This is a genomic window from Mycobacterium sp. UNC410CL29Cvi84 (assembly GCF_000686745.1).
Classification (GTDB): Bacteria; Actinomycetota; Actinomycetes; order Mycobacteriales; family Mycobacteriaceae; genus Mycobacterium; species Mycobacterium mucogenicum_B.
This window is the reverse complement of the sequence record NZ_JMLM01000006.1, coordinates 230687-458569: the sequence shown is the minus strand read 5'-3', so window position 1 is coordinate 458569 and position 227883 is coordinate 230687. Positions and strand designations below refer to the sequence as shown.

The following is a 227883-nucleotide window of genomic DNA, read 5'->3' as shown; positions in this document are numbered from 1 at the left end:
CGCAGCGTGATCGGCAATGCGCTCAAGAAGGCGTGGATCCCGTTGCTCATCCTCGCCGTGGCCCTGGTCGCCGGCTTCACCGTGCAACGCGTGCGCGGCTACTTCGGCCAGAACCCCGTCATCGTCACCCCGCGCAACTTCGCCGACGACGCCAAACCGTTCAAGCCCAAGGTCGTCACCTACGAGATCACCGGCACCGGCAGCTACGCCGACATCAACTACCTCGACCTGGACGCCAAGCCGCAGCGCATCGACCACGCCCCGCTGCCGTGGAAGCTCACTCTGTCCACCACCGCACCGGCAGCCTCGCCCAACATCGTCGCCCAGGGCGACGGTGACTCCATCACCTGCACCGTCCACGTCGACGACGAACTCAAAGACACCCGAACCTCCACCGGCGTGCACGCCCAGACCTTCTGCCTGGTGAAATCTGCATGACGCATTCAACCGACGAAGACACCGTCATCTTCCCGAAGGCCGAGAAGCCGCCGCACCGGCCGCTGATCGCCCGCTTCATCCGCACCTTCGCGATCCCCGTCATCCTGTTCTGGATCGGTGTCATCGTCTTCCTCGGCAGCGCCGTCCCCTCGCTGGACGAGGTCGGCAAGATGCGCTCGGTCTCGATGTCACCGGACCAGGCCGCGTCGGTCATCGCGACCAAGCGCGTCGGCGAGGTATTCCAGGAGTTCAAGTCGAACAGCTCGGTCATGGTCGTGCTGGAGAGCGATCAACACCTCGGCGCCGAGGCACACGCCTACTACGACGAGATGATCAAGAAGCTCGAGGCCGACACAGCGCACGTCGAGCACATCCAGGACTTCTGGAGCGACCCGCTGACCGCCGCCGGCTCACAGAGCAACGACGGCAAGGCCTCGTACGTCCAGGTCTACCTGCGCGGCAACCAGGGCGAATCGCTCGCCAACGAATCCGTTCAGGCCGCACAGGACATCATCAAGAGCATCAAGACGCCGCCCGGCCTGAAGGTCTACGTGACCGGGCCCGCGGCGCTCGCGGCCGACCAGCACATCGCCGGTGACCGCAGCCTCAAGCTGATCGAGGCCGCCACCTTCGGCGTCATCATCATCACTCTGCTGCTCGTGTACCGGTCGTTCATCACGGTGCTGCTGACGTTGCTGATGGTGGTGCTCGAGCTGTCCGCCGCACAGGGCGTCGTCGCGGCGCTCGGCTTCTACGACATCATCGGCCTGTCGACCTTCGCCACCAACCTGCTGGTGACACTGGCGATCGCGGCGGCCACCGACTACGCCATCTTCCTGATCGGCCGCTATCAAGAAGCACGCGGCGCGGGCGAATCCCGCGAAGACGCTTACTACACGATGTTCGAGGGCACCGCCCACGTCGTGCTCGGCTCCGGCCTGACCGTCGCGGGCGCCACGTTCTGCCTGCACTTCACCCGGATGCCGTACTTCATATCTCTCGGTGTCCCGCTGGCCATCGGCATGGTCACCGTGGTGTTCGCCGCCCTGACGCTGGGCCCGGCCGTGATCTCGGTGGCCAGCCGGTTCCGCAAGACGCTCGAGCCCAAGCGCGCCATGCGGGTGCGCGGCTGGCGCAAGATCGGCGCCGTCGTCGTCCGCTGGCCGGCCCCCATCCTGGTCGGCACCATCGCGCTGTCCCTCGTCGGCCTGCTGACGCTGCCGGGCTACCAGCCCGCCTACAACGACCGCCTGTACCTGCCCGCCGACATCCCCGCCAACGAGGGCTATGCCGCGGCGGACCGCCACTTCTCCCCCGCCCGGATGAACCCCGAGTTGATGCTCATCGAGAGCGACCACGATCTGCGCAACTCCGCCGACTTCCTGGTGATCGACAAGATCGCCAAGGCCATCTTCAAGGTCCCCGGTATCTCCCGGTCGCAGACCATCACGCGCCCTGAAGGCAAGCCGATCGAGCACACCTCGATCCCGTTCCTGATGAGCATGAGCGGCACCTCGCAGAAGATGAACGAGAAGTACGCGCAGGACTCGATGGCCAACATGCTCAAGCAGGCCAACGACATGCAGGTCAACATCGACACGATGAAGAAGATGCAGGGCATCACCACCCAGATGGCGGCCACCACGCACAGCATGGTCGGCAAGATGGTGAACATGACCCTGGACGTGGCCGACCTGCGCGACCACATCTCGGACTTCGACGACTTCTTCCGCCCGATCCGCAACTACCTGTACTGGGAACCGCACTGCTACGACATCCCGGTCTGCTGGACCATGCGCTCGGTATTCGACACCCTCGACGGCATCGACACCATGACCGACGACATCCAGAACCTGATGCCGGACATGCTGAAGCTCGACAAGCTGATGCCTCAGATGGTCGCGCTCATGCCCGAGATGATCTCGACGATGACCAACATGAAGCAGTACATGCTGACCATGTACCAGACCCAGAAGGGTCTGCAGGATCAGATGCAGGCGCAGCAGGACAACGCGAGCGCCATGGGCGAGGCGTTCGACAACTCGCGCAATGACGACTCGTTCTACCTGCCGCCCGAGGTCTTCGACAACGCCGAATTCAAGCGCGGCATGAAGAACTTCATCTCGCCCGACGGCAAAGCGGTGCGCCTGATCATCTCGCATGAGGGCGAACCGATGAGCGCCGAAGGCATCTCGCACATCGACGCGATCAAGAACGCCGCCAAGGAGGCCATCAAGGGCACTCCCCTGGAGGGCTCCAAGATCTACCTCGGCGGTACCGCGGCGACCTTCAAGGATCTGCAGGAGGGCGCCGACTACGACCTGCTGATCGCCGGAATCTCCGCCCTCGCACTGATTTTCGTCATCATGCTGATCATCACGCGATCCGTCGTGGCCGCGGCCGTCATCGTCGGCACCGTGGTGCTCTCGCTCGGCGCATCGTTCGGTCTGTCGGTTCTGCTGTGGCAGCACCTGATCGGGCTGAACCTGCACTGGATGGTCATCGCGATGGCGGTCATCATCCTGCTGGCCGTCGGCGCGGACTACAACCTGCTGCTCGTCGCCCGGTTCAAGGAAGAGATCCACGCCGGCCTCAACACCGGCATCATCCGGTCGATGGGCGGCACCGGTTCCGTGGTCACCTCGGCCGGCCTGGTCTTCGCCTTCACCATGATGTCCATGGCGGTCAGCGAGCTGCACGTGGTCGGTCAGGTGGGAACAACCATCGGTCTGGGTCTGTTGTTCGACACGTTGATCGTGCGATCTTTGATGACGCCCGCTATCGCCGCTCTGATGGGCAAGTGGTTCTGGTGGCCGCAGCGGGTGCGTCAACGTCCGGTGCCCGCGCCGTGGCCCCAGCCCAAGCAGACCGGCGAACTGCAGTCAGCCGCCACCAACACAGGTATCTAGGAAACAGGAGTAAAGACTATGGTCCAGATCAAGCGTGGCCTGAAGCGCGCCGGTACCGCGGTCGCAGCCCTGGGCGCGGTCGCGACGACGCTCGCCGGACCGGCAGCCGCCGATGCCACCGACGACTACCCGATCCCCCACCGCATCATCATCACCACCTGTGATGCCGAGCAGTACCTGGCCGCCGCCCGCGACACCAGCCCGGTCTACTACTCGCGGTACATGATCGACATGCACAACCGCCCCGCCGACATCCAGCAGATGGCGCAGGACCGCATCCACTGGTTCTTCTCGCTCGACCCGGTCGGCCGCCGGCAGTACTCCGAGGACACCGCCACCAACGTCTACTACGAGCAGGTGGCCACCCACTGGGGCAACTGGGCCAAGATCTTCTTCAACAACAAGGGCGTCGTCGCCAAGGCCACCGACGTCTGCCAGAACTACCCCAAGGGCGACCTGAGCGTCTGGAACTGGGTCCAGGCGCCGTAGGCATACCTCCCAGCCGACTTCGGCGTGATCCGTACCGATGACCGCTACGGATCACGCCGTTTTCATAGCGCGTGCAGCGCGGTCACCAGGTCCCGCACGTCCTCGGGTCGCTGTTCGTAACCGGGGAAATAGCAACAGATTTCGTCGACGTACCCGCCGAAGCGGCGTCCGATCTCGGCGGCGCATTCCTCCGGGGTACCGACAATGCCGATGATGCGCACCACGTCGTCGCTGATCAACGCCCGCATGCCGGCGAAGTCACCGACCTTGGACATCGCGTTGAGTTGGGGCTGCAGGTCCGCCCACCCCTCGGTCTCGAGCACCGGTAGATAGGCCGGCGTCGAGCCGTAGAACGCGATGAGCGTGGCGACACCGTTGATCGCCGCGGTCAGGTCCTCCTCGGTGCGTGCCACCGCCACCATGGCCTGCGCGATGATCTGCAGATCACCCGGCGCGCGCCCGGCCCGCTGCAAGCCCTCCCCCACTGCCGCCAGGGTCCGGTCGGCGAAATGGCGGGCGCTGTGGAACGGCATCACCAACAGACCGTCGGCAACCTGCGCGGCGGTGCGGGTCATGATCGGCCCCAGCGCGCCCATGAGCACCGCCGGCGGACCGAAGGGGTTGGGGCCGGGATTGAAGTTCGGCGGCATCAGGGTGTGAGTGAAGTGCTTGCCGCGAAAATTCAACGGCGCCTTGCCTTCCCAGCAGTCGAAGATCGCCTTGATCGCGGTGACGGTCTCGGCCATCTTCTCGGCAGGTTTGGCCCACTGTGCGCCGTAACGTTTTTCGATGTGCACCTTGATCTGTGACCCCAGGCCCAGCCGGAACCTGCCGCCGCTGTACACCTGCAGGTCGTAGGCGGCATGCGCGAGATGCAGCGGGCTGCGCGGCCCGGCGATCGCGACGTTGGTCATCAGGTCCACACTCGCCGCGCCGGCCGCCGCGACGAGCGGCAGGAAGACATCGTGCGGGCCTTCGAAGGTGAACACCCCGTCGGCGCCGAGACCGGCCAGCTCGCGGGCGTGGTCGGCGGCCCGTTGGGGCGCTCCGTCGATCTGCAGTTGTACGCGCATCAGCGTGAGCCCCTCGTCAGTTCCCGACGTAATCCAGAATCGCCGCGGCCACCTCGGCCGGGCGGTCGACCTGCAGGAAATGCCCTGCCCCCTCGATGGTTCGCACCACCGACCCGGCGGGCAGCGCCGTCAGCAGCTGCTCGGTGTAGCCGACCTGCATCGCGCCGTCGTCCGTACCGTGCAGGTATAGGATCGGCGCGCACGGCAGCTCGCGCAGATAGCGCTCGAACTCGGCGTACGGCCCACCGACGCTGCCCGGCCGAACCAGCGCCCGGTAGTAGCCGACGGCAGCCGCGCGGTGTTCGGCGGTCGGCAGCGCGGCGAGCGTCGTCGCGACGTCCTCGGCGACATCTGTCCCGGCCGGAGACCAGTCGTGCCAGAGTCGCGGGATGACCCGGTGCAACGTGCGTTCCGGCAGACCGGGGAGCTGAAAGTACATGATGTACCAACTCATTCGGAGTTGGACCAGGCCCATCCGGGCAGTCCGCGCGGCGCTGAAGCGCGTCTGGCTCATCGCCGCCAGCGGCGGGACGGACATCGACACCACCGCGTCGAACGGTGAATTCGGATACGCGGCAACGGCATTGGCGGCGAAAGCACCCCAGTCGTGCCCCACCAGCACGGCGTCGGGCCCGCCGCCCAACGCATCGTAGAGGTCGAGCACGTCGGACACCAGCGCGCCGACATGGTAGTTGCCGTCGGCCGGAACACCGCTCGGCGCGTAGCCGCGCATGAAGGGCGCCACAACGCGGTAGCCCGCGGCGGCGAGCAGCGGGGCGACGCGCCGCCAGCCATGTGCGCTGTCCGGAAAACCGTGTAGGCACAACATCAATCGCCCGTCGGCCGGCCCCCACGCCAGCGCCCGCATGCGCAGCCGCGGCAGCGCGAGGTCCAGGGTCTCCTGATTGGCCATCATCACTACGGGGTCAGTGTGACCTTGATGCAGTCCGCTGTCCGCGCCGCGACAGCGGCGTATGCCTTTGGCGCATCATCGAGCGACATGGCGTGGGTGAAGATGCCGTCGACGTCGAGCCGGCCCGACTGCAGCAGCGGGATCAGCGCCGGCCAGGTCTGCTGGACGGGCGCCGTGGTCATGCGCAGCGTGATGCTGCGGATGAGCGACAGGGTCGCGGGGAACGGGAACGGGTTGAGGTCGTGCACGCCGACGACGGACACCGTGCCACCGGCGCGCACGGCGGCCAGCGCCGCGTTCATCGTGGTGTCGTTGCCGACGGCGTCGATGACGGCGGCCGCTCCCCTGCCGCCCGTCGCTTCGTGGACGATGCCGATCTGCTCCGGCGTGATCGCGGTGGCGCCGCTGCGCGCGGCCATCTCGCGGCGCCCCTCGACCGGGTCGACGGCGAACACCTGACCCGCGCCCTGCGCGATGGCGCAGCGCACGGCACACAGGCCGACCGCACCCAGGCCGAAGACGACGACCGTGCCGCCGGGCGGGATGTCGGCGCGTTGCGCAGCCGCCCAGCCGGTGGCGAGGTTGTCGGTGAGCAGCAGGGCGGCCTCGGTGCTGAGATCGCTTGGCAGCCGGTACAACTGGAAATCGGCGGACGGCACCGCGAGCAGTTCGGCCTGCGCGCCGCCGAGCACGCCGGAACCGAAGATCAGCGGACCCGATACGCAGGTGATCGGGTCTTTGGTGTCGCAGCCGACGCAGTGGCCGCAACCCGCCACCGACGAAATCAGCACCGGGTCACCGACTTTGACGGTGCGCACCTCCGGACCCACCTCGACGACCGTGCCGATGGCCTCGTGACCGAGCGCCAGCGGCGTGGCCAACGGGTAGTCGCCTTCGTAGAAATGCAGGTCCGATCCGCAGATGGCCGCCGTGGTGATCTGGACGACGGCGCCGTCCGGCCCGGGCAGCACCGGGTCGGGCACGGTGTCGACGTAGACATTCCCGGGGGCGTCGATCAATACGGTTCTCAACTGTCCACCTCTGCTGATCCGGTGTTCCGTAACGCTGTTACAGAGTCACCTTACGGAGTCCGGATTCGCCTGTGTCGAGAACCCTCGGCAAGCCCGCGCCGCGCCTACCATCGAGACATGGAAGCGAGCACTCGGCGGCTGAGTGCCGCCGTGTGGGACCTCGCGATTCCGGCGCATCGGCAGCCCGGTCTGGCGATGGCCGGCTTCCGGGGCCGAGCGCCGTCGCAGCTCGCGCTGCAGCTCGTGCCCTACCCCGCGGTGACGGTGTTCATCGAGTTCGGTGACGGCACTCTGATCGACGCCGCGGGCGTGCACCGGACCGGCGGCGGGGTCGTCGGCCTTGCGCCCGGCACCGTGACCGCCGTCGGCCGCAAGGTCGACTGTCTGCAGATCCGGCTGTCGCCGGTGTTCGCCCGCGCGGTGTTCGGCGACTGCGACCCCACCGGCGTGCTGCCCCTCGACGCGGTCTGGGGCCGCGCCGCCCAGCGGCTGTGCGACCGGCTGCACGCGGCATCGTCGTGGGACGAGCGGTTCGCCATCGCCACAATGGAATTGGCGCGCCGGCGCGAATCCGGGCCCGCCGTGGACCCCGAGGTCGCGGCCGCGTGGCACGCGATGGTGCACAGCCATGGACAGATCCGGATCGAGCGCATCGCCGACGAGATCGGCTGGGGCCGGAAGCGACTGTGGTCACGGTTCGGCACGCAGATCGGCCTGCCGCCCAAGCGGGCCGCACAACTGATCCGGTTCGACGATGCCGCGCACCGCCTTGCGACCGGCGCCGCGCCCGCCGAGGTGGCCGGCGCCTGCGGCTATGCGGACCAGTCGCATCTGCACCGCGACGCCCGGTTGTTCGCAGGGTTGACGCCGGCGGGTGTGGCCGAGGCGCCGTGGCTCGACGTCGACCCCGTGGCGTGGCAGTAGTCCGCGGGAACATTCCTCCAATACACCGCCACACCGGGCCGCCATCGTGATGGCATGGACCCCGAGCTGCAGCCCTTCCTGTCGCTGTTCCCTAAAGCCGAATTAGACGACCCGCTGGCCGCCCGCCGGCGGCTCGCCGAACTATCCGCCGCCGTGCCCGCTCCCGACACCACCGGCCTCCAGATCACCGACCGCCTCATCCCCGGCCATCCCGACATTCCGGTACGCCTGTACCAGCCGGCGGACGCAGTCGGCGCGATCCTGTGGCTGCGCGGCGGCGGATTCGTCATGGGTGATCTCGATACCGAACACCCGTGGGCCGCTCGCATCGCGCAGGCCACCAACGCCGTCGTGGTGTCCGTCGGCTACCGCTGCGCACCCGAAAACCCTTATCCCGCAGCACTGGACGACGTCTACCAGGCGCTGACATGGGTGGCCGCCAATGCACCGCAGCTCGGCGTCGAGCCGAGCCGCATCGCCGTCGGCGGTCATGCGGCGGGCGCCAACCTGGCCGCCGCGGCCGCGCTGCGGGCACGTGACGAGGGTGGCCCCCGGATCGCCTTTCAACTTCTCAACCAGCCACCGCTCGACGACCGCCAGCGCAGCTGGTCGGCCCGCACCTTCACCGACACCGTCTTCATGACACGTGCCAAGGTCGCCGCCAGTTGGCGGCACTATCTCGGCGGCCGACCGGCGACGTCCTACGCGGCACCCGCCAGGGCCGACGATCTGTCCGGGCTACCTCCCACCTACCTCGCCACCGCGGAGTTCGACCCCAATCGCGACGAAGCGCTCGAATTCGGGATCCGGCTGCTGCAGGCCGGCGTGTCCGTCGAACTGCACCAGTGGCCCGGCACATTCCACGGATCTCAGGTGATCCTCGGGGCCGACGTCTCGGGGCGCCAGCTCGCCGAGATCAGCGGCGCGCTGCGCCGCGGCCTCGCCACGGGCCTGCAGCCGGTGCCGGTATGACCGTCACCCTCGACCTGTTCGCCGCGTTCGTCCACCTCTACGACGACGGCCGCATCGAACCGGCCGAACGCACGTTCGGCTCCGGGGAGCCGGGGTGGCACGTGATGACGTTTCACGCGGAGAGCGACGCCGAGGTGCATGCCGACTATTGGGAAATCCACACGGAGGCAGACGAACTCGTCGTCTGTGTCGCCGGGGAGATCCGGCTGTATCTACGCGCTGACGAGGACGGCCCCGGCGTCACGCTGACGACGGGGCACGCCATGGTGGTGCCGAGTGGGACGTGGCACCGCATCGCGTTGACACGTCCCAGCGACATCATGTCGATCACGTTTCCCCGCGGCAGCCGGCTCGAGCAGCGCGGCTGACCGCGGGGAGAACGTCAGACCACCTCGCGGCGACGGCGCCCGATGTAGACGGCCAGGCCGACCGCACCGAGGCTGAGCACGCCGCAGGTCACCGCGGCGATGGTCAGCGCCTTGTTCGGGTTCTCCAGCCCCTTCTGGTCGTTGACCAGTTGCAGGTTGTAGTCACCGGGCAGCGGTGCCTCACGCGGCTCGTCGAGGCCCGGGAACTGCTGCGTCCGGTGCACCTCGAATTGCCGTTCGCCACTGGGACTTTGGGTCCACTGGCCCCAGGCCGGGGTGACGCCGTCGAGCAGCACGCGGCGTTCGCCGTACTGCACGTCGTCACCGGCGTCGACGATGCGCTGCACCCGGAACGGCTGGTAGACCGCGTCCGAATAGCGAACCTGCACAGGCACATTCGCGTAGCTCAGCACCGGCGGAGGTGGCGGGGGCAGCGGCACGCCGACGCCCGGGTAGTAGCCGCCACCGAAGAAGCTGCCGACCGCCACGTTGACGGCGGTGTTGACGGCGTTCACCACGACCGCGGTGAAGCTGTACGCCGCGAGGTCGGCGACCTCCATGACGATGCGCTGCAGCGGCGGGATGTACACGATGCGCGGCGCGTTGCGGTAGACGTACACGACCCGCACGGGGTCGCGGTACGGGTTGAACAGCACCGGGCGGTAGTAGTCGTCGTACTGCACCCAGTCGGGCCGCCACTGCCGCACCCGGTTGTCCCAGTCCCGGCCCATCGGCCGGTCGTCGCGGCGGTCCCAGTCGGGCCGGTTGTCACGACGATCCCAATCGGGCCGGTTGGCCCGAAGATCCCAGTCGGCACGGCTGTCGAACTTGAAGTTCGCGACGTTGACGACCTTGGCGAGATCGGCCACGTCGTGCACCGGGGCCGGGTCCGGCAGCTTCACGTCGACCGCTGCGGCGGCCTTCGCGGTCGCGATGTCCTCGACCGGCGCGGTCAGCGTCTCGGGCTTGAGCAGCTCGATCGGCTTCACGTCGCGGGCTTCGCGGGCCGCTGCGGTCGACGGCGTCGCCGACTTGGACGAGCCGGCCGTCACTGTGGCCGACGCCGAGGCCGAGGCTTCGGCCCGGCCGGGACCGGCCTCGACGCGCTCACCGAACTGGCCCTCCAGACCGGCGACCGGCTTGCCTTCTGCCACAGTGCGATCCGTGGGGGCTGTCGACTTGTCCGGATCGGTGGCACCGGCCGGCGCCGGGCGCTCTGCAAGCGCCGTGGTCGGGCCCGGCGTCACCGAGGTGGCGGACGGCGCCGCCGTCGGCTCGGCGACAGCGGTCGACGGACGTGCCGGCGTGGTCGGGTCAACCGGGGCTTCCTGCGCCTTGGTGACCTTGGTGGTCGGCGCGGTCGGCGCGGGAGCTTCGGTGTGCGACGGCGGGGCCGCGACGACAGGCGTCTCGACCGGCGGCGTCGTGGTCACCGGCGCCTGCGTCTTCTCCGGCGCCTTGCTCTCGGGGACCTTGTTCTCCGGCGCCTTGTTCTCCGGAGCCGTCACCACGGGCGCGGCCGGCGCGACGGGCGCCGCGGGCGGGTCGGCCGGCGGCTTGGCCTGAACGGGCGGGACGTCGGCGGGAGCCTGCCGGCTCGGCGCCTCGGCTTCCACAGGCTGTTCGCGCTGCTTGCGTCCCCGCTGGCCGCCGTCCTGCCCGTAGCCACCACCGGAACCGGAGCCGTCCTGCGCCGAGGACGAATCCTGGCGCGGAGGCTTCGGCACCAGCGTGGTGGTGCTCGAGCTGTCTGAATCACTGCTCGGTTTGGCAGACACCGGCGCCGCACCCACGGTGAGCGCGGTCAACGTCGTCACCACACCGGTGGCGACGGCTCCCACGAGCCGGCTCTGCCGGCGTGCCTGGCCAAAATTTTTGTTATCGGTTTTATCGGTTCGAGTACCCATCGCGCATCGACTCCCTGCTGTGTCGCAACGTCTCACCGAGTCCATCTACTTAGACGGGCTCGGCGTTACATTCGACGTCTACTTGCCCGGGTTTGTTCCGGCCGCGATCGTCGCGGCCGGGCCGGCGGGCGGTGCGGGGGTCGTCGATCCCGCCGGGAAACCGGTCACCGGCACGCCGGGGGTGCCGACCCGTCCCGCCAGCCACGGCAGGCTGGTCTGGAACGCCGTCACCGCGAACGGCCAGTCGTGCTTACCCGGCTGCGCGACGACGGCGCAGTCGATGCCCAGCTGACGCCCCTGGGCGCACAGCATCTTCCCGGCCTCGGTCTGGTCACCGGGATTGCCCGCGCCGTCGCGGCCGCCGAGGCCGATGGCGTCGGGATGCGCCTTGGCGCCCTTCCACTGGGTCGGGGCATCCGACGAGATGGCGAACCAGCCAGAAACACCTTGATAAGGACCATGTTTGGCCATCACCGTGCGGGGGTCGAAGGCCGCCCACTGCGCCTCGCTGCCGCCGTAGAGCCGGGCGATGGTCTGCTCCTTGGTACCCGCGTTGGGGCCCATGTCGCCGGCGATGTCGACGAACGCGCCGAACAGCTCGGGGTGCATCACCGTGAGGTCCACCGCACAGGTGCCGCCCATGGACCAACCGACGACACCCCAGTTGGCAGGTTTGGCGCTGACGCCGAACGTGGACTCCAGATATGGCGGGACGTCCTTGGTGAGGTGGTCGGCGACGTTGCCGCGCGGGCCGTTGACGCATTCGGTGTCGTTGTTGAACGAACCGCCCGCGTCGACGAAGACGAACACCGGTGCATTGCCGCCGTGCGCCGCGGCGAAGTTGTCGAAGAGGCTGGCGACGTTGCCGATGCGCAGCCAGTCGGCCGGGGTGTTGAACTCGCCCGCGACCATCATCACGGCCGGTAGCGGCGGGGTGTTGTGCGCGAACCAGGCGGGCGGCAGGTAGACGACCTCGGTGCGGTGCTTGAAGCCCGACGCGGTGTCCGGGATGTCCACCTCGACCACCGCGCCGTGTGACGGGACGACACCGGCGGCCTTCATCGAGGTGACGCTGGACATCTCGGTCTCGTCGGTCAGCGGGCCGGCGGTGAGCTCGCCCCACGCGGTCTGCACGGTCGGGAAATAGCCGACCCAGTCGTTGAGGGCGACGCCGGTGCTGAGCACGCACAGCGGCACGGCGAGGATCGCGACGCCGCGACGCCACCACGGGGTGCCGCGCCAGCCGAGTACCAGCACACCCAGTGCCAGCCCCGACAGGCCCACCCAGACCCACAGGGCCGCCGGTGCCGGGTTCCCCGCCAGACCTTGCGATGTGGTGAACCAGTTCGCCCACGCGGCAGCGGCGATGCCGAGGATGGCGCAGACCGGCAGCCACAGGTAGCGCCACCGCCGGCCGCGCCAGCCGATGGCGACGAGCAACACGATCGCGGCGATCACCTGGGTGGTCACGGGCAGCCATCCGTAGAGCAGAGACAGTCCGTGGTGATTGGGGGCGACAACGGGCGGAAGAGTCGGGGCGGCGGGGCCGCCGGAGGCGTCGGCAAGGAGCGTCGTCGTCACAGAATTCGATGATGGTGGCGGTAGCTGTGCGCCGGCTGTGCTGACCGCATGAGGCACGTGAGCTTCGGGCCTAGCCGATCCCCACGCCGAAATACAGCTCGGGCACGACGCCCGGATAGAGGTCACGCGGGTTGGCGCCGCCGGCCTGCCCCGGGATGCCGACGCAGACGTCCTCCTCGACGCCGTCGACGTGCCGGCTCTGGCACGTGGCCGGCTGATCGGCGGTTGCGGCCGGGGCCGTCAGAAATGCGGCACCGGACAACGCCAACAGCCCGGCGGCCAGCCGGCACCGCCGCGCTGCCTTGGTCATCGGGTTCATCGGGTTCATTGCGTTCGTCATCGCTCGTCCGGGCATTCGTGGCCACATCGGATTTCGGCCTGACCACCAGTGTGCGCCCCGCCGAATCGCGATGCCAGAACCACCTCTGAACAAACATCTGAGGCCAAATTCACTCTGGTAACACCAGTCACAGCCGTCACATAGGAAACTCTAATGTGGATTAGTAACTCAGATCACTTCAATAACAATTGCATCACTGGACGCGATTGAATCACTAATAACAAAAGAATCACGGGCCCCAGTAGTGCCTATAACCACACGGTAAACACTACTCACGTAACGACTCACTGACCTGCAGCGACACGCTAGATAACAACAGTCAGTGCCGTCGCTTCTGCATCAGAAATATGCAGAAACACTAAAATTACTCGAAGAATAACAATTACCCCATTAGCACAGCTGATTATCAGGTTTAACGTCTGTATAGACAGCACCATGCGTCAATTGCGAACCATTTTGCGAGCGGAATCAGTCCGTTCGCACAACAGGATCGAGGTGGGTATGAGCGGGCACCTATTTGTTCGTGCGGTCGCCATATCCGGCGTCCTCGCGATCTCCCAACTGTCGTTGGCGATCTCCGAGGCAAACGCCGAACCCAACTGGGACGCCATCGCCCAGTGCGAATCCGGGGGCAACTGGTCGGCCAACACCGGCAACGGTTACTACGGTGGACTCCAATTCAGCCCCGGCACGTGGACCGCCAACGGCGGCACCGGCTCACCGGCAGCGGCCAGCCGCGGAGAACAGATCCGCGTGGCGCGAAATGTCATGAAAACACAGGGAATCGGCGCATGGCCGGTGTGCGGAAGCGCGGCCGGGCAGGCTCAGGCGCCCAACGTCTGCCGCACTCTCGTGCAGTTCATCCCGCTGTCGAACCTGCCGTTCCTGTGCCGGACGCTGCTGAGCGTCTTCCGCTGACGGCCAGGAGTGCTACCGACTACTCAGCAGGGCGAGTTCCTGCTCGGTGACCAAGCGCTCCATCTCGGCGCGGTAGGCCTGGTCGTCGGACGGACGACGGGTGACGGCGGCGGTGACCTGCGCGACGATGCGTTCCACCTTGCGAGCTGTAGACATTGGACGCTCCCAACCACGAACTGAATGACCTGACTGCCCTCAAGCCACTCTGATCACACTGGTCTACACGCGTCACATTTTGGAAACGGCTGCATCACATGTCGCACACGTTGGCGTGGCGTGCGCGTGTCGCGCCCAGTCCTCGTGAGACCGTGCCGCGCCCTGCCGGTACGACGCCCGTCAGGCGGCGTCGGCGCGTAGTGCCGCCAACAGTGCCGGGGCCGCTTCATCGAAGAAGCTGTCCTGGGAGTCTCCGCCGATCTGCACGAGCGCGATGTCGGTGAACCCGGCGTCCCGGTAGGCGCTGACGGCTTCAACGACCGCGTCGATGTCGGGGCCACACGGAATCTGATCCGCCACGTCCTCGGGTCGCACGAATCGCGTCGCAGCATCAAATGCCTTGGGGTTGGGCAGTTCCGCGTTCGTCGGCCATCCGCCGCCGAACCATCGGAACTGTTCGTGTGCCCGCTGCACGGCCTTGTCGCGATCCCTGTCCCAGCAGATCGGCAATTGCGCGACGGCACGCCCCGTCGTCTCCAGGCCCTGCACCCGACGCTCATGGAGCCACTGGTCCACGATCGGTTTGTCGGGCGAAACGTCGATCATGAAATCGGCGAAGTCAGCCAACCGCCCGACGGCCTTCTCCCCCGTCATCGAGATGCCGATCGGCACGGGATCGGCCGGCAGATCCCACAGCCGCGCGGCATCGACCTGGAAGTACTCGCCCTTGTGATTGACGACGGCGCCGTCGAGGAGCTGACGAATGATCTTCGTCGCCTCGCACAACATGTCGAGCCGACGCTCGTAGGCCGGCCATCCCTGGCCCGCCACGTGTTCATTGAGGTTCTCACCAGTGCCCAGGCCGAGCAGGAACCGGCCGTCCGCCAGAATCTGTGCCGTCGCCGCCTGTTGTGCGACGACGGTCGGGTGGTACCGCATCGTCGGGCACGTGACGTAGGAACAGAGCTCCACCCGGCTGGTCGCATGCGCCACGGCGCCAAGAACCAGCCAGGCGTTCGGCGCATGCCCCTGCGATACCAGCCACGGCGAGTAGTGGTCACTGCAGACTTCGAAGTCGAAGCCCACTTCCTCGGCCCGAACAGCATGTCTGACAAGCTCTTTCGGGCCGCACTGCTCCGTCATCAGGGTGTAGCCGAATGAAGTCATACGCGCGCCTCTCCCCTGTAGCGCCAACTACTGATCCTGCTGGTTCGCGCGCTCCCGCGCTTCCGCCGCCTTCGCGGCCGCCCGGGCGGATTCCGCCTCGGCTTCCCGCTTGGCCGCATCGCGCTGCGCTTCGCCCTTGTCCTGCTGCGCCTGTCCCTCACGGAACAGGTCGTCGCGGCCGACGAGCGCACCGAGCAACGTCTTCACCTTGCCTTTGATGCCTTCGACAACACCCTTGGCAGCTTCTTCCGGACCGCTCTTACCCATGAGCTCCTCTTTCCGGTCGTGGTTTCGCGGCGGCCGGGTCATCCAGCCGCCATTGGATGGGTTCCCCGACCTTCGGATGCGAAACATCGGCCTCCACGGCTGCGAAACATCGTCAGGCGTGCGGGCCGAGGGAGAAGACTCAGTCCCCCAGCGACGCCAGGTAACGGATGCCGCCGATGCCGGGCAGGAAGAAGTAGCCGCCGCCCTTCATCGTGGTGAAGGCCGGAAGTCCCTTGTGCACCTTGCGGATCGGCCGTTTCGGGACGGTGAAGTCGAGCGTGCCGTCCTGCGTGCCGCAGATCGGATCGTGTTCGTTGCCGAGCTCATGGAACGCCTTGTCGTTGATCCAGACGTTCTGCGCAAACTCGAACTGGCGCACCAGGTCTGCACAGATGATGAAGGCCGCGATGCCGCGGTCGACACCGTCGTCCGGCGCGCCGTCGGGCAGCGCCGGGCCGTACGTCGCACCGCGCCGGATCATCCGCCGACGATTCATGTAGTGCGCGGTGTCCCGCGGATTGAGCCGCCGTGCGTGCGCCCCCAGCGGGCACGCGTAGCCGAACGGATCTTCTTCCTTGTAGTTGAAGTCGTTGTTGCGCATCGGATCCGCCCCCAACTCGGGGTCGTCCTTGTCCGGCGCCAGTACCAGCGGGGCGCCGCTGCGCCACCGGCCCATGAACTTGGCAGCCAGCAGCTCTTCGCCCTCCGGGCTGTCCGCGTTCTGGCGCAGGTACTCGCGAAAGACGCCGACGTGCTCCTCGAGCCTGCGGTACGCCATGTAGCTGCCGTTGCGCGAAAGCACCTCGGGCTGAGGCAGATCCACCACCGGGCCGTTCTCGTCGTCGTACCCGAGAATGAACTCCCCGGGCTCCAACGGGTCGCCCGAGCCCGGTGTCGGCTCCTCCCCCGACCCCTTCATGACAGGTTGCGACAACCGGTCCCGGAATCCGAAGTGATCGTGGGCGTAGTTGAACGGCGGCGTGGCATTGAGATCCAGGTACGACAGGCTGCGCACGCCGTCGGTGCGCGCGAGCAGATCGTCATGCGCCGCGATGGACTTCGCATTCTGTTCGTCCGTGCGGGAGAACAGGATTGCGATGGCGTGCAGGTCGTCGCCCGCCAGCCCGCCGACCCAGTGCTCCGGCGCTGCGGGCCCGATGTCACCCAGAATGGCGGCCCGCGAGGCCATGCCCTCCCGGAACGCGTCGGGGAACGTCGCCAAGGACTCTTCGGGTACGCCCAGCGCGCGCAGGCCATTCCAGGTGAACGCCAACGTGACCCAACGATCGGACTCGTCCATCGTGGCCTTGGCGTCGGTCGCGGACTGCACCTTGTCCTGCATCTGCGACAACCACGCCCGGCCGCCCTCAGGGGTGTCGAACGTCAGGAACTCGTAGCGCCCGGTGAGCGCCGGCGTCCGAGTCAGCAGGATGTGCTGAATGTCGTCGAACTCGAGCATTACTGCATTTGATCGAGCATCGTCGAGAACGCCGCCTTGAGCCGCAACGCCTTCTTGATCTCGTCGGCGGTCACGTAGGGGTACTCGCCGTACTCAAGGAAGCTCGGCTGCTGATGGTCGCGAACGAATTTGATGAATGCGTCGGTGTTGGTCCGCCAATCCTCCGGGAAGCCTTCGAGATTGGTGAACACTGTCGTGATGCCGGTCGCGCTGAACAGTGCCACCGCGTCCTCGGTGTACTTGTCGAAGTCGGTGTCGAAGATGCCCATGTACTGGAAATGCAGACCCGAGCCGACGTCGAAAAGGTTCCAGCGCAGGTAGTGCAGACGCAGTGGCGCCAACGCTTCCGGGCTGGCCTTGATGGTCTCTTCGATGGTCTTCCCGTAGGCCCGGACCACTTCTTCGCGGCCCTCTTTCACCTTCGCGATGATCGAGAAGCCGTAGCAGGCCGGGGTCTTCGGGAACACCGGACCGTAGCGGCCCCGTACCTCCTCGAAGTAGCCCTCTTTGGGGATCGCCATGGCGGCCGGCTTGGTCCAATCCTGGCTGTTCTCGCTCATATTGACCCCTTCGTCACGCATACTCGACATGGCGGACCGTACCACCGCCGCCATGCCTCACGCGGCGATTGTGGTCCGGTTGCTCAGCAAACCGCACCAAGGATTAACACAGCCTGAACAACGCAATAATCGCGCAACCGCTTCTTGAGCGGCAACGCCCAATTATGCTCAGCCGACACCGGTTCCGCGCACCGGCAGCGTGCCGATCACCGCGAGCCAGCCGTTCGAAGGAAGAAGACCATGCGACTTCAGCAGCGCTCCCTGAGTTTGGGTCTGGCGCTCACGTTTGTGCCCATCGGCCTCAGTGCGGCAGCACCGGCCTCGGCCGACTGCACCGGCGCCGGATACGCCACCGTGTGCGCACAGGGTGACGTTCGAGGCGGCGGCCCGACGCCGCCCTCCGCGGCCTACCCGTCGTACTGCGCTGATCCCTGGTATTGCGACGACGGCTGGGGCGTGGACGTCGTCGTGCCCCTGCCCCCGCGCCCGCCGCTGCGCCCCGGTGGTGGCCCCGGCGGCGGTGGCGGTATCGGACCGCGTCGCTGATTCCCTTTATTTCGACAACCTCGAGGAGCAACCAAACATGAGAATCCGCAACATCATCGGTGCCGGCCTGATCGCCGGTGCGACGTTCATCGGCACGGCGACGACCGCCATCGCCGACCCGCCAGACTGCACGGCCGGCGACCTCGCCAATGTGATGTCCGGCGTGAACGCCGCGACCGCGTCATACCTTTTCACCCACCCGGACGTGAACGCGTTCTTCACGGGTCTCAAGGGCAAGACGCGGGACCAGATGCGCACCGATATCACCACGTACATGGATGCGAACCCGCAGGTGAAGACCGAAATCGAGGGCATCCGCCAGCCCGCGGCCGACTTCCGCGCGCGCTGCAACGCACCGATGCCTGACGGCCCGATGAACTGACGGGTATTCCGCGTCAAACCGCAGGTCGACACCATCGATTCGCGTTAGAGTTTTGCCAGCCATTCCGCCGCTCGCCGCAGGGCGGGCGGCGGATTTCGCCCGAGAGGAGCTCGACGCTGTGAGAACTTCCGTGAAGATCGCCAGCGCAATCGGGGCCAGCACATTGGCCGTCCTGGCAGCGGCCGGCTGCAGTAGCGATTCCAAGTCGAAGGAGTCGTCCACCTCTGCATCATCGGCGAGTTCTTCAGCGAGTTCGACGTCGAGTTCCGCTGCGGCCCAACCGACTGACTACAGCGCACTGCTGATCAAGGGCACAGACCTTGTCGCGCCGGAGGTGTTCACCGCGAGCGCCCCGGTCCAGAACCCCAACGGCCAGTCCGGCGTCGCAGCATCTTTCAGCAACCCTGACAGCACCCACGTGGTCGGCGACACGATCCTGGTCCTGGCCGACCCCGCCGCCGCATCCAGTGCTCTGGAGGCGGCCAAGGGCGCGCTCGGCAGCAATGTCACCGGTGGGACCCCCGCCCCGATGAACGTCGGGAGCGGCGGCACCTCGGTGTCCGGGACCTCCCCCGACGGCGCCAAATCGGTGACGGTCGTGCTCTTCACCGAGGGCAAGGCTTTCGTGACTCTCGAATTCGACGGCCCCGCCGGCGCCGACGCACCGCCCGACTTCGTCGCCGACGTCAGTCAGAAGCAGGCCGCGGCGATCAAGAACGGGCTGCACTGACGAGATCCACCCCATAACCGCAGCCATCACTCCCCAATATTGGGATCGGTAGCGGCCTCTGTGTTGTGTCCTTGCTCTGTAGGCGTCCCAAACGGATTCCAATCGGTGCGCCGTAGCGTCCCGAGGCGGTCACCGCTGACCGCATCCGACGACGGACTTCCTACCGAGTAGTGACCGAAACAACGAGAGGCTGCAATGACTGAGATACCACCAGGGAATTACCCTCCGCCGCCGGCCGGCGGCCTTCCGCCCGCAGGTGGACCGCCCAACAACAACCTGGTGCTGGGCATCCTCGTCACGATCTTCTGCTGCCTACCGTTCGGCATCGTGTCGATCGTCAAGGCGACTCAAGTCTCGGGTCTGTGGGCCCAGGGCCAGTTCCAAGCCGCGCAGACAGCCGCGGACGAGGCCAAGAAGTGGGCGACGTGGGGTGCGATCGCCGGCGCCGTGGTTCTCGTGATCTACCTGGTGTTCACATTCGTGATCGGCGCGGCGTCCTACGGGGCTGCGTTCACCTGATGTGACTCGTCGGTGGGCCGCGACACTCACACGAGTGCCGGCGGCCCACCGCCGAGCGAATACGCTGAAAGCGTTCTCCGATAACGGATTATCGCGCAGGCGCTCAGCTTGCGCAGTGGATGTGGAACTGCTCCCAGCCGTTGGCCACTGTGGCATCGGAATGGATGGTGTCAGTGGTTCGTCCGCCACCGCCCACGGCCGTGAGGTAATGCCCGTCGATGGTGCCGATCGAATACACGGTCTGGCCGCCCGGAGCCGACGGGAGCTTGGTGATGGTGAATTTCTCCCAACCCTGCAACTGTGTGGCGTCGGAGTGGATGACGTCGGTGGTCCGTCCACCACCGCCCACGGCCGTGAGGTAGTGCCCATCGAAGGCGCGGATTCCGTAGTGCGTTCCGTCACCGGCATCGACGAGCGCAAAGGTCTCCCACGAGCCGACCCGCACTGCGTCCGTGTGGATTACGTCGAACGACGGCTGGCCGAGTCCCGTCAACCCGCCGCTGTTGACTGCCGTCACATAGTGCCCATTGGCGGTCTTGAATGTGCAGTTGGTCTTCGTCGGGGTGGCCGCCGAGGCCACACCGGACAAGCTCACGGCCATGACGGCCATCGCTGAAACGCCGGCGACGGCGAGTAGTCGCCGGTGCTTGCGCATCGACGTCGGTTTCGGCGCGGACGGCTGGGGGTAGATATCGGCAACCATGAAGTGCTCCTTCGATGAGATCGGAGTCCTGGTTGGACCCCTTACACAGGTAGGAGCACCGAGTCCCGAAAGACGGGACACTTTTTCACGAACTGCCCTGGGGCCTGCAGGCCGCCAAGCATCACACCCGAACGGTCACCTCTGTCAGCGCGCGGTCGATGACATTGAGCGCCCGGACCGACGCCCGGACCGGGCCTGGCCGCATCTCCGGTAGACCGACATCGAAAAGAGCTGTATCACTGCGCTTCTCAGACGTGTTCGGGTCGTCACCGGCAACCAGCTTCCGAATGCCGGCCACCGCGGCACCAGCGCGCGCCGCCGCCTGGTGGAGGGCCTCGTCGGCGCCGTCGGGAACTTGCGCACCGTGTGCCGCGGTGACCCCCGCGCGAGCCAACGCGTGGGCCGAGCGGTTCGCGACCTGCAGACCGCGCATCATGCGCCGGACCCCATGCCGGAGCTCCGAAAGTGGCCCCATCTGAAGCGGTTTGCCGGCCGTGACGGCTTCCTTCAGCGCGTTGTCCATCCGGCGGGTGTCGGCAACCAGATCGCCGGCATCGCCTGCATCGAGTACCGCCGTTACCGCGGTGCCGATCACCCGCTCCATCTGGTCGAGGTAGTCATTGACCTTCGCGGCGAAGGTGGCCCGGGTCTTGGTGGAGAAGACGAAATACGCGGACGCGATACCCACCAGGCTTCCCACTGCTGTTTCCGCGATGCGCACCTCGAGCACCTGGGCACTGAAATTGCCGAGGAGCCCGTACAACATCGCCAGCAGAACCGTGACGAAGAAGGTCAACCAGAAGTAGGCGACGGTCGCGAGGTAGAACGCGAAGAACACGCAGACCACCAGGACGACGATCTGCAACGTCGGATTGTGCCCGATCTCCGCGGCGAGCAGCACACCCGCCACCACCCCGGCGATGGTGCCGACGATGCGATGACCTGCGCGCGAAAGGATCTCGCCGCGCGTCGTGACACCCGTGAACACCAGGAAGGCCGTCAGCACCGCCCAATATCCACGATCGGGTGAGATCAGGTTGCCCAGAACCGTTGCAGCACTGGTTGCCACCGCGACTTGAATCGCCGATTTGGTGCTGGGATTGAGTCCGGTCGGCGCGTCCTGATCGTCGTCAGCGTCGGTCCCGGCCGCGGCGATGTCGTCGTCGCTGATGCCGCGGGCGTTGGTCGTGATGTGGTGAATTGCCAAGTGCGCCTGCATAGCCCGGTACGCCGTCGCCGTCGCGACGCCCGCCGAGGTCGACAGGTCGGCCTTGTCGGCCGCCGCGGCCCCCAGCCGTCGGGCCTGCCGCAGCTGTTCGTCGGTGGGGTTGTTGTCCAGGCAGATGCGCAGCGCCGCAACCGCGTCGACCAGACCCTCGGGCCACGGCTCATCCTGGTCCAGCCCCCACAGGAACGACGCCGCCTGCTCCAGCATGATCTGTGCCTCGAACACCCGCAGCGCCAGGTCCTTGCTGGTGACGCTGAGGGACTTCGCGGCCTCATGCCGGTCCAGCCAGTCGTCGATGAGCAGCGCCGTCTCACCGAGCTGGTCGAGTTGGTGCCGTGCGACGTCGACGCTCACCTCGCCGCGCCGGGTGGCGACGTCGAGTGTCGAGAGCGACGCGGCGCGCAGCGCCGACAGGAGGCGACGTGCCTCGACGCGCGGCCGCTCCGGAAACAGCAGCACGTGCACCGCCAGCGACGACAGGATTCCCACCGCAACCGCGACCGCCAGCACCGGAATCTGATGCACCGGGGTCCGCAGGAACATCACGAAGAAGTACGAGATGAACGCGACCATCCCGAGCGCGTTTCCGCGCGGGCCGTACCTCCGCACCCATACCGCGGCGAAGAGCACGGCGATGAAGCCGACGTCGACGATCTTCCCGTGGGGCACCAGGACTGCGGCCAAGGCCATGGCGCCGATCGCCGGGAAGAACAGCAGCAGCGTCGTGATGTTGCGGCTGCGCTGGTCCCGGTCCTTGACGGCGGCCGAGGCCTGCATCGCCACCACCGCGCCCAGCATCGCGACCGTCACCGGCTGGCCGGCCGCACGCGTGAACGCCAGCATCGCGCCGATCGCCAGCAGCAGCGAGAACGTGGTCGCCGCCGCGCTCCGCAGCCTGATGTGCCCCGGATCGGCGGCGCTGAGGACACTCGCTCTCCGTACCGCCGCCAATAACTGCACAGGTCAATTCTCCTGCACCAACCTGGGTGCCATCGGTGCCGACCGATTCCGCGGCGCGACAGCACGTATCGCCCCGAATCCCACGTGACATCGGCAACCTGTATCGCGTTGCTGGATTTGCACGTCCGCGGGAATATGCTCCTGTCACAAAGCCTGGCTATCATCACCACGATGTGGCGTTTATGGGTACAGACGGCGCGCGACTCGCGCTGGGGTACGGCTGCCGCATCACTTTTGCTGACGATCGGCTACGTCGTCTTCGGCAGGTTGGCTTTCGAGGTGTCGGTGGAGCACGACAACGTCACCAGCGTGATGTTCGCGCCCGAAGGCATCGCACTCGCGTTCTGCATTCTCTTCGGCCGGCGCGTGACGTGGGGCGTACTACTCGGCCAGTCGATCTTGTCCATCTGGACCGGGCCTTCGGTGCTGGGCGGAGCGTTGATCGGCGCCGTCAACAGCCTGGAGTGCATGCTCGGTGCCGCACTCTTCCAGCGGTGGCGCATCTCGCCTCGCTTCGACTCGCCGCGTGACGTCGGGCTGTTCGCGGTCCTGGTCTTCTTGGTGCTGCAGCCGCTCAGCGCCACCGGTGGCGTCGCGGCAATGTGGTGGTTGGGAACCATCCCGTCCGGGTTGATGCCCGACAATTGGGACGCCCTGCTGGTCCATGGCGCACAGCGTCAGTTGACCGACGTCAGCCAGATTCCGGAAGCCTGGACGCACTGGTGGATCGGAAACTCGGTCGGGCAGTTGCTCGTCACGCCATTGCTGTTGGCATGGGCGGCCGCCGACACCGGTACGGGGCGACGGCGGCGTGCAGACCGAACCGATCTCGTGGTCAGCGCAGTGACGATCGCCGTCAGCGGCGTACTGATGGCCGTCCTGCCCATCGATCCGCTGTTGATCCTCGGCATGACCTATCCGCTCGTCATCTGGGTCGGTCTGCGGCGAGGTCTGCGCGGTGTCACCAGCGCCAACGCGTTGATCGCGCCGGCGGTGTTCTGGGCGGCCACGACCGCGAACAACCTGTTGGCCAAGATCAGCCTGCCCGGGCGCCTCGCCACCGTCGGCCTCTTCGTCGCCACGACCTGGTGCATCTTCTCGATGATGTTGTTCTCGCTGCTCGAACAGCGGCGCCGGATGGCCGAGAAACTCGAGATGCTGGCCCGTCAGGACCCCTTGGTGCCGCTGGCGAATCGGCGCTATTTCGTGGAACAGCTGACCAACCGGATCGCATCGGCTGCTGCCGACAGAACACCGCTGGCCGCAGTGGTGTTCGACGTCGACAACTTCAAGCAGGTCAACGATCAGTACGGACACACCATCGGCGATCGGATACTCACGGCGATCGCCACCACGTGCCAATCGTTGGTCCGCGAACATGATCTGGCTGCCCGCATCGGTGGCGAAGAATTCGCAGTGCTGCTGTCCGGAACAGATGCCGACGGCGCCGAGCAATTCGGCGAACGGTTGAGATCGGCGGTCGCAGCTCTGGCGGTTGAGGGCCGCCAGGTGACGGTCAGCGTAGGCGTCAGCGTCCTCCATGCCGACGACTCGCTCGATGACTTCCTCAATCGCGCCGATGCCGCGCTGTACACCGCGAAGCGGGCGGGCCGGAATCGCGTTGTGGTCGCCGAATTCTCGAATGTTCCCGGCACCCTGCGCCACGCCCGCATCAACCCGTTCCTGCCGACCGTGGCACCGCTGACGGAACAACCCAGGCAGCCGTAACGCACCGGACTCGCTGTGCGCCGCATTCCTGCTTCGCAGCGTTGCCAACCGGCGTAGGTTACCGTCGTGGCGCGTCGCAAAGGTGGGCTGACCAGCAGGTTGATCAGCGCTGCCATCGCATCGCGGCTAAGTCGCGATGAGGAAGCCGGCGGCATGACGCTGCCGAACGTGCGGCTGTGGCTCGGCGGCGAACGCAATCAGCCGCTGGGTGATTCTGTTGTTCTGCAAGTGCGTTCGGCCGGCCTGCCCTGCGACGTGCTCGCCACCGGCGAGATCGACGTTCCCCGCCGCATGCGCCAGCCCCGCACACTGCATCTGCGACCGGCCATGCTGAACCTGCCGCCGTTGCGCAAAGCCACTCTCGCCGTGGAGATTCCGCCCGTCGCCCAACGCAAGGTCGCTCGCGCGTTGAAGCGAGGCGAACCCGTTATCGCGGTGATCGAAGTCGAAGCCACCGACAGTCGGGGTAGTTCGGCGCGAGTCAAACGGCGGATATCGCTGAGTCCGCCGCGTCAGCGAGTTTGAGTAGGGCGGGCGGGGCTGGGTGTCAAGGATCAGCCGAAGCAGGTGTAAGGCATCAGCCGAAACACTGTCAGGCATCACCCGACAGAGAAATGTCAGCCATCAGCCGACGTCATACAGCCTTTGAGTAGGGCGGGCGGGGCTCGAACCCGCGACCAAGGGATTATGAGTCCCCGGCTCTAACCAACTGAGCTACCGCCCCATCGCGAAGATCGCGGCCACCATGTTCGCATGGCGCCACGGGAGGACGCGCCACGGGCTGATAATCGGGGCGTAGGGAAGGACGACGATGGCGACCGACCAGTTGGGCACCGGACTGCCGTGGGTCGACGCCATCGCAGCGTCGTTTCCCCATCATTCGTTCGACGACTTTCACACCCACGAACTGCCCGCCCTCAACGCGCGACACGGCACTCTCGTCGTCGACGACCTCGCCGGCGTCCCGCCGCTCGCCTTCCAGCTCCCCGACGGCACGACCTACACCTGGCACGCAACACCGGCAGGCGTGCAGGCCACCGGCGGTGACACCGGCGCCACCCTGGTGGAGCTCGACGAGACCACGTTCTCGGCGTTCCTGAACCGACTGCTCTCCGCGTCCGGTGCCGTCCGTACCGAGCGGGCGCGGCTGGCACGCGGCACGTTGCAGGACTGGCAGCGCTGGGAGCCAGCCACCCAGACCCTCCTGACCCGCACCCCGATCTACACCGCCGCGGTGCGGGACACGCTGATCGACCGGGACGGTCGGCCGCTCGATCTGCACCAGACCTTCACCGTCGATGACGACATCGAAGACCTGCGCCACTTCTTCAACGTCGCCGGCTACCTGCACATCCGCGGCGTCTACAGCCCCGACGAGGTCGCCACGTGGGGCGCGGAAGTCGAGACAGTCCGGGCCATGGCCACACCCGGCGATCCGTTCTCGTGGTGGTCGCTGAACTCCAGCGGGGCCGAAATCGTCACGCGCATCAACTATCTGGGCCGCTACTCCGACGTCCTACAGGCGCTGTGTACAGAACCACGCACCACCGCGTACGCCCGACTGGCGGGCCCCGAGCTGCGAGTCTGCGACGACCGGCTCGACGGCCCAATGGTTTTCATCAAGAACTCCGACGTGGTCAAAGGCGACGGTGATCTGGGCTGGCACGTCGACGACGGCATCGGCGGCCACCCTGTCATGTGCCCGCTCATCCAGGCGGGCATCCAGCTCGATCACGCCAACGCGGCCAACGGCCAGTTGATGGTGCTGGCCGGCTCGCACCGCTATACGAAGCACTGGCTGCAGTGGGGCCGTGAGGGCGACTTGCCCGTCGTCAAGCTCGACACCGAACCCGGTGATCTCACACTGCATTACGGCGACATCATGCACAGCACTCCCCCGCCGACCGCACCGAACGCCGGCCGCCGCGTCCTGTATTACAAGTTCGCCGAAGAGAAGACGTTCGAGTGGATTCCCGCGGGATGCCACTACAACGACACCCTCTTCCGCGCCGACGCGACGGGCAAGGTCTCCAGTCGCGCCGCAACACATTGAGGGCGCCCAACCAGCACCAGGCATCATGTTGAACGTGACCGGCTCTCATTCGTTCGACAAAGCCCTGGACCTGCAGCCCGTCGATGACAAGCGCATGCGTGGGCAGACGCACCCGGACTGGGCGAACATGGTCGGCCCGTTCGGCGGCATCACCGCGGCGACGCTGTTGCACGCGGTCGAGCTGCGGCCCGACCGCATCGGTGAACCGCTGGCGCTCACGGTCAACTTCGCGGCGCCCATCGTCGACGGCGAGTTTGACATCTCGCTGAAGCCGGCCCGCACCAACCGCACGAACCAGCACTGGATCGCCGAACTCAGCCAGGACGGCGACATCAAGACCACCGCCACCATGGTTTTCGGCATCCGCCGCGACACCTGGTCGGACGACGAGTCGCGCATGCCGAGTACGCCTGGACCCGAAGGGATCGAAATCAGCGGCCCTCCCCTGCCGTGGGTCAGCCAATACGACATGCGTTTCACCGAAAACCCTTTTCCGGCAGAGGATGCCGAGCCCAGCGAGTCGTCACGGACGACGCTGTGGGTGCGAGACGCCAACGAGCGCGGCATCGACTTCGCCGCCCTGGCCGCGATGTCCGACATCTTCTATCCCCGGGTTTTCCTGCGGCGCGGTGGATTCTTTCCGGCCGGCACGATCTCACTCACCACGTACTTCCATGCCAATGGGCAGGAGCTCGAAAGCATCGGCGGTGATTACGTGTTGGGCAGTGCGCACGCAAACCGCTTCTCGGACGGGTACTTCGACCAGAGCGCGCATGTGTGGGCTCGCGATGGCGCGCTGCTCGCCAGTACCCACCAGATCGTCTACTTCAAGGGCTGACGCGCTACGGGCGCTACGCCGTCGAAGGAGTCGAGCGGCACTCACTGCGTCTCCGCGAGTCGCATCGTCAACGAGCGATTCGTAGCGGCGCACGTGGCACTGCCGTCGCGGCTCTGGATGCCGCGGCGGAATGCCGGATCAGTTTGCGGGACTGCCACTTTCGCCATCGGCGTCCTCACCCTCGGCCGGGTACAACGTGGGGTGGTGATATTGGTTGGTCCGTGGTTGGCCGACGTCCAACAGTGGTGGTGGGGTCCAGTGAGCGCGGCCGTTGGCCATGGTGGTGCTCCAGCCGCCGGTGTCGGCGAGGCGATTGTCGCAGCCGCAGGCGAGGGCGAGGTTGGTGATGTCGGTGGGGCCATCATCGCGCCAGTCAGTGTCGACGTGATGGGCCTGAGAACGCGAGGCGGGGACGGTGCAGTTGGGTTTGGTGCAGCCCAGGTCGCGGGCGAAGAGGGCGAATCGTTGCGCCACAGTGGCGGTGCGACGCGCTCGGCCCATGTACAGCGGTTGTTCGGTGTGGTCGTCAAAGACGACGAGGTAGTGGTCGGCGCCGCGGGCAGCCATGCGGATGAGATCGCAGATCGGTAACCGGCTGCCGGTGAGGGTGAGTGCGTGGCCGGTGCCGCGCTCCAATTCGGCGACAGTGCAGGTGGCCGCGATGACGACAGGTAGGCCGTTGTGGTCGCCGAGGTCGGTTCCGAGGGCGATGCGACCCATGGCGGCGAGGGCGTCGTGGTTGCGTTGGTCGGCGCTGCGGGTGTCGTTGTCGATCTGGGCCTGGGTAGGCGTACCGGACTGGCACGGTGTGGGGTCGGCGGGGTTGCACATGCCGGGGGCGCCGAGTTTGGCCTGGACTGCTTCGAGGGTGGCGCGTGCTTCGGGGTCGAGCCAGCCGTCCACTTTGGACATGCCGTCGGGTTGTTGTTTGCCGATGCGGAAGCTGCGTTTGCGGGCGCGTTCGGCGTCATCGGGTAGCGGCCCGTCCTGATCGAGCAGGTAGAGCAGCGCCTCAGCCGCCGCCCGCAGTTCTTCCGGGGTCTGGTGCCGTGCCCCAGCAACCAGGGACTGTTCGAACTGTCTGCTGGTGGTGGGGTCGACCCACCCGGGGAGTTTGTTGATGAACTGGCCGATCACCTTCACGTGCTCGGTGTTGATCATGCCCTCGGCCTGGGCCGCGGCGACAAACTCCCACAGCGGCGGCAACGACTCCCCGGTCAACCCGGTGCGGGGCGCCAAATGCTGGGCGTCGCGGACCCGACGATTGGCTTCAGTGGTATCCACGCGTAACCGGATACGCAGCACTTCGGCCCAGTTCTTCGCCCCCAACTCCCGGGCCGTGACCTGAGACTGCGTGGCGGCCAGGATCTGGTGATCGACCGCTTCGGCGGCGCACTTCAGAGTTTCGCGGCGGGACTGCAACTCCAGCAATGTCCGCACATCCAGGCCGGTGTAGTCCAGGGACGCGAGCCGAGCCTGCGCGGCCTCGTAGGCGGCGTAGGCCTCCTCGACAGCGGCTGGATCGGTCAATCCCATACATCGAACATTAGTTCGAAGCACCGACAAGAAACCGCCGGGAATGTGACGCTAGTTACCCATTGTGACCAGCGCTAACAAAGTGACCAAAGTTTTTCAGTGCGCTTCCAGAAGAACTCCTAAGAGAACACCGGCTGCCCGTCGGCTCCGAGCAGATAGCGCTCGGTGCCCTCACTGACCCGCGGCGCGTCGCCACCCAAAGCGACGGCGATCTTGTTGATGCCGTTGCGCATCGCGTCGAGGGTGATCTCGATGGCCTCGGCGTCCGAGAAGTGCGACCGAACCCCCGCCGCGACGTCGGCCGGTATCCGCGACGGCGTCCACACCAGGGCGTCGACGTAGCGCAACGCGGCCTTCTGCCTGTCGTCGAGCAGCGTCGACGACTCGTACAGTTCGATCTCCGAGTACAGCGATTCATTGCCGCCGGCATCCAGCGCCGTGCCCTCACGCAGCGACTTGCACAGCCGGCAGTTGTGCGCGGCCGCGCCGCGCAGCCGCACGACCTCGGTCATCACCGGATCGAGCTCACGTCGCGCCCCTACCGAACTTGCGAAGCGGTTCAACAGCAGGTCCACCGGGTCAGTGGAGTGGTCCCAGCCGTCGGGATCGGCGATCGGCGGCAGCCCAAGTGCCGCGAATCCGGCCCGCACCCGCGGCACGAAGTCCGCGATGTACATCAACGCCACGATGCGAAAACTGTTGGCGCCCAGCGCCGCAGTGAGCTGTTCACGCTGAGCCACAGAGATCACCGACACGTCGGTGCTGAACTGCTCGGCGAACTCGGCCACCAGCGGCTCGACGTCGGACACGGGCCCGAACACCTCTTCATAGGGCAACGGCGCAAGGCCCAGGGTCTCGGCACACGTCTGCCGCATCGCCGCATTGAGCCGCCGTTCGGCGGGCGGCGACAATGCGATCAGGGACGTCAGTAGCTCCTCCACACTCCGGATTATTGCCGCGATGAGACGATCGACGCATGAGTTCGACCGTCTCGGCCGCATTCGCCTCCGACAACGCTGCTGGTGCTCACCCGCGGGTGATCGAGGCCATCGTCGCCGCCAACCAGGGCCCAGTGAGCTCGTACGGCACCGATCCCAGCACCGAACGCGCAGCGCAGGCGCTCAAAGCGACCTTCGAGGCCCCCGACGCCGACGTGCTGTTCGCGCTGACCGGCACCGCGGCCAACATCATCGCGCTGGCTTCGGCAGTGCGGCCCTGGCAGGAAATTCTGTGCAGCGATATTGCGCACTCACTGCTCGACGAAGCGGGTGGGCCGGTGCGAATCGCCGCGGCACAACTGACACCGCTACCCAGTGATGACGGCCTGATCTCACCGCAGGAGCTGGATCGGCACATCGCCCGCCGCGGCGAGGTGCACCACTCCCAGCCGCGCATCGTCACCATCACCCAGTCGACCGAGAACGGGCGCGTCTGGTCGCCCGCAGCGCTGACGGAGTTCATCGACTACGCCCACCAACACGACCTGCTGGTGCACGTGGACGGCTCCCGCATCGCCAACGCCATTGCCGCCCTTGGCATCAGCCCGAAGGAGGCCATCGGCGACGCCGACATCGTCACCGTCGGCGGCACCAAGAACGGCATGCTGTTCGGTGACGCGGTACTGATCCGCCGGCCCGAACATTTCGAGGGAATTCGCTTCGTGCAGAAGCAGATCGGTCACCTCGCCAGCAAGCACCGCTTCATCTCGGCTCAGTTCGAGGCCATGCTGCACGACGGTCTCTGGTTACAGACCGCGGCCCACGCCAACCGCATGGCCGCGACATTGAGCGCCGGGTTCGCCGAGGCGGGACTGCAACTGGCTGCGCCGACCGAGGCCAACGAGGTGTTCGTCATCCTCGACGCCGCGTCCACAGCGCGCGTCAGGGAACGGTTCGCCGTCCACGCTCCCGACCCACTGCGACCGATCGTCCGGTTCGTCTGCTCGTGGGCGACCACCGACGAGGACGTCGCGACGGCGCTGAAAGTTATTGCGCCTGACTGACCGACGACATGTGGAAGTCCGGAATGCGCAATGACGGCATCTGCGCCCGGGTGGCCCAGTCACCCCACTCGCGGGGCAGGGTGGTCTCGCTGACGCCGGCCTCGGTGGCGCGCCGCAGCAGATCCAGCGGACTCTCGTTGAACCGGAAGTTGTTGACCGCGGCCGTCACTTCCCCGTCCTCGATGAGGTAGACGCCGTCGCGCGTCAGACCGGTCAGCAGCAGCACCGTCGGATCGACTTCGCGCATGTACCACAGCGTGGTCAGCAGCAGGCCGCGTTCGGTGCCGGCGATCATGTCGGACAGGCTCACCGAGCCGCCGGTCATCAGCAGGTTGTCTGCCGGCACCGCCACGGGCGCGTCGAATTCCGCTGCGGCCGAACGCGGATACGCCAGTGCGTTCACGACACCGTCGCGAATCCAGTCGACGCGCCCGATGTCCAGTCCGTTGTCGAACACCGACACCCGCTCCGACGAGCTCGACGTCGCCACGAACGGCAGGCAATCCAGACCGGGCGCAACAGGATCCGAGTACAGGGTCAGCCCGAGGTCGGTGAGCTTCTCCCCCACCCGGGTGCCGCCCGGCGCCGACAGCGCGGTGCGGCCCTCCTGTGCGCCGCGGCCGTCCATGCTCCAGCCGAGGTAGATCATCATGTCCGCGACGGTCGACGGCGGCATCAGCGTCTCGTACCGGCCGGCGGGCAACTCGACGGTCCGAGAGGCCCAGCCGAGACGCAGGCACAGGTCGTCGAGCATGGAATCGACTGGTACATCAACGAAGTCGGCGGTGCTGACGCCCGCCCAGGCGCTGGCGCCATCCCTTTTGGCGTTGATCTCCACCGAGCCGGTCGGTTGAGTGAACCGCCGCCGGATGCCACCCGAGGTGGCCAGGTACGTGGTGTCGAGTTCGTGCCGCGCGAACCCGTACAACGCGTCGCTGCGGTGGAAGCCGTCGACCAGACGGGCGGCGACGTTCCCGAACACCGAGGCGCCGGTCAACGGCGACGGTGCGTCCCAGTCGTCGGACGTCTCCACGCCGGCCAGCGCCGGCGCGCTGTCGCGGGCCTCGGGCGCCGCCTGCGCGGCATCCTGCGACGCCGCCACCAGACCCGCGATGGTCGACGGATCGACCTCACTGGACTTCACCGCGCCGACCCGGGCCTTATCCCCTTCGCGGACAATCGAAATGACGGTGGTCTCGCGACTCACCGACTCGCCGTTGGTGGTCATGGTGTTGCGGGCCCAGCGCAATGACGCGGTGGACCTGTCGGTCACCAGGACGATGGTCTCGTCGGCCCGGCCCCGGAGGGCGGCCTCGGCCAGCACCAGGTCGACAACCTGCGGTGCAGTGATCATCAACGCCCCGATTCAGTTCGCGTGTTGAGCACATTGATTCCACGGAAGAGCGCGGACGGGCAGCCGTGGCTGACGGCGGCCACCTGGCCGGGCTGCGCCTTGCCGCAGTTGAACGCGCCGCCGAGACGCCATGTCGACTCTCCGCCAACGGCTTCCATCGATCCCCAGAAGTCGGTGGTGGTGGCCTGGTAGGCGACGTCGCGCACCTGGCCGTCCAGCTTGCCGTCGCGGATCTTGAAGAACCGCTGCCCCGTGAACTGGAAGTTGTACCGCTGCATGTCGATTGACCACGACTTGTCGCCGACGATGTAGATGCCGTTCTCGACCCGGCTGATCAGATCGTCGGTGCTGAGATCGTCGGTACCCGGCTGCAGCGAGACGTTGGCCATCCGTTGGATCGGCACGTGATGCGGTGAATCCGCGTACGAGCAGCCGTTGGACCGGCTGACCCCGAGCTTCGGCGCGAACACCCGGTCCAGTTGGTACCCGACGAAGACGCCGTCGCGCACCAGGTCCCAGCTCTGCGCGCGGACGCCTTCGTCGTCGAATCCGATGGTCGCCAGGCCGTGTTCGACGGTGCGGTCCGCGGTGACGTTCATGATCGGCGACCCGTATTGCATGGTCCCCAGCTTGTCCGGGGTGGCGAACGACGTGCCGGCGTAGGCCGCTTCGTAGCCGATGGCCCGGTCGTATTCGGTGGCGTGGCCGATGGATTCGTGGATGGTCAGCCACAGGTTGGTCGGGTCGATCACCAGATCGGTGGGACCGGCCGTCACGCTCGGCGCCTTGACCTTCTCGGCCAACAGCGTCGGCAGCTCCGCCAATTCGGTTGTCCAGTCCCAGACCTCGTCACCGGCGACGGCCTCCCAGCCGCGGGCCGTCGGCGGCGCCAGCGTCCGCATCGTTTCGAAGGCACCGGCCGCGGCATCAACCGCGACGGCCTCGAGCGTCGGCTGCACCCGTACCCGCTGCTGGGTGATCGACGAACCGAACGCGTCGGCGTAGAACACCTGCTCCTTGACGGCCTGCAGACCCGCCGAGACGTGGTCCACCCCGTCGGATGCGAGCAACCGGCCCGAGTACTCGCCCAGCAGCGCGATCTTGTCGGCGGCGGTGACCTCGAACGGGTCGATGCGGTACGGCGACACCCAGGACACGTCGGCGTAAACCGGCTCGGGCGCCAGCTCGATGCGCTCGGCATTGAGCGGCGCCAGCGCCACGGCGACCTGCACGGCGCGACGGGCGGTCTCGGCCGCGACCTCGGGCGTCAGCTCGGCGTGCGAGGCGAAACCCCAGGTGCCGTCCACGATCACCCGGACCGCCAGCCCGATCTCGCGGTTGACCACCGAGGATTCCAGCTCGCCGTCACGCAGCTGGATGTGTTCGGTGGTGATCCGGTGAATCCGGAGGTCGGCGTAGCTCGCACCGGCAGCCAGCGCGGCCGACACCGCGGCCTCGGCCAGCAAATGGCGCGGCAAGGCCAGGAAGTCGGCGTCAACCCGTCGCAGCGCAGTCACGGCTACACCGTAGTAGCACCGCACGCTTTAATGATCCGGTGGCACGCCGCAGGTTTCGGGACACCCTGACCGGCTATGCGCTGCTCGCCCCCAGCCTGTTCGGCGTGGTGATGTTCCTGCTGCTCCCCATGCTGGTCGTCGGCTGGCTGAGCCTGCAGCACTGGGACCTGCTGGGGCCCATCCGATTCGTCGGGCTGGACAACTGGCGCACCGTGCTGACCGACCCGACATTCGGCCGCTCGATGGCGGTGACACTGGGTTTCGTTGCCTTGGTGGTCCCGGTCCAGACGGTGCTGGGTCTGCTTGCCGCAATGCTGCTGGCCCGCGGACTGCCGGGCACCGGCTTCTTCCGCACGCTGTACGTCCTGCCGTGGATCTGCTCGCCGCTGGCGATCGCGGTGCTGTGGCGCTGGATTCTGAGCCCCACGGACGGCGCGGTGAGCACCGTGCTCGGGCACCGCATCGAATGGCTGACGGACCCCACACTGGCGCTCCCGCTGGTTTCGGCGGTGACGGTGTGGACCAACGTCGGCTACGTGACGCTCTTCTTCCTCGCCGGAATCCTGGCTATCCCCAACGACGTTCACGACGCGGCCCGCATCGACGGGGCGACGGCCTGGCAACGGTTCCGCCGCATCACCCTGCCGATGCTGCGCCCGACACTGTTCTTCGTCCTGGTGACGGGCATCGTCAGCGCGGCGCAGGTCTTCGACACCGTCTACGCGCTGACGGGCGGCGGCCCCGAGGGCCGCACCGACCTGATCGCCCACCGCATCTATGCGGAGGCATTCGGCTCGGCAGCCGTGGGCCGCGCCGCGGTCATGGCCCTGATCCTGTTCGCCCTGCTACTTGGCATCACCCTGGTGCAGCACATCTACTTCCGCCGGCGGGTCAGCTATGACCTCACGTAACGCACTCATCTATACGGTGCTGGTGCTCGCCGCCGCCATCACCCTGGTGCCGTTCGGCCTGGGCCTGCTGACGTCGTTCACCTCGGCCCGCCAGTTCAACACCGAATCGCCGCTGTCCCTGCCGAATCCACCGACGCTCGCCAACTACACCGCCTTGTCCGACGCCGGCTTCGGCCGTGCCGCACTGGTCACCGCATTGATGACCGCGGTGATCCTGTTGGGCCAGCTGGCCTTCTCGGTGACCGCCGCGTACGCCTTCGCGCGGCTCGAATTTCCGGGACGCGACACCCTGTTCTGGTTGTACCTGGCGACCCTGATGGTGCCCGCGACAGTGACGGTCGTGCCGCTGTATCTCATGATGGCCGAGGCCGGGCTGCGCAACACCTTCTGGGCGTTGGTGCTGCCGTTCATGTTCGGCTCGCCCTACGCGATCTTTCTGCTGCGCGAGTACTTCCGGTCCATCCCGGCCGACCTCATCCGCGCCGCCCGCATCGACGGTGCCGGCACACTGGACGTCATCGTGCACGTGGTGCTGCCGGCCAGCCGGTCGATTCTGGTCACGCTGGGACTGATCACCGTTGTCTCGCAATGGAACAGCTTCATGTGGCCGCTGGTGATCACGAGCGGCTCGTCGTGGCGCGTGCTGACCGTCGCCACCGCAGGGCTGCAATCCCAGTTCGACGCCCAGTGGACCGTGGTGCTGGCCGCGACGACCGTCGCGATCGTGCCGCTGATCCTCCTTTTCAGCGTGCTGGGCCGGCACATCGTCCGCTCCATCGTCGTCACCGGCTTGAAATGAAGTTCTCGACCCGGTTCGTCATCGCCCTGGCCGCCACCATGGCGGTGCTGCTGGTGGCCGCCGTAATCCTGGGCCGGACGCAGGACACCGGGAAAACCGTTGTCACGGTTCGGCTGTGGGACGCGCAGGTCGCGGCGGCGTACCGGTCGTCCTTCGCGGAGTTCACCCGCCGGCATCCGGGCATCGAGGTCCGGGTCGACGTCGTCGCCTACGCGTCGTACTTCGATTCGCTGCGCACCGATGTCGCCGGCGGCGGCGCTGACGACATCTTCTGGCTGTCCAACGCCTACCTGGCCGGCTACGCGGACACCGGCCGACTGCTCGACATCGGAAAGTTGTTGGGCCGCGACACCGCCGGCGCCTGGGACCGGTCGGTGAACCAGCAGTTCACGCGTGACGGGGCCCTGTGGGCGGTACCGCAACTGACCGACGGCGGCATCGCGGTGTACTACAACGCGGACCTGCTGGCGGCCGCCGGAATCGAGCCCGCCGACCTGAACACGCTGCGCTGGTCCCCCGGCGCCGATGACACGCTGCGTCCGCTGCTGTCCCGGCTGACCCTGGACCGGCACGGAAACCAGGCCGGCACACCGGCATTCGACCCCGAGCAGGTCCGGCAGTGGGGCTACAACGCCGCCAACGATCTGCAGGGCATCTATCTCAACTACATCGGCTCGGCGGGCGGCACCTTCAGCGATGGTGACCGGTTCGCGTTCGACAATCCGGGAGCCCGAGAGGCTTTCGAGTACTTGGTGCGGCTGATCAACGCCGACCACGTCTCCCCCTCGGCCGCCGACACCAACGGCAACGGCGACTTCTCCCGCAACCAGTTCCTGCAGGGCCGCATGGCGCTGTTCCAGTCGGGCACCTACAACCTGGCCGCCATCGCCGATCAGGCGCGCTTCCGATGGGGCGTGGCGATGCTGCCCAGCGGACCGGCAGGCCGCGTCAGCGTCACCAACGGGATTGCCGCCGCGGCCAATTCGGCCACTCGCCATCCCGATGTGGTGCGGGCAGTTCTGCAGTGGATGGGCAGCGCCGACGGAAACGCGTTCCTGGGCGCCAAAGGCGCGGCAGTGCCCGCCGTGCTGGCCGCCCAACCGGTTTACTTCGACTACTGGAAACGGCGCGGTGTCGACGTGCAGCCGTTCTTCTCGGTGCTGAACGGCCCCCGTCTCCCGGCACCCGGCGGCGCGGGCTTCCCGGCCGGATTCCTGGCCATCAGACCGTTTTTCGACGAGATGTTCCTCGGCCGCGCGCCGGTCGCATCGACCTTGACCGCCGCGCAGCGCGCGGCCAACGCCGCGGCCGAGCGCTAGAACCGGTGGGTGGCCAGCGGCGTGGCCGCCTCAACCCACAGCGACAACACACACATCGCGACGACCATCAGCAACGCCACCGCGTCGGCTCGGCCCGGGCGCGCCGGACTCGCGACGATCTGGCCCACCCCTCCACGCGCGGTGATGGCGTCACCCATCTCGTCGCCGCGGCGCAGCGCTACCGTGATCGCGGCGGCCAGCAGGTCGACGATCTCGGCGCGACGCTGCCGACTGCGCTCCCGGCGAGTCTCCGGCCGCACCTTTGGCCGCAACCGGCGGGCCGCGAACAGCACGCGGTATTCGTCGATCAGCATCGGGAAGGCGCGCAGTCCCAGGGCCAATGTCACGGCCCACTCGTCGACGGGTATCCGCAGCCACTTCAGCGGCCGGCCCAAAGTCGCCACGGCAGGCGCGATCTCGGCGACATTGGTGGTCCACGAGACCAGGCCGCCCAGTCCCAGCAGCACGATCGACAGCACCGTGATCTGCAGGAAGTTCAGCAGGCCGCCCAGTCCGAGATGTAGCGATCCGACGTCGAGGAACGGGTCGCCACCGGCAAGGGCAGCCGTGCCGCCGCCGAGCAGCAGCAGCACCCAGACCAGGCGCGGCACCGAGGGCAGCACGCTGCGCGGGATGTGCGCCAGCCACGCCGTCAGCAGCACCAGAAGCGCGACCAACCCGATGGGCACCCAACCGGGATAGATCGTCAGAACGACGCCGATCAGCGCCACCACGATGAGTTTGGTGCCGGCCCACAGCCTATGGATGGGCGACGTTCCGGGCACGGGACGCAGCAGCACCATGGACCGGCGCTGGGCGGCTGGGGCCGTCATGAACGTCCTCCCGCAGTGAGCGGTGCTTGCGCCGACTGGTCGGCGAGCTCGCCGCGGTGCAGATGCAGGATGCGCGGACAGAGTTCGTCGAGCCCGGCGAAGTCGTGCGAGATGACGACGACCGTCAGCCCCGTGGTCCGGCGCAGCTCGGCGAGCAACGTCACCAGGCCGCGCTGGCTCGCGGCGTCCAGCCCGGCCAGCGGCTCGTCGAGGATCAGGGCGCGCGGACGACGAGACAGCAGCCCCGCCAACACGACCCGGCGCATCTGGCCGCCGCTGAGCTGATCGATGCGACGGTCGGCCAGCTCGGGGTCGAGCCCGACCATCGCGAGCGCCTCGGCGATCCGGGCGGTGTCGCGCTTCGAGAAGCCCGCGGCCGACGCGATTTCGGCACCGACGCGCGACCGCATCAACTGCAGCCGCGCCGCCTGGAACGAGATCGCCACGGCACCAACCTGATCCGAGACCGGTTTGCCGTCGAGCAGACAGCTGCCGGTCGTGGGCACGGTGAGACCGGCCAGAATCCAGGCCAGCGTGGACTTGCCGGAGCCGTTGAGCCCGTGGATCAGCACACCCTCGCCCTCATGGACGGTGAAGCTGATATCGCGCAAAGCCGTTGATTCCCACGGCGTCCCGCTGCCGTACTGGTGACCCACACCCTGGACCTCGAGCACCGCCGGGCCGTCGGGTTCGCTGCCGTCGGCCACGATCGGCACCGGAGCGGTCGCGACCATCTCGATGTTGTCGCTGGCGCCGTCCAGCCGGACAACCCGGTCGGCCGAGTCGGCTTCGTCGTTGTAGTGCGTGATGTGCACCAGCGAGGTGCGGTGGTGCCGGGTCAGGTCGGACAGCACGGAGAGCAGCACGTCGCGCCCCTGTTGGTCGACCATGCTCGTGACCTCGTCGGCGATCAGCAGTGCCGGTTCGCGCGCCAGGGCCGCGGCGACGGCGAGGCGTTGCAGCTCGCCGCCCGACAGGCCACCGGTGTCCCGGTCGGCCATGCCGCTCAAACCGACCTCACCCAGCAGCCGTTCGACGTCGATCGTCGTCCCCGACGGCAGCCCCCAGACCACGTCGTCGGCCACGCGGGTGCCGAGCACCTGGCTCTCGGGATGCTGCATGACGACCGCGGTGCCGCCGGCTCGGCCGAGGCCGACCGCACCCGGCCGGTCGATCTTGCCCGCCGTCGGCGCGCGGCCCGCAAGCGTGAGCATCAGTGTCGTCTTGCCCGATCCATTGGCGCCGGTGACGGCGACGTGCTCGCCTTCGTTGATGTCCATGCTCACCGGGCCGAGCGCGTCTCGATTGGTACCCGGGTACCGGAATCGGACATCGCGCAGGCGTGCCGGGACCGGCGCCACCAGACCGGAGGATTCGACGGTGTCGAGTTTGTGCACATCGGGAATCCCGTAGAGCCGCTTCAAGACCCGCGACAGCGCCCACCAGCCCAGCAGGGTGACGAACAGGATGTGCAGGATCACCGAGAGCATGATCGGCAGCGGCCAGTAGTGCAGGAACGCGGCGAACCCGGTACGCAAATCCTCGGCGGCCCGCTCCCCGCCGGGCACCGCCCCGATGATGTTGGCGATGCCGTTGATGTTCGAGGTCATCGACGCGAAGATCAGCTCCCGCAGCCGTCCCACCAGCAGCAGGATGGCGATGACATACGCGCCGAATGCGGCGCCCGCGACGACCGACGCCCACAGGACGGTGGCGATGCCGCGGCCCGTGCGCTTGACGATGCCCGTCAGGCCGCCGATGTAGGCACAGAACACCACAGTCATCAGACCGCCCATGCCGGCGATGAGGAATGCGATGGTGCTGCCGGCGATGGTCGCGGCGACCAGCACCCGAATCCGGTAGCGGTAGGCCAGCAGTCCCATCGGGACCGTGCCCAGCATGCCGAGCCCCGCGGCGAACGGGACGACGACGGCGATGATGGCGGTGGCCGCGCTCAGTGCCGCCATCACAGCGGCCTGGGCGTACTCGCCCGGATTGAGGGGACCGGCCTTGTCTCTGGTGCCGGCAGCAGTCATTGCACAATTCTGCCAGCTGCGTAGACGGGTAAACTCGACGGTGTTGTGACCGTCACCACTCTCGATGACAGGTTCGACTACATAGAGAATCTATGAAACCATGTGGAACATGACCGTTGCACCGGCGACCGAAACGACCCTCGCCTCGGATCTGCTCGCCGTCGTCGCACGCATCAACCGCCTGGCCAATCAGCGCGTCCGGCTCCCGCTGCCCTTCGCGCAGGCCCGCTTGCTCTCCACCATCGAAGCCGAGGGCCGCGCCCGCATCTCCGATCTCGCCGCGCTCGACCACTGCTCACAGCCCACGATGACGACCCAGGTCCGTCGCCTCGAGGACGCCGGACTGGTGTCCCGCACCGTCGACCCCGACGACGCCCGCGCCGTCCTCATCAGCATCACGCCGCAGGGCATCGCCACCCTGGCGCAGGTTCGCGCCGACCGCGGAAACGCCATCGACCCGTTCCTGGCGGAACTCGACAGCACCGACCGGGACACCCTGGCCGCCGCCGTCCAGATCATGCGCGGCCTGCTCGCCGCGCACTGACGCTCACGGCCCGGGAATCGGGTCCAGCGCCTTGAGCGCACCGCCGTCGACGGTGAACCGCACACTGCCGATACCGGTCGGCATCCCCGGCTGATCCTTGCCCTGCTGCCATTGGTATTGCACCGTCGCACTGTCCGGAGCGCTCGCGGTCACGGTGATGTACGGCCGCGCATTCGGCGTCGGGGTGCCGATCATCGTGTTCTTGTTGAAGAACACCACCTGCTGCAGGCTGTCGGGCGTCGAATTGTTCTGCCCGACCTGCACCCAGTACAACGCGCAGTTCGCGGTGTGGCCGCTGCTCATCTGAGTCCATTTGCCCGACGGCGGTGCCGGCAGCGCGTAGATGGCCGCGGTCACGACGTTCTGCGCCGGTCCGTCGGCGGGTGTGCACTTGTCGGCCTGAGGCACCGGGTCCGGGCCTTTCGGACTCCAGCCACATCCGGCGGTGAGCAGGGCAGAGGCCGCGAGCAGGACGAACGCCGAGGTGTAGCCGATGGACCGCATGCGGCCAGCCTACGGCCAAGCGCACCAAGCTTTTTGACAGCAACCTGGTTTGCCCACACTTTGCACGGGGCACCCAAACCTTGTGTTTGACGCCCGAGCGGGGTTAGCCGGGCGCGAAATCGATTGTGGTTAGGGGTAATTCGATGTGGCATAGACAGAAGCGAGGTCAACAGCAACGGCCGGTGATGAAGACCGGTGTGAAGGTGGCAATCTCGGCGGCATTGCCGGTCGGGGTTGCAGGCCTGATTTTTGCGAGCGTGGGCACCGGTCCCGGACCGGTGCCCTATTTGCTGTCCGCGGCGATCACCGAATCGAACACGACAGTGGGTTTCGCCGATTCGGACATCATCGGTATGTCGACTGCCGACATCAACAAGACACTCGACGAGATGCAGTCCCTCGGCGTGCAGAACGTGCGGATTCTGCTCCCGTGGAACAACATCGAGCCCGCACCGGGCTATTGGAACTGGAGCACCGTCGACACCCTGGTGAACGCTGCCGCCGAGCGCAACATGGGCATCCTCGGCGTGCTCAACGCGACGCCGGCGTGGGCGGTGCAGCCCGGTTATCCGGCCGTGGCCGCGCCGCCGGCCGACAACGCGCAGTACGCGCAATTCGTCAGCGCAGTGGCGGAGCGCTACGCCGGCAAGGTGTCGGCCTACGAGGTGTGGAACGAGCCCAACGCGGCGCCCTCCTGGTACCCGACACCCGATCCCGCGGCGTATACCAGGCTGTTGCAGGCGGCATATCCGGCGATCAAGGCCGCTGACCCGAACGCGACGGTGATCGGCGGCGTGGTCGGCTGGGTCACCGATACCCCTGGCCTGGCCATCAACGCGGCGTCATACGTCCAGGGCATGTACGACAACGGAGCCCAAGGGTATTTCGACGCGCTCTCGTTCCACCCGTACCAGTACCAGGTGCCCTTCGGGAACGGCACGCCGTACGGGCCGATGGCCCCGATCAACCAGCTCGCGACGATTCATCAGGAGATGGTCGCGGCCGGCGACGGCAGCAAGCAGATCTGGGCCACCGAGTACGGAGAGCCGACCTCGGTCGTCGACAACAACACGCAGGCGGCGTTCATCTCCAACTTCCTGAACTCGTGGAGCAGCATCAACTACACGGGGCCGATGTTCATCTACACCACCCGTGACCGGAACACCGGCAGCACCAGCGACCAGGACACTCTCGGTGTCTTCCAAACGGATTGGACGCCGAAGCCCGCCGCGAACGTCATCGCCCAATGGACGGCGACGCATCCGCAGAAGCCGATCGGTGCGCCGGACCCGACGACAGTCCCGAGTCCCACGGCAGCGATGACGACGCTCAGCGCCACCACCAATACGCTTGCCGGCCAGGCACTGTCGACGACGACGGACACAACCGCCAGTGGCACCACGGCAGCGGCGAAGACGACGGACACCACCGCACCCGCGGCCGACCCGGCGAACCTGCCCGTCACGGTCACCCCGGTGGCCACCACCGCACCCGCCCCGGCAACGTCGGCCACGGCCACTGAGGCGGCGTCGCCCGCCTCGGCCACACCCGTCACCGCGACACCCGTTACCGCGGCCGCTTCGACAGCACCCGCATCGAGCACGGCAACACCAAAGGCGTTGGCGCCCACAGCATCGACGACCACTGCCGACACCGCGGCGCCGGTAGCGTCCACGCAGGCAAAGCCGTCGCAACCGGCACCGAAGACGAAGTCGGCGCCCACTAACTCAGCCCCGAAGAACACCGGGCCGAGGAACACCGGACCGAAGACGGCCGCTTCGACCAACAAGTAGTCAGATCACCATCCGGGGCGGTGCACCTGCATCGCTCCGGATAGCTGTGCGTTTCGCGGCACTGTCGCGCGGGTAAGCAATGGCCATGTCGATCACGGTCGGTGGTGGACCACCTGAGTACGACGGTGATTTGCCCGGAGGCGTCGCCGGACTGTACGGCGGCGGCACGTGGCCGGCCGCGGGCAGCAAGGCGCAACGTCGCGTACTGGCCCTTGCCGTCGGCGTTCTGGTCGGACTTCAGCGGCGGCGATGGCAGGACGCGGCCGTCGAATTGATCGGGGTCGCCCACGACTCCGACATGTCGCCCTACGTACTGGCCGAGGCCCTGGTCGAACTGTCGGGCGGCCATTCACTGCGGCTGGCAGGCGGGTCCCGCCCCGACGCGATGCGAACCGCACTGAAGCATTGGGGCGACCTACTGACTCCCCCGGCGGACTCCGACGACGAACCGGCCCCCGGCTCGCAGCACGTCCTGGCTTGGTGAGGCCACCAGCCCGTCATTGCCTGTCACTACCCTGTGAACGTGACCACGACGCAAGACTTCTCACTACGGCCATGCCATGGACCCGCGGAATGGCCGGAGCTGGTACGCATTTGGCGTAGCGCGGTCGAAGCCACGCACCACTTCCTCACCGCCGACGACATCGACTTCTACGAACGGCGCCTTGCCGAGGAGTACCTGAAGATGGTCGACCTCACCGTCGCGGACTCCGACGGGGTGCCGGTGGGCTTCTCGGGTGTCGCCGGCGGGAACCTGGAGATGTTGTTCATCGACCACCGGCATCGTGGTCGGGGCGCGGGCTCGGTCCTGCTGGCCGATGCGCGGGCCAAGAACCCGGGCCTCCTGGTCGACGTCAACGAGCAGAATCCGCAAGCGGTCGGCTTCTACCACCGCCACGGCTTCGTCACCCTGAGCCGGTCGGAGACCGACGGCGACGGGCGACCGTTTCCGATCCTGCATCTGGGCCCCGCCCCGTCGACTCCGGTCGGCTGAGATGGTCAGCGCTGACGGCGGTGCACGCCTTCCGCGTTGATCTCTTCGCGGCGGACGTTCTCGGTGACCTGCTTGTTCTCGGTGACCTCGTCGACCGCCAGTCGAACCCGTTCGACAGGAACCGATTCCTTGCTCACGACGACCTTGTCCTCGTGCAGTGTCACTTCGCGTTGGTCATCGGCGAGTCCGGTGTCACGGGCCTGCGCCGGGTCGGTGATGGCGGCACGCTCCACGCGCACCTCCTCGTGAGTGACGGGCACCTGGACCGTCTGTTGCTCGGTCACCACATGCTTGTTGAGGCGGGCCGTGCCTGACGCCGTGCGCTCGGTGCCCACATCGAGACGCTCCTCCGAGCGGACCATCTCCGGCCCGGTATGCGTTGTCGTCGGGTTGGTCTGGGCCGTCGTGTTCGCCGAGGTACCGCCGATCCCGCCGAGGGCCGGTGCCGCGCCGCGCAGGTGCTTGCCACCATTGGACGGCGGGGACTCGGGCTCGGGCTCCTGCGCCGGCTGCGGGGTCGTGGGCCGATCGGACCGCATCCCGTAGTACTGCATCAGGGTGGCTTCGTCCGCCGGGCTGATCCGGTCACCGATGTCCACGTGCGGGGCGTTCTTGACGGCGCTCTTCGCCACGGCCAGCCGTACCGAATCGTCGCCGTCGGGCCGGGCACCGGCCAGCGGAACCAGCGACTCCGAAATACCGAAGAGGCCGGTGTGAACCGACGCCCACTTGGGCTGCCTGCTCTGTGCGTCCAGATAGAGCTCGTGGATCTTGCCGATCTTCTCGCCAGACGGGTCGTACGCGGTCGCTCCCTTGATCTGTTCCAAAACGTTCGTCATAGATTCGCTCCCTTTCGTCCGTACTCCTATTTCCCATTGCGCCGCAGACCGATCAGGCCTGCGTGGGCGTGTTGACGGCGATCTCGGTCGAACTCGGTTGCCGCGCGCGGCAACGCCACACCGAAAAGGCGCTCAAACGCCTTTTTCTCGAGTGCTTTTGGGTTCTGCCGACGGCTCAGACGTGGTGGCCACGCAGGTGCGGGTGGTGCTCGCTGAGCAGCATGCCCGACAGCAACCACACGGCGCCGAACGTCGCAGCGGCCAATGACACGATCATCGCCACTGCGCCGAACGTCAGATATCCGGCCACCATCGCGACGGCTCCGACGACCAGGGCCACGAAACTCGTGGCGATGGTCACCAGGCCCGGCACCATGGCGCCGACCGAGGTACGCGATTCGTTCATGCATTGCGGGTACCCGTGAGCGTGGGCACCAAACTCTGGGCACGTACCGAGCGTGGGCCTTTTCGAGGTGACGCGCCGGAAAAATCACGTCAGGCCCCACGCTCGACGCAGGGTTCGAAGTCGAGGACGATGCAGCCGCCCCGGAATGCAAAATGACCAGCACTTCCGTGCTGGTCACCGTTGCTCCCCCGATTGGACTCGAACCAATAACCGCCCGATTAACAGTCGGGAGCTCTGCCAATTGAGCTACAGGGGATTGTGCTCAGGCCCCGGGCGCGTGTCCCTGAACCGAGGCATGACTCTAGCGCATGACTGTGCGGATCTTTGAATCGGCTGGTAGCTGCCGGTCGGGCCAGACGCATCGGCGATCGTGAGGCAGGATGGAGCCAAGCACCGTCATCAGGGAGGGGTCCAGTGATCCGAGCCGTCGCCGTCATGGCCGTTGGCTATGTTCTGGGAGCCAAAGCAGGCCGTCGCCGTTACGAGCAGATCGCCGGCACATACCGCGCCATCACCGAGAGCCCGAAGACCAAGGCGGTGCTGGATGCCGGCCGGCGCAAGTTGGCCGACAAGGTGTCACCGGACCCGAACATGGTGCGGTTGACGGCGATCGACTCACAGACCGCAGTGCTGCATCCGGAGTCGATTCACGACTGACCCGACCGAAAATCGGGCGGTTATCGGTTCGAGAAGCCTCAGCCGAGCGGCTGGTTCCAGGTCTGGCCCGGCAGCAGCGGGCCGCTGCTGAGGCCGCCCTGCGGACCCCAGATGCCCCACGGCGTGCCCACGTTGACCGGCTGGCCATTGGAACGGCCCATGCAGTTGCCGTCTTCCTTGTTGCCGAACCAGGCCAGGCAGCCGCCGTCCGCCGTCTGTGACGACGGGGCACTGCTCAGCGCGACGACGACCGGGGCAGCCACTGCGGTGGCCACGAGCGCTGCTGCGGCGAAGAGCCGGGTTGCTCCGATGGTCATGATTGGCCTCTCCCCTGGGGTCGGTTCTGCCCCACCATATCGCGCACACCGCTTCCCCGCGTTACAGCAGACAAAAGCCTCAGCTGAGGTCGTCGCCGCTGGCCTGCTGCAGCAGGCTGCGCCGGTACTGCTCCATGGCGACGAGGTCGCCGAACAGCGCGTGGTACTCGTCGCTCTGCTCGACGGGCGACATGCGCTGCAGTTTCGACTTCAGCTCGGCGATCTCGCGGCCGACCCAGACCTCCTGCAGGCGGGCCAGGACGCTCGCGATGTACCGCGGCAGCTTGTCGTCTTCGGCCTGGAAGGCCTCGACAGACAGTTCGTTGATCAGGTTCGCGGCGGCCGGCTCGACCGTCCGGACCGCCTCGATCCAGTCCGCACCACCGAGGCCGGATGATGTCCCGCCTGCCGTGGTGATCGCCTGCCGGACGGCGGCGTACCCGGGATGGGTGAAGCTGTCGACCGGCAGCCCGTCGAACACCGGGCCGGCCATCGCCGGGTACTGCAGCGCCGACTTGAGTGCCTCGCGCTGCGGCCACAGCGTCGGGTCTTTCGGATTCGGGCGTCCCACTGCCGCGGCCGGAGCCGCCGGTGCCGACGAGCGGCGGGCGTCGCGCTTCGACGTCGCGGGACCCGACTTGGCGGTCTCGCGCACGCGCGCGATCACCTGCGCCACGTCGTCCCAACCGACCCAGCCGGCGAGCTGACGGGCGTACTCGTCACGCAGGGTGGGGTCCTTGATCCGGGCCGTCAACGGCACACACCGGCGCAGCGCGGCGACGCGGCCCTCCGCGCTGTCCAGGTCGTGCTCTTCGAGCGCGGTGCGAATAACGAACTCGAACAACGGCGTTCGGCGCGCCACCAGGTCCCGCAGCGCGCCGTCGCCGGACTTGAGCCGCAGATCGCACGGGTCCATGCCGTCGGAGGCGACCGCGACGAACGACTGACCGGTCAGATTCTGTTCGCCCTCAAAGGCTTTCACGGCGGCGGCGCGTCCGGCAGCGTCACCGTCGAACACGTAGATCAGCTCGCCGCGAAAGAAGTTGTCGTCCATCATCAGTCGCCGCAGCATCGACAGGTGCTCGTCGCCGAAGGCCGTACCGCACGACGCGACCGCGGTGGTCACCCCGGACAGGTGCATGGCCATGACGTCGGTGTAACCCTCGACGACGACGGCCTGGTGGCCTTTGGCGATGTCACGCTTGGCCAGGTCGAGGCCGAACAGCACGTGTGATTTCTTGTACAACACCGTTTCCGGTGTGTTGACGTACTTGGCTTCCATGTGGTCGTCGTCGAACAGGCGACGGGCGCCGAACCCGATCACCTCACCCGTCGCGCCCCGGATGGGCCAGAGCAGCCGGCGGTGGAACCGGTCCATCGGACCGCGGCGGCCCTCGCGGGACAACCCGGCGGCCTCCAGCTCCTTGAACGTGAATCCCTTGCGCAGCAGGTGTTTTGTCAGGGTGTCCCAGCCCGACGGCGCGAATCCGCAGCCGAAGCGCTTGGCCGCGTCGGCGTCGAAGTTGCGGTCGATGAGGTACTGGCGGGCGGCGGCGGCCTCGGCCGACTGCAACGCCTCGGCGTAGAACTCCTGCGCGGCGGCGTTGGCGGCGAGCAGCCGGCTGCGGCTGCCCTTGTCGCGCTGCACGTTGGTGGTCGACGACCCCTCGTAGCTGATGGTGTAGTTCAGCCGATCGGCGAGCAGCTCCACGGCTTCGACGAAGGTGACGTGCTCGATCTTCTGCACGAACGCGTAGACGTCGCCGCCCTCGGCGCAGCCGAAGCAGTGGAACAGCCCATGGTTGGGCCGCACGTGGAACGACGGCGACTTCTCGTCGTGGAACGGGCACAGCCCTTTGAGCGAGTCGGCACCCGCGCGGCGCAGCTGCACGTGCTCGCCGACGATGTCCTCGATGCGGGTGCGTTCACGAATGGCCGCGATATCGCGATCAGGAATCCGGCCGGCCACGCGCCCAGTGTAGGCGGAGCTGGATTCAGTCCAGCGGCCGCGGCGAGCGCGCCTCGTGGACGCGTTCCAGCCGGGTCTCGGTGTACGACGCGATCTGGTCGACGACAACCCGCAGGCGGGCACCGTCGTCGTCGGCGAGGGCGAACTCGGCGGCGAACTGCGGGTCGAGACTCGCCGGGGCCTGACCCCACAGCGACAGCGCGACCTCGCGGACCATGGTGCGCTGGTCGGCCTGAATCTGCAGGTGCTGATGGTCGGACATGATGAACTGCAGGGCCAGCATCTTGAGCACCGCCACCTCCGCCCGGACCAGGGCCGGTACCGCGAGCTCGGCGTCGAAACGGCGCATCGTCGCGCGGCCCGCCTGCTTCTTGGTCTCGGTGACGGCGGCATTGGCGAACCGGCCGACCAGCTCACTGGTGAGCCGCTTGAGCGCCACCGACGTCGCGACCGAACCGTCGTACTTGCCGACGGCGGTGACGACGGGCAGCTGCGACAACCGCGCGGCGGCGGCCAGCATGTCGTCGTGCGTCACCGTCGGATGCGAGCGGGCACCGAGGCGGGCCAGGGTGTCGGCCGCGTCCGCGTCGGCGAGGACGCGCAGATCGATGCGGCCCGAGATGATGCCGTCCTCGACATCGTGTACGGAGTACGCGACATCGTCGGCCCAGTCCATGACCTGGGCCTCCAGGCACAGCCGCTCGGCGGGAGCGCCCTCGCGCACCCACGCCGCGGCGGCCGCGTCGTCGTCGTAGAAACCGAACTTCACACGGTCCTCGCGGAACCACGGGTACTTGATCACTGCGTCCAGCGCAGCCCGGGTCAGATTGAGGCCGGCCGAACGTCCTTCACTGTCAAGCATTTTCGGTTCGAGCCGGGTCAGGATGCGGAAGTTCTGGGCGTTCCCCTCGAACCCGCCGAACGGTTTGGCGATCTCGTCGAGCGCACGTTCGCCGTTGTGGCCGTAGGGCGGGTGGCCGATGTCGTGGGCCAGACCGGCGAGGTCGACCAGGTCGGGATCACAGCCCAGCCCCACGGCCATGTGGCGCCCGATCTGGGCCACTTCGAGCGAGTGGGTGAGCCGGGTGCGCGGGGTCTCACCCTGGCGGGGCCCGACGACCTGGGTCTTGTCGGCGAGTCGGCGGAGCGCGGCGCTGTGCAGCACGCGGGCCCGGTCACGCGCGAAATCCGTGCGGTGGCCGGAATCGGTGCCGGGCAGCGTGGCGCTCTTCGTGCCCTCCCCGACCAGCCGCTGCCGGTCGAAGTCGCTGTATCCGTCGCTTGCAATGCCCACGGCCGAAGTCTGCCAGCCCGGTCGCGTCCGCTTACCACATACCCTGTCACTACATTGAGCGGCATGCGCATCGTGCGAGTGCTCTGGCTGATGATTTCGGTCCTGTTGGTGGGGACGCTGCTGGCACCGGTCGCGTGCGCCGAACCACCCATGCGGCTGCCGGACTACGTCACCGACGAGGCCGGTGCGCTGAATGGGCAACAACGCAGCGACGTCACCGCCGCGGTGCAACAGCTGTACGACAAGCGCGGAACCCGGCTGTGGGTCGTCTATGTCGACACCTTCTCCGAGTCCAGTCCCCGCGACTGGGCCGAAAGCACCTGGCGCAAAAGCTTTCTGGGGAATCACGATGCCATCCTTGCCGTGGCGATCAAGGATCGTGCCTACGCGCTCCTGGTGCCTGAGGCCGCGACAGGCGATGTGGACGTCGACCGCCTGCGCCAGGATGTCGTCGAAGCCAAGCTGCACGACGGCGACTGGGCGGGCGCGGCCGTCGCTGCCGCAGACGGGCTCCGGGGGGCGTCGACTGCGCCGTTCAACTGGGTCGGACTGGTGATCACGCTTGCGGTCGTCGGCGTCGCGTTCGCCGGACTCATCTGGTGGGCCCGGAGTCGTCGCCGGAAGCGCAGGCAGGCCGACCTCAACGCCGCGCAACAGGCTGACGCCACCGATCCCGCAGTCCTCGCGAAGATGTCTCCGGAAACGTTGGAGGACCTGTCCAAGTCGATCCTCGTCGAGGTCGACAACGCCGTGCGTACCAGCGACAACGAGCTGGCCCTGGCCGTCGGCGAGTTCGGCGAGCGCGACACCGCGCCATTCATCACTGCGCTACAGAATGCGAAAGCCGCCATGGCACAGGCGTTCAGCGTGCGCCAGACGCTCGACGACGCCGTGCCCGAAACTCCGCAGCAACGCCGCGACCTGCTGACCCAGGTGATCGTCTCGGCAGCCCGCGCCGACAAGGAACTCGAGGACCGGCGCACCGCGTTCCATCAGATGCGCGACCTGGTCATCAACGCGCCGACCCGACTGGACGCGCTGACCCAGCAGATGGTCGCCCTGACCGCACGCATCGAGCCGGCACAGAAGACGCTGACCGGGCTGCACGGCCAGTTCACCGAGACCGCGCTGGCGTCGGTGGCCGGCAATGTGGACGGCGCCAAAGAGCGCCTGGCGTTCGCCGATCAGAACATCACCGCCGCGCGCGGGTTGGTCAGCAAGCCGGGCGACAGTCAGGCCGCCCTGGTCAATGCCATCCGCGCCGCAGAATCCGCAGTGGGCCAGGCGCAACGGCTGCTCGATTCGGTCGACAGTGCGGCGACCGATATCGCCCATGCGATCAGCGCCCTGCCCGCCGCGATCACCGACATCCAGAACGGCATCGCGGCCGCCGAGGCGATACCGCCCGGCGCGCGCTACACCGAGCTGACGGCCGCGCGTACCGCTGCGGTACAAGCGGTTTCGAACGCGCAGGCGTCGGGCGCGGCCGACCCGCTGACCGCCTTCACCCAACTGACCGCCGCCGACTCGCAGCTCGACAAGATCCTCGCGACCATCTCGGAGGAAACCGCTGCCCTGAACCGGCTCCGGCAGTCATACGGTCAGGCACTGCTGGCGGCGCAGTCCCGGGTGCGCGGCGTCTCGGATTTCATCGACACCCGCCGGGGCAGCGTCGGCTCCGAAGCCCGCACCAGGCTGGCCGAGGCGCAGCGCCGCCTCGAAGCCGCACAGGCAGCACAGGCCACCGATCTGCCGGCGGCCATCGACCAGGCCAACGCCGCAGACACCCTGGCAGCGCAGGCCCAGAACCTGGCCGACAACGACGTCCGCGCCGCACGCCAGGCCTACGCCGGATCCGGTACGAGTACCGCAGGCGACATCGGCGGCATCATCATCGGCGGCATCTTGTCGGGCATGATCCGCGGCGGCGGCAGTGGCGGCGGCAGCCACGGGGGCGGTTGGAGTTCAACGAGTTTCGGCGGCTCCGGCGGCGGCTTCTCCGGCGGCGGCGGGCGGTTCTAGTCGCGGTGAGCGATCAGCCCGCCGCGGCGGCGAGGCGGGCCCGCTCGCGCATCGAGGCGACCACGCCACCGTCGTTCAGGATGTCGGTGCCCGTGAGGTAACCGGCCTTGTCGCTGGCGCAGAACGCGAACAGCTCGGCCATCTCCTCGGCCTTGCCCCAGCGCGGCACCGCGGCGTTCATCACCATCGCGCCGGCACCCGCGTCGGCCTCGAGCAGCCCCATCTCGGTGTCGACCGAGCCCGGTGACACCGAGACGATGCGCAGCCCCTTGGCGTTGAAACGCTCGGCCTGCGAACTGCTGTACCACTTCACGAAGTTCTTGCTCACGCCGTAGGCCATACCCGAGCGCAGTTCCTCGGGCGCGAATGCACAGGCCGCCACGATCTCGGCCAGGAACGCCGCCTCGTCGATGAGCGCCAGCGGGAACTTCGCCGTCGGGATGATCTCGTCGGGAATCAGGTGCGCCGCCATCGACGCCACGTTGACGATCGCCGCGCCCGCATTCGCCACACCATGGAAGGCCTCGTTGACGTTCACGGTGCCGACCGCGTTGGTGCGCGCGACGTAGTCCGCCGCCCCCATGCTCGGGCTGACACCGGCGGCGTGGATCACCGACGCGATCGGGCCGAGACCTGTTGCGGTGGTGAACAACTGGTCCACTGCGGCGCGATCGGTGACATCGGCGTTGATGATCGTCGCGGCTATGCCGAGGGCGGCCAATTCGGCCGCGGCTGCGTCGAGGCGGTCCTGACGGACATCGGCCAGCACCACCGTGTGGTCCCGCCCGACGATCTTGGCCGTCGCCAGTCCCATGCCGCCGGCACCGCCGGTGATCACCGAAACGCGCGTCATGACCGTCACGCTATACCGAAAGCACAACGGGATAGCCGACGGGTGCTGACGAACTGCTCAGCACCGGCTCAGGTGGTGAACAACGAGAGGTGGACGTACACCTCGTCGGGCCCGCGTTCGTCGACGACGACTTCGCGGTTGACCAGCTTGTGGTCCTTGGTGGTGACCTTGTCCTGCAGGAACAGCGGCTCGGGTGCACCGGACAACGCCGGTCCGGCGAGGCCCGTCATCGTTTTCGGAATGTCGGACGGCCGCGGCGGCGCCGGGAACTGGCCCAGGAATTCGCGCAACTGGCCGTCGGTGAGCCGCAACGCCACGCGATATCGGGTATCGCGGCCCGAGTCGGTGACAGTGGCGAGAACCTGGGCGCCTTGCGGCAGTGTCACATCACCGAATGCCGCCGCCGTCTCTGCGGAAACTGGCGCCTTCTGCTCTCGGTCCACCTCGGTGGCGCACGCGGAGAGCGCGCACACCATCAGGAACCCGGCCAGCGCGCCGAGGTACCACCTCATGGCTGCGCGCCGCGCCCGGCGAGTTCGTCGTAGCCCGAGCCGATCTCGCGGATCCGCGCGGCGATGGTGTTGAGGTCCGCATTCGACCGACTGAGGATTTCGGTGATGTCGGCAGTCCCCTTGGCCACCACCGGGAGCAGCGCCTGGTCCCCCGCCTCGGTGGGCGGAGCGCTGACGGCCGCGTCGAGCACCCACTGCCTGACGGAGTCGAGATCGCGGCGGCCTGCCGTCACCACGGCCGCGGACCGATCGACCTCGGCGCCGAGGCGCCGGTCGAGTTCGGCGAGCTTGCCGAGAGCCCGGGCGTGCTTCTGGTTACTGCCGTCGTACGCCTCGGCGGCGGTGCCCGTCCACTCCCCGCCGGGCGCCACCGCCTGGACCGTCCGCCGCAGTTCCTGGAACTGTGCGCTCATGTCGAAGTCAGCCCCGACGACCGGCGTGCCGGACCCGAACGCCGCGCGCGCGTCGTCCCACGTCGAAAGAAATGCGCCGAGTACTCCCACGCCGCCCCCTCTAATCCCCTTGGCTCACATCCTATTCGAGCCTGCGGCGGGTCCCCGGCGGCAAAATTTCCGCCGATGCGCACACACAACGTCAGGCTGAGGGCGTCGGTAAGCGGATATCCGCTCAACAGCGCTCTCAGCCTGACTTTGTGCTTGACAGTTGGCCGTCAGCAGCCCTTGAGGCGCACCGCGAGGTAGTCGCTGACGGCGTCGATGGCGACGCGCTCCTGCGTCATCGCGTCACGCTCGCGGATGGTCACGGCGTGGTCCTCGAGCGAGTCGAAGTCGACCGTGATGCAGTACGGCGTGCCGATCTCGTCCTGGCGACGGTAGCGGCGGCCGATCGCGCCGGCATCGTCGAACTCGACGTTCCAGTTCTTGCGCAGCTCGGCGGCCAGGTCGCGGGCCTTGGGCGACAGGTCGGCGTTGCGCGACAGCGGCAGCACCGCGGCCTTGACCGGCGCCAGGCGCGGGTCGAGCTTGAGCACCGTGCGCTTGTCGACGCCGCCCTTGGCGTTGGGCGCCTCGTCCTCGTGGTACGAGTCGACCAGGAACGCCATGAGCGAGCGGGTCAGGCCGGCTGCGGGCTCGATGACGTACGGCACGTAGCGGGTGTCGGTGCCCTGGTCGTAGAACGACAGGTCGACGCCCGAGTGCTCACCGTGGGTGCTGAGGTCGAAGTTGGTGCGGTTGGCGATGCCTTCGAGCTCACCCCACGGGTTGCCGGCGAAGCCGAACTTGTACTCGATGTCGGTGGTGCCGGCGCTGTAGTGCGACAGCTTCTCCAGCGGGTGCTCGTAGAGCCGCAGGTTCTCCGGGTTGATGCCCAGGTCGACGTACCACTGGAAGCGGGTGTCGATCCAGTACTTGTGCCACTCCGGCGCGGTCGAGGGCTCGACGAAGAACTCCATCTCCATCTGCTCGAACTCGCGGGTGCGGAAGATGAAGTTGCCCGGCGTGATCTCGTTGCGGAAGCTCTTGCCGATCTGGCCGATGCCGAACGGCGGCTTCTTGCGCGCGGTGGTCACCACGTTGGCGAAGTTCACGAAGATGCCCTGCGCCGTCTCCGGGCGCAGGTAGTGCATGCCTTCCTCGGACTCGATGGGGCCGAGGTAGGTCTTGAGCATCATGTTGAAGTCACGCGGCTCGGTCCACTGACCCTTGGTGCCACAGTCCGGACAGACGATCTCGTCCATCGGCACGGCATCGGGGTCATCCAGGCCCTTCTTCAGGGCGTAGGCCTCCTGCATGTGGTCCTGGCGGTGCCGCTTGTGGCAGTTCAGGCACTCGACCAGCGGGTCGTTGAACACCGCGACGTGGCCCGAGGCCACCCACACCTGGCGGGGCAGGATGATCGCGCTGTCGAGGCCGACGACGTCGTCGCGGGACGTGACGACGGACTTCCACCACTGGCGCTTGATGTTCTCCTTGAGCTCGACACCCAGTGGCCCGTAATCCCACGCAGACTTGGTGCCGCCGTAGATTTCGCCGGACTGGAAGACCAGACCACGGCGTTTGGCCAGGTTGGCAACGGTGTCGATGATGGACGCCACGATGTTCGAGCACTCCTCGAGTCAGCTGGGATGCAACCCGTCCAGCCTAAAGGCCCCGCTGATCGGCCAATGTCGCACCCATCCTTTGACATGCGTAAGCGCGCATGGAAAGCTAAATGAAAACTATTTCCAATAGCCGGGAGTTGCCGGGGTGCCACCCACCACTACGCATGACGAGCTCGACCACCAGCACAGCGGTGCGCCGTTTCCGTCGTCCCCGCCGCGGGAGACGCTCGACGCCGCCGGCGACCTGCTGCGCGCCCTCGCCGCCCCCATCCGCATCGCCATCGTGATGCAGCTGCGGGAATCGCAGCGCTGCGTGCACGAACTCGTCGACGCCCTCGGCGTCCCGCAGCCACTCGTCAGCCAGCACCTGCGCATCCTCAAGTCGGCCGGGGTCGTCGCCGGTGAGCGCGCCGGCCGCGAGGTGATGTACCGCCTGGTCGACCACCACCTCGCGCACATCGTCGTCGACGCCATCGCGCACGTCGAGGAGGAACGGTCATGAGCGCCCCCACGCGGTCCACCAAGCAGCGCACCGCGATCGCCGCGCTGCTCACCAACGTCGAAGAGTTCCGGTCCGCCCAGGAGCTGCACGACGAACTGCGCCGCCGCGGCGAGGGCATCGGCCTGACGACCGTCTACCGCACCCTGCAGTCGATGGCCGCGGCCGGACAGGTCGACAGCCTGCGCAACGACAGCGGCGAGGCGCTCTACCGGCGCTGCTCGCAGGCCCACCACCACCATCACCTCGTGTGCCGGCAGTGCGGCGCCACGGTCGAGGTGGCCGGTACCGAGGTCGAGGCCTGGGCCACCGAAACCGCTGCCGCCCATGGCTTTTCCGACGTCAGCCACACCATCGAGATTTTCGGGGTGTGCTCGGCCTGCGCCGCCGCCTGAGATTCAGGACTCGAGAGCCGGCCGGCTCCGCGCCCACTCCAGCACCGCTTCGGCCGTCAGCGGCGCCAATTCGATGTCGCCGGGTGCATCCGGATCGATCCAGGCCATCTCTTCGATCTCGGCGGCGATCTGCGGCACGCCGTCGAGCCGCACGAAGAACAGTTCGGCGTCGACCGTGTGCCCGGGTTCGTTGGCGGCAACCGCGGTGTGGTGACCCAACTCCCGCACGTCGGTGATGCCGACCCCGAGTTCCTCCCGGATCTCGCGGGCCAGCGCGTCGACCGGCGACTCCCCCGGTTCGAGCTTGCCGCCGGGTTGCATGAACGCCGTCGTCCCGCGCTTGCGGACCAGCAGCAGGCGCCCGTACTCATCGTCCACCACCGCGGCGACGATCCGGATGACGGTCATGAGGGTGTCACGACGTCAGGTCGGCCCGCACGTCGACACCGGTGGACAGCACCAGCATGACCAGGGTGGACAGGGCGTCGTCGCTGAGTCCAGCGGCCGGGAAGTTGTAGCGCAGCATCACGTCGCCGACCTTCTTGGCGCCATTGGACCGCGGATCACCGGCCCGCTCCACCAGCACCACCGAGCCGAGCATGGTGCGACCCGCGTGATCGGCCACGCGGTCCCGAACCTTGTTGTCCAGCTTGATATCCCACGCCAGTGGCTGCGTCAGCGAGACCAGGTCGAGGCCCTCACCGATGTTCACCACGCGCAGTGACGCCACCGTTCCGTCGTGTGCGACGGTGAGCGCGCCGTCGTTCTCTTCGACGATGGTGACCGAGTCGGCGAGCACCGACGCCAACCGCTGCAACAAGTCCGACATCAGGCCCTCCCGAACCGTCGGTTCCGGTTGACGTACTCCTCGCACGCGGCCCACAGGTCGCGGCGGTCGTAGTCCGGCCACAGCTTGTCCTGGAAGACGTACTCGGCGTACGCCGCCTGCCACAGCATGAAGTTGCTGGCGCGCTGCTCGCCCGAGGTGCGGATGAAAAGGTCCACGTCGGGGATGTCGGGGCGGTGCAAATGCTTGGCGACCGATGCCTCGGAGATGCGGCTCGGATTGATCTTGCCGGCGGCCGCCTCCTCGGCGAGTTGACGCGCCGCTTCGACGATCTCGGTGCGCCCACCGTAGTTCACGCAGTAGTTGACGGTGATGACGTCGTTGCCGACCGTCATCTGCTCGGCGATGTCGAACTCCTTGATGACGCTGCTCCACATGCGCGGCCGGGACCCGACCCACCGCATGTTGACGCCCATCGCGTTGAGGTTCTCCCGGCGGCGACGCACCACCTCACGGTTGAAGCCCATCAGGAACCGCACCTCTTCGGTGCTGCGCTTCCAGTTCTCGGTGGAGAACGCGTACACCGACAGGTGCTTGATGCCCAGTTCGATGGCTCCGCAGGTGATGTCGATCAGCACCGCCTCGCCCATCTTGTGACCCTCGGTACGTCCGAGCCCGCGCTGGGTGGCCCACCGGCCGTTGCCGTCCATGACGACGGCGACGTGGTTGGGTACCTGGTCGGCGGGAATCTGCGGTGCCACGGCCTTGGACGGGTGCTGCGGCGGCCGTGCGAAGCGGCCGTTGGAGTTCGGCGGGAGCTCCGGGAAGACCACGGGCCAGGTCGAAACGTCCGGGAAAATCGGATAGTCGTCAGGCGCCTGTGGCAGCTGTGGATAGCTGGTCTTGCGCGCCCGGTTGAGTGCCATGGGCAATATCCTGCCTGAGTAGGGTCACGCGTTGCTCAATGAGTGCGGTATCGGGACGGTAGACGCGCTCGACGAGGGGCAATGTCCGCAACTGACGCTCCAGATGCCACTGCAGATGCGCGGCCACCAGCCCGCTGGCCTGGCTCCGGTGCCCCGTCGGTGAGGCCTGCGCAAACTCCCAGTCGCCGTCGTGCAGCGCGGCCATCAGATCCAGCACACCTTGCGGCGGGGTGACCGAGCCCGACGGCCGGCAGTGCACGCACACGCTGCCGCCGGCCGCGACATGGAACGCCCGGTGCGGACCGGGTGCGGCGCAGCGCGCGCACTCGGTGATGGCCGGCGCCCAACCGGCGATCCCCATGGCGCGCAGCAGATAGGCGTCGAGCACCAGTTCACGGGGCCGGCTGCCGTCGGCGACGGCCCGCAACGCGCCGACGGTGAGCCGCTGCAGCGCCGGCATCGGGTTGCGTTCCTCACCCGCCAGCCGTTCGGCGGTCTCCAGGATGGCGCAGCCGCAGGTGTAGCGGCCGTAGTCGTTGACGATGTCGGCGGCGAACGCGTCGAGGGACACCACCTGGGTGACGATGTCGAGGTTGCGGCCGGGATGCAGCTGCACGTCGATGTGGGCGAACGGCTCCAGCCGCGAGCCGAACTTGCTGCGGGTCCGTCGCACGCCCTTGGCCACCGCGCGGACCAGCCCGTGGTCGCGGGTGAGCAGCGTGACGATCCGGTCGGCCTCGCCGAGCTTGTGCTGGCGCAGCACGACCGCTCGATCCCGGTACAACCGCATCGGGCGATTGTCCCATCGCGGACCGACAACTTCGGTTAGGCAGCGCCGGGCGAGTGCGCACCACTATCCTCATAAATCGTCATGGCCGAACGTTCCGCGCAGCCCCGATTCCCCACCCTGACCCAGCAGTTGTACCGGCTCGCGAGCGGCACGGTGACGTCAGAGCAGATCGTGCGGCAGTCGCTGGACGCGATCGCCGCCAGCCAGCTCGAGTTGAACGCCTTCCGGGTGGTCTTCACCGAACAGGCACTCGCCGACGCCGCCGAAGCAGACCGCAAACGCGCTGCCGGACAACACCTTCCGCTCCTTGGTGTACCCATCGCGATCAAGGACGACGTCGACGTCGCGGGCGTGCCGACCCGGTTCGGCACCGACGGCGACGTGCCCTCGGCGACCGCGGACGCCGAGGTGGTGCGCCGGCTGAAGGCGGCCGGCGCGGTGATCGTCGGCAAGACCAACACCTGCGAACTCGGCCAGTGGCCGTTCACCAGCGGGCCCGGTTTCGGGCACACCCGCAATCCCTGGTCGCGCGAGCACACCCCGGGCGGGTCGTCGGGCGGTAGCGCCGCGGCCGTCGCGGCCGGATTGGTCACCGCCGCAATCGGATCCGACGGTGCGGGCAGCGTCCGCATCCCCGCCGCATGGACCCATCTGGTCGGCATCAAGCCGCAGCGCGGACGCATCTCCACCTGGCCGCTGCCCGAGGCCTTCAACGGCATCACGGTCAACGGGGTGCTGGCCCGGACGGTCGCCGACGCGGCCCTGGTTCTCGACGCCGCCTCCGGCAACGTCGACGGTGATCTCCACAAACCGGCGCCCATCGCCGCGGCCGAGGCCGTCGGCCGGGCACCGGGTCCTTTGCGCGTCGCGTTGTCGACCAAGTTTCCGTTCACCCTGTTCCCCGCCCGGTTGCATCCGGAGATCCGGGCCGCGCTGAACACCGTTGCGGGACAACTCGAAGAACTCGGGCACACCGTCCGGCCGGACGATCCGGAGTACGGACTGCAGCTGTCCGTGGACTTCCTGGCCCGTTCCACGACGGGACTCGCCGAATGGCGCGACCGGGTGGGACCCGACGTGACCCTCGACCGCCGCACCCGGGCCAACATCCGGACGGGATGGCTGCTGTCGGAGCACGCGCTCCGCGAGGCACGGCGGCGCGAAGCCGCCCATCAGCGCCGCATCGGCTGGATTTTCAATCTCGTCGACGTCGTGCTGGCGCCGACCACCGCGCAGCCGCCACCGCTGATCGACGCCTTCGACCGGCTCGGCAGCACCGCCACCGACCGCGCCATCATCGCGGCGTGCCCGGTGTGCTGGCCGTGGAACGCGCTCGGCTGGCCGTCGATCAACGTCCCGGCCGGCTTCACCGCCGACGGGCTGCCCATCGGTGTGCAGCTGATGGGTCCCGAAGGCAGCGAGCCGCTGCTGATCTCCCTGGCCGCCAGTCTGGAGGCGATCAGCGGCTGGGCCACCAAGCAGCCCGACAACTGGTGGTCCTGACTCCTCGCGAGCAGACGTAAAACTGTCGATTTTCGCGTGAAAATGACAGTTTTACGTCTGCTCGCCAGCGGGAGGTGCCCCCAGCTCGCGAGGAGAACGGGATATTAAAAGCCGAGCTTGCCAAGCTGTTTCGGGTCGCGCTGCCAGTTCTTGGCGATCTTGACGCGCAGATTCAGATAGACCTTGGTGCCGAGCAGCTTCTCGATCTGGGTGCGCGCCGCGGTGCCGACCTCACGCAACCGGGAGCCGCCCTTGCCGATCACGATGCCCTTCTGGCTGTCGCGCTCGACGTAGATGATGGCGTGGATGTCGCACATCTCGCCCTGCTCGGGGGTGCGGCCTTCGCGCTCGGTGAACTCCTCGATGACCACCGCCAGTGAGTGCGGCAGCTCGTCGCGCACGCCTTCCAGCGCGGCTTCGCGGATGAGCTCGGCGATCAGCACTTCCTCGGGCTCATCGGTGAGTTCGCCATCCGGGTAGAACGCCGGGCCCGGCGGCAACTTGCTGGCCAGCACGTCGATCAGGACGTCGACCTGTTCACCCGCCACCGCGGACACCGGCACGATCTCGGACTTGCCCTCGGTGAGCTCACTGACCGCCAGCAACTGCGCGGCGACCTTGTCGCGCGGCACCTTGTCGGTCTTGGTGACGACCACCAGCAGCGTGGTTCGCGGCGCGACAGTGCGGATCTGCTGGTAGATCCAGCGGTCACCGGGCCCGATGGCCTCGTCCGCCGGGATGCACAGGCAGATGATGTCGACCTCGGAATAGGTGTCCTTGACCAGTTCGTTGAGCCGCTGGCCGAGCAGCGTGCGCGGCCGGTGCAGCCCGGGGGTGTCGACCAGGATGATCTGGAAGTCCTCGCGGTGCACGATGCCGCGGATGGTGTGCCGGGTGGTCTGCGGCCGATTCGACGTGATGGCGACCTTGGTGCCGACGAGCGCGTTGGTCAGCGTCGACTTGCCGGTGTTCGGCCGGCCGACCAAACAGACGAAGCCAGAACGGAATTCGTCACTCATCGGGTTCTCCTTCTGCTGCGGAATCCGCAGCCTCGGTACGTTGCGGCTCGACCGGGATCACCAGCACGGTGCCGATCCGGACCCGGCCGCGATGGTCGCGGCCGCCCTCGGCCCGCAACTGGAGGGTCGCCGGGTGCTGCGATCGATGCGACGGAAACGACACCCGAACCTCGGCGCCCGGCAGCGGCACGCGCCCCAGTTCGTGCGCCAGGAGCCCGCCGACGGTGTCGACGTCCAAGTCGCCGTCGACCTCGAAGCCGCACAGTTCGGCGAGGTCTTCCAGCGGTAGCCGGGCCGACACCCGAAACCGGTTGTCGCCCAGTTCTTCTACCGGCAGCACCTCGTCGGTGTCGTATTCGTCGGCGATCTCACCGACGATCTCCTCCAGCACGTCCTCGATCGACACCAGGCCGGCGATCGCGCCGTACTCGTCGACCAGCAGCGCCATGTGGTTGCGGGTGCGCTGCATCTCGTTGAGCAGGGCGTCGAGTGGTTTGGAGTCCGGCATGAACACCGCGGGACGCATCACGTCGGCCACCTTGGTCTCGCGGCCGCCGTTGGTGGAGTTGTAGGTCTGCTCCACAAGGTCTTTGAGATAGACGACGCCGACGACGTCGTCGACGTTCTCCCCGATCACCGGGATGCGGGAGTGTCCGCTGCGGACCGCCAGCGAGGTCGCCTGCCCGGCCGACTTGTCGCTCTCGATCCACACCATCTCGGTGCGGGGCACCATGACCTCGCGCGCCGGGGTGTCGCCGAGTTCGAAGACGGACTTGATCATTCGCCGCTCTTCGGCGGCCACGACGCCACGCTGCTGGGCGAGGTCGACGACCTCGAGCAGCTCGATTTCCGAGGCGAACGGTCCGTTGCGGAAGCCCCGGCCCGGGGTGAGGGCGTTACCGATGAGCACCAGCAGCCGGCTGATCGGGGTCAGCAGCACCGCGATCACCTGCAGCGGAAGGGCCGACAGCAGTGAGATGGAGTAGGCGTTCTGCCGCCCGACGGTGCGGGGGCCGACGCCGATGGCGACGAAGCTGACGACCACCATGATGGCCGCGGCGGACACCAGTGCCCACCCGCGCGTCATCAGCTCGTCGAGGTAGTCGACCAGCAGGACCGTCGCCGATGCCTCGCAGACAACCCGCAGCAGCACAACGAGATTGACGTACTGCGGCCGGTTCCGGACGATCTTCGCCAGCCGCACCGCACCGGGCCGCTCATCCCGGATCAGCTCGTCGACGCGCGCGATGGAGACGGTGTTGATGGCGGCATCGATCGCCGCGAAAACCCCGCCGATCACGACGAGCACTATGGCGCCGATCAACGGCGTCAACCCGGTCACGGTTCGTCGAAGTACCGCGACTTGTCAAGCAGCCGGCGGTCTTTCTCGGTCTGCCGATCCTTGTGGTAGGCGTGCACCTGGTCGGCGACCCACTCTTCGAGCAGCTGACGCTGCAGGTCGAACATCTCTTTTTCTTCGTCCGGCTCGGCGTGGTCATAGCCCAGCAGGTGCAGCACGCCGTGCACGGTCAGCAGCGCCAGCTCATGGCCCAGCGAATGTCCCGCGGCCTCAGCCTGATTCGCGGCGAACTCGGGACACAGCACGATGTCGCCGAGCATCGAGGGCCCCGGCTCGGGCGCATCCGGGCGGCCGCCGGGTTCGAGCTCGTCCATCGGGAAGCTCATCACATCCGTCGGACCCGGCAGGTCCATCCAGCGCATGTGCAGATCGGCCATCGCCGACTGGTCCACCAGCACCATCGAGAGTTCAGCGGCGGGGTTCACGTCCATCTTGGAGATGACGAACCGTGCCACGCTGATCAGCTCGTCTTCCGATACGTCGATCCCCGACTCGTTGGAAACCTCGACCGTCACTGCGTCACCGCCTCGTCCGGCCGGTGGCTCGACGGTGCGCGCGGTTGGCCAGACCGTGCTCGCTCACTTTGGCTTCCGCCGCTTCGTACGCGTCGACGATCTCCGAAACCAGCTTGTGGCGCACCACATCTGCACTCGTGAGTTCGGCGATGTGAATGTCGTCGATGCCGTCGAGGACCTCGATGGCCGACCGCAGACCCGACCGCATGCCGCCCGGCAGGTCGATCTGCGTGACGTCACCGGTCACGACGATCTTGGAACCGAAACCCAAGCGGGTCAGGAACATCTTCATCTGTTCGGCGGTGGTGTTCTGCGCCTCGTCGAGGATGACGAACGCGTCATTCAACGTCCTACCCCGCATAAAGGCCAGCGGCGCAACCTCGATCACCCCGGCTGCCATGAGCTTCGGGATCATCTCGGCGTCCATCATGTCGTGCAACGCGTCGTACAGCGGCCGCAGATACGGGTCGATCTTCTCGTTGAGGGTGCCCGGCAGGAAACCCAGGCGCTCCCCCGCTTCGACAGCGGGACGCGTCAGGATGATCCGGCTGACCTGCTTGGTCTGTAATGCACTGACGGCCTTGGCCATTGCCAGATACGTCTTGCCGGTACCGGCGGGGCCGATGCCGAAGACGATGGTGTGGGCATCGATGGCGTCGACGTAGCGCTTCTGGTTGAGCGTCTTGGGCCGGATGGTCTTGCCGCGGCGAGACAGGATGTCGAGCGTCAGCACCTGTGCCGGCGACTCGGCGTCGGCACCGTCGAGCATGCCGACGCTGCGGCGGACGACGTCCGGGGTCAGCGTCTGCCCGCCGGCGGCGATCGTGATGAGCTCACTGACCACACGCTCGGCCTTCGCCACGTCAGCGGGCGAGCCGGATATCGAGAGCGAATTGCCGCGGACGTGGATGTCGGCCGCCAGCAGGTTCTCCAGGGCTCGCAGATTCTCGTCGGCCGAGCCGAGCAGGCCCACGACAAGATCAGGCGGAACAGTGATGCTGCTTCGAACCGACGGGTCGAGCTCCGAGGAGCGCGACGCGGCGGCGTTCGTATCGCGGGGCGTCACGTGGTTTTCGATGCCTGCTTTCTGGTGTCGAGCTGAGGAGCACATTCTACCGCCGGGCCGAAGGCACGCCCAACGAGTTGGCTGGTCACGCAACCGCGGGCGGCACCTTTCGGTACCGCCCGCGGGTGTGAGTAGTTATGGTCGCCGATTACCGGCTCTGGTGAACGTTGGTGTCGACCTTGGGCGACTTGGCGCCCTGGTGCACATCGTCCAGCCAGTTCAGGTGATCAACTCCCGTCGGCACCACTGTTGCCTGCACCCCTGTCGGTGCGGGCCCGGTGGCGGCCACGGCGGGAACGGCGAACCCCATGGCGCCGGTGGCCAGTGCACCGGCGATAACTGCTGCAATTCCGAAATTCTTCATGAGGTGTTCCCCTTCGCGTCTTCTGTCCGTCTTTGTCACCTTGCGACCCGAGTCGCTGTGACATCCATGTAAACAGGCAGGTCAAAGGATTAATTCCGCTGGCAGGAAATTAGTGTTTACTGGCAGGAATTGCTGTAACCCAGGCCACACGGTTCGGCCCTTCCGACCGCCCCACAGAGTTCCGAATTAGCGCAATGGAGGGGTGTTCGCCGCTGTTAGGCTCAAATTCACCGGCGAGGGTCCGCCGGGGCGATGAGGAATCGGGGAGGGTTCTGCATGGGTAGGGGTCGCGGCAATCACGGCGGATCGCACCATACGCCGCACAACCGCCATCCGCGCCACGACGACGAGCCCACGGTGCGCATCCCCCGGCCCAACCACAACGACCGCAACGACCACAACCCCCGGCGCCACGACGATCACGACGGCAACTCGCACCGGCGCGAGCACGACGGCGGTGACAGCCCGAGCCTCGGCGAGAAGATCAACGACATCCTCGACAAGGCCAACGACGTCCTGGACACCGCCTCGGACATCGCCGACAACGTCAAGAAGCTGATGGAAGGCGATCCGATGGGCGCCGTCGGGCTGCTCAGCGATGCCGGCGACGTCGCCAAGATGCTGATGCCCGCGGCCGCGGGCACACCCATCATCGAGGGCGGTTTGTGGGCCCTGGACTTCGCGGGGCTCGGTTTCGGCATCGGCGATCCGGACACCGGGGAATCGTTCTCCGACGGCGCCGAGCTCTTCCAGGCCGCCGGCGACGGACTCAGCAGCGCCTATCCGACCGTGTGGCAAGGCACCTCTTCCACGGCCTACTCCAACCGGAACGCCGAACAGATCGGCAGCGCCGAACAGCTGCTGCAGGCCGACAATCTCGTCGTACAAATCCTGAGCGCCGAAGCCGAACAGGTCGACGCGGGCCGCCAGCAGATGGACAACATCGCCACTTGCCTCGGCGCGATGATCCCCGTCTGCCTCGCGCTGGAGGCGACGGTCATCGGCGCCCCCGAGTCGCTCGCGCTGCAGGCCGCGTCGGTCGCCGTCGCCGCCGCGGCTTCGGCCGTGACGATGAGCAACATGATGGCTCAATCTTCGAGCAACGCAGCGCAATTGAGCCAAGCGACGAGCATGTACCAGAGTGCCTCGCACGCCCCGCCGCTGAGCACCATGCCGCCGCCACCGGCGAAAAAGCCGGGCGACGGACCGGATTTCGGCAACGCCGACCCCAATGCGCCCGGCAACCCCAACCAGCCGGGGCAGCCGGGGACGAATTCGCCGTACGGCCCGCCCACGAACAACCCGCCCGGCACCGGCAACCCGACGGGCTCGCCCGGCACGGGCGGTGGCGGCGGTTCGGGCTCCGGCGGCGGTTCAGGCTCCGGTGGCGGGTCGGGCTCCGGCGGCGGCGCTCCGAACATGCCGAAGATGCCCGAGGTGCCCGAAATGCCCTCCGCCCCAGCGGCATCGGGTGCCGGCACCGGCGCCGGGTCCGGCATGGGCGGGATGCCGTCGCTGCCACAGATGGGCGGCGGTGGCTCCGGCAGCGGGGGCGGTGGTCTCCTCGGCACCCTCGCCGGACTGGCCGGCCAGGCGGCGCAGACCGCGACGCAGGCGGCGCAGGCCGCCCAACAGGGCAAGCAGGATCCGAACGCACAGGACCCGAACGCGCCGGGTGCCGACAAGGACGGTGACGGCAAGCCGGACGACCCGGCCGCCGACCCCAATGCCCAAGCCGCCGGGGAGAATCCGCCCGGCGCGGCCGCCGGGTCGGAGTCGCCTGCGGGACGCGCGCCCATCCAGGTGTCGTTCGATGACGGCGCCCACCACGTCGAGGTGGCCGTCGATCCCGACACCGCAAAAGGCCCCGTGCACGTGAGCCTGGACCCGTCGAATCCCACTGCGCCCCCGCGCATCACGACCGAAACCTAGTTTTTCCGGCTTTTCCGAAAGGAGCAACACATGGGCGGCAAGCTCACCGTGGAGACCTCAGAGTTGCAGGCGCTCTCCACCAAACAGACCGATGCGGCCGCGACGTTCAGCGCCGCCGGCAACACCACGTCCTATGTCGAGGTCAAGGTGCTCGCGACCCACGGGCCGCTGTGCATGTCGACGCAATCGGCACTGAGCGCCGCGAACAACGCGCGCAAGGCCGCCTGCGAGCAGATGATGAACAAGTCGCGCAACCTGGCCTCGAATCTGACCAAGGCCGCGGCGCAATACGACCAGACGGATGCGCAGGAAGGCTCCAACCTCGGCAAGCAGATGCAGATCTGATCGATGTCAGACCATTCTTGGGACGATCACGACGACGACGAGCATCTCGCCGAACCCGAGAGCTCGCTCGATTACTTCGCCACCGAAGGCGGTGAAGATGCAGACCCGGACGATTCGGGTCTCGACCACCTGGTGACGTCGGATAACGAGACGTACGACGACGAGACGGCGGGTTCCTACGCGGATGCGATGGAGCCGGAAACCGGTGGCGCCTCGGATGACGACGACGAAACGCCGGACGACGCACCTCGTGTGGTGGTGTTCGCGGTGTCCGATCCCGCCGGCAACGTCACGGCCGAGGCGTCCATCGCCGGATCCATCCAGCGGATCAAGCTGGCCCCCAAGGCGGCCTCGATGCCCGAGACCGAACTCGCCCGCAGCATCCTCGCGACCGCGAAGCTCGCGAACATGAAGGGCCGCGCGGTACAACGGGCACTCATCGAAGGCGTCCTCGCGGCCGAAGGGCTCGACGACGAGCGCGTCGAGGCCATCATCGAGACCAATGCACCCGACCTGCCGACACCGCAGCAGGCCGACGACGCGGTCGCCGAGGCACAGGCGGCCTACCTCCGCGGTGAGCATCGATAGCCGAATTCATGCCCGAACGTGGTTGGGCGAGTATGAGGTTCGTCGGCCGGGCTGAGTGCTAGACCTGCCAGCGCGGCGTCAGCACACCCAAGGCGCCCAACGCGACGGCCGCGGCGGTCGACGTCCGCAATACCGACGGTCCCAGCCGAACGGCGACGGCGCCGGCGGCCACCAGCGCCGCCACCTCACCGTCGGTGATACCGCCTTCCGGCCCCACGATCAGCGTCACCGCCTCGGTGGACGACGAAACCACCTCGCGCAATGGCACTTCCGCTGATTCATGCAAGACCAACGTGACGCCCGCACCGATCGAGGCCACCAGCTCAGCAGTCGACACCGGGCCGCTGACCGACGGCACGTACGGGCGACGGGACTGCCGCGCCGCCGACCGGGCCACCGCACTCCAGCGTCGTAAACCCTTCTCCACCTTGGCCGTACCGTCCCAGCGCGCGACGCAGCGCTCGGACTGCCATGCCACAAAGGCGTCGGCGCCGGCCTCGGTGGCCAATTCGATGGCCAGCTCGGAGCGGTCGGATTTGGGCAGGGCCTGGACCACAGTCACCGTCGGCACCGCGGCCGGGACCTCGGTGACCGACAGCACGCGTGCCGTCAACCGGCCCTTCACGGCGTCTTCGATCACGCAGTGCGCCAACGTCCCGGCCCCGTCGGACAGGTCGAGTTCCTCGCCCGGACGGATGCGTCGCACCGTCGCCGCGTGGAATCCCTCGTCGCCGTCGACGACGGCGAGGCCGCCGACCTCGGGTACCGCGTCGACGTAGAACAGTGCCCGGCTCACCAAGGGCCCCGAAGGCTAACGGCCGCTGAAGGTTTCGCGCAGGCGGCTGAACAGGCCGCCCCCGCCGCCGGCCACGGCCTGTGTCGACCGCACCTCGGTGACGTCGCGGGACCGCTGCTCCTTGAACTTGCGCAGCAGTTCCAGGTCACGGTTGTCGAGCCGCGTCGGCACCACGACGTCGATGTGCGCGTGCAGGTTGCCGCGGACCCCGGACCGCAGGTGCGGCATGCCGTGGCCGCGCAGCGTGGTGATCGAACCGGGCTGGGTGCCCGGCGCGATGGTGATCTCAGTGGGTCCGTCCAGGATGGCGTCGACGGTGACCGTGGTGCCGAGTGCGGCGTCGACCATCGGCACCGAGACGGTGCAGTGCAGGTCGTCGCCGTCGCGCAGGAACAGCTCGTGCGCCTGCTCGTGCACCTCGACGTACAGGTCGCCGGCGGGTCCGCCGCCCGGCCCGACCTCGCCCTGGGCCGCGAGACGCACCCGCATGCCCTCACCGACACCGGCCGGAATCTTGACGCTGACGTCGCGCCGCGCGCGCACCCGGCCGTCGCCGCCGCAGCGGTGACACGGGTCGGGAATGACCTCGCCGACGCCACCACACACCGGGCAGGGCCGCGATGTCATGACGTTGCCGAGCAGCGAGCGCTGGACCGTCTGCACCTCACCCTGGCCGTGGCAGGTATCACAGCGGGCGGGCTGGGAATTGCCGTGCGTGCCCTTGCCCTGGCACAGGTCGCACAGCACCGCGGTGTCCACGGTGACCTGCTTGGTGACGCCCGTCGCGCACTCCTCGAGGTCCAGCCGCAGGCGCAGCAGCGAGTCCGAGCCCGGTCGCACCCGGCCGATCGGACCGCGCGAGGACGCGCCGCCACCGAAGAAGGCCTCGAACACGTCGCCGAGGCCCCCGAAGCCGGCGAAGCCACCTGCACCGCCGCCGCCTCCGCCACTCTCCATGGGGTCACCGCCGAGGTCGACGATGCGCCGCTTCTCCGGGTCGCTGAGGACCTCGTAGGCGGTGCTGATCTCGGCGAACCGCTGCTGGGCGCCCTCGTCGGGGTTGACGTCGGGGTGCAGCTCCCGGGCCAGCCTGCGGTAGGCCTTCTTGATCTCCGAGTCGCTGGCGCCCTTGCTCACGCCGAGCAGGCCGTAGTAATCGCGTGCCACGCCTAAGAACCTTGCCTAATCTCTCGAACTGCTGGGCACCCTCACCGGGTGCCCAGTACCTCGCCTATGTACCGGGCGACGGCCGCGACGTTGGCGATGGTCCCCGGATAGTCCATCCGGGTGGGGCCCACCACGCCCATGCCGCCGTAAACCTTGCCCAAACTGCCATAGGCGGTGCTCACGACGGACGTCCCAGCCATCTGCTCGGCCTCGGTTTCGTGGCCGATGCGTACCGTGACTTTACCTGCCTCCTGCTGGGCGGCCAGCAACCGCAGGACCACGACCTGCTCCTCCAGCGCCTCCAGCACCGACCGCAGGGACCCGCCGAAATCGGCCGTGTTGCGCGTCAGGTTGGCGGTGCCGCCGAGCAACAGCCGCTCCTCCTGGTGCTCGACCAGCGTCTCGACCAAGACCGTCGCCGCGCGGCCCACCGCGTCGCCCAGGCCGCCGTGCCCGTCCATCTGCGATGCCAGGTCGGCCACCGCGATCGACGCGGCCGACAGCAGCTTGCCCTCCAGGGCCGCACCGAGCCGCTCCCGCAGCTGCGACAGCTCGTGCTCACCGATGGAGTCGCCGAGCTCGACGACGCGCTGGTCAACCCGTCCGGTATCGGTGATGACCACCAGCAACAGCCGGGCCGGGGTGAGCGCCACGACCTCCAGATGGCGGACCGTGGAGCGCGACAGCGTGGGGTACTGCACGATGGCGACCTGTCGCGTCAGCTGCGCGAGCAGCCGCACGGCGCGGCGCAGCACGTCGTCGAGGTCGACGCCGGATTCGAGGAAACTCAGGATGGCCCGGCGCTCGCTGGACGACAGGGGTTTGACGTCGTCGATGCGGTCGACGAACTCGCGGTAGCCCTTCTCCGTGGGCACCCGGCCCGAGCTGGTGTGCGGCTGCGTGATGTAGCCCTCGGCCTCCAGAACGGCCATGTCGTTGCGGACCGTGGCACTCGAAACGCCGAGGTTGTGGCGCTCGACGAGCGTCTTGGAGCCGATGGGCTCCTTGGTGGAGACGAAGTCGGCAACGATGGCACGCAGCACTTCAAAGCGACGGTCGTCGGCACTACCCATTCGTCACCTCCAGTTCCACCGCCATTTTACGGTGACGATGGATTCGGGCGGGCGACCGACGTCATTCGGGGGTATCTGGTGGCCGGATGCCTCGGCAAACGCCCGGTCTACCCGCTAGGGTCAGCTGTATGCCGATGCTGTCACCGCGGACCCGCTCGGCTCACGGGGAGCTTGCAGAGTGATCTACTCATGATTTTCAAAGGGGTACGCGACGGGAAGCCCTACCCGGAGCATGGGCTGAGCTACCGCGAATGGGCCCAGATTCCGCCGCGCCAGCTGCGTCTCGATGAAATCGTCACCACGACGACGGTGCTCGCCCTGGACCGGCTGCTGTCCGAGGATTCGACGTTCTACGGCGATCTGTTCCCGCATGCCGTGCGCTGGCAGGGCACGATCTACCTGGAAGACGGCCTGCACCGTGCGGTGCGGTCCGCGCTGCGGAACCGGGTCGTGCTGCACGCCCGGGTGTACGACATGGATGTGCCCCTGTCGCAGCAGCTTTCGCCCACCGGCGAATGAACGCGCGCTAGCGCAGGTACGTGCCGACCAGCACGACGAGCACCAGCGCGACGAGCCCGATGCCCATACACAGCAACGCTGTGACGACGCGGCTGCGGGCGCTGCCACCCAGCCGGTAGGTGCCGCGGAACAACGTGGCGAGCGCGATGCTCGCGGCGTGCCAGCCTGCGGAGTTGCCGTTGTCCTGCGGCGGGGGCGGTTGCTGTGGGTAGCCGTAGGGCTGTTGGTACGGCTGCGGCGCGTAGGGGTACGGCTGCTGGGCGTACGGCTGCCGCGGCGGTTGCTGCGGATACCGCGGATCCGGATACGTCATTGCTGCACTCCCCTGGTCAGCTCTGGCCATCCGACTTTACCGGGACAAACGAACGTGGTGCCGGCCGCTGATCCCGCCTCCGCTGAGGCGTACTCGCACAACCGCGCCCACAACGCAGGGTCAACTCGATTTCGGCGCCCGGGCTCGTTGATCCTGAAGTGACGGCGCATCGCACTCGGAAAAGTGCGCCCTGATTACAGGACCAATTAGGGGCAGCGTGGTCGACCGGCTCGCCGCGTCGGCTCAGCCGACCAGAGAATCGCGCAAAGTCTTGGGCCGGATGTCGGCCCAGGTCTCTTCGACGTAGGCCAGGCAGTCGGCGCGCGTGGTCTCACCGAACACCACCCGCCAGCCGGCGGGCACGTCGGCGAACACCGGCCAGAGGCTGTGCTGCTCTTCGTCGTTGATCAGGACGTAGAACGAACCGTTCTCGTCATCGAACGGATTGCTGCTCATCGCTTCTCCTCACGGATGGAGTGGAATATTCGGCACCCAGCACGCGGTCGCTGAGCAGACCGAGGCAGCTGAGGTTGGGGAATCCGGGGCCCTGCGTGAGCCAGGACAGGCTGGGCAGGAACAACTTCGGCGTGACGCCGCTGACGGCAAGGTCGTAGCCGATGGACCGCTGCAGCGCGTCGGCCGACAGCGGCGCACCGATGCCGAGCTCCAACACGTCCAACGCGTCCTGACTCAGCAGCGGCGCGAACCACATGGAATCGGCACCGGAACCGTCGATCACCAGGTCGAAGCCATGCACCGTCTCCAGGCAGCCGGAGTCGCGTTCGGTCTGCAGGGTCAACCGGATTCGGTCTTCGCGGGGCACGGCATGGGCGACGCGGCCGCGCAGGTGCCGGATGCGGTCGTCGGCCAGCAGCGAGTCCTGGACGCGGGCGGAGAACACGCCACGGTCGGTGCGGGCCATGGCATCCCGGCGTTCGGAGATGCTGAGCCCGGCCCAACCCGTCGGGTCGGAGAACAGGGTGTTCTCGAAGTAGCCCTCGCCGCGGGTGAACAGCGTGACGCCCGGGGAGATCACCGTGATGGTCGAAACCCGGTGCGAGAACAGCTCATCGAGCATGGTGGCAGCGGTTTCGCCACCGCCGATGACGGCGACGCGCTCGGCGTTGATGCGCTCGTCCTGCGCGACGCGGTGCCAGAACTGAGCGATCGACAGCACCCGAGGATGCCCCGGCAGGATGGAGCGCTCGGCCTGTCCGGGTCCGGTGATCATCACGCCGTCGGCGCGCACCTGCTGATCGCGGCAGTGCAGCACCCACTGGTCGCCGTCCACCGACAGCTGGGTGACTTCGCCCGTGACCACCTGCATGGCAACACTTTCCGCCACCCACGCCAGGTACTGGCTCCAGCGCCGGTGCGTGGGAGCGGGCCGGCCGCGGTCGATCCATTCGGCGAACTGTCCCGTGGAGATCAGGTACGACTGCCAGCTGTGCCGCATCATCCGTTCGTCGAGTTCGACGTTGCGGCGCGGCACGAGCGCCGACCGGTACGGGAAGCCGACGTCCTTCTCGGGGCCGGTGCCCAGCCGGTGCCGGCCGTCGGTCCAGCCGCCCGCGGCCTGCCAGTTGGCGCCGACGCCGAGGCGTTCCACCGCGATGACGTCGGGCGCGTCCATGCCCATGGCCCGCAGTTCGGCGGCCTTGGCGGCCACGGCGACCGCTTTGGCGCCGGCGCCGATGACGGCCAAGGTATTTCGGGTCTCGCTCATTTCACCACTTCCCTGAGCTGCGATTCCCACAGCTGTTGCAATTCGGCAATGTCGTCTGCGCTGAGAATGTCTGGCACCGTGCGCCATTGGACACCGAGCATCGTGGTGCCCTCATGGTCGACGATGCCCGCCATCAGGGTCAGCTCGTGGTGCACGGCGTAATTCGGTTCGGGTACCGGTGATGCGCCGGCCAGCAGCGCACCGTCGAGTTGCAGTGCGGCACCGCTGGCCCCGAGGTGTACCCGGCCCAGGTAGTTCAGCAGCACCTGAGGTTCCGGGTGGGCCGACAACCGCTCGGCGGTATCCGAACGCAGGTAGCGCAGCAGCCCGAAGTCGATGCCATGGCCGGGGACCGCGGCGATCTCGGCGCTGACCTGGTGCGGGGCTTCGGAACTGATCCGCACCGGGTAGATGGCGCTGAACAGTCCGACGGTGTCGCCGGTGTCGACCTCGTCGCCGGAGACGACGGTGTCCGCACGACCGTGGGTCTCCAGCGCCACCAGCGGAGCGGGTGTGTCCTGGCCGCGGCGGTGCCGAAAGCGGGTGATCGTGCGAGCGGTCACGGCGGCCAGCAGATCGGTGACCGGTTGGCCGGCCCCGAGCAGGCGCGCCGTCAGATCCGGGTCGATGATCGCCATCGCGACCACGACGTGTGCGGCACAGTCGGTCTCGGGTCGCACCCGGCGGCTGCCGAGTGCGGGATCCGGGCCGGAGACCTGCGCTTCCCAGAAGTCCACCGTGTCGAGATCCTGCGCCCGTTGGGCGAGCAGCCGCGACCAGGCCCGATAACTGGTGTGTTCGCGGATGGTGGCCGGTTGGGCACCGGAATTCAGTGCGTGCCAGCCGTTTTCCAGCTCGCCGAGCACAATTCGCCAGGACGCCGGGTCGACGGCGAGCACATGCGCGCTCAGGACCAGCACCTTGCCGTCGGACTCGGTGTTCAGCAGCACCGCCTGCAGCAGGCGGCCCTGCTCCGGGTCGAGCCGTCCGACCGCGAGATCGGTCTGCTCGGCGACCGCGGCCACGACGTCACCGTCGATGCTGACCTCGGACAGGACGCTGTCCACCGGATGGTCGACCAGGGTCATGGTGGCCCGGTCCAGACGGCTGCGCAGGGCCGGATGTGCGGCAATGACGTTGTCCAGCAACGTGGTCAACTGCTCGGCGGTCATGGCATCCGGTAGCCGCACCGCCTGGGTCTGGGCCAGGCGGCGGCCGTCCCCGTACTGATACAGCCAATGCACGTTGGGCAGCACGGGTACCGGGCCCGCCTCCTCGACCGCCGTGGCGGCCAGTTCGTTCTCGGCGTCCAGCTCGTCGGCCAGTTCGCGAATGCTGGTGCAATCCAGCATCATCCGCGCACGCACGGCCAGACCGCGGCGGCGCGCGGCCTGAACCACCGACAGCGCGACAATGCTGTCGAGCCCCAGATCGAGGAAATCGGCGGTGACGTCGAGTCCGGCCGGATCGGCCACCTCCAGGACATCGGCGAACAACACGGCCACGGCCAGTTCGGTCGCGGTGGCCGGAGCTGCGGCCTGCCCGGTGCCGGCGGCGGCATCCATCGCGGCCAATGCGGCGTCGTCGACTTTGCCGTTGACCGTCAGCGGAATCTCGTCCACGGCGATGATGTGGTGCGGCACCAGGTATCTCGGCAGCCGGGACGTCAGCATGCGCCGCAGCTCGGTGGCGGATGCCGCACCGGCGACATAGGCGACCAGGCGCGGCCCACTGCCGTGCCGGCGGACGGTGACGTGCGCGTGCCGCACGCCCGGGTGCGCGTGCAAGACCGCGGCGACTTCACCGGGTTCCACCCGGAAGCCGCGAATCTTCACCTGATCATCGGACCGCCCCTGGAATTGCAGGCCACCGGTGACGGGGTCGCGGCGGACCACGTCGCCGGTCCGGTACATCCGCGCGCCGCGCGCGTTCGGGTCGGCGACGAATCGCGTGGCGGTCTCGCCGGCACGGCCCAGGTAGCCGCGCGTGAGCTGCCCACCGGCCAGGTAGAGCTCACCGGTGACACCGTCCGGCACCGGCCGCAGCCAGGCGTCGAGGACGTAGGCGCGCGTCGCGGTCGTCGGGCGTCCGATCGAGGGTGTGTCGTGCTCGGTGAATGCGGCCACGACGGCTTCGACCGTGGTTTCGGTTGGGCCGTAACAGTTGTAGGCCGACATGCCGGTGCGGTCGCACTCGTTGCGGATGGCGGCCCACGCGTTCGGGTCGACGGCTTCGCCGCCCAGCGCCAGCGCCGTCAGCGGCACCGTCGTCAGCAGACCTTCGGCCTGCAGCTGCGTGAACATCGACGGCGTGGTGTCGATCAGGTCGACGCCGTACTGCCCGATGGTCGCCACCAATGCCTCGGCATCACGCTGCACCTCGTCACTGACGATGTGCAGACCGTGGCCGTCCAGCAGCGCGGCCAACGGCTGCCAGGCCGCGTCGAAGGTGAACGACCAGGCGTGCGCGACCCGAAGTGGCCGACCGGCTTTCGCCACCGCCGGGTGCAGTACCCGGTCGGCATGGTCGGCGGCGTAGGCCAGCACCGCGGCGTGGGTACCGATGACGCCCTTGGGCTTGCCGGTGGTACCCGACGTGAACACGATGTAGGCGCCCTGACCGGGATGTGTAGGCACCGGGTCGAATTCGCCGGTGGGCTGGTTGCCCGCCGCGGCCAGCAGGGCGTCGTCCACGATCACCGACGCGTTGGTCTGGCCCAGGATCTCCGCGATCCGGTCGGCGGGCATCGACGGATCCAGCGGCACGATCAACCCACCGGCCTTGAGCACACCGAGCATCGCGACCACGTAGTCGGGCCCCCGGCGCAGCAGCACCGGCACCGGCGTCTCGGTCCCCACGCCGCGGCGCCGCAGTTCGGTGGCGACGCGGTCGGACGCCTCGTCGAGACCGCGGAAGGTCAGGGCGCCGCCGTCATAGGTCAGCGCCACCGAACCCGGCTTGCTGCGCGCGGTGGCGGTGAACTTCTCGTGGATGCCACCGGTTTCGGTGGTGTCGGGACGCGCTGCCACCTCGGGTGCCGCCAGGTTGATACCGACGTCGCGCAACGGGCGGTCCCAGCCGTCGACGAGGCGCTGCAGCACCGCGAGCACCTGCCGGCCGAGGCTCTCCGGTGGAACCAGCCCGGTGGCACCGTCTTTCGTCTCGACCAGGATGGTCAGTTCGCCGTCGGTCAGGTGCGCTGCGACAGTCACCGGGAAATGCGCCAGGCTCTGCAGCGCCCGGGGCCGGAAAGTGGCTCCGCGGACGTCGAATTCGCCGCTGCCGACGAGGCCACCCGGAGGGAAGTTCTCATAGACCAGGAGGCTGTCGAACAGTTCGCCGACACCGCCGAGCGTGCGCAGCTCGGTGTGCGACAGGTAGCTGTGCTCGCGCAGCTCTGCGGCGTCCCGCTGCAGGGCCAGGCACTGCTCGCCGACGCGGCGCAGCGGGTCCAGCCGAACTCGCAGCGGCACGGTGTTGATGAAGAGACCTACCATCGACTCGACGCCGGCCAGCTCCCCCGGCCGGCCCGAGACCGTGACGCCGAAGACGACGTCACGCCGGTCGGTGAGCACGGACAGGATTGCCGCCCAAGCCATCTGGGTGAGGGTGTTGACCGTGACGCCGCGCGCCCGCGCCGCCTCGACCAGACGGTGCGTCTCGCCCGCGGACGCCTTGACTTCGGTGGTGTGGGGCAGGTCGTCGCCGAGTTCACCGGAGCCGAGCGCCGGAGCCAGCATCGTCGGGCCGTCGAGCCCGGCCAGGTGCTGCTGCCACCGGCGGCGGCTGACCTCCGGGTCGCGCGCCGCAAGCCACCCGATGTAGTCGCGGTACGGGCGCGGCGCGGCAGGCAGCACGGAGATGTCACCGCCGGCGGCGTACAGCGCGAGCAGTTCGCCGACGAACAACGGAAGCGACCACCCATCGATGACGATGTGGTGTGCGATGACCGCGAAACGCCAATGCCGTTCGGGCATTTCGATCAGCAGAAACCGGATCGCCGGACCGCGCTCCAGGCTGAACGGTCGGCGCCGTTCCTGCGCTTCGAGGTCGTCGGCGGCGTCGGGTGACGCGGCGGTGAGCTGCCGCCACGGCAGGTCGACCGCACTCGGGATCACCTGCACCGTGCGGGCTCCGGCCTGCACGAAGCTGGCCCGCAGGTTGGGGTGACGCACCAGCAGTGCCGCCGCGCAGTCCCGCAGCAGCGCCGCATCCACGTCGCCGTCGATGTCGGCGGACATCGCGATCAGATATGGGTCATCCGCCTGATCGAGTTGAGCCATCGAGTACAGCCCCTGCTGCAGCGGGCTGAGCGCCAGGACATCCTCGATGACGGGCGCCGGTTGCAGTGTTGTCACTGCGGCTCCTGCGGCGCGGTCCACGATGACGCGAACGATGCGGTCAGCTCGGCGAGTTCGTCGGCGGACAGGCCCGACACCGTCATCGGTGCGTGCTCACGGTCTTCACCCTGTGCCCCTTGGGTTTCCGCCGATGACCGGGCGTCGATCGCCGCGGCCAACTCGTACACCGTCGGGTACTCGAAGACCATCCGGGCCGTGAGCTTCATGCCCGCGTCGCGGCCCCGCGCCGCCAGCTGCACGGCCTTGATGCTGTCACCACCGAGGCTGAAGTAGTCGTCGCCCCGGCCGATCTCGGCTTCGGCGTCGAGCACCTCGGCCAGCAGGGCGATGAGGGCCCGTTCGGTGTCGGTACGCGCGGGCTCGGCCACTGCCGACTCGGTGCGCGCTGCGCGCAACTGGAGGGCCTCGATGCGCTCGAGTTGTCCGTCGGCCAGCCACCTGCCGCGGTCGCCCGTGGGCTCCGAATCCTGGTAGATGTCGCCGACCACGCCGACGCCCACGGGCTGGCGCCACTCGTCGAGCACCTGCACCCCGTCATTGCCTTGGACGGCTTCATCGACCCGCAGGTCCCGCAGCCGCTGATCGGCGTTCTCGGCGATGCCGGTGATGACCCGGACCAGCCGGTCGGCGAGGCGCTGCGCGGTTTCCGCCGTGTACAGATCGGTGCGGTAGATCAGGTGCCCGCGGTAACCGTCCTGGGTGGCAAAGAAATTCACCGACAGGTCAGCGTGTGCCACGTCGAACGTCGGCTCGAGCGCGGTGAACGTGGTGTCGCCGTCGGCGCGGGAATCGATGACGTGGTCGGTGGGCAGGTCCTCGCGCACATGCACGACGACGCCGAACAGCGGGTTGCGTGACAGCGACCGGGCCGGGCTCACGGCGTCGACGACGTGATCGAACGGCAGGTCCTGGTGCGCGTACGCGGCCAGCGCGGTGTCCCGGGCCCGGACCAGAATCTCGCGCAGCGTGGGATCGCCGCTTAGGTCGTTGCGCAGGACCAGGATGTTGATGAAGAAGCCCACCAGTGCGTCGAGTTCGGCCTCGGTACGCCCGGCCACCGGGGTGCCGAGCGGAATGTCTAGCCCCTCACCCGATTTCGCGAGCGCCACCGCCACCGCGGACTGCAGCAGCATGAAGTCCGTGATACCGAGTTCGCGGGTCAGCGCCGTCAGCTTGGTCCGCACCTCGGGAGCGACGACGAACGGCACCGACGCACCCTCGCCCGAGAGCACCGGCGGCCGCGTGAAATCGGGACGCAGACCCGGGTCGGCGGGCGGTTCGGCCAACTGGCCGCGCCAGTAGTCCCGTTGCGCGGCAAGAGTTCCCGACTCGTCGGCCAGCAGCGCTGCCTGCCAGGACGCGTAGTCCGAGTACTGCACCGGCAGCGGCGCGAACTCGGGAGCCCGCTGCTCGAGGCGCGCCCGGTAGGCGGTGACCAGGTCGGTGAACAGCACGCCGGCCGACCAGTGGTCGGCGGCGATGTGGTGCACCATGATCGACAGCACGTGCTGCCCCGGGATGGACAGCACCGCGGCCCGGATCGGCCACTGCGCTTCCAGATCGAACACGTAGCGGCGTTCGGCGTCGAGTTCGGCCTGCAACCACTCCTCGTCGGCGCCGCGCGCGCGGCGCACCGGCAGCGGCGCCGGGTCGTTCACGACCTGGTATGGCACGCCGTCGATTTCGGTGTAGGTGGTGCGCAGCACCTCGTGGCGCTCGACCAGGTCACCGAGCGCGGCGACGAAGGCGTCGACGTCGCACGGGCCGGTGATCCGGGCCGCGAACGGGATGTTGTTGACCGGTCCGGGACCGTCGATGCGGTACTGGAACCATTGGCGCAGTTGCGATGCCGACATCTGGCGCGGGCCGGTGTGCTCGATCGCGAGCAGCGGCGGGCGGTTGCGCGGCGCCCCGGTGTCGACCCGGGCAGCGATCTCGGCGACGGTGCCCAGCTCGAACACCTCACGCACGCCGATGTCGGCGTTGCACCGAGCCCGGATCGCCGCGACGAGCTTCGTGGCCAGCAGCGAGTGTCCGCCGAGTTCGAAGAAGGAGTCGTCGGCACCGACCTGCTCGACGCCGAGCAGGTCGGCGAACAGCTCGGCGACCTTCCGCTCGGTGTCAGTCGTCAGTTCGCGGAATGCGGTGCGGGACTGGATGTCCGGATCGGGCAGCGCGCGGCGGTCGATCTTGCCGTGCGCGGTGATCGGGATTTCATCGAGTACGACGTAACCGGCCGGCACCATGTACTCCGGCAGCGCGGCCGCCACCCGCGCCTTGATCCGTTGCACGTCAACCGATTCCAGGTCGCCGCGCTCGGCCGGGGTGAGGTAGCCGACGAGGCTCTTGCCCAGCCCGGGCAAGTCGCTCGCCACGACGACGGCCTGGCCGACGCTGGGGTCCACCGCGATGGCGGCGGCGATCTCGCCGAGTTCGATGCGGAAACCGCGGATCTTGACCTGCTCGTCGGCGCGGCCGACGAACTCGATGTCACCATCGGCATTGAGCCGGGCCAGGTCGCCGGAGCGGTACAGCCGGCCGCCCGGCGTGAACGGGTCGGCGACGAAACGCTCGGCAGTCAGGCCCGGGCGCTGGTGGTAACCGTGCGCGACATGGGTTCCGCCGATGTAGATCTCGCCGATGACGCCGACCGGAACGGGGCGCAAGGCATCGTCCAGCAGGTGCATCTGCGTGTTGATCTTGGGCTTGCCGATCGGCACGATGCGGGTGCCCTGCTTGCCCTCGACACGGTACCGGCTGGCGTTGATGACCGTCTCGGTCGGTCCGTAGAAGTTGTGCAGCAGCGCGTCGAACGTGGCGTGGAACTTGTCGGCAATCTCGCCCGGCAGCGCTTCGCCACCGATCGGCACCCGCTTGAGGCTGCGCCATTCGTTGACGCCCGGCAGGGACAGGAACAGCCCCAGCAGCGAGGGCACGAAGTGCATCGAGGTGATGCCCTCGGTGCGCAGCAGTTCGGTCAGGTACCCGATGTCGTTGAGGCCGCCCGGGCGCGGAATGACCAGGCGCGCACCGCAGGCCAGCATGCCGAACACCTCGGCGATGGATACGTCGAAGCTCGGCGAGGCCACCTGCAGCAGGCGCTCGTCGGCGTCGATCTGGTATTCGTCGACGAACCACACGAAATATTCGGCGACCGGGCGGTGCGGTACCGGGACGCCCTTGGGCAGCCCTGTCGAACCCGAGGTGTAGATCAGGTAGGCGGTGTTGGCCGCCGTGAGCGGCCGAACCCGATCGGCATCGGTCGGGTTGTCGTCCCGCAGGCCGTCGAAGTCCGTGAACGGCTCGCGGATGACCAGTTTCGGGTCGCCGTCGCTCAGGATGAACGACAGCCGGTCCTCAGGGTAGGTCGGGTCGACCGGCAGGTACACACCGCCGGCCTTGACGATGGCCAGCGCCGTGATCACCAGCTCGAGCGACTTCTCCAGCAGCACCGCGACACGGTCCTCCGTGCCGATGCCCTGGCCGATCAGCCAGTGCGCCAACCGGTTCGCCTCGGCGTTGAGTTCGCGATAGGTGTAGTACCGGCCCTCGTACGCGACGGCGACCGAGTCCGGGGTGCGCGCGGCCTGGGCTTCGATCAGCGCGGCCAGCGTCGTGTCCGGGGTGCTGAACTGTTCGCCGGTGGCCATCCGGCGCAGCCAGTCGGCATCGTGCTCGTCCATCAGATCGAGCTCGGCGAGCGCCCGGGCCGGGTCGGTCAGCGCGGACTCCAGCAGCACCACGTAGTGCCGCAGCAGTTGGTCGGCCAGTGCGGCGTCGAGGATTTCGGTCAGGTACTCCGCCTCGACCAGTGCGCCGTCGTCGTCGAATTCCACCATGAAGCCCAGCGGCAGCTGGGTCTGGTGCCCCCGGTACTCGGCCCGGCGGCAGGTGATCCCGGACGGGCTGAAGCCACGGCCGTCGGCCTCGCGGGCGCCGAACGACACCCGGGCCAACCGCTCCACACCGTGGCGGCGGTCCGGGTTCAGCTCGCGCACCACGCGGTCCAGGTTGATCTGCTGATGTGCGAAGGCCCCGTGCGTGGTGTCCTTGGCCTGCGTGACGAACTCGCCGAAACTCTGGCGCGCTTCGGGTCGCAGCCGCAGCGCCACGGTGTTGCCGTAGTAGCCCAGTGCGTCCTCGGTGCCGCCGCTGCGGTTCAGGACCGGGGTGGCGACCAGGATGTCGTCGGCGTGGGTGTAGCGGTGCAGCAGAGTGCCGAACGCCGCGAGCAGCACGGTGTACGGAGTGGCGCCGGTCTGGCGGGCCAGCTCGGAAATCCGGGCCACGGTGTCGGCGTCGATGCGCCGGGTGACGCGCTGCGAGCGGTGACCGGTCGGCACGAGCGAGCCGTGCGGGCCCGGAAGTTCCAGGGGCTCAGGCGGATCGGCGAGCACCGAACGCCAGTACTCGAGTTCCTCGGTGTGGTCGTGCGCGGGCACCGCGGCCGGAATCACCTCGGCCAGCTGCTCGCCCTCGTACGCGCGCGTGAGGTCGGCGAAGAAGACCTGCCACGAGGCGTCGTCCCAGGCGATGTGGTGTGCGGTGAGCAGCATGATGTGCTCGTCGGTCCCGGTGCGAATCAGACTGATCCGCAAGGGTGATTCGGTGTCGAGCTGGAACGGCGTGCCGAACTCCCGCTGTGCCAGCACCTCGAGCCGCAGGGCGCGTGACGATTCGGACAGCTCGCTGAGGTCGTGCGTGCTCCAGCCCGGCGCCAGGTCGTCGTGGACCGTCAGCCCGGGTTCGCCCGTCGCGTCGGCCCGGTAGGTGGTGCGCAGGACCGGGTGGCGGCCGGCCACCGCGTGCACCGCCTCCCGCAGACGCTGGTGGTCGAGCGCGCCGGTGATCGCAAAGGACACACAGACATTGAGCAGTGCCCCAGCAGGGTCTGCGGTCTGCACGAACCACATCCGGCGCTGGCCGTCGGACAGCACCGGCACGACGGGCGTGCCGTCGTTCGACTGCGCCTGGCCCTGGGACCGCAGGCCGCGCTCGGCGAGCTTGCGCCGCAACAGCTCCAGGCGCGCGTCTTCCGCCCCACTTGCTCCTCGCGTGCGCAGGTCCCGGATGTCGGTCTCGGTCACGCTAGCTCTCCACCTTCTCTGTTCTATCGGTTAGCAAATCCACCAGTTCGATACCGGTGATGCCGCTGAGCAGCCCGGCCAGCGGCACGGACCGGCCGGTGCCCCGGCGCAGTCGCTTGCGCAGGTCCAGTGCCAGCAGCGAATCCAGGCCCAGGTCGAACAGGGCCGCGGTCAGGTCGATGGCGGCGGGGTCGCCCAGTTTGAGCACCGCCGACAGTTCATGACGGACGACGTCCTCGGCGTCGGCACCGGCGCCAAGGGTTTCCGGAACATGCTGCGGTGCAGCCGGTTCCGCTTCCACCGGCGCGCCGCCGAGCAGCGTGGCCAGCCGCTCGGCGTCAGCGCTGAAGATCAGCGGTGCGGGCGCGCCGGTTCCGAGAGCCGCATCGATCGCGATGTCGGGGTCCATCTCCCGCAGTCCGGCGCGCTCGATCCGCGCCACCTCGTCGGCACCGACGATGCCGGCACCGGGCCAAAGTCCCCACCGCACGGCCACACAGTCGAGGCCCTTGGCGCGGAACTGCCCGGCCAGTACATCCTGCATGCGGTTGACGGCCGCGTACGCGACATGACCGAGCCCGCCCCACAGTCCGGACACCGACGAGCACACCAGGATTCGGGCGTCCGGACGCAGCGGCCAGTACTCGGCCAGCCGCGCCAGACCGCCGACTTTGGCGGCCGCGGTGGTGATGAATTCGTCCGCGCCGACCGTGGTGCCGAATGCGGCCGCGCCGGCCGCATGGATGACGAGCGTCGCACCGTCACCGCCGTGGGTCGCCGCGATGGCCGAAAGCTGCGCGGGCGAAGTGATGTCGCACTGCACCGACACCACGTCGGTGCCCTCGAGGCCGGACATTTGCTGCGCGCCGGTGCCGCTGCGGCTCATCAGCACGATGCGGCGGGCGCCCGCCGCGGCAAGGGTCCGCGCGAAATGCAGGCCGACCGCACCGTTGCCGCCGGTGATCACCACGTTGTCGAGGAGCCCGGGCGGCGGTGCATCGACGTCCGGAAGAGCCTGCAGACCGCGGCGGTACTGCTTTGAATCACGCAGCGCCACTTCGGTTCCCGTGCCCAGCATGGTTTCGATGACGGCGGTGGCCGCGGATGCGTCGAGTTCCCAGGATGCCAGGTCGAGGTGGCGGAAGGCCTGGTCGGGATGATCGAAACCGATGCTGCGGTGCATGGCGGCGACGGCCGCCTGAGCCGGCAGCGCCACCGGCTCGTCGTCGCGCACGTGCTCGCCGCCGACGGTGACGAGCCATACGTCGGTGCATTGCGGTCCGATGGCATTCGGGTAGTCGCACAGCCCGCAGCCGATCAGCTCGGCGAGGTCGGTGACCGCCGCTTCGGTATCGGGGTGGTCGAGCATCGGGGCGACGACGATGAGCAGATCGGCGTCGGCGGGCTCGACGAGCACCGTGCCGAGGTTGGCCCGCACACCGTCGCGGAGATGGTCGGCGAGCTCACCGCGCGGTCCCGGCAGTTCGACGACGGCAGCGCGCCGGATGATCAGCGGCACGGTCTCGTCCGGCTGCGGCAGCCACTGCTCGGCACTGACCGTCAGTCCGGCGACCGGGGGCAGCGGTTCGGGAGTCGCCCAGAGGTGCATCGCCGCCATGGGAGCATGCGGAAATCCGTGCAGCAGGGGTTGATTCGGCTCGATGTGTCCGGCCCAGTCGTAATCGGGGTCGGCCACGGCCACCGTGGCCATGTTGTCGGACAGCACGTCGGCGAGGTTTTCGTCGCGGCGTCCCGAACCGACGATGAGTGCCGCATCGGTATCGGCGAGCGCGTGCAACAGCGCCGGGTGTGCTGACATCTCGACGAAGGCCTCGACGCCGTCGTCGCGCGCCGCGGCGGCAGCCCGGTCGAAGCGCACGGTGTTCCGCAGGTTTCGGTACCAGTACTCACCGAACTCGGTACCCGCGCCGACCACCGCGCCGGTCACCGATCCGATGAACGGCACCGCGCCGGCGCCGAACTGTGCCTTCGGCACGCCGGAAAGCAGTTGTGCGCGCAGCGGATCCAGCGCACTGGTGTGCGCCGGGAAGCTCATGGCGATGACGCGCGCGAAACGGCCGCGCGATTGCAGGTCGGACACCAGGTCTGCGACGGCGCTGCGGTCGCCGGATACCACGACCGATGCCGACGAGTTGACCACGGACAGTTCCATCCAGCCGGCGGCGTCCGAAACCGCTTGCTGCGCTTCGTCGACGCTCATCCCCAGGCTCGCGGCGCCGAAATCGCCGGCCAGGCTGTCGAGTGCCCCGGCCCGGGCGATGACGATGGCGACCGCCTCGTCCAGCGTGATGGCACCGGCGACGTACGCCGCAGCGATCTCACCGAGGCTGTGGCCCAGCGTGACGTCGGGCGCGATGCCCAGCTCTCGCCACACCGCCGTCAGGCCGACGGCGTACGTGAACTGCGCGCTCTGACTGTGGATTTGCGTCCACTCCCGGCCGGCCGGGTCCACGAGGAAGGCCAGCGGCGAGTCGATGCCCGCGGCGACGAACGCGGCAGCACACCGGTCGGCCGCGGCGCGGTACACCGGCAGCTGCCGGTATGCATCGGTGCCCATCGACGGCCATTGGCCGCCGTTGCCGGGGAACACGAAAGCCGTGCGGGGCGCTGCGGTCCGTGCGGAGACCGCCACCAGGGGGTGCTCCTCCCCCGCCGCCAGCGCCCGCAGCGCGGCAGCCAGCTCGGCGGCGTCATGGGCCCGGACCACGGCCCGGAACCGGCGGCGACGGCGCAGTCGCAGCAGCATCGCAGCCACCGCGCCCAGGCCTACGGCACCATGCCGGTCCAGGTAGTCGGCGACGCCGGTCGCCTCAGCGGCCAGGAGTTCTTCGGTGTGCGCGCTGAGCAGGACCGGAACACGGCCGTCGGGAAAGTGCGAAAGGCTCATCACGCCACCAATCCCTCCGGCATCGCGACGACGACGTGCGCGTTGGTGCCGCTCATGCCGAACGCCGAGACCGCCGCAAGGCGCTCACCGTTGACGGCGGGCCATGGCGTGTGCGCGGTGGCGAGCCGTAAGCCCTGTGCGCTCCAGTCGATTTCGGCGCTGGCCTGCGCGGTGTGCAGGCTCGCCGGGATGGTGGCATGCTCGGCCGACACCAGGACCTTGGCCAGTCCCAGCGCCCCCGCGGCGGCCTGGCTGTGCCCGACGTTGGATTTCACCGAGCCCAGGACCGCGCCCTGGCCGGGCGCGGTGGCACCGTAGGTCTGCGCCAGCGAGTTCAATTCGGTGCGGTCCCCGAGTTTGGTTCCGGTGCCGTGGCCTTCGATCATCCCGATCTGGTCGGGCCGGGCACCGGCGAGAGCGAGCGCACGGCCGAACAGCCGCGCCTGCGCCGGCCCGCTCGGCGCGGTCAGGCCGGTGCTGCGGCCATCCTGGTTGAGGCAGCTGGCCCGGACCTCCGCGAGCACGCGGTGACCGCCCCGCTGCGCCACCGACTTTCGTGACAGCACGAACATGCCCGCGCCTTCGGCCCACACGGTGCCGCTGGCCTGCGCGCTGTAGGGCCGGCAGTGCCCGTCATCGGAGAGGGCGTGCTGTTTGGCGAATTCGACGAAGTATCCCGGCGACCCCATCACGCACACACCGCCGGCGAGCGCCATGCTGCAGTCACCCGAACGCAGTGCCTGCACGGCGGTATGGAACGCGGTCAGCGCCGACGAGCACGACGTGTCGATCGTCAGCGCCGGGCCGTCGAGGCCCAGCAGGTAGCCGATCCGTCCGGAGATCACGCCCAGCGACGTCCCGGTGATCAGATGCCCACTCAGGTCGGAGTATTCGGCGAGATCGGGGCCGTACCCGGTGCCTGAGGCGCCGATGTAGCAGCCGACGTCGTGCCCGGCCAGATCATCGGGGTTGATCCCGGCGTTCTCCAGCGCCCGCCATGTCACGCGCAGCGCGACGCGCTGCTGCGGATCCATCGCCACCGCCTCGCGTGGCGAGATGCCGAAGAACGAGGGGTCGAAAAGTGCGGCGCCGGTGAGGAATCCGCCGCGGTTGTGGATGCGCTTGAACCCGTCACGGCGCGAGCCCGCGAGCAGGTCGCGCACGGCCCAGCCGCGGTCCTCGGGGAACGCGCCGAGTGCCTCTCGCCCGGAAGACAGCAGCTGCCAATAGCTGTCCGCGTCGTCCACATCGCCGGGGGCCTCGACCGCCATCCCGACGATGACCACCGGATCGTCCGCTGTGGCGTCAGAACTCATCGAATCAGCGCGCACTGATCACTTCCGCGATCGCGTCCAGCTGGTCGTTGAGGTAGAAGTGGCCGCCGTCGAACTCGGCCAGGGTGAAGGCGCCCGAGGTGTGGTTCTCCCAGCGGAGCAGCATGTCCCGGTCGATGCGATGGTCGTCGCGCCCGCCGAGGGCGTGGATGTCGGCGGCGATGCGGCCACCGCCCACGTATCTGTTGAGGGCTTCGTAGTCGGCACCCACCGCCATCAGCAGCATCTCGACGAAATCCACGTCGGCGAGCAGCCGGGGGTCGGTGCCGCCGAGATCGACCATCTCGGCGAGCATTTCGCGCGGGCCGGTCGGCAGCGGCGGCGCGTCGACCACATCGCACGGCGCCTGGCCGGCCGACGCCCACAGGCTGTGCACGGTGGCGCCGCTCTGTTCTGCCACGCGCGCGAATTCGAAGGCCACCACCGCACCCATGCAGTGCCCGACGAGCCGCAGCGGACCCACGCCCGGCCAGTCGCCCGCGGCGAACAGGTCGGCGGCCAGCTGCTCGACCGTCGGATGCGCCGGATGCGCGAGCCGGTCGGCGCGGCGCGGGTACTGGACGACGTACGCGTCGATCCCCTTGCCCGACAAGGCGGTCGCCAGGTCCCGGTAGGCGACCGCGGCACCACCGGCATGCGGGAAGATCACGACCGCACCGGCGTCTCCGGAGCCCGGGTAGTGCTTGATCCAGGGCGCGAAGGTGCTTTTCGGCTCGGTCACGGAGCCGGTATGCAGGTCGGTCATGAGACCGCCGCCGGGTCCAGCGCAGTGAGCACGTCGTCGTGGTTCATCTCGGCAATCTCCAGGTAGAGCTCGGCGACCATGTCCAGCCGGCCGCTGCCGTCCTCGCGGCCGGTCAGCCGCTGAGCCAGCGCCCGCACCGTCCGGGCGGCGAAGATGTCCGGCACGCCCACGGTCGGGGTGTCCAGCCATTTCCGGATGCGCGCGACGGTGGCGGTGGCCAGGACCGAGTCACCGCCGAGCTCGAAGAAGTCGTCCTCAACACCGGCATCGACCGAGAGCAGCTCCGAGACGATCGCCACCAAGGCGCGCTCCAGCGTGGTCTCCGGCTGCGCCCGCCCGGCGCCGTCGGCCGCCTGAACCAGCGCCGCGAGCTGACCCGCTGCGGCCCGGCGGTCGGTCTTGCCACCGACGGTGAACGGAATAGCCGCAACCACCTGCAGCTGTCGCGGGATCATGTGCGGCGGTACGAGTTCGGCCACTGCTGCCGAGATGCGCTCGGCGGTCAGCTCCGCGTCGTCGACCGAGACCAGGGCCGCCAGCACGTCATGCCCGCGTTCCCCGCCGGAGACCACACCGGCCACCGCGGCACGCACACCGGGAACCCGCTGCAGCGCGGCCTCGACGTCACCGAGCTCGATGCGGTAGCCGCTGATCTTCACGCGGTGGTCGGCACGCCCGACGAACTCCAGGATCCCGTCCGGCCGGTAGCGTGCCAAATCCCCTGAGCGGTACCAGGTTCGGCCCGCATAGCGCACGAAGCGGTCGGCGGTCAGATCGGCCCGGCCGCGGTAGCCCGAGGCGATGCCGCGCCCGGTGAACCACAGTTCGCCGGCCACCCAGTCGGGGCAGTCCTGGCCCGCCTCGTTGACCACGCGGCACGCGTTGTTGGTGAACGGTACGCCGTAGGGCACCGCCGACCAGGAGTCCGGCAGCTCGCCGGCCTCGAAAATGGTTGCGTGGATCGCGGTTTCGGTGGCGCCGCCGAGGCCGGCGACGCGCACACCGGGGGCCTGCGCCTGCAGGTGCCGGACCATGGCAGTCCGGACCCAGTCGCCGCCGGTGAGCACCACCCGCACGGTGTCCAGACGCCCGGCACCGACCTCCACGAGCATCTCCAGCCAGCCCGGCAGGAAATTGAGTATCGTGACGCCGTGTTCGGCGATGAGGGCGGCCCAGCGGTCGGGGTCGCGCCGGTACGGCTCGTCGACCACGACGATGCTGCCGCCCGTGGCGAGCGTGGCGAACATGTCGAGCACCGACAGGTCGCACTCGAGGGTGGCCAGCGCGAGGCAGCGGTCGGCCGGTCCGATGCCGAAGTGCCCGTAAAGGAATTCGGCGGTGTTCATGGCCGCGTCGTGGGTGACCTCGACGCCCTTGGGCTCGCCGGTGGAGCCGGACGTGAACAGCACGTAGGCCAGCTCGTGCGGATCGGTGGCGGCCGGGACGAACGGTCCCTCGGCGCGGCGCCCGATCCGCAGCGCCTCCGTCACGGTGAGCGACGGCTTCCACGACGGCGCCAGGTCGCCACAGTAGAGCGCCATCCGGACACCGCCGGTGGCCAGGATCTTCTCAGTACGGTCGGCGGGCTGATCCACGCCGATCGGCAGGTAGACCCCACCGGCGGCCAGGATGGCCAGCAGCGCGATGATCTGTTCCGCGCCCTTGGGTCCGAGCACGGCCACGGTGTCGCCCGGCTTGATACCGGCGATCTGCAGCGCCGACGCGACGGCCGAAACCTCTTCGGCCAGTTCGGCATACGTCCACTGCCGGGCCTCGCCGATCATGGCGGTGGCGTCGGGGCGGGCTGCCGCCGAGGCGAAGAAGCCGGTGTGCAGCGCGGCGCCGCTGGGCGCCGCGGTGCGGCTGTTGGCCGCGTCGCGGACCGCGCGCTGCGCCGCCGACATGGGCTCCGGGGTGGGCGCCTCCCATGCCGTGTCGTCGCCGGCCAGCCGCTCCAGCTCGGCGATGTGCCGGGCGAACATCGCGTCGATGACGCCGTCGGGGAACGCGTCCTCGCGCACATCCCAGTTGACCAGCACGCCGCCGTTGAATTCGGTCACCTGGGCGTCCAGCATCACCTGCGGCCCTTGCGAATTGATCCACCCGGGCGTGCCGAACGTCTCGAGCACGGCAGAGCCGAACAGTTCACCGAGGCCGAGGGCACTGGTGAACACCACGGGAGCCAGCACCTGGGTGCCGCGGTGCCGGCTCAGGTCGCGTAGCACCTCGAGGCCGGAGTACTCGGAATGCGCTGCGGCGCTGCGGAATGCGTCCTGCAGGACCCCGCAACGCGCCGTCGCGGTGGCCGCATCGGTGAGGTCGACGTCGAGCAGCAGTGACGACGTGAAGTCGCCCACCAGGCGGTCGACGTCGGCGTGCCGCTGGTCGCGCCCGAACAGCGGCACGTTCAGCAGGAAGCGCTGCCCGGCCGACCAGCAGGCCAGGGCATCGGAGAAGGACGCGGCCAGGGCCATCGCGGGCGTGATACCGCGCCGGCGGGCCGCCGCATACAGCGCGTCCCGGACGTCGGGGGCCAGCCAGTGCCAGCGCCGGGTGGCGTGCCGCGGGTCGTTCTGCTCGGCGACCGGGACCAGCGGCAGACGCGGCGGGTCGGGCAGTTCCGGGAGCCGCTCGCCCCACCACTGCCGATCCGCATCGGCCCGCGGATTGGGCTCCTGCGCCGATTGCGTTGTGGCCATGCGGTATTCGCGGTACGTGTAAGCCAGCGGAGCCAGCTCGACACCGCGGTACAGGGCCGCGAGATCGGCCATTAGGGTGCGGTAACTCATGGCGTCGGCGGCCTGCATGTCCAGGTCGACGTGCAGGCGGGTCTTGCCATCCGGGAGCAGGGTCAGGCTCAGTTCGAAGACCTGGTCGGTCAACTGCTGATGCGCCTTGCGGCGTTGAGTGGCGGCCAGCTGCTCGGCGATCTGATCTGCCGGCAGGTCCCGCAGGTCGGTGACCGTCACCGGGAAGTCGCCGTCGAGCGCCTTGATGCGCTGCGTGCCGTCGGCGAGGAACTGCACGCGCAGCATGGGGTGCCGCGCCGCCAACGCCGTTGCGGCGGCAGTCAATCGTTCGACATCGACGCCGTGGCCGTCGAATTCGACATAGAGGTGCCCGGCGACGCCACCCAATTGCTGGTCGTCTTCCCGGCCGATCCACATGGCGTGCTGCATCGGAGCCAGGCCGAACGGCTGGTCGTGTTCCGAATCATCCTGCGGTGCCGAGGTTTCGGCTCGCTGCAGGCCGCCCGCCGCGGACAGCAGTTCGGACCAGGCCGCGATGGTCGGCTCGGCGGCCAGGGCGGCGAAGTCGATGTCGATGCCCTGCTTCCGCCAGCGCCCGGCGAGCGACATCATGCGGATCGAATCCAGGCCCTGGCTGATCAGGTCGGCACCCGGGTCGAGGGTGTCGGCACGGGCACCCAGCAGTTCGGCAACCTCCTCGCGGATGGCCTGCGAATTCACTGCCACGACGCCCACAAAACCCTCCCGAACACGTTAAAGACAGGCTGTCCTAATTTTGATTAGGCTACCCTATATTGCCGCTACCTCCATGCCTACCCCGAGGGATCCGCCGTGACGCGCACCACTGTCTCCACCGAGGCCGACCAGTATTTGCTGAACGGATTCGTCCCGTTCCCGCACGACCGCGCCGAGCGCTACCGCGAGGCGGGCTACTGGGTCGGTAAACCACTGGACAGCCTGTTGTCCGACGGCGCACGCCAGTGGCCGGACCGCGTCGCCGTCGTCGACCCATCGGCGTCACACACGTTTGCCAAACTCGATCAGCTGGCCTCGGAAGCGGCCGCCGGCTTCGCCGCTCTCGGCATCGAAACCGGCGACCGGGTACTGCTGCAAATGCCCAACACCGCGGACTTCGCCATCGCCCTGTTCGGACTGCTGCGCGCGGGTGCGGTGCCCGTCATGTGCCTACCCGCTCATCGCCGCGCCGAACTCGGTCATTTCGCCACGGTCAGCGGCGCTGTCGCCCTCGTCATCGCCGACCGCTTCGGCGGCTTCGACTATCGCGATATGGCGCGCGAGCTGGTTGCCGAACACCCACGCCTGCGGCACGTGGTCGTCAACGGTGACGCCGGCGAATTCACCAGCTGGACTTCCCTTTTCGGCCACGCTCCGGCAGCCGCGCCAGCCATCAACACCGCGGAACCCGCCCTGCTCCTGGTCTCCGGCGGCACCACCGGGGCGCCGAAGCTGATCCCCCGCACCCACGACGACTACTACTACAACGCCACCGCCAGCGCCGCGGTGTGCGAAATGACCGGTGACGACGTGTATCTGACGGTGCTGCCGGCTGCGCACAACTTCCCGCTGTCGTGCCCGGGGATGCTGGGTGCGATGTCCGTCGGCGCCACCACGGTCTTCACCACCGACCCCAGCCCGGAGTCCGCGTTCGCCACCATCGCCCGGCACCGCGTCACCGTCTGCGCTCTGGTGCCCGCTCTGGCCACCCTGTGGACGCTGGCCTGCGACTGGGAGCCCCAGCGCCCCACCACGTTGCGACTGCTCCAGGTCGGCGGTGCCAAGCTGTCCGCACCGGACGCGGCGGCCGCCCGCGCCGCGCTGACACCCGGCCTGCAACAGGTTTTCGGCATGGCCGAAGGGCTGATCAACTACACCCGCCCCGGCGACGACCCCGAACTGCTCGACCACACCCAGGGTGCACCGCTGTGCCCCGACGACGAAGTGCGCATCGTCGACGACGAGGGCGCCGACGTGCCGGTCGGCGGCGAGGGTGAACTGCTGGTACGCGGGCCGTACACCCTCAACGGCTATTACCGGGCGCCGTCCGACAACGAGCGGTCGTTCAGCCCCGACGGCTTCTACCGCAGCGGGGACCGCGTGCGCCGCAGGGCCGACGGCTACCTCGAGGTCACCGGACGCATCAAGGACGTCATCCACCGGGGCGGGGAGACCATCTCGGCGCTCGATCTCGAGGAACATCTGCTCACGCACCCGTCGATCCGGGCCGCGGCCGCCGTCCCGCTGCCCGACCCGTACCTCGGTGAAAAGATTTGTGCCGTGGTCGTTTTCAGCGGGCCGGCCGTCAGCCTCAGCGACCTCAACGGCTACCTCGACAGCCGCGGTGTCGCGGTCCACAGCCGGCCCGACACCCTGGTCGCACAGCCGTCGCTGCCGCTGACCGCGGTCGGCAAGGTCGACAAGAAGGCCATCACCCGGGCCATCGCGGCCGCCACATCCGCCTGACCATGAAATCCCTCGCGAGCAGACTCAAAACTGTCGAATTTCGCCAGATATCGTCAGTTTTACGTCTGCTCGCGGGATAAACCGACCCCCGCTAGGAGCCAGCTTCCATGTCCGATACCCCGAAGACCCTGCGCGAGTACATCGTCAACACGGCGATCAACACCATTCCGCCGCTGATCGCGTACTACGTGCTGCGTGTGTTCGACTTCGAGCCGTACCTCGCGTTGGTCGGGGCCATCATCACCGCGGCCGCGCAGGGCGCGCTGACCATGGTGCGCAAGCGCAAGGTCGAGCCCGCGAACGTCGTGGTGATCGTCGGCGCCGCGTGCTCGCTGATCATCGCGCTGACCACCAAGAACCCGCGCATCGTGCAGGCCCTCGAGCTCGTCCCCATGTCACTGCTGGTGTGGTCGTTCGCCATCAGCGGGCTGCTGCGCAAACCGAATTCGAAGAAGATGGCCGGCGTCATCTCCCCCGCGCTCGCCGAGCCGGCCCTGCCCGAACGCGGCTGGACCGAGCAGAGCATCCAGGACTGGCACCGGCTGCACACGCAGCTGTGCGTCGGGCTCGGGCTGCTCTGCGGCTTCTATCCCGTCTTCGCGCTGTACATGATCTTCAACTACCCGGTCGACATCTCGCAGTTCGTCATCGTCGCGACCGGACCCACACTCGTGGTGCTGTGCATCGTGTTCGCGGTGGCCCGCATTCGCCGGTTCGTCGGGCAGCATGACGGTGCCGCCGACGTCGCGGTGGTCGCCGGCGGGTCTGAGTAGTCACACTCATCCGCGCCGCCCGGCACTCGGGCATCATCAGCTCATGCCGAGATTGTTGCCCGACTTCCACGCCGTGATCGACGGCACCGCGCCCGACCGCGACCGCAGCATCGACGTGGCGCGCCTCGGTGCGCTGCTGGTCGTGATGTTCGGTCACTGCGCGTTGTTGCTTGCCACCATCACCGCCGACGGCGTCCAGATCGGCAACACCCTGGGCGCAGTACCCAGCCTGCAGCCGGCCACCTGGGTACTCCAGGTCATGCCGTTGTTCTTCTTCGCCGGAGCCGCGGCGGGTATTCACAGCTGGCGCGACGGGACACCCTGGGGCACCTGGCTTTTCACCCGGGCGCAACGCCTCTGCCGGCCGGCGCTGTGGTACCTGGGCGCCTGGACCGTCGCCCTGATCGTGGTGCGGTTCACCATGGGTGCCGAGTCGGCCGCGGCCCTGGGCAACGAGGCCGTCGCACTGCTGTGGTTCCTCGGCACCTATCTGATCGTGCTGGCGTTCGTCCCCGCCTTGGCCCGCTTGCGCTCGGCGCGGTCGGCCGCACTGGTCGTCGCGGCCCTCATGGCGGCCGCGGCGTTCGGCGACTGGGCCCGGATCAGCACGCACATGCTGGAAGCCGGCGCGGCGAATCTGATTGTGGTCTGGCTGATTCCGATGGTCATCGGCGCGGCGTACGCGCACCGGCTCACCGCACCCAAGCCGGCGTTGGTCGTGGCCGTCGGCACCCTGGCCGTCCAGGTGCTGGTTGCCAGGTACGGTCCCTACGACGTGTCACTGGTGGTCACCGGCACCGAACGGATGTCGAACGTCACCCCGCCCACACTGCTGCTTGCCCTGCAATGCGTCTGGATGTCCAGTCTGTTCATCGCCTGCGCCGGTGCGGTCCGCCGGTGGGCCGAGCGTCCCCGCATCTGGTACCTGATCGTGGTGGGCAACAGCGGGGCGATGACGTTGTACCTGTGGCACATCGCGGCCATCGCCGTCGCGACGTTCAGCCTGCATGCCGTGGGCCTGGACGCCTACGATCCGGCAGCCCCATACTTCTGGCGCAACATCGCGATCCGCGCGCTGGTCTTCGCCGTGGTGATGACGGTCATGTTCCTGTTGCTGTCCCCGCTCGAGCACAATCCGCTGCGCTGGTGGGACGCGCGCGTCCGGGCGACGGGGCGCGCGTCGACGGTGGCCGGTGTGCTGGTCTGCGCGGCCGGGGTGGCACTACTGGTGATGGCCAAGAACGGGCTGGGCACGAGCGCGGGCTGGATGTTGTTGGCGCTCTTCATCGGTGCGCTCGCCGGGGCCCGGCTCAGTGCGGGTCGAACTCAGTGCGCGCTGACGAACGTCACGGTCGGCGCCGATGAACCCTTGACCAACGTCGGCCCGGAGGCGGACAAGACGTAGGACTCGTTGCCCGTCGGGTAGCCGCCGCCGTTGGTCGAGATGTGTACGTGCGTGTAGTGATTGGCGTCGGGGCCGCCGTAGTCCGGCATCCGGTGCGCGGTGCCGTCCGGGAAGTAGATCGCCTGCCGCCAGATCACATGGTTCAGGTCGAACCGCCCGGCGTTGGCCAGCACGTACCGCAGGATGCGGTCCCCGAGCGCCTTGCCGGCCGACGACCCGTAGTCAGGCACCATCACGTCCAGCGCCAGGCCTTCGGGATGCCAGCGCAGCGAGTCCGGGCGGACGCCGGTCATGGTGTGGATCTCCGGGAACGTGGCACTGACGGCCCGTTCGGCGAGAATGGTGTCGACCTGCAGGCCGCGCTCGGCGGCGACGCCCACCGGCAAAGCGATGGTGCGCACCATGGCGCGAGAACTCTCGGCGGCCTCGGCGACGATCAGCGACCCCGGATGCGAAGCGGCCCGCTCGGCCAGGACGACCTGCGCGCAGCAGACATCCACGTCACTGGCGGTCGTGACCGCCTGCGTCGCGGTGCCCGCGGTGACGAACGCCGCGGCCGGCATGACGAGCGCCGCCAGAGCCACCGACCAGCGGCGCCGTGCGCGCGTCGCAGTAGCTAACCCGGGCTTGTCCACCGGTGCACCATACCCCGCAGGTCACCGTTTGGTAACGGCTTCAAAATTAGCGAGCTGGTAAATTACCTCTAATCAACGAGGAGGAACCGCGGTGTCCATCCAACCGAGAACCGTCGCCGAGCCGTCGGTCGACGCGATCACCGACGCTCTCGTGACGGCATCGCGCCTGCTCCTGGACATCACGGCCCGCGCGGTCGCCGTCGTCGACGACACGTTGACGGTCCCCCAGCTTCGGGTTCTGGCGATCCTGGCGGCACACGGCGCAACCAATCTGACGACCCTCGCCGCTCAACTCGACGTACAGCCCTCGACCATCGGCCGGATGAGCGAGCGCCTGGTCACCGCCGGTCTGATCGAACGCCACCAGAACCCGGCTTCCCGCCGCGAAATCGCCGTGGAACTGACCCGCCGGGGACGCGCCATCGTGGACACCGTGAGCGCACGCCGCCGTGCCGAGATCGCCCGGATCGTCGAGGCCATGGCGCCGCGTGAGCGCATGGGGATGGTCCGCGCGCTGCACGCGTTCAGCGAAGCCGGTGGCGAACCACCCGCCGAAGTCCCGCCCGGCCTCGACTTCTGACTCAGGCGCGCGGCACCAGATACGGCGCGAGCGTCGTCAGCTTCTCGCAGGTCTCCTCGAACTCGCGGTCCGGAGTCGACTCGGCGATGATGCCGGCGCCGGCGCGCAACCAGGTCCGGCCGTCGGCCTCGTAGGCCGAGCGCAGCGTCAGCGCCGCGTCCATGCCGCCGTCGGCGCTGAACATCACGACCGCGCCGGAATAGAGGCCGCGTGGCGACTCGTCGAGTCGCATGATGGCGTCGACGCTCTCGGCCTTCGGGATGCCGGAGGCGGTCACCGCCGGGAAGAGTGCCTCCAGCGCATGCATGCGGTTCATCTGGTCCGACAGCTCGCCGGACACCGTCGAGCCCAGGTGCTGCACGCTGCCGCGCTCACGCACCGTCATGAAGTTGCTGACGACCGTGGTGCCCGGCTTGGCCACCTCGGCGATCTCCTCCTGCGAGCTGCGGACCGAAATCGCATGCTCGACAATCTCTTTCGAGTTCGATTCCAGGTCGGCGCGGGCAGCCCGATCGTGATCCGCGCCGCGGCCGAAGGCGCGGGTGCCGGCCAGCGGCTCGGTGATCACGGTGCCGTCGGCACGCACCGCGGCGACGAGCTCCGGGCTGAAGCCCAGCGCGCGAATCCCGCCCAGCCGCAACAGGAATGACCGCACCGGGGTGTTGTTCGCCCGGCCCACCCGGTACGTGGCCGGGAAGTCGACCGCGAACGGCACCTCGAACCGGCGCGACAGGATCACCTTCTGGTAGTCGCCCGCCACGATCTCGGCGACGGCGGCGGCTACCCGCGACGGGTAGTCACTGCCGTCCACGCTCACATCGACGGCGCGGGTGTCACCGGCCGCCGGGATACCCGACTGCAGCAGACGATTCAGCGTCTCGGCCACGATGTCCGCGTCGCCCGACACGCACACCTCGCCGTCGGTGACGACCACCTGCGTCTGTGCGCCGAAGACCCGCGCCAGCGGGGTCCCCGCCGGCAGGCGCTGCTGCAGCCCGTAGCGGTAAGCGCCGAATTCGAAAGCGACCCAACCGAAGAGCCGGTCCGTCTCCAGGAGCAGGCGGTCGACGGCGTCGCCGAGCACCTCGCCGGGCCGGCCGCTCCACGCCTGGCGGGCGACTGCGCCGCCGGCGTCGATGATCCGCAGTTCGTCGCTGTCGAATTCGATGGCGGTGCGCACTCCGATGGCCAGCACCCACTCGCCCGAGTGCTCGTAGCCGACATAGTCGGCGCCGGAGCGCTCCGGAAGTTCGGCTGCGAGTTGCGCGATCAGATCGGCCGGGACGACGTCGGCGGGCAAAGCAATGCGCGTCACCGACGCCGCGTCTATAGCTTCAGCAGTCACGAAAGTTAATTTAGCCTAACCTCACCCAAAAAACACTGCCCGCCCCTGTGATTCAGGACCCAGCGCCGGCTTTCGCCTCCCGCGTCGCGACGGTCCACCCACTGACCGACGTCCGCTGCGCCCAGAAGTCGGCGTAGCGGCCACCGCGCGCCATCAGCTGGTCATGGGTGCCGCTGTCGTCCACCGTGCCACGGTCGGACAGCACGACGATGTTGTCGGCGGCGGTGACCGTCGACAGCTTGTGCGCGATCACGATGACGGTGCTGCGGTCCGCCAGTTCGCGGATGGACGCCGCGACGTGGCGTTCGTTCTCGGGGTCCAGTGCGCTGGTGGCCTCGTCGAACAGCACCACCGGAGCGTTTTTCAGCAATGCGCGCGCGATCGAGACGCGCTGGCGTTCACCGCCGGACAGCGCCGAACCGCCCTCACCGACCCGCGTCTGCCAACCGGCAGGCAGCCGGTCCACGACGGACTGCAGGCCGGCGGTGCGGGCGGCTTCCCGGATGTCGTCATCGGACGCGGCCGGCGCACCGATCCGCACGTTCTCCCACAGGGTTTCGTCGAACAGGTACACGTCCTGGAACACCAGGGACAGCTGGGCCATCAGCTCCGCGGTGCTCTGGTCCCGGACATCGACGCCACCGACGCGGACCACACCGGCGTCGACGTCGTAGAAGCGCGCGAGCAGGCGGGTGATGGTGGTCTTGCCCGAGCCCGAGGGGCCGACCAGCGCCGTCATGGTGCCCGGCGCCGCGACGAAGCTGACGTCCTCGAGCACGCGACGCCCCGGATAACTGAAGGCGACGCCGTCCAGTTCAACCTGCCCGGGCGTCGAGACCGATTGCGGTGCAGCCGGTTCCGGGAGCGCCGGAGTGTCGAGCACCGACGTGATCCGATCCAGTTCCGCGCCGGCCATCCGCATCGCGGAGCCATACTCGGCCAGTTCCGACAGCGGCGAGGTGAACCGCGCTGCCAGACCGAGGATGGCCACCAGCGTCACCGGGTTGATCTCGCCGCCGACGGCCAGCCAGACGCCCACCGTGATGAGTCCGCCCAGCACCGCCTGCACGCCGACACCGCTCAGGATCATGCCCGCCACCGAGGCCCACAACGCCCGCTTGCCGACCTGCTCCTGCTCGGCCAGCGCGCCGGTCAGCGGATCGAATTCGGTCCCGGTCCGGCCGAACGCGCGCAGCACCGGCTGGCAGCGCGCGAATTCGATGACCCGGGAGTTCACCTCGATCTCGGCGGCGTGCGTGCGCGCCTCGGCCGACGCGATCAACGCGGCGGACGCCCGGGTCGCCAGGATCAGGACCACCCCACCGGCCAATGCGGCGACGCCGATCCGCCAGTCGAAGACGAACAGGCCGACCACGACGGTCAGCGCACTGGTGGTGTTGACCACCAACGGCGTCACCAGGTGCGCGCTGCTCGTACCGACGAAAGTCGTGCCCTTGACCGCGATCTGGGATACCTGGCCGACCCGCTCCCGGGTGAACCAGCCCAACGGCAGCGTGACCATGTGGTCGCCGAGCCGGTGGTGCAGCAGCCGCATGGTGGTCAGGGCCATCCGCATCGACTGCGCGGCCTGCACATAGTGCGCGACGGCGCTGAGCAGCACCACCGCCGCCAGCACGACGAGCCAGCGGACCGCCGCACCGAAGTCACCGTCGAACAATGCCAGCGAGATCGGCACCAGCAGCGTCATCGAAAGACCGTGCAGCAGGCCGTAACCGACGGCCCAGGCCAGGAAGCTGTACATCCGCCCGCGCTCCGGGCCGAGGATTCGCAGGAACCCGTTGATCATCGTCATCGCACCGCCTCCAGTTCACCGGTGGCCGTGTAGGTCTGCCACATGCGCGCGAAAACACCTTCCCGGGAGAGCAATTCGTCGTGGCGCCCCTGTTCGACGATGCGCCCGTCCCGCAGGACGACGATGTTGTCGGCGCCGACGATCGACCCCAAGCGGTGGGCGATCACCAGCACGGTGCGGCCCTCGATCAGGGTCGACAGCGCGGCCTGGATCTGTGCCTCGGAGTCGGGGTCGGCGAATGCCGTGGCCTCGTCGAGCACGAGGATCGGGGTGTCGGCGAGCAGCGCGCGGGCGATGCTGATGCGCTGCGCCTCGCCGCCGGAGAAGTGCGCGTCCTCCCCGACCACCGAGTCATACCCCTTGGGCAGGGCCAGGATCCGGTCGTGGATGTGTGCGGCGCGCGCGGCGGCGTGCACCGCGTCGTCGTCGGCATCGGCACGGCCCAGGCGGATGTTGTCGCCCACACTCATGCCCAGCAGCTGCACGTCCTGCAGGACGAAACCGACGTGCCGGTACAGCACCGCGGGGTCGATCTGGCGGACGTCCACGCCCCCGATACGCACCTCGCCGGCGGTGACGTCGTGGAAGCGCGGCACGAGCGTCGCGAGCGTCGACTTGCCGCTGCCGGACGGGCCGACCAACGCGGTGATGCTGCCGGCGGGCAGGTCGAGCGAAATGTCGTGCAGCACCGTGTTGGTGCCGTCGTACGAGAATTCGACGCCCGAGAAGCTGACCGAATTACCCTGCGGCACTTGCGGGTTCTCGGCGACCGGCAATGCGGGGGCGGACAACAACGCCGTCAGCCGGCCGGCAGCGGCGACCGCCTGGCGGCTCGCGGCGGCGGAGTACCCGACGGCCAGCACCGCGGTGGGGATGGTGACGGCGACGAGCGTCGACCCCAGCACCTCGATGGGCGTCACCCAGCCGCTGCGGATGAACCACAGCCCGCCGGCGAGGTTCACCAGCAGCACCACCGGCGCCTCGACGAACACCGACGACACCGCGCGCAGCCGCACCATGGGCCCGACGAATCCGGCGAAGCCGTCGTTGAATTCATCGGCGGCGTCGGCAAATCGCTTGTGCGCCTTGCCGGTTTCCCCGAACGTCTTGACGACCGAGACCCCGGCGATGAACTCGACGATGGTCGCGCTGATCTGCGCGATGCCCTCGTTCATCTGCGCCATGCGAGCCATTGCACCGCGCATCAGGACGCTGTAGACGACGAGGTAGATCGGAATGGTGCCGATGGCCAGCAGCCCCAGCCGCCAGTCCAGGTACCAGCAGTACGCCAGGCCGAACGCCGGCGTGGCCAGCGCGCCGGTCTTCTCGACCGCGGCGTGCGCCACCAGGTGGTGCAGTTCGCCGACATCATGCTGGACGGCCTTGCGCACCTCGCCGGAGGACGTCGCGCCGAACCAGCCCAGCGGCAGCCGTCCGAGCGTGGTCACCAACCGGCGGCGCAGCTCGCCCTGTAGCTGGACGTCGGCGTGGTGGGTGAGCGTCAGCGCCAGGCCGCCGGCCAGGGTGCGCAGGCCGAGGCCGCCGCCGATGAAGACCGCGACGATCGTCCACACCCGGGCTGCCTCGATCGAACCGCCGGCCAGCAGATACCGGCCCAGCTCGACGATGCCGATGAACGGCACCACGGTCGCTGCTGCCGCGATCAGCTGCAGCAACTGGGCCAGCGCGGTGCGGCCGCGTACCGGCGCCAGCAGCTCCTTGAGCGCCGCGCGGTCCTGCGCTGCCGCGAGCTTCGCCGCTTTGAGCTGCGCACGCGGCGACGGTTCTGCGTCGGTCATCGGAATACCCACTCCACCCGTAGACTAAGGTTTGCCTAACCATAGCGACTGGTTGTGGGATGCGAGGACCCGCCCGCTGGGTTCAGCCCGGTGATTCAGTCCAGGACGGTGCGCACCACGGCGTCGGCCAGCAGCCGGCCGGACTCGGTCAGCACCAGACGTTCGTCGGTGACCGCCACGAGACCGTCGGCCACCGCACCCTCGGCGCGGTCCCGTTCGGCCGCGGTGAGCACGGCGACCGGCAAACCACTGCGCAGCCGCAACCGCAACATGACGTCCTCGACGTGCCGGGTGGCGTCGTCCAACTCCTCGAAGTCCGCGACCGGCAACCTGCCCGCGGCCAGCGCCTCGGCATAAGCGTTGGGGTGCTTGACATTCCACCAACGCCGGGCCCCGACGAAACCGTGCGCACCCGGCCCGGCGCCCCACCACTGGCCGCCGTCCCAGTAGCCGAGGTTGTGCCGGCACTCACCGCCCGGACGGCTCCAGTTCGACACTTCGTACCAGTCCAGTCCGGCCCGGCTCAGGTGTGTGTCCAGCAGCTCGTAGCGGGTCGCGAGCACGTCGTCGTCGGGTGCCGGGATCTCGCCGCGCCGGACCTTGCGGGCCAGCGCGGTGCCGTCCTCGACGATCAGCGCGTACGCCGAGACGTGGTCGACACCGGCTTCGATCGCCGCATCCGCGGACCGGCGCAGATCGTCGTCGGACTCCCCCGGCGTCCCGTAGATGAGGTCCAGGTTGACGTGCGCGAACCCGGCCGCCAGCGCCTCCCGCGCCGCCGCCGGGGCGCGGCCTGCCGAGTGGGTGCGATCGAGTGCCGCCAGCACGTGCGGCGCCGTCGACTGCATGCCCAGGGAAACCCGCGTGTAGCCGGCATCCAGCAATGCGGCGAAGAACTCAGGCGACGTCGACTCCGGATTGGACTCGGTGGTCACCTCGGCGCCGGGGCTGAGCCGGAAATTGTCCCGCACCGCGTCGAGCACGGCCCGCAGCCCCGAACCACCCAGCAGCGACGGCGTACCGCCGCCGACGAACACCGTGTCGACCGGCAACTCCACCTGGGCACCGGCCATCGCGAGCTCGGTGCGCAGCGCCGTCAGCCAGCCCTCGGGACTGGCTCCGCCCAGCTCACTGGCGGTGTAGGTGTTGAAGTCGCAGTAGCCGCAGCGGGTCGCACAGAACGGCACGTGGATGTAGATGCCGAACGGCCCGGTAGCGCTGATGTGGGCGTCGGTCATGGCAACCAGTGTCCCATCGCGCGATCAGGGGGCAATGTGCGTGGCCGGGGCACCATTTTGCTCGCGATGATTTCGAACCTGGCCCGGTTAGGCCGAATGTCCTGTTCGTGGCAGAATGGCCGGGTGTCCGCCAGCCTCAACCGCGCCCTCGGTTCCGCATTGGTAATGCGGCGGCATGTCGACTTCAAGCGCGTATGCAGCTGTTGCTGTCTGCCTTGATGCTGCCTTGATGCCCTAGTTCTGACCACCAGAATCTTTCAGCCGGCACAGGATCGGCAGTGCCGGACAGCCCCCGGCGTACGCGTGATCCAACGCCTGCTCTTGCGCGAAGGAAACCACCCCGTGACAACAGCAAAACCCGCCAAGACCCGCGACGAAGGCCAGTGGGCGCTGGGCAATCGTGAACCGCTGAACCCCAACGAGGTGTTCAAGCAGGAGGACGACGCCCTCAACGTGCGGCAGCGCATCATCGACGTCCACTCCAAGCAGGGCTTCGAGTCGATCAGCAAGGACGATCTCCGCGGGCGGTACCGCTGGATGGGTCTGTACACCCAGCGCGAGCAGGGCTACGACGGCACCTACACCGGCGACGACAACGCCGACATGCTCGAGGCCCCCTACTTCATGATGCGGGTGCGCTGCGACGGCGGCGCGCTGACCAGCGCGGCACTGCGGACCATCGGCGAAATCTCCGTCGAGTTCGCGCGCGACAGCGCCGACATCACCGACCGCGAGAACATCCAGTACCACTGGATCCGCGTCGAGGACGTGCCGGAGATCTGGCGCCGCCTCGAATCGGTCGGCCTGCAGACGACCGAGGCGTGCGGCGACTGCCCGCGCGTCGTGCTCGGTGGCCCGCTGTCCGGTGAGGCCCTCAACGAGGTGCTCGACCCGAGCTGGGCCGTCGACGAGATCGTCAGCCGCTACGTCGGCAACCCGGAGTTCTCCAACCTGCCGCGTAAGTACAAGACCGCCATCTCGGGTCTGCAGGACGTCGCGCACGAGATCAACGACATCGCCTTCATCGGCGTCAACCACCCAGAGCACGGCCCCGGCCTGGACGTCTGGGTCGGCGGCGGCCTGTCCACCAACCCGATGCTGGCGCAGCGCCTGGGCGCCTGGGTGCCGCTCGCCGAGGTGCCCGACGTCTGGGAGGGCATCACCAAGGTCTTCCGTGACTACGGCTACCGCCGCCTGCGTTCCAAGGCCCGTCTGAAGTTCTTGATCAAGGACTGGGGTGTCGAGAAGTTCCGCGACGTTCTCGAGACCGAATACCTCGGCCGCAAGCTCATCGACGGCCCGGCGCCGGAGCAGGTGCCGCACACCATCGACCACGTCGGCGTGCAGAAGCTGAAGAACGGCCTGAACGCCGTCGGCGTCGCGGCCATCGCCGGCCGCTCGTCGGGCACCATCCTGACCAAGGTCGCCGACCTGGCCGAGGCCGCCGGCTCCGACCGGATCCGCCTGACCCCGTACCAGAAGCTGATCATCCTCGACGTGCCCGACGACAAGGTCGAGGAACTGATCGCCGGCCTGGATGCGCTGGGCCTGCAGACCCGCCCGTCGCACTGGCGCAAGAACCTGATGGCCTGCACCGGTATCGAGTACTGCAAGCTGTCGTTCGCCGAGACCCGGGTGCGGGCACAGTCGCTGGTTCCGGAGCTCGAGCAGCGGCTCGCCGACCTGAATTCGCAGCTCGACGTGCCGGTCACCATCAACCTCAACGGCTGCCCCAACTCGTGCGCCCGTATCCAGATCGCCGACATCGGCTTCAAGGGCCAGATGATCGACGACGGCAACGGTCCCGAGGAGGGCTTCCAGGTGCACCTGGGCGGCAGCCTGGGCCTGGACAGCGGATTCGGGCGCAAGCTGCGTCAGCACAAGGTGCTGGCCACCGAGCTCGGCGACTACATCGATCGTGTCGTGCGCAACTTCGTGAAACAACGTGAGGCCGGAGAGCGTTTTGCCCAGTGGGCCGTTCGGGCCGACGAAGCTGACTTGAGGTGACCGCTGATATGACGGACGTTTCGGAAACTGACCTACGGGAACTGGCAGCGCGCGGCGCTGCCGAACTGGCCGACGCCACTGCTGAGGAACTGCTGCGCTGGGTCGAGGAGAATTTCTCGGGCCAGTACGTCGTGGCCTCCAACATGCAGGACGCCGTCCTGGTCGAGATGGCGGCCAAGGTGCATCCCGGCGTCGACGTGCTGTTCCTGGACACCGGCTACCACTTCGCCGAGACCATCGGTACCCGCGACGCCGTCGAGGCCGTCTACGGCGTGAACATCGTCAATGTGACGCCCGAGCAGACCGTCGCCCAGCAGGACGAACTGGTCGGCAAGGACCTGTTCGCCAGCGATGCCGCCCGGTGCTGCAACCTGCGTAAGGTGCAGCCGCTGTCCAAGGCGCTCAAGGGCTACTCGGCGTGGGTGACGGGCATCCGCCGCGTCGAGGCGCCGACGCGCGCCAACGCCCCGCTGATCAGTTTCGACGAGGCGTTCGGCCTGGTGAAGGTCAACCCGATCGCCGCGTGGAGCGATGACGACATGCAGGCGTACATCGAAGCCAACGGCATTCTGGTGAATCCGCTTGTGGACGAAGGCTATCCGTCCATCGGCTGCGCACCGTGCACCCAGAAGCCGGCCGAGGGCGCTGACCCCCGCAGCGGTCGCTGGGCCGGTCTGGCCAAGACCGAGTGCGGTCTGCACGCGTCCTGAGATTCCTGTGCAACTGATCCTCACCGCGCACGGCAGTGCCGATCCGCGGTCTGCGGCGAACGCCCGCGAGGTGGCCCGTATCGTCGCGGCACTGCGTCATGATGTCGACGTCAAAGTGGCGTTCTGCGAACAGAATTCGCCGAATCTGCGAGACGTGCTGGTCGACTCCCCTGCCGACGGCGTCGTGGTGCCGCTACTGCTGGCCGACGCCTACCACGCGCGTGTCGACATCCCCGCGATGATCGCCGACGCCAATCCGGCGGTGCGGCAGGCCATCAAACTGGCGCCAGTGCTCGGCGAGGACGACCGGCTGATCCACGTGCTGAGCCAGCGGCTCGCCCACTCCGGGGTGTCCCGGCTGGACGCCGGCATCGGCGTCCTGGTGACGGCCGTCGGGTCGTCGTCGGCTGCCGCCAACGCACGCACCGGCACCGTGGCCACGGGACTGGTCGCGGGCACCCACTGGCAGGCCACGACGGCATTCGCCACCGGCCCGCACGCCAACCTGGCCGAAGCCGCCGAGCTGCTGCGGGATCAGGGTGCGACACGTCTGGTCATCGCGCCCTGGTTCCTGGCCCACGGCACGATCACCGACCGGGTCGCCGAATTCGCTGCCGCACACGGAGTTCCGATGGCCCAGCCGCTGGGCGCCCACCGGCTCGTCGCCGAGACCGTGCTGGATCGTTTCGACGAGGTCGCCGCCGTACCGCGCGCCGCGTAACCCGAATCCGTCCGAATCCCGGCAAGACCGCGGCCCGCACCGTATGGATTGCGTATAGATCGTGGCACCGCGCCGACAGCGCCGGTTGACTCGGCCTCATGCGAATTTTCGGGACCACCGATGTCTGAGCTGCTGCAATTGCTGTCCATGATGGCGTTGCCGGCGTCGGTTCTGCTGGTGTGCCGACGTGTCAACCGGCGCAACCCGCCGTCGGGCGCGGTTCGAACCTGATCACACTCCACGGCTACGTCGCCTACGATCCGGACGGTCGGCCAACGATCCGGACGAAGGAGACACCGCGCGTGGGCACACACCCCGACACCGGTCGGAAGGGGCTGGGAGCGGGCCTGGCCATCAGTGCACTGGGCGTCGTCTTCGGCGACATCGGCACCAGCCCGATCTACACCATGCAGACGCTGTTCAATCCCGATGACCCGCATCCGGTGCCGATCAGCCACGACAACATCTATGGCGTCGTCTCCCTGGTGTTCTGGTCGGTGATGCTGATCGTCACCATCACGTACGTCAGCCTGGTCATGCGGGCCGACAACGACGGCGAGGGCGGCGTCATGGCGCTGATCACCCTGGTGAAGCAGTCGTCGGACAAGCTCGGCAGGCGCACCGCGGCCTTCCTCGCCGCGCTCGGAATCCTCGGTGCTGCGCTGTTTTTCGGTGACTCGATGATCACCCCGGCCATCTCGGTGCTGTCGGCCGTCGAAGGCTCCAAAACCGTCGACCCAGGCCTCGCGGACTGGGTCGTGCCGATCACCGCGGTGATCATCATCGCGTTGTTCAGCGTGCAGCACCGCGGCACCGCCGTCGTCGGCAAGTTCTTCGGTCCGGTGATGGTCGCGTGGTTCACGGTGATCGGCGCATGCGGGGTCGGCGGAATCATCAGAGAGCCCGAGATCCTGCGCGCCCTGAATCCGCTGTACGCGCTGGGATTCATGGCCGGCCATTTCCACATCGCGTTCTTCGCGCTGGCCGCCGTGGTGCTGTCCGTGACCGGCGCCGAGGCGCTGTACGCCGACATGGGCCATTTCGGCCGCAAGCCGATCACGTTCGCCTGGCTGCTGCTGGTGTTCCCGGCGTGCATGCTGAGCTACTTCGGGCAGGGCGCGCTGCTGCTGCAGAACCCCTCCGTCCACGACGCCCCGTTCTTCCTGCTGACGCCCGAGTGGGGCCGGCTACCGATGGTCCTGCTCGCGACGGCGGCCACGGTGATCGCGTCGCAGGCGGTGATCACCGGAGCGTTCTCCGTGGCGGCCCAGGCCGCGCACCTCGGGTACCTGCCCCGGCTGCGGATCCTGCACACGTCAGCGTCCACGATGGGCCAGATCTACGTGCCCTGGATCAACAGCATGCTGCTGATCGCGGTGCTGACCCTGGTCTTCGCCTTCCGCAGCTCCGCCGCGCTGGGCTACGCCTATGGCATGGCGGTGACCGGGACCATCACCATCACGACCCTGCTGTTCCTCAACATCGCACGCGCCAGGTGGAACTGGCCGCTGTGGTCCGTGGTCGCGATCGGGGCCCCGCTGCTCACCGTCGACGTGTTGTTCCTCGCCGCCAATCTCACCAAGCTCGTGCACGGCGCCTGGCTGCCGTTGCTGATCGGATTGATCGCGTTCACCGTGATGACGACGTGGCAGGACGGCCGCGCCGTGGTCACCCGGGCGCGCGACGCCGTCGAAGGCCCACTGCGCCAGTTCGTGGAATCGATCGTCACCAGCGAGCCCCCGCTGACCCGCGTACCGGGCACCGCGGTGTTCCTCAACCGCGGCATCGAGACCGCGCCGCTGGCGATGCGCGCCAATGTGAAATACAACCGGATGCTGCACGAGCACGTCGTGGTGCTGTCCCTGGAGACGGCGACGGTGCCGAGGATCGCCGACGGCGCCCGGTTGGCGGTCGACGATCTGGGCCACCGCGACGACGGCATCATCCACGTCACCGCCACCTACGGATACATGGACCGGCCCGACGTACCGGCAGCCTTGGCGCTGCTCGACTCGGCCCAGACCGAAGGGCCGCTGGATCTCGCCGGTGCCACGTATTTCCTGTCGAAGGTCGATCTGGTGATGGCCAAAGAGCCGTCGATGGCCCCTTGGCGGACAAAGCTTTTCATCGGCACGTCCTACATCACGTCCGACGCCGCGGCCTACTTCCGGCTGCCCCTCGACCGCACGGTGATCCTGGGCTCGCGCATCGAGGTCTGAAATACCCACCCAGGGCTCGCGCGTTGTCGCAAACAGATAGATTTTGTGATGAATGAAACCCTTGACGGGACACCCGCCATTCAGCAGATTCGGCAGGTGCCTGCGCGGGCACCACAATTTCACCAAAGCTAGCGCCGACGAGAGGTCACCGATGGGCAAGATCTACGCCAATGTCACCGAATTGGTCGGGCGCACGCCGCTGGTCCGGCTCAACCGGTTGACCGACGGTGCCGGCGCGCAGGTCGTCGCGAAGCTGGAGTTCTACAACCCGGCGAACAGCGTCAAGGACCGTATCGGTGTGGCGATCGTCGACGCCGCGGAGCAGTCCGGTGAACTCAAGCCTGGTGGCACCATCGTGGAGGCCACGAGCGGCAACACCGGCATCGCGCTGGCCCTCGTCGGCGCGGCACGCGGCTACCGGGTCATCCTGACCATGCCGGAGACCATGTCGCTCGAACGACGTGTGATGCTGCGCGCATACGGCGCCGAGATCGTCCTGACCCCGGGTGCCGAGGGCATGGCCGGCGCCGTCGCCAAGGCCAAGCAGATTCTCGCCGAGACCCCGAACTCCGTCGCCGCCGATCAGTTCGCCAACCCGGCCAACCCCGCCATCCACGAGAAGACCACGGCCGAGGAGGTCTGGGCCGACACCGACGGCGCGGTCGACATCTTCGTCGCCGGAATCGGCACCGGCGGCACCCTCACCGGCGTCGGGCACGTCCTCAAGTCCCGTAAGCCCGACGTGAAGATCGTCGGCGTCGAGCCGGTGGACTCCCCCATCCTCACCGGCGGCCAGGCCGGACCACACAAGATTCAGGGCATCGGCGCGAACTTCATCCCCGAGGTGCTGGACCGCGCCGTGTACGACGAGATCATCGACGTCTCCTTCCCGGACGCCATCGAGGTGGCGCGGCAGCTGGGCACGCAGGAGGGCATCCTCGGCGGCATCTCGGCGGGTGCCAACGTCTGGGCGGCCCTGCAGCTCGCCAAGCGCCCCGAGAACGACGGCAAGCTCATCGTGGTGGTCATCCCCGACTTCGGCGAGCGGTACGTCTCCACGGCGCTGTACGAGCACATCCGGGACTGACCCGGGCGAGCGAAGCGACAGGAATTAGATAGGGATGACGCTGCTCTCCACCCTCCGTGAGGACCTGGACAACGCACGCAGCCATGATCCGGCGGGACGTGGCGACTTCGAGAACGCACTCGTGTACTCCGGCCTGCACGCCATCTGGTCGCACCGGCTGGCCCATCGGCTGTGGGCCCGGCCGGCCGGGCGCGGGCCGGCGCGGGTGCTGGCTCAGGTGACGCGGTTCTTCACCGGCATCGAGATTCATCCGGGCGCGACCATCGGGCGGCGGTTCTTCATCGACCACGGCATGGGCGTCGTGATCGGCGAGACCACCGAGATCGGCGACGACGTCATGGTCTACCACGGCGTGACGCTGGGTGGCCGCAGCCTCAACAAGGGCAAGCGTCACCCGACCATCGGCAACCGGGTGACGGTCGGCGCGGGCGCCAAGGTGCTCGGCCCCATCCTCGTCGGCGACGACTCGGCCATCGGCGCGAATGCCGTTGTGACACACGATGTTCCGGCGGACTCCATCGCCACTGGCATTCCGGCGATCGTGCGCCCGCGCACCGAGAAACAGCGCGAGCCCGCCGTCGACCCGACGACCTACATCGACCCCGCGATGTACATCTGACGTACGCCTGACATACGGCACGAGTGGCGTTGACCCTGAAACCAGGGTCAACGCCACTCGCACTTCTACGCCCTGGTTACCGCCCCAACGCAAAACACCGCGGCCGGGCAACCAGATCGTCTGGTCGCCCGGCCGCGGTGCGAACGGGATGCGATTCAGGCCCGGGCGAGGACCGCCTCGGCTTCTTGCGTCTGCCCCGCGATCGGCGGGATGCGGGTGGCCCGGACGTACACGGTGTCGCCCTCCAGGAGCTGCAGCGCTTCGGCGTCACCGCGCGTGATCTGGGCGGTGAACGGCGTGTGGTCTGCCGCGGTCGTCAGCTCGACACGAACCTCGAAGCCGAGGACGACGACGCGGTCGACCTTGGCCCGCAGCACGCCGGTGGCGGCGACATCGTCGTCGGCCTGGGAAATGGCCATGTCGGGGTTGCGGCCCACGCGAATGTCGTGGGGGCGCACCAGCGTGCCGTTGATGGTCGAGACGGCGCCGAGGAACGACATCACGAACGGGTTGGCCGGGCTGTCGTAAACCTCGGTCGGCGACCCGACCTGCTCGATGCGACCCTTGTTCAGCACCGCGATCCGGTCGGCGACGTCGAGCGCCTCGGCCTGGTCGTGGGTGACGAGCACGGTGGTCACGTGCACCTCGTCGTGCAGGCGGCGCAGCCACGTGCGCAGGTCGTCACGCACCTTGGCGTCGAGGGCGCCGAACGGCTCGTCGAGCAGGAGCACCTGGGGATCGACCGCGAGGGCGCGAGCGAGTGCCATGCGCTGACGCTGGCCGCCGGAGAGCTGGCTGGGGTAGCGCGTCTGGAAACCGGCGAGGCCCACGACCTCGAGCAGGCTGTCGACCTTTTCCTGGATCTCGGCCTTGGGCTTCTTACGGATTTTCAGGCCGAACGCGACGTTCTCGCGCACGGTGAGGTGCTTGAACGCCGCGTAGTGCTGGAAGACGAACCCGATGCCGCGCCGCTGTGGCGGCACCCCGGTGACGTCGTTGCCCTTGATGGTGATGGTGCCGGTGTCCGGGGTGTCGAGGCCGGCGATGGCCCGCAACAGCGTGGACTTGCCCGACCCGCTGGGGCCCAGCAGTGCGGTCAGCGAGCCCTCGGGCACGTCGAAGTCGATGTTGTCGAGGGCCGCGAAGTCGCCGTAGTGCTTGTTGGCACCGCGCACCGTGATGGCGGGAGGGCTGCCCTGCTTCTGCTCGTCACTCATGATCGGTTTCTTCCTATCGAAAAGCTATTGTGCCGCCCGGACACGCCGGGCGTCGAGGATTACCTGCACGATCAGCACGATCACCGCGACCGCCATCAACAGAGTCGACACGGCATAGGCGCCGTATTCGGCGCCGCGGCTGTACCGGTCCGAGACCAGCAGGGTGAGGGTCTGGGACTGGCCGGGCAGATTGGAGGACACCATGATGACGGCGCCGTACTCCCCCAGCGTGCGGGCAACGGTGAGCACGATGCCGTAGGTCAGGCCCCAGCGGATGGACGGCAGCGTGATCCGCCAGAACGTCTGCCACCACTGCGCACCCAGGGTGGAGGCCGCCTCTTCCTGGTCGGTGCCGAGCTCGTGCAGCACCGGTTCGACCTCGCGGATGACGAACGGCACGGTGACGAAGATGCTGGCGAGCACGATGCCCGGGAAGCCGAAGATGATCTTGAGTCCCCAGCTGTTCTCGACGAAGCCGAGCAGGCCGGCCGAGCCCCACAGCAGGATCAGGGCCACACCGACGACGACGGGCGACACCGCGAACGGCAGGTCGATGACCGCCTGCAGCACGCTCTTGCCGCGGAACCGGTTGCGGGCCAACACCAGTGCGGTCGGCACGCCGAACAGCACGTTGAGCGGCACCACGATGGCGACGACGAGCAACGACAGCTGCAGCGCGGAAATGGCTGCCGGCGTGGTGATCTGGGTGAAGAACTCTCCCAGGCCGGGCTGGAACGTGCGCCACAAGATCAGGCCGACGGGCACGATGACGAGCACCGTGATGTAGGCCAGCGCCACGTACCGGGCCAGGTAGCGAACCAGCGGCGAGAGGGTCATGGAGCCAGCTCCTCACGCTTGGCCGCCCGCGATCCGACGACCCGCAACACGAACAGCACCAGGAATGAAATCACCAGCAGCACAATCGAGATCGCAGCGGCACCGGTACGGTCGTCGTTCTCGATCAGGGTACGGATCCACTGCGACGACACCTCGGTCTCGCCGGGCACCGCGCCGCCGATCAGCACCACCGAACCGAATTCGCCGATCGCGCGGGAGAAGGCCAGGCCCGCACCCGACAGCAGCGACGGCAGCAGGGCCGGCAGCACCACATTGGTGAAGATGACGAAGTTGTTGGCGCCCAACGAGGCGGCCGCTTCTTCGGTCTGCTGGTCCAGTTCGAGCAGCACCGGCTGCACCGACCGCACGACGAACGGCAGCGTGACGAACAGCAGCGCGACGCCGATGCCCCACTTGGTGTGCTGCAGATGCAGGTTGACGGGGCTGGCCGGACCGTAGAGCGCCAGCATGACGAGGCTGGCCACGATGGTCGGCAGCGCGAACGGCAGGTCGATGACCGCGTCCACCAGTCGCTTACCGACGAAGTCGTCCCGCGTCAGCACCCACGCCACCAACAGCCCGAAGACCAGGTTGATGAGCGCGACGGCCGCCGAGACCTCGAGCGTCACACGAAACGAGGCGATTGCTGAATTCGATGTGACCGCGGACCAGAAGTAGCCCCAGCCGCCACGAGCGGATTGGACCAGGATCGCGGCGAGCGGCAGCAGCACGATGACGGAGAGCCAGATGCTCGCGGCCCCCACCCGCAACGACGTGGTGCCGAATGCGTGCCGTACGCCGGACCCCGGCCCGGCCGAGCCACCATTGCTGGTGGGCTCGGGCCGGGCCGGGGTGCCGTCAAACGTGGTTGCGGATGTCATCCAGTGGCCTGCTTGTAGATCTTGGTGATGCTGCCGTTCTCCTTGTCGAACAACGCCGGATCGACGGTCTTCCATCCACCGAGGTCAGCGATGGTCCACAGCTTCTCCGGGGTCGGGAAGTCCTTGGCGAAATCGGCGGCGACGGCAGGATCGACGGGACGGAACCCGGCCTGCGCCCACAGCTTCTGTCCCTCCGCGGTGTAGAGGAAGTTCTTCAGCGCGTTGGCCTTGTCCTGGTGCTGGCTTGTGTTCAAGACAGCCACCGGGTTCTCGATCTTGAAGGTCTGAGCCGGGTTGACGTGCTCGACGTCCTTGCCCTGCCGCTCGACGTTGATGGCTTCGTTCTCGTAGCTGATCAGCACGTCACCGGTGCCGTGCAGGAACAGGTCGGTGGCTTCCCGGCCCGAACCCGGACGGGTCTTGACGTGCTCGACGACCAGCTGCCGGATGTAGTCGATGCCGGCCTGGGCATCCTTGCCGCCGTTGCTCTTCGCGGCGTACGGCGCCAGCAGGTTCCACTTGGCCGAACCCGAGCTCAGCGGGCTCGGGGTGACGACCTCGACGCCCGGCTTGAGCAGGTCGTCCCAGTCCTTGATGCCCTTGGGGTTGCCCTTGCGCACGACCAGCGACACCACCGAACCGAACGGGATGCCCTTGGTGGCGTCGGCGTTCCAGTCCTTGCTGACCTTGCCGGCCTTCACCAGGCGGGTGACATCGGGCTCGACCGAGAAGTTGACGATGTCGGCGGGGGCACCGGATTCGACCTTGCGCGACTGGTCACCCGAGGCGCCGTAGGACGTGGTGACGGCGACGCCCTTGCCCTCAGGGGTGGCGGCGAACGCCGGGATGATCTTGCTCCAGCCCGGCTCCGGCACGGCGTAGCCCACCAGGGTCAGGGTGGTGTTGGCACCCGACTGTGCACCGCCACCACCGGCGGTGTCACTCGCGCCGCCACCGCAAGCGGCGAGCACCGTGGTGCTGGCCACGACGGCAGCGACCGCGGTGGCGGGCCGCCAGTTCTTGATGATCTTGTGCATTGATGGACCTTCCTTGCTGGTTTACGGATGGATTACCCGTCACACGGCAAGGGTGATTGATCAGCACGTGGGCATAGCAGAAGCCAACGCCGATCCCAGAAACCGCGGACGGAAACGGGTCAGCGACAACAGGCGACGTCAGCAACAGCGCGGGTACCCACGGCAATGAGAGCCAGGATGTGGCCCTCGGTTGTGCCGGACGCTGCGTGCATGGCGGGAAGAATATCAGAGGTCGGCTGGTAGCAACTGCTCAGCGAGTCAACAGCCACGTGACAATGACCAGCACCACCAGCAGCACCAGAATCAGCGTCACCCGGGACTGCGGCAGTCCGTTCACAGTGCGTCCTCCTCGACGTGGCGGGCCCGGTGCAGCAGCGTGATGGAGTAGCCCAGCGCCACGTCGAGCAGCACTGCCAGGCCATATGCCAGCGCCAGCACCACGGGCATCACGATGATCGTCTGCACCACGAACGACAGACCGGACAGCCACAGCTCGACGCCGTCCCACCAATTCAGAATGCCGTTCATCGATTCCCACCCTACGGTGTGCGCCCTTTCGAATCGCGCTGGGCCGAATCCGGCAGGCCCCCGTGAGGGCGTTCGGTGGACGGCAACCGCAGATGCAGTCGATGATGTGCGAATGGTGCTGCCACACACGGACAAGTCGGACGAATCGAGCGACCCAGGCCACATCCTGGCGAACGGCCACGGGATTCCTCACCTCGCCGCCGCGGGTGACGATTCACTGACGGGCGGTGCGATCTCGACGGCCGTCCGCACGCCGTTCCCGCCGATCGCGGACTACGCCTTCCTGTCCGACTGCGAGAACACCTGCCTGATCTCGTCTGCGGGCTCGGTGGAGTGGATGTGCGTGCCGCGCCCAGACTCCCCCAGCGTCTTCGGCTCGATCCTGGACCGCGGCGCCGGCCACTTCCGGCTGGCGCCCTACGGCGTGACGGTGCCGTCGGCGCGGCGGTACCTGCCGGGCTCGTTGATCCTGGAGACCACGTGGCAGACGCACACGGGCTGGGCCATCGTGCGCGACGCCCTCGTGATGGGGCCGTGGCACGACATCGAAACCCGTTCGCGCACACACCGTCGCACCCCGATGGACTGGGACGCCGAGCACATCCTGCTGCGTACCGTCCGCTGTGTCAGCGGCACCGTCGAGTTCGTCATGAGCTGTGAGCCGTCGTTCGACTACCACCGCGAGAGCGCGACGTGGGAGTACTCGGCCGCGGCCTACGGCGAGGCGATCGCGCGGGCCGGCAAGAACCCGGAGGCGCACCCGACGCTGCGCCTGACCACCAACCTGCGGATCGGTCTGGAGGGCCACGAGGCGCGGGCCCGGACCCGGCTCACCGAGGGCGACAAGGTTTTCGTCGCGCTGTCGTGGTCCAAGCACCCGGCGCCGCAGACGTTCGACGAGGCCTCCGACAAGATGTGGAAGACCAGCGAGGCGTGGCGGCAGTGGATCAACGTCGGCGACTTCCCCGACCACCCGTGGCGGTCGTACCTGCAGCGCAGCGCGCTGACGCTCAAGGGCCTGACGTACTCCCCGACCGGCGCGCTGCTGGCCGCGAGCACCACGTCGCTGCCGGAAACGCCTCAGGGCGAACGGAACTGGGACTACCGGTATTCGTGGATCCGCGACTCCACGTTCGCGCTGTGGGGCCTGTACACCCTGGGACTGGACCGCGAGGCCGACGACTTCTTCTCGTTCATCGCCGACGTCTCCGGCGCCAACAACGGTGAGCGCCATCCCCTTCAGGTGATGTACGGCGTCGGCGGCGAACGCAGCCTCGTCGAAGAGGAACTGCATCACCTGTCCGGCTACGACTACTCGCGGCCGGTCCGCATCGGCAACGGCGCCTACAACCAGATGCAGCACGACATCTGGGGCACGATGCTCGACTCGGTGTACCTGCACGCGAAATCTCGCGAGCAGATTCCCGAGATGCTGTGGCCGGTGCTGAAAAACCAAGTGGAAGAAGCGATCAAGCACTGGAAGGAACCCGACCGCGGGATCTGGGAGGTGCGCGGCGAACCGCAGCACTTCACCTCCAGCAAGATCATGTGCTGGGTGGCATTGGACCGCGGCTCGAAACTGGCTGAGCTGCAAGGGGAAAAGTCCTACGCGCAGCAGTGGCGCAAGATCGCCGACGAGATCAAGGCCGACGTCCTGGCCCACGGTGTCGACAAGCGCGGCGTGCTGACCCAGCGGTACGGCGACGACGCCCTCGATGCCTCACTGCTGCTGGCGATCCTCACCCGGTTCCTGCCGGCCGACGACCCTCGGGTGCGCGCGACGGTGATGGCCATCGCCGAAGAGCTCACCGAGGAAGGCCTGGTGCTGCGCTACCGCACCGAGGAGACCGACGACGGATTGTCTGGCGAGGAAGGCACTTTCACCATCTGCTCGTTCTGGCTGGTGTCTGCGCTCGTCGAGATCGGCGAGGTGAGCCGGGCCCGGCACCTGTGCGAGAAACTGCTCTCGTTCGCCAGCCCGCTGCACCTGTACGCCGAGGAGATCGAGCCGCGCACCGGCCGGCACCTGGGCAACTTCCCGCAGGCGTTCACCCACCTGGCGCTCATCAACGCCGTCGTGCACGTCATCCGCGCCGAAGAGGAAGCCGACAGCAGCGGGGTGTTCCAGCCCGCCAACGCCCCGATGTAGTGAGCGATTTGTGCACGATTTTCCGCGGACCGCGCGGAAAATCGTGCACAAATCCCGCGGCTAGGCGGGACTAGAAGGTGAGCTCGAAGTCGATGACGGTCGGCGTCGGCACCGCGAGCGCGACGGGCGTCAGGCTGCTGTCGTGCGCCACCCCGGTGATGACCCGGCCGCCGAAACCGTTCGGTGCCGCAGGCACACTCGCGGTGACGGTCACCCGACGGGCACCCGGCAGCGGACGCAGGTAGATGTCACTGCCCGGGACCACGGGGGTGCTGATCGGCTCGCCCGCCGCGTCGACGAGGGTGCCGCCCACCGCAGTGAGCGCGGCCGCATCGGTGGCCTCGAACCGGAAGGGTCCGACGACGTCGCCGACCACCGCGCGGTCGGCGATCAGCCGTGGCACCACCGTCAGGCTCCGGGCCGCCTCGGCACCGGCCACGAGGTGGTTGTACAGCGCGACGACGCGTTCGGCGTTGCGGTAGTTGCCGGATCCGTCGAGGGTGAAGCTCACGTCTTCGATGTCGACGAATGCCCCGCTGTCGGCAAGCACCTGAAGGCGGTAGAAGCGGTACCCGCGGTGCTGGCGGCCCGGGCGGCTGTCCGACGCGGTGGCCCCGACGCCGATGCCGCGGCGGTGGCGTCCGTAACCGGCCGCGACGTTGAGCCCCGACGCGGCGACATCGCGCCACGTCGTCCCGTCGACCGATTTCTGCAGCACCAGCGAGACGGCGGCGTCACTTGTCAGTTCGACCGTGTAGCTGCCCAATTGGGGTTCGCCGTCGAACTCGAAGGTGATCGCGCCCGGTTCCCGAGTGACCGCGACCGGCACGTTGAGGGGACGGTTGTCGAGGCGCATGCCGTTGGTGAAATGCCAGATCGCAGCCTGCGTCGCGGCGATGGCCTCGTGCTCGGCCAGGTGCGCGTCACCACTCAGGTGGCCGGCTCCACGTACCCGGCGGCTCAACTCGACGGTGCCCAGCGTGGGGTACGAGTTGCGGATGATCCAGTCCACCTCGGCCTCGAAGGCGCGCGCCGCCACGTTGGGAACCGCCGACCAGTTCGCCGGCCGGTACTGCGACGGCCGGGTCGGGGCCACGCCCTGGAAGTCCACCGAGTACGCGTCGATGTTCGGGTTCAGCCGGATCAGGTCGGTGCGTGCGGTCGTCCCATCGGTGAACACCACGGTGTCGACGGTCGGCGAGTACGTGCCGCCGCGGTAGCGGGTCATCCGGGTGATCTCGGCGTCCCGGCGCACGGTCCGGCGGACCGCGACGGAGGTGCGGGTGGCTGAGAGCAGAGAGGAAGGCATTGCGGTGTTGCTTTCTGGAGGCTGTGAACAGCGCGTTCAGGTGCTCCGCCAGAAGAAGGGCGGGCAGAACGCAGAGGGCCGGCGTCAGAAAATCAACAACAACAACACGGCACGACGAAGCAGCGCCGCATGGGCATGCGCAGCGATCCGTCGTGGGTCATGCCGCCTACCATACGGCACTCGCGCAGAAAAGCCACGACCGAATTGGTCACAGGGGCCATAATCGAACAGGTTTCGGTCGCCGTGCGCGCTAACCCTGTCAGAGCACCCATAAAGCCGTATCGTGGCCGCCGCATCCCCAAACACCAACCCGTCGGAGGTAGCCCCCCATGACGTCTGCGCAGAACGAATCGCAGGCCCTCGGCGATCTCGCCGCAAGGCAGCTAGCCAATGCCACCAAGACAGTTCCCCAGCTGTCGACCATCACCCCGCGATTCCTCCTGCACCTGCTGAGCTGGGTTCCGGTCGAGGCGGGTATCTACCGCGTCAACCGCGTCGTCAACCCCGAGCAGGTCGCCATCGCCGCCGAGCAGGGCTCGGGCAACGAGGATCCGCTGCCGGAGACGTACGTCGACTACGAGACCAGCCCGCGCGAGTACACGCTGCGCTCCATCTCGACGCTGCTCGACGTGCACACCCGGGTGTCGGACCTCTACTCCAGCCCGCACGACCAGGTGGCCCAGCAGCTGCGGCTGACCATCGAGACCATCAAGGAACGCCAGGAGTCTGAGCTGATCAACAACCCGGAGTACGGGTTGCTGTCGCAGGTCACCCCCGAGCAGACCATCCAGACGCTGCGCGGCACCCCGACCCCCGACGATCTGGACTCGCTGATCACCAAGGTGTGGAAGACCCCCGCGTTCTTCCTGACCAACCCGCTCGGTGTGGCGGCGTTCGGCAGGGAAGCCACCCGTCGTGGCGTGCCGCCACCAGTCGTCAGCCTGTTCGGCGCCCAGTTCATCACCTGGCGCGGCATCCCGATCATCCCGTCGGACAAAGTGCCGGTCGTGGACGGGAAGACCAAGTTCATCCTGGTCCGCACCGGCGAGGAGCGTCAGGGCGTGGTCGGCCTGTTCCAGCCTGGTCTGGTCGGCGAGCAGGCCCCGGGCCTGTCGGTGCGCTTCACCGGCATCAACCGGTCGGCCATCGCGTCGTACCTGGTCACGCTCTACTCGTCGCTGGCGGTGCTCACCGACGATGCGCTGGCGGTCCTCGAGGACGTCGGAGTGGACCACTTCCATGAGTACAAGTGATCTGCCACTGAGCGGGAGCGAACAGACGGCACTGAGCGAGGCCCATCTCTCGGCACTGGCCAGCCAGATCTACGCCACGAGCCTGCGGCCCGGTCCGGACAGTCCGCCGGTGACCACTCAGGTGGCACCGCGCGGGGTGGCTCCGGATGCGACCACCGCGACGTCGGCGGCCGCCACCGCGGCCGGTCTGGCGCATCCGGGCACGCCGGGCGAGTTCGTATCGGTGCCGGAGCTGTTCGCGCCGGCACCGACCTCGCCCGGGCCGGAGGGCATCCCGCCGGGGACGGCGCCGGTCGCGCCGCGGGGTAACGCGGTGAGCCCGGTCGCGCCGTTCGGCGGGCTGGAGGCGTTCGCGGTGCCGTCGGGTCTGGTCCCGACGGTGCCGGGGGTGCTGGCTGCGCCGCCGAGCGCCCCTGTCGCCCCGCGCGGCTCCGCGCCGACCTGGCCGGGCACCGTCCCGACGGTGCCGGAGCTGAACTGGACGGGCGCTCCGCCACCGTCGGAGGATGCCGGGAGTTACTACTTCCTGCAGTCACCCACGGAATCCGTTGCTGCCGAACCGGTTCCGGTGGTGCCGGACGACCACGAGGTCTTCGACGTCAACGCGATCAGGGCCGATTTCCCGATCCTCAAGGAGACGGTCAACGGCAAGCCGCTGATCTGGTTCGACAACGCGGCCACCACGCAGAAGCCGCAGTCGGTCATCGACCGGCTGGCGTACTTCTACGCCCACGAGAACTCGAACATCCACCGGGCCGCGCATGAGCTGGCGGCGCGGGCCACGGATGCCTACGAGGATGCCCGCGAGGCGGTCCGGAGGTTCATCGGCGCGTCGAAGACCGAAGAGATCATCTTCGTCCGCGGCACGACCGAGGCCATCAACCTGGTGGCGTACGCGTGGGGTGGCAAGCACCTGGGCCCGGGTGACGAGATCGTCATCACCCACCTGGAGCATCACGCCAATATCGTTCCGTGGCAGCTGATCGCGAAGCAGACGGGCGCGGTCATCAAGGTCGCGCCGGTCGACGACGCCGGCAACCTGCTGCTCAGCGAGTTCGAGGACCTGCTGGGTCCGCGGACGAAACTGGTTGCGGCCACGCAGGTTTCGAATGCGCTGGGCACGGTGACGCCGGTCAAGACGATCGTCGAGCTGGGCCACCGCTACGGGGCCAGGGTGCTGATCGACGGGGCGCAGTCCATCCCGCACGTCCCGATCGACGTGGCCGAACTCGGCGCGGATTTCTTCGTGTTCTCCGGACACAAGATCTACGGGCCGACGGGCATCGGCGTGCTGTACGGCCGCGAGGACGTGCTTGCCGAGACCCCGCCGTGGCAGGGCGGCGGCAACATGATCGCCGACGTGACGCTGGAGCGTTCGGTGTTCCAGGGACCGCCCAACAAGTTCGAGGCCGGCACGGGCAACATCGCCGACGCGGTCGGCCTCGGCGAGGCGATCCGCTACGTGGAACGTGTTGGTATCGAACGGATTGCGGCCTACGAGCACGCTCTGCTGGAGTATGCCACCCCGCGGTTGGCGGCCATCCCGGGAGTGCGGCTGGTCGGCACGGCCGACGAGAAGGCGAGCGTGCTGTCCTTCGTGTTGGCCGGGCACGAGCCACTCGAGGTCGGCAAGGCGCTCAACGCCGAAGGTATCGCGGTGCGGGCCGGGCATCACTGCGCCCAGCCCATCCTGCGGCGCCTGGGACTCGAGGCGACGGTGCGTCCGTCGTTCGCGTTCTACAACACGTTCGAGGAGATCGACGTGTTCATCGACGCGGTCCGCCGCATCGCGGAGGGCTCGCCCTAACCCTCACGAGCAGTCACGAAAACCCCCAGTTTTCCGCGGAAAACTGGGGGTTTTCGCGTATCTCCGGCCAGGAATATATTGGAAGAGTGACCAGGGGCCGCGGCACCAGGTGTGACGTCACGGACCGGCGGTCTGCCGGCCTCTCCCCTCTCGTTGGGCCCAATCGTTCCCGACATCAAGGCCGCGCCTAGGGCCGTCCCCGACGCTGCATACGAGTCGACCGGTGCGGACGTCGTCGCCGGATCATTCCGAGAATCGGAGGACAGGATGAAGCGCTATCTGACACTTGGTTACGGCGTGCTGTGTTACGCGGTGTTCCTGGCCTCGTTCCTCTATGCCGTCGGCTTCGTGGGCAATGTGGTGGTGCCCCGCACCGTCGACCACGGCATCGCCGCGTCGATCGGCGAGGCCGTGGTGGTCAACCTGATCCTGCTCGGTCTGTTCGCGGTGCAACACAGCGTGATGGCACGGCCGGCGTTCAAACGGATGTGGACGCGCGTCGTGCCGCAATCCATCGAGCGCAGCACCTACGTGCTGATGTCGAGCTTGCTGCTGGGCTTGTTGTACTGGCAATGGCGGACCATGCCACAGGTCGTCTGGCACGTCACCGCACCGGCCGGGCGCTACGTGCTGCTCACCCTGTTCTGGGTGGGCTGGGCGATCGTGCTGATGTCGACGTTCATGATCAGCCACGTCGATCTGTTCGGGCTGCGCCAGGTGTATCTGGCGTGGCGCGGAGAACCCTACCGGGACTTGCCTTTCCGGACCACGATGTTCTATCGCGTGGTGCGGCACCCGATCATGGTCGGCTTCATCATCGCGTTCTGGGCCACCCCGATGATGACGGCGGGACATCTGCTGTTCTCGCTCGCCACCACCGGGTACATCCTGATCGCGATCCAGCTCGAGGAGCACGACCTGGTCGCCGGCCTCGGAGCCCCGTACCAGGACTACCGCGCCGAGGTGCCGATGATGATCCCGGGACTACACCCGCACCATCGCTCAGCCGGGCCGCGTCACGCGGTCTGACCCGACGGCGCCGACCGCCTAATTGCCTTGTCCCCCACGCCCGAGCGCGGCGAAGTCCGGCACCGGGTCGGTGCCGTTGATCAGGTGATCGCCGAGGATGCGCGCCTTGTACACCCGCGGGTTGTGCGAGGCCAGCGTGCGGGCGTTGCGCCAATGCCGGTCCAGGCCACGCTCTTCGGACACCCCGGACGCACCGAGCGCATCGAAGATCGTCGTGGTGGCGCGCAGGGCCGCCGCGATGATCACCAGCTGCGCCTGGGACACGGCCACCTCGGCCGCGATCAGCCGCCGTCGCGCGTCGTCGTCGTCTCCGGCGATCCGGTCCAACGCCTCGCCGGCCTTGGCAAGCGCGGCTTCCGCCGCGAACGCATCGGCGGACACCTCACCGATGACGGCCAGCAACTGCGCGTCCTGCGCGGGCACCTCGGTCAGGCCCTGCGGATAGTTGCGCTTACGACCGACCAGAGCCGCCGAGCCGTCCCGCAGCGCCGCCCTCGTGATTCCGGTCAGCACCGACAACATCGCGATCTGGTAGAAGTGGCCCTGATAGGCGAACCGTTCGGCGGCCGGAAACACGTCGCCGCGTTCGGCCCGCACCCGCTCATAGCGGGCGGTCCCGCTGGCCGTGGTGCGCTGGCCGAAACCGTCCCAGTCGTCGACCAGGGTGACCCCGGGACCGTCGGCGCGCACCAGCGCGGTGAGCAGTTCGCCGTCATCACCGCGGCCGAGCACATCGAGCCAGTCCGCGTAAAGACTGCCCGTGGCATAGAATTTCGTACCCGTCACCCGGTAGTGGTCCCCTTCGGTGGTGACGGTGGAGACCAGGTTGGCGAGCGTGACGTTGTTGGCTTCCGTCCAGCCGCCGCCGACGAACTCGCCGGCCCGGAACCGGTTGATCCAGATGTCATTGGTATCGGATACCGGCGCATTCAGCCGGTCCTCGACGAAGGCCAGATGGTTGCGCCAGATGTGCGCGACGTTGGCATCGGCCTCACCGAGGTCGGCGAGCAGCAGGAAGACCTGCTGCAGTGAGGCCCCGAAACCGCCGCGGTCCACCGGGATTCGCAACGTGCCGAACGCCGCTTCGTTGAGCAGGCTCACCTGCTCGTGCGGAAAGGTCCGCGTGCGTTCGCGGTTCAGATTCGCCTCGGCGATCTTGGCGAAGACCGGCGCGAAGTGCGCCCGTAGGTCGTCGAGATCGGCGGTCGCAGGCTGCAGATAGTTTGTGGCGGAACTCATTTCGCGAATCCTTCGGAGTCGATGCGGTACGCGGACTGGTGTTCGACCGCGACATATCCCAGTCGGGCATACAGCAGATGTGCCTTGCTCGCGTTGTTGATATCGGTGCCCAGCGACGCGATCGACAGGCCGCGGCGCAGCGCCGCCAGCCAGATCTTGCGCAGCAGGAATTCACCGATTCCGCGCTTGCGTTGGTCTGCGCGTACGCCGATGTAATCGGTGTGCGCGCTGCGCTCCTCGGCGTCGCCGATCAGGTGGGTGTAGGTCGAGCCCAGCACATACCCGACCACCTCGCCCGCTTCGTTGACCACCGCGTTGCTGAAATCCGGTGTGAAAGCACGACTCTCGATGTGATGGGCGAAGCTCTCCGGCGTCTTGGACATGTTGCCGAAGTGCTCGAGGAACGTGTCGAACTGCAGACTGCGCACCTGTTCGGTCAGGCATCGCTCGATGACCTCCGGCCAGCTCAGCAACGTGAGCCCGGGCAGCGTCAGGGCCTGCAGGTACTCGGCGTCCTCGTCGTCGAGGGCCTTGCGGGTCCGAATGAAGCGGCCTTCCTCGGTGGCGCCGAGTCGGATCAGCGTATCGAGGGCGGTCTGCTGCGTGGGCCCGATGAAACTGCGCAGGAACGCTTTCGGGATCACGGCGGCTTCCCGTTGGAACCGGGCGACTACCGCCTCGACAGTGGCGTCGACGACGTCGTCCGCGGTCGCCGGGTCGAAGACGAAGTCCGCCAGGAACTCCGGGGCCTGCCCGTGCGGCTCGTGCAATGCCGCGTAGCCCCGGACGCGCTGCGTTTCGTCGTGCACCACCAGTAGCGCGTCGGGTAGGGCGTCGTCGAATTGTTCGGCGATATCACGGGAATCGGCCGCGAACTTGCGTCCACCGATACCGACAGTGGTGGCCAGGAAATCGGCGATCTGTGGATGATCGATCGGCGTCGCGGGTGTCACCGTCCAGCTTGTGACGCGGCGTTCTGCTTCCAGTGTCACGGCGCCACCGGCTCCTTGTCTCGGTCCGGCTCACGGTCCTCATCGGCATTCGACTGCTCGGCCCGGTGATCGAGCACTTCGAGGATGCCTTCGTCGATCAGCCGCTGCTGCTCGGTTTCAGACAGGGTCTGAATGCTCCCGATCCGCCGCGCCACCTCGGGCTTGGCACGCTTGAGGTACCAGTACCAGGCCAGCCCGGCCAGCAGGATGCCCGCATAGATGAGCGGCAGGATGTTGAACGGGAACTTCGGCGCCGGATAGAAATTGCTGAAGATGACATACCCGATGGCCAGCGTCGCGGCCACGGACACGGCCAGCCGCACCGGGGTGAGGGCCCGAATCTTGTACAGCCAGATGGGTGTTGCGACGACGACCAGCAGGTAGCTGATCAGAAAGCCCCAGTTGGAGACGTAACCGCCGTAGACGTCGAACACCACGCGGCCGGCCGAGCTCACGGTGGCCACCACCGAGAAGACGAAGGACAGCACGCCGATGAAGGCGATGCCGACCCACGGCGTCTTGTACTTGGGATGCACCTTGGTCAACGCGGCCGGCAGCGCACCCTCGTGGGCGAAGGTGAACAGCGACCGCGCCGCGGCGGTGGTCACGGCGGTGACGAACACGATGAACGCGATCGCCACAGTTCCGCTGACGACCTGGTTCACCCAGTGCACGCCGGTGGAATCCGCGAGCTGCGGCAGGATCGCCTTGTCACCGTCGATCGAGTTGAAGTGCAGGATCTGCGGGTAGGTCGACACGACGTAGAGCACACCCAGCAGCAGCACCACCCGCAATAAGGAGCGGGCGATATTGCGGTGTGCGTCTTTGGCTTCCGCGCCGAGCGAGGCGACACTCTCGAAGCCGGCGTATGAACCGACGGCGGATACCGCGGCGATGAAGGTGGTACTGCTGCCCAGGTGTGCCGGGTTCCACTGCTCCCAGTCGACGCGGAATCCATAACCGACATACGAGGCGACGATGATCACCAGAATCGACGCGATGGCGATCAGCTCGAAGACCAACTCGTACTTGGCTGCGATGGACGCACCGCGGAACGGCAGGTACGTCGCGACGCCGACGATGACCACAACCAGCAACAGCCGGAACCACGTTGCCTGCGAACCCAATCCGATGGATTCCAGGAACGAGTCGAGGTAGACGACGCCGCCCAGGGTGCCGGTGGTGGCGAAGCCGATGTATCCGATCAGCAGGCTGAAACCGGCGGTGTAGGCGAATCCCGGGCCGAGCCCGTTACCGGTGTAGGTGCCCAGTGAGCCGGACGACACGGTGCGCCTGGCCTGGAAGCTGATGGTGGTGGCGATCAGCACGGTGATGGTCAAGCCGACGAGTACCGCCCAGGTGGCACCGCTGCCGGCGGCCACAAAAAGAGAGAAGGGCACCGACGCCAGCGCCACACTGGGTGCGGCGGCCGCCAGGCCCTGCGCGAAGACGCCCCAGAATCCCAGCGCGTCCTTCTGTAACCCATGGCCTTGCGCGGAGGCCAGTGCGCGACCGGCCAGTTCTACGCGATTCGGTGCGGACACCTTGCCTGCCTTTCCACCCTGCGTATCGCGTAATGCTTTGCCGCACAGGTATTTACCGATCTATTACGTGATATTCACTTTCCCTCAGTCACGGTCGATACGGCAGCGATCAAATCGACGGGATTCTTTGGTGCCGGAACGCGGTACCGGGATGATCGTCGGGCAGCAGCGCGGACGCGCCGCCGAAAATCCGCTGTCGCAACGTCTCCGAAGAACCGGCCTCCCGCGCTCGCCCACGCCGGCGCAGCTCGGGGATCAGGTGTTCGGCGACATCGACGAAGCTGCCAGGGGTGATGTGATACGAGATGTTGAAGCCGTCGACGCCCGCGCGCTCCGCGTAACTTTCCAGGTCGTCGGCGACGGTGCGCCCGGATCCGACGAACAGCGCGCCACCGAATCCGCCGAGCCCACCGGCATAGTCACGCAACGTAAGACGCTGGCGCGCATCGGGATCGGCCACGGCGGCCAGGATCGACCGGCTCGCGTCGGTGTCGAACTGCTCGATCGGCCGGTCCACCCCGTAGCCGGACCAGTCGACACCCGACAGCGCCGACAACAGCACCAGACCGGCTTCGAGATCGTGGTAACGCGCCAGTTCGTCCGCCTTCGCCCGCGCGGCGGCATCGGTACTGTCGGTGACGATCTCGACCGAGGTCAGAAACTTGATGGCGTCCGGACGCCGCCCGTATTGCACTGCGCGGCGCCGGATATCGGCGATGTTGGCGCGCAACACCTCCGGCCGGGGATCGCTGGCGAACACCAGCTCGGCATTGCGCGCCGCGAATTCCCTTCCCGCCGAGGATGTTCCGGCCTGGAACAACACGGGAGTGCGCTGCGGGGACGGTTCGACCAGATGCGCACCCGGCACGCTGAAGTAGCGGCCGTGATGCCCGATGGGGTGCACCTTGTCGGCGTCGGTGTAGACGCCGCGGTCGCGGTCGCGCAGTATCGCGTCGGGTTCCCAGGAACCTTCCCACAGCTTGTAGGTGACCTCGAGGAATTCTTGCGCCATCGCGTACCGCTCATCGTGCGGAATCTGCCGGTCGCGTCCGATGATGTTGCGGGCGGCGCTGTCCAGCAGCGAGGTGACGATGTTCCACCCGATCCGTCCGCCGGTGAGGTGGTCGAGCGTACTGAACTTGCGCGCCAGCAGATACGGACTCTCGTACGTGGTGGACACCGTGATGCCGAAGCCGAGATGCTCGGTGGCGGCCGCCATCGCCGAGACGGCGAGCAACGGGTCGGTGACCGGTGTCTGCACCGCGCCGGTGAGTGCCGCCTGCGCGCTGCCACCGAAGACATCGAGTTGGCCGACCGCGTCGGCGATGAAGAGCAGGTCGAAGCCGCCGGCCTCCAAGAGCTGCGCGAGTTCCACCCAGTACCGGAGGTCGGTGTACCGGGACGTCCGGTCCTGCGGGTGACGCCACATACCGAAGTTGCCGTGCGACACCGTCGACATGGTGAAACCGGCGAGAACGAAAGGCTCCGTCATCGGACACCCGGCTCAGCGAGAGACGGGGCACGAGCGGGGACCTCCAGCCCGAGATGCGATCGCAAGGTCGTGCCCGCGTACTCGTGGCGGAACAGGCCGCGCTTACGTAGCACCGGAACCACCTGATCGACGAACAACTCGACCTGACCGGGCAGCCCCGAGTCGCGGAGGACGAAACCGTCTGCGGCGCCCTCGCTGAACCACGCCTCGAGTTCGTCGGCGATGCGTTCCGGGGTGCCGACGACGCCGGCACCCCAGCCGTTGACGGTGCGATACAGGAAGTCGCGCACCGTCGGGCTTTCCGCAGCCAGCGCGCGATATCCGGCCAGCGCAGTCTGGTGCGTCTGCGTCGATTCGGGGAACGCCGAGGCGGGCACGGGACCGTCGAGGTCGGCGCCGACAACGTCGACCTCGACCTCGAGCAGCCAGGCCGCCTGGTACTCGGGACTGAAGTACTCGTACTCGTCCCGTTCAGCACGGCGCGCTTCATCCTCGGTCGAGCCGATGACGTAGCGGAAGGATGGCGTGATCAGCGGCGGCGCCGCGCGGCCGAGACTCCGTGCCCCCTGGTGGATTTGCCGATAGAACTCCTGCGCCCGGCCGCGATTGCCGTGACTGGTGAAGATGACCTCGGCGTGCTGGGCGGCGAAAGTCCTTCCGGTGGTTGATGCTCCGGCCTGGAAGATCACCGGCTGGCCCTGCGCGGAGCGCGACGCACCCAGCGGGCCCGTCACATCGAAGTACTTGCCGTGATGGTCTGCCGCACGAATCGTGTTGACATCGTGGAACACTCCCTCGGCCCGGTCCTCGATGATCGTGTCCTCACCCCAGCCGTCCCAGAGCTTGCGAACCACATCGAGCGCTTCTTCGGCGATCGCGTAGCGCTCGTCGTGATCGACGACGCCCCGCGCGCTGAAATTGTCCGCCGCCGCGCGAGCGAAGCTGGTCACCAGATTCCAGCCGGCCCGTCCACCACTGAGGTGATCGAGCGAAAGCAGTTGCCGCGCCAGGTGGAAAGGATGCTGCAGGGTCGCCGAGCCGGTGACCACCAGACCGATGTGGTCGGTCACCGACGACAGCGCGGCCGCAGCGGTGAGCGGTTCGAAATCTTCGGGAATCTTGTAGGCCCAGGTGGCCGGTGGCCCGTAGTTCAGCCCGTCGGCGAAGAACAGTGCGTCGAATGTACCCGCTTCCGCCAGCTGTGCGTGCTTGATGAGCCGGCGCCGCACACCCGCGGTGCTGTTGTCCGCCTCGGGATGCCGCCACGGACCGGCAGAACGGGTGTTGCCGAAGGCCAGAAGGTGAAGTTCTTTCGACACACCGTGCAAGCTACGACTCGATGCGCCCGGTAGATAGCGTTGCGCTCAGAACGATGAAATGGGAACAAACCCGAGCGATCATCCGGTCGTTTGTCGTTGCGGCGGTACAGGATTCGGCAACGAGTACACCGCCCGCTGGGCCACCGCGTCCGAATACCGGGAATACGGGAATAACGTACGGGGTTGGCCCGTTCATGCGCGCTCTCGTCTACGCCCCCGACGCTCCCGCCAATCTTCGGTTCGACGACGTCGCCGAACCCGTAGCCACCGAGTCTCAGGCTGTGATCGCAGTACACGCGTTCGCATTGAATTTCGGCGAGCTCCACTTCATCGACCAGATGCGCCGTCCGGGCGAAGTCCCGGGCTGGGACAGCGCCGGCGTGGTGGTGCAAGCCGCGGCCGACGGCTCCGGGCCTTCGGTCGGAGCTCGGGTCGTCGGATTCGCCGGCGAGGCCGGCTGGGCCGAGCGACGCGTCGTCTCGACCGACAATCTGTCGGAACTGCCCGAGTTCGTCGAGTTCGAGGATGCCGCGGCTCTGCCGGTGGCCGGAGTGACCGCACTGCAGGCCCTGCGCGCTCTGGGCCCGGTCGTCGGCCGACGGGTCTTGATCACCGGCGCGTCCGGCGGGGTCGGCCGGTTCGCGGTGCAACTGGCTGCGCGCGCGGGCGCCCATGTGGTGGCCGCCGTCGGCAGTGCACCCCGCGGCGAGGGTCTGCGGGAATTGGGCGCGGCCGAAGTGGTGGTCGGACTCGATGCGGTGACCGATCCGGTCTTCGGCGTCCTCGACAACGTCGGCGGAAAGCTGTTGGCGCAGGCCTTCAGCCTCGTGTCCGACGGCGGCTCGCTGCAGTCCATCGGGATGGCTTCCAATGAACCCACCACGATCAACTTCGAGGCGGAGCGGCGCATCGGTAACCGGAAACGCTTGGAGCCCTTCACCGTCCGCGCGCCGTTCCGCGCCGACCTGGATTACCTGCTGACGCTGCTGGCCGATTGTGAGATCGATCCGCAGATCGGACTGCGGGACTCGTGGGAGAACATCGCCGAGGCCGCGCAGGCCCTGCTGGGGCGCAAGATCGCCGGCAAAGCCGTGCTGCGGGTCGTCTGACGCGCGATTTGTGCACGATTTTCCGCGGTCACCGCGGAAAATCGTGCACAAATCCCTACTTCTTGGGCTTGTCGCTCGCCGCGTCGGTGGACAGCGCGGCCACGAAGGCCTCCTGCGGAACTTCCACCCGGCCAATGGTTTTCATGCGCTTCTTGCCCTCCTTCTGCTTCTCGAGCAGCTTGCGCTTACGGGTGATGTCACCGCCGTAGCACTTGGAGAGCACGTCCTTGCGGATGGCCCGGATGTTCTCGCGCGCAATGATTCTCGAGCCGATGGCAGCCTGCACCGGAACCTCGAACTGCTGGCGCGGGATCAGCTCCTTGAGCTTGGTCGTCATCTTGTTGCCGTACGCCGACGCCGAATCCTTGTGCACGATGGCGCTGAACGCGTCGACGGCCTCGCCCTGCAGCAGGATGTCGACCTTCACCAGATCGGCTTCCTGCTCGCCGGCCTCTTCGTAGTCCAGCGACGCGTAGCCGCGCGTGCGGGACTTCAGCGAGTCGAAGAAGTCGAAGATGATCTCGCCGAGCGGCATGGTGTAGCGCAGCTCGACGCGCTCCGGGGACAGGTAGTCCATGCCCTGCAGTTCACCGCGGCGGGACTGACAGAGCTCCATGATGGTGCCGATGAACTCGCTGGGCGCGATAACCGTCGTCTTCACCACGGGCTCGAAGACGCTGCGCACCTTGCCTTCCGGCCAGTCCGACGGGTTGGTGACGACCATCTCGGTGTTGTCGTCCTTGACCACCCGGTAGACCACGTTGGGCGACGTGGAGATCAGGTCCAGGTTGAACTCGCGCTCGAGGCGCTCGCGGGTGATCTCCATGTGCAGCAGCCCCAGGAAGCCGCAGCGGAAGCCGAAGCCAAGGGCAACAGAGGTTTCCGGCTCGTAGGTCAGCGCGGCGTCGTTGAGCTGCAGCTTGTCGAGGGCGTCGCGCAGGTTCGGGTAGTCCGACCCGTCGACCGGGTACAGACCCGAGTAGACCATCGGCTTGGGCTCGCGGTAGCCCGTCAGCGCCTCGGTGGCGCCCTTGCGGGCCGTGGTCACGGTGTCACCGACCTTGGACTGGCGAACGTCCTTCACACCGGTGATGAGGTAACCCACCTCGCCGACGCCGAGGCCCTCGGAGGCCTTGGGCTCGGGCGACACGATGCCGACCTCGAGCAGTTCGTGCGTCGCGCCGGTCGACATCATCGCGATCTTCTCGCGGGGGACGATCTTGCCGTCCACCACGCGAACGTAGGTCACCACGCCGCGGTAGATGTCGTAGACCGAGTCGAAGATCATGGCGCGGGTCGGCGCATCCGGATCACCGGTCGGCGCCGGGATCTGGCGGACGACGGCGTCGAGCAGCTCCTTGACGCCTTCACCGGTCTTGCCGGACACCCGCAGCACCTCGGACGGCTCGCAGCCGATGATGTGCGCGATCTCACCCGCGTAGCGGTCCGGGTCGGCGGCCGGGAGGTCGATCTTGTTGAGCACCGGGATGATCGTCAGATCGCGGTCCAGCGCCAGGTACAGGTTGGCCAGCGTCTGGGCCTCGATGCCCTGCGCGGCGTCGACCAGCAGCACGGCGCCCTCACAGGCCTCCAGCGCGCGCGACACCTCGTAGGTGAAATCAACATGCCCAGGCGTGTCAATTAAATGCAGGACGAACTCCTCGTCACCGACCTTCCAGGGCAGCCGGACGTTCTGCGCCTTGATCGTGATGCCGCGCTCACGCTCGATGTCCATGCGGTCCAGGTACTGCGCGCGCATCGACCGGTCGTCGACGACGCCGGTGAGCTGCAGCATGCGGTCGGCCAGGGTGGACTTGCCGTGGTCGATATGGGCGATGATGCAGAAGTTCCGAATCTGCGCCGGCGCAGTGAACGTCTTGTCGGCGAAACTGCTGATGGGAATCTCCTGGTGACGATGGGTCTGCGCGTATCACGCGCGGCTACCAGGGTATCTAGCGAGGACCCCGGCGACTAAATCGCGGCCCGGAAACTCACCTATGCTCGATGCCATGGCGTCGCAGTGGAGGACGTTCCAGCGTCTGGCGGAACAACTGGTGTTCAACGAGGCGCCCAAACTCATCCGCACCTTGCAGCAGCCCGACGGGCTGTCGCGGACCATCCAGCAGGGCATTCGGTTCGGCATCGAGGTGGGCCTCACGGCGCTCGGCGCCGTCCCGACGGAAACCCAGGCCGCCATCACCGCCGGGCGCCCGATCACCGAGACCATCGTCCCCACCGCGCACCGCGCCCGTCGCATCGTCTACGCCCCCGACCTGGACGGCCAGGCCGACCCGGGCGAGATCGTGTGGACCTGGGTCGTCTACGAAGACGACCCGACGCGCGGCAAGGACCGCCCGGTGCTCGTCGTGGGCCGCGACCGCAGCACCTTGCTGGGGCTGATGCTGTCCAGCCAGGACCGCCACCAGGGCGACGCCGACTGGGTGGGCATCGGCTCGGGCAGCTGGGACTACGAGGGACGCGCCAGCTGGGTGCGCCTCGACCGCGTGCTCGACGTGCCGGAGGAAGGCATCCGCCGCGAAGGCGCGATCCTCGACCGCGAGAAGTTCGAGATCATCGCCGCCCGCCTCCGCGCCAGTTACTCCTGGCGCTAGGCCCTTTCCCGCGAGCGGCCGTGTCTGTACGGCGACACGCCGTTTCAGGCGTGCACTCAGAGGCCGCTCGCGCCCGACGAGCGTGCGTTGAGTGCGCTCAGCGCGCCGGACGCCACATCGGAATCAGGCTCGGCCCGCCGTTCGGCAGCACCATCTCGCCCGTGACCTCGAAACCGAACCGCTCGTAATACGGCACGTTCACCGGGTTGCTCGACTCCAAGTAGGCGGGCGCGTGTTCCGCATCAACGCGGTCCAGGCGCGACTTCATCAGCGCCTGCCCGAAACCACCACCGCGCACGGTCGGGTCGCTGCCGATCACCGCGAGATACCAATGCGGCTCCTCCGGGTGGTGCTTCTTCATCAACTCCGCGGCCGCCTGGCCGCGCAGCACCGCGGTGCCGAACGTCAGCAGCATCATGGGCACGGCCCGCAGCTCGGCGCCGCGCGTCTGCTGCCACTTGCCCGGGGGATCCCACAACGCCGCGGCCCCGATGCCGTCCGCCGACAAGGCCACCTCGACGCCACCGTGGCCCAAATGCTGGTACTTGGTGAGCGCCGTGAACAGGCGCGGCAGCCGGCGGCGGCGCAGCCCATCGTCGGGCAGCATCCACGTCATCACCGGGTCGTCGGCGAATGCACGGGCAAGGGTGTGCGACAAGCCGCCGATGTCGGAACGAGTGGCCGCCCGGGTCTGAATTTCACGCATGCCGCCCAGCTTGCCGTGAATCGTCACGCCGGTGCAGGCGCCGCCGAGAATTCGCGCCCGCTCGCCGCCGGTGAGCGGCCCGAGATTGCCCGCCACAACCGGCGTGTCGCCGTACAGACACGGCCGCTCGCGGAAGTGGTGACGGGCGCTAGCCACCCTGGGTGATGTAGTCCTGCAGGTGCTGCTGCTCGGTCTCGAGCTCTTCCATCCGGGTCTTGACGATGTCGCCGATGCTGACGATGCCGGCCAGCCGGCCGTCGTCGATGACGGGCACGTGGCGCACCCGGTTCTGGGTCATCAGCACCACGAGGTGGTCGACGGTGTCGCGCGGCGTGCACGTCGCGAGGACGGTCGTCATGATCTCCGAAACCGGCTGGCCCAGTAGGCCGCCGCCGCGCTTGTGCAGCTCGCGCACGACGTCGCGCTCGGACACGATGCCGGCCAATCCGTCGGCCCCGACCACCACCATGGCACCGATGTTCAGCGCCGCGAGGCTCGCCAGAAGTTGGGACACCGTGGTCTCGGGGGCGATGGTCGCTACCGCGGCACCCTTGTTGCTCAGTACGTCCGCGATCCGCATCGCCCGCCTCCGATCGTGATCCACCTCACATCCATGGTAGTCGGCGACGGAGAGTGCGAAGCGAAAGTCAAGCGAGCCGGGTGATTTCCACGACGACGTCCAGGTCGGTGGAGCCCTCGCCCGAGTAGATGCCCTTCAGCGGGGTGACGTCCGCGTAGTCCCGCCCCACCGCGACGGTCACGTACTGCTCGTTGATCTCGACGTCGTTGGTCGGGTCGTAGTCCCACCAACCGCCGGTCCAGGCCTGCACCCAGGCGTGGCTCTGGCCTTCGATGGTGTCGCCGACCTCCGCCCGGCGCTGCGGGTGCAGATAGCCCGACACGTACCGGGCCGGAATCCCCATGCCGCGCAGCAGGATCAGCGTCAGGTGCGCGAAGTCCTGACAGACGCCCTTGCCCTCACGCAGCGCGTCCAGCCCGGACGAGTGCACACCCGTGGTGCCCGGCACGTAGTCCAATTCGGTGTTGACCCAGTTCGCCGCGGCGATCACGGCTTCCTGCGGGTCGTAGTACTTCATGATCCGCTGGCCGACGCGCTGCAGCCGCTTGCTCACCGGCGTGTACCTGGTCGGGACGAGCAGTTCGTCGAACCGGTCCCGCACGCCGGCGCCTGCCAGGTCGTCCCACGTGACCAGTTCCGCGGGCATTTCGCCCTTGTCGGTCTCGACGACCGAGGACGACGTCACCTCCAACTCGGTGTGCGGTGCGTGGAGATCGAAGGCCGTCACCGCGGTACCCCAGTAGTCGATGTACCGGTACGAGCGGGTGGCCGGGGTGGTCTCGACGCGGTTGAGGACGACGTTCTGCCGCGAGTCCGAGCGCGGCGTCAGCCGGGCCTCGTTGAACGACGCCGTCACCGGCGACTTGTAGGCATACCCGGTGGCATGGACAACTCTGAGCCGCCACATATCAGATCTCACCTTCTTCGATAACCGACACCGGGTGGCCCGCGTCCGTCCACGCGACCCACGGCGCCGCGTGAAAGTACTCCAGCGCCAATGCTTCTCCGATTTCCCGGCAGCTGCGTTGCAGACCCGCCAGACGGTCCTCGAGGGAGTCCAGCAGCAGGCCCGGCTGCAGGAATTCCAGCTCACTGCGCGCCCGGCCCAGGAGGCGCTGCGCCTCACCGGTGGCACCGATGCGGTCATGCGGCCGGTTGTGCAGCTCGTCCAGATGCCGCTCGGCCAGTCGCAGCGAGTAGAACACCGATCGCGGAAAGAGCCTGTCCAGCAACATGAATTCGACGACCCGGCCGGCGTCCAGGACGCCGCGGTAGGTCCGCAGGTAGGTGTCGTGGGCACCGGCCGAACGCAGCACCGTCACCCACGCGGGCGACGACGCACTGTCACCGACACGGGCCAGCAGCAGGCGCACCGTCATGTCGACACGCTCGATCGCCCGGCCCAGCATCATGAAGCGGTAGCCGTCGTCGCGCGACAGCGTCGAGTCGGCCAGGCCGGCGAACATCGCCGCGCGGCCTTCCACGAAGCTCAGGAACTCGTGCGGCCCAAGCCTTCTGGCGGCCCGCTCCCGCTCGGCCAGGGCGTTGTAGGTGGTGTTGAGGCACTCCCACATCTCGGTGGACGTGACTTCGCGTGCACCGCGGGCGTTTTCGCGGGCCGCCGAGATCGACTCGACGATCGAGTTCTGCCCGTCACCGCGGCCGAACGCGACCAGGTCGGTCAGCGACCACATGTCGAGCGGCGCCGCCGGCGGCTCGATCCCGAGGACCCGCAACAACGTTCGCGACGCCAGGTCGGGGTCGACGCTCGAGTCCTCCAACAACTGGTGCACGGTGACGTCGAGGATGCGGGCGGTGTCATCGGCCCGCTCGACGTAGCGACCGATCCAGTACAGCGATTCCGCGTTGCGCGCCAACATCAGTACATCACCGCCTGTTGCTGTTGCTGCTGCTGTTGATGGGCAGTTTGGACGGCCTGCTGCGGCGGCCCCTCGTCGGCGGCCTGGCCGGCGGACGGCAGGGAGCGGACGACTTCGGCTGCGGCGAGTTCGTGCGTGGCGGTCGACGCCCGCGACGCCAGCACCCAGGTGTCCTTCGAGCCGCCACCTTGGCTCGAGTTGACCACCAGCGAGCCCTCCGGCAGGGCGACGCGGGTCAGGCCGCCGGGCAGCACCCACACGTCGTCACCGTCGTTGACCGCGAACGGCCGCAGATCGACGTGCCGGGGTGCCAGCTTGTCGCCGATGCGCGTCGGCACCGTCGACAGCTGCACGACGGGCTGGGCGATCCACCCGCGCGGGTCGGAGCGGACCTTCTTCGAGATCGCCGCGATCTCCTTCTCGGAGGCGTCCGGGCCGAAGACGATGCCGTAGCCGCCCGAGCCCTCGACGGGCTTGATGACCAGCTCGCGGACGCGGTCGAGCACTTCCTCGCATTCGTCCTCGAGCCAACAGCGGTAGGTGTCGACGTTCGCCAGCAGGGGCTTCTCGCCCAGGTAGTACTCGATGATGGTCGGCACGTAGGTGTAGACGAGCTTGTCGTCACCGACGCCGTTGCCCACCGCGCTGGAGATGACGACGTTGCCCGCGCGGGCCGCGTTGAGCAGGCCGGCGACGCCGAGCACGGTGTCGGGCCGGAACTGCATGGGGTCGAGGAACATGTCGTCGATGCGGCGGTAGATGACGTCCACCTGGCGCTCGCCCTCGGTGGTCCGCATGTAGACGACGTTGTCGCGACAGAACAGGTCGCGGCCCTCGACCAGCTCGACGCCCATCTGCCGGGCCAGCAGCGAGTGCTCGAAGTAGGCCGAGTTGTAGACACCCGGGGTGAGGACCACCACAGTCGGGTCGGCCTCGTTCGACGCCGCCGCGTTGCGCAGCGCCCGCAGCAGGTGCGACGAGTAGTCACCGACCGCCCGCACCCGGTGCGTCGCGAAGAGGTTGGGGAAGACGCGGGCCATGGTGCGCCGGTTCTCCATCACGTAGGACACCCCGGACGGCGAGCGCAGGTTGTCCTCGAGAACCCGGAAGTCGCCCTTGTCGTCGCGGATCAGGTCGATGCCTGCGACGTGGATGCGGACACCGTTGGGCGGGACGATGCCGGCGGCCTCGCGGTGGAAGTGCTCGCACGAGGTCACCAGCCGGCGCGGGATCACCCCGTCACGCAGGATCTCCTGGTCGCCATAGACGTCGTCGAGGTACATCTCGAGCGCCTTGACCCGCTGCTTGATGCCCTTTTCCAGCTTCGACCACTCGGCGGCCGAGATGACCCGGGGCACCAGGTCCAGCGGAAACGGCCGCTCCTGGCCGGACAGCGAGAACGTGATGCCCTGGTCGGTGAACGCGCGGCCGAGCGCCTCGGACCGGGCCGCCAGCTCGGACGTGTCCGACGGCGCCAACTCGGCGAAGACGCCCTTGTAGAGACCGCGGACGACACCTTGGGCGTCGAACATCTCGTCGAACGCGGCGGCATAGCTGTCGACGTCGTCGTAGCCGTCGAACACACCGTCGTAGCGATTCCCTGGGGAGGTCGGCCGCGTCCGCGCGGGACCACTGTGCGATGTCCGTGGGCTCATGGCAGACATGCTGCATCAACCTGGCAGTTTCGGCAGGGCAACTTCGCATTCACAGATATGCTCGGGGTCGTCGCCGGCCAGTGCGCGCATGCCGCGCTTTGGGGATTTCGCATGGACGCTGGTAACCTGAACAGTCGCTGCCCGTTGACGGGCGAAGAGCGCAGACTTAAGACCGAGCATGCTCGTCCCCGTGCATGCCCAAATTGAGATTTAGAAGGAACGACACGCGTGGCCAACATCAAGTCGCAGGAAAAGCGCATCCGCACCAACGAGCGTGCACGTCTGCGCAACCAGTCGGTGAAGTCGGCGCTGCGTACGGCCATCCGCGGATTCCGTGAGGCCGTCGAGGCGGGCGAGAAGGAAAAGGCCGGCGAGCTGCTCGTCGCCACCAACCGCAAGCTGGACAAGGCCGCCACCAAGGGTGTCATCCACAAGAACCAGGCCGCCAACAAGAAGTCGGCGCTGACCCTGGCCTTCAACAAGCTCTGATCTGAGCCGGTAGTTTTCGCGAAACCGCGGCCCGTTCACCGGGCCGCGGTTTTGTTGTGTCCGGGCTAGCTGTCGGCCAGCTCGGCGACGCGCCGCACCGCCGACTCCAGCGCGTAGTCGGCATTGGCCGCGACACCCTTGACGTCGGCGTTCAGCGCGGCGACCACCCGCAGCGCCTCGGCCACGGTGTCCCGATTCCAGCGCCGCGCCTGCTTCTGTGCCTTCTGCACGCGCCACGGCGGCATCCCCAACTCCCCCGCCAACCGGTAGGGATCGCCGGACTGGCCACCGACCCGCGCAATCGAATGCACGGCCTCGGCCAGCGCATCGGCCAGCACCACGTGCGGCACCCCGCCGGCCATCGCCCAGCGCAACGCCTCGGCGACGCCGCTGACGTCACCCGAAACCGCCTTGTCCGCGATGTCGAAGCCGTTCACCTCCGCCTTGCCGGAGTGGTAGCGCCGCACGGCCGCCGCATCGATCTGACCGCCCGTGTCGGCCACCAGCTGCGAGCACGCCGCCGCCAGTTCGCGGATGTCGGACCCGACCGAGTCGAGCACGGCATTGATGGCGTCGTCGCCGACCTTCACCTTCAACGACCGGAATTCCTTGCGGACGAAGTCGGCACGCTCGGCGGCCTTGGTGATCTTCGCGCACGGATGCACCTCGGCGCCTAGCTTTTTCAGCTGATCGGCCAGCGCCTTCGCCCGGCCACCACCGGAGTGGACGACGACGAGCATGGTGCCGCCCGGTAGGTCCGCTGCCGCGTCGGCGATGAGGGCGACAGCGTCCTTGCCGGCTTCGGCGGCAGACTCCAGGACCACCACGCGTTCCTCGGCGAACAGCGACGGGCTCAGCAGCTCGGCGAGCTCGCTGGTGGACACATCACCGGCCCGCAGCCGGTCGACCGGCACGTTGTCGTTGCCGGCCTGTTTGCGCGCGTTCCGCAGTACCTCCGCCACCGCCCGCTCGACCAGCAGTTCCTCGTCGCCCAGCACCAGATGCAACGCCTCGGTCGATCCACTCACCCGTTGATCGTTTCACGTCGGGCAGACACGCCCTCGCACGCACTCACACACTCCAAGCCAAACGGAACTTCTCGGCCAGTTCGGCGTCGGAAAGGCCGCCGTAGTTCTGCTGCTCGTAGCCGCGCACGCCCAGCACGGCGTCGACCGGTGCGTCCCCGAGGATGTCGCGGACCACAACGCTGTGCCGCAGCGCATCGAGCACCTCAGTCTGCTTCGCCGGCAGCGTCACCACGCCGGCGTGCTCGCGCTGGGCTTCGGTCAGGGATCCGGGGTCGACGCTGACCTCGGGCGGCAGCGGCAGTGCCCGGGTGATGCCGTCGAGCGCCAGGCCGAGGATGGTCGCCGACGCCAGGTACGGATTGGCCGACGGGTCGACGATCTTGACCTCGACGTTGGCGCCGTATGGATTTCCGGACGCAGCGCTGACGAAGCGGATGGCGGCCTCCCGGTTCTCGGTGCCCCAGCAGACGTTGGCGCCGGACCAACTTCCCGGCTGGATTCGCAACCCGGACACGATCGAGCCACACAGCACGCCCTGCGCGTCAGGCAGACCGGCTAGCAACCCCGCGATGGCCGACTCTCCGGCACCGGTCATACCGTGCTCTCCTGAGCCACCGGAGAACACCGGCACACCGTCACGACTCAGTGAAAAGTGTTGATGCGCACCGGAACCCACACTGCCGGCGAACGGCACCGGAGACAGGCTGACGCGCAGGCCGTGGCGGCGGGCGACGCGGCTGATGATGACGCGCGCGAGCACCAGCTGGTCCGCGGCGGCCACCGGATCGCGTGGTTTCAGCGAGAATTCGAATTGGTTGGCCCCGTACTCGGGATGAAACTGTTCGATTGACACCCCCGCCGCGGCGGCCGCGTCCATCACGTCCCGGACGAAGCCCTCGAATTCGAGCACACCGGCCAGCCCATACTGCGCCCACAGATTGGCCGGCAGCTGCGCGCCGTCGGGGCCGACGAGCACGAACTCCACCTCGTGCCCGACAGTGGCCGTCAGCCCGGCCGCGGCCAATCGCAGCGTAACCCGTTGCAGCACAGCGCGACTGCAGTAGGGATCCGGGTTGCCGTCCTGAGTGAAGAACGCACCGGGCGCCCAGGCGAGCCCGTCGCCCAGGAGAGCCAGCCCCGTCAGGTCGACGCGGACCAGCCGGTCTCCGACCACACCGATCTCATCGCTCACCACGATGCCGGTCTGGTCGATCGCGAAGACATGCCACGTCGGGCTGGTACCGAGCCCATGCTCGGCGAAGACCGCCACCCGGTTCAGCGGAACCACCTTGACCTGGGTCAGGCCCGCGGCGTTGACCACGGTGCCGATCAGGGTCCCGACACCGGCCGCTTCCAGCGCCGCAACCGCCGCTGCCACGGACCCGGCAGGATCTTCATTCACGTCAATAATTCTGCTACGCGACGCGCGAGTTCATGGCCGGATCGCATTTCCTCGTCGCCGGCGCCACACGGCCAGCAGCAGCGCGCCACCGACTGTCATCGCGCCAAGCAGCAGCGCGCCACCCCAGCCTGACGGAACGCTGACCGCCGCTCCCGGAACCGCGGCACTCCACCGCGCCACGTGCAGCAGCCACCAGAGTTCGGGCCCGGTGAACCGGATCAACAGCTGCGCCGCAGCCGGCCAGCACCACGCCACCGCCGCAGCCGCGGTGCCAAGGATCGTGATGGGCGGAATGACCGGAGCGACAAGGAGATTGGCTGCCACCGCAACCAGACTCAGACTGCCCGAGATCGCCGCCACCAACGGCGCCGTCACCAGTTGCGCGGCAACCGCGACGCACACGGCATCGGCGAGCGGTTTCGGCCAGCCGCGGCCGACCAGTCGGCGCGACCACCCCGGTGCGATGACCACCAGCCCCGCCGTCGCCACCACCGACAGCGCGAAGCCGGCATCGACCGCGAGCGCCGGCGAGATCACCATGAGCACCAGCACGCTGGCCGACAACGCGGGAATGGCCTGCCGCCGCCGAAGCACCAGCATGCCCATCAACATCACCGAACCCATTGCCGCGGCCCGTAATACGCTCGGTGAGGGCTGCACGATGACGACGAACACGAACAGCGTGACCGCCGCCAGCGCCACTGCGATCCGCGGACCCACCAACGCCGCGCTGAGGAGCACCGCGCCGCACACGATGGTCACATTCGCGCCCGACACCGCGGTCAGATGCGTCAACCCCGCCCGGCGGAACGCGGCCGTCGTATCCGACTCGACCGCCGACACGTCGCCGAGCACCAGTCCCGGGAGCATCGCAGCCTGATCGGGCGGCAACGCCAGACGAGCGGCCTCGCCGAATTCGGCCCGCACGTGTGCCGCCGCGCGCTGTCCGGTCGAGGCGGTCCCGTACCGGGGCGCGCCCACCGCGGCCAGCACCGCCACCGACAGATCGCGCCGCTTGGGCCGGGTGACCCGTGCCCGGAACGCCATCGGGCGGCCCACGCCGACCTCCGAATACCCGAGGGCCGGCGCGAAAACCATGACACGTCCGGATGATTCGGCATCCTGCAGCCTCTGCAACGATGCCGCGAACATGAGGCGGCCGCCCTGGATGGTCTTCGGGGACTCCGACGGCGTGACGGTCACCGTCACCGTCGTGCCGAACCGCGCCGCCAACGGATGGGTGTCGACCGCGTGTACCCGCACCGTCGCGACGATCGCGAATGCCGTCCCCACCGCCGCCACCGCGAGCACCGCGGGCCAGCGCACCGAGCCCATCCACAACCCGACTCCCACGGTGCCCGCCACCGCGACCACCACCGCCGCCAGCGCCGCCCACGGCCCCCACCACACGCCGGCCGCCGTCACCGTCCAGCACGTCACGGCGGCCGGCACCAGCCGCAGGTCGATGCCGGGGACGTCCGGCGCGGGACTGCTCGTCACACCTTGACCAGGGCACGCAGTTTCTCCAGCCGGCCCGGCCCGATGCCGTCGACCTCGCCCAACTGGTCGACACTCGCGAACCGGCCGTTGGCGCCGCGCCACGCCACGATCGCTTTCGCCATGACGGGGCCGATGCCGGGCAGACCGTCGAGCTGCTCCTCCGTCGCGGTGTTCAGATCAACGGGTCCTTGTGCACCGCTGCCCTTTCCGTCGCCGGGCGGCCCCTTCTCCGGCGGCCCCGACGTCGCGCCCGCTGAACTACGCATCACCGCGGGCGCACCCAGCGGCGCGGTGATGCCGACCAGAATCTGCTCCCCGTCGGCAACCTTGCGGGCCATGTTCAGCCCGACGAGGTCAGCGCCGGCCAGCGCTCCCCCGGCCGCGGTGACCGCGTCGGCGATGCGGGCACCGGCAGGCAGGGTCACCAGCCCCGGTTTGTGAACCAGGCCCGCCACGCTGACCACGACGTCCTCGGCCTTGGCAGCCGGCGTGGGCGACCCAGGCGCGGAGGACGAAACCATCTGCACGGGAGGCAGTTTCGCCGCCGTCACCGGCGGCTTGTCATCACCAAGTACGGCGATCACGGTCACCAGGACCGCGATCACGCCGACCACTGCGAGCGCGATGACCCCCGCACGCCCGGGGTCGGCACGTACCGTCGCGAGCCACCCGGACTTGCCAGGCATGGCGTCGGGCAACCAGCGTGACAACGAGGTGTCGTCGTTCGGGTCGGATTCTCCGTCGGGTTCCGTCGCGTCCCCGGGCTGTGCGGTAAGCCGCCGCTGCACCCGATCGACCGGTGTCTGAGTGACCATGCCCGCGACGTTAAGCACCGCGTCCGACCGGAACGGCGCCAAACGGCCGCCCAACGCGCGGCCTGTGGATCAATCGCGTTCTGTGGATAAAAGGGGGCGGCTTCGATCCCAACCAGGGTCGATCGCCGCCAAAATTGGCATCGCCGTGCGCCGAACTGTGGGCCGACACGCGCCGCGAGCCCTAGAGTCGGGGTGACCATGACGACCCAAATACCTTCGCCACGTTTGAGTTTGACCGCACAGCAACGCGAAGCGCTGGCCGCGGCCGCGAGCTTCCCGCTGTTGAGCGCGATCCAGGGCAGGCGGTCTCGGCGCTTCCCCGTCGGCGGCTCCATCCCATCGGGACCGTTGGCCTACACCAGTACCCGGGACGTCGAGCCACTCGATGAGGTCGAACGCGCACTGATCCTGGCAACGGTAACCGGGGTCACCGGCTGGCATTTCGGGATCAGTCACCATCCCGGATACGCACCGGCGTTCCCGAACTACAGCGGGTCGGCATCAGGTCGCACGTTCCCGTCGGCCGCGGGATTCGAGATCGTCGAGTTCTTCTTCACCGACGATTCGGGCACCTACTTCCTCTCGTCTCGAGACACCGCACCGACAGTGCCGGTCAATGACGGCGTGGTCGACATCGACGACTGGCTGGCCGCGACGGTGTCGTCCTATCGCCAGATCTCCACCGATCGCATCCACATTCCACGGTCGGAGCCGTACCTCGAAGGCCACAACACGTGGATCGCCAATCACCCCGGCTCGCTGCTGGTCATCCCGGTCGCCGACATCGCACAGCATCTCTTGGCCAATCTGGCGTTCTTCCTGCAGAACGGCTACCTGATCTATGACGACGTCAACAACCGGCCGATCCCGGGATTGAAGGAGGCCGCCACGGGTCTGGCGCACCGGGACGACGACCCGTTCCCGCTGACCTTCGTCGAGCAGTACTCGCTCACGGAAGCCACCGCCGAGTTGATGACGAGCGTCTACAACGGGCACCTACTACTCGGGGCGCTGGGCCTGGGCGGTTGGACGTTCGACGGTATCGACCGGCTCACCATCCTCGGCGCGTCCGGCGATCCGGATGTTCCCGGCCTGGGATTCAACGTGCAAACCGACGAACGGTGGGCACTGCCCAATCCGACGGGGCTGGCCGGAGTTTTCGAAACGTACAGCCGCCCGCACCACCCGGACATCGCGGCTGCGGTGCGCGCCTTCGCCGACCGAAAATTCGGCCCCGGCGGGCCTTTTCACCCGGACACCCCAGGCCCGTGGCGGGATTCGCGGGCCGTGCGTTCGGCCGCGGCCGGGCACGACGAGCAGTTCATCACCTTGCTCACCATCGCCGCGCAATACATCGACGACACGTTCGGCAAGTTTCCCGGCACCGTACCCACCGTGCACGTCATGAATTACCTTCAGGCACAACACATCGACCTCGGGTTCTACGACACGCATTTCCAGCCGGGCGCGTATCTGTCGACCCACGCCGAACACGACCGGATTTGGCATGGGTGACAAGGACTCCTGCTCAGCTACGAGTCAGAGACTCTCGTACTTGATGAATTCCGTGAGCCGGTCACGCTACTGAGAGCACTTCGACGCCCTTAACGTAATCCCCCGTCTTGGCTCTGCGCGCGGCGCGTCGCGGGCGCCGTTGATGTGCACCGCGATCGCCATGCATCAGCTGCAGTGGATTCCATCAGGAGACTCTCAGGAAAGCGCTACGATCCGGTGATGAGGCGGGGGTCCCGACGTATGGGCGACGGCCATGGTGACTGAGCCAGGTTGGTACCCCGATCCATTGGGCGGTCAGGGTGCCCGCTACTGGGATGGCACTCAATGGGAAGGCGCCATTCAGCCGGGACCGCCGACGGCGCCCCAGGAGTACCCAGAGCCCCCACCGACACAACAGCAAACGCATCGCCAGTGGCCGGTCTGGGTGGGATTGGGTCTGGCCGTCGTTATCGCAATCGGCTCTGCGGTATTCGTGGTGACGCGCCCAACTGGGGAACGTACGAACGCAGCGCCAATGATCACGTCGACTACGACGCCCGAGCCGAAAGTGTCTCGGGCCAACGAGGTCGCCGCGGGAGTGCAGTCGGCAATGCAGTCCAAGCTTGACACTGATCCAGACCTTTCACCTCTGCACCTCAAGGTGACTCACGTCGACCTGGCCAACAAAGCGGGCAACGAATACAAGGGCATTGCCACGGTGACAACCTCGCGCGGGAAGACCCACGATGTGCCGATTGACGTCACAGCCGACGGTGACAAGCTCGTGTGGGAGACCGCCCCCGGCGCATTTCTGTTCGCTGCCCAGGATCTGCCGGCGCAAGCGCCTGTTCCCACCGCGGCTCCGCCGCCACCTCAGACAGTCGTTCTGCCGCCGCCACAGGCAGCAGGACCCGTCGAGAATTTCAAAATCTGTCCTTCAGGTACCAGTGGCGTTGCCTCTGATGAAACAAGCTGCGCTTTCGCAGACAGCGTTCGCTTATCGTGGTATTCCCAACCAGGCCAGAGCGTTATCGCCTACAGCCCGGTCACCCACCAGTCGTACCTGATGACGTGCGTGCCGGCGGCGACCAACATCTGGCCGGGAGCGAAGCGTTGCTCAGGCGTGAATAGCCAAGGCACGACCCTGATTGTCTATATCGACTAACTAGCAAACGTCGTAAGGGCTATATACGGCGTTGTCACGATTATCTTCGTGACGTCTATGGCAGGCACGGCACGACATCCAGTGAATCCAACAAAAGACGCAACGGGCGTGGACACCCGTAATCAGCCAACTCCAGGGAATGGAGTATCAACGGTCAAGTCCGGTCCGGTGGCCACACGACTACTGGTGCGTTGCTAAAGCTCTCGATAATCAGGGCTGCACAGTGATCCAGACTCACGGGCGGACCATCTGGATCGGCTCGAACCTCTTCAGGGTCGGAGTCATTGTTTGACTGGAATGGATACCGGATGTACCGAGTGCCGTCGACCGACGCAAGCGATCCGAAGCGCAGAATCGACCCCAAAGCACTGACCAAACGGCCGGTTATGAGGCGTGAGCGTGTTATGCCATTTGCTCTTACCAAAGCGCAAGCGAGAGGAAAATAGACCTGCCTCAGGTATCCGACGGGAGACCATGGGTTGCGGCCACGCGAGATGGAGGACAGATGAGCACGAATCCCGAGGTTCCCACACCCGACGGCGAGCCGGAACCCGGAGCGCCATCCGAAATCGGCCATGTCGAGAGCATCACGTACGAAGGACCGGGGAGCCCCGGCGGTCCCGCGGTGTGGGGAGAAGTCATACGTGGAGTGATCGGTGCAGTCGCGGGAATCGCCATTGGAATTTGGGGCTGCATCATGATCAAAGACGGGATCACGGGCGATGTCGCCTTCGCACTCCATTACGGCGAAAACAATTCGCTGGAGATCAATACGGGGTGGGTCGGGCTTTTCGTCTTAGGGATAGGCGCTGCAATCATCTATTTCACGGCTATCAAGATCGACTGGAAATCGAGTGCTGGGCGGCCAGCACCATCGGGCGACACGAAAGCGGAAGGCGCATGAGTGCCGAGGCGTTCCAGTCCTGGTTGGACAGCCTGGTAGCGGACAACCGGTTGTTTCCACATGAACGCGACCGCCTCATGGCCAGCCGCGAACTGTACGACATGAATCGTCTCGCAGTCGAGGCCGATCTGCCGGGTCGTGTCGTTGGATTCGTCGATGATCGGCGGCTTGTCGCCAACAGTGCCAAAGAACTTCTCAATCTGACCAGCCCCGAGGACCGACCCATCTACTTCGAGTATGTCCCTGGCGTCGGCCTCCAGGGACCAACCGCGCCAGAGGAACGCGAGAGGCTAGTTCATTGACGCTCAAAGGTCGGTTGCGCCCCCAACAGCACGGCCGCGTGGTCGGACGTCCAAGACCCGATCCGGGTTCGCACGTAGGCGACCTTGCAGCTGACGTTTTATGGCTCGTCGACTCGGGAGCAGACCTCACTACCGTACGCAATTGCATCGGTGAGCAGTTCGGGTACCGTCCAGTGCACGGTGCTCATGCATTAGGGGCCGATGGCAAACGTTTTGGGCTCGTCGTCGAGGGAATTAGTGCGGAATTTTTCGTGGAAGATCACGCGGGAAAGCTGCGCACGGTTCAGAGCCGTGGACGCATGTGCATCGCATCCGACGACGCGAAGAGCGACCTGCTCGGCATGAATCATCTGGCCGATTCTGGAGCGACGCTGATGTGGAATCCGCGCAGCGGCGAGGGCTCCTTGCGTACCAGCTTGGCCGCTGGACTGGCCGCCGCAGCACGCGGCATATTCAGGCGATTGACTGGCAGCTGACGTATCTGAGCTGACCGCGGACGTTAGCTGAATCGTCCAACCACCGGAACCCTCCAAGCCGGGTAGACACCTGCGGCATAGTGTCTAGCGAAAGCACAGCCCCAACGAGGAGGCCTCCATGACCACCGACCGCCCGCTCCGCGTCATCCAGTGGACCACCGGCAACATCGGCAAGCGATCCCTGCACGCCATCATCGCCCGTGACGACATGGAATTGGTCGGCGTCTACGCGTACGGCGCCGAGAAGGTCGGGGTGGACGCCGCCGAACTGGCCGGCTGGCCCGAACCCACTGGCATCAAGGCCACCAACGACATCGAAGAGCTGGTGGCTCTCAAGCCCGAAGCCTGCTGCTACAACCCGATCTGGCCCAGCGTCGACGAGCTGGTCCGGCTGCTCGAGTCCGGCATCAACGTCTGTTCCACCGCGGCCTGGATCACGGGCGGCAAGCAGTCCCCCGACGACCTGGCGCGCATCCAGAAAGCCTGCGAGGCAGGCAATTCCACGATCTTCGGCAGCGGCGCTCACCCCGGCCTGACGAACGTGATGGGCATGGTGCTGTCCAGCGCATGCGAGAGCGTCGACGAAATCCGCATCACCGAGTCGGTCGACTGCGGCGTCTACGAATCGGCCGGCACCATGGCCGCGATGGGTTTCGGCAAGGACCCTGAGACACCGGGCCTGGCCGAGAGCGTGCGCCTGGAGAGCGAGGTGTTCGCCGAGTCAGCCGCGATGATGGCCGACGCCATCGGCGCCAAGCTGGACCGGATCACCTTCGACGTCACCTTCACGCCGGCGACCGAGGATTCCGACCTCGGGTTCATGCAGATCCCCAAGGGCACGGTCGCCAGCGTCTACGGCTACCACCGCGGTTGGGTCGGCGACAAGAACGTCGTCAGCGTCGGCTTCAACTGGATCATGGGCGAGCACGTCACCCCGCCGAAGCCCGTGGCGCACGGTCACGTGATCCAGGTGTTCGGCGTGCCCAACATGCGCACGGTGGTCTACTGCCTGCCGTCGAAGGACTGGAGCGAGGTGAGCCTCAACGGTCTCGGCATGATCTACACCGCGCTGCCGGCCACCAACGCAGTACCTGCGGTGGTGGCCGCCGCACCGGGCATCCTGACGCTCAAAGATCTGCCGCCGGTCACCGGCCGGTTCGCCGGCTAGTCCAAAAGCGTTCACAGCCGGTACATTTCGCGCGCCATCAGGGCGTCTTCGATGAAGTCGAAATGCGTCTCGTAGACAGGGTGCGCGGGGTGGTGCTCGTCGGTCAGCCGATGCATGACCTGGCCGACGGTGCGCTCCATGCTGGTAATCCACTGGGGCACGGTCGGTGCGTGAAACGGCAGGGCGTGGGTCCAGCCGAGGTTCAGTGTGTGGCTCATCGTCGTCACCTTTCAATCCGGGTTCGCGGCGATGGAGTGCCGCTGGGGATTTCAGAGTGCGACCACAGCGACGCCGGATCGCGAGTAGACGGGTACTCGAAATCCGGCCATCGGCGCGCGGCCACCCGCGTAGTTGTGGCCGAATCTCCGGAAGAGCTTCCGGAGAGTGACGGGGCAGCTACTCCTACGTATTGACGATCACGCCGACGGCCCCCGAGCCGACGTGCACCGCGAGCACCGGCCCCATGTCGGTCACCACGAGTGAATCGACCTGGGGCAGAAGGGAAGTCAGGGCGGCGCCGATCTGCGCGGCGTCGTCGTGGTTGTCGACGTGGTGTACGGCGATCGCTGCGGGCCGGTCGCCGACCAGCGCGACCACCCGCTCGATCATCGCGGCATGCGCCTTGGCCACGGTCCGAATCCGCTGATCGAGCACCAGCCGGCCGTCGATGTCCAACTGCAGCAACGGTTTCAGCGACAACGCGGTACCGAGCCAGGAGGCGGCGGTCCCGATGCGGCCACTACGGCGCAGGTTGTCCAGCCGGTGCACGACGATGAAACCGTGCTGCCGCCCCGATTCCGCACGCGCCTGCGCCTCAACGGCATCCAGGTCGGCGCCGGCCGCCGCGGCCCGGGCCGCGGCCAGGGCGACGAACCCGACGCCCATCGCCGCCGAGCGCGAATTGACCACGCGCACAGCTGAACCCAGCTCGCGTCCCACGGCCGCGGCGGAACTGAACGTGCTCGACAGGCCGGCCGACAGATGCACCGCCACGACGCCGTCGCCCCCGCTGTCGGCCAGCGCCTGCTTGTAGACGTCGGTCAGATCCGCGGGCGCCGCACCCGAGGTGGACACGTGCGACCGGTCCTGGATGTCCTGCGGAATCGGGTCGATCCCGTCCTGGTAATCGGTGCCGTCCTGCAGTACGTGCAGCGGCACGACGCGAATGTCCCAGCGCTTCAACTCATCCGGGTCAAGCCGAGCCGACGAGTCGGTGACCACCACCACTGCCATCGCTAGTCGTCGGTCCGCTGCGACACCACACCGGCCTCGGCCAGCCCCTTGAGCATGAGTTCGGCGACGGCACGGTGCGCCTCGAAGTTCCAGTGGATGCCGTCCGGATTGGCGCGGCCGGACATCACCTCGTCACCGACGGCGGCCTTGAGGTCGACGATCGGAATCTGCTTCGCGTCAGCCCAATCGGTGATTGCCGCGACGGTGGCGTCGCGCCACCGGTGCGAACTGCCGTAGGTCTCCGCGATGTGCACCGACGGGATGGTCGCGACAAACGGAATGCCGGGGCGGTTGAAATCGATTGCCCCGCGCGTCTCTTCGAGATATTCGACCGTCAGGTGTGCCGGCAGCGCGGGCCGGGCGAGCGGCGACAGCCGCGGCTGCAACCAGCCGTAGCCGTCCCGCACGATGCGGCGCAGCCACGGCGGCCGCACATAGCGGATCAGTTCCCGCAGCGCCGTCGGCAACGGTGACGGCAACGAGTCCATGCCGCACGTCGCGAAGATCACCGCGCCGGCCTTCGGCAGCGCCGCCCACGACCGCGGATCCTGCGTCGCGGCCCACCACACGTCGCGGCAGGTCCAGCCGATGCGGCCGATCAGCTCCAGGTCCCAACCGAGTTGGGACGCAACGATGTTGGGCCAGATACGCGGATCGTCGGACGGCAGGCCGCCGGTGGGTCCGTAGTAGGACAGCGAGTCGCAGAAGACGAGAAGAACGGGCTTCTTCGGCGCGGCCGGGGTATCAGAGGACATCGTTCGCCACCTGAGCCGAGGCGTTCCACACATCCAGCCGCCACTTCACCGGATCGTCGTCGGCCAGACCCGCACTGTGCCCCGACAGCTGCACCCAGCTGGCGTTGCCCATGCCGCCGAGGATCGGCCAGTTGTCTACCGGCAGCTCCAGCAGGGCCGCGGTCAGCGCGGCGATCAGCCCGCCGTGCGCGACGAGCACCACGGGGCGGTCGACCTCGTCGACACCCCATTCGGGCAGATTGCGCAGCTGCTCCTGAACCACCGGAAGGGCGCGGTTCGCCACGTCCACCCGGCTCTCGCCGTTGTGCGGCGCCCAGCGGGCATCGTCACGCCAGGCCAGCCGCGCGCCGGGCGCAATGTCGTCGACCTCGTGATGGGTCAGGCCCTGCCAGTCCCCCAGGTGCGTCTCGCGCAGCCGCTCGTCGATCGACACCGGCATGCCGGCCTGGTCCCCCAGCGTCGTCGCGGTGTCGAGGGCCCGACGCAGATCGGACGACACGATCACCAGAGGCTGACGCTTGGCCAGCACCTCGGCCGCCGCCACCGCCTGCGCCCGGCCCAGATCACTGAGGTCGGTGTCGAGCTGGCCCTGCATCCGGCTGGTGGCGTTGTACTCCGTCTGACCGTGACGCAGCAGCAGGAGGCGGCGGTTCCTCACTCGCCGTCCTCGTCGGACGCGTCGTCTCCGTCGGGGTTCACCGGCAGCTCGCCGTCCAGGTCGACCTCGACGGCGGGACAGTCCCGCCACAGCCGGTCCAGCGCGTAGTACTCGCGCTCCTCCTGGTGCTGGATGTGCACCACGATGTCCACGTAGTCGAGCAGCACCCAGCGGCCCTCGCGGGCGCCCTCGCGACGGGCCGGCTTGTGGCCCGCCCAGCGCATCTTCTCCTCGACCTCGTCGACGATGGCGTTGACCTGGCGGTCGTTGGACGCCGAAGCGATGACGAAGTAGTCGGTGATGACCAACTGATCCGAGACGTCGATGACGCTGATGTTCTCGCCCAGCTTGGCGGACGCCGCGCGGGCGGCGACCGTCGCCATGCTGAGGGCTTCGGGGGTGGCGGTCATGAACTCTCCTGCTTGTTCGTGGCTTGATAGAGCCCACGTTTGGATACGTATTGGACGACGCCGTCGGGCACCAGGTACCAGATGGGCCGGTTGGCCTGGGCGCGGCGACGGCAGTCGCTCGACGAGATGGCCAGCGCAGGCACCTCGACGAGGGTCAGGGCGTCGGCCGGCAGTTCTTTCTGCGCCGCCTCGATGTGTTTCCCGTCCAGCTCGTAGCCGGGCCGGCTGACCCCGATGAACCGGGCCGTGGAGAACAGCTCCTCCCAGTTCTGCCAGGACAGGATCGAGGCCAGCGCATCGGCGCCGGTGATGAAGAACAGGTCGGTGTCGGGGTTCTGCCGGGCCAGGTCCCGCAGGGTGTCCTTGGTGTAGGTGGGGCCGCCGCGGTCGATGTCGACGCGGCTGACCGAGAACCGCGGGTTGGCGGCCGTCGCGATGACCGTCATCAGGTACCGGTCCTCGGCGGCGGTGACGTGCCGATCGCGCTTCTGCCAGGGCTGCCCGGTGGGGACGAACACCACTTCGTCGAGCTGGAACAGGTCGGCCACCTCACTGGCCGCGACGAGGTGTCCATGGTGGATGGGATCGAACGTCCCACCCATCACTCCCAGCCTGCGTCGAGTCACGATTGGCCAGCTTACGGCAGTGTTCGGAGCCAACTTGGGGGCAGGACCTCGCCGGCTAGACCGGCAGCAGGTTGTCGATCACCGAGGCGAGCTGCTTGGCGGACCGGCATTCGTGCATGGTGATGACGTCCTGGTACTTGGCCGTCGCCGAGTCGCCGCTGCCCCACAGGTGCTTGGGCTCGGGGTTGAGCCAGTGCGCGTGCTTGCTGGCGCCCACCATGTGCGCCAGCAGGTCGGCCTGCGGGTTGCGGTAGTTGTTGCGGCCGTCGCCGAGGACCAGCAGCGCCGTGCGCGGCGAGAGCGCGTTGGGCCACTTGTCCAGGAACGAGACGAACGCGTGGCCGTAGTCCGAGTGCCCGTCCCGGGTGTAGACGGCCGCCTCGCGGGTGATCTTCTGCACCGCGACGGCCAGGTCGGCGTCCGGCCCGAACAGTTCGGTGACCTCGTCGGTGGTGTCGATGAAGGCGAAGACGCGCACCCGCGAGAACTGCTGACGCAGCGCGTGCACCAGCATCAGGGTGAAGTGGCTGAAGCCGGCGACGGAGCCGGACACGTCGCACAGCACCACCAGCTCGGGACGGGCCGGGTGCGGCTTCTTGAGGACGACGTCGATGGGCACGCCGCCCGTCGACATCGACTTGCGCAGCGTCTTGCGCAGGTCGATCTGGCCGGCGTGGGAGCGACGGCGACGCGCAGCCAGGCGGGTGGCCAGCGTACGGGCCAGCGGCGCGACGACATTGCGCATCTGCCGCAGCTGATCGCCTGACGCCCTGAGGAATTCGACGTTCTCGGCCAGCTGCGGGATGCCGTAGGTCTGCACGTGGTCGCGGCCGATCTGCTCGGCGGTGCGCCGCTTCGTCTCCGACTCGACCATGTGTCGCAGTTGCGAAATACGTTTGGCGGCAATCGCTTTGGCGATCTGCTCCTGCGTGGGCGTGGGCTCGTCGCCGTACGGCGCCAACAGGCCGGCCAGGAGCTTGCCCTCGAGCTGGTCCAGGCCCATGGCCTTGAGGGCCTGATATGAGGAGTACGACGGGCCGCGGCTCGAGTTGTACTTGCCGTAGGCGTCGACGATCTGCGCGATCATCGCCATCAGGCGGTCGTCGAGGTTCGCCATGTCGGCGTCGGACAGCAGGTCGATGAGTGCCGAGCGCATGCCCTCGACGTCCTCGGGCGGGATCCGGTCGGGCCGGTTCTCCGGATCCTCGTCGTCGTCGAGTTCCAACACGGCCCGGTCCCCCATGGCTGCGGGGAACCACAGGTCGAACAGCGCGTTGTAGGTCTCGCGATGGTCGGGCCGGCGCAATACCGCGCACGCCAGGCCCTCGCGGAGCACCATGCGGTCACCCAGCCCCAAGGTGGCCATCACCCGGCCGGCGTCGACCGTCTCCGACGGCCCGACGTTGATGCCCACCTTGCGCAGGGCTTCGACGAACCCCACGAGATGGCCTGGAATGCCTTGCGGGGCAAGCGGTTGCGGTGGGGTTCGTGCGACGGCCATGGCAGCTTCCCTAGTTCAGCTTCAGCTCACCGGCAGCGCGCTGCTGATCGGACTGGTGCTTGAGCACCACGCCCAGCGTGGCCGCGATCATCGCGTCGTCGAGGGTGTCCATGCCCAGCGCCAGCACCGTGCGGCCCCAGTCGATGGTCTCGGCGACCGACGGCAGCTTCTTGAGCTGCATGCCGCGCAGCACTCCGATGATCCGGACCAGCTCGTCGGCGATTTTCTCCGGCAGCTCGGGCACCCGGGACAGCAGGATGCGCCGCTCCAGATCCGGGTCGGGGAAATCGATGTGCAGGAACAGGCAGCGACGCTTGAGCGCCTCGGACAGCTCACGGGTGGCGTTCGACGTCAGCACCACCAGCGGAGTCTGCTGCGCCTTGATGGTGCCGAGTTCCGGCACGGTGACGGCGAAGTCGGACAGGATTTCCAGCAGCAGGCCTTCGATCTCGATGTCGGCCTTGTCGGTCTCGTCGATCAGCAGCACGGTGGGCTCGGTGCGGCGGATGGCCGTCAGCAGCGGCCGGCTCAGCAGGAACTCCTCGCTGAACACGTCCATCTTGGTCTGGTCCCAGTCGCCCGACTGCTGGCCGGACTGAATCCGCAGGATCTGCTTGGCGTGGTTCCACTCGTACAGCGCGCGGGCCTCGTCGACGCCCTCGTAGCACTGCAGCCGCACCAGCTCCGAACCCGTGCACTGGGCGATGGCCCGGGCCAGTTCGGTCTTACCGACGCCCGCCGGTCCTTCGATCAGCAGCGGCTTACCCAGCCGGTCGGCCAGGAAAACCGCTGTGGCCGTTGCGGTGTCGGGCAGGTATCCGGTTTCGGCGAGTCGCTTGGCGACGTCATCGATGTCCGCGAACAACGGCACCGAACGAGCGGGTGTACTCAAGTTCTTCTCCTCCTACACGGGCCGGGTCTGGCCGTCGCCCCACACGATCCACTTGGTGGAGGTCAGTTCCGGCAGCCCCATCGGACCGCGTGCGTGCAGCTTCTGGGTCGAGATGCCGATCTCGGCGCCGAAGCCGAACTGCTCACCGTCGGTAAAGGCCGTCGACGCGTTGACCATCACCGCGGCGGCATCCACCTGTTCGGAGAACCGCTGGGCCGCAGCAAGATTGGTGGTGACAATCGATTCGGTGTGGCCGGTGCCGTACTCGTTGACGTGCGCGATGGCCCCGTCGACCCCGTCGACGACGGCTACCGCGATATCCAGTGACAGGAACTCGGCGCGCAATTCGTCCTCGCTCGGGTCCAGGTGCACCGTCACCCCGGCGTCCTGCAGGGCGGTCACCAGCCGGGGCAGCGCGGTGTCGGCGATGGCCCGGTCCACCAGCAGCGTCTCGGCCGAGTTGCACACGCTGGGACGGCGGGTCTTGGAGTTCAGCAGGATGCTCTCGGCCATGTCGAGATCGGCGGCTTCGTGAACGTAGACGTGGCAGTTGCCGACACCGGTCTCGATGGTCGGCACGGTGGCGTCGCGCACCACGGCGTCGATCAGGCCGGCGCCGCCGCGCGGGATCACCACGTCGACCAGCCCACGGGCCTGGATCAGGTGGGTGACGCTGGCGCGGTCCTCGCTGGGCAGGAGCTGCACGGCATCCTCGGGCAGGTCCTCGGCGGCCAGCGCCGCCCGCAGTGCGGTGACCAGAGCCGCATTCGACCGGGCCGCCGACGAGCTGCCGCGCAGCAGCGCCGCGTTGCCGGACTTCAGCGCCAGGCCGAAGGCATCGACCGTCACGTTGGGCCGGCTCTCGTAGACCATGCCGACCACGCCGAGCGGCACCCGCTGCTGACGAATCTGCAGGCCGTTGGGCAGCGTGCTGCCGCGCAGCACCTGTCCCACGGGGTCCGGCAGCCCGGCGACCTGCCGCAATCCGGCGGCGATCCCGTCGAGGCGCTGCGGGTTCAGGGCCAGGCGGTCGATCATCGCCTCGGCAGTGCCGCCAGCGCGCGCGGCGTCGATGTCCTCGGAGTTGGCGGCGAGGACCACGTCCGCGGCGGCGAGCACGGCATCGGCCGCGGCGTGCAGCGCGCGGTTCTTGGCTTCGGTGGTCAGCGTGGCCAGCACGCGCGACGCGACGCGGGCCCTCCGGGCGGCGTCATGCACCTGCTGGCGCAGATCGGTGTCCGTAGCTGCGTGCACACTCATTAACCCAGGGTAACGAGGTATCCGCGGTTCAGGCCGGTCGGGGCTACGGTGGCCCGGTGACTCGCATCACTGTCGTGGGCAGCGTGAACATGGATCTGGTGTTCGGTCTCGCAGACCTGCCGGGACCGGGACAGACGGTACTGGCGTCGTCATTGCATTCAGAGCCCGGCGGCAAGGGCGGGAATCAGGCCGTCGCCGCGGCCCGCGCGGGTGCCGACGTCCAGCTCGTCGCCGCGCTCGGGGCCGACGCCACCGGGGCGGCACTGCGAAAGCACTTGCAGGACAACGGCGTCGGCCTGGTCGGGACGGTCAGCCTCCCGGTCCCGAGCGGCACCGCGGCGATCATGGTCGGCGAGAATGCCGAGAACATGATCGTGGTGGCGCCAGGTGCCAATGGGCACCTGACCCTGGACTCCGCACACGTTCGCGCGGTGGTCGCCGACTGCGATGTGCTGTTGCTACAGCTGGAAATCCCGCCGGCCACGGCGCTGGCGGCGGCGCGGCTGGCCAAGGACAGCGGCGCCACCGTCGTGCTCAACGCTTCTCCCGCCGGCACCGATCCGCACGCGCTCGCCGCGCTGGCGGCCGTCACCGACGTGGTGATCGTCAATGAAACCGAAGCCGCCCAATGGCGTTGGCCCGTCGCGCATCTGGTGATCACGCGCGGCGCCGACGGCGCGGAGCACCGCACGCCCGACGGCGAGACGCATGTCCCCGCACCCGAGGTGGAAGCGCTCGACACCACGGGCGCGGGCGACGTCTTCGCGGGCGTCCTGGCCGCGGGCTGGACCGCAGACCCCGCACATGCCCTCCGGCGCGCCGTGACCGCCGGTGCCCTTGCCACACTGACCCCCGGTGCCGGCGATTGCGCACCGCGGGACGAGGTCATCGAGGACGCGCTGGAAGACGACACGCCAAACTGACGCGCAGATATACGCCACTTAGCGGATGATCTGCCGGCCGCAGCGCCGGATAGTCGATGCATGACCATCGCCAGCGGTATTCCGAGCGTCTTCGACGTCACGCTTCCGGCCATCGATTACTCGGACGCGCAAAGCCCCGACGAAGCGCAGGCGATCCTCGGGCCGGCGCGTGCGCAGTCGCCGATCGCGATGGGGCCGCACGGGCCAGAGGTGCTGACCTACGACCTGGCGCACGAGGTGCTGCGGGATCCGCGATTCCGGATTCCCCAGGGCATGTTCCTCGTGGCTCAGGGCATCACGTCGGGCCCGGTGTGGGATCGGGTCAGCGCATCGATCATCAGCATCGACGGCCCCGAGCACACCCGTCTGCGCCGGCTGGTGGCCACGGCCTTCAGTCGCCGCGCGATCGAGCGATTGCGCACCACGGTCGTCGACGTCGTCAGCGACCTGATCGATCGCCAGGTGGCCCGCGGGCACTGCGATGTGGTGAGCGACATCGCCCGGCAGTACCCGACCCCGGTCATCTGTGCGCTGCTCGGCGCCCCGGCCGAGGACTGGGCGCAACTGTCGGCCTGGGTCGACGACTTCATGCAGGCCTTCGACTGGCACGTCGCCGAGCACGAGACCGCGATCCTGACCGCATGGGACGCGCTCGACGGATACATCGACGACATGGTCGCCCGTCGCCGCGACAACCTCACCGACGATCTGATCTCAGATCTCATCCGCGCCGAGGAGGACGGTGACCGGCTCAGTGCCGACGAACTGCGCATGCTGTCCACCGGCCTGCTGGCGGCCGGCACCGACACCACCCGCAACCAGGTCTCCGCTTCGGTACAGGTGCTGTGCGAGCACCCCGACCAGTGGGCCCTCCTGGGGGCGCACCCCGATATGGCCGACCGCGCCGTCGAAGAGACCACGCGGCACTCCCCGATCGTGATCAGCTCTCTCCGAATGGCCCGCGAGGATGTCGAACTCGCTGGAATGCTGTTCCCCGCAGGAACTTTCCTGCAAGTGAACACCGGCGCGGCGAACCGCGACCCCGCCGTGTACGCCGATCCGGACCGACTCGACATCACCCGCGCGGGCGCCCCGGCGATGCAGACCTTCGGTGCCGGGATGCACTACTGCCTCGGCGTGCACCTGGCCAAGATGGAGCTGGCCGAAGCGCTCGCCCTCATGACTCAGCGCATGCCCAATGCCCGCGTGACCGGGCCGGTCCCGTGGAAGCCGTTGGTAGGTCTGAGCGGACCGCTCACATTGCCCATCGCGTTCGACCGCGTCGATCAGTCGTGGCGGGCGGCTTCCTGAGCGAGTTGTCTGTGCGCGCCGCCGCTCCGGCATAGCCGCTAGCAGCAACGCCTCGGCCGGACGCCTCGGGCATCAGTCGGCGTGGTGACGCTTCGCCCCGTTCCGGCACCCACCGACCGCCATCGGGCAACTCTGCGCGCGACAACTCAGCAGCGGTGCGTACGTATGCGCACATGGCGTAGATGACGCCGTCGGCGTGCACCTTTGCGAAGTACGCATCACGGCCGATGGAATGCCCGCCGCCTGGCGAGACAGTAGGAGTCACTACTCGACAAGGAGGACTCCGATGAACCAAACCCCCACCGCCACAACGCACTTCCGCATGGCGACCACTCACCCGGCACTGACCCGCTGGTGGACCGAAGCCGAGTCCGTCATCTCGGCCGCCATGCGGTGGCTGTCCACCCCCGCGGCGGCGGAACCGGCGTCGCGCGCGGCGTATCACAGCTATCTGGAGCAGGCGTGCATGGCTCGCGAGATGGACAGGCTCTGAACACCCCGAAAGCCGCGCGACGGTACTGCTTCAGCAAATACTGCAAGGTGACCGGGTGTGGCCCTAGAATCTGACGTTCAAATGGACGGCCACAAGGGAATCGCGGTGTCGCGGCGATTCTTCGTGCTCACGGTCGCCATCGCCGCCTTCTACGTGCCGCTCGCACTCAACTACGCCTGGCCGCTGTTCGCGCCCGGCTTGTCACGCTGGCAGGACAGCGTCAACTCCGTCATCAACGGCCGCACCTACGCGGTCGGTGACGGATCCGTCGAATCCGTGCGCCACGGCGCCTACGCCGAGCATCGCGTGGTCCTCATGGTGCACACCACATTGGCCGGACTTGCCTTGACGCTGGGGCTGTTTCAGTTCTCGTCGCGGCTGCGCACCCGCCGGCCGGCGGTACATCGCTGGATCGGCCGCAGCTATCTGGCACTGATGTCCGTCAGCATGCTGACCGCGTTGGTGTTCCTGTACTTCACGCCGCCGGCCCAGCACTTCATCGGCCCGGCATTCGAAACCCAGTTGCGCGCCTTGGCAATCGGCACACTCGGTAGCGCGTGGTACGCGGTCTACGCGATCCGCCGCCGCGACGTGATCACGCACCAGGCCTGGATGACCTACGGCATCGCCCTGATGATGACGGCGCCGTTGCTGCGCGTGATCTGGATCGGCATCCAGCCACTGATCCCGCAGCACGATCTGCTGACCAACATCGGTGTGGGCTCCATCGTCCTCGGTGTCGCCGCGCCCGGCAGCGCGGTGTTCGCGTTCATGCTCGCGCAGCATCCGAAGGTGGACGCGGTTGCCGCATCCACCCCACGCCGCGTGTACTTCTTCGCCCTCGCACTGGCCATTGCCGGCTCGGTGACATACGCCGCGCTGATCCTCCGGCTGCCCGCCGCGATACCGCACAGCCTCGCGCTCTTTCACCTGGTACCGGCCTGGATCAGCATCGCAATCGCCGCAAGTGGGGTGTTCCGGGCCCGCGCCGCGGGCGATGTGGCGCGCGAACGGCAGTGGCGCTGGCTGCTGTGGGGATTCGCCGCGGCCCCGACCGCGGCCAGCTTGTACGCGCAGATCGTGCCGCCGGCCTTCACGACGGCCGACGCCGTTCTCGCCGGCGGCATGGACGGCCCGGTCATCCCGATCACCGTCGCCTTCGCGCTGGTGGTGCACGCGGCCGCGCGGTCTCAGCGCCGGACCGACGACGACCTTGATGAGCCGAACGTGCTCGCCGCCGCCTGAGCGCGGCGGCAAGTTATCCACAGAACGCGATTCATCCACAATCTGCGCCTGCCACGTAGTTTGAAGCGGTTGAGATCACTAAAATCGAACATATGCACGAAGCGCTGGCGATCGAAACCGGGGAAGCCGACGACGCTTCCCTGGTCGACACGATGACCAGCGCTACACGGACCGAAGCCCAGAGTGCCGCCCGCCGACTGGGTGCCATCGCCGAACTCACCCACCGCCGCTGCATCGACCACGAAGACCGCGACCTGTGGGCGTGCGACGGCTGGGACGCCGCGGCGTGCGAGATCGGCGCGGCCCTGACGATCAATCGCTGGCAAGCTGCCAGTCAGATGCACCTCGGACTCGCACTGCGCGACCGGCTCCCACACGTCGGCGCCCTGCTGGCGCGTGGGGACCTATCACTTCCGTTGGTCACCCTGATCTGCTGGCATACCGAGCTCGTGCAAGACCCCGCAACGCTCGCCCTCATCGACACCGCCATGGCCGGCAGCGCGCGCGAGTGGGGTCCGTTGTCGAAAGCTGACACGATCCGGCAGATCGACAGCTGGATCGAGAAGTTCGACCCAGCCGCGGTGCGTCGTACCCGTAACGCCGTCCGCGGTCGCGATGTCGAGTTCGGCAAGCCGGGTGACCCCGCAGGCGTCACGTCCGTCTGGGGTCTGTTACTGGCCACCGACGCCGAACTGCTCAAGCGCACCCTCACCGCCATGGCCTACGAGGTCTGCGACGACGATCCCCGCAGCCTCGCCCAGCGCCGCGCCGACGCGTTGGGCATCCTGGCCGTCCGCGGCGATCGACTGCCCTGCCACTGCGGCAATCCCGACTGCCCCGCGGCCAGTACCGATCCGCGCGCCGCGGCAGTCGTCATTCATGTCCTGACTGGCGCTGCGCCACAACCGGTCAGCGACCCACTGCTCGACGCGCCGGAGGCCAAACCGCCGGTGACGGCAGACACCCCGGTCACCGAGGCACTCGCGCCTCTGCCTGAGCCCGAGCCTGTCGTCGACCAGGCCGCGGTCGGATATTTATCTGGCGGGCCTGTGATCCCCGCGGTGGTCGTGGCAGACCTCGCCGCCCGCGGCGCCACCGTGAAAACGGTTACCACGCCGCAGGTTCCGGCCGACGGGCAACCGCAATACCGGCCGTCGACCACGCTCGACCACTACGTGCGGATGCGGGACATCACCTGCATGCACCCCGGCTGCGACCGCCCCGCCGTAGACGCCGACCTCGACCACACCATCCCCTGGCCGGCCGGAGCCACGCATCCCGGCAATCTGAGCCCGAAGTGCCGCAAGCATCACCTGGTCAAAACGTTCTACACCGGCGCGACCGGATGGCACACCCGCCAGAACCCGGACGGCACCATCGTGTGGACCGCACCCACCGGGCATACCTACACGACCGTGCCCGGTAGCCGAATCCTGTTTCCCGACAGGCACTTCCCTACCACAGCACCGCCACCATCGGCTACGGCGACCACCAGCGATCAACCCGGTCGCGACCTCATGATGCCCACCCGCCGGCGCACCCGCATCGACGACCGCGCTCGACGTACCCGGAACGAGCGCAAACTCAACTGGACCGAGCTCCTGGAGTCGGAGTCGACCGCCGAAGCCAAACTCCAACTCGCCCAACAACTCATCGACGGCGACAGCTCGCCACCGTTCTGACGTCCGGATGGGCGTCAGAAGCGGCCGGCCCGGTCAGGCCTCCGGCACGTTGCGGTCGATCTCGTCGAGCCAGATGCGCGCCGACATGTCCGACGGCGCCCGCCAGTCCCCGCGCGGGGACAACGCGCCGCCCGCTGACACCTTCGGGCCGTTCGGCAGCGCCGACCGCTTGAACTGGCTGAACGAGTAGAACCGCTGGACGAAGACTTTCAGCCAGTGCCGGATGTCGGCCAGTGAGTAGGCCACGTGCTCGTCATCGGGGAAACCTGCCGGCCAGTCACCAGCGTCGGCGTCGCGCCACGCATGCCAGGACAGGAACGCGATCTTCGACGGCCGGAAGCCGTAGCGCAACACCTGAAAGAGCGAAAAGTCCTGCAGTGCATACGGTCCCACCTTGGCCTGACTGCTCTGCACTGCCTCACCGTCGGCCGCCGGAACAAGTTCGGGCGTGATCTCGGTGTCCAGCACCGACTGCAACACATCGTTGACATCGTCGTTGAACTGCCCCGAGGAGATCACCCACCGGATCAGGTGCTGGATCAAGGTTTTCGGCACCCCGCCGTTGACGTTGTAGTGCGACATCTGGTCGCCGACGCCATACGTGGACCAGCCCAGGCCGAGCTCGGACAGGTCGCCCGTGCCCAGCACGATGCCGCCGCGCTGGTTGGCCAGCCGGAACAGGAAGTCGGTCCGCAACCCGGCTTGCACGTTCTCGAACGTCACGTCGTAGACGGCCTCACCGCGCGCGAACGGGTGTCCCATCTCGGTGAGCATCAGCCGCGCGGTGTCCCGAATGTCCAACTCGGAGAACGTGACTCCGAGCGCCTTGGCCAGTGCGGTGGCGTTGTTCTTGGTGTGGTCGCCGGTCGCGAAACCCGGCATGGTGAAGGCCAGGATGTCGCTGCGCGGCCGACCCTCGCGGTCCATCGCCTTGGCCGCAACGATCAGCGCGTGCGTGGAATCCAGCCCGCCGGACACCCCGATCACCACGGTCGGAAAGTTCAGCGCCCGCAGCCGCTGCTCCAGACCGGACACCTGAATGTTGTACGCCTCGTAGCAATCCTGTTGCAGCCGTTGCGGATCCGACGGCACGAACGGGAACCGCTCGATCTCGCGGCGCAGGCCGATGTCGCCCGCGGGCGGCGACAGTGTGAATCCGATACGCCGGAAGTCGGAGGTCCGGTCAGCGAACGTGCGGCGGTTGTCGTCGAACGTGCCCATCCGCAGCCGCTCGGCGGCCAGCAGTTCGGTGTCGACATCGGCGACCGAGCGTCGCTCGCCGCGTGGAAAGCGCTCGGATTCGGCCAGCAGCACACCGTTTTCGTAAATCATGGTCTGGCCGTCCCAGGCCAGATCCGTCGTCGACTCGCCCTCCCCCGCGGCGGCATAGACGTACGCCGCCAGGCATCGCGACGACGCAGAGCGGGCCAGCAGCTTGCGGTCGTCGGCCCGGCCGATCGTGATCGGGCTGCCCGACAGATTGGCCAGCACCGTCGCACCGGCCAGCGCGGCCGTCGCACTCGGCGGCACCGGCACCCACATGTCCTCGCAGATCTCCACGTGCAGCACGAAGTTCGGCAGATCGTCGGCGGCGAACAGCAGGTCGGGGCCGAACGGCACGTCGACGCCGCCCAGCCGGATGGTGCCTTCGACATCGTCACCGGCCGCGACCTGACGCGATTCGTAGAACTCGCGGTAGGTCGGCAGGTACGACTTGGGCACCACGCCAAGGATGGAGCCACGGTGGATGACCACCGCGGTGTTGTAGATCCGGTGCCGGTGCCGCAGCGGCGCGCCCACCACCAGAACCGGCAGCAGCTCGACCGATGCCTCGACGATCGAGGCCAGCGCCTCGGTCACCGACTCGAGCAGCGTGTCCGACAGCAGGATGTCCTCGATCGAGTACCCCGAGAGGGTCAGTTCCGGGAACACCGCCAGCGCGACGGCGTCGTCGTGGCATTCGCGGGCCAGGCGCAGCACCGACGCGGCGTTGGCCGCCGGGTCCGCGAGCGCGGTGTGGTGCGTGCACGCGGCGACGCGGACGAATCCGTGCCGGTAGGCAGAATAGAAGTCCACCATCTGATTGTCGCATCGCTCCGGTGCCCGATTGTGGCGCCGTCACGTCGCGTCACCCCGCGGACGGCCTACCCTCGATGACGTGCAGGCTCCTGAACTGGTCAATCTGCTGGCCGACCGGCGTCTCGCCGTGCTGACCGGCGCCGGTATCTCCACCGATTCGGGCATCCCGGACTATCGCGGACCGGACTCGCCGCCGAGCAATCCGATGACCATCCAGCAGTTCCTGTCCGGGCCGGCCTTCCGGCAGCGGTACTGGGCCCGCAACCACATCGGCTGGCGGCACATGGCCGCCCGCCGGCCCAACGCCGGCCACCGCGCCGTGGCCGCCCTGGAACGCGCGGGCCTGGTCACCGGCGTCATCACCCAGAACGTCGACCTACTGCACACCAAGGCCGGCTCCCGGACCGTGGTGAACCTGCACGGCACCTACGCGCAGGTCGTCTGCCTGAGCTGCAGGCACACCATGACCCGGGCCGCGCTGGCCGTCGAACTGGAACGGCTCAATCCCGGGTTCACCGAACGGGCCGAGGTCGGCAGTATCGGCGTGGCCCCCGACGCCGACGCCACGGTCGAGGACACCGCGACATTCCGGTACCTGGACTGTCCGCGCTGCGGCGGCATCCTCAAACCCGACATCGTGTACTTCGGCGACAGCGTGCCGAAAGACCGCGTGCAACAGGCGTACGGCATGGTCGACGCGGCCGACGCGCTGCTGGTCGCGGGATCGTCGTTGACGGTGTACTCGGGCTACCGCTTCGTCCGGTACGCGGCCGCCGCCGGCAAGCCCGTCGCCATCATCAACCGCGGCACCACCCGCGGCGACGACCTGGCGACGGTGAAGATCGAGAGTGGCTGTTCGGAAATCCTCGCGCTACTGGCCGGCGAATTGGCCGCTCAGAACCTGTCCGGGTGCCAGTAGACGTCCTCCGGCGTACCGGACAACGCGTTGTCCACGGCCTCCCGGCCCTGCATGTAGCCGTAGTCCTGGTTCGACGACTCGTAGCGCCACCCGCCGAACCGGCCGCGGCTGTAGAAGCCGTGCGCACGCAGCCGCTCGTCGACGGTCCGCACGATGTCGTCACGACCCAGGGTCGGCACCGGATAACCCATCGGGACCTCCTGCACGAACCGGCTCACCACGTTGTCCGACTCGGCCCCCAGCGCCCGCAGTGATTCCTCGGTGCGCCGCACCGCATCGTCGGCGGTCAGTGCCTGTCCGGGCAGCTGCGGCACCTCGCACAGCACGTTCCAGCGGCCGTCGCCGGCGTTGGCGGGGTCGTAGTTGTTCAGCATCGTGGCCCGGTACCACGGCACGCCCAGGTCCGGGCAGTACAGCCAGGTCTTGTCGGCCAACGCCTCGGGCGCCGCACCCCGGTAACCCAATCCGACCGCGTAGATACGACTGGCGCACAAGGTATTTCGCTCGGCCGTCCCCTGCGCTCCGGCGCCACCGAGCCAGCCCCAGGCCGTCGTCAGCGGCGCCGAGCTGACGCAGTGGTCGTACGCGACGGTCGAGCCGTCGTCGAGCGTAGCGACCCGCCCGGCCACATCGACGTCGACGACGCGGGTGCCGAGCCGCACCGTCCCGGGCGCCAGCAGCCGGTCGTGCACGCCCTGCCACAGCGCCCCGGTGCCGCCGATCGGATACGGGAAACTGCCCGCGGGGGCCGTCGCCGAGCCGGCCAAGCCGAGGCGCGGCACGTTCGGCGCGGCGCTGCCGCTGCGCAACGACGTCCATTCGTGGTCGATGTGCTCGAGCGGGGCCGTCCACATCTTGTAGTTGTAGGGCCCGAAAAATTCGTCAAAAAGTTTGCCACCGAAATTGTTGCGGTAATAATCGGCGAGGTTGTGCAGCGGTGCGTCCGGGTACAGGTCGGTCGGCATCGCGTCGAGTTGCTGCTGGATGGGCGTGGGCACCAGACTCTGCGGCCCGCTGCCGTCGAGCCACACCCAGCCGTTGCGGGCGACGTCGTTCATCTTGACGCCCGAGGCGTCGACCGCACGGTCGAACTCCGCGAAGTGGCTGTGCAGCACGTGGCCGCCGAGATCCCAGGTGAAACCGTGTGCGTCGCGCACCGACGTGGCCATGCCGCCGACTTGATCGCCGGCGTCCACCACCACGTGGTCGATCCCGAGTTCGGTCAGCCGGACGGCAGCGCCCAGCCCGGTCGGGCCGGCACCGACAATGAGAACGGTCGGCACAGGGTCAGAAATCGACGACCAGTCGGGCCGGTTCGAAACCCTCGGCGAACGCCCGGCGGCACAGGAAGCCGTAGTGCTCAGCGGAACTGCGCACCCACGAGGCACTGACCTTCTCGCTGGCCTCGGCCTGCGACACGTGCGACATCAGGGCTTCGATCTTCTTGTCCAGCGAATCGGAGATATCGACGAACGCCGTCGGATTGAAACCGATGGCCGACGGTCCGCCGTACGTCATGATCGACGACACCCAGCGCGCCGCACCGAGGGTACAGCGGGAGACCACCCGGTGGTCCTGATGACTGTCGTTGGCCGTGTGGGTGTAAACGATTGTGGCAGAGGACTTTTCGATGGCGTCTTCGATCAGGTGAACCAGCTCGAACTCCTGCAGCGAAACGCGGCAGTCGCCGAAACCCTGGCCCCACAGCAGTTCGTGGACCCCGAGCACCTCCACCGCGCGGAGCTGCTCGCGCACCCGCTCCTGCGAGTCGCCGGGCCCCTCCTCGCCGCGGGTCACCACCAACATCGTGACCCGGTCGCCGGCCGCGACATGCTTTGCCAGCGCACCGCCGCAGCCCAGTTCGATGTCATCGGGATGCGCGCCGACCGCCAGCACGGACTGTCTCGCCATCGCCCCCTCAATTCTGTTTGCTGCGTCAGGTGTCGAAGGCAGCATAACCCTAATTTAATGGGTAGGCCTTCTCCAGCAGGGAAAACACCGAACGAGGCGTCGATTCTAGCCAAATACACACAAAGTCGACGTCAAATTGCTACCAGGTCATCGGCGTGCACGGCGGGTCGGCGCAGCTCGACGGGCAGTTCGGGGGTGGACCGGCCGATGATGCCCGCGAGCTCGGAATCGTCGTACGCGACGACGCCCCGCGCCACCGCGGTGCCGTCGGGGCCATGCAACTCGACGACGTCGCCGCCATGGAAGCGTCCGGCGACCGCGGTGATCCCGGCGGGAAGCAAAGATTTTCTTTGCCCGACGACCGCCCGCACCGCACCGGCGTCCAGCGTCAGGGTCCCCGTCGTCTCCGCCGCGTAGCGCACCCAGAACCGGCGCGCCGACATGCGCTCGGGGCGCGCCGCGAAGACCGTGCCCACCGAGGCGTCGGTCAGTGCGGCAGCCGCGTCGCTGGCGGCCGCGAGCAGGACCGGCACACCGGCATCGGCGGCCAGCAGCGCCGACGACAGCTTGGAGGCCATGCCGCCGGTGCCCAGGTGGCTGCCCCCGGTCGCAGACACGCCGTCGAGGTCACCCGACGCGGCGACCTCGGGGATGAAGCGCGCATTGCCCTTGCGGGGGTCGGAGTCGTACAGCCCGTCGATGTCACTCAGCAGGATCAGCGCGTCGGCCCCGACCAGCTGGGCCACCAGGGCCGACAGCCGGTCGTTGTCACCGAACCGGATTTCGTTGGTGGCCACTGTGTCGTTCTCGTTGACGATCGCGACCGCGTGCAGCGCCCGCAGCCGGTCCAGCGTGCGCTGCGCGTTGTTGTGCTGCGCGCGCTGGGCGATGTCGTGGGCGGTCAGCAGTACCTGCCCGACGGTCCGGTCGTACCGGCCGAACGCCGCACTCCACGAGTTGACGAGGGCCACCTGCCCCACGCTGGCCGCGGCCTGCTTGGTGGCCAGGTCCGTCGGGCGCCGGCTCAGGCCGAGCGGCTCGATGCCGGCGGCGATGGCGCCGGACGACACGATCACGACGTCCGAACCGGCCTTCATCCGCTTCTCGATGGCGTCGGCCAGCGTGGCCAGCCGATTGGCGTCGAACATGCCGTTGGGCGCGGTGAGCGCCGTGGTGCCGATCTTGACGACGACGCTGCGCGCGGTGCGCACGGCCTCGCGATGCGCCGAGACCGTGCCGGAGCCCTGCGTCACAGGTCGTCCTCGGTGTCCTCCGCCGACCGACGACGCTCCTTGCGGGCCGCCTTGCGTTCCGCGGCCCCGACGCGGTCGGTCTGCTCCAGGCGAATGTCGGTGCCGCGACCGGACATCTGCATGTCGACACCCGCAGGCGTCTGCGGCTCCCAGTCGAAGGTGACGTCGCCGATGGTCACCGCGCAGCCCGCGCGGGCACCCTTCTTGAGCAGTTCGTCCTCGACACCCAGGCGCGCCAGGCGGTCACCGAGGTAACCGACCGCCTCGTCGTTGTCGAAGGCCGTCTGGGCAATCCAGCGTTCCGGCCGGGTACCGCGCACGATGAAGCCGCCCGAACCGTCCGATTCGACGGTGAAGCCGGTCTCGTTGACCGCGACGGGCCGGATGATCGGACGGCGCGGGGCCACCACGGGCTGTGCGGCGCGGTACGCCGCGACCATGTCCCACAGGGCAAAGGTCAAGGGGCGCAGGCCATCTCGGCTGACGGTCGAGATTTCGTAGACGGGCCAGCCGTACTTGGCCGCCACCTCTTCCTTCACGAAGTCGGCGAGTTCGCGGGCGTCGGGCACGTCGATCTTGTTGAGCAGCACCGCACGGGGACGCTCTGCCAGGTCGCCCAGCGTCGAATCCCCTTGCAGCGTCGGCGTATACGCGGCCAGCTCGGCCTCGAGCGCCTCGATGTCGGAGATCGGGTCACGCCCCGGCTCCAGGGTCGCGCAGTCCACCACATGCACCAGCACGGCGCAGCGTTCGATGTGCCGCAGGAAGTCCAGGCCGAGGCCGCGGCCTTCCGAGGCGCCGGGGATCAGGCCGGGGACGTCGGCGACGGTGAACGTGTTGTCGCCCGCCGAGACCACACCGAGGTTGGGCACGAGTGTGGTGAACGGGTAGTCCGCGATCTTCGGCTTGGCGGCCGAGATGGCCGACACCAGAGAGGATTTACCGGCCGACGGGAAACCGACGAGGCCCACATCGGCGACCGTCTTGAGTTCGAGGGTGAGATCCCGGATCTCGCCCTTCTCCCCCAGCAGCGCGAAGCCGGGCGCCTTGCGGGCCCGCGAGGCCAGTGCGGCGTTGCCCAGCCCGCCGCGGCCACCGGCGGCGGCCTCGAAGCGGGTACCGGCACCCACCAGGTCGGCCAGCATGCGGCCCTGGTCATCGAGCACGACGGTGCCGTCGGGCACGTGGACCTCGAGATCGGCGCCCGCGGCCCCGTCCCGATTACTGCCGGCGCCGGGCTTGCCGGAGGGTGCGTCGACGTGCGGGCGGAAGTGGAAGTCCAGCAAGGTGTGCACCTGCGGGTCGACGACCAGGACGATGCTGCCGCCCTTGCCGCCGTTGCCGCCGTCCGGCCCACCGAGCGGCTTGAACTTCTCGCGGTGTACCGATGCACAGCCATTGCCGCCGTTGCCGGCGCGCGCGTGGATCACCACACGGTCAACGAACCGGGGTGCCATCTGACGTCCTCTCCCTCAAGAAAAAGAAAAGCTGCCACGAGGCGAAACCTCGTGGCAGCTTCACACCTCGTGGGAAAAGGTTAAGCCTCGACCGGGACGATGTTGACCGTCTTGCGACCACGCTTGGAGCCGAAGAGCACCGAGCCGGCGGCCGTGGCGAACAGGGTGTCGTCGCCACCGCGACCGACATTCACGCCCGGGTGGAAGTGGGTGCCGCGCTGACGGACGAGGATCTCGCCGGCCTTGACGACCTGGCCGCCGAAGCGCTTGACGCCGAGCCGCTGGGCGGCTGAATCGCGACCGTTACGAGAGCTGGACGCGCCCTTTTTATGTGCCATGTCTGTTCGCTCCCTTACTTACTTGATGCCGGTGACCTTGACGACCGTCAGCTGCTGACGGTGGCCCTGGCGCTTGTGGTAGCCGGTCTTGTTCTTGAACTTGTGGATACGGATCTTCGGGCCCTTGGTGTGCTCGAGCACCTCACCGGTGACAGCGACCTTGGCCAGCGCGTCGGCGCTGGTGGTGACCTTCGCACCCTCGACCACGAGAGCGACGGGCAGCGACACCGAGGCGCCCTGCTCAGCGTCGAGCTTCTCGATCTTGACCACGTCACCGACGGCAACCTTGTACTGCTTGCCACCAGTCTTGACGATTGCGTACGTGGCGTTATCGGCTGCCATCGTTGGTGTTCCTCTGTTCTTCGTTTCGTCTACTGCGGGGCGCGCGCCACCCGAAGGCTGCGAGCGCGGGTCTGTGGTGCGGGGCCGGTAGGCACACACTGTCGCCGGTGTCGGCCAGGCGACAACTGGTCAAGGGTACGTGACCAGTTATTCGAGGGTCAAACCGCGTGGACCCTCACGGCATCAGCCATCGACACCTCCGACCGGCGGACCGGCGGGACGGGCCGCGGCGCGGCGCCGCTGCCGGACGACGGGAGCCCGGGCGACGGCCGGTTCAGCGGGCTGATCGTCCTCGTCCTCGTCGTCGTCTTCGTCGTCGTCCTCGTCTTCGTCGTCCTCATCCGAGTCGTCGTCGTCCGAGTCGTCTTCGTCGTCGTCGGTGTCGTCGTCGAGGTCCAGCTCGTCGTTGTCGTCGTCGCTGTCCTCGAAATCCTCGTCGAGCTCGACTTCGAGTTCGTCGTCCTCGGCGTCCTCGTCGTCTTCGGACTCGTCGGCGTCCTCGTCGTCTTCGACGTCTTCGTCGGTGTCCAGCTCGGTCAGCACCTCGGTGGACTCGACGGCATCGCTGTCGGCCGCTTCATCGACCAGGCCCTCGGTGTCCTCGGTGACGTCTTCGTCGTCGAGTTCGTCCTCGTGCTTGCCGTTCGCGGCCGCCATGGCCTTGAACATCGGGTGCTCGCCCTGCGGGTGCGGCGGCACCTTGGCCACCGGAGTCTCCTCGGCGCGCGGCGCGGCCTTCTTGGCGCGCTTGCTGCGCCGGCCACCGCCACCACCGGCACCGCCGGCGGCCTCGGCCTTGCGGCCGTTCGCCGATGCGGTGTCCACCGGATCGCCGTGCAGCACGATGCCGCGGCCCGCGCAGTGCGAACAAGTCGTGGAGAACGCCTCGATCAGGCCGGTGCCGAGACGCTTGCGGGTCAGCTGCACCAGTCCGAGTGAGGTGACCTCGGACACCTGGTGGCGGGTCCGGTCCCGGGCCAGCGCCTCGGTGAGGCGGCGCAGCACCAGGTCACGGTTGGATTCGAGCACCATGTCGATGAAGTCGATGACGATGATGCCGCCGATGTCCCGCAGCCGTAGCTGACGGACGATCTCCTCGGCCGCTTCGAGGTTGTTGCGGGTGACCGTCTGCTCCAGGTTGCCGCCCGAGCCGGTGAACTTGCCGGTGTTGACGTCGACGACGGTCATGGCCTCGGTGCGGTCGATCACCAGGGTGCCGCCCGAGGGCAGCCACACCTTGCGATCCATCGCCTTCGCCAGCTGCTCGTCGATGCGGTACACCGAGAACACGTCCGGACCCGTGGGCCCACCGGCGGGCTCGTACTGCGACATACGCGAAAGCAGTTCGGGCGCAACGGAACTCACGTAGCCGTTGATGGTGTTCCAGGCCTCGTCACCTGACACCACGAGCTTGGAGAAATCCTCGTTGAACAGGTCGCGGATGACCTTGACCAGGACGTCGGGCTCTTCGTACAGCGCCACTGCGGCGCCGGCGGCCTTGGCCTTGATAGTTGTGGCCTCGGTGTCGATCTGGTTCCAGCGTTCCTGCAGCCGATTGACGTCCGAGCGGATGTCCTCTTCCTTCACGCCCTCGGACGCGGTGCGGATGATCACACCGGCGTCGGCAGGCACGACCTCCTTGAGGATTTCCTTCAGGCGCTGCCGCTCGGTGTCGGGCAGCTTGCGGCTGATCCCGGTCGACGAGGCCCCGGGCACGTACACCAGGTAGCGACCGGCCAGCGAAATCTGCGTGGTGAGGCGGGCGCCCTTGTGCCCGACCGGGTCCTTGCTGACCTGGACGACGACGTAGTCGCCGGGCTTGAGCGCCTGCTCGATCTTGCGGTTGTTGCCGCCGAGGCCGGCGGCCTCCCAGTTGACCTCACCGGCGTAGAGCACACCGTTGCGGCCGCGGCCGATGTCGACGAATGCCGCCTCCATCGAGGGCAGCACGTTCTGCACGATGCCGAGGTAGATGTTGCCGACCAGGCTGGCCGACGCCGCGGACGTGACGAAGTGCTCGACGACGACGCCGTCTTCCAGCACGGCGATCTGGGTGTACCGGGCACCTTCGTGCGGCGGCTCGGTGCGGATCTTGTCGCGCACCACCATCACGCGCTCGACGGCTTCGCGGCGGGCCAGGAACTCGGCCTCGCTCAGGATCGGCGGACGCCGGCGGCCCGCGTCACGGCCGTCGCGACGGCGCTGCCGCTTGGCCTCCAACCGGGTGGACCCGGTGATGCCCTGGATTTCGTTGTTGTCCGACTTGGCGCGCGGGGCGCGCTCGTGGACGACGGTGTTGGGCGGGTCGTCCGGCGAACCGGCCTCGCCATCGGCATCGTCACCACCGGCACCGCCCGACTTGCGGCGGCGGCGACGACGGCGACGACGGCTGGCACCGTCCGACGCGTTCGCGTCGTCGTCACCGGCGTCCTCGTCGGCCTCGCCGTCGGTGTCCTCGTCGCCCTCGGCCGACGCGTCCTGCGTCTCACCTTCGGCGTCACCGTCGGTCGCGTCGTCGCTGCTCTGTTCACCCCGGCCGCGGCCACGTCCCCGGCGACCACGACGACGGCGCCGGTTGGCGGGCCGCTCACCGTCTTCGTCGGTGCCGTCCTCGCCACCCTCGTCGGCGGCGTCGGCCGCCTCGTCGGCGGTGTCGTCGTCAGCGAAGTCGTCGGGCTCGGCCGGCGGCCGGAACGTCACGGGCTGCGGCGCCACGAACAGCGGCAGGTAGTCGGCGGGCTCAGCGGCGGGCGCCGGGACCGTCTCGAGCAGCAGGCGCGACTCGGGCTCGTCTTCGTCGGGCTCCGCGGCACCGGCATCGGCCGCCTCGCGGGCGATCTCGACAGCGGCTTCGGCGACGTCGACGGCTTCGACGGCGACCTCGGCGGTCACTTCAGAGGTTTCGCTGACGACCTCGACCAGCACTTCGGCTGCCGGCTCGGCGGCCTCCGCCGGTGCGGCGGGTGCCGGGTCCTGCGTCGCTTCGCCACCGAGTCCCAGCAGGTCACGGACGCGCTCGGCCTCGGCACGGGTCACCGTGGAAGCCGGGTTGCGGGGCCTACCGTCGACCTCGGCGAGCGTCTCGGTGATCTTCTTGCTGGTCGTCCCGAGGATCCGGGCGAGCGAGAAAATCCGCAGGCGCTCCGGGAGCTCTATCGGCTCCGCTGCACTGCCGGCGTCTTCGGATCGGTCTTCAAGTTGGGCATCGTCGGCCACGTATTCTCCTCAAGCCCCCGGGCGCGTCCTGCGACGCGGCCACGCGAGGGCTTCTTGTATTGGCTCGGGGAACTTCTCCCGAGATTGTTGTGGTCTCGCACCTAGCGGCCCACGGGGAGCCCTCGGTGCCTGGCTGAATGATGGCTGGACGGTCGGCGCCGCACCCGGATTTCTCCGGGTGGTCGCGTCGTCTAAGTCTTCATCCGGGCGTCCGCTCCTGGTATGAAGCAGGTCACCCGTAGGCCAGTATCCCACATCGCCGGCCAATCTCCGACGAGGTGCCGCCGGTAGCTCAGCTACCGGCGGACCACAGTGTCAGTTACCGGGCCAATTGCCGGCTCAGCCGGCGGGAAACCACAGGGCGATTTCACGGGCCGCGGACTCCGGCGAATCCGAGCCGTGCACAAGGTTGTCCTGGGTGATCAGGGCCAGGTCACCACGGATGGTGCCGGTCGCGGCCTTCTCCACCGGGTCGGTGCCGCCGGCGATCTGCCGGAACGCGGCGACGGCACGCGGGCCCTCGACGATGGCGGCCACAACCGGGCCGGAGGTGATGAATTCCAGCAGGTCACCGAAGAAAGGCTTGCCCTCGTGCTCGGCGTAGTGCTTGGTCGCCAGCTCCACGCTGACGGTCTTCAGCTCCAGCGCAGCGAAGGTCAGGCCCTTGCGCTCGATCCGGCTGATGATTTCGCCGATCAGGTTGCGCTTGACGCCGTCGGGCTTGATCAAAACAAGGGTCTGCTCAGTCACGGCGGACAGCGTACTAGTCAGTAACCGAATCGAACGATTCGGGCGGAACTCACTGCTGGCCGGGCAGCAGGCCGCGGTCCTGGCGCCGCTTGACCTCGGACCGCAGGTACGCGATCAGGACCCAGACGAGCAGGAAGATGATGCCGACGATGCCGATGGTGACGTCGATGAACGCGCCCAGGATCAGCACGAACTGCATGCCGATGTTGACCCAGAGTGCCCACGGCCGGCCCTGCATCCCCGACAACAGGGCCAGTACGACCGCCATGCCGATGAGGTAGCCGCTGCTGAGCGGCGTCAGGCCACCGTGGAACACCGACACCACCGGCAGCGCCAGCAGCACCACGATGACTTCGAGGATCAGGGTCCCGGCCATCACGCCACGGAAGCTCTTCCAGGGGTCGGGCTGGTTCGGGGCCGTCATGCCGGGTCCTTTCCGAACAAGGTGCGGGCCGCACCGGCCGTCACGACCGAGCCGGTGATCACCATGCCCGAGCCGGAGAAGCCGTCCGACGAGCCGTAGTCGTTGCCCGACTCCTCCACCAGCGCCGTCGCCGCCTCGATGGCGTCGGGCAGGTTCGGCGCGGTGATGACGCGCTCTGGTCCGAAGGTCTCCTCCGCCAGGGACGCCAGCGTCTCGGTGTCCATGGCGCGCGGCGACCCGTTGTGGGTCACCACCACCAGATCGAACGCCGGCTCGAGCGCGGCCAGGATGCCGGCCACGTCCTTGTCGGCCATGACCGAGATGACACCGACCAGGAACCGGAACTCGAACTCCGTCTGCAGCGCGTCAGCGAGTGCGGCGGCGCCGGCCGGGTTGTGCGCGGCGTCGATGAATACCGTTGGGGCGCTGCGCATCCGCTCCAGCCGGCCGGGTGTGGACACCGAGGCGAACCCCTGGCGCACGGTTTCGACGTCGAGCTGACGGTCGGCCCCGGCGCCGAAGAACGCCTCGACAGCGGCCAGCGCCAGGACGGCGTTGTGCGCCTGGTGCTCGCCGTGCAGCGGCAGGAAGATGTCGGTGTAGACGCCACCGAGGCCCTGCAGTTCCAGCAGCTGCCCACCGACGGCGACCTGCCGGCCGCGGACGGCGAACTCGGAGTCCTCCCGCGCCACAGCGGCGTCGGCCGTAACCGCCTGTGCCATCAGCACTTCCATGGCTTCGGCGGGCTGGCGGGCGATCACCGCGACGGTGCTGGGGTCGGTGCCGGCGGGCACCAGGTCGGGCTGCTGGCGGGCGATGATGCCGGCCTTCTCCCCCGCGATCGCGGCGATGGTGTCGCCGAGATAATCGGTGTGGTCCAAGCCGATCGGTGTGATCACCGCGACCGGGGCGTCGACGACGTTGGTGGCATCCCAACGTCCGCCCAGGCCGGTCTCGACAACCGCGACGTCCACCGGCGCATCGGCGAAGGCCGCGAACGCCATGGCGGTGAGCACCTCGAACTTGCTCATCTTGGGGCCGGGCTCACCCAGCTCACCCGCTTCCGACTGCCGGTCGACGATCTCGACGAACGGCTCGATCTCGGTATAGGTGGCGACGTATTGCGCTGGGCTGATGGGCTTTCCGTCGATCGCGATGCGTTCGGTGGCGGCCTGCAGGTGCGGGCTCGTCGTCCGGCCGGTGCGCCGCGAGAACGCCGTCAGCAGCGCGTCGATCATCCGGGTGACCGACGTCTTGCCGTTGGTGCCGGCCACGTGGATGCTCGGGTAGCCGCGCTGCGGCGAACCGAGCATCTCCAGCAGCGCCTCGATCCGGACGGTGCTCGGCTCGATCTTCGTCTCCGGCCACCGCTGGTCGAGCAGGTACTCGACCTGCAGCAGTTCGGCGATCTCGTCGGGTGTGGGGGCGCTCATGCGGACGGCAGGCTCGCCAGCCGGGAATTGATCCGGTCGACCTCTTCGGTGGCCAGCTGCTGGCGGGCCTTGATCTTGGCGACCACATCCTCCGGCGCCTTCGCGAGGAATGCCTCGTTGCCCAATTTGCCTGCGGTCTGGGCGAGTTCCTTCTGCGCGGCGGCCAAGTCCTTCTCGAGCCGGCGCCGCTCGGCGGCGACGTCGACGGTGCCCGAGGTGTCCACCTCGACGACGACGGTGCCCTTGGACAGCCGGACCTCCACTGCTGCCGAGGGGTTGAAGCCGTCGGCCGGCTCGGTCAGCCACGCCAGGGACGTCACGGCGGCCACCTGGGCATCCAGGTCGGCCTCGCTGATGCCCACCAGGCGCGCGGGCACCTTCTGCCGGTCGTTGAGGCCCTGGTCACTTCGGAACCGGCGGACCTCGGTGATCAGCTTCTGCATGTCGGTGATCCGCTGCGCGGACACCTGGTCCAGCGCGACACCCGATGCCTGCGGCCACTCGGCGATGACGACCGACTCACCACCGGTCAGCGACTTCCACAGCGCCTCGGTGACGAACGGCATGACTGGGTGCAGCAGCTTGAGCAGCACGTCGAGCACGGCGGCCAGGACTGCCTTGGTGTGTTCGGCGCGCGAACCACCTTCGAACAGTTGGGCTTTCGCGAGCTCCAGGTACCAGTCACAGAACTCGTCCCAGGCGAAGTGGTACAGCGCCTCACACGCGCGGCTGAACTCGTAGCGCTCCAGCGTGCTGTCCACCTCGGCGCGGACCTCTTCGAGCCGGCCCAGAATCCAGCGGTCGGCGTCGGTGAGTTCAGCGGCAGCCGGCAGCGCGGCCGGCGCCGCACCGTTCATCATCGCGAAACGCGTTGCGTTGAACAGCTTCGTCGCGAAGTTGCGCGACGCGCGGGCATGGTCCTCACCGATGGACAGATCGCCGCCGGGGCTGGCGCCGCGAGCCAGTGTGAAGCGCAGCGCGTCGGCGCCGAACATCTCGACCCAGTCCAGCGGGTCGATGCCGTTGCCCTTGGACTTGCTCATCTTCTGGCCGAACTGATCGCGGATCAGCCCGTGTAGGAAGACGTTCTCAAAAGGCACCTTGGCCCCGTCGAGCACCGGGTCGTCGGCGACGAACGTGCCGAACATCATCATGCGGGCCACCCAGAAGAACAGGATGTCGTAGCCCGTGACGAGAACCGTTGTCGGATAGAACTTCTCGAGCTCCGGCGTCTTGTCCGGCCAACCCATGGTCGAGAACGGCCACAGCGCCGAGGAGAACCACGTGTCGAGCACGTCGGGGTCCTGCTCCCAGCCTGCGGGCGGCTCCTCGTCCGGGCCGACGCAGACGGTCTCGCCGTCGGGGCCGTGCCAGATCGGGATGCGGTGGCCCCACCAGAGCTGACGGGAGATACACCAGTCGTGCATGTCGTCGACCCAGGCGAACCAGCGGGGTTCCAGGCTGGTCGGGTGAATCACGGTGTCGCCGTTACGGACTGCGTCACCGGCAGCCTTGGCCAGCGATTCCACCTTGACCCACCACTGCATGGACAGCCGCGGCTCGATGGCCTCACCGCTGCGCTCGGAGTGCCCGACGCTGTGCAGGTACGGCCGCTTCTCGGCGACGATGCGGCCCTCGGCGGCCAGCTTCTCGCGCACCTTGACGCGGGCCTCGAAGCGGTCCATGCCGTCGAACTCGGTTCCGGTACCGGCGATGGCGCCCTTGGTGTCCATGATCGTCGGCATCGCGAGGTTGTGCCGTAGGCCGATCTCGAAGTCGTTCGGGTCGTGGGCCGGCGTGACTTTGACTGCGCCCGTGCCGAATTCGGGGTCGACGTGCGTGTCGGCCACGATGATGATGTCGCGGTCCAGGAACGGGTGCGGCAGGGTCTTGCCGACCAGTGCGCGGTAGCGCTCGTCGTCGGGGTGCACCGCGATGGCGGTGTCACCGAGCATCGTCTCGAGTCGCGTGGTTGCCACGACCAGGTGCGGCTCGGCGTCGTTCATCGAGCCGTACCGGAACGAGACCAGCTCGCCCTCGACGTCGTCGTACTTGACCTCGAGGTCGGAGATCGCGGTCTCCAGCACCGGCGACCAGTTGACCAGCCGCTCGGCGCGGTAGATCAGGCCGGCGTCGAAAAGCCGCTTGAAGATGGTGCGGACGGCGCGCGACAGGCCCTCGTCCATGGTGAAGCGGTCGCGGCTCCAGTCGACGCCGTCACCCAGGCGGCGCATCTGGCCACCGATGGTGCCGCCGGACTCGCGCTTCCACTCCCAGACCTTCTCCACGAAGCCCTCGCGGCCGAAGTCCTCCTTGGTCTTGCCCTCGGCGGCGAGCTGCTTCTCGACCAGGGTCTGCGTGGCGATACCGGCGTGGTCCATGCCGGGCAGCCACAGCACCTCGTAACCCTGCATGCGCTTCCGGCGGGTGAGCGCGTCCATCAGGGTGTGGTCGAGCGCGTGGCCCATGTGCAGGCTGCCGGTGACGTTCGGCGGCGGCAGCACGATGGAGTACGGCGGCTTGTCGCTGGTCGGGTCGGCGGTGAAGTATCCGGCGTCGACCCAGCCCTGGTACATGTCAGCTTCTACCGCGCTCGGATCCCACGTTTTGGGCAGAGCATCGGCCGCAGTCACGGTCGCGGGATCAGGTGTATCGCTGGCAGTCACCGGCCAATTCTAGGTAAACCCGGTGAGCTGACATAAAACTGCCCCTCGGGGGCTACTTCTTGTTGCCGAACAACCCGCCCAGGACACTGCCGAGCACGCCGCCGGCGCCCTGGTTGCCGCCACCGCCGAGGACGCTGCCCAGGATGCTGCCGAGCGGGTTGTCCCCGGAGTTCGCGTTGCTGCCCGCCTTGTTACCGCTGAGCGCGCCACCGAGGATGTTGCCCAGCACGTCACCGAGTCCGCCGCCGCCGGATGCCGCAGGCGTCGACGCCGCGCCACCACCGCCGGTGAGCTGCTTGCCGATGTAGGCCAGCACGATGGGCGCCAGGATCGGCAGCAGCTTCTGGATCAGCTCACTGTTGCCCGCGCCACCACCGGCCAGCGCCGACGCGACCTGGCCGCTGTCATTGCCGCCGAAGATCTTCGCGATGGCGTCGGCGCCCTGGTCCTGGTTGACCTGGTCGACCGTCACGCCCCCGTCGAGCAGCCCGCTCGCCGCATGGTCGGCGGCTTCGCTTTCGAGGCCGGCCGCGGTATCGGGGTGGTCCTGCGCGGTCTGCTGCACACCGCCCAGCAGCAGCGGCACCAGCTGTTGTACGGCGCTGTTCACCTCCCCTTCATCAGCGCCGAGCTTGGCCGCAATCTCTTGTGTCGGAATCTGATTGAGCAGTTCGTCAAGACCAGCCATGGCATGTTCCCCTCGTCACCGATGTGTGTGAAGCGCCTCGCCGCCGACACTAGCCGGGTCGGCGGCGTGGCACAGCACTTCGGCGCTTGCTGCGCGAATCAGCGCCCCAGCGCCTCGGTTTCGAAGGTGACGCCGGCGGCCGGCAGCCGGGTGATCAACACATCGCCCATGGCCGCGGCCGGGGTCAGGACGCCCTTGAGGTCCGAGAGCCGATCGCGGTCGAGGGCCAGCGCCAGCCCGCTCTCGCCCAGCAGCACCGCGGTCGCCTTGTAGCCCGGGTCACCCTGCTGCGCCATGACCGAGCGGTACCGGGCGCCGCTGGTGGTGCGGGTGTACGTCTCGACGCGGTAGTAGCCCTTGTCGCGCGCACGCTCGCTGGGCCCGGTCCCGGGCTTCGGCACGACGCGGTCGATGAGACCACGGGGCAGCTTGTTGAAGAAGCGGCTGCCGACGTTCATGACGGCCGCGTTGGCCGCGGTGCCCAGCGCCGAGGCCACCGGCGCGATGGGCGACGACCCCAGGCTCATGTGCTCCGCGTACCGCAACCGGCGCCCGTACTCCCAGTCCAGCAGCGCGTTGCTGCGCCGCACGATGCGGGTGTTGGCGACCGCCATGACGAAGGCACCGGTCCACGTGCCGGCGAGTTCGGGGGCGATGTCCCGGCCCCGGCGCCACGGGGTGTCGGTCTGGTGGCCGAGGTCGGGCTCGGCGCCGCGATCGGTGGTCAACGTGTACGGATCCATCATGGTCCGGCGCAGTTCCTCGTCACCGGACGTCCGCGTGAACAGCTCGAGCATCGAGGCGACGGTGCCGCCCGACACCCCGCCGGAGAATCCGCGGAGCACGTAGTCGGTGTCGGTGAGCTCGCCGGCGCCGTCCGCCTGGGCGGCCTTGAACAGCGCGTAGACGGTGAGATCCGAAGGGATGGAATCGAATCCGCACGAGTGCACGATGCGGGCGCCCGTGTCGGCGGCCTGCTTGTGGAACAGGTCGATGCTCTCCCGGATGAACAGGCTCTCGCCGGTGAGGTCGGCGTAGTCGGTACCGGCCGCGGCGCACGCCGCCACGAGCGGCAGCCCGTATTTGAGGTACGGCCCGACCGTGGTGACCACCACCTGGGTCCGCTCGGCCATGGCATCGAGGGTGTGCTGCGACGAGGCGTCGGCCTGGATCAGGCCCCAGCCCTGCCCGGCCGCGCCGAGCGAGTCGCGGACCGCGGCCAGTTTGTCCATCGACCGGCCCGCCAGCGCTATCCGCGCCTGTCCTCCATTCTCGGCCAGGTATTGGGCGGTCAGCTTCCCGACGAAGCCGGTGGCGCCATAGAGAACGATGTCGAATTCGCGCTGCGGTGCGGTCATGCTGCAAACCTAACCGAGGGTCTCCGGCAGGTCGACGTGTTCCTTGCGCACGTGCTCGGACAGGAATGCCGCCACCACCTGGTACCAGATCTTGGCGTGCTGCGGCGCGGCGATCCAGTGCCCTTCGGACGGGTAGTACAGGTAGCGGTGCGCGGTGGTGCCGGCGTCGTCGGCCGGGAGCCCCGACCGGGTCAGCAGGTCGTTCCACAACCGCAGGCCTTCACCGATCGGGACGCGATAGTCCTTGTCACCGTGGATCACCAGCATCGGGGTCGTGATGTTCTCGACATGGCGGTGCGGTGAATTGCGTTCGGCCATCTCGGGTGTCATCTCGCGGGCCCACCAGTAGGCGCCGTCGGTCGTCGGCCCGAACTGATCCAGCGCCCACAGGCTGGCGTGCGTGACGATGGCGGCGAACCGGTCGGTGTGCCCGGCGATCCAGTTGGCCATGTAGCCGCCGAACGAGCCACCCATCGCGGCGATCCGGCTGCTGTCGATGCGCGGGTGCGCGCACGCCGCGTCGACAGCGGCCATCAGGTCGGTGTACGGCGCGAAACCCCAAGCACCCCAGCCGCGTTGGATGAAGTCCTGACCGTATCCGGTGGACAGCGCCGGGTCCGGCATCAGTACGGCGTAGCCGAGCGCGGTGAGCAGCCAGGGATTCCACCGCCAGTGCCACGTGTTCCAGCTGCCCAGCGGACCGCCGTGCACCCACAGCAGCAGCGGCGCGGGGGCATCGCCGGCCGGCAGTGTCAGCCAGGAACGAACGGGCGTACCGTCGTCCGCGGTTGCCGTCAGCTCGACCAATTCGCCTGGTAATTCGGGAAATTCGACACTCGGGAGCACGGTGACGGACCCGTCGCCGTCGACCCGGACCGGATGCGGCGGGCTCAGGTAGCTGCTGCGCAGGGCATACAGCGCGCCACCGGCGACGGGCCGCACCTCGCCGTACGCGAAGTCGTCGTACGTCAACCGGGTGACCGCGCCGCTCGACGGGTCGACGGCGAAGATCGGCGCCCGGCCGTTGTCGTCCGCGGTGACCAGCAGGGTCGACCCGTCGTGAGACCAGGTCACCGATGCCGGCCAGCGGTCCCAGTGGGCGGTGAGCTCGACCGGATCGGCACCGAAGACCTGGCGGCACAGGGTGATCCGCGGCGCCTGCTCCGGCGTCGAGTGCGTCTCCCGCAGGTACGCGACGGTGGTGCCGTCGGGCGAGATCGCCGGGTGCCCCAGGTCGGCGGCCGGGTCGTCGGCGATGACGGTGCGCTCCCCCGTGCCGATGTCGATGCGGACCAGGACGCTGCGCAGCGCGGCCCCCGGCGCGGGGAGCTCCCAGGACGCGACGGCGAAGCTGCCGTCCGCGCTGATGTCGACGGTGGCCTCGTTCAGCGCCATCCCCGGCTGCGGCGTGATGTCTTGGGCCGCACCGGATTCGACACGGAGCAGGTGCGAGTGATCCGGGCCCAGGTCGTGGTCCCAGTGCCGCACCGGGTATCCGGTGTGCAGGATCGCCGACACCTTCTTGTCCTTGCGGAGGGTGCGCAGCCGCTTGTCATCGTCGGGCGTGCCGGCCGACGGGAGCATCGGCGCCGTCACCACCACGACGTCGGCTGAGTGGGCCGCGTGCACACCACTGACGCCGCCCGCCAGCTCCAGAATCCGTTGTGCCTCACCTCCGTTGGCGGGCAGTCGCCACAACGCCGCCGGCGGTTCATCGTCGGTGTCGGTGGGGCGCGCCGCGACGAACAGCAGGTCACCGGCCGCGGTGAACGCCGGCTGGGACTCCCCCTTGGCTCCGTACGTCAGCCGGCGCGCCTCGCGCTGACCGTCGGGGTCGAGTTCCCAAGCCGCGGTGATGAATTCGGCGCCCTTGGCGTTCAGCTCGCTGATCATCGTGACGACGCGGCGGCCGTCGGGCGAGACCGCGAGCCCGGACACCCGGGGCAGAGAGAAGTACGTATCCAGGTCGTCGAACGGTGTCAGGGCCATGACTTCGTTGTTAGCACATGACGGCGCGCCACCTCGCGCGATTATTGCCTGCGGTGGCGGTCGAGGAAGTCGTCGATGAGGGCATTGACGGTGTCGGGCGCCTCATAGGCGGCCAGGTGGCCGATCCGATCCAGGACCACCAGCTCCGAGCCCGGAATCGCCTCGGCCATCCGGCGTACTTCGGCGACCGGGAAACTCGCGTCCTCACGGCCCGCCACCACCAGGGTCGGGACGGCGATGTGGCCGAACAGCGCATGCTGATCGGGCCGCCTGACCACGATGCTCTCCACCGCGAAGCTGGCGGACCGGGCATCGTTGCGCCTGATCATCGTCACCAGTCCGTCGACCAGGTCGGGCCGCTGCCGCCGCGTGGTCTTCCCGAGGAAGCGCGGCACGACCGTCGACCGCACGAAGAGTGGGCGCCCGGCCAGCCGGGTCATCCGGGCCGCCAGCGCGAGCTGCAGGCGGTCCCAGCGGGGACCCTCGGACGCCGTGCCGTTGAGCAGCACCGCACACCCGACCCGCTCGGGGAATGTCGCCGACATCGTGCCGCCGATCATGGCGCCCCACGAATTGCCGACGAGGTGCGCCCACGGCAGGCCAAGCGCGTCCAGGACGTCGAGGTACGCCCGGGCGCTGGCCTCGAAGGTGAAGGCACTGCGCAGCGGCTCGCTGCGCCCCTGCCCCGGCGGGTCGACGGCGATCGTGGTGTAGCTCGTAGAGAAGTGGGCCACCTGCGCCGCGTACAGCGTGTGGTCGGTCAACAGACTGGGCATCAGGAGAATCGGGTCGCCAGAACCACTGACGTGGACCCGCAGGGTGCCGAGGCCGGTCGCGATGTCGTGCGTCGCCATACCCCATAGTTTCATCAAGTGACGGATCACCCCTGGCCGCCCGGGACAACGGCCGTGACAATGACAGAGGGTGTCGGACCGTGTGGTCCGACACCCTCTGTTTGTCTCGTTCGAGCGTTTGAGGCGCTCTGAGCCTTCGGGAATTAGCCCCGACGGCCGCAGACCGGCCAAGCGCCCATGCCCTGACGGGCGGCGACGTTCTCGGCGACTCGAATCTGCTCGTCCTTGCTGGCGGTGTGGGGCATGCCCGAGCCGCCGTTGGCACGCCAGGTGCCGAGGTTGAACTGCAGCCCACCGTAGTAACCGTTGCCGGTGTTGATCGCCCAGTTGCCACCAGACTCACAGGCTGCAACGGCGTCCCAGTTGTGGCCGCCGTCCGCATTCGCGGTACCGGTACCGATGACCATCGGGGCCACAGCAACTGCCCCAGCAACGGCAACCAGTCCAAGCGTTGTGCGGATGTTCTTCACGTTGTTCCTCTCGCCGAGCGCGCGCCAAACATCGCCCGCGCATAGGCGGTGCGAACTGCTGCCTGCCGGGCAGGCGTTAGGGGGCTGGATCGTGCCGTCTCGGTCAGACACGACAGCGGGGGCGGCTTGATCGGTCCGGGCTCGAAGCCGGCGGACACTACGGGCACCAGGCCATCTGCTCTGGTCCCACCGCGATCCCGCTCACACGCAGGTTCATGGTTTTTCAGTTATTTGCTCTCTTGGAGCAGCACGAGGACCGTAGCAAGGATTCGCCGGGCAATGTCGAACCCATCCCAGCCAGATAACAGGCAGATCACGGCCGAACCTGAGAGGAACATAAGCAGGTCACGCGTTATATAAAGCCCCGCTAACAAATCACAGTTCGGCAACATTTCGTGATAGAGGTCACCATGAAATTGTGGCCTGGCACACAGAATTCCATTCACACGAGTCACAGTTGTCGCAGGTCAGCGGCACATTTCTGCAGTGTCCGCGTTAAACCTCCGGCGTGTCGCCCGGTGAAATCCGGTTGCGCCGGAGCCGCAGTTCGCTGCCGACGTACGCGTCAAACCCGGTTGGACTTCATAGGGCCGCTCGACACCGCCGCCAATCAGCACTTTTCATGCACCCGATGTGCACTGTTCGAGCGGCGTTAACCATCAACCGGCCCGCATGACGACTCAAACCTACTGCGCGGCAACATCTTTCGAATTCACGGCGTGCCGGAGCGGACAATTGCACGGAATTGTGTCGACTAATTCGAGAATTCGGCACATATGGCGGAATTGTAAGAAGTCCGAATTCGAAGAACAGCGAGAAATGCAAGAATGCACTGCCCGGCGGTCAACCTTTGCTGACAGGTCAGACGAAATCGTCCGGGCTGTTGACGTTGACGAGCGCCCGCTGCCGGTCCATCACCACGCGCTGGGTGTCGGAGGTGTCGACCAGGGCCCGCATGCTGCGCCGCCCGTGGGCCACCAGCTCGTCGGCCCGGGTGGCCAGCGCGGTCCGGTAGATACCCGCCAGGTAGTGATCCCGCCCGTCCCAGGGCAACACCACGTCGGCGTCGACACGTGCCGCGTACTCGGCCAGCTCGTCGATCAGCTCCGTCGTCAGATACGGCATGTCCACGGCGCACACGAAGGCGCGCGAGTATCCGGCGTCGGCCGCCGCGCGCAGACCACGAGCGGTGGCCAGCAGTGGTCCCACGCCGGGAGTCGCGTCGCGCAACACTTCCGCGTCCAGGTCAGGCAGCCCCTGGCCACGGGCGGCGATGACGAACACCGCCTGGCAGCGGGTTCGCAGCGTCGCCACCGCCTGCTCCACGAACGTGATCTCCCCCGCCGGCCCGCGGAACCGCACGGTGGCCTTGTCGCGCCCCATACGACGAGACGCCCCGCCGGCCAATACAACTGCGGCCAGCGGGGCGTCTTCGGTCAATGCGTTGTTACTCGTCGACTGTCCAAGTGTCCTTGCCACGCAGCAAGGATTGCAGAGCGGCGGTGTCGTGCGCCTTGGATTCCCGCGCCGAGGCGATCTGAGCCCGCGCTTCGTCGTCGTACGTCGGCCGGTTCACCTGACGGAAGATACCCATCACGGTGTGCTCGAGGTTCTGCTCCGACAGGCGCGACAGCGCGAAGGCGTAGGCCGGGTCGTCGAGGTGAGCGTTGTGCACCACGATGTCCGACGGATCGACGTCGGCGGTCTTCCCGATCTCCAGTCCGTAGCCGGACTTGGTCACGCAGTACTCGTTCTCCGCGCCGAAGGTGATCGGCTGGCCGTGCTGCAGGTTGATCAGGCGCTCCTCGGCGCCTTCCTTGCGCAGCGCGTCGAAGGAGCCGTCGTTGAAGATCGGGCAGTCCTGCAGAATCTCGACGATGGCGGCACCGCGGTGCTGGGCCGCGGCTTTGAGCACCTCGGTCAGACCCTTGCGATCGGAGTCCAGCGCGCGGCCGACGAACGTCGCCTCGGCACCGAGGGCCAGCGACACGGGGTTGAACGGCTGGTCCAGGGAGCCCATCGGGGTCGACTTGGTGACCTTGCCGACCTCGGAGGTCGGCGAGTACTGGCCCTTGGTCAGACCGTAGATCCGGTTGTTGAACAGCAGGATCGTGATGTTGATGTTGCGGCGCAGCGCGTGGATCAGGTGGTTACCACCGATCGACAGCGAGTCACCGTCACCGGTGACGACCCACACCGACAGGTCCGGACGGGCGAGCGCCAGACCGGTGGCGATGGTCGGGGCACGACCGTGGATCGAGTGGAACCCGTAGGTCTCCAGGTAGTACGGGAACCGGCTCGAGCAGCCGATGCCGCTGATGAACGCGATGTTCTCGCGGCGCAGGCCCAGCTCCGGCAGGAAGTTGCGGATGGTGTTGAGGATGACGTAGTCACCGCAACCCGGGCACCAGCGCACCTCCTGGTCGCTGGTGAAGTCCTTGCCCTTCTGCGGCTGGTCCGTGGTCGGAACCAGGGCAGTCTTGCTGAGGGCTTCGGTCAGGCCCAGATCAGCACCGATCAGATCCGTCATGCGTTTGCTCCCACACCGGTTTCCACGGTGGCGGCTGCCAACCGTGCGAACTTGGCCTTGTCAGTTTCCTTCTCGCGCAACGATCCGTCCAGCGCCGCGCTGATGATGCCCTCGACCTCGTCGGCCAGGAATGCCATGCCCTCGACCTTGGTCACCGACTGGACGTCGACCAGGTACTTGCCGCGCAGCAGCAGCGCCAGCTGGCCGAGGTTCATCTCGGGCACGACGACCTTGTCGTACTTGCGCAGGACCTCTTCGAGGTTCGCCGGGAACGGGTTGAGGTGGCGCAGCTGCGCGTGGGCAACCTTGACGCCGTTGCGCCGGGCGCGGCGGCACGCTTCGCCGATGGGGCCGTACGAGCTGCCCCAACCGAGCATCAGCAGCTCGGCTTCGCCGCTCGGGTCGTCGACCTCGAGGTCGGGCACCTTGATGCCGTCGATCTTGAGCTGGCGCAACCGGACCATGAGGTCGTGGTTCTTGGGCTCGTAGGAGATGTTGCCGGAGCCGTTGGCCGCCTCGAGACCGCCGATGCGGTGCTCCAGGCCGGCGGTACCCGGGATGGCGAACTGGCGGCCCAGCGTCTCGGGGTCACGCGCGTACGGCTGGAACGGCTCGCCCGACTTGGCGAACGTGTGCTCGATGGCCGGGTAGCTCGCGATGTCCGGGATACGCCACGGCTCGGAGCCGTTGGCGATCGCGCCGTCGGACAGGATGATCACCGGCGTGTGGTACGCGATGGCGATCCGCACGGCCTCGACCGCGATGTCGAAGCAGTCCGACGGGGAGGCGGGCGCCAGCACCGCGACGGGCGATTCGCCGTTGCGGCCGTAGAGCGCCTGCAGCAGGTCGGCCTGCTCGGTCTTGGTCGGCAGACCCGTGGACGGGCCACCGCGCTGCACGTCGATGACGATGAGCGGCAGCTCGGTCATCACCGCGAGGCCGATGGCCTCGGACTTCAGCGAGACACCGGGGCCCGACGTGCTGGTCACGCCGAGCGCGCCGCCGTACGACGCACCGATGGCCGCGCCGATACCGGCGATCTCGTCCTCGGCCTGGAAGGTCAGGACGTTGAAGTTCTTGTGCTTGGACAGCTCGTGCAGGATGTCGCTGGCCGGGGTGATCGGGTAGGTGCCGAGCACCACCTGGATGTCGCCCAACTGACCGGCGGCGACGATGCCGTACGCCATGGCAGTATTGCCCGAGATCTGGCGGTATTCACCGGACTTGAGCTTGGCCGGTGCCACCTCGTAGGTGGTGCCGAAGGCCTCGGTCGTCTCGCCGTAGTTCCAGCCGGCCTTGAGCGCCAGCACGTTGGCCTCGGCGATCTCGGGCTTGCGGGCGAACTTCTCGCGGATGAAGGCCTCGCTGTGCTCCAGCTCGCGGCCGTACATCCAGGACAGCAGGCCGAGCCCGAACATGTTCTTGGCGCGCTGACCGTCCTTCTTGGTCGCGCCGATGGCCTCGACGGCGGCCAGGGTCAGCGTGGTCATCGCCACCGGGATGACCACGAACTCGGACAGCTCGTCGTTCTCGAGCGGGTTCTCCTCGTACCCGACCTTGGCCAGGTTGCGCTTGGTGAACTCGTCGGAGTTGGCGATGATCATGCCGCCGCGGGGCAGGTCGGCGACGTTGGCCTTGAGTGCGGCCGGGTTCATCGCGACCAGCACGTCGGGGCGGTCACCGGCGGTGAGGATGTCGTAATCCGCGATCTGGATCTGGAACGACGACACACCGGGCAGGGTGCCCTGTGGTGCGCGGATCTCGGCGGGGTAATTCGGCTGCGTCGCAAGGTCATTGCCGAAGAGCGCGGCTTCCGAAGTGAACCGGTCACCGGTCAGCTGCATACCGTCACCGGAGTCACCGGCGAAGCGGATGACGACCTTCTCGAGCTTCTGCCGCGAGGCTGCGCCACTCCCGGCGCCGGTGCCGTTGTCGTCGTCGTTGAGACCCACGACGCCTGCCTTTCACACTCTGTTTCGACCGTCCGTCGCACTGTTCGGAGACGCCGCAGAACGGTGCTCACGATCGCCAGCCCGGCGCCCGCCAAAATTTTGATGTCACTGCTAGTACCGATTATTGCACTTCTCTTAGGGTGCACTCGCCAGGACGCGCCATTGAAGGCGGTGTGGCGACCCCACAAATGCGCACGTCAAATCGATTGCGGCCGCTTGACACCTGTCAAAATGTGGCTTTCATCACGTTCCGGCAGGTGGAATTCCTAAGAACGCGGTTACCGATCGGTAGCGGTCCGCGCTAGCACTCGGCCGCATCGGAAACATCCGGCGGCACAAGCGATTAGGCGTCAGTCCGGTTGCCCGTCTGGACGGGTGTCCAGACGGCGGCCGTGCCACCGCAGGCGAAGCAGCATCAGCTGCCGGTGTGCCTGGAACCCCAACGCCAGCGGGTCGGCCCAGGCGCGGCGACCCGGCGTACCACGGCCGGTATCGGTATCCATACGGCCATTGTCCAGAAGCTGGGCAACTGTGCACGTCACGCGACGGGGCGCCGACATGTCGGTCTGGTGAAGATTTGCGGACACCGCTGGTCACGTCACAAGAAGCTCACGGCGGCCGTGTCGATGAGCACATACGCCGCGACCGCGAAGACCAGGTAGGCGAACCAGCGCTGCAGCCGCCGGGTGTCGAGCCGGGTGCCCAGGTGCCCGGCGAACAGCGAACCGACGATCGCGGTACCGACGAACGCCGCGGCGATGGTCCAGTCGATGCTGGTGCCGCTGAGGTGGGACAGCAGGCCCGCCAACGAGTTCGCGACGATGATGAGCAGCGAGGTACCGATCGCGATGGGCATCTCCACCCCGAGCATCAACACGAGCGCCGGAATGATCAGAAAGCCGCCGCCGACGCCGAAGAGTCCGGTGAGCAGCCCGACGAGGAAGCCCGCAGGAATCGATCTGGAGGCACAGCGGCGCCAATTGATGCCGGAATCACCGACTCTGCAGGCGGTACCGGTGCCGCCGTTGTCCTGCAGCATCCGGATTCCGGCCAGCACCATGACCGCGGCGAAGCCGACGAGGAGCACCGGCTGCGGCAGGTGGCGGCCGATGGCACTGCCAATGAAGGTCGCCGGGATACCCGCCGCCGAGAACACGGCGGCCAACCGCCATTGGACGTGGCCGGCCCGAATCTTCGGCAGCGCGCCCACCGCCGAGGCGATGCCGACGACCAACAGCGACATCGGAATCGCCCGCTCGATGCCGAGCCCCAGCACGTAGACCAGGGCCGGCACCGCGAGGATCGACCCGCCGCCGCCGAGCAGGCCCAGCAGGGCGCCGATGACGGCGCCCAGGCCAAGGGCGACAACGATATCCACGGAACTTCACTCTCCTCGAGCGGAACGGCAGGGCGCTTCTTCAGACGGCGACGGTCGTAGTCAGCTGTTCCGGGTGGCCTCCGCCCAGGCGCCGTATCCGCCCAGGATGTCGCTCACGTCGCGGCATCCGTTGCGCCGCAGCAGACTTGCCGCAACCGATGACCGGTAGCCGCCGGCGCAGTACACGACCGTCGGCTTGGTGGGGTCCAACTCCCCCAGCCGGGCGGGCAGTTGACCCACCGGGATGCTGACGGCGTTCGGGATGGCTCCGGACTCGACCTCCCCCGGATTGCGCACGTCGACGATCTGCAGGTTCGGCACCGTGGCCACCCGGTCGCCAAATGCCTTGGCGGTCAGGCGCGATGCCACCTGGACGTCGTCCCGGTGCTCGATCAGCACCCGGTACGGGTCGGCCACGTAGCCGATGACGCGGTCGAAACCGATTCGGGCGAGCCGGTTCTTGCCCTCCAGTTCCTGCCCCGGCTCGGTGAACAGGACGACGTCGACGTCGGACGGCAGAACCGATCCGGCGAACTCGGCGTAGCGGCCCGCCAGTCCGATGTTGACCGCACCACGCAGATGTCCCTGCGCGAAGTCTTCCGGGCCGCGGCCGTCCACCAGAACGGCGCCGGCGTCGATCGCCGCGCGTGCCTGGTCGTAGGTCAGCGCGGCCGGCATCTCGGCCTCGTCCAACAGTTCCCGGTCCTTCCGGTTGAGAATCGCGTCGTAGGCGAAGTAGCCGGGCGCGGGCGGTTGGCCCTCGGTGACCAGATTCAGGAACGTCGCCTTGTCGGCGGCGCGCAGTGCGTAGTTCGTCGCCTTCTGATCACCGATCGTCGACCACAGGTCCGTCGACAGGTTCTTGCCGCACGCCGAGCCCGCGCCGTGTGCGGGGTACACCCGGGTGGCGTCGGGCAGCGTCATCAGCTTGGTGTGCAACGAGTCATAGAGCTTGTCCGCCAACTCTTCTCGCGTGAAGCCGATGGACGCCAACAGGTCGGGGCGGCCGACGTCGCCGATGAACAGCGTGTCGCCGGTCAGGACGCCGTAGGGCACCTCGTCATCGGCGTGCGCGTAGACCACCACGCTCATCGACTCGGGCGTGTGGCCGGGGGTATGACGGAACTCCAGCGTCACGTCGCCCAGCGAGTACCGCTCACCGTCGGCGACGCCCATCGACTCGAACTCGGTCTCGGCGACCGCCGAGTAGACGATCTTCGCGCCGGTGGCCTCGGCCAGCTCGAGATGACCGGAGAGGAAGTCCGCATGAAAGTGGGTCTCGATGACCAATTCGATGGTCAGTCCCTGCGCTGCGGCATCGGCGACGTATCCGGCGACGTCACGCTGCGGGTCCACAACCACTGCGCGGCCGGTGGTTTCGTCACCGATCAGGTAAGACGCGTGCGACAGACAGTCCAGGTAGTACTGCTGCAGGATCATCGTCGATCTTCTTTCTCCCAGTGGGACAGCGCCACGGTGCGCTATACCCCTACAGGTATATCAATATACCCCATGGGGTATCTATTCCGTATCGCCGCGTTTCCCTGCCCGGCCGTCGCCTGCACCGGTGATAGGTGCCGCCTATCGGTGCATCTGAAATGCCGATCAGGAACGCCGTCTCTCGGCCTGATCAGGCCGATCGTGAGGATTAGATTGGGCAGATGACCACTGTCAGCGACAACGACGTCGATGCCTCCTACGACGAACACGACGTAGCGGTCACCGGGGCGAAGCACGAGGCCGCCGGCGTCAAGGCCGTGATGGTCAGCATGCGCCGCACCATCGAGCAGATGGGGCCGCTACGCACCGCGGAGACGCTGACCAGGATCAATCAGCGGCACGGCTTCGACTGCCCCGGCTGCGCGTGGCCGGAGGAACACGGCGGACGCAAGCTGGCCGAGTTCTGTGAGAACGGCGCCAAAGCCGTGGCCGAGGAGGCGACGCGGCGGCGCGTCACCCCGGAATTCTTCGCGCGGCATTCGGTCGCCGAACTTGCCGAGCAGCCCGAATACTGGCTGTCCCAGCAGGGCCGCCTCACGCATCCGATGGTGCTGGCGCCCGGCGACACGCATTACCGCCCGATCGGCTGGGACGACGCCTACGCGCTGATCGCCGGCGAACTCAATGCCCTCGGCAGCCCCGACGAAGCGCTGTTCTACACCTCCGGCCGCACCAGCAACGAGGCCGCGTTCCTGTACCAACTGCTCGCGCGCAGTTTCGGCACCAACAACCTGCCGGACTGCTCCAACATGTGCCACGAGTCGTCGGGCACCGCGCTGGTCGAGTCGATCGGCATCGGCAAGGGCTCGGTCACCGTCGACGACGTCATCCACGCCGACTGCATCGTCATCGCCGGGCAGAACCCGGGCACCAACCACCCGCGCATGCTGTCGGTGCTGGAGAAGGCGAAAGCCGGCGGCGCCAAGATCATTGCGATCAACCCCCTCCCCGAGGCCGGGCTGATGCGGTTCAAGGATCCGCAGAAGGTGCACGGCGTCGTCGGCCACGGGGTGCCCATCGCCGACGAGTTCGTGCAGATCCGCATCGGCGGCGACATGGCGCTGTTCGCCGGCCTGGGCCGGCTGCTGCTGGAAGCCGAGGACCGGGCGCCGGGGACCGTGGTGGACCGCGACTTCATCGAGCGGCACTGCGCCGGCTTCGACGACTACGAATCCCGAACCCGCGCAGTCGATCTGGACACCGTCACCGCGGCCAGTGGCATCAGCCGCGACCAGTTGCAGCGGGTCGCCGATGCGTTGATCCGCTCGGAGCGCACCATCATCTGCTGGGCGATGGGCCTGACCCAGCAGAAGCACGCGGTCGCCACCATCGGTGAGGCCACCAACCTGCTGCTCCTGCGGGGCATGATCGGAAAGCCCGGCGCGGGCGTGTGTCCCGTGCGCGGCCACTCCAACGTGCAGGGCGACCGGACCATGGGCATCTGGGAGAAGATGCCCGAAGAATTCCTGGCCGCGCTGGACGCCCGGTTCGGCATCACCTCCCCGCGCAAGCACGGTCACGACACCGTCGACGGGATCCGGGCCATGCGCGACGGGCACGCCAAGGTCTTCATCGGAATGGGCGGCAACTTCGTCTCGGCCACCCCCGACACCGACGTCACCGCCGCGGCGATGCGCAATTGCGCTCTGACGGTACAGATTTCGACGAAGCTCAACCGCAGCCACGTCATTCACGGCCGCACCGCCCTGATCCTGCCCACCCTCGGTCGCACCGACAAGGACTTCCAGGCCGGTGGCAAGCAGGTGGTGTCGGTGGAGGATTCGATGTCGATGGTGCACCTGTCGCGCGGTGGGCTGACCCCACCCAGCGACCAGGTGCGCAGCGAGGTCGCGATCGTCTGCCAGCTGGCCCGGACCCTGCTCGGGCCGGCACACCCGGTGCCGTGGGAATCCTTCAACGCCGACTACGACGGCATCCGCGACGCCATCGCCGACGTCGTTCCCGGATGTGCCGACTACAACACCCGCGTCCGTCAGCCGGACGGCTTCCAGCTACCCCACCCGCCCCGGGATTCCCGCGAATTCCCCACGCACACAGGCAAAGCCAACTTCTCGGTCGAGCCCGTCGAATGGGTGCCGGTACCCGAGGGCAGGCTGGTGCTCCAGACCCTGCGCAGCCACGACCAGTACAACACCACCATCTACGGCCTGGACGACCGCTACCGCGGCGTCAAGGGCGGCCGGCGCGTGGTGTTCGTCAACCCCTCCGACATCGCTGCCCTCGGCCTGCGTGAGGGCAGCCGGGTCGATCTGGTCTCCGAATTCGACGGCCACGAGCGCCGCGCGAAAGACTTTCTGGTGGTGCCCTATTCGACACCCGCGGGCAATGCCGCGGCCTACTACCCGGAGACCAATCCGTTGATCCCGTTGGACCACACTGCCCGGAAGTCGAACACGCCGGTATCCAAGGCAGTGGTGATTAGGCTTGTCCCAGGGGTCGAGCGCAGCGAGGGGGGATCGGACCAGCCATGGGTCGGGTAACCGCGCGCCGGCGGGCTGAACACGTCACCTCGGGTGGGTCGGTGTCACGGCCGGAGACATTGGCCGTCGAGGAACCGCTGGAGATCCGGGTCAACGGCACTCCCCTCACCGTCACCATGCGGACACCGGGCTCGGATGTCGAACTGGCCCAAGGGTTTCTGCTCACCGAGGGCGTCATCGCCCGGCGCGACGACATCGCCCGCGTCGCCTACTGCCGCGGCGCCACCGACGACGGCACCAACACCTACAACGTGCTCGACGTGATGCTGGCACCGCACGTCCCGCCGCCGTCGGTCGACGTGACACGCAACTTCTACACCACCTCGTCGTGCGGCGTGTGCGGCAAGGCGTCCATCGACGCCGTCCGGACCGTCAGCCACTACTCCCCCGGCGACGATCCGACCACCGTCACCAATGCCACCCTGTCGGCGCTGCCCCAGCAGCTGCGCCAGGCCCAGAAGGTGTTCAACAGCACCGGCGGGCTGCACGCTGCCGCGCTGTTCAGCGCCGACGGTGAGATGTTCGTGGCCCGCGAGGACATCGGCCGGCACAACGCCGTGGACAAGGTGATCGGCTGGGCGCTCGAGCAGGGCCGAGTTCCGCTGACGGGCACCGTCCTCCTGGTCAGCGGCCGGGCGTCGTTCGAACTGACGCAGAAGGCCGTCATGGCGGGCATTCCGGTGCTCGCCGCGGTGTCCGCGCCGTCCTCGTTGGCGGTCGACCTGGCGAGCCAGGCCGGGCTCACCCTCGTGGCCTTCCTGCGCAACGAATCGATGAACGTCTACACCCGGCCCGACCGCGTGGTCAGGTAGCGACTCTCCCGGCCCCAGCGGCCAATAGACCCAATGGGAAAGCCCCCGCCGGAGCGGGGGCTTTCCCTGTGGTGAGGCCTATGCGCTCTTGTCGCGGCGCTCCGAGCGGGGCGCCTTGCGCGGCACGATGGTCGGCAGCACGTTGTCCTGCACGGTTTCCTTGGTCACGACCACCTTGGCGACGTCGTCGCGGCTCGGGATGTCGAACATCACCGGCTGCAGGACCTCTTCCATGATGGCGCGCAGGCCACGGGCGCCGGTTCCGCGGTGAATGGCCTGGTCGGCGATCGCGTCGAGGGCGTCGTCGGTGAACTCGAGCTCCACCCCGTCCATCTCGAAGAGCCGGACGTACTGCTTGACGAGGGCGTTCTTCGGCTTGGACAGGATCGACACGAGCGATTCCTTGTCCAGGTTGGTCACCGACGCCACGACCGGGAGGCGGCCGATGAACTCGGGGATCAGGCCGAACTTGATCAGGTCCTCGGGCAGCACCTCGGCGAAGTGGTCCTGGGTGTCGATCTCGGCCTTGGAGTGCACCTCGGCGCCGAAGCCCAGACCGCGCTTGCCGACCCGGTCGGACACGATCTTCTCGAGGCCCGCGAACGCGCCGGCCACGATGAACAGCACGTTGGTGGTGTCGATCTGGATGAATTCCTGGTGCGGGTGCTTGCGACCGCCCTGCGGCGGCACCGAAGCCTGCGTCCCCTCGAGGATTTTCAGCAGGGCCTGCTGCACGCCCTCACCGGACACGTCGCGGGTGATCGACGGGTTCTCGCTCTTGCGGGCGATCTTGTCGACCTCGTCGATGTAGATGATGCCGGTCTCGGCGCGCTTGACGTCGTAGTCGGCGGCCTGGATCAGCTTCAGCAGGATGTTCTCGACGTCCTCGCCGACGTAGCCGGCCTCGGTCAGCGCGGTCGCGTCAGCGATGGCGAACGGCACGTTGAGCATCTTGGCGAGGGTCTGCGCCAGGTAGGTCTTGCCGCAACCGGTCGGCCCGAGCATCAGGATGTTCGACTTGGCGAGCTCGACCGGCTCACCCCGGGAGTCACGCGACTTCTCCTGCGCCTGGATGCGCTTGTAGTGGTTGTAGACGGCCACGGCGAGCGTCTTCTTGGCGTTGTCCTGGCCGATGACGTAGCCCTCGAGGAAGTCCCGGATCTCCTGGGGCTTGGGCAGCTCATCGAGCTTGACGTCGTCGGCGTCGGCCAGCTCCTCTTCGATGATCTCGTTGCAGAGGTCGATGCACTCGTCGCAGATGTAGACGCCAGGTCCAGCAATCAGCTTCTTGACCTGCTTCTGGCTCTTTCCGCAAAACGAGCACTTCAGCAGGTCACCGCCGTCTCCGATGCGCGCCATGGGGTGAGGCCCTACTTTCTCCGGTCGCCGTCAGTCGTTACACCAGATAGTGGGTTATTCCGGGTGTGATCCCGACGCTACCCGTTCGCTCCGTTGCGGTGCGACCGAAAGGGCCGAATCGCTCCGGTGGTATTTATCCGTGTGCAGGAGAACATAGCCCGATCGGTGGCTTGCCACCCCTCGGCGCGCTGACCGTGATTCTGGCGTGTCTTTCCGGCGCCGCGTGGCGTTGGCTCGGCAAGCCTCTGATCAGGGCTGTTCACCTATCCGCAACCCTACCGTGTGCACATCGAAGCTGCCGACGCGTTTCGCGGCCAGCGCAAGAACGCAGCCCGTCCGGCCTATCCCTGGAGCCGACCGCCCAGCTCATCCACCGGGACCGCCACCGTGAGGGGGCCACCGTTGCCCGCGAGCTGGCTTTCGCCGAAAAAGAAGGTGACGGCCTCGTCGGTGAGCGCGAAGTTCCGGTACGAGCCACGGTCCGGTTCGATCAGCGCGGCGTTACGCGCCTTCAACGCACGCTGCACCACCGGCGTGAGAATCGCCGCCGGATCGGAGCCCGGCCCGAAAAGCGAGTCGATGGTGATCGGCCCGCCATTTCCGTAGGTGAAGGTCCGGTACCGGATGTCGGGGTGGCCTTCGTGGGCCAGGCCCGTCGGGTCGACGATCTTGAGCACCAGGCTCTGGGTCCGCGCCGAGCGGTACACCGTCGGCGTCACGGTCTCGGTGTACACCCGGCCGCGGCCGAACTCGTCCACCCAGCCGACGAAACCGGCGCGGTCCTGGGCCAGGAAGTCCGCGACCGCTTGCTGGTCGGGATAGTCGACCGGGAAGGCGACGGTCCGGTCATACCCGGTGCCGACCTCATGGATCCGGCAGATGCCGGTGGCGTCGGGCGTCCCGCCCAGGGCACCACACGTCTGCTGAGCGGACGCGGCCGGCGCGACGCTCAGGAACGTCACCGCCGCGGCCAGGGCGACAACCGAAATCCTCATGCGCTCATGGTTCGCCGCTGCCCTTGGCAGATTCTTGGTGTGCTCCTACCCGAGCTCGAGGGTGAATTCATGTGCGCCGATGCGGATGCGGTCGCCGTCGAACAGATTGGTGTTGGCCTCGATCCGCGTGCCCTGCACGTACACGCCGTTGGCCGAACGCAGGTCCACCATCACCGGCCCGGTGCCCGCATCGACGATGACGGCGTGGTGCCGGCTGACGTCTGCCGCGTCGAGCACGATGTCGTTGTCGGCCAGGCGACCGATCCGGGTCGCCATCGCGCGCAGGGCAAACCACTGCCCGGACGCGTCGCGCAGGCCCGCCCTGGACGCCGTCGACCGGGTGGAGCCCGAGCGGAGCCGGCCGATGGTGTGCACCGCCGTCGCCTGCGCGGTGCCCTGAACGTCGAGTGGTTCCTGACGCAGAATGCGTTGCTGCAGGGCACTTATCGCCGAGCCGGGATCGATACCGAGGTCCTCGGCCAGGATCGACTTCACGCGCCGGAACGCGTCGAGCGCGTCCGCCTGCCGCCCACAGCTGTAGTAGGCAGTGATCAACTGCGCCCACAGGGGTTCGCGGTAGGGGTGTTCGGCGACCAGGGTCTCCAGCGGGCCGATCACCAGAGCTGCCTGGCCACAGGCGATTTCAGCTTCCGCACGCGCGGTCTCCACGGAGATGCGCTCGTCGACCAGAGCGGCGGCGACGGCGTCGACGAAAGCGAAGTCGGACAGATCGCCGAGGACCGGTCCCCGCCACTGAGCCAGGGCTGCCGACAGGTGTACCGCCGCGGACGGGAACTGACCGGCGGCCGCCGCGCGCAACCCAGCGAGCTTCTCCTTCTCGAAGCGCCCCAGGTCGGTTGCGTCCTCCGCCACGTCGAGCCGGTATCCGGGCGGGGCGGCGGCCAGGGCCTCCCGCGGCATTCCGGACTCCGCCAAGATCTTTCGGAGGTTGGAGATGTAGGAGTGCAGCGCGGTGCGGGCGGCCGCGGCCGGTGACTGCTCCCACACCGCGTCGATCAACGCATCCACCGACACCGGGCGGCCGCGGCCCAGCAGCAGCATCGCGAACACCGCGCGCTGCTTGGGTGCGCCCAGTGAGACGACGCGGTCGTCGACGGCCATCCGCAGCGTGCCCAGAACACCGAAATCGATTCCGGTCGGCCGCATGGGCCGAGGGTATCGGGTGCTATCGGCCGATGCGGGCTATTGCCAGTTCGGCGAACGTCTTCAGCGTTTCGCAGCGCCACACGTAGCTGCCCGTGACGCGATAGATCCGTTCGCCCGTCAACAGCACCGTGAGCGTCGTCGACGGCGGCGTGACATTCGGTTCGTACGTGCAGACCGCCTTGACGCCCACGCCGTCGACCGCGGTGGCCCTGGGCCACTCGGCCACCTGGCGGAATGTCGTTGCGGCGTCCCACGGGAACGCATCGGCGAACCGGACATCGGATTCCAGGCTGCGCCGCCCCAGTGGCTCGTCGAATGCCCGGTAGGCACAAGACAATTCGGGCAGTTGGGTCCGGATCGGTTCGGCCGTCGCCGGACCGTCGAGAAAGACCGCGGCTTCGTCGGGGTGCACCCAGCCGCAGGCCTCGGTGGTCACCTGGTCGTCAGCGTGCGCGGCCGGCGACAGGGTCGCCGCGGCAGCGACGGCCACCAGTGCGGACGCGAACCGCCTCATGACCGGTAGCCCTCCGCGAATGTCATGGCGTCGACGACGCGGCCGTCGTTCACGGTGGGGCCGAGCAGGACCTTGGTGGAATTCGCGGCGGGGTCGTAGGACATCAGCGCCGTCGACGGGCTGCAGCCGCTCGTCGACTTCAGGATCAACGAGTCGCCGGACGCCCCGACGACGTCGATCTTGTCACCCGCACCCGGCACCTTGACCCGCTGCGTATGCCCGTCAGCGGTCACGCGGGAGAGGAAGATGACGCCGCAAGCACCGAGCGACTGCACGAAGGTGCCGCTGGGCAACTGCCAGGCGTCGATATCGCCGTAGTCGCCGTCGAATCCCGGTTCGTTCTTCGCGTTGTTGACGGCGGTGAGCGCGGTCGGCGCCGAGCCGTCGATCGGCACCTTCCACAGCTGGCTTCCGGCGGACTTCTGCGCGGTGCAACTGGCGACGAAATCCGTTGGCGCCAGCCATCGTGTGGTCCGGCAGACGGCGCCGGGCATCGGTACCGGCAGCACCCGCCCGACGGTGCCGTCGTTGCCCATGAGCACGAAGCTGTTGTCCGTTCGCGGTGCCGCGTCGTTGCCCCGGTTGGCCGTCGACAGCACGAGCGTCGTGCCGTCGGGTGTTTCCAGGTAGTCGCCGCCGAATCGACCGGCGCCGGCGAGGTTCTCGGTCGGGTAGGTCAGCTGCACGTTGCCGGCGAGGTCGACGCGTTGCAAGGTGCTCGGTTGGTCCTGACTGCTGCTCGACAGCACGATCGCCTGGCCGTTCGGGCGGCTGAAACGGGCGGAGGCGCGCGTCGGGAAGGACGTCTGGTTGCCGGTGTGCAGATCGACCACGATGACGGTGTCGTCACCCATCGAGAACAATGCCCGACCGCCGTCACCCGACCAGTCCAGCAGATGCGGCTTCCAGCCCTTGTCGTTCGGCTCGAATGCCGTGATGGCGTACCGGTGCCCCGCCGGGTCGATCAGGAACAGCGTGTCGGCGGCTTTCGCGGGCGGCGCCTCGTCGGGCGCGGGCCGCTCGCCCGGGCGACGTCCGGCCACCGGGTTCCAGGTGGCCAGCGTCCAGCCGTCACCGACCTGGTTCCACGGCACCGGCATCGCGGCATCGGGAGTGGGGTTCGCTTGGGCCAAGGGCAATCCGACCGCCAGGGACACGGCCAGGGCGGCCGTGGCCAGGGCGGCGGCGGTGCGGCGGGAGTGTCGGTTCATGGCAGGTCCTGTTCGAATGGCCGGGATCGTGGTCACGTCACAGGGTGCGGTGGGCGCCTTGGCGGATTCTTGGTGCCAAATACGGCGATCGACTGAAGACAGCAGTCATTGACGCACACGACAATTACAGGAACGGTCCGCGCTGAGGGCGCCCGCCGACATCCACCCGAGGAGGCAGCCATGACCGCACACCACATCTCGAACGTCCACCGCGTCGGGTGCGCCACCATCACCGTCGGCATCCTGGCCGCGGCTCAGGTGACACATCCGCTCATCGCGGCGCCGGCCACGGCCGCCACCGGGCAAGCAGGTGTGACGGTGGTCCAATTCACTTCGCTGTCAACGGTTCTGAACTCCGTACAGCGCGATCTGCAACAGCAGTTCGCGGTTGTCCATCCGAAGCCGACGCCGACGCCGACCTCGGCCGGCACCATGGCCGCACCGAGCCCGACCGCCGCCGTCGTACCCACACCCACGGCCGCGCTCAGCCTGCCGAGCCTGCCGCCACTTCCGACCCCGGATCAGATTGTCGCCGCCATCTCAGCTATCCCCGCCACGATCGCCTTGAGCGCGGTCGGAGTCTTCTTCGTCTCGGCGCTCATCGCCGCGGGATTCCTGCAGCAGTTCCCCATTTTTCAGGCCGTACCGCAGCTGGCCGTACCGGCGATGATCCTGGGGGCCGTCGTTGTCGCACCCTTCGTGATCGGCCTTGCCGTGTTCAACACCATCAGAGCCGTGTTGCCGTTGGCGGCGACCGCAGCCGTCACGCCCGCCCCGGTTGCCACAGTGAATCCCCTGTCGGCCCCGACACCGGGTGCATCGACAGACACCATCGCCGACCCGACGGCCGATACGACGCACCGCGCACCGCCGGCCCCGGCGAATGCGCGAACTACTCCCGCGAACACCAGAGCCGGCAAGACCACACCCGCGACGGCACTCGGAACGCCCGAGGGCCCGGATCCGACACTGCCCACAGCGGACCCTCAGACCTCGCCCAAGCCGGGACGGCAAGCGCCTCCCCGTAGCGATCCATCGAGTTCATCCGCAACACAACACGGTGCATCCAAGAACAAGAAGCCCAAGTCAGACACGTCATCCTCCGCCCCGAAGGGCAAGCCCGACAAAGCCTGAGCGAACCGGCGGCGCATCAGGCATAAACGTCAGCGGCCGCCAGCCCGGACAGGCTGACGGCCGCTGCACGTTGTGGGACTCAGGCCTTCTGGGCCGAGAGCTTCCGGTACTCGAGGACCGTGTCGATGATCCCGTAGTCCTTGGCGGCGGTCGCGGTGAGGATCTTGTCGCGGTCGGTGTCCTTGCGGATGACAGCGGCTTCCTTGCCGGTGTGCCGCGCCAGCGTCTCCTCCATGAGGCTCCGCATGCGCTCGATCTCGGCGGCCTGGATTTCCAGGTCGGAGAACTGACCCTGGATGACGCCACCGAGCGACGGCTGGTGGATCAGCACGCGGGCGTTCGGCAGCGCCATGCGCTTGCCCGGCGTACCGGCGGCCAGCAGGACCGCGGCGGCCGAGGCGGCCTGGCCGAGGCAGACCGTCTGGATGTCGGCGCGGACGTACTGCATGGTGTCGTAGATGGCCATCAGCGAGGTGAACGAGCCACCCGGCGAGTTGATGTACATCGTGATGTCGCGATCGGGGTCCTGCGACTCGAGCACCAGCAGCTGGGCCATCACGTCGTTGGCCGACACGTCGTCGACCTGGGCGCCCAGGAAGATGATGCGCTCGTCGAACAGCTTGGCGTAGGGGTCGACGATGCGCTCACCCAGGTGGGTGCGCTCGCTGAACTGCGGCAGGATGTAACGCGCCTGCGGAGCCAGCTCCGGGTTGAGATGCTTGGAGATCACTTCGAGGCTCCCTTGCCGCCGTTGAGGTTTGCACGGGTGATGATGTGGTCGACGAAGCCGTATTCCAGCGCTTCCTGCGCGGTGAACCAGCGGTCGCGGTCGGAGTCCGCCTCGATCTGCTCGATGCTCTTGCCCGTGAATTGGGCGTTGAGCCGGAACATCTCCTTCTTGATGACGTGGAACTGCTCGGCCTGGATCGCGATGTCCGCCGCGCTACCGGTGACGCCACCGAGCGGCTGGTGCATCAGGACGCGGGCGTGCGGCAGCGCGTGGCGCTTGCCCTTGGTGCCGGCGGCCAGCAGGAACTCACCCATCGACGCGGCCATGCCCATCGCGTAGGTGGCGATGTCGCACTCCGACAACTCCATGGTGTCGAAGATCGCCATGCCGGCGCTGATCGAGCCACCCGGCGAGTTGATGTACATGTGAATGTCCTTGGACGGATCTTCGGCCGTCAGCAGCAGGATCTGGGCGCACAGCCGGTTGGCGATGTCGTCGTCGACCTGCGAGCCCAGGAAGATGATGCGCTCGGCAAGCAAACGCTCATAGACCGAGTCCGTGAGGTTGAGCCCCGGTGCGCTTGAACGCATGTCAGTCACGACTGGATACCTGCTTTCTCGAGTTCGTTCACACGACACTAACCAACGGCCGACGGCCGCGAGTCCCCGACGCGGTCTAGTTCGCTCACAGCGTCACAGTCGCCGGAGAGCGGACGGTGCCGCAGGCATCAGTGAAGACACCTGCGGCACCTGTACCACGATCAGAGTTCGAGGACTCAGTCCTCGTCCTTCGAATCCTTGGCGGCCTTCTTGGCCTTCTTTTCCTTGGCCGGCTTCTCGTCCTTGGCCTCAGCCTTCGCCTTCTTGGCCTTGGCGGGCTTCTCGTCCTCGGCCTCGGGCTCGTCGGCGGCGGGCGCTTCGGCCTCGTCGCCGGCCTCGGCGACCTCGGCCTCAGCGGCGTCGCCGGCCGGGCCGAAGAACTCCGCGGTGTCGACCGCGTTGCCGTCGGTGTCGGTGACGGTCGCACCGGAGACCACAGCGGCGATGGTCATGCCGCGACGGATGTCGGCGAACATGGACGGCAGCTGGTTGTTCTGCTGCAGGATCTGGATCAGCTGCTGCGGCTCGATGCCGTACTGGCGGGCCATCAGAGCGATGCGCTCCATCAGGTCGCCCTGGCCGACCTTGACGTCCAGCTCATCGGCGATGGCGTCCATCAGCAGCTGCGTCTTGACGGCCTTCTCGGCGTTGGTGCGGGTGTCCGCGTCGAACTCTTCGCGGCTGCTGCCCTGCTCCTTGAGCTGCTCCTCGAACTTGGCCTCGTCGTGGTCGAGTCCGTGGATCGCGTTGTGGACGGTCTCGTCGACGGTCGCCTGGACGATGGCCTCGGGCAGCGGCACCTCGATCTGCTCCAGCAGGGTCTCGACGGCCTTGTCGCGAATCTGCTCGGCCTGGCCGATCTGCTTCACCCGGCGAACCTGGGTGACCAGGCTCTCCTTCAGCTCGTCGATGGTGTCGAACTCGCTGGCCAGCTGGGCGAAGTCGTCGTCCGGCTCCGGCAGCTCGCGCTCCTTGACCGACTTGACGGTGACGGTGACCTGGGCTTCCTTACCGGCGTGCTCGCCGGCGGCCAGCGTGGTCGGGAATTCCTTGGACTCGCCGGCCTTCAGGCCGATGATGGCCTCGTCGAGGCCCTCGATCAGCTGACCGGAACCGATCTGGTGCGACAGGCCCTCGGTCTTGGCTTCCGGCACGTCCTCACCGTCGACGGTGGCCGACAGGTCGAGCGAGACGAAGTCGCCGTCGGCGGCCGCGCGCTCAACACCCGTCAGGGTGCCGAAGCGGGCGCGCAGGTTCTGCAGTTCGGCGTCGACCTCGTCGTCGTTGATGACGATCGGGTCGACGGTGATCTTGATGGCCTTCAGGTCCGGGAGGGCGATCTCCGGGCGGACGTCGACCTCGGCGGTGAAGACGAGCTCGTCGTTGTCCTCGAGCTTGGTGATGTCGATCTCCGGCTGGCCCAGCGGCTTCACGTCCTGGGCGGTGACGGCCTCGCCGTAGCGGGCCGGGATGGCGCTGTTGACGACCTGCTCCAGCACCGCGCCGCGGCCGATGCGTGCCTCGAGCAGCTTGGCCGGCGCCTTGCCGGGACGGAAGCCGGGCAGGCGGACCTGCTTGGCCAGCTCCTTGTAGGCCTGGTCGAACTCGGGTTGAAGCTCGGTGAAGGGCACCTCCACGTTGATGCGAACCCGGGTGGGGCTCAACTGCTCCACGGTGCTCTTCACAGCGTTACTCCTTGTTTTTTGATACTTGCCATCAGTCGGTGGTCGGGGTGACAGGATTTGAACCTGCGGCCTTCCGCTCCCAAAGCGGATGCGCTACCAAGCTGCGCTACACCCCGTGCCTCGTCGCGGTCGCATTACCGCGGTCGAGATACTACGTCCTAGACACGCGACACCATCAATTGGATTGGCGGCCGCTGTCCCGGTACTGTCTGCCGGTACTGTGATCGCAGCAGTGCACGCGGGCGTAGCTCAATGGTAGAGCCCTAGTCTTCCAAACTAGCTACGCGGGTTCGATTCCCGTCGCCCGCTCCATAGGACCGGCCTGACCAGGCCGGTCCTTTTGTTTTGGGGTGCGTTTTCAGGCGTCCGGCGTCTCGCCCGGACCGCGCCGCCCGGGAAACGGGCAACAGCGCTACGTCTCCCGGAAAGGGAATTTGCCCGATGCTCCGCAATCATTATTGACCGAGTGGCCAATAAATTGCTTCCATCGGTGCGGTAATTCTGTCATATTCTGGGAGTTTCCTGACAATTTCATACAAATCGCCGCAATGCGGGTTCGCATGTGATTCTGGGCATCAATCTGCAGTTCAAAGCCCATTTGACCAGAAATATTGGACGTTCTGGCAAATAGTTTTTCCATCCGAGTCGAGACTTCATGGGGACGGCGGTATAAATGCTCGATGACCACGTCGACCACCCCATCGGACCGCCGAAACCGGCGGGCTGTCGACGTGGGTTCCGAGGTTGCTGCGGGCACGTGGCGGGACCCGAAGAGATACCTGTGGCTGCTGGTTCCGTCCGCTCCCGGTGCGGTGACGCTGTCCTGGCTCCTGGTGTGGACCACCCGCCTGCACGTCTTCTGGTGGACGGCACTCTTCGTGATCCTGGTGGCGGGGCCGGCCGCTGATCATCTACTGGGGCGGGAGAAGGGCGATCGTGCGCCCGACCGCATCCTGGCCGAGCTGCAGCAGGACAAGTTCTACCGGTTCGCCACCCACATGTTCCTGCCCACGCAGTACCTCGCACTGGCTTTCGGCTGCTGGGTGTGGGCCGGTGGCGGCTGGGTGACGTTGACGTTCACCGACAAGCTGGGGCTGATGGTCGCGGTCGGCCTGTCCGGCGGCATCGCCAACAACGCGGCGCACGAACTGGGACACCGGCGCGACCGCGCCGAACGGTGGCTGAGCAAGCTGGCGCTCGCCCAGAGTTGGTACGGCCAGTTCTACGTCGAACACAACCGCGGACACCATGTCCGCGTCGCGACACCCGAGGACCCGGCCAGCGCCCGCTTCGGTGAGAACGTGTACTTCTTCGTCGTGCGCTCGGTCGTCGGCAGCACCCGCTCGGCGTGGCGAATCGAGACCAAACGCCTTGACCGCCAAGGCCGTTCACGCTGGAACGTACGCAACGACATCCTCAACGCGTGGCTGTTGAGCGTCATCTTGTTCGCCGGGTTGGCCCTGTGGTTCCGGCCCGTGGTCCTGCCGTGGCTGTTCGGCCAGGCGCTCATCGGCATCTTCCTGCTGGAGGCCATGAACTACCTGTCGCACTACGGGCTGCGGCGGCAGAAACTACCGTCGGGCCGCTACGAGCGACTGCGCCCCACGCACAGCTGGAACAGCAACACCGTGATCATGAACGTGTTCCTGCTGCATCTGCAGCGGCACTCCGACCACCACATCGACCCGTCGCACCGCTACCAGGTGATCCGGCACGCCGAGGATGCGCCGCAGCTGCCGAGCAATTACACGGCGATGCTGGTCCTCAGCCTCGTTCCGATGCTGTGGCGCCGCGTGATGGATCCGCGCGTCCTCGCCATGTACGACGGCGACGTCCGGCGCACCGCGCTGAGCCCGCGACAGCTGAAGCGGTTGGGGCTCGCCGACAGCTAGCGCTGCCGGCCGTGTCCCTCGAACAGGTTCCAGGACTGACTACCCCGCACCACGTGCAGGTAGTACGCGTAATTCGCGGTCGACATACCGATGGCGGCAAGACCGAATCCGATGGCACGTGCCAGGGAATCCGACACGTTGAGAACGACGAGCACCACCTCGACCGCGACGAAGATCCCGAGCAGCGTCAGCCCCTTGCGCCACATGCCCTTGACGAAGAAGTAGATGGGGCCGAACAGGAACGCCAGGATGTTCGAGGTCAGCTTCACCCGCTCCATGAACGTCAGCGCCTTGTAGGCCGCCTTCGACTCGGGCGTCGAGTTCGGCAGGCCGTAGGTGTTGAAGAAATCGAACCGCTTCTGCCACGACGGGGACACCGTGGAACTGGGAAGTTGCTGTGACACTCCAACGACATTAACGGCCGTGCAGTTTTGTGTACGCGCTCGGGTCGCCCTGCTAGCCGTTACCCGGAATCGGCCGCGCCACGCCGTTGGTCGTGCGAATGACGTTGAACTGCGGCGGATTGGGCGCTGCGGGGGCTTCCGAGCTCGCCGTCGCGGTCGCGGTCGCCGACGGTGACGCGGCGGGCGGGGGCTCGGGAGCGCTGGCCGGCGGCGTGTACTGCCGGGCGGGCGGCGGCGTGTAGGTCGTCGGAGCCTGGGTCGTCGCCGTCGAGGGACGGGTCGGTGGCGCGGGCGCGGGGCTCGCGGGCGCGGTCGTCGTCGGTGCGGGGACCGGTGCCGGCGCAGGCGAGGGTGCCGGTGTGGTGGTCGTCGAGGCCGACGACGTGGCGGCGGGAGCCGACGTGGTGGAACTGGTCGGGGCGGCCGGTGGCTCCGGCGCGGGTGGCGGGATTTCGAATCCGGCAAGCGACCCGATTCCCAACAGGATCAGCAGGATGAGGACGGCACCGCCCCCGATTATCAGCACCTTGCCGGTGTCGGTGGTGAACCAACCCGTCGGTGCCGATGCGGTGTGGGCGTTTGCCACCGGTTCGGTCTCTGCGTCTGCCATAAGTCGATCTCCTCCCAGCAGGGTGCCGGGAGCGTATCCCGTAAATCAGCAGGTCGCGACTCATAGTGAAACCATTTTCCCAGGTCGGTGACGTGTTCACAGGAACGTAACGTGCGTACCTCGCGCCGCGCCGATCCACCTACCCCAGCAATTTGCCAGCGTTTACGCAGTAGACGTTTACCTGGCGGCCCGGAACACCGTCACCGGCCGGGTGTGCGCGGGCCGGCTGCCGGCAGCGGTGAACAGTGGCGCCCGTTCCAGTCGGCGCCGCATCGCGGCCAGCGGAATCGGCTCGGCTCCCGTGCCGCCGGACAGGTGGAACAGCAGCGTCGTCAGCGCGCAGACCTCCCCGGCCGTGCAGCCGGCGCCGAACATCGCCGCGACGGTCGCGGGGTCCGTCAGCAGTCGCTGCGACACCGTGGCCGCGGTGTCCCTGATCATGGCGTTGTGGCCGAACGGCAGCGGCGGCACGGGGTCACCGTCACGCACCACCAGGGCGTCGTCGCCGGGATGTGCGCGCATCACGTTCACCAGCGAGACGGTGTGCCCGCGCTCGTCGCGCTGTGGGTCGGACACGACGAGGGCCACCGTCGGCGGTCCGTCGATCGGCTCGGCGCCGGCCCGGTCCCGGAGCGCGCGGTATGCCGCCGCGGCGACCGTCTCTCCGTTGGCCGCATCGAGCACCACCCCGGGTAGTGCCCAGTCGCCCTGGTGCGGTTCGCGTTGCCGCCGCGCGAGGATGAGCCCCGGCTCGTCGCCGGGGCTCATCGCGAAGACGTCGACGCTCAGCCAGGTGGCCAGCGACTCAGCCATGACGGGCGTCCTCCTCGCCGGCGGCGTATGCCGCCCAATCACGTCGCACGGTAGCGCGCACCTGCGCGAAGGTCACCGGGTTGACGATGACGCCGTCCTCGAACACCGTCCGCATGGCGTCCGTCGTCCCGATGACACCGGCCGCGCCCTGAACCAGTGTCAGGCGACCCCGTTGGTCGCGGATGACGGCCAACCGGCCCCGGGCGCTGCGCTTGCCCGGGTCGGTGACCGGCGCCTTGGCGATGTCCCGGCCGCGACCGTCGACCTGCACCCAGGTGGCTTTCATCGCGATGGAGAAGGTGTCGCGCGTGACGTACTGGTATGTGTACGAACCGAATCCCAGCACCGGAGTGGTGGACACATAGCCCTGGGCCATCAGGTTGGCGGTGATGGCGTCGGCCCGGTCGTGGGTGATCGAGTCGCCGTAGATTACGCCGATGTGCGGATCCAGTTCCCGGTAGCCGGCCGCGTTGACCGTGCCGCCGAACACCTCCCACAGCAGGTTCACCACACCCTTGTGCGCGGGGCTTCCGGCCGGGGCCTGCGGGTCGCCGCACAGGATGCGTTCGGGGTCACCGCTGTCCGGGCGGATCACCACCTTGCCGTCGCGCGCGGTGATCGTGTCTTTCAGCGTCGGCAGGATGCCGGTGCAGACGTGCCACAGGTCCCAGGTGTCGCTGACGATCGACACGATGCCGGTCGGATACAGGCCCAGCAGCCGCGCGAACGTGGCGACTTCGTCGTCCTGGGTGCCCGCGCACATGACGCTGTGCTCGGTGGCGGGCACACTGCCGCCGATCACGGTGTCCTCGGGTGAGCCCGGGTAATTCCTGTCGATCCAGCCCAGTGCGGGCAGGCAGTCGGTGCCGGTGAACGCCAACAGGTGCGCGGCTCCCGACGCGGCGGCGGCCGCACTGCCGGCCATGCCCCGGAAGGAGAAGTCGTGCCCCTGCCAGTCGACGGCGGCCGAGTCGGCGCCGGTGTCCCGCGCCCGGGCGTCCAGCAGCGCCCGGTTGCGCCACGCGGTGGTCGCCGACGTGATGGGCTGCCACAGCGCGGCCGACATCTCGGTCTCGATGTAGTTGGTCAGCCAGAAGAATTCCGGCGCGGTGTTCTCGACGGTCAGGTACGGGACGCCGACCGGGACGATGGTCCCCTCCGGCAGCGCGCGCACCCGCAGCGGCAGGCGACCATACGCGTGCAGCTGGCGGATGTGTTCGGCGCCAACGTCATTGGGGCCCAGCACCTGGGTGACCCGGTCCACGTAGGCCCGGCACACCTCGTCGACGTCGGCGGCGAAGAAGGCGCTCCACCGCTGGTTCAGGTCCCGCAGGTACGCCTGCAGGCCGAAGAACGCCGTCCAGCGCACGCCGGGGATCCGGCTGCCGCGGGCCGTCAGGTTGGAGTAGACGTACTCGGTGCCGGCCGGGTACTGGCGGCGGTGGTCCAGTTTGTAGGCGTCGGTGTCCATCAGGACGTCCAGGGCCGCAATGGTTTCCGGCCGGTAGGTGGTGGTTGTTTCGAAGGTCATGATGAAAGTCCCCTAGGTCAATGCGGTCAGAGCGCGGACGATGAACGGTTCCAGCGGTTGGACGTGCACGCCGTCGGGCGTGGCGCGGGAGTCGGTGCTGGTGACGGAGGCGTAGCCGGCGAGGTTCTCCCGCCAGCGTCCGGTGAAGCAGCCGTGACTGACCCACAGGTGCAGCGCCAGCTCGGGCCGGCTTGCCCGGATGGCATCGGCCAGCCCGGCGAACGTGCCGCCGCCGTCGCAGATGTCGTCGATCACCAGCAGTCGGCCACGGTCCGGCAGCCCCTCGGGAGCGACGAATCCCGACAGCTTGCCGTTGGCCGGATTGCGTTGCTTCCCAGCGACATACAGCGGCACGCCCAACCGGGATGCCACCCGGCCGGCACGGTCGCGGGCCCCCTTGTCGGGTGCGACGACGCCCGCCCAGCCCGGGTGGTGTGCGGCGCACCCCAGCAGGTCCACGGCCTCGATGACGGTGACGGCCGCTCCCCCGCGCCGGGCCTCGTCGGCCCAGACCGGCGAGTGCGGGTCCACCGTCACGATGTGCGCGACGCCCGTGGCGGCGGTGAGCCGGGCGGCGACGCGGGCGTCGTCGGTCGGGTCGTGATCGCCGCGGGCCGACGGCAGGTACGGCGCCACCAGCACCGGAGCACCGGCCGATCGGTTGCGGTGAAAGGCCGCCCACTGCCCGACCGCGGCGTAATCGATTGCGCCGCAATGGCTCCAGGCGACCGGGCGCAGCCCCGCGCCGAGCGGTTCCAGATCCCGGACCGCGGTGTCGCCACCGGGATAGCTGGTGACGATTCCGGGTGCGGTCGACAGCACACCGCATTCGGTGTCGAAGACGTGGAATGTCAGGTTCATGACGACAACCGTAATAGATACGGACACAAATGTCCATATCTATGTCGCGGCGCTCATCGGTAAGCTGCCTCCATGGAGTTCGTGCTCATCCTGATCGTCATCGCGGCCATTGGGTTCTTCCTGTTCAGCAGGCAGAGCAAGGCCAACAAGGCGGCCGCGCTGGCCAACGCGAAAGCCGATGCCCGGCGCGTCATCGAGATGCTCGGCGGCCAGGTGTTCAACCTGACCGGCACCGATGACGCCTCGCGCCAGGCCCTGGCCGACGCGTCCGAGCGCTACAACGCCGCCGCGTCGCAGATCGAACAGGCCACCACCGCCCAGCAGGCGGCCTTCGCGAAACAGAGCGCGATGGAAGGGCTGTACTACGTACGGGCCGCGCGGACCGCCATGGGCATCGACCCCGGTCCCCCGCTGCAGGAGCTGGCCGGCCAGCGCGGTGCCGGTTCGGTCACCGAAGATCGCCGAATCCAGTTCGACGGCAGGCAGATTCAGGCCTCACCGGGTCCGACTGCCGCCACGCCGAACTACTACCCCGGCGGCCGGGTCGCCGGGCGCCCGGTGCCCGAGGGCTGGTACTCCGAGCCGTGGTGGAAGCCGGCACTGGTGGCCGGCGCGTGGGGCGTCGGCTCGGTGCTGTTGTTCGACGCACTGTTCGACGGCATGCACGGAGTCAGTTACGGCGCATCGGGTTTCGAGTCCGGATACGGCTCGGGATTCGACCAGGGTTACCAGCAGGGCCTCGACGCCGGCCAGGGCCAGGACGTCAGCTGGAACGACAACAACGGTTGGGATGCCGGCAGCAGCAGTTGGGACTCCGGCAGCAGCGACTCGGGTAGCAGCTGCGGCGGTGGCGGCAGCAGCTGCGGTGGCGGTGGTTGCGGTGGCGGCTGCGGCGGTGGCGGCGACTAGCCGTCACACCTGACAATCGGGGCACCAGAACAGGTTTCGCCCCTCCATGACCTCGGTGCGGATGGTGGCGCCGCACACGCGGCACGCCTCGCCCGCCCGCCGGTACACATAGGTGCGCGGCCGGTCGGCGGCGTAGGACGGTGCACCGTGGTCGTCTTCCGGACGCACCACGACGATCTTGCCGCGGCGCACCCCGACCTTCATGAGAGCGACGAGATCGGTCCACAGCTCGGCGAATTCGGCCTCGGTCAGCTGCGTGCCGGGACGGTGCGGGTCGATCCGGTGCCGGTACAGCACCTCGCTGCGGTAGACGTTGCCGACCCCGGCGATCACCGTCTGGTCCATCAGCATCGATCCGATTGACCTGCGGGACTTACTGATTCGCGCCCAGGCCGATCCCGGGTCGGCGTCGCGGCGCAGCGGATCGGCACCGAGCCGGGCCACCACATCGTCGACGCCGCCCTCGTCGATCAGCTCACACACCGTCGGGCCGCGCAGGTCGGTCCCGAATTCGGCCCCGACCATGCGCATGCGCACCTGCCCGACAGGCGCTGTCATCGGCAGCGGCTGCTCGGTGAACGTGCCGTACAGCCCGAGATGGACGTGCACGACCGCACCACCGTCGTAGTGGTGGAACAGATGCTTGCCCCAGGCGTCGGCCTTACGCAGCACCCGGCCGCTCACCGCGGCCGCGGCATCGGCGAACCGGCCCTGCGGACTGCTGACGACCACCGGCGCCCGCCCGAAACGCTGCTGGTGCAGGCGGGCCAGCCGGTGGAGGGTATGTCCCTCCGGCACGAGTCAGGCCTTGCGATCAGGCGGGAGCGCCCGGAACCTCAGGTGCCACGTGCGTCTTCTCGTACTCGGCCAGGATGTCGATGCGGCGCTGGTGCCGCTCGGCCTGCGACCATTCGGCGGCCAGGAAGGCGTCGACGATGGCGAAGGCCTCTTCGGTGCTGTGCATACGGCCACCGATGCCCATCACCTGCGCGTTGTTGTGCTCGCGGGCCAGCTGCGCGGTCTCGACGCTCCACGCCAGCGCACAGCGCACGCCCGGCACCTTGTTGGCCGCGATCTGCTCGCCGTTGCCCGAGCCGCCGATGACGATGCCCAGGCTGCCCGGGTCCTCGACGGTGCGCTTGGCGGCGTCGATGCAGAACGCCGGGTAGTCGTCCTCCGCGTCGTAGGCGAAGGCACCGCAGTCGACGGCCTGGTGGCCGGCCGCGGTCAGATGGTCGAGCAGGGCCTGCTTGAGTTCGTATCCGGCGTGGTCGGCTCCGAGATATACGCGCATGGCGCACATTCTGGCAGAACAGCGGCCCGGGACAGAATCAGTGGCTCAGCCGGCCCGGCACACTCGCCGGCTCAGCCGGCGGCGATCTTGGTGTCGCGGTCGATGGCTTCGGTGATCTGCTTGATGATCTCGGCCTGATCGGCGACGCCGTCGATGTTGATCTGCATGACGTACAGCCCGGTGCCGTCCTGGATGACGACGGTGTTCTGGGTGATGAGCTTGGTCACCCCGTTGGAGTTCCAGGAACCGGCGATCTGGAAGGACTTGTGGCCGTCGACGGTCCCGGGCGTGCCGGTGTCGGTCGGGGTGAATCCCGGCAGGTTGTTGAGCTCACCCGGCGCGAAGTCGAGGATCTTCTGCGCGTCGGCGTTCGGGCCGAGGCGCGAGATCAGCGCCGTGGCGCTGGGCCGGTAATTGCCGGCGCTGGGGCCGTTGTAGACGATCGACTGGTACGCGAAAGCCGGCGTCTGCGGCCCGGCGTCGGCCCAGCCCGGCGGCATCGGCATCGTCACCACCGGCGCGCCGGGCTCGTTGCGGTGCACCAGCGCCTCCTGAATGTTGTTGCTCTTCAGGTAGGTCGCGATGGTCTGGTAGTTGCCGGGCGTACCGACCAGCACCGGCGGCGCGGGCTTGTGCGACGACGACGGCTTGTCCGCGCCGGAACTCTGGGTGCTGGTGCCCGAGGCGTCCGAGGACCCACTCGAGTCGTCACCGGAATTCAGGAGGACGACACCGATCAGCACCACGATGACGGCGGCGATGGCGCCACCGATCACCCAGATCTTGGTCTTGCCACCCGAGGACTGGGCACGGCCCGGCTGTGTCTTGCCGATATCGGCCGCGAGCTGCGCGTACGACGGCGGCGGTGCACTGGGACGGCCGACTCCGGCTGCGTGCGCCGCCGGGTCGGCGGGGATGACCGGCAGCACCACTGTCGGCGACACCGTCTCGTGAGTCGGCCGGACGGGCCGCTGCGGCGGCAGGGGCGGTGGCGGCGGAGGTACCGGTTGCCGGTACGGCGGCGCCGACGGTGACGAATCCGGTTCCGGCCGAAACGGTTTCGGCTCGAGCGGCGGCGGACCGACCGGACCGCGCTGCGGCACCGGCGGCGGCGTCGGCTCCGAGACCGGCTCGCTCGACGGTTGCGGCGCGGGCGGCACCGGCGGCACGGGCGGTTCCGGAGCCGGGGGCCGCGCGACGGGCTCCTGGGCGACCGGCTCCGGCTCGGGCTCCGGGGCAGGCGCCGGTTCGGGTTCGGGCTCGGGCGCCGGTTCGGCCACCACGACCGGTGGCACCGGCGGCGGAGCGACCGGCGGCGGCGTCACCTCCGGGGCGGCCGGCGCCTCGGGGACCACCGGACTCGCCTCGGGCACCACCGGGGTGACGGTCGGCAGCTTCAGTTCGGCAGTGCGCAGGTTCAGCGTGGGCGACTCGGTGACCAGTTCGGCCTGCCGCTCGAAGGCCCGCGCGAACTTGGTACAGGAGTCGAAGCGGTCCTCGGGCGACTTGCCCATGGCCTTGATCAGGACATCGTTGAGCGGTTCGAGCCACGGCTTGAGGTCGCTGGCCTTGGGCGGTGGCGCGCTGAGGTGCTGGCTGATCACCGCGATCTGGTTGGTGTCCTGGTACGGCGTCTGCCCGGTGAGCAACCGGTAGGCCGTAGCGGCCAGCGCGTACTGGTCGGCGCGGCCGTCGATCTCGCCGCCCATCAGCTGCTCGGGCGCCGAATAGGAGACGGTGCCGATCGCCAGGTTGGCCGACGTCAGGCCCGTCACCTCACCGATCTGCCTGGCGATGCCGAAGTCGCTCAGCAGGATTCGCCGTTCATCGGAGTCGATGTTGCTGAGCAGGATGTTGGCCGGCTTGATGTCGCGGTGCAGCAGCCCGCGCTGGTGCGCGTAGTCCAGCGCCGAGCTCATGGCCTTGACGATGTCGACGACGAGCTCCAGCGGCAGCCCGTTCGGGTACTCGTACTTGACCAGCTGCGCGGCATCGGTGCCGTCGACGTAGTCCATGGTGATCCACAGCCGGCTCTCGAACTCGCCGCGGTCGTGCAGGCCGACGATGTGCGGGTGCCACAGGCCCGCGGCGATGTTGGCTTCGCGCTCGAACCGGATGCGGAATTCGTCGTTGGTGGAGGCGGTTTCCCGGAGCACCTTCATGGCGTCGAGGCGGGGCAGCCGGGGGTGCTGGACGAGGTACACATCGCCCATTCCCCCTGAGCCCAGCAACCGGCGCACGGTGTACCCGGCGAAGGTTGCGCCCGTCTCCAGCGACATCAGCGCATCCTACTCAAACCCGCACGTCGAAGGACGAAACTGTCCGTCGGCACGTCGCTCCCCACCAGTTGCATCGTTGTGGCTCATGTTTCGGATGTTTCTGGCCACGGTAACCGCATCCAGACGTTCCTTGCGGAACGCCGACGAGATTACCTGGGCCGACCCAGGTGAGCGTGACTAGCGGGTGATTGCGGTCAGTCGAATTCAGGCGCCTCGTTGCGGGACCGCTTGAGCTCCCAGAAGTGCGGGTACGAGGCGAAAATCACCGACGCGTCCCACAGCTTGCCGGCCTCTTCGCCGCGCGGGATGCGCGACAGCACCGGACCGAAGAACGCGACGCCGTTGACGTGGATGGTCGGGGTGCCCACATCGGGGCCGACGGCGTCCATGCCGGCGTGGTGGCTCTTGCGCAGCGCCTCGTCGTACTTGTCGCTGGTGGCTGCCTCCGCGAGCTCGGCCGGCAGGCCGAGCTCTTCGAGGGACTCGGCGATGACCACAGCGAAATCCTTGTTGCCCTGGTTGTGAATCCGGGTGCCCATCGCGGTGTACAGCGGCGCCAGCACCTCGGAGCCGACGGCTTCCTCCGCCGCGATGGCGACGCGGACCGGGCCCCAGGCCTTCTTCATCATTTCCTGGTACTGCTCCGGCAGGTCGCGGCCCTCGTTCAGCACCGCCAGGCTCATGACGTGGAACTCGATGTCGATATCGCGGACCTTCTGGACCTCGAGAATCCAGCGGGAGGTGATCCAGGCCCACGGGCACAGCGGGTCGAACCAGAACCCCGCGACATCCTTCTTGACGGCTGGATCTTTCGTGGCGGTGGCGTCGGCCATTGCTCGTCCTTACTGAGTCGGTACAGATCTCGTTGCCAACAACTATGCCCGGCGTCCCTATGTTCCCGGTCACGGCAACCGGTTGTCCCCTAAGTTGGTGACGTGGCACTTCCGAACCTGACCCGCGACCAGGCCGCCGAGCGCGCCGCGCTGGTGACCGTTGACAACTACCGCATCGATCTCGACCTCACCGACGGTGCCGGCGCACCCGGCGAGCGCACCTTCCGGTCCGTCACGACGGTGACGTTCAGCGCCCTCCCCGGCGCCAATACCGTCATCGACATCGCAGCCGACACCATCCGCAGCGCGACCCTCAACGGGCAGCCCATCGACGTGTCCGCGTACGACGAATCGACGGGCGTGCCGCTGGCCGGGCTCGCCGAGCAGAACGTCGTCGTGGTCGACGCGGACTGCCGCTACTCCAACACCGGTGAGGGACTGCACCGCTTCGTCGACCCCGTCGATGGTGAGGTCTACCTCTACTCGCAGTTCGAAACCGCTGACGCCAAGCGGATGTTCGCCTGCTTCGACCAGCCGGACCTCAAGGCCACCTTCGACGTGTCGGTGACCGCACCCGCGCACTGGCAGGTCATCTCGAACGGGGCCGGCACGGCTACCGGGGACGGCAAGCACACGTTCGCCACCACCCCGAAGATGAGCACGTACCTGGCGGCCCTGATCGCCGGGCCGTACGCCCGGTGGGACGACGTCTACAGCGACGAGCACGGCGACATTCCGCTGGGCATCTTCTGCCGCGCGTCGCTCGCTGAATTCATGGATGCCGAGCGGCTGTTCACCGAGACCAAGCAGGGATTCTCCTTCTACCACAACAACTTCGGGACGCCGTACGCGTTCGGCAAGTACGACCAGCTGTTCGTGCCGGAGTTCAACGCGGGCGCCATGGAGAACGCGGGCGCTGTCACGTTCCTCGAGGATTACGTCTTCCGGTCCAAGGTCACGCGCTACTCGTACGAGCGGCGTGCCGAGACGGTGCTGCACGAGATGGCCCACATGTGGTTCGGTGACCTGGTCACCATGCGGTGGTGGGATGACCTGTGGCTCAACGAGTCCTTCGCCACCTTCGCCTCGGTGCTGTGCCAGGCCGAGGCCACCGAGTACAAGCAGGCCTGGACCACCTTCGCGAATGTCGAGAAGTCCTGGGCCTACCGGCAGGACCAGTTGCCGTCCACCCACCCGGTGGCCGCGGACATCCCCGACCTGGCCGCGGTCGAGGTGAACTTCGACGGCATCACCTACGCCAAGGGCGCCAGCGTGCTCAAGCAGCTGGTGGCCTACGTCGGGCTCGAACCGTTCCTGTCGGGCCTGCGCGACTACTTCCGCGATCACGCGTACGACAACGCCACGTTCGCCGATCTGCTTGGCGCGCTGGAGAAGTCGTCGGGCCGGGACCTGTCCGACTGGGGCCAGCAGTGGCTCAAGACCACGGGCCTGAACACCCTGCGGGCGGATTTCGACGTCGACGGCGCCGGTGCCTTCACGCGGTTCGCCATCACCCAGAGCGGCGCCGCGCCCGGCGCGGGTGAGACGCGCGTGCACCGGCTCGCGGTGGGCATCTACGACGACGACGGCTCCGGCAAGCTGGTCCGGGTGCACCGCGAGGAGCTCGACGTCGAGGGCCCAGTGACGGATGTCCCTGTCCTGGTGGGGGTTTCGCGCGGCAAGCTGGTCCTGGTCAACGACGACGACCTGACCTACTGCTCGATGCGGCTCGATCCCGCCTCGCTGCAGACGGTGCTGAGCCGGATCGCCGACATCGACGACCCGCTCCCCCGCACGCTGGCCTGGTCGGCGGCCTGGGAGATGACGCGCGAGGCCGAGATGAAGGCCCGCGAGTTCGTCGCCCTGGTGATGAGCGGGCTGCACGCCGAGTCCGAGGTGGGCGTCGCCCAGCGGCTGGTGCTGCAGGCGCAGACCGCGCTGACCTCCTACGCGGATCCGGCGTGGGCCGCCGAAATCGGTTGGCCCGCTTTGGGTGACGCGCTGCTGGACCTGGCCCGGGACTCGTCGCCGGGATCGGACCACCAGCTGGCCTACATCAACGCGCTGTGCACGTCGGTGCTGGCGCCGAACCACATCGCGGTGCTGTCGACGCTGTTGGACAACGAGCCCGCCGCGGTGAACGTGCCGGGTCTGGTGATCGACACCGATCTGCGCTGGCGCATCGTGACGGCGCTGGCGCGTGCCGGCGTCATCGACGCGGACGGCACGCCGACGCCGTTCATCGACGCCGAGGCCACGCAGGATCCGACGGCCGCCGGTCAGCGCAGTGCCGCTGCTGCCGGCGCCGCGCGTCCGCAGGCCGCGGTGAAAGAAGCTGCGTGGCAACAGGTCATCGAGGACGACACCCTGGCGAACATCACCACGCGTGCCATCGTCGGCGGTCTGGTCCAGCCGGGTCAGACCGAGCTGCTGGACCCGTTCCGGGACCGCTACTTCGCGGCGATCTCCGGGGTGTGGGAGCGGCGCTCGAGCGAAGTGGCCCAGACCGTGGTCATCGGCCTGTACCCGTCGTGGGACATCAGCCAGGCCGGCCTCGACGCCGCCGACCGGTACCTGTCCGATCCGGAGATTCCGCCGGCCCTGCGCCGCCTGGTGCTGGAAGGCCGTGCGGGAGTGGAGCGCTCGCTGCGCGCCCGCGCCTTCGACGTGAGCTGACGCGACTGCGGGTGCCGCACCTGGCCACCAGCTAGGTGCGGCCCTGCAGGATGCCTTCGATGTTGCGCTCGGCGAGCGCGGTGATGGTCATGTACGGGTTGCAGCCGAGGTGCCCGGGCATCAGCGACGCATCGTTGACGAACAGGTTGCGGTGGCCGTTCACCCGCCCGAACGCGTCCGTGGCCTTGCCCCGTACACATCCACCCAGCGGGTGAACGGTGTTGGGCGCGAAGACTTTTCCACTGAACAGGTCATTGCGGTAGTCGACCTTGTTGGCCTTCAGGATCTTGTCGAAAACCTGTTTGGCCCTGGCCTCGTTGTTCGCCGCGAAGACGTCGGTCCACTGGATCGTCGCGGTGTCGGACTGGCGGTCGTAGGTGATGTCGGCCCGGTCTCCGGTGTCGACCATGACGTAGTACCCGAGCAGGTAGGTCTCCACCGGCAGCGGCATGGAGAACATGCTGGCGTACACCGGGTTGTCCGGGTCGTCGCGACCGTCGATGTTGATCATGCCCATGAGGGACTGTGTGGTGCCGGCCGGATCGCTCTTGGCCAGGTTGTGCCCGACCATCACGTCACCGTTGTTGCCGTAGCCCTTGCCGATCTGATCGTTGAGGTGGGCCAGGTCCCCGGTCTCCCGCGCCTTCAGCAGGAGCTTGGTGGTGCCGAGCACACCGGCCGCCAGATACAGCTGGTCACAACCGAATTCGGTCCTGGACAGCTCTTTGCCCCAGCGGTCGATCTCGCGGGTGGACACCACGAACTCACCCGAACGCTCCTGGCGGATCGAGATGACCTCGGTCAGCGGCCGCAGCGTGACGTGACCGGTCTTGAGCGCGTCGGCGATGTAGGTCTGATCGACGCTGCCGAACCGGCCGTAATTGCTGCCGAACTGCTGCTCGAACGCCAGCGACGACTGCGGCACCTGACCGGCCGCCTCCTTGACCAGATAGTCGAACGAGTAGGAGCTGCCGTTGTAGTCGACCTTGTAGCCGGCCGCCGCCGCGTACTTGCGGCCGGCGCGCGCGTACTGGAAGCACGGGGTCTGCTCGAACCAGGCCATGTCGCGATAACTGATCTTGAGCGACGACTTGGCGCGTTCGACATAGGTGCGCAGGAACTCGTCGGTGCCGATGTCGGGGAACGCCTTGGCGACCTGGCGCGGCGTCGGGATGGCGGCGATGCCGGCGTTGATCATCGAGCCGCCACCGACGGCCAGGCCCCGGAAGACGTCGTGGGCGCCGTGCGTCACCTTCTGGCAGATGCCCGCCTGGATCGGCTGGGGCGACGGCGCGTGCTCGGCCACCTGCTCGACGGTGAAGCCGCCGAAGGAGGTGACCAGGCTCGGCGGAATTTTCGTGAACCACCCGGCGCGGGTGTCGGCGGGCAGCATCTTGGAGAACCGCTTGCCGTCGTCGTCGGGCTTGTCCCAGAGCCGGCCCTGTTCGATGACCAGCGTCTCGACACCGGCCTGCCCCAGCCGCAGCGCGGAGACGCCCCCGCCGTAACCACTACCGATGACGATGGCCGAGAAATGCTTCCGGGCCTCGGTGCGGTCGCGCGATCTTTCGACGAGCGCCCCGATACCGGCCGCCCCCGCGACACCCACCACCGCCGCGCCGCCGAGAAACTGGCGCCGGCTGATCGGGCTCATCGGTGACCTGCCGCGGCCGCGCCCCAGCATCGGACGTGTCGATGCCGGCCGTGCATCACTGCCAAGATCGTCCTTCCGCCTAACCGCCCAGCTAACCCGAAGCCGCTCGCGTACCAGCTCCCGAATAACGGATTCATCTCAAAAATTACACGATGCCGCTGAGTTTCCGCCGCTGCGCGAGATCCGACCCTCACCGCGTCGCCCAACCCGTACGACGCCCGGTATGTCGTACGTCACCCATATGCGTGTACGGCACTCTACCTGCAAGTTTGGTGGCAATGACGCCGAACCGGCGACAGCTGCCCACCTGTCGGGACCGAGGCCGGGCGACCATCCCGAATACCCCTGAGTGCTGACGCCTCAAACAATTTGCTGGATAACGATGAGAAAACGGACAGGAACTGGCTCTGGCAACCGACTTGTATTTGCGCAAACGGCCGAATGCGGGTACGAATACGGGGTGTTGTCGGCATTGCGCGCGGGCCAGGAGGCGTCGCAACCTCACGCGCCCGAGGCGCCCGACGCACCCGCCGCCAAGTCCAAATGGCGCGATTCCAAGCGCTACGTGTGGCTGCTGGGTCCCATCACCCCCGGAATGGTCGGCCTGTCGTGGCTGCTGGTCTGGCTCACCGGCATGGACGCGTTCTGGTGGACCGGATCGCTGCTGACGTTCGGGCTGGTTCCCCTGCTCGATCACATCGTCGGCCCCGAGGCCGAACAAGCCCCCGGCGACCTGCGCAGCCTGGAGGACGACCCGTTCTACCGGCTCGCCACGCACCTCTTCCTGCCGGCGCAGTATCTGTCGCTGATCTTCGCCTGCTGGCTGTGGGCCGGCGGCGGCTGGGTGACCATGTCGCTGGCCGACAAGCTCGGCCTGATGGCCGCCGTCGGCACCGTCGGCGGTATCGCGATCAACGCCGCCCACGAACTCGGCCACAAGCGCGGCATGTCCGAGCGCCGGCTCTCCAAGATCGCCCTGGCCCAGACCTGCTACGGCCACTTCTTCGTCGAGCACAACCGCGGTCACCATGTGCGGGTGGCGACGCCGGAGGATCCGGCCAGCTCGCGCCTCGGCGAGAGCCTGTATGCCTTCATCGCCCGATCGGTCATCGGCAGCCTGCGGTCGGCCTGGAAGCTGGAATCCGAGCGACTCGCCCGCGTGCACAAGTCCAAGTGGTCGCTGCACAACGAGGTCCTCAACGCCTGGCTGCTGAGCGTCATCCTGTTCGTCATCCTGGTGGCTTGGTTCGGCGTCGCCGTCCTGCCGTGGCTGTTCGGCCAGGCCGTGATCGGCATCTTCCTGCTGGAGACCGTCAACTACCTCGAGCACTACGGCCTGCGGCGGCAGAAACTGCCCAACGGCCGGTACGAGCGGGTGCGCGCCGGGCACAGCTGGAACAGCAACACCGTGATCGCCAACGTCTTCCTGTTCCACCTGCAGCGGCACTCCGATCACCACGCCAACCCCATGCGTCGGTACCAGGCGCTGTGCCATGCCGATGAGGCACCGCAGCTGCCGGGCGGTTACGGCACCATGCTGCTGCTGGCCATCTGCCCGCCGTTGTGGCGCCGGGTGATGGATCCCCGCGTGCTGGCGCACTACGACGGCGACATCAGCCGCACCGCGTTGCAGCCGGGCTATGAGGCCCGCCTGCGCAAGCGCTACCCCGCCGCACGCTGAACCCGCTGCGCGCCACGCTGATTCTGCGGCGACGGCGCGTTCGCGCGAGTGCGCGACACTCTCGGCGCCAGGTCAACCGAACCCCGGATAGCACTCTGCCGGGTGCGAACCAGTGGTTCGCACCCGGCAGAGTGAACGAAATCAGGCGGGCGAGACGCCGGCGCTCAGCACGCGGACCGCGCTGATGAGGCCGTCCATCAGGTTGCCCTGCTTGAACGACGCCGCGGCCGCGGAGACACCCAGCGGAGCGGCCTCTTCGATACCGCGACCGCGGACCTCGGCGCCGTAGACGACCTCGATGGCCTTCTGGTTCGGCGAGACGGCCAGCAGCACTGCGTTGTTCGGCGTCGGCACGGTGGCCAGCACCTCACGCGCGGTGGCGGCGGTGTCCGCACCCAGGTCGCCGATGTAGACGGCGAAGCGGGCGCCGGCGGCGCGCGAACCGTACTTCAGGGCGTCGTCGAGGAACACCAGGTCCTTGACCGGGAACGGGTAGTGCACCGACAGCTCACCGGGCTCGGTGACGCCGGAGATACGGCCGCTGTACGTGACGGCGTAGCCGTACGGCAGGTTGGCCGGATCGATGTTTGCGACCTCAGTCTGGCTACCACTTGCCACTTGCGCCACCTCCCACAGTCAGGTGCGAGTCATGGCCACCGTGGCCGTGATCCGCCGGTTCCTCGGCCGCCCACAGGATCGGGGCGTGGGTCCACTTGTCGGTCATCTTGTAGGTGTCCGGATGCGGACTCTTGCGCAGCAAGAACAGCGCGCCAAGCACCAGCAGCAGCGCCAGCGGCACGCCACCGAGCAGCGAATGAGTAAGTGCAATGCTCACGCGCAAACCGTATCAGTACGCACACCGCTCACGCTGAGGACAGGGGCAATCCGGCCGCGGATGTCAGGCGGCGCCTTCGCCGAGGTACCGCACCCAGGCCGGATCGAGCTCTTTGACCGCCGAGAGCAGCCGCCAATGCTGTCCTTTGGGCGGCAGCGGCACCGCGTGCAGGGTCCAGCCGAGTTCGGTCAGCAGCCGGTCGGCCTTGCGGTGATTGCACGGACCGCACGCCGCGACGCAGTTCTCCCAGGAGTGCTCGCCACCGCGGCTGCGCGGCACGACGTGGTCGACGGTGTCGGCCTTGCCGCCGCAGTACGCACAGCGGAACCGGTCCCGGTGCATCAACGCGGCCCGCGTCATGGGAATGCGGGCCCGATATGGGACCCGCACATAACTACGCAGCCGGATGACCGACGGGACGGCGACCGCGCGGGTCGCCGAGTGTATGACCGGACCGGTCGGATCGGCGTGCACCACATCGGCCTTGCCGCACAGCACCATGATCACGGCGCGCCGCATGGGCAGCGCGGTCAACGGTTCGTAGGTCGAATTCAGCAGCAGGACGCGGCGGCGGCCCCAGAGTGAACCGTCGGTGGGACTTGATTCGACTGCGTGCAGGGGTGATGACAGTGCCGGGCTCGACACAGGCGAACCCGCCGCGGCGCCGTGAAGTCTGTGGCCGCGGACCTTCCTCCGTTGCGACATACGTCCTCCGTGCTGACAGTTCACCACGGATCGACAGACAACGCACGAGAATTCTGACGTCTTAGCTGGACCATTCGATGAACTTCGCGTGACGAGTCCCGCATGGAACGCGTCATCGCGTCCTCGTGGACAATGGCGACCGTGACAGAGGCGCAGCGGTCGTTCTACGACGAAGTCGGTGGGGCGGAGACCTTCGGGCTCCTGGTGTCGCGGTTCTACCAACTGGTCCGCGACGACGAAATCCTGCGCCCGCTGTATCCGGAGGACGACCTCGACGGCGCCGAGCACCGCCTGCGGATGTTCCTCGAGCAGTACTGGGGCGGCCCCCGCACCTACGGCCAGGAACGGGGCCACCCCCGGCTGCGGATGCGGCACGCCCCGTTCCGGATCGGCTACCTCGAGCGCGACGCCTGGCTGCGGTGCATGCACAGCGCGCTCGCCTCGATCGGGCCCGAGACCATCGACGACGCGCACCGGCAGGCGCTGCTCGACTACTTCGACATGGCCGCCCAGCACATGGTCAACTCGGCGTTCTGATGGCAGATCCGCGGTGGTGGTCACGCGCGGTCTTCTATCAGCTCTACCCGCGTTCTTTCGCCGACAGCGACGGTGACGGTGTCGGCGATCTCGACGGCGTGACCGCGCACCTGGACCATCTGCGCGCACTCGGCGTCGACGCGCTGTGGCTCAACCCGGTGATGGTCTCCCCCATGGTCGATCACGGGTACGACGTCGCCGACCCGCGTGACGTCGATCCCCTGTTCGGCGGCATGGCGGCCCTCGATCGATTGATCGCCGCCGCCGATGCGGCGGGCATCAAGGTCACCATGGACCTGGTCCCCAACCACACCAGCTCGGCGCATCCGTGGTTCCGGGCGGCGCTGACGTCACCGCCCGGCAGTCCCGAACGGGACCGCTATCTGTTCCGCGACGGACGGGGGCCGGACGGCGTTCTGCCACCCAACAATTGGACGTCGGTGTTCGGCGGGCCGGCGTGGACCCGGGTCACCGAACCCGACGGCCGGCCCGGCCAGTGGTATCTGCACCTGTTCGACGCCGCGCAGCCGGACCTGAATTGGGACAACCCGGAGATCGCCGCGGATCTGGAACGGACGCTGCGGTTCTGGCTGGACCGCGGCGTCGCCGGATTCCGGATCGACGTCGCGCACGGGATGGCGAAACCGGCCGACCTGCCGGACATGGCCGACCCCAACGGCACCATGCTGGCCAGCCGGGCCGACGATCCGCGGTTCAACAACGACGGTGTGCACGCCATCCACCGCGGCATCCGGACGGTGCTCGACGACTATCCCGACGCGGCCACCGTCGGCGAGGTCTGGGTTTTCGACAACGAGGATTTCGCCAAGTACCTCCGGCCCGACGAGCTGCATCTGGGCTTCAATTTCCGTTTGGTACGAGCCGATTTCACCGCGACCGCCGTCCGCGAGGCGATCGAGAATTCCCTGGCCGCCGCCGCACTGGCCGACTCACCGCCCACCTGGACACTGTCCAACCACGACGTCGAACGCGAGGTCACCCGTTACGGCGATGGCGTACAGGGACTTTCGCGCGCCCGGGCGATGGCGCTGGTGATGCTGGCACTGCCGGGCGCGGTGTTCGTCTACAACGGCGAAGAACTCGGACTACCCAACGTCGAGTTGCCCGACGACGTCCTGCAGGACCCCGTCTGGGAACGGTCCGGCCACACCGAGCGGGGCCGCGACGGCTGCCGGGTGCCACTGCCCTGGTCCGGAGACCGCGCGCCGTACGGGTTCTCGGCGACCGCGCACACCTGGCTCCCCATGCCCGACGGCTGGGGGCCGTTGACCGTCGCCGCGCAGACCGACGAACCGGATTCGACGTTGTCGCTCTTCCGGCGCGCCATCGAATTACGCCGGGGCCGAACAGTTTTGGGCCGCTCGGTGCGGTGGCTGCCGACCGCGCCGGAGCTGCTGGCATTCCGGTGCGAGGACGGGTTGGTATGCCTGCTGAATGCGGGCAGCACCGCGGTCGACGTCCCCGCCGGCCGGGTGGTGCTCGCCAGCGGGCCACTGCCCAACGGGCAAATCCCACCCGACACGGCCCTCTGGCTGACTTACGATTAGCCCATGCCCGTGGATGCCACCCGTGTCGCGGTGCGGATGTCCGCACCGACCGGTGACGCGCGGGCCGACCGCTGGCGGGCGCACCGCGCGACGGTGAAGGCCGACCTGATCGAGGCGACCCTGCGGGCGATCGACGAGTACGGGCCCGACCTGTCGATCGACGACGTGGTGAAAACCGCCGGCGTCCCGCGGCCGAAGCTCTATCGCTTCTTCACCGACAAGGAGACGCTGTTCGCCGCGGTCGGTGAGCGCATGCAGGAGCTGATCGTGCAGCGCGTGATGCCGTGCTTCCACGTCACCGCGACGGCGCTGGAGCTGGTGAGTTCTGCGCTGACCGGCTATGTCGACCTGGTGGCCGAGCGCCCCAACCTCTTTCGGTTCGTCGTCGGCTCCCATTTCAGCGACGACCATTCCCGGACCAAGCTGCTCGAGAACGGCCGCAACCTGTCGAGCGCGATGACCGAGGTCCTCGCGGCGATGGTGCGGGCCCACGGCGGCGACGGCGATCATCTCGAATACACGGCCGACGCGATCCTCGGCTCCGTGGCGCTCGGCGTGCTGCGCTGGCTCAACGAACCGACGATCGGCAAAGACGAACTCATCGCCCAGTTGACGCCCGTGATCTGGGGTGCGGTGTCAGCGGCGGCCGCTGCCCGCGGTGTCGTCATCGCACCCGACGAGCAGATGGCGTTGTTCGGCACCACCGACTGAGCCACGGCCGGTCCTCCTGACCTGCACACGGGCAGCTCAGAAAACGTCGTTATCCAAAACCCTTGCGCAATGGCGCATGCCGTCGTAACTTCGAACTACTAGAACTCGCGGTACTAGTTACTGATTGTTCGAGGAAAGGCTGGCGGCATGGCCGTACGCAGCAGGCAACACCCGACGGCGTCGTCGGAGCCCAGCTCCCAGGCGCCCTATCCCCGGACCCGGCGAATCCGCTTCCGATTCGCCGAGGAGGCGAGCCGGAAGTACTTCGTCGCCGGCGACATGGTGTTCAGCCATTTCGTCGCCGGTCTCTCGGGCGCATTTCCGCCCGGCGAGGAGGGCTTCATCCGGTCGGTCCGCCGATTCGCCGACCGGATCACCGATCCCGGCCTCAAGAAACGGGTCGCCGGCTTCATCGGCCAGGAGTCCATGCACGGGCAGGAGCACCGGCACCTCAACGAGAAGCTGGTCGCGATGGGCTACCCCATCGCGTGGTGGGATTCAGAATCCTTCAAAGACAAGCGGATTCGGTTCGAAGACCGGTTGCCCGCGCATGTCCATCTGGCGCTGACGGCCGCCGCCGAGCACTACACCGCGGTGCTGGCCGAGCGGGTGCTCTCGAGCGACGAGCTGCAGGCGATCCCGGCCGATCCCGAGGTGTGGCATCTGCTGAATTGGCATGCGCTGGAAGAACTCGAGCACAAATCGGTGGCCTTCGACGTCTACCGCGCCGTCGGCGGCACCGAGCGCACCCGCATCGCGGTCATGGTGGCGGCGTGCGCCCTGCTGCTGCCGGTGACGCTCATCTCGCTCGCCGTCTCGGTCGGGTCCGATCCCGTGGCGCGGCGCCGGCCCGACCGCCTGGTACGCGAGACGTACGAACTGTTCACCGGCCCGATATTCAAGGGCCTGTTACCCGACCTCGCGGTCTACCTGCGTCCCGGATTCCATCCGGACGACGTCGACACGAGCGCACTGGCCCAGCAGTGGCGCGACACCCTCTTCGGCGCCGAGGGCGTCCTCGTCGACCACCTCAGATAGCCGGCACAACGGAAGGAATCGATCATGAGTGCTGACCCCATCACCGCGCATGCGGTCGCGTTTCCCAAGGTCCGCCGGATGCGGTTCCGGTTCGGGGAACCCGAACCGCTGCACCGGCATTTCGTCGAGGGCGACATCGTGTTCAGCCACCTGCTGGCGGTGTTGTCCGGTTCCTTCCCACCCGGCGAGGAGTCGTTCATCCGTTCCGTTCGCCGCTTCTCCGACCAGATCACCGATCCCGATCTCAAGCGACGGGTCGCCGGCTTCATCGGCCAGGAGTCCGTGCACGGTCAGGAGCACCGCAAGTTGAACACCCAGCTCGCCGACATGGGCTATCCCCTCGTCCGGTTCCTGCTGTTCGCCCCGACGAGCGTGCGCCAGAAGGTCGTGCTCCGCATCGAGAAGCTGATCCCGGCGAAGGTGCACCTGGCGATGACGGCCGCCGCCGAGCACTACACCGCGGTGCTGGGCGCACGGGTGCTGTCGAACGACGAAATCCAGGCAATCCCAGGCGATCCCGAGGTCTGGCGCTTGCTGAACTGGCACGCCATGGAGGAACTGGAGCACAAGTCCGTCGCCTTCGACGTCTACCGGTCGGTGGGCGGTTCCGAGCGCACCCGCATCGCGGTCATGTGGTTCATGTACTTCCTGACCATCCCCGTCGTCACCGCCGCGGTGGCGTTGTCGATCCTGCTGGACCCGACGGCATGGCCGCGACCGATCACGGTGCTCCGCCAGACCTACGGCGTCTTCCGCGGGCCGCTGGTGCGCGGCATCCTCGGGGAGATCGCCGAATATCTACGGCCCGGCTTCCACCCCGACGACGTGCCCACCGAGGAGCTCCTGGCCCGCTGGCAGCACGACTTGTTCGGCGCCGACGGCGAACTCGTCGGCTACGTCCGGTAGTCGGGCACAGACATGACCACAAGCGCGAAGGCTGCGCGGCCGGCAACGGCGGAGCGACACGATCCCGACCACGAGGTGGTGATCGTCGGCGCCGGGTTCGGCGGCATCGGCGCCGGTATCGCGCTCCAGCGCAAGGGGATCCACGACTTCGTCATCGTCGACAAGTGGGATCACGTCGGCGGCACGTGGCACGCGAACACCTATCCCGGTGTGGCAGTGGATATCCCGTCCGTGATCTACAGCTTCTCCTACGAGCAGCGCGGCGGCTGGTCGCGGGTCTTCGCACCCGGCAGCGAGTTGCGGGACTACGCCGACGACATGGTCGACAAGTACGGCCTGCGCGACAAACTGCGGCTGAACACGACCGTGACCGCTGCGACGTTCGACGAGCGGACCAGCATGTGGCGCTTGACGTTCGATGGTGGCGCCGAGATGACCGGCCGTCACGTGGTGATGGCGGTCGGTGGACTCGAGCGGCCGAAGCTGCCGGACATTCCCGGGCTGCAGGATTTCGGCGGGGTTCTCATGCACACCGCACTGTGGGATCACGACGTCGAGTTGGCCGGTAAGCGGGTCGCGGTCATCGGCACGGGCGCGACGTCGCTGCAGCTGGTGCCGGCGATCGTCGACAAGGTGGCGCACCTCACGGTCTTCCAGCGCACACCGATCTGGGTTTTTCCCAAGCCCGACAGCAAGATTCACGGCCTCACCCGCGCGGTCCTCGAGGTCGCCCAGGTGCGGTCGGCGCTGCGCGCCGTCGGGACCGTCGCGACCGAGATCGGGATGGGCGGCATGCTCACCGGGCCGGGCTGGATGGTCGAAGCGACGCGCAAGCTCGCCGAGGCACCCGTGCGGGCGTGGATGCGCAGCCAGATCACCGACCCGGCGGTCCGGGAGAAACTGATCCCCCGCTACGGACTGGGCTGCAAGCGCCCGTCGATGTCCAACGACTACCTCAAGACGTTCAACCGCAGCGACGTGAGCCTGGTGACCGACGCCATCGAGCACATCACCGACACCGGCGTGGTGACCGCCGACGGCGTCGAGCACGAGGTCGACGTCCTCATCTGCGCGACCGGATTCAAACTGTGGGAACGGGATTCGGTACCGCCGTTCCCCGTCGTCGGCCGGGACGGACTCGACGCCGCGGAGTTCTGGGCGGTCAATCGCTTTCAGGCTTATCAGGGTGTGTCCGTACCCGGCTTCCCGAACATGTTCATGATCACCGGCCCCTACGGCTTCGTGCTCGGGTCGTACCTGTGGATGATCGAGGCCACCGCGGCCCACCTGAGCCGCGCGATCGCCGAAGCCAAGCGCCGCGGCGCGCGGGAGGTCGAGATCCGGCGCGAAGTCCACGACGCCTATTTCCAGTACTGCCTCCGACGGCAGGCGCGGAATGTCCTGTTCACGCCGACCTGCGCCGGGTCCAACACGTACTACATCGACTACCACGGCGATTCCCCCTTCCGGCCGACCACGCACGGCGAGATGTACTGGCAGAACCGCCATTACGACCTCGACGTATACCGGTACGGGCCCGGCACCGCCAATGCCCACGAAGTAGCAGCCACTGCGAAGGAAGCCGGATGAAGATCAACAGCCTGGACCCACAGCTCGTGGTCGTCACCGGCGCCGGCAGCGGCATCGGGCGCGCCACCGCGATCCGCTTCGCCAAAGGTGTTGCGCACGTGGTGGTCTCCGACATCGACCTCGACTCGGCGCAAGCGACCGCCGCCATGATCAAGGGCGCCGGCCGCCGCGCCTCGGCCGCCCGGCTGGACGTCACCGACCCGGAGGACTGGGAGGCTTTCGCATATGACGTACGCACCGAGCACGGGGTGCCCGACGTCGTCGTCAACAACGCCGGCATCGTCGTCGGTGGGCCTTTCCTCGAACTGTCCGCGGCGGACTGGGACAAGCAGCTGAGCGTCAACCTGATGGGCGTGGTGCACGGCTGCCGGGTGTTCGGTGCGCAGATGGCCGAACGCGGCCGGGGTGGTCACATCGTCAACATCGCCTCGGCGGCGGCCTTCACGCCGACACCGGTCATGGCGCCGTACTCGGTGTCCAAGGCGGGGGTCAAGATGCTCAGCGAATGCCTGCGCCTCGAGCTCAAGCCGTACGGCATCGGGGTCAGTGCCATCTGCCCCGGCGTCATCAACACGAACATCGGCGACCGCGCGGTGACCGTCGGCGTGGACCCCGCGCTCGTCGCGCAGGCCCAGCGTCTCACCAGGCAGCTTCAGGAGTTCGCTGAAAAGCTGCCGTTCTCGCCGATGAGCCCCGACCTCGTGGCGCGCGCCGTGGTGCGGGCGGTCAGCTACGACCTCGCGGTGGTACCCGTGCGGGCCGAGGCGTGGCTCGGCTATGTCATGCACCGCCTCGCACCGGGCGTCAATCGCCGTATGACACAGCCCTTCTCGTTCGATCTGCTCGAGAAGCTGGCCGGTCCGTTACTCGACCGGCTGGCACCGTCGACCACCACGACCTCCA

At 67.9% G+C, this 227883-nt stretch carries 206 protein-coding genes, 4 tRNA genes and 2 pseudogenes (1 of these 212 running past the window's edge); 78 read left to right on the top strand and 134 right to left on the bottom strand.

Features of this window, described 5'->3' with window-relative positions; all coding sequences use genetic code 11:
* Positions 1–6 precede the first annotated feature (6 nt).
* The 3 genes from BR47_RS0110535 to BR47_RS0110525 are packed head-to-tail and all read left to right on the top strand — an operon-like array spanning position 7 to position 3836.
* The gene (locus BR47_RS0110535) at positions 7–438 is read left to right on the top strand and encodes an MmpS family transport accessory protein (RefSeq protein WP_029119471.1); all 432 of its coding nucleotides are present in this window, start codon (positions 7–9) and stop codon (positions 436–438) included.
* Positions 435–3347, top strand: coding sequence for an MMPL/RND family transporter (locus BR47_RS0110530; RefSeq protein WP_029119470.1), 2913 nt, complete (start codon positions 435–437; stop codon positions 3345–3347). Before BR47_RS0110535 ends, BR47_RS0110530 begins: the two co-directional genes overlap by 4 nt.
* A gap of 18 nt (positions 3348–3365) precedes the next feature.
* Positions 3366–3836, top strand: a complete 471-nt coding sequence (locus tag BR47_RS0110525; protein ID WP_020104387.1) for a DUF5078 domain-containing protein — start codon at positions 3366–3368, stop codon at positions 3834–3836.
* A gap of 62 nt (positions 3837–3898) precedes the next feature.
* Here the strand turns inward: BR47_RS0110525 and BR47_RS0110520 are convergent, their stop codons facing one another.
* Genes BR47_RS0110520 through BR47_RS0110510 form a run of 3 tightly spaced genes read right to left on the bottom strand, consistent with a single transcriptional unit; the run spans position 3899 to position 6853 of the window.
* On the bottom strand, positions 3899–4909 hold the full coding sequence (locus BR47_RS0110520) for a TIGR03617 family F420-dependent LLM class oxidoreductase (protein WP_029119469.1): 1011 nt from the start codon (positions 4907–4909) through the stop codon (positions 3899–3901).
* A 16-nt stretch (positions 4910–4925) separates the two neighbouring features.
* Positions 4926–5822 carry an alpha/beta fold hydrolase gene (locus BR47_RS0110515; RefSeq protein WP_029119468.1) on the bottom strand — a complete coding sequence of 299 codons (897 nt, stop codon included), beginning with the start codon at positions 5820–5822 and terminating at the stop codon, positions 4926–4928.
* A 5-nt stretch (positions 5823–5827) separates the two neighbouring features.
* Complete coding sequence (locus BR47_RS0110510; RefSeq protein ID WP_029119467.1) at positions 5828–6853, bottom strand: zinc-binding dehydrogenase; 1026 nt, start codon at positions 6851–6853, stop codon at positions 5828–5830.
* Positions 6854–6970: 117 nt separating this feature from the next.
* Here BR47_RS0110510 and BR47_RS0110505 point away from each other — a divergent pair, with 117 nt between their 5' ends.
* Genes BR47_RS0110505 through BR47_RS0110495 form a run of 3 tightly spaced genes read left to right on the top strand, consistent with a single transcriptional unit; the run spans position 6971 to position 9117 of the window.
* On the top strand, positions 6971–7777 hold the full coding sequence (locus BR47_RS0110505; RefSeq protein WP_020104391.1) for a helix-turn-helix domain-containing protein: 807 nt from the start codon (positions 6971–6973) through the stop codon (positions 7775–7777).
* A gap of 54 nt (positions 7778–7831) precedes the next feature.
* Positions 7832–8749: an alpha/beta hydrolase gene (locus BR47_RS0110500; RefSeq protein ID WP_029119466.1), complete on the top strand. Its 918-nt coding sequence runs from the start codon at positions 7832–7834 to the stop codon at positions 8747–8749.
* Positions 8746–9117 (top strand): cupin domain-containing protein, encoded by a 372-nt coding sequence (locus BR47_RS0110495; RefSeq protein WP_029119465.1) that lies wholly within the window; start codon positions 8746–8748, stop codon positions 9115–9117. The genes BR47_RS0110500 and BR47_RS0110495 overlap by 4 nt, the downstream gene beginning before the upstream one ends.
* Before the next feature lie 14 nt (positions 9118–9131).
* On the opposite strand, the gene BR47_RS32035 is transcribed toward BR47_RS0110495, so the two are convergent.
* The 3 genes from BR47_RS32035 to BR47_RS30205 form a co-directional block, all read right to left on the bottom strand.
* The gene (locus tag BR47_RS32035; RefSeq protein ID WP_051634720.1) at positions 9132–10958 is read right to left on the bottom strand and encodes a hypothetical protein; all 1827 of its coding nucleotides are present in this window, start codon (positions 10956–10958) and stop codon (positions 9132–9134) included.
* A 144-nt stretch (positions 10959–11102) separates the two neighbouring features.
* A complete protein-coding gene (locus BR47_RS0110485; protein ID WP_081831250.1) occupies positions 11103–12605 on the bottom strand; it encodes an alpha/beta hydrolase in 1503 nt (500 codons plus the stop codon).
* A gap of 70 nt (positions 12606–12675) precedes the next feature.
* A complete protein-coding gene (locus BR47_RS30205; RefSeq protein ID WP_036427003.1) occupies positions 12676–12945 on the bottom strand; it encodes a hypothetical protein in 270 nt (89 codons plus the stop codon).
* 501 nt (positions 12946–13446) lie between these two features.
* On the opposite strand from BR47_RS30205, the gene BR47_RS34195 reads away from it, so the two are divergent.
* Positions 13447–13863, top strand: a complete 417-nt coding sequence (locus BR47_RS34195) for a transglycosylase family protein (protein ID WP_020104397.1) — start codon at positions 13447–13449, stop codon at positions 13861–13863.
* A 12-nt stretch (positions 13864–13875) separates the two neighbouring features.
* Here BR47_RS34195 and BR47_RS33050 read toward each other — a convergent pair whose 3' ends face one another.
* From BR47_RS33050 to BR47_RS0110450, 5 genes are all read right to left on the bottom strand, one after another.
* Complete coding sequence (locus BR47_RS33050) at positions 13876–14019, bottom strand: hypothetical protein (protein ID WP_155987065.1); 144 nt, start codon at positions 14017–14019, stop codon at positions 13876–13878.
* Between the two features lie 180 nt (positions 14020–14199).
* Entirely contained in the window at positions 14200–15186 is a 987-nt protein-coding gene (locus BR47_RS0110465; protein WP_029119463.1) for a TIGR03557 family F420-dependent LLM class oxidoreductase, read from the bottom strand.
* Between the two features lie 27 nt (positions 15187–15213).
* Positions 15214–15453 carry a microaggregate-binding protein 1 gene (gene mbp1 / locus BR47_RS0110460; RefSeq protein ID WP_029105910.1) on the bottom strand — a complete coding sequence of 80 codons (240 nt, stop codon included), beginning with the start codon at positions 15451–15453 and terminating at the stop codon, positions 15214–15216.
* A gap of 139 nt (positions 15454–15592) precedes the next feature.
* The gene (locus BR47_RS0110455) at positions 15593–16912 is read right to left on the bottom strand and encodes a Dyp-type peroxidase (protein WP_020104401.1); all 1320 of its coding nucleotides are present in this window, start codon (positions 16910–16912) and stop codon (positions 15593–15595) included.
* The gene (locus BR47_RS0110450) at positions 16912–17472 is read right to left on the bottom strand and encodes a hypothetical protein (protein ID WP_029105911.1); all 561 of its coding nucleotides are present in this window, start codon (positions 17470–17472) and stop codon (positions 16912–16914) included. The genes BR47_RS0110455 and BR47_RS0110450 overlap by 1 nt, the downstream gene beginning before the upstream one ends.
* A gap of 240 nt (positions 17473–17712) precedes the next feature.
* Here BR47_RS0110450 and BR47_RS0110445 point away from each other — a divergent pair, with 240 nt between their 5' ends.
* The 4 genes from BR47_RS0110445 (at position 17713) to BR47_RS0110430 (ending at position 19649) form a co-directional block, all read left to right on the top strand.
* Entirely contained in the window at positions 17713–18018 is a 306-nt protein-coding gene (locus tag BR47_RS0110445) for a hypothetical protein (RefSeq protein WP_020104403.1), read from the top strand.
* Positions 18019–18055: 37 nt separating this feature from the next.
* Entirely contained in the window at positions 18056–18400 is a 345-nt protein-coding gene (locus BR47_RS0110440; protein WP_029105912.1) for a heme-binding protein, read from the top strand.
* A 118-nt stretch (positions 18401–18518) separates the two neighbouring features.
* The gene (locus BR47_RS0110435; RefSeq protein WP_036427074.1) at positions 18519–19130 is read left to right on the top strand and encodes a hypothetical protein; all 612 of its coding nucleotides are present in this window, start codon (positions 18519–18521) and stop codon (positions 19128–19130) included.
* A 195-nt stretch (positions 19131–19325) separates the two neighbouring features.
* Positions 19326–19649 carry a CD225/dispanin family protein gene (locus BR47_RS0110430; protein ID WP_029105914.1) on the top strand — a complete coding sequence of 108 codons (324 nt, stop codon included), beginning with the start codon at positions 19326–19328 and terminating at the stop codon, positions 19647–19649.
* 103 nt (positions 19650–19752) lie between these two features.
* Here BR47_RS0110430 and BR47_RS0110425 read toward each other — a convergent pair whose 3' ends face one another.
* Together BR47_RS0110425 and BR47_RS0110420 are read right to left on the bottom strand one after the other, a co-directional pair.
* Positions 19753–20352 (bottom strand): fascin domain-containing protein, encoded by a 600-nt coding sequence (locus BR47_RS0110425; RefSeq protein WP_029119461.1) that lies wholly within the window; start codon positions 20350–20352, stop codon positions 19753–19755.
* Between the two features lie 121 nt (positions 20353–20473).
* Complete coding sequence (locus tag BR47_RS0110420; protein WP_051634719.1) at positions 20474–22540, bottom strand: FUSC family protein; 2067 nt, start codon at positions 22538–22540, stop codon at positions 20474–20476.
* Positions 22541–22711: 171 nt separating this feature from the next.
* Between BR47_RS0110420 and BR47_RS30200 the strand changes: the two genes are divergently transcribed.
* Complete coding sequence (locus BR47_RS30200) at positions 22712–24268, top strand: sensor domain-containing diguanylate cyclase (RefSeq protein WP_177127368.1); 1557 nt, start codon at positions 22712–22714, stop codon at positions 24266–24268.
* Positions 24269–24421: 153 nt separating this feature from the next.
* Positions 24422–24793: a hypothetical protein gene (locus tag BR47_RS0110410; protein WP_029119459.1), complete on the top strand. Its 372-nt coding sequence runs from the start codon at positions 24422–24424 to the stop codon at positions 24791–24793.
* A gap of 125 nt (positions 24794–24918) precedes the next feature.
* Here the strand turns inward: BR47_RS0110410 and BR47_RS0110405 are convergent.
* Positions 24919–24992 (bottom strand) — tRNA-Ile (locus BR47_RS0110405).
* Positions 24993–25079: 87 nt separating this feature from the next.
* Between BR47_RS0110405 and BR47_RS0110395 the strand changes: the two genes are divergently transcribed.
* Complete coding sequence (locus tag BR47_RS0110395) at positions 25080–26321, top strand: phytanoyl-CoA dioxygenase family protein (RefSeq protein WP_029119458.1); 1242 nt, start codon at positions 25080–25082, stop codon at positions 26319–26321.
* Between the two features lie 34 nt (positions 26322–26355).
* The gene (locus BR47_RS0110390) at positions 26356–27159 is read left to right on the top strand and encodes an acyl-CoA thioesterase (protein ID WP_029119457.1); all 804 of its coding nucleotides are present in this window, start codon (positions 26356–26358) and stop codon (positions 27157–27159) included.
* Between the two features lie 138 nt (positions 27160–27297).
* Here the strand turns inward: BR47_RS0110390 and BR47_RS0110385 are convergent, their stop codons facing one another.
* Both BR47_RS0110385 and BR47_RS0110380 read right to left on the bottom strand, forming a co-directional pair.
* Positions 27298–28695 carry an HNH endonuclease signature motif containing protein gene (locus BR47_RS0110385; protein WP_051634717.1) on the bottom strand — a complete coding sequence of 466 codons (1398 nt, stop codon included), beginning with the start codon at positions 28693–28695 and terminating at the stop codon, positions 27298–27300.
* A 119-nt stretch (positions 28696–28814) separates the two neighbouring features.
* Positions 28815–29657, bottom strand: a complete 843-nt coding sequence (locus BR47_RS0110380; RefSeq protein WP_029119455.1) for a carboxymuconolactone decarboxylase family protein — start codon at positions 29655–29657, stop codon at positions 28815–28817.
* 14 nt (positions 29658–29671) lie between these two features.
* On the opposite strand from BR47_RS0110380, the gene BR47_RS0110370 reads away from it, so the two are divergent.
* Positions 29672–30697: a threonine aldolase family protein gene (locus tag BR47_RS0110370; protein ID WP_029119454.1), complete on the top strand. Its 1026-nt coding sequence runs from the start codon at positions 29672–29674 to the stop codon at positions 30695–30697.
* Here the strand turns inward: BR47_RS0110370 and BR47_RS0110365 are convergent.
* Together BR47_RS0110365 and BR47_RS0110360 are read right to left on the bottom strand one after the other, a co-directional pair.
* Positions 30681–32051 carry a metallopeptidase TldD-related protein gene (locus BR47_RS0110365; RefSeq protein ID WP_029119453.1) on the bottom strand — a complete coding sequence of 457 codons (1371 nt, stop codon included), beginning with the start codon at positions 32049–32051 and terminating at the stop codon, positions 30681–30683. The two genes, BR47_RS0110370 and BR47_RS0110365, sit on opposite strands and share 17 nt — an antisense overlap.
* Positions 32051–33568, bottom strand: a complete 1518-nt coding sequence (locus tag BR47_RS0110360) for a TldD/PmbA family protein (protein WP_029119452.1) — start codon at positions 33566–33568, stop codon at positions 32051–32053. Before BR47_RS0110360 ends, BR47_RS0110365 begins: the two co-directional genes overlap by 1 nt.
* Before the next feature lie 38 nt (positions 33569–33606).
* On the opposite strand from BR47_RS0110360, the gene BR47_RS0110355 reads away from it, so the two are divergent.
* The 3 genes from BR47_RS0110355 to BR47_RS0110345 are packed head-to-tail and all read left to right on the top strand — an operon-like array spanning position 33607 to position 36597.
* Complete coding sequence (locus BR47_RS0110355) at positions 33607–34479, top strand: carbohydrate ABC transporter permease (RefSeq protein WP_029119451.1); 873 nt, start codon at positions 33607–33609, stop codon at positions 34477–34479.
* Complete coding sequence (locus BR47_RS0110350) at positions 34466–35278, top strand: carbohydrate ABC transporter permease (RefSeq protein WP_029119450.1); 813 nt, start codon at positions 34466–34468, stop codon at positions 35276–35278. The genes BR47_RS0110355 and BR47_RS0110350 overlap by 14 nt, the downstream gene beginning before the upstream one ends.
* Complete coding sequence (locus BR47_RS0110345) at positions 35275–36597, top strand: ABC transporter substrate-binding protein (protein ID WP_029119449.1); 1323 nt, start codon at positions 35275–35277, stop codon at positions 36595–36597. Before BR47_RS0110350 ends, BR47_RS0110345 begins: the two co-directional genes overlap by 4 nt.
* Here the strand turns inward: BR47_RS0110345 and BR47_RS0110340 are convergent.
* Positions 36594–37430: a CbiQ family ECF transporter T component gene (locus BR47_RS0110340; RefSeq protein WP_029119448.1), complete on the bottom strand. Its 837-nt coding sequence runs from the start codon at positions 37428–37430 to the stop codon at positions 36594–36596. The two genes, BR47_RS0110345 and BR47_RS0110340, sit on opposite strands and share 4 nt — an antisense overlap.
* On the bottom strand, positions 37427–39466 hold the full coding sequence (locus tag BR47_RS0110335; RefSeq protein ID WP_029119447.1) for an ATP-binding cassette domain-containing protein: 2040 nt from the start codon (positions 39464–39466) through the stop codon (positions 37427–37429). Before BR47_RS0110335 ends, BR47_RS0110340 begins: the two co-directional genes overlap by 4 nt.
* 100 nt (positions 39467–39566) lie before the next feature.
* Between BR47_RS0110335 and BR47_RS0110330 the strand changes: the two genes are divergently transcribed.
* Positions 39567–40010 carry a MarR family winged helix-turn-helix transcriptional regulator gene (locus BR47_RS0110330; protein ID WP_081831248.1) on the top strand — a complete coding sequence of 148 codons (444 nt, stop codon included), beginning with the start codon at positions 39567–39569 and terminating at the stop codon, positions 40008–40010.
* Between the two features lie 3 nt (positions 40011–40013).
* On the opposite strand, the gene BR47_RS0110325 is transcribed toward BR47_RS0110330, so the two are convergent.
* Positions 40014–40514, bottom strand: coding sequence for an LppP/LprE family lipoprotein (locus tag BR47_RS0110325; RefSeq protein ID WP_020102065.1), 501 nt, complete (start codon positions 40512–40514; stop codon positions 40014–40016).
* A 185-nt stretch (positions 40515–40699) separates the two neighbouring features.
* Here BR47_RS0110325 and BR47_RS0110320 point away from each other — a divergent pair, with 185 nt between their 5' ends.
* The 3 genes from BR47_RS0110320 to BR47_RS0110310 all read left to right on the top strand — a co-directional run bounded on the left by BR47_RS0110320 (position 40700) and on the right by BR47_RS0110310 (position 43301).
* The gene (locus BR47_RS0110320) at positions 40700–42307 is read left to right on the top strand and encodes a cellulase family glycosylhydrolase (protein ID WP_029119445.1); all 1608 of its coding nucleotides are present in this window, start codon (positions 40700–40702) and stop codon (positions 42305–42307) included.
* An 85-nt stretch (positions 42308–42392) separates the two neighbouring features.
* Positions 42393–42791 (top strand): hypothetical protein, encoded by a 399-nt coding sequence (locus BR47_RS32030; protein WP_138158351.1) that lies wholly within the window; start codon positions 42393–42395, stop codon positions 42789–42791.
* Between the two features lie 33 nt (positions 42792–42824).
* Positions 42825–43301 (top strand): GNAT family N-acetyltransferase, encoded by a 477-nt coding sequence (locus BR47_RS0110310; protein ID WP_020102068.1) that lies wholly within the window; start codon positions 42825–42827, stop codon positions 43299–43301.
* A gap of 5 nt (positions 43302–43306) precedes the next feature.
* On the opposite strand, the gene BR47_RS0110305 is transcribed toward BR47_RS0110310, so the two are convergent.
* The 3 genes from BR47_RS0110305 to BR47_RS0110295 all read right to left on the bottom strand — a co-directional run bounded on the left by BR47_RS0110305 (position 43307) and on the right by BR47_RS0110295 (position 44802).
* Positions 43307–44140, bottom strand: coding sequence for a PRC and DUF2382 domain-containing protein (locus tag BR47_RS0110305; protein ID WP_029119444.1), 834 nt, complete (start codon positions 44138–44140; stop codon positions 43307–43309).
* Positions 44141–44315: 175 nt separating this feature from the next.
* Positions 44316–44546 (bottom strand): hypothetical protein, encoded by a 231-nt coding sequence (locus BR47_RS30190; protein ID WP_036426998.1) that lies wholly within the window; start codon positions 44544–44546, stop codon positions 44316–44318.
* Positions 44547–44729: 183 nt separating this feature from the next.
* Positions 44730–44802 (bottom strand) — tRNA-Asn (locus tag BR47_RS0110295).
* Between the two features lie 158 nt (positions 44803–44960).
* Between BR47_RS0110295 and BR47_RS0110290 the strand changes: the two genes are divergently transcribed.
* Positions 44961–45203 carry a hypothetical protein gene (locus tag BR47_RS0110290; protein ID WP_020102071.1) on the top strand — a complete coding sequence of 81 codons (243 nt, stop codon included), beginning with the start codon at positions 44961–44963 and terminating at the stop codon, positions 45201–45203.
* A 38-nt stretch (positions 45204–45241) separates the two neighbouring features.
* Here the strand turns inward: BR47_RS0110290 and BR47_RS0110285 are convergent, their stop codons facing one another.
* The 3 genes from BR47_RS0110285 to BR47_RS0110275 all read right to left on the bottom strand — a co-directional run bounded on the left by BR47_RS0110285 (position 45242) and on the right by BR47_RS0110275 (position 48783).
* Positions 45242–45520, bottom strand: a complete 279-nt coding sequence (locus BR47_RS0110285) for a DUF7155 family protein (protein ID WP_029119443.1) — start codon at positions 45518–45520, stop codon at positions 45242–45244.
* Positions 45521–45599: 79 nt separating this feature from the next.
* Positions 45600–47489 carry a DNA primase gene (dnaG, locus tag BR47_RS0110280; RefSeq protein ID WP_020102073.1) on the bottom strand — a complete coding sequence of 630 codons (1890 nt, stop codon included), beginning with the start codon at positions 47487–47489 and terminating at the stop codon, positions 45600–45602.
* A 25-nt stretch (positions 47490–47514) separates the two neighbouring features.
* Positions 47515–48783, bottom strand: coding sequence for a deoxyguanosinetriphosphate triphosphohydrolase (locus tag BR47_RS0110275; protein ID WP_020102074.1), 1269 nt, complete (start codon positions 48781–48783; stop codon positions 47515–47517).
* Positions 48784–48846: 63 nt separating this feature from the next.
* On the opposite strand from BR47_RS0110275, the gene BR47_RS0110270 reads away from it, so the two are divergent.
* Complete coding sequence (locus tag BR47_RS0110270; RefSeq protein ID WP_029119442.1) at positions 48847–50805, top strand: TPM domain-containing protein; 1959 nt, start codon at positions 48847–48849, stop codon at positions 50803–50805.
* A gap of 13 nt (positions 50806–50818) precedes the next feature.
* Here the strand turns inward: BR47_RS0110270 and BR47_RS0110265 are convergent, their stop codons facing one another.
* The 4 genes from BR47_RS0110265 to BR47_RS0110250 form a co-directional block, all read right to left on the bottom strand.
* Positions 50819–51658 carry an SDR family oxidoreductase gene (locus tag BR47_RS0110265; RefSeq protein ID WP_029119441.1) on the bottom strand — a complete coding sequence of 280 codons (840 nt, stop codon included), beginning with the start codon at positions 51656–51658 and terminating at the stop codon, positions 50819–50821.
* 68 nt (positions 51659–51726) lie between these two features.
* Positions 51727–52170: a hypothetical protein gene (locus BR47_RS0110260; protein ID WP_020102077.1), complete on the bottom strand. Its 444-nt coding sequence runs from the start codon at positions 52168–52170 to the stop codon at positions 51727–51729.
* Positions 52167–52673: an EspA/EspE family type VII secretion system effector gene (locus BR47_RS30185; protein ID WP_036426996.1), complete on the bottom strand. Its 507-nt coding sequence runs from the start codon at positions 52671–52673 to the stop codon at positions 52167–52169. The genes BR47_RS0110260 and BR47_RS30185 overlap by 4 nt, the downstream gene beginning before the upstream one ends.
* Positions 52674–52840: 167 nt before the next feature.
* Positions 52841–54226 (bottom strand): glycine--tRNA ligase, encoded by a 1386-nt coding sequence (locus BR47_RS0110250; RefSeq protein WP_020102079.1) that lies wholly within the window; start codon positions 54224–54226, stop codon positions 52841–52843.
* Positions 54227–54377: 151 nt separating this feature from the next.
* Between BR47_RS0110250 and BR47_RS0110245 the strand changes: the two genes are divergently transcribed.
* Together BR47_RS0110245 and BR47_RS0110240 are read left to right on the top strand one after the other, a co-directional pair.
* Complete coding sequence (locus BR47_RS0110245; RefSeq protein ID WP_020102080.1) at positions 54378–54734, top strand: ArsR/SmtB family transcription factor; 357 nt, start codon at positions 54378–54380, stop codon at positions 54732–54734.
* On the top strand, positions 54731–55126 hold the full coding sequence (locus tag BR47_RS0110240; RefSeq protein ID WP_020102081.1) for a Fur family transcriptional regulator: 396 nt from the start codon (positions 54731–54733) through the stop codon (positions 55124–55126). Before BR47_RS0110245 ends, BR47_RS0110240 begins: the two co-directional genes overlap by 4 nt.
* Positions 55127–55129: 3 nt before the next feature.
* On the opposite strand, the gene BR47_RS0110235 is transcribed toward BR47_RS0110240, so the two are convergent.
* From BR47_RS0110235 to recO, 4 genes are read right to left on the bottom strand one after another with little or no spacing between them, the layout of a single operon-like run.
* Complete coding sequence (locus BR47_RS0110235; protein ID WP_020102082.1) at positions 55130–55534, bottom strand: NUDIX hydrolase; 405 nt, start codon at positions 55532–55534, stop codon at positions 55130–55132.
* 7 nt (positions 55535–55541) lie between these two features.
* Positions 55542–55955, bottom strand: a complete 414-nt coding sequence (locus tag BR47_RS0110230; RefSeq protein ID WP_020102083.1) for a hypothetical protein — start codon at positions 55953–55955, stop codon at positions 55542–55544.
* The gene (locus BR47_RS0110225) at positions 55955–56839 is read right to left on the bottom strand and encodes a decaprenyl diphosphate synthase (protein ID WP_020102084.1); all 885 of its coding nucleotides are present in this window, start codon (positions 56837–56839) and stop codon (positions 55955–55957) included. The genes BR47_RS0110230 and BR47_RS0110225 overlap by 1 nt, the downstream gene beginning before the upstream one ends.
* On the bottom strand, positions 56784–57629 hold the full coding sequence (recO, locus tag BR47_RS0110220; RefSeq protein ID WP_020102085.1) for a DNA repair protein RecO: 846 nt from the start codon (positions 57627–57629) through the stop codon (positions 56784–56786). The genes BR47_RS0110225 and recO overlap by 56 nt, the downstream gene beginning before the upstream one ends.
* Positions 57630–57710: 81 nt before the next feature.
* Between recO and BR47_RS30180 the strand changes: the two genes are divergently transcribed.
* Positions 57711–59132: an amidase gene (locus BR47_RS30180; protein WP_036426994.1), complete on the top strand. Its 1422-nt coding sequence runs from the start codon at positions 57711–57713 to the stop codon at positions 59130–59132.
* 104 nt (positions 59133–59236) lie between these two features.
* Here the strand turns inward: BR47_RS30180 and era are convergent, their stop codons facing one another.
* The 5 genes from era to BR47_RS0110190 form a co-directional block, all read right to left on the bottom strand.
* Positions 59237–60151, bottom strand: a complete 915-nt coding sequence (gene era, locus BR47_RS0110210) for a GTPase Era (protein ID WP_020102087.1) — start codon at positions 60149–60151, stop codon at positions 59237–59239.
* Positions 60144–61493: a hemolysin family protein gene (locus BR47_RS0110205; RefSeq protein ID WP_020102088.1), complete on the bottom strand. Its 1350-nt coding sequence runs from the start codon at positions 61491–61493 to the stop codon at positions 60144–60146. The genes era and BR47_RS0110205 overlap by 8 nt, the downstream gene beginning before the upstream one ends.
* Positions 61490–62026 (bottom strand): rRNA maturation RNase YbeY, encoded by a 537-nt coding sequence (ybeY, locus tag BR47_RS0110200; protein WP_020102089.1) that lies wholly within the window; start codon positions 62024–62026, stop codon positions 61490–61492. Before ybeY ends, BR47_RS0110205 begins: the two co-directional genes overlap by 4 nt.
* A gap of 4 nt (positions 62027–62030) precedes the next feature.
* Positions 62031–63092, bottom strand: coding sequence for a PhoH family protein (locus BR47_RS0110195; RefSeq protein WP_029105368.1), 1062 nt, complete (start codon positions 63090–63092; stop codon positions 62031–62033).
* Positions 63093–63240: 148 nt separating this feature from the next.
* On the bottom strand, positions 63241–63456 hold the full coding sequence (locus BR47_RS0110190; protein ID WP_029119440.1) for a hypothetical protein: 216 nt from the start codon (positions 63454–63456) through the stop codon (positions 63241–63243).
* 276 nt (positions 63457–63732) lie between these two features.
* Here BR47_RS0110190 and BR47_RS34005 point away from each other — a divergent pair, with 276 nt between their 5' ends.
* From BR47_RS34005 to BR47_RS32020, 3 genes are read left to right on the top strand one after another with little or no spacing between them, the layout of a single operon-like run.
* Positions 63733–65388 carry an EspA/EspE family type VII secretion system effector gene (locus BR47_RS34005; protein ID WP_029119439.1) on the top strand — a complete coding sequence of 552 codons (1656 nt, stop codon included), beginning with the start codon at positions 63733–63735 and terminating at the stop codon, positions 65386–65388.
* A gap of 30 nt (positions 65389–65418) precedes the next feature.
* The gene (locus BR47_RS32025; RefSeq protein WP_051634715.1) at positions 65419–65733 is read left to right on the top strand and encodes an ESX-1 secretion-associated protein; all 315 of its coding nucleotides are present in this window, start codon (positions 65419–65421) and stop codon (positions 65731–65733) included.
* Between the two features lie 3 nt (positions 65734–65736).
* The gene (locus tag BR47_RS32020; protein ID WP_029119438.1) at positions 65737–66321 is read left to right on the top strand and encodes a hypothetical protein; all 585 of its coding nucleotides are present in this window, start codon (positions 65737–65739) and stop codon (positions 66319–66321) included.
* Positions 66322–66379: 58 nt separating this feature from the next.
* Here the strand turns inward: BR47_RS32020 and BR47_RS0110170 are convergent, their stop codons facing one another.
* Genes BR47_RS0110170 through hrcA form a run of 3 tightly spaced genes read right to left on the bottom strand, consistent with a single transcriptional unit; the run spans position 66380 to position 69357 of the window.
* The gene (locus BR47_RS0110170) at positions 66380–67117 is read right to left on the bottom strand and encodes a 16S rRNA (uracil(1498)-N(3))-methyltransferase (protein ID WP_020102095.1); all 738 of its coding nucleotides are present in this window, start codon (positions 67115–67117) and stop codon (positions 66380–66382) included.
* 15 nt (positions 67118–67132) lie between these two features.
* The gene (gene dnaJ, locus BR47_RS0110165) at positions 67133–68284 is read right to left on the bottom strand and encodes a molecular chaperone DnaJ (RefSeq protein ID WP_029119437.1); all 1152 of its coding nucleotides are present in this window, start codon (positions 68282–68284) and stop codon (positions 67133–67135) included.
* A 41-nt stretch (positions 68285–68325) separates the two neighbouring features.
* Complete coding sequence (hrcA, locus tag BR47_RS0110160) at positions 68326–69357, bottom strand: heat-inducible transcriptional repressor HrcA (protein WP_020102097.1); 1032 nt, start codon at positions 69355–69357, stop codon at positions 68326–68328.
* A 189-nt stretch (positions 69358–69546) separates the two neighbouring features.
* Between hrcA and BR47_RS0110155 the strand changes: the two genes are divergently transcribed.
* Positions 69547–69876, top strand: coding sequence for a type II toxin-antitoxin system VapB family antitoxin (locus BR47_RS0110155; protein ID WP_020102098.1), 330 nt, complete (start codon positions 69547–69549; stop codon positions 69874–69876).
* A gap of 7 nt (positions 69877–69883) precedes the next feature.
* Here the strand turns inward: BR47_RS0110155 and BR47_RS0110150 are convergent, their stop codons facing one another.
* The 9 genes from BR47_RS0110150 to BR47_RS0110110 all read right to left on the bottom strand — a co-directional run bounded on the left by BR47_RS0110150 (position 69884) and on the right by BR47_RS0110110 (position 89826).
* On the bottom strand, positions 69884–70189 hold the full coding sequence (locus tag BR47_RS0110150) for a hypothetical protein (protein WP_029119436.1): 306 nt from the start codon (positions 70187–70189) through the stop codon (positions 69884–69886).
* Positions 70190–70432: 243 nt separating this feature from the next.
* Positions 70433–70645, bottom strand: a complete 213-nt coding sequence (locus tag BR47_RS0110145) for an MbtH family protein (protein ID WP_029119435.1) — start codon at positions 70643–70645, stop codon at positions 70433–70435.
* Complete coding sequence (gene mbtG, locus BR47_RS0110140; protein ID WP_029119434.1) at positions 70623–71915, bottom strand: NADPH-dependent L-lysine N(6)-monooxygenase MbtG; 1293 nt, start codon at positions 71913–71915, stop codon at positions 70623–70625. Before mbtG ends, BR47_RS0110145 begins: the two co-directional genes overlap by 23 nt.
* On the bottom strand, positions 71912–76273 hold the full coding sequence (locus tag BR47_RS0110135) for a non-ribosomal peptide synthetase (protein WP_029119433.1): 4362 nt from the start codon (positions 76271–76273) through the stop codon (positions 71912–71914). The genes mbtG and BR47_RS0110135 overlap by 4 nt, the downstream gene beginning before the upstream one ends.
* On the bottom strand, positions 76270–81363 hold the full coding sequence (locus BR47_RS0110130; RefSeq protein WP_051634714.1) for a non-ribosomal peptide synthetase: 5094 nt from the start codon (positions 81361–81363) through the stop codon (positions 76270–76272). The genes BR47_RS0110135 and BR47_RS0110130 overlap by 4 nt, the downstream gene beginning before the upstream one ends.
* A 1-nt stretch (position 81364) precedes the next feature.
* Positions 81365–84271, bottom strand: a complete 2907-nt coding sequence (gene mbtD / locus BR47_RS0110125; RefSeq protein ID WP_029119431.1) for a mycobactin polyketide synthase MbtD — start codon at positions 84269–84271, stop codon at positions 81365–81367.
* Positions 84271–85587 (bottom strand): beta-ketoacyl [acyl carrier protein] synthase domain-containing protein, encoded by a 1317-nt coding sequence (locus tag BR47_RS0110120; RefSeq protein ID WP_029105371.1) that lies wholly within the window; start codon positions 85585–85587, stop codon positions 84271–84273. Before BR47_RS0110120 ends, mbtD begins: the two co-directional genes overlap by 1 nt.
* A 4-nt stretch (positions 85588–85591) precedes the next feature.
* Complete coding sequence (locus BR47_RS33505) at positions 85592–86350, bottom strand: thioesterase II family protein (RefSeq protein WP_020102105.1); 759 nt, start codon at positions 86348–86350, stop codon at positions 85592–85594.
* Positions 86347–89826 carry a non-ribosomal peptide synthetase gene (locus BR47_RS0110110; protein WP_353582941.1) on the bottom strand — a complete coding sequence of 1160 codons (3480 nt, stop codon included), beginning with the start codon at positions 89824–89826 and terminating at the stop codon, positions 86347–86349. The genes BR47_RS33505 and BR47_RS0110110 overlap by 4 nt, the downstream gene beginning before the upstream one ends.
* Before the next feature lie 105 nt (positions 89827–89931).
* On the opposite strand from BR47_RS0110110, the gene BR47_RS0110105 reads away from it, so the two are divergent.
* The 3 genes from BR47_RS0110105 (at position 89932) to BR47_RS0110095 (ending at position 93759) form a co-directional block, all read left to right on the top strand.
* A complete protein-coding gene (locus tag BR47_RS0110105; RefSeq protein ID WP_051634713.1) occupies positions 89932–91581 on the top strand; it encodes a (2,3-dihydroxybenzoyl)adenylate synthase in 1650 nt (549 codons plus the stop codon).
* A gap of 107 nt (positions 91582–91688) precedes the next feature.
* Positions 91689–92354 carry a VC0807 family protein gene (locus tag BR47_RS0110100; protein WP_029119427.1) on the top strand — a complete coding sequence of 222 codons (666 nt, stop codon included), beginning with the start codon at positions 91689–91691 and terminating at the stop codon, positions 92352–92354.
* Between the two features lie 43 nt (positions 92355–92397).
* Complete coding sequence (locus BR47_RS0110095; RefSeq protein WP_051634729.1) at positions 92398–93759, top strand: acyltransferase family protein; 1362 nt, start codon at positions 92398–92400, stop codon at positions 93757–93759.
* Here the strand turns inward: BR47_RS0110095 and BR47_RS30165 are convergent.
* Complete coding sequence (locus BR47_RS30165) at positions 93681–94394, bottom strand: VldE C-terminal domain-containing protein (protein ID WP_225433753.1); 714 nt, start codon at positions 94392–94394, stop codon at positions 93681–93683. The two genes, BR47_RS0110095 and BR47_RS30165, sit on opposite strands and share 79 nt — an antisense overlap.
* Before the next feature lie 91 nt (positions 94395–94485).
* Between BR47_RS30165 and BR47_RS0110085 the strand changes: the two genes are divergently transcribed.
* On the top strand, positions 94486–94974 hold the full coding sequence (locus tag BR47_RS0110085) for a MarR family winged helix-turn-helix transcriptional regulator (RefSeq protein WP_029119425.1): 489 nt from the start codon (positions 94486–94488) through the stop codon (positions 94972–94974).
* A gap of 1 nt (position 94975) precedes the next feature.
* Here BR47_RS0110085 and BR47_RS0110080 read toward each other — a convergent pair whose 3' ends face one another.
* The 4 genes from BR47_RS0110080 to hemW form a co-directional block, all read right to left on the bottom strand.
* Complete coding sequence (locus BR47_RS0110080; RefSeq protein WP_029119424.1) at positions 94976–96319, bottom strand: salicylate synthase; 1344 nt, start codon at positions 96317–96319, stop codon at positions 94976–94978.
* Positions 96320–96371: 52 nt separating this feature from the next.
* Positions 96372–98126 carry an ABC transporter ATP-binding protein gene (locus BR47_RS0110075; protein ID WP_036426991.1) on the bottom strand — a complete coding sequence of 585 codons (1755 nt, stop codon included), beginning with the start codon at positions 98124–98126 and terminating at the stop codon, positions 96372–96374.
* 2 nt (positions 98127–98128) lie between these two features.
* Positions 98129–99931 carry an ABC transporter ATP-binding protein gene (locus BR47_RS0110070; protein WP_036427062.1) on the bottom strand — a complete coding sequence of 601 codons (1803 nt, stop codon included), beginning with the start codon at positions 99929–99931 and terminating at the stop codon, positions 98129–98131.
* 95 nt (positions 99932–100026) lie between these two features.
* The gene (gene hemW, locus BR47_RS0110065; protein ID WP_029119421.1) at positions 100027–101169 is read right to left on the bottom strand and encodes a radical SAM family heme chaperone HemW; all 1143 of its coding nucleotides are present in this window, start codon (positions 101167–101169) and stop codon (positions 100027–100029) included.
* A gap of 66 nt (positions 101170–101235) precedes the next feature.
* On the opposite strand from hemW, the gene BR47_RS34125 reads away from it, so the two are divergent.
* The 7 genes from BR47_RS34125 to epsC all read left to right on the top strand — a co-directional run bounded on the left by BR47_RS34125 (position 101236) and on the right by epsC (position 108532).
* On the top strand, positions 101236–101388 hold the full coding sequence (locus BR47_RS34125; RefSeq protein ID WP_353582940.1) for an Ms4527A family Cys-rich leader peptide: 153 nt from the start codon (positions 101236–101238) through the stop codon (positions 101386–101388).
* A gap of 123 nt (positions 101389–101511) precedes the next feature.
* Positions 101512–103176, top strand: a complete 1665-nt coding sequence (locus BR47_RS0110060) for a nitrite/sulfite reductase (RefSeq protein WP_029119420.1) — start codon at positions 101512–101514, stop codon at positions 103174–103176.
* An 8-nt stretch (positions 103177–103184) separates the two neighbouring features.
* Positions 103185–103886, top strand: a complete 702-nt coding sequence (locus BR47_RS0110055) for a phosphoadenylyl-sulfate reductase (protein WP_020102117.1) — start codon at positions 103185–103187, stop codon at positions 103884–103886.
* A gap of 7 nt (positions 103887–103893) precedes the next feature.
* Positions 103894–104607, top strand: a complete 714-nt coding sequence (locus BR47_RS0110050) for a sirohydrochlorin chelatase (RefSeq protein ID WP_029119419.1) — start codon at positions 103894–103896, stop codon at positions 104605–104607.
* Between the two features lie 302 nt (positions 104608–104909).
* Complete coding sequence (locus BR47_RS0110045; protein ID WP_036427060.1) at positions 104910–106826, top strand: potassium transporter Kup; 1917 nt, start codon at positions 104910–104912, stop codon at positions 106824–106826.
* Positions 106827–106977: 151 nt separating this feature from the next.
* A complete protein-coding gene (gene cysK, locus BR47_RS0110040) occupies positions 106978–107913 on the top strand; it encodes a cysteine synthase A (RefSeq protein ID WP_029119417.1) in 936 nt (311 codons plus the stop codon).
* Between the two features lie 34 nt (positions 107914–107947).
* Positions 107948–108532: a serine O-acetyltransferase EpsC gene (epsC, locus tag BR47_RS0110035; RefSeq protein WP_020102121.1), complete on the top strand. Its 585-nt coding sequence runs from the start codon at positions 107948–107950 to the stop codon at positions 108530–108532.
* Positions 108533–108687: 155 nt separating this feature from the next.
* Here epsC and BR47_RS0110030 read toward each other — a convergent pair whose 3' ends face one another.
* The 6 genes from BR47_RS0110030 to BR47_RS0110005 all read right to left on the bottom strand — a co-directional run bounded on the left by BR47_RS0110030 (position 108688) and on the right by BR47_RS0110005 (position 113032).
* Positions 108688–109749: a sulfate/molybdate ABC transporter ATP-binding protein gene (locus tag BR47_RS0110030; RefSeq protein ID WP_029119416.1), complete on the bottom strand. Its 1062-nt coding sequence runs from the start codon at positions 109747–109749 to the stop codon at positions 108688–108690.
* Positions 109750–109773: 24 nt separating this feature from the next.
* Positions 109774–110586, bottom strand: coding sequence for a sulfate ABC transporter permease subunit CysW (gene cysW / locus BR47_RS0110025; RefSeq protein ID WP_020102123.1), 813 nt, complete (start codon positions 110584–110586; stop codon positions 109774–109776).
* Positions 110583–111467, bottom strand: coding sequence for a sulfate ABC transporter permease subunit CysT (cysT, locus tag BR47_RS0110020; RefSeq protein ID WP_020102124.1), 885 nt, complete (start codon positions 111465–111467; stop codon positions 110583–110585). Before cysT ends, cysW begins: the two co-directional genes overlap by 4 nt.
* Entirely contained in the window at positions 111464–112504 is a 1041-nt protein-coding gene (locus tag BR47_RS0110015) for a sulfate ABC transporter substrate-binding protein (protein WP_020102125.1), read from the bottom strand. Before BR47_RS0110015 ends, cysT begins: the two co-directional genes overlap by 4 nt.
* A 119-nt stretch (positions 112505–112623) precedes the next feature.
* The gene (locus BR47_RS34120; protein ID WP_350224460.1) at positions 112624–112716 is read right to left on the bottom strand and encodes an Ms4533A family Cys-rich leader peptide; all 93 of its coding nucleotides are present in this window, start codon (positions 112714–112716) and stop codon (positions 112624–112626) included.
* A gap of 121 nt (positions 112717–112837) precedes the next feature.
* Positions 112838–113032: a hypothetical protein gene (locus BR47_RS0110005; protein WP_020102126.1), complete on the bottom strand. Its 195-nt coding sequence runs from the start codon at positions 113030–113032 to the stop codon at positions 112838–112840.
* Positions 113033–113216: 184 nt separating this feature from the next.
* On the opposite strand from BR47_RS0110005, the gene BR47_RS0110000 reads away from it, so the two are divergent.
* Positions 113217–115181: a glycoside hydrolase family 15 protein gene (locus tag BR47_RS0110000; protein ID WP_051128529.1), complete on the top strand. Its 1965-nt coding sequence runs from the start codon at positions 113217–113219 to the stop codon at positions 115179–115181.
* 70 nt (positions 115182–115251) lie between these two features.
* On the opposite strand, the gene BR47_RS0109995 is transcribed toward BR47_RS0110000, so the two are convergent.
* Positions 115252–116490 carry a thioester domain-containing protein gene (locus BR47_RS0109995; RefSeq protein WP_051634712.1) on the bottom strand — a complete coding sequence of 413 codons (1239 nt, stop codon included), beginning with the start codon at positions 116488–116490 and terminating at the stop codon, positions 115252–115254.
* 329 nt (positions 116491–116819) lie between these two features.
* Between BR47_RS0109995 and BR47_RS0109990 the strand changes: the two genes are divergently transcribed.
* The 3 genes from BR47_RS0109990 to mddA all read left to right on the top strand — a co-directional run bounded on the left by BR47_RS0109990 (position 116820) and on the right by mddA (position 120579).
* Entirely contained in the window at positions 116820–117743 is a 924-nt protein-coding gene (locus BR47_RS0109990) for a family 2A encapsulin nanocompartment shell protein (protein ID WP_020102129.1), read from the top strand.
* Positions 117730–119550 (top strand): family 2A encapsulin nanocompartment cargo protein cysteine desulfurase, encoded by a 1821-nt coding sequence (locus BR47_RS0109985; RefSeq protein ID WP_029119414.1) that lies wholly within the window; start codon positions 117730–117732, stop codon positions 119548–119550. Before BR47_RS0109990 ends, BR47_RS0109985 begins: the two co-directional genes overlap by 14 nt.
* A 267-nt stretch (positions 119551–119817) precedes the next feature.
* Positions 119818–120579 carry a methanethiol S-methyltransferase gene (mddA, locus tag BR47_RS0109980; RefSeq protein WP_029119413.1) on the top strand — a complete coding sequence of 254 codons (762 nt, stop codon included), beginning with the start codon at positions 119818–119820 and terminating at the stop codon, positions 120577–120579.
* An 18-nt stretch (positions 120580–120597) separates the two neighbouring features.
* On the opposite strand, the gene BR47_RS0109975 is transcribed toward mddA, so the two are convergent.
* The 5 genes from BR47_RS0109975 to BR47_RS0109955 all read right to left on the bottom strand — a co-directional run bounded on the left by BR47_RS0109975 (position 120598) and on the right by BR47_RS0109955 (position 127165).
* Positions 120598–121818: an acyl-CoA dehydrogenase family protein gene (locus BR47_RS0109975; RefSeq protein WP_029119412.1), complete on the bottom strand. Its 1221-nt coding sequence runs from the start codon at positions 121816–121818 to the stop codon at positions 120598–120600.
* The gene (locus BR47_RS0109970) at positions 121815–122810 is read right to left on the bottom strand and encodes a GNAT family N-acetyltransferase (RefSeq protein WP_029119411.1); all 996 of its coding nucleotides are present in this window, start codon (positions 122808–122810) and stop codon (positions 121815–121817) included. Before BR47_RS0109970 ends, BR47_RS0109975 begins: the two co-directional genes overlap by 4 nt.
* On the bottom strand, positions 122807–124354 hold the full coding sequence (locus BR47_RS0109965) for an APC family permease (RefSeq protein WP_020102134.1): 1548 nt from the start codon (positions 124352–124354) through the stop codon (positions 122807–122809). Before BR47_RS0109965 ends, BR47_RS0109970 begins: the two co-directional genes overlap by 4 nt.
* A gap of 109 nt (positions 124355–124463) precedes the next feature.
* A complete protein-coding gene (locus tag BR47_RS0109960) occupies positions 124464–125846 on the bottom strand; it encodes an LLM class flavin-dependent oxidoreductase (protein ID WP_029105379.1) in 1383 nt (460 codons plus the stop codon).
* Positions 125843–127165 carry an NtaA/DmoA family FMN-dependent monooxygenase gene (locus BR47_RS0109955; protein ID WP_029119410.1) on the bottom strand — a complete coding sequence of 441 codons (1323 nt, stop codon included), beginning with the start codon at positions 127163–127165 and terminating at the stop codon, positions 125843–125845. Before BR47_RS0109955 ends, BR47_RS0109960 begins: the two co-directional genes overlap by 4 nt.
* A 194-nt stretch (positions 127166–127359) precedes the next feature.
* On the opposite strand from BR47_RS0109955, the gene BR47_RS0109950 reads away from it, so the two are divergent.
* Complete coding sequence (locus BR47_RS0109950) at positions 127360–128274, top strand: zinc-binding dehydrogenase (protein ID WP_020102137.1); 915 nt, start codon at positions 127360–127362, stop codon at positions 128272–128274.
* 55 nt (positions 128275–128329) lie between these two features.
* Here BR47_RS0109950 and lepA read toward each other — a convergent pair whose 3' ends face one another.
* On the bottom strand, positions 128330–130177 hold the full coding sequence (lepA, locus tag BR47_RS0109945; protein WP_029105380.1) for a translation elongation factor 4: 1848 nt from the start codon (positions 130175–130177) through the stop codon (positions 128330–128332).
* A 94-nt stretch (positions 130178–130271) separates the two neighbouring features.
* Here lepA and BR47_RS0109935 point away from each other — a divergent pair, with 94 nt between their 5' ends.
* Positions 130272–130886 carry a type II toxin-antitoxin system PemK/MazF family toxin gene (locus BR47_RS0109935; RefSeq protein ID WP_020102140.1) on the top strand — a complete coding sequence of 205 codons (615 nt, stop codon included), beginning with the start codon at positions 130272–130274 and terminating at the stop codon, positions 130884–130886.
* A gap of 97 nt (positions 130887–130983) precedes the next feature.
* Here the strand turns inward: BR47_RS0109935 and BR47_RS0109930 are convergent, their stop codons facing one another.
* The 5 genes from BR47_RS0109930 to BR47_RS0109910 all read right to left on the bottom strand — a co-directional run bounded on the left by BR47_RS0109930 (position 130984) and on the right by BR47_RS0109910 (position 135707).
* A complete protein-coding gene (locus tag BR47_RS0109930; RefSeq protein WP_029119409.1) occupies positions 130984–131592 on the bottom strand; it encodes a GNAT family N-acetyltransferase in 609 nt (202 codons plus the stop codon).
* A 148-nt stretch (positions 131593–131740) separates the two neighbouring features.
* Positions 131741–132172 carry a CBS domain-containing protein gene (locus BR47_RS0109925; RefSeq protein ID WP_020102142.1) on the bottom strand — a complete coding sequence of 144 codons (432 nt, stop codon included), beginning with the start codon at positions 132170–132172 and terminating at the stop codon, positions 131741–131743.
* A 67-nt stretch (positions 132173–132239) separates the two neighbouring features.
* A complete protein-coding gene (locus tag BR47_RS0109920) occupies positions 132240–133079 on the bottom strand; it encodes a transglutaminase family protein (protein ID WP_020102143.1) in 840 nt (279 codons plus the stop codon).
* Position 133080: 1 nt separating this feature from the next.
* Positions 133081–134052, bottom strand: coding sequence for an alpha-E domain-containing protein (locus tag BR47_RS0109915; protein WP_020102144.1), 972 nt, complete (start codon positions 134050–134052; stop codon positions 133081–133083).
* Entirely contained in the window at positions 134052–135707 is a 1656-nt protein-coding gene (locus tag BR47_RS0109910) for a circularly permuted type 2 ATP-grasp protein (protein ID WP_177127367.1), read from the bottom strand. The genes BR47_RS0109915 and BR47_RS0109910 overlap by 1 nt, the downstream gene beginning before the upstream one ends.
* 228 nt (positions 135708–135935) lie before the next feature.
* Between BR47_RS0109910 and rpsT the strand changes: the two genes are divergently transcribed.
* A complete protein-coding gene (gene rpsT, locus BR47_RS0109905; RefSeq protein ID WP_020102146.1) occupies positions 135936–136196 on the top strand; it encodes a 30S ribosomal protein S20 in 261 nt (86 codons plus the stop codon).
* A 65-nt stretch (positions 136197–136261) separates the two neighbouring features.
* Here rpsT and holA read toward each other — a convergent pair whose 3' ends face one another.
* The 4 genes from holA to BR47_RS0109885 form a co-directional block, all read right to left on the bottom strand.
* Positions 136262–137203, bottom strand: a complete 942-nt coding sequence (holA, locus tag BR47_RS0109900) for a DNA polymerase III subunit delta (protein WP_177127370.1) — start codon at positions 137201–137203, stop codon at positions 136262–136264.
* A gap of 64 nt (positions 137204–137267) precedes the next feature.
* Positions 137268–138626, bottom strand: coding sequence for a type I glutamate--ammonia ligase (locus tag BR47_RS0109895; protein WP_029119407.1), 1359 nt, complete (start codon positions 138624–138626; stop codon positions 137268–137270).
* Between the two features lie 30 nt (positions 138627–138656).
* Complete coding sequence (locus BR47_RS0109890; protein WP_029119406.1) at positions 138657–140126, bottom strand: ComEC/Rec2 family competence protein; 1470 nt, start codon at positions 140124–140126, stop codon at positions 138657–138659.
* Positions 140123–140941: a ComEA family DNA-binding protein gene (locus tag BR47_RS0109885; protein ID WP_029119405.1), complete on the bottom strand. Its 819-nt coding sequence runs from the start codon at positions 140939–140941 to the stop codon at positions 140123–140125. The genes BR47_RS0109890 and BR47_RS0109885 overlap by 4 nt, the downstream gene beginning before the upstream one ends.
* A gap of 198 nt (positions 140942–141139) precedes the next feature.
* On the opposite strand from BR47_RS0109885, the gene BR47_RS0109880 reads away from it, so the two are divergent.
* The 7 genes and pseudogenes from BR47_RS0109880 (at position 141140) to BR47_RS0109855 (ending at position 146450) form a co-directional block, all read left to right on the top strand.
* Complete coding sequence (locus BR47_RS0109880) at positions 141140–142456, top strand: hypothetical protein (protein WP_081831244.1); 1317 nt, start codon at positions 141140–141142, stop codon at positions 142454–142456.
* Positions 142457–142709: 253 nt separating this feature from the next.
* Positions 142710–142808, top strand: a pseudogene (locus BR47_RS34115) (DUF2510 domain-containing protein); the annotation flags it as partial.
* Between the two features lie 162 nt (positions 142809–142970).
* On the top strand, positions 142971–143600 hold the full coding sequence (locus BR47_RS33500; protein WP_177127364.1) for a hypothetical protein: 630 nt from the start codon (positions 142971–142973) through the stop codon (positions 143598–143600).
* 505 nt (positions 143601–144105) lie between these two features.
* The gene (locus BR47_RS33040) at positions 144106–144504 is read left to right on the top strand and encodes a hypothetical protein (RefSeq protein ID WP_141772220.1); all 399 of its coding nucleotides are present in this window, start codon (positions 144106–144108) and stop codon (positions 144502–144504) included.
* Entirely contained in the window at positions 144501–144806 is a 306-nt protein-coding gene (locus BR47_RS0109865; RefSeq protein WP_029119402.1) for a hypothetical protein, read from the top strand. Before BR47_RS33040 ends, BR47_RS0109865 begins: the two co-directional genes overlap by 4 nt.
* Entirely contained in the window at positions 144803–145282 is a 480-nt protein-coding gene (locus BR47_RS33035) for a hypothetical protein (RefSeq protein ID WP_141772219.1), read from the top strand. Before BR47_RS0109865 ends, BR47_RS33035 begins: the two co-directional genes overlap by 4 nt.
* Positions 145283–145400: 118 nt before the next feature.
* Entirely contained in the window at positions 145401–146450 is a 1050-nt protein-coding gene (locus tag BR47_RS0109855) for an NAD(P)H-dependent amine dehydrogenase family protein (protein WP_029119401.1), read from the top strand.
* 11 nt (positions 146451–146461) lie between these two features.
* Here the strand turns inward: BR47_RS0109855 and BR47_RS0109850 are convergent, their stop codons facing one another.
* From BR47_RS0109850 to BR47_RS0109810, 9 genes are all read right to left on the bottom strand, one after another.
* Entirely contained in the window at positions 146462–146668 is a 207-nt protein-coding gene (locus BR47_RS0109850) for a hypothetical protein (protein ID WP_029119400.1), read from the bottom strand.
* Between the two features lie 184 nt (positions 146669–146852).
* A complete protein-coding gene (locus tag BR47_RS0109845; protein WP_029119399.1) occupies positions 146853–147683 on the bottom strand; it encodes a DegV family protein in 831 nt (276 codons plus the stop codon).
* Positions 147684–147685: 2 nt separating this feature from the next.
* Positions 147686–148438 carry a diglucosylglycerate octanoyltransferase gene (gene octT, locus BR47_RS0109840; protein WP_020102161.1) on the bottom strand — a complete coding sequence of 251 codons (753 nt, stop codon included), beginning with the start codon at positions 148436–148438 and terminating at the stop codon, positions 147686–147688.
* Positions 148428–149096 (bottom strand): glucosyl-3-phosphoglycerate phosphatase, encoded by a 669-nt coding sequence (gene gpgP / locus BR47_RS0109835; protein WP_029119398.1) that lies wholly within the window; start codon positions 149094–149096, stop codon positions 148428–148430. Before gpgP ends, octT begins: the two co-directional genes overlap by 11 nt.
* The gene (gene rsfS / locus BR47_RS0109830; protein ID WP_029119397.1) at positions 149093–149506 is read right to left on the bottom strand and encodes a ribosome silencing factor; all 414 of its coding nucleotides are present in this window, start codon (positions 149504–149506) and stop codon (positions 149093–149095) included. Before rsfS ends, gpgP begins: the two co-directional genes overlap by 4 nt.
* The gene (gene nadD, locus BR47_RS0109825) at positions 149503–150117 is read right to left on the bottom strand and encodes a nicotinate-nucleotide adenylyltransferase (RefSeq protein ID WP_286154339.1); all 615 of its coding nucleotides are present in this window, start codon (positions 150115–150117) and stop codon (positions 149503–149505) included. Before nadD ends, rsfS begins: the two co-directional genes overlap by 4 nt.
* A 70-nt stretch (positions 150118–150187) precedes the next feature.
* Complete coding sequence (locus BR47_RS0109820; protein WP_029119395.1) at positions 150188–151633, bottom strand: vWA domain-containing protein; 1446 nt, start codon at positions 151631–151633, stop codon at positions 150188–150190.
* A gap of 10 nt (positions 151634–151643) precedes the next feature.
* Positions 151644–152525, bottom strand: coding sequence for an AAA family ATPase (locus tag BR47_RS0109815; protein ID WP_029105383.1), 882 nt, complete (start codon positions 152523–152525; stop codon positions 151644–151646).
* Positions 152526–152537: 12 nt separating this feature from the next.
* Positions 152538–153785, bottom strand: coding sequence for a glutamate-5-semialdehyde dehydrogenase (locus tag BR47_RS0109810; protein WP_029119394.1), 1248 nt, complete (start codon positions 153783–153785; stop codon positions 152538–152540).
* Between the two features lie 56 nt (positions 153786–153841).
* On the opposite strand from BR47_RS0109810, the gene BR47_RS0109805 reads away from it, so the two are divergent.
* The 5 genes from BR47_RS0109805 (at position 153842) to BR47_RS30150 (ending at position 159439) form a co-directional block, all read left to right on the top strand.
* Positions 153842–154708, top strand: a complete 867-nt coding sequence (locus BR47_RS0109805; protein ID WP_029119393.1) for a ribokinase — start codon at positions 153842–153844, stop codon at positions 154706–154708.
* A gap of 60 nt (positions 154709–154768) precedes the next feature.
* On the top strand, positions 154769–156019 hold the full coding sequence (locus BR47_RS0109800; protein ID WP_029119392.1) for a cytochrome P450: 1251 nt from the start codon (positions 154769–154771) through the stop codon (positions 156017–156019).
* A gap of 286 nt (positions 156020–156305) precedes the next feature.
* Positions 156306–156512 (top strand): hypothetical protein, encoded by a 207-nt coding sequence (locus BR47_RS0109795; protein ID WP_029119391.1) that lies wholly within the window; start codon positions 156306–156308, stop codon positions 156510–156512.
* 81 nt (positions 156513–156593) lie between these two features.
* A complete protein-coding gene (locus BR47_RS32015; RefSeq protein ID WP_051634711.1) occupies positions 156594–157757 on the top strand; it encodes a DUF2306 domain-containing protein in 1164 nt (387 codons plus the stop codon).
* 92 nt (positions 157758–157849) lie between these two features.
* A complete protein-coding gene (locus tag BR47_RS30150) occupies positions 157850–159439 on the top strand; it encodes an HNH endonuclease signature motif containing protein (protein ID WP_051634710.1) in 1590 nt (529 codons plus the stop codon).
* 33 nt (positions 159440–159472) lie between these two features.
* On the opposite strand, the gene BR47_RS0109780 is transcribed toward BR47_RS30150, so the two are convergent.
* On the bottom strand, positions 159473–161515 hold the full coding sequence (locus tag BR47_RS0109780) for an NAD(+) synthase (RefSeq protein ID WP_029119390.1): 2043 nt from the start codon (positions 161513–161515) through the stop codon (positions 159473–159475).
* A gap of 82 nt (positions 161516–161597) precedes the next feature.
* Here BR47_RS0109780 and BR47_RS0109775 point away from each other — a divergent pair, with 82 nt between their 5' ends.
* A complete protein-coding gene (locus BR47_RS0109775) occupies positions 161598–162437 on the top strand; it encodes an NAD-dependent protein deacetylase (protein WP_029119389.1) in 840 nt (279 codons plus the stop codon).
* Here the strand turns inward: BR47_RS0109775 and BR47_RS0109770 are convergent.
* The 22 genes and pseudogenes from BR47_RS0109770 to BR47_RS0109660 form a co-directional block, all read right to left on the bottom strand.
* A complete protein-coding gene (locus tag BR47_RS0109770) occupies positions 162413–163720 on the bottom strand; it encodes a protoporphyrinogen/coproporphyrinogen oxidase (protein ID WP_029119388.1) in 1308 nt (435 codons plus the stop codon). The genes BR47_RS0109775 and BR47_RS0109770 overlap by 25 nt on opposite strands.
* A gap of 4 nt (positions 163721–163724) precedes the next feature.
* Positions 163725–164348 carry a PIG-L deacetylase family protein gene (locus tag BR47_RS0109765; protein WP_020102177.1) on the bottom strand — a complete coding sequence of 208 codons (624 nt, stop codon included), beginning with the start codon at positions 164346–164348 and terminating at the stop codon, positions 163725–163727.
* A gap of 131 nt (positions 164349–164479) precedes the next feature.
* Positions 164480–165601, bottom strand: a complete 1122-nt coding sequence (gene proB / locus BR47_RS0109760) for a glutamate 5-kinase (RefSeq protein ID WP_029119387.1) — start codon at positions 165599–165601, stop codon at positions 164480–164482.
* Positions 165598–167058: a GTPase ObgE gene (gene obgE, locus BR47_RS0109755; protein WP_036420786.1), complete on the bottom strand. Its 1461-nt coding sequence runs from the start codon at positions 167056–167058 to the stop codon at positions 165598–165600. Before obgE ends, proB begins: the two co-directional genes overlap by 4 nt.
* 80 nt (positions 167059–167138) lie before the next feature.
* Entirely contained in the window at positions 167139–167396 is a 258-nt protein-coding gene (rpmA, locus tag BR47_RS0109750; protein ID WP_020102180.1) for a 50S ribosomal protein L27, read from the bottom strand.
* 18 nt (positions 167397–167414) lie between these two features.
* The gene (gene rplU / locus BR47_RS0109745; RefSeq protein ID WP_020102181.1) at positions 167415–167738 is read right to left on the bottom strand and encodes a 50S ribosomal protein L21; all 324 of its coding nucleotides are present in this window, start codon (positions 167736–167738) and stop codon (positions 167415–167417) included.
* Between the two features lie 183 nt (positions 167739–167921).
* Complete coding sequence (gene rne, locus BR47_RS0109740; RefSeq protein ID WP_029119386.1) at positions 167922–170954, bottom strand: ribonuclease E; 3033 nt, start codon at positions 170952–170954, stop codon at positions 167922–167924.
* Positions 170955–171293: 339 nt separating this feature from the next.
* On the bottom strand, positions 171294–171704 hold the full coding sequence (ndk, locus tag BR47_RS0109735) for a nucleoside-diphosphate kinase (protein WP_029119385.1): 411 nt from the start codon (positions 171702–171704) through the stop codon (positions 171294–171296).
* A 49-nt stretch (positions 171705–171753) separates the two neighbouring features.
* A complete protein-coding gene (locus tag BR47_RS0109730) occupies positions 171754–172128 on the bottom strand; it encodes a DUF4233 domain-containing protein (protein ID WP_020102184.1) in 375 nt (124 codons plus the stop codon).
* A complete protein-coding gene (gene folC, locus BR47_RS0109725) occupies positions 172125–173561 on the bottom strand; it encodes a bifunctional tetrahydrofolate synthase/dihydrofolate synthase (RefSeq protein ID WP_029119384.1) in 1437 nt (478 codons plus the stop codon). Before folC ends, BR47_RS0109730 begins: the two co-directional genes overlap by 4 nt.
* A complete protein-coding gene (locus tag BR47_RS0109720; RefSeq protein ID WP_029105386.1) occupies positions 173558–176227 on the bottom strand; it encodes a valine--tRNA ligase in 2670 nt (889 codons plus the stop codon). The genes folC and BR47_RS0109720 overlap by 4 nt, the downstream gene beginning before the upstream one ends.
* A 52-nt stretch (positions 176228–176279) precedes the next feature.
* Positions 176280–176915, bottom strand: coding sequence for a DUF937 domain-containing protein (locus BR47_RS0109715; RefSeq protein WP_020102187.1), 636 nt, complete (start codon positions 176913–176915; stop codon positions 176280–176282).
* A gap of 98 nt (positions 176916–177013) precedes the next feature.
* Entirely contained in the window at positions 177014–178273 is a 1260-nt protein-coding gene (locus tag BR47_RS0109710) for a saccharopine dehydrogenase family protein (protein WP_029119383.1), read from the bottom strand.
* 9 nt (positions 178274–178282) lie between these two features.
* Complete coding sequence (locus BR47_RS0109705) at positions 178283–180262, bottom strand: S9 family peptidase (RefSeq protein ID WP_029119382.1); 1980 nt, start codon at positions 180260–180262, stop codon at positions 178283–178285.
* 41 nt (positions 180263–180303) lie between these two features.
* Positions 180304–181116 carry an alpha/beta fold hydrolase gene (locus BR47_RS0109700; RefSeq protein ID WP_051634709.1) on the bottom strand — a complete coding sequence of 271 codons (813 nt, stop codon included), beginning with the start codon at positions 181114–181116 and terminating at the stop codon, positions 180304–180306.
* Positions 181117–181259: 143 nt separating this feature from the next.
* Positions 181260–181481, bottom strand: a pseudogene (locus BR47_RS0109695) (transglycosylase family protein); the annotation flags it as partial.
* Between the two features lie 966 nt (positions 181482–182447).
* Positions 182448–183026 (bottom strand): molybdenum cofactor guanylyltransferase, encoded by a 579-nt coding sequence (mobA, locus tag BR47_RS0109685; RefSeq protein ID WP_029119380.1) that lies wholly within the window; start codon positions 183024–183026, stop codon positions 182448–182450.
* Positions 183027–183033: 7 nt separating this feature from the next.
* Positions 183034–184116, bottom strand: a complete 1083-nt coding sequence (locus BR47_RS0109680) for a 2-oxoacid:ferredoxin oxidoreductase subunit beta (RefSeq protein ID WP_020102194.1) — start codon at positions 184114–184116, stop codon at positions 183034–183036.
* A complete protein-coding gene (locus BR47_RS0109675; RefSeq protein ID WP_029119379.1) occupies positions 184113–186068 on the bottom strand; it encodes a 2-oxoacid:acceptor oxidoreductase subunit alpha in 1956 nt (651 codons plus the stop codon). The genes BR47_RS0109680 and BR47_RS0109675 overlap by 4 nt, the downstream gene beginning before the upstream one ends.
* Positions 186069–186418: 350 nt before the next feature.
* On the bottom strand, positions 186419–186571 hold the full coding sequence (locus tag BR47_RS33030; protein WP_020102196.1) for a hypothetical protein: 153 nt from the start codon (positions 186569–186571) through the stop codon (positions 186419–186421).
* 95 nt (positions 186572–186666) lie between these two features.
* Complete coding sequence (locus tag BR47_RS0109665) at positions 186667–187446, bottom strand: sulfite exporter TauE/SafE family protein (RefSeq protein WP_029119378.1); 780 nt, start codon at positions 187444–187446, stop codon at positions 186667–186669.
* Positions 187447–187506: 60 nt separating this feature from the next.
* On the bottom strand, positions 187507–188886 hold the full coding sequence (locus tag BR47_RS0109660) for an MBL fold metallo-hydrolase (protein ID WP_029119377.1): 1380 nt from the start codon (positions 188884–188886) through the stop codon (positions 187507–187509).
* A gap of 221 nt (positions 188887–189107) precedes the next feature.
* On the opposite strand from BR47_RS0109660, the gene BR47_RS0109655 reads away from it, so the two are divergent.
* Positions 189108–191447: an FdhF/YdeP family oxidoreductase gene (locus BR47_RS0109655; protein WP_029119376.1), complete on the top strand. Its 2340-nt coding sequence runs from the start codon at positions 189108–189110 to the stop codon at positions 191445–191447.
* Positions 191435–192259: a formate dehydrogenase accessory sulfurtransferase FdhD gene (gene fdhD, locus BR47_RS0109650; protein ID WP_029119375.1), complete on the top strand. Its 825-nt coding sequence runs from the start codon at positions 191435–191437 to the stop codon at positions 192257–192259. Before BR47_RS0109655 ends, fdhD begins: the two co-directional genes overlap by 13 nt.
* A gap of 78 nt (positions 192260–192337) precedes the next feature.
* Here fdhD and clpX read toward each other — a convergent pair whose 3' ends face one another.
* The 5 genes from clpX to BR47_RS0109625 form a co-directional block, all read right to left on the bottom strand.
* The gene (clpX, locus tag BR47_RS0109645) at positions 192338–193618 is read right to left on the bottom strand and encodes an ATP-dependent Clp protease ATP-binding subunit ClpX (RefSeq protein WP_020102203.1); all 1281 of its coding nucleotides are present in this window, start codon (positions 193616–193618) and stop codon (positions 192338–192340) included.
* Between the two features lie 341 nt (positions 193619–193959).
* Positions 193960–194613 (bottom strand): RsiV family protein, encoded by a 654-nt coding sequence (locus BR47_RS30145; RefSeq protein ID WP_036426985.1) that lies wholly within the window; start codon positions 194611–194613, stop codon positions 193960–193962.
* A gap of 45 nt (positions 194614–194658) precedes the next feature.
* Entirely contained in the window at positions 194659–195780 is a 1122-nt protein-coding gene (locus tag BR47_RS0109635; RefSeq protein WP_029119374.1) for a BTAD domain-containing putative transcriptional regulator, read from the bottom strand.
* Between the two features lie 19 nt (positions 195781–195799).
* Positions 195800–196294 (bottom strand): hypothetical protein, encoded by a 495-nt coding sequence (locus tag BR47_RS0109630; RefSeq protein ID WP_029119373.1) that lies wholly within the window; start codon positions 196292–196294, stop codon positions 195800–195802.
* On the bottom strand, positions 196291–197505 hold the full coding sequence (locus tag BR47_RS0109625; protein ID WP_029119372.1) for a hypothetical protein: 1215 nt from the start codon (positions 197503–197505) through the stop codon (positions 196291–196293). The genes BR47_RS0109630 and BR47_RS0109625 overlap by 4 nt, the downstream gene beginning before the upstream one ends.
* Positions 197506–197685: 180 nt before the next feature.
* Between BR47_RS0109625 and BR47_RS0109620 the strand changes: the two genes are divergently transcribed.
* The gene (locus tag BR47_RS0109620) at positions 197686–198639 is read left to right on the top strand and encodes a hypothetical protein (RefSeq protein WP_029119371.1); all 954 of its coding nucleotides are present in this window, start codon (positions 197686–197688) and stop codon (positions 198637–198639) included.
* 79 nt (positions 198640–198718) lie between these two features.
* Here the strand turns inward: BR47_RS0109620 and BR47_RS0109615 are convergent, their stop codons facing one another.
* The 4 genes from BR47_RS0109615 to BR47_RS0109600 form a co-directional block, all read right to left on the bottom strand.
* On the bottom strand, positions 198719–199366 hold the full coding sequence (locus tag BR47_RS0109615) for an ATP-dependent Clp protease proteolytic subunit (RefSeq protein ID WP_029119370.1): 648 nt from the start codon (positions 199364–199366) through the stop codon (positions 198719–198721).
* Entirely contained in the window at positions 199366–199959 is a 594-nt protein-coding gene (locus tag BR47_RS0109610; protein ID WP_020102210.1) for an ATP-dependent Clp protease proteolytic subunit, read from the bottom strand. Before BR47_RS0109610 ends, BR47_RS0109615 begins: the two co-directional genes overlap by 1 nt.
* 185 nt (positions 199960–200144) lie before the next feature.
* Positions 200145–201653 carry a trigger factor gene (gene tig, locus BR47_RS0109605; protein WP_029119369.1) on the bottom strand — a complete coding sequence of 503 codons (1509 nt, stop codon included), beginning with the start codon at positions 201651–201653 and terminating at the stop codon, positions 200145–200147.
* A 39-nt stretch (positions 201654–201692) separates the two neighbouring features.
* Positions 201693–201769, bottom strand: a tRNA-Pro gene (locus tag BR47_RS0109600).
* A 122-nt stretch (positions 201770–201891) separates the two neighbouring features.
* On the opposite strand from BR47_RS0109600, the gene BR47_RS0109595 reads away from it, so the two are divergent.
* Positions 201892–201965: transfer RNA gene (locus BR47_RS0109595), tRNA-Gly, on the top strand.
* Between the two features lie 100 nt (positions 201966–202065).
* On the opposite strand, the gene BR47_RS33025 is transcribed toward BR47_RS0109595, so the two are convergent.
* Positions 202066–202341 (bottom strand): hypothetical protein, encoded by a 276-nt coding sequence (locus BR47_RS33025; protein ID WP_141772218.1) that lies wholly within the window; start codon positions 202339–202341, stop codon positions 202066–202068.
* Between BR47_RS33025 and BR47_RS0109590 the strand changes: the two genes are divergently transcribed.
* Complete coding sequence (locus tag BR47_RS0109590; protein ID WP_051634708.1) at positions 202334–203545, top strand: alkane 1-monooxygenase; 1212 nt, start codon at positions 202334–202336, stop codon at positions 203543–203545. The two genes, BR47_RS33025 and BR47_RS0109590, sit on opposite strands and share 8 nt — an antisense overlap.
* Here BR47_RS0109590 and BR47_RS0109585 read toward each other — a convergent pair.
* From BR47_RS0109585 to BR47_RS30135, 5 genes are all read right to left on the bottom strand, one after another.
* The gene (locus BR47_RS0109585) at positions 203542–203949 is read right to left on the bottom strand and encodes a DUF2628 domain-containing protein (protein WP_029119367.1); all 408 of its coding nucleotides are present in this window, start codon (positions 203947–203949) and stop codon (positions 203542–203544) included. The genes BR47_RS0109590 and BR47_RS0109585 overlap by 4 nt on opposite strands.
* 52 nt (positions 203950–204001) lie before the next feature.
* The gene (locus BR47_RS32010; RefSeq protein WP_029119366.1) at positions 204002–204559 is read right to left on the bottom strand and encodes a hypothetical protein; all 558 of its coding nucleotides are present in this window, start codon (positions 204557–204559) and stop codon (positions 204002–204004) included.
* A gap of 177 nt (positions 204560–204736) precedes the next feature.
* Complete coding sequence (locus BR47_RS0109575) at positions 204737–205372, bottom strand: NUDIX hydrolase (protein ID WP_029119365.1); 636 nt, start codon at positions 205370–205372, stop codon at positions 204737–204739.
* Positions 205365–206903: a nicotinate phosphoribosyltransferase gene (locus BR47_RS0109570; protein ID WP_029119364.1), complete on the bottom strand. Its 1539-nt coding sequence runs from the start codon at positions 206901–206903 to the stop codon at positions 205365–205367. Before BR47_RS0109570 ends, BR47_RS0109575 begins: the two co-directional genes overlap by 8 nt.
* A 12-nt stretch (positions 206904–206915) precedes the next feature.
* Positions 206916–207764 (bottom strand): phosphoribosyltransferase family protein, encoded by an 849-nt coding sequence (locus BR47_RS30135; protein WP_051634707.1) that lies wholly within the window; start codon positions 207762–207764, stop codon positions 206916–206918.
* A gap of 72 nt (positions 207765–207836) precedes the next feature.
* Here BR47_RS30135 and BR47_RS0109560 point away from each other — a divergent pair, with 72 nt between their 5' ends.
* Complete coding sequence (locus tag BR47_RS0109560) at positions 207837–208673, top strand: hypothetical protein (protein ID WP_029119363.1); 837 nt, start codon at positions 207837–207839, stop codon at positions 208671–208673.
* A gap of 3 nt (positions 208674–208676) precedes the next feature.
* Here BR47_RS0109560 and BR47_RS0109555 read toward each other — a convergent pair whose 3' ends face one another.
* The 4 genes from BR47_RS0109555 to BR47_RS0109540 form a co-directional block, all read right to left on the bottom strand.
* A complete protein-coding gene (locus BR47_RS0109555) occupies positions 208677–209471 on the bottom strand; it encodes an Fpg/Nei family DNA glycosylase (protein ID WP_029119362.1) in 795 nt (264 codons plus the stop codon).
* Between the two features lie 16 nt (positions 209472–209487).
* A complete protein-coding gene (locus BR47_RS0109550) occupies positions 209488–209967 on the bottom strand; it encodes a ribose-5-phosphate isomerase (RefSeq protein ID WP_036420840.1) in 480 nt (159 codons plus the stop codon).
* Positions 209968–210038: 71 nt separating this feature from the next.
* Entirely contained in the window at positions 210039–212246 is a 2208-nt protein-coding gene (locus tag BR47_RS34000) for an LpqN/LpqT family lipoprotein (protein ID WP_029119361.1), read from the bottom strand.
* 194 nt (positions 212247–212440) lie between these two features.
* A complete protein-coding gene (locus tag BR47_RS0109540; RefSeq protein WP_029119360.1) occupies positions 212441–213079 on the bottom strand; it encodes a mycothiol-dependent nitroreductase Rv2466c family protein in 639 nt (212 codons plus the stop codon).
* A gap of 102 nt (positions 213080–213181) precedes the next feature.
* Between BR47_RS0109540 and pepN the strand changes: the two genes are divergently transcribed.
* Positions 213182–215755, top strand: coding sequence for an aminopeptidase N (gene pepN / locus BR47_RS0109535; protein WP_029119359.1), 2574 nt, complete (start codon positions 213182–213184; stop codon positions 215753–215755).
* Positions 215756–215786: 31 nt separating this feature from the next.
* Here the strand turns inward: pepN and BR47_RS0109530 are convergent, their stop codons facing one another.
* A complete protein-coding gene (locus BR47_RS0109530; RefSeq protein WP_029119358.1) occupies positions 215787–217409 on the bottom strand; it encodes a GMC oxidoreductase in 1623 nt (540 codons plus the stop codon).
* Between the two features lie 460 nt (positions 217410–217869).
* Between BR47_RS0109530 and BR47_RS0109525 the strand changes: the two genes are divergently transcribed.
* Positions 217870–219090, top strand: coding sequence for an alkane 1-monooxygenase (locus BR47_RS0109525; RefSeq protein ID WP_029119357.1), 1221 nt, complete (start codon positions 217870–217872; stop codon positions 219088–219090).
* A gap of 141 nt (positions 219091–219231) precedes the next feature.
* Here the strand turns inward: BR47_RS0109525 and BR47_RS0109520 are convergent, their stop codons facing one another.
* From BR47_RS0109520 to BR47_RS0109510, 3 genes are all read right to left on the bottom strand, one after another.
* Complete coding sequence (locus BR47_RS0109520; RefSeq protein ID WP_020102225.1) at positions 219232–219708, bottom strand: DUF5130 domain-containing protein; 477 nt, start codon at positions 219706–219708, stop codon at positions 219232–219234.
* Positions 219695–219925, bottom strand: a complete 231-nt coding sequence (gene ctaJ / locus BR47_RS0109515; RefSeq protein WP_029105398.1) for an aa3-type cytochrome oxidase subunit CtaJ — start codon at positions 219923–219925, stop codon at positions 219695–219697. The genes BR47_RS0109520 and ctaJ overlap by 14 nt, the downstream gene beginning before the upstream one ends.
* Positions 219926–219988: 63 nt before the next feature.
* Positions 219989–220630, bottom strand: coding sequence for an HNH endonuclease (locus tag BR47_RS0109510; RefSeq protein ID WP_029105399.1), 642 nt, complete (start codon positions 220628–220630; stop codon positions 219989–219991).
* Positions 220631–220762: 132 nt separating this feature from the next.
* On the opposite strand from BR47_RS0109510, the gene BR47_RS0109505 reads away from it, so the two are divergent.
* The 7 genes from BR47_RS0109505 to BR47_RS0109475 all read left to right on the top strand — a co-directional run.
* A complete protein-coding gene (locus BR47_RS0109505) occupies positions 220763–221167 on the top strand; it encodes a globin (RefSeq protein WP_029105400.1) in 405 nt (134 codons plus the stop codon).
* Positions 221167–222735, top strand: a complete 1569-nt coding sequence (locus BR47_RS0109500; RefSeq protein ID WP_029119356.1) for a glycoside hydrolase family 13 protein — start codon at positions 221167–221169, stop codon at positions 222733–222735. Before BR47_RS0109505 ends, BR47_RS0109500 begins: the two co-directional genes overlap by 1 nt.
* Positions 222736–222738: 3 nt before the next feature.
* Positions 222739–223446 carry a TetR/AcrR family transcriptional regulator gene (locus tag BR47_RS0109495; protein ID WP_029119355.1) on the top strand — a complete coding sequence of 236 codons (708 nt, stop codon included), beginning with the start codon at positions 222739–222741 and terminating at the stop codon, positions 223444–223446.
* Positions 223447–223593: 147 nt separating this feature from the next.
* A complete protein-coding gene (locus BR47_RS0109490) occupies positions 223594–224484 on the top strand; it encodes a metal-dependent hydrolase (protein WP_029119354.1) in 891 nt (296 codons plus the stop codon).
* 24 nt (positions 224485–224508) lie between these two features.
* The gene (locus tag BR47_RS0109485) at positions 224509–225390 is read left to right on the top strand and encodes a metal-dependent hydrolase (RefSeq protein WP_036426982.1); all 882 of its coding nucleotides are present in this window, start codon (positions 224509–224511) and stop codon (positions 225388–225390) included.
* Positions 225391–225402: 12 nt separating this feature from the next.
* Positions 225403–226980, top strand: a complete 1578-nt coding sequence (locus BR47_RS0109480; RefSeq protein WP_029119352.1) for a flavin-containing monooxygenase — start codon at positions 225403–225405, stop codon at positions 226978–226980.
* On the top strand, positions 226977–227883 hold the 5' portion of the coding sequence (locus tag BR47_RS0109475) for an SDR family NAD(P)-dependent oxidoreductase (RefSeq protein ID WP_029119351.1). 23 nt of this gene lie beyond the right edge of the window; only the first 907 of its 930 coding nucleotides appear in the window; it begins with the start codon at positions 226977–226979; the stop codon falls past the right edge of the window. The genes BR47_RS0109480 and BR47_RS0109475 overlap by 4 nt, the downstream gene beginning before the upstream one ends.

What these genes read in the sequence shown, in the direction of transcription:
- BR47_RS0109950 (WP_020102137.1), top strand. Translation starts at nt 127,360, where the DNA reads ATGCGCGCTCTCGTCTACGCCCCCGACGCTCCCGCCAATCTTCGGTTC.
- cysK (WP_029119417.1), top strand. Translation starts at nt 106,978, where the DNA reads ATGGGCAAGATCTACGCCAATGTCACCGAATTGGTCGGGCGCACGCCG.
- BR47_RS0109625 (WP_029119372.1), bottom strand. Translation starts at nt 197,505, where the DNA reads ATGAACCGACACTCCCGCCGCACCGCCGCCGCCCTGGCCACGGCCGCC.
- rpmA (WP_020102180.1), bottom strand. Translation starts at nt 167,396, where the DNA reads ATGGCACATAAAAAGGGCGCGTCCAGCTCTCGTAACGGTCGCGATTCA.
- BR47_RS0110150 (WP_029119436.1), bottom strand. Translation starts at nt 70,189, where the DNA reads ATGACGTATCCGGATCCGCGGTATCCGCAGCAACCGCCGCGGCAGCCG.
- BR47_RS0110120 (WP_029105371.1), bottom strand. Translation starts at nt 85,587, where the DNA reads ATGAGTTCTGACGCCACAGCGGACGATCCGGTGGTCATCGTCGGGATG.
- BR47_RS0110015 (WP_020102125.1), bottom strand. Translation starts at nt 112,504, where the DNA reads ATGCACAAGATCATCAAGAACTGGCGGCCCGCCACCGCGGTCGCTGCC.
- BR47_RS0109530 (WP_029119358.1), bottom strand. Translation starts at nt 217,409, where the DNA reads ATGAGCCCGATCAGCCGGCGCCAGTTTCTCGGCGGCGCGGCGGTGGTG.
- BR47_RS0109995 (WP_051634712.1), bottom strand. Translation starts at nt 116,490, where the DNA reads ATGCCTTCCTCTCTGCTCTCAGCCACCCGCACCTCCGTCGCGGTCCGC.
- BR47_RS0110305 (WP_029119444.1), bottom strand. Translation starts at nt 44,140, where the DNA reads ATGACGAACGTTTTGGAACAGATCAAGGGAGCGACCGCGTACGACCCG.
- folC (WP_029119384.1), bottom strand. Translation starts at nt 173,561, where the DNA reads ATGAGCGCCCCCACACCCGACGAGATCGCCGAACTGCTGCAGGTCGAG.
- BR47_RS0110525 (WP_020104387.1), top strand. Translation starts at nt 3,366, where the DNA reads ATGGTCCAGATCAAGCGTGGCCTGAAGCGCGCCGGTACCGCGGTCGCA.
- BR47_RS0109915 (WP_020102144.1), bottom strand. Translation starts at nt 134,052, where the DNA reads ATGTTGGCGCGCAACGCGGAATCGCTGTACTGGATCGGTCGCTACGTC.
- BR47_RS0109935 (WP_020102140.1), top strand. Translation starts at nt 130,272, where the DNA reads ATGCTCGATGCCATGGCGTCGCAGTGGAGGACGTTCCAGCGTCTGGCG.
- BR47_RS30180 (WP_036426994.1), top strand. Translation starts at nt 57,711, where the DNA reads ATGGCCGAACGTTCCGCGCAGCCCCGATTCCCCACCCTGACCCAGCAG.
- BR47_RS33505 (WP_020102105.1), bottom strand. Translation starts at nt 86,350, where the DNA reads ATGACCGACCTGCATACCGGCTCCGTGACCGAGCCGAAAAGCACCTTC.
- BR47_RS0110005 (WP_020102126.1), bottom strand. Translation starts at nt 113,032, where the DNA reads ATGAACGGCATTCTGAATTGGTGGGACGGCGTCGAGCTGTGGCTGTCC.
- BR47_RS0110225 (WP_020102084.1), bottom strand. Translation starts at nt 56,839, where the DNA reads ATGGCACTCAACCGGGCGCGCAAGACCAGCTATCCACAGCTGCCACAG.
- BR47_RS34005 (WP_029119439.1), top strand. Translation starts at nt 63,733, where the DNA reads ATGGGTAGGGGTCGCGGCAATCACGGCGGATCGCACCATACGCCGCAC.
- BR47_RS0110260 (WP_020102077.1), bottom strand. Translation starts at nt 52,170, where the DNA reads ATGAGGTGGTACCTCGGCGCGCTGGCCGGGTTCCTGATGGTGTGCGCG.
- octT (WP_020102161.1), bottom strand. Translation starts at nt 148,438, where the DNA reads ATGTCCTCTGATACCCCGGCCGCGCCGAAGAAGCCCGTTCTTCTCGTC.
- BR47_RS34120 (WP_350224460.1), bottom strand. Translation starts at nt 112,716, where the DNA reads ATGCACGCAGCGTCCGGCACAACCGAGGGCCACATCCTGGCTCTCATT.
- BR47_RS0110430 (WP_029105914.1), top strand. Translation starts at nt 19,326, where the DNA reads ATGACTGAGATACCACCAGGGAATTACCCTCCGCCGCCGGCCGGCGGC.
- BR47_RS0110365 (WP_029119453.1), bottom strand. Translation starts at nt 32,051, where the DNA reads ATGATCACTGCACCGCAGGTTGTCGACCTGGTGCTGGCCGAGGCCGCC.
- BR47_RS0109855 (WP_029119401.1), top strand. Translation starts at nt 145,401, where the DNA reads ATGACCACCGACCGCCCGCTCCGCGTCATCCAGTGGACCACCGGCAAC.
- BR47_RS33040 (WP_141772220.1), top strand. Translation starts at nt 144,106, where the DNA reads ATGAGCACGAATCCCGAGGTTCCCACACCCGACGGCGAGCCGGAACCC.
- BR47_RS32020 (WP_029119438.1), top strand. Translation starts at nt 65,737, where the DNA reads ATGTCAGACCATTCTTGGGACGATCACGACGACGACGAGCATCTCGCC.
- BR47_RS30145 (WP_036426985.1), bottom strand. Translation starts at nt 194,613, where the DNA reads ATGAGGATTTCGGTTGTCGCCCTGGCCGCGGCGGTGACGTTCCTGAGC.
- BR47_RS0109880 (WP_081831244.1), top strand. Translation starts at nt 141,140, where the DNA reads ATGACGACCCAAATACCTTCGCCACGTTTGAGTTTGACCGCACAGCAA.
- mddA (WP_029119413.1), top strand. Translation starts at nt 119,818, where the DNA reads ATGAAGCGCTATCTGACACTTGGTTACGGCGTGCTGTGTTACGCGGTG.
- BR47_RS0109490 (WP_029119354.1), top strand. Translation starts at nt 223,594, where the DNA reads ATGGCCGTACGCAGCAGGCAACACCCGACGGCGTCGTCGGAGCCCAGC.
- BR47_RS0110445 (WP_020104403.1), top strand. Translation starts at nt 17,713, where the DNA reads ATGCGACTTCAGCAGCGCTCCCTGAGTTTGGGTCTGGCGCTCACGTTT.
- mbtD (WP_029119431.1), bottom strand. Translation starts at nt 84,271, where the DNA reads ATGAGCCTTTCGCACTTTCCCGACGGCCGTGTTCCGGTCCTGCTCAGC.
- BR47_RS0109865 (WP_029119402.1), top strand. Translation starts at nt 144,501, where the DNA reads ATGAGTGCCGAGGCGTTCCAGTCCTGGTTGGACAGCCTGGTAGCGGAC.
- BR47_RS0109480 (WP_029119352.1), top strand. Translation starts at nt 225,403, where the DNA reads ATGACCACAAGCGCGAAGGCTGCGCGGCCGGCAACGGCGGAGCGACAC.
- recO (WP_020102085.1), bottom strand. Translation starts at nt 57,629, where the DNA reads ATGCGGTTGTACCGGGATCGAGCGGTCGTGCTGCGCCAGCACAAGCTC.
- BR47_RS0109920 (WP_020102143.1), bottom strand. Translation starts at nt 133,079, where the DNA reads ATGTGGCGGCTCAGAGTTGTCCATGCCACCGGGTATGCCTACAAGTCG.
- BR47_RS0110230 (WP_020102083.1), bottom strand. Translation starts at nt 55,955, where the DNA reads ATGTCGGACTTGTTGCAGCGGTTGGCGTCGGTGCTCGCCGACTCGGTC.
- BR47_RS0110515 (WP_029119468.1), bottom strand. Translation starts at nt 5,822, where the DNA reads ATGGCCAATCAGGAGACCCTGGACCTCGCGCTGCCGCGGCTGCGCATG.
- BR47_RS0110450 (WP_029105911.1), bottom strand. Translation starts at nt 17,472, where the DNA reads ATGAGCGAGAACAGCCAGGATTGGACCAAGCCGGCCGCCATGGCGATC.
- BR47_RS0110070 (WP_036427062.1), bottom strand. Translation starts at nt 99,931, where the DNA reads ATGACCGACGCAGAACCGTCGCCGCGTGCGCAGCTCAAAGCGGCGAAG.
- BR47_RS0110190 (WP_029119440.1), bottom strand. Translation starts at nt 63,456, where the DNA reads ATGAAGAATTTCGGAATTGCAGCAGTTATCGCCGGTGCACTGGCCACC.
- BR47_RS0110270 (WP_029119442.1), top strand. Translation starts at nt 48,847, where the DNA reads ATGCGCATCGTGCGAGTGCTCTGGCTGATGATTTCGGTCCTGTTGGTG.
- BR47_RS0109500 (WP_029119356.1), top strand. Translation starts at nt 221,167, where the DNA reads ATGGCAGATCCGCGGTGGTGGTCACGCGCGGTCTTCTATCAGCTCTAC.
- BR47_RS0110530 (WP_029119470.1), top strand. Translation starts at nt 435, where the DNA reads ATGACGCATTCAACCGACGAAGACACCGTCATCTTCCCGAAGGCCGAG.
- BR47_RS0110370 (WP_029119454.1), top strand. Translation starts at nt 29,672, where the DNA reads ATGAGTTCGACCGTCTCGGCCGCATTCGCCTCCGACAACGCTGCTGGT.
- BR47_RS33500 (WP_177127364.1), top strand. Translation starts at nt 142,971, where the DNA reads ATGATCACGTCGACTACGACGCCCGAGCCGAAAGTGTCTCGGGCCAAC.
- fdhD (WP_029119375.1), top strand. Translation starts at nt 191,435, where the DNA reads ATGGGTCGGGTAACCGCGCGCCGGCGGGCTGAACACGTCACCTCGGGT.
- BR47_RS0109505 (WP_029105400.1), top strand. Translation starts at nt 220,763, where the DNA reads ATGGCGACCGTGACAGAGGCGCAGCGGTCGTTCTACGACGAAGTCGGT.
- BR47_RS0109985 (WP_029119414.1), top strand. Translation starts at nt 117,730, where the DNA reads ATGAGTACAAGTGATCTGCCACTGAGCGGGAGCGAACAGACGGCACTG.
- BR47_RS0109730 (WP_020102184.1), bottom strand. Translation starts at nt 172,128, where the DNA reads ATGACGGCCCCGAACCAGCCCGACCCCTGGAAGAGCTTCCGTGGCGTG.
- BR47_RS0110500 (WP_029119466.1), top strand. Translation starts at nt 7,832, where the DNA reads ATGGACCCCGAGCTGCAGCCCTTCCTGTCGCTGTTCCCTAAAGCCGAA.
- BR47_RS30205 (WP_036427003.1), bottom strand. Translation starts at nt 12,945, where the DNA reads ATGACGAACGCAATGAACCCGATGAACCCGATGACCAAGGCAGCGCGG.
- BR47_RS0109630 (WP_029119373.1), bottom strand. Translation starts at nt 196,294, where the DNA reads ATGAGGCGGTTCGCGTCCGCACTGGTGGCCGTCGCTGCCGCGGCGACC.
- BR47_RS0109705 (WP_029119382.1), bottom strand. Translation starts at nt 180,262, where the DNA reads ATGGCCCTGACACCGTTCGACGACCTGGATACGTACTTCTCTCTGCCC.
- BR47_RS30135 (WP_051634707.1), bottom strand. Translation starts at nt 207,764, where the DNA reads ATGAACCTGACATTCCACGTCTTCGACACCGAATGCGGTGTGCTGTCG.
- BR47_RS32025 (WP_051634715.1), top strand. Translation starts at nt 65,419, where the DNA reads ATGGGCGGCAAGCTCACCGTGGAGACCTCAGAGTTGCAGGCGCTCTCC.
- BR47_RS0109810 (WP_029119394.1), bottom strand. Translation starts at nt 153,785, where the DNA reads ATGAGTGTGCACGCAGCTACGGACACCGATCTGCGCCAGCAGGTGCAT.
- BR47_RS0109930 (WP_029119409.1), bottom strand. Translation starts at nt 131,592, where the DNA reads ATGCGTGAAATTCAGACCCGGGCGGCCACTCGTTCCGACATCGGCGGC.
- BR47_RS0109795 (WP_029119391.1), top strand. Translation starts at nt 156,306, where the DNA reads ATGAACCAAACCCCCACCGCCACAACGCACTTCCGCATGGCGACCACT.
- BR47_RS30190 (WP_036426998.1), bottom strand. Translation starts at nt 44,546, where the DNA reads ATGAACGAATCGCGTACCTCGGTCGGCGCCATGGTGCCGGGCCTGGTG.
- rplU (WP_020102181.1), bottom strand. Translation starts at nt 167,738, where the DNA reads ATGGCAGCCGATAACGCCACGTACGCAATCGTCAAGACTGGTGGCAAG.
- BR47_RS0110325 (WP_020102065.1), bottom strand. Translation starts at nt 40,514, where the DNA reads ATGCGGTCCATCGGCTACACCTCGGCGTTCGTCCTGCTCGCGGCCTCT.
- BR47_RS0109680 (WP_020102194.1), bottom strand. Translation starts at nt 184,116, where the DNA reads ATGACGGATCTGATCGGTGCTGATCTGGGCCTGACCGAAGCCCTCAGC.
- BR47_RS33050 (WP_155987065.1), bottom strand. Translation starts at nt 14,019, where the DNA reads ATGTCTACAGCTCGCAAGGTGGAACGCATCGTCGCGCAGGTCACCGCC.
- BR47_RS0109820 (WP_029119395.1), bottom strand. Translation starts at nt 151,633, where the DNA reads ATGGCCGTCGCACGAACCCCACCGCAACCGCTTGCCCCGCAAGGCATT.
- BR47_RS0109495 (WP_029119355.1), top strand. Translation starts at nt 222,739, where the DNA reads ATGCCCGTGGATGCCACCCGTGTCGCGGTGCGGATGTCCGCACCGACC.
- BR47_RS0110520 (WP_029119469.1), bottom strand. Translation starts at nt 4,909, where the DNA reads ATGCGCGTACAACTGCAGATCGACGGAGCGCCCCAACGGGCCGCCGAC.
- BR47_RS0109765 (WP_020102177.1), bottom strand. Translation starts at nt 164,348, where the DNA reads ATGGCGAGACAGTCCGTGCTGGCGGTCGGCGCGCATCCCGATGACATC.
- BR47_RS0110410 (WP_029119459.1), top strand. Translation starts at nt 24,422, where the DNA reads ATGACGCTGCCGAACGTGCGGCTGTGGCTCGGCGGCGAACGCAATCAG.
- BR47_RS0110145 (WP_029119435.1), bottom strand. Translation starts at nt 70,645, where the DNA reads ATGAGCAGCAATCCGTTCGATGACGAGAACGGTTCGTTCTACGTCCTG.
- BR47_RS0110350 (WP_029119450.1), top strand. Translation starts at nt 34,466, where the DNA reads ATGACCTCACGTAACGCACTCATCTATACGGTGCTGGTGCTCGCCGCC.
- hrcA (WP_020102097.1), bottom strand. Translation starts at nt 69,357, where the DNA reads ATGGGTAGTGCCGACGACCGTCGCTTTGAAGTGCTGCGTGCCATCGTT.
- BR47_RS0110425 (WP_029119461.1), bottom strand. Translation starts at nt 20,352, where the DNA reads ATGGTTGCCGATATCTACCCCCAGCCGTCCGCGCCGAAACCGACGTCG.
- BR47_RS34000 (WP_029119361.1), bottom strand. Translation starts at nt 212,246, where the DNA reads ATGTCGCTGGAGACGGGCGCAACCTTCGCCGGGTACACCGTGCGCCGG.
- BR47_RS0109635 (WP_029119374.1), bottom strand. Translation starts at nt 195,780, where the DNA reads ATGCGGCCGACCGGAATCGATTTCGGTGTTCTGGGCACGCTGCGGATG.
- BR47_RS0109655 (WP_029119376.1), top strand. Translation starts at nt 189,108, where the DNA reads ATGACCACTGTCAGCGACAACGACGTCGATGCCTCCTACGACGAACAC.
- BR47_RS0109885 (WP_029119405.1), bottom strand. Translation starts at nt 140,941, where the DNA reads ATGGTCACTCAGACACCGGTCGATCGGGTGCAGCGGCGGCTTACCGCA.
- BR47_RS0109485 (WP_036426982.1), top strand. Translation starts at nt 224,509, where the DNA reads ATGAGTGCTGACCCCATCACCGCGCATGCGGTCGCGTTTCCCAAGGTC.
- BR47_RS0110055 (WP_020102117.1), top strand. Translation starts at nt 103,185, where the DNA reads ATGACGGACGTTTCGGAAACTGACCTACGGGAACTGGCAGCGCGCGGC.
- BR47_RS0110320 (WP_029119445.1), top strand. Translation starts at nt 40,700, where the DNA reads ATGAAGACCGGTGTGAAGGTGGCAATCTCGGCGGCATTGCCGGTCGGG.
- obgE (WP_036420786.1), bottom strand. Translation starts at nt 167,058, where the DNA reads ATGGCACCCCGGTTCGTTGACCGTGTGGTGATCCACGCGCGCGCCGGC.
- BR47_RS33030 (WP_020102196.1), bottom strand. Translation starts at nt 186,571, where the DNA reads ATGGATACCGATACCGGCCGTGGTACGCCGGGTCGCCGCGCCTGGGCC.
- BR47_RS0110155 (WP_020102098.1), top strand. Translation starts at nt 69,547, where the DNA reads ATGATTTTCAAAGGGGTACGCGACGGGAAGCCCTACCCGGAGCATGGG.
- BR47_RS0109850 (WP_029119400.1), bottom strand. Translation starts at nt 146,668, where the DNA reads ATGAGCCACACACTGAACCTCGGCTGGACCCACGCCCTGCCGTTTCAC.
- BR47_RS0110075 (WP_036426991.1), bottom strand. Translation starts at nt 98,126, where the DNA reads ATGATCAACGGGTTCCTGCGAATCCTCGGCCCGGAGCGCGGGCGGATG.
- BR47_RS0109910 (WP_177127367.1), bottom strand. Translation starts at nt 135,707, where the DNA reads ATGAGCCCACGGACATCGCACAGTGGTCCCGCGCGGACGCGGCCGACC.
- BR47_RS34195 (WP_020104397.1), top strand. Translation starts at nt 13,447, where the DNA reads ATGAGCGGGCACCTATTTGTTCGTGCGGTCGCCATATCCGGCGTCCTC.
- hemW (WP_029119421.1), bottom strand. Translation starts at nt 101,169, where the DNA reads ATGACCGACGCCCACATCAGCGCTACCGGGCCGTTCGGCATCTACATC.
- BR47_RS0110235 (WP_020102082.1), bottom strand. Translation starts at nt 55,534, where the DNA reads ATGACCGTCATCCGGATCGTCGCCGCGGTGGTGGACGATGAGTACGGG.
- BR47_RS0110345 (WP_029119449.1), top strand. Translation starts at nt 35,275, where the DNA reads ATGAAGTTCTCGACCCGGTTCGTCATCGCCCTGGCCGCCACCATGGCG.
- BR47_RS0109700 (WP_051634709.1), bottom strand. Translation starts at nt 181,116, where the DNA reads ATGGCGACGCACGACATCGCGACCGGCCTCGGCACCCTGCGGGTCCAC.
- mbp1 (WP_029105910.1), bottom strand. Translation starts at nt 15,453, where the DNA reads ATGGGTAAGAGCGGTCCGGAAGAAGCTGCCAAGGGTGTTGTCGAAGGC.
- epsC (WP_020102121.1), top strand. Translation starts at nt 107,948, where the DNA reads ATGACGCTGCTCTCCACCCTCCGTGAGGACCTGGACAACGCACGCAGC.
- BR47_RS0110265 (WP_029119441.1), bottom strand. Translation starts at nt 51,658, where the DNA reads ATGACGCGCGTTTCGGTGATCACCGGCGGTGCCGGCGGCATGGGACTG.
- BR47_RS0110030 (WP_029119416.1), bottom strand. Translation starts at nt 109,749, where the DNA reads ATGAGTGACGAGCAGAAGCAGGGCAGCCCTCCCGCCATCACGGTGCGC.
- BR47_RS0110465 (WP_029119463.1), bottom strand. Translation starts at nt 15,186, where the DNA reads ATGACTTCATTCGGCTACACCCTGATGACGGAGCAGTGCGGCCCGAAA.
- BR47_RS0109590 (WP_051634708.1), top strand. Translation starts at nt 202,334, where the DNA reads ATGACCACGTCGACCACCCCATCGGACCGCCGAAACCGGCGGGCTGTC.
- rsfS (WP_029119397.1), bottom strand. Translation starts at nt 149,506, where the DNA reads ATGACCGCCACCCCCGAAGCCCTCAGCATGGCGACGGTCGCCGCCCGC.
- BR47_RS0109800 (WP_029119392.1), top strand. Translation starts at nt 154,769, where the DNA reads ATGACCATCGCCAGCGGTATTCCGAGCGTCTTCGACGTCACGCTTCCG.
- BR47_RS0110340 (WP_029119448.1), bottom strand. Translation starts at nt 37,430, where the DNA reads ATGACGGCCCCAGCCGCCCAGCGCCGGTCCATGGTGCTGCTGCGTCCC.
- BR47_RS0110285 (WP_029119443.1), bottom strand. Translation starts at nt 45,520, where the DNA reads ATGACCATCGGAGCAACCCGGCTCTTCGCCGCAGCAGCGCTCGTGGCC.
- cysW (WP_020102123.1), bottom strand. Translation starts at nt 110,586, where the DNA reads ATGACCCTCTCGCCGCTGGTTCGCTACCTGGCCCGGTACGTGGCGCTG.
- BR47_RS0110240 (WP_020102081.1), top strand. Translation starts at nt 54,731, where the DNA reads ATGAGCGCCCCCACGCGGTCCACCAAGCAGCGCACCGCGATCGCCGCG.
- BR47_RS0109540 (WP_029119360.1), bottom strand. Translation starts at nt 213,079, where the DNA reads ATGGCCGACGCCACCGCCACGAAAGATCCAGCCGTCAAGAAGGATGTC.
- BR47_RS0110385 (WP_051634717.1), bottom strand. Translation starts at nt 28,695, where the DNA reads ATGGGATTGACCGATCCAGCCGCTGTCGAGGAGGCCTACGCCGCCTAC.
- era (WP_020102087.1), bottom strand. Translation starts at nt 60,151, where the DNA reads ATGAGTGACGAATTCCGTTCTGGCTTCGTCTGTTTGGTCGGCCGGCCG.
- BR47_RS0110100 (WP_029119427.1), top strand. Translation starts at nt 91,689, where the DNA reads ATGTCCGATACCCCGAAGACCCTGCGCGAGTACATCGTCAACACGGCG.
- BR47_RS0110395 (WP_029119458.1), top strand. Translation starts at nt 25,080, where the DNA reads ATGGCGACCGACCAGTTGGGCACCGGACTGCCGTGGGTCGACGCCATC.
- clpX (WP_020102203.1), bottom strand. Translation starts at nt 193,618, where the DNA reads ATGGCGCGCATCGGAGACGGCGGTGACCTGCTGAAGTGCTCGTTTTGC.
- BR47_RS0109550 (WP_036420840.1), bottom strand. Translation starts at nt 209,967, where the DNA reads ATGCGCGTATATCTCGGAGCCGACCACGCCGGATACGAACTCAAGCAG.
- BR47_RS0109975 (WP_029119412.1), bottom strand. Translation starts at nt 121,818, where the DNA reads ATGAGTTCCGCCACAAACTATCTGCAGCCTGCGACCGCCGATCTCGAC.
- cysT (WP_020102124.1), bottom strand. Translation starts at nt 111,467, where the DNA reads ATGACATCCGCAACCACGTTTGACGGCACCCCGGCCCGGCCCGAGCCC.
- BR47_RS30200 (WP_177127368.1), top strand. Translation starts at nt 22,712, where the DNA reads ATGTGGCGTTTATGGGTACAGACGGCGCGCGACTCGCGCTGGGGTACG.
- BR47_RS0110505 (WP_020104391.1), top strand. Translation starts at nt 6,971, where the DNA reads ATGGAAGCGAGCACTCGGCGGCTGAGTGCCGCCGTGTGGGACCTCGCG.
- BR47_RS0109560 (WP_029119363.1), top strand. Translation starts at nt 207,837, where the DNA reads ATGGAGTTCGTGCTCATCCTGATCGTCATCGCGGCCATTGGGTTCTTC.
- BR47_RS0109575 (WP_029119365.1), bottom strand. Translation starts at nt 205,372, where the DNA reads ATGGCTGAGTCGCTGGCCACCTGGCTGAGCGTCGACGTCTTCGCGATG.
- BR47_RS0109960 (WP_029105379.1), bottom strand. Translation starts at nt 125,846, where the DNA reads ATGACGGAGCCTTTCGTTCTCGCCGGTTTCACCATGTCGACGGTGTCG.
- BR47_RS34125 (WP_353582940.1), top strand. Translation starts at nt 101,236, where the DNA reads ATGATTTCGAACCTGGCCCGGTTAGGCCGAATGTCCTGTTCGTGGCAG.
- BR47_RS0109990 (WP_020102129.1), top strand. Translation starts at nt 116,820, where the DNA reads ATGACGTCTGCGCAGAACGAATCGCAGGCCCTCGGCGATCTCGCCGCA.
- BR47_RS0110095 (WP_051634729.1), top strand. Translation starts at nt 92,398, where the DNA reads ATGCCGAGATTGTTGCCCGACTTCCACGCCGTGATCGACGGCACCGCG.
- BR47_RS0109845 (WP_029119399.1), bottom strand. Translation starts at nt 147,683, where the DNA reads ATGGCAGTGGTGGTGGTCACCGACTCGTCGGCTCGGCTTGACCCGGAT.
- BR47_RS0109570 (WP_029119364.1), bottom strand. Translation starts at nt 206,903, where the DNA reads ATGACCTTCGAAACAACCACCACCTACCGGCCGGAAACCATTGCGGCC.
- BR47_RS0109925 (WP_020102142.1), bottom strand. Translation starts at nt 132,172, where the DNA reads ATGCGGATCGCGGACGTACTGAGCAACAAGGGTGCCGCGGTAGCGACC.
- mbtG (WP_029119434.1), bottom strand. Translation starts at nt 71,915, where the DNA reads ATGAGCGAGACCCGAAATACCTTGGCCGTCATCGGCGCCGGCGCCAAA.
- BR47_RS0109510 (WP_029105399.1), bottom strand. Translation starts at nt 220,630, where the DNA reads ATGTCGCAACGGAGGAAGGTCCGCGGCCACAGACTTCACGGCGCCGCG.
- BR47_RS0110440 (WP_029105912.1), top strand. Translation starts at nt 18,056, where the DNA reads ATGAGAATCCGCAACATCATCGGTGCCGGCCTGATCGCCGGTGCGACG.
- BR47_RS0110335 (WP_029119447.1), bottom strand. Translation starts at nt 39,466, where the DNA reads ATGACTGCTGCCGGCACCAGAGACAAGGCCGGTCCCCTCAATCCGGGC.
- BR47_RS0110495 (WP_029119465.1), top strand. Translation starts at nt 8,746, where the DNA reads ATGACCGTCACCCTCGACCTGTTCGCCGCGTTCGTCCACCTCTACGAC.
- BR47_RS0109660 (WP_029119377.1), bottom strand. Translation starts at nt 188,886, where the DNA reads ATGATCCTGCAGCAGTACTACCTGGACTGTCTGTCGCACGCGTCTTAC.
- BR47_RS0110455 (WP_020104401.1), bottom strand. Translation starts at nt 16,912, where the DNA reads ATGCTCGAGTTCGACGACATTCAGCACATCCTGCTGACTCGGACGCCG.
- BR47_RS32015 (WP_051634711.1), top strand. Translation starts at nt 156,594, where the DNA reads ATGGACGGCCACAAGGGAATCGCGGTGTCGCGGCGATTCTTCGTGCTC.
- BR47_RS32030 (WP_138158351.1), top strand. Translation starts at nt 42,393, where the DNA reads ATGTCGATCACGGTCGGTGGTGGACCACCTGAGTACGACGGTGATTTG.
- BR47_RS0109715 (WP_020102187.1), bottom strand. Translation starts at nt 176,915, where the DNA reads ATGGCTGGTCTTGACGAACTGCTCAATCAGATTCCGACACAAGAGATT.
- BR47_RS32010 (WP_029119366.1), bottom strand. Translation starts at nt 204,559, where the DNA reads ATGGCAGACGCAGAGACCGAACCGGTGGCAAACGCCCACACCGCATCG.
- BR47_RS0109610 (WP_020102210.1), bottom strand. Translation starts at nt 199,959, where the DNA reads ATGCGTTCAAGCGCACCGGGGCTCAACCTCACGGACTCGGTCTATGAG.
- BR47_RS0110330 (WP_081831248.1), top strand. Translation starts at nt 39,567, where the DNA reads ATGTGGAACATGACCGTTGCACCGGCGACCGAAACGACCCTCGCCTCG.
- BR47_RS30150 (WP_051634710.1), top strand. Translation starts at nt 157,850, where the DNA reads ATGCACGAAGCGCTGGCGATCGAAACCGGGGAAGCCGACGACGCTTCC.
- BR47_RS0109620 (WP_029119371.1), top strand. Translation starts at nt 197,686, where the DNA reads ATGACCGCACACCACATCTCGAACGTCCACCGCGTCGGGTGCGCCACC.
- BR47_RS0109710 (WP_029119383.1), bottom strand. Translation starts at nt 178,273, where the DNA reads ATGACCGCACCGCAGCGCGAATTCGACATCGTTCTCTATGGCGCCACC.